This is a genomic window from Streptomyces sp. GL_140 (genome assembly GCF_057834465.1).
This window is the reverse complement of sequence record NZ_CM174404.1, coordinates 4,502,434-4,733,119: the sequence shown is the minus strand read 5'-3', so window position 1 is coordinate 4,733,119 and position 230,686 is coordinate 4,502,434. Positions and strand designations below refer to the sequence as shown.

Genomic DNA, 230,686 nt, shown 5'->3' with positions numbered 1-230,686 from the left:
CGCCCACGCCGAGGACCACGAGCCGCTCCGCTTCGGCCCGGCCGCCGCCCACCGCCAGGTCCGCTCCAACGGCACCACGAAGTTCGACCTGACCTGGTCCGTCTTCGACGACGGCGAGCTGCGCGGCGAAGTCGAGTACAGCACCGACCTGTTCGATGCCGGGACGGTCCGCCGGATGGCCGGCGACTGGCAGGACCTGCTGGCGGCCGCCCTCGACGACTGCGACCGCACGGTCCTGCACCTGAGCACCCCCGACGCCGCCGGCACCGCGAACGCGCCCGTGGCCGTCCCCGCGGGCCGCTGCCTGCACGAACTGTTCGAGGACGCGGCCGACGCGCACCCCGACCGTACGGCCGTCAGCGACGCCACCCGCTCGCTGACCTACACCGAACTCGACCGGGCGGCCAACCGGCTCGCCCACGCCCTCACCGCGTCCGGCGTCCGGCCCGGCGACCGGGTCGGGCTGCTCACCGACCGCACCGCCGACATCCTCGTCTCGGTCCTCGCGATCCTGAAGACCGGCGCGGCCTACGTGCCGGTGGACCTCACCGCCCCGGCGGGCCGCGCGGCCATGGTCTTCGGGGACACCGGGGTGGTGCTGGTCGTCACCGACCGCCCCGACCGGGTCCCCGAGGGCCCCTGGACCACGTACGACCTTGCCGCGCGCCGCCAGGAGACCGCCGCCCGGCCCGAGCACCGGCCCGCCGTCGCGGTCCGCCCCGGGGACGTGGCCTACACGATCTTCACCTCGGGCTCCACCGGGCGCCCCAAGGGCGTCGCGGTCGCCCACGAGCACGTGAGCCGCCTGATGGAGGCGGGTGCCGAGCACTTCGCCTTCGGCCCCGAGGAGGTGTGGACCCTCTTCCACAGCTACGCCTTCGACTGGACCGTCTGGGAGATGTGGGGCCCCCTGCACCACGGCGGCCGCCTGGTCGTGGTCCCGTACGTCATCAGCCGCTCGCCCGCCGAGTTCGCCGAACTGCTGGAGGAGGAGGGCGTCTCCTTCCTCTGCCTGACGCCTTCCGCACTGCGGCAGCTGGAGCCCGCCCTGCGGCAGCGGCCGCGCGCCCTGCCCGCACTGAAGTGGATCATGCTGGGCGGTGAGGCGCTCGACCCCGACGTGGTCCAGCGCTGGTTCGCCCTCGACCCGCTGCCCCCGGCCCGGCTGTGCAACCTGTACGGCATCACCGAGACCACCGTCCACGTCACCACCCACGACGTGGCCGGCGCGGGAGCGGGCTTCGAGCGCAGCCTCATCGGCGACCCCATGCCCCACCTGAGCACGATGGTGCTCGACGACTGGCTGCGGCCCTGCCCGGTGGGCGTCCCCGGCGAGCTGTACGTCGGCGGCGGCAGCCTCGCCCACGGCTACTGGGGCCGCCCCGACCTCACGGCCGGACGCTTCGTGGCCGACCCCTTCGCCGGGACCCCGGGCGCCCGCATGTACCGGACCGGCGACGTGGCCCGGCGGCTGCCCGACGGCGGCCTGGAGTACGTGGGGCGCGCCGACTTCCAGGTGAAGCTGCGCGGCTTCCGCATCGAACTGGGCGAGATCGAGAACGCGCTCAGCGCCCACCCCGACGTGGACGCCTGCGTGGTGACCGTCCACGACGAGCGCCTCGCGGCCTACGTGACCGGCGGATCGCCCGACGGCGTACGGGAGTTCCTGTCCCGCTCGCTGCCCGACTACATGATCCCGGCCAGCGTCACTGTCCTCCCCGCGCTGCCGCTGACCGTCAACGGCAAGGTGGACCGCGGCGCGCTCCCGGCCCCCGGTGCCCGCCTGGCGGCGGAGGGCGAGCACGTGGCGCCCCGCACCCCGGTCGAGAAGCTCTTCGCCGAGGTCTGGTCGCATGTGCTCGACGTGTCCGACATCGGCGTCCACGACGAGTTCTTCCACCTCGGCGGCGACTCGATCCGGGCCGTCCAGATGGCGGGCGGGCTGCACGAGCGCGGCTGGGAGGTCTCGCTCAGGGACGTCTTCAACGCCCCGACCATCGCCGCCCTCGTCCCGCTGGCCCGCCCGGTCGCCGGCCGCGACAGCGACGACCTGCCGTTCGCGCTGCTGGACGAGACGGTCCGGGCCGAGCTGCCCGAGGGCCTCGCCGACGCCTACCCGATGGTCTCCATGCAGCTCAGCATGATCTTCCACATGGAGATCGCCGGGTCCACCGACAGCTACCACAACGTCAACAGCTACCGGATCGCCTCCGACCTCGACGAGACCGCCTTCCGCCGCGCCGTCGCCGAGGTCATGGACCGCCACCCCGTGCTGCGCACCGGTCTCGACATCTCCGGCTACGCGGAACCGCTCCAGCTCGTCTACGGCGAACTGCCGCCGCCGGTCGCCTTCGAGGACCTTCGCGGCGCCGGCGAAGCCGCCCAGGACGCGGCGGTGCGCACCGTCTTCGACGAGCACCGCAGCACCCCGTTCGACCTGATGGAGCCGCCGCTGTTCCGGATCACGGTGCAGCGCCTGGACGACGACGTCTTCCAGCTCACCATCTCCGAGCACCACGCCATCCTCGACGGCTGGAGCTTCACCTCCTTCCTCGCCGAACTGCTGGAACGGCACGCCGCACTCGCGGCCGACCCGGCCGACGCACCCGCGCCGCCGCCGGGCACCACCTTCCGCGACTTCGTGGCGGTCGAGCGCGAAGCCGTCCAGGACGAGGCCTCGCTGGCGTACTGGCGGGCGAAGCTCGACGGGGTCAGCGGCGCCCTGTGGACGGGCGCGGGCGAAGCCCACGACCTGCCGCGCACCGTCGAGCGGGTACTGACCGAAGCACCGGAGCAGCTGCGCAAGGTCGCCGACGCGGCCGGGGTCCCCGTCAAGTCCGTGGCGCTCGCCGCCCACATGCGGGCCCTCCAGCAGATCACCGGCCTCGCCCGGGTCACGACCGGCCTCGCGATGAACGGCCGGCTTGAGCGCCTCGGCGGCACCGAGACGTACGGGCTGTTCCTCAACACCGTTCCGCTGGTCTGCGAGCCGTCCGCGGACGATCTGCTCGGCCTCGTGCGCACCGTGCACCAGGAAGAGCTGGACATGATGCCGCACCGCAGGGTGCCGTTCGCCCGGCTGGCCCGGCTGATGTCCGACACCCGGCTGGACACCCAGTTCGGCTACCTGCGCTTCCACGCCCTCGGGCAGCTGGGCTCCGCGCAGATCGTGGACGGCCGGATCGGCTGCGAGCCCACCCTGCGCCACGAGCCCAACAGTTTCGCCTTCGGCGCCTCGCTGATCCAGGACCCGGTCTCCGACCGCGTGCTGCTGGCCGTCGACCACCAGCGGTCCGTGGTCCCCGACGAGCTCGCCGACCGGTTCATCGACGCCTACGCGGCCGCCCTCGACGAGATGGCCGCGGCCACCGACGCGCAGCGCCCCGCCGGCACGCAGCACTCGAACGACACGCAGCACTCCACCGACACGCAGCGCTCCGTCGAAACGCAGCGCTCCATCGAACCGACAGAGCAGGGGTCCCCCCGATGACGCACACCGACGCAATCACCCGCTTCCTGCAGGCCGCCCGGACCACCCCCGACCGGACCGCGGTACGGGCCGTCGACGGCGAGCTGACCTTCGCCGCGCTGGAGCGCCGCACGGCCGAGCTGGCCGGGGCGCTGCGCGAGCGCGGCGTCGGGCGCGGCGACCGGGTCGGGGTGCACCTGCCCCGCACCTCGGAGCTCGTCGTGGCGCTGCTCGCGGTGTGGCGGGCCGGGGCGGCGTACGTGCCGCTCGACCCGTCCTACCCGCAGGACCGGCTGGCCTACATGGCCGCGGACTCCGGCATCTCGCTGCTGATCAGCACGGACTCCGCCGGCGTGGCGCTGCCGCAGGGCGTGGGGACGATCCGCACGGACGCCACCGGCGCTCAGGCCGGGGCCGACGCCGCGGACTTCACCGCCCTGGACCCCGCCTACGTCATCTACACCTCCGGCTCGACCGGCCGCCCCAAGGGCGTCGAAGTCAGCCGCGGCAACGTCGCCTCGCTGCTCGCGGCCCTGGAGGAGAACGGCATGTACCGCCCGGAGGCGGGCGTCGTGGGCTGGAACGCGAGCGTCTCCTTCGACGCCTCCGTCCAGCAGTGGGCGCGCATCTGCCGCGGCGACACCCTCGTGGTGCTCGGCGACGCCCAGCGCTCCGACCCGGTCGCGCTGGCGGCGCTGCTCGAGGAGAACGGCGTCACCGACCTGGACCTGACCCCGTCGCACTGGGAGCTGCTGCGCGAGCCGCTCGCCGGCGCGCGGGCCGCGGGCCGCGCACCCCGGCTGTTCATGGGCGGCGAGCCGGTCCCGGCGCGCACCTGGCACGAGATCGCCTCCGGCTCCGTCGACGCCCTGAACCTCTACGGCCCCACCGAGTGCACCGTCGACTCCACGGCCGCCCGGATCACGGGCGAGGGACCGCACATCGGCACCTCGCTGCCCGGGGTCCGCGTGCAGGTGCTCGACGGCGAGCTGCGTCCGGTGGCCGACGGCGTCACCGGCGAGCTGTACGTCTCGGGACCGGGCGTCGCCCACGGCTACGTGAACCGCCCCGGCCTGACCGCCGAGCGCTTCGTCGCCGACCCGGCGGGCCCCGCCGGACAGCGGATGTACCGGACCGGCGACCTGGCCCGGCGCGGCGCCGGCGGGGTCCTGGAGTACGCGGGCCGCGTGGACCGGCAGATCAAGCTGCGCGGCTACCGCATCGAGCCCGGCGAGATCGAGGGCGCCCTGACCGGGCACCCGGAGGTCGTCGAGGGCGTCGTCACGGTGCACGAGGCGGCCCCCGGCGACCAGCGGCTCATCGCCTACGTCACCACCGGCACGGCCTCCCCGACGGCCGGGGGCATCCTGGACCACCTGCGGTCGGTGCTGCCCGCCCACATGATCCCGGCCGGCGTCACCATCCTGGACGCCCTGCCGCTCACCCCCAACGGCAAGGTCGACCACGCCGCCCTGCCGCTGCCGAAGGCCGCCCCGGCCCCGGCCGCGTCCGACGGGACGGCCGGTCTGGAGGAGCAGGTCGCCGAGGTCTGGCGCACCGTCCTGGGCCTGGACTCCGTCCTCCCCGAGGACGACTTCCTCGCGCTGGGCGGCCACTCGCTCGCCGCGCTGCGCGTCGTGCACATCCTGCGCCGCAAGCTGGGCGCCGAGCTCCAGCTCCGCCACCTGCTGGACTCGCGCGACCTCGCCGACTTCACCGAGTCGGTCAGGACGGCGGCCCGCGCGGGCGTCGCCAAGCGCCCGTCCCTGGTCGGCGCCGGCGGCGGTGTCCGATGATCACCCAGGAGCCGCAGAAGCGGCAGCGACCGCGGACCGAGGGCGACTGGCTGTTCGTCCCGGCCCCGCAGCCGCACCGCCCGTACCGGCTGTTCTGCTTCCCGCACGCGGGCGGCGACGCGCCCGCCTACACCCGCCTCGCGCACTCCCTGGCGCCGTTCGCCGAGGTCTGGGCGCTGCGCATGCCGGCCCGCGGCGGCCGCAGGCGGGATCCGATGCCCGCCAGTTTCGACCTGCTCGTCGCCACCGTGGCCGAGGAGCTGCGCCCGCACCTGGGCGGCGACTTCGGCTTCTACGGGCAGAGCTTCGGCGCCCTCCTCGCCTACGAGGTGGCGCGGGCCCTGCCGAAGGAACTGCGGCCCGGCCTGGTCGTGGCGGCCTCCGCACAGCCGCCGTCGGCCTGGACCGGAGAGCTGCCCCAGGGGCTCGGCGCCGCCGACCTGCTGCACCTGACCGGCATGGGCGAACTGGTCGACGCCGATCCGGAGTTGCGGGACATGGCCCTGGCGGCCGTCCAGAGCGACCTCGACGTCAAGCGGACCTACCGCCACCGCCCCTCCCCCCTGCTCGACTCCGATCTGTACGCGGTCGCAGGCGACGGCGACCCCATGCTCGACGCCGAGCGGATCGCCGGCTGGGCGGAGCACACCTCGGGCGGCTTCGGCCTCTCGGTCGTCCCCGGCGGGCACCTGCTGGCCGCCGTGGACCGGCGGGGCCCCGTAGAGCTCCTGACGTCGGTCATCGGGAGCCGGTCCGCGGCCCCCGCCGCCGACCCGGTCCCCGCGGCCGACAGCCCCGTGGAAAACCCCTCTCACCAGCCCGTCCGGGAGCACCAGTGACCATCACCACGACCACCAGGACCGATCTGACGGACCCGTCCCTGTGGGCCCGGCCCGATATCGCGGACATCGTCGACGGGCTGCGCGCCGAGGGCGCCGTACACCGCATGGAGACCGCCGACGACGGCCCCGTGTGGTCGGTGCTCTCCTACGAGCTGGCCTCCGAAGTGCTCAAGGACACCGCGACGTACAGCTCCGAGGGCGGCTCCCTGCTGGGCGCCGGGGTGGGTGTCACCCCGGCCGGCGCGGGCCGCATGATGGCACTGTCCGACCCGCCCCGCCACCGCGAACTGCGCACCCCGGCCGTGCCGTTCTTCTCACCCAGCGGGGCGCGCAACGCCTCGCGGAGCATCACCGAACTGGCCGGGGAGATCTTCGACAAGGCCATGGAACTGGGCGAGGTCGACCTCTCGGACGTCGTCTCCGCGCTGCCGCTGGCGGTGATGTGCGATCTGCTCGACGTGCCCGCCAAGGACCGGGACATGGTGGTGCGGGTCTGCGACCAGGCGTTCCTGGGACGCACCGCCGAAGAGCGCCGGGCGGGCCACCAGCAGCTCATCCCGTTCCTCCTGCACCAGGTGATGATGCGGCGGGCCAAGCCCGGCGACGACCTGATCAGCAAGATGGCCACGTACCGGGTGGGTGGCCGGCTGCTGCCCGTCGAGGACGTCGTCCTCAACCTGGACAACATCGTCGTGGGCGGTGTCCAGACCGTGCGCCACACGGCAGCCATGGGGCTGCTGACGCTGGCGCGCAACCCCGAACTGTGGCGCCAACTGCAGTCCGGTGAGGCCGAGATGGGCCCGGCCCTGGACGAACTGCTGCGCTGGACCTCGGTCGGCCTGCACACGCTGCGCACCGCCGGCCGGGACGTGGAGCTCGGCGGCCACCAGGTGCGCGAGGGCGACCGGGTCGTCGTGTGGACCTGGGCCGCCAACCGCGACCCCGCGGCCTTCGACCGGCCGCACGAGATCATCCTGAACCGCTCGCCCAACCGGCACCTGGCGCTGGGCCTGGGCGCCCACTACTGCATCGGCGCACCGCTGGCCAAGGCCGAGCTGAGCGCCCTGTTCTCGGCGGCCCTGGAGCGGGCCGCGGAGATCGTCCCGACCGGCCCTCCGGTGTACAACCGCTCGATCATCAATTTCGGGCTCGACCATTTCCCGGTGCGTCTGCTTCCCCGCTGAGTCTCCGGTCTTCTGCCTGTTCTTCTGCCGGATGACGGCACCCCGGCGTTTATAGATTCGCATCAACAAGGAGGCATCACCATGACGAACCCATTCGAAGACGACAACAGCAAGTACCTCGTGCTCGTGAACGACGAGAACCAGCACTCGCTCTGGCCGGCCTGGATCGACGTGCCCGAGGGCTGGTTCACCACGCACCGCGAGGACACCCGCCAGGGCTGCCTCGCCTACATCGAGAAGAACTGGACGGACATCCGTCCCGCCAGCCTCGTCGCGACGCTCGAGCGGCAGTGATCGGGCCATGCTGAACTGGGAGATCAACCCGGGCCGACCGGCGCTGACGCGGGTATCGGGCCTCACCGACATGGACCAGGCCTGTGCCTGGCTGGAGCAGGCCGCCCCCGCACTGCGGGCGGGCCTGCACGAGCACGGCGTGGTGTTCCTGCGCGGGCTGCCCGTCACCGACAGCGAGGACGTCGCGAAGATCCGCGACATCCTCGTCCCGACGCGGACCCCGTACCGGGAGAAGGCCACCCCGCGCAGCGACTTCGGCAACGGCGTCTCCTCGTCAACCGACCTGCCGGCCGCGCAGTCGATCCACATGCACAACGAGAACAGCTACACGCTGACCTTCCCCGGCCTGCTGCTGTTCGCCTGCCTGATCGCCCCGCCGGTGGGCGGCGCCACCCCGGTCGCCGACGTCCGCGAGGTGCTCCGCACCCTCCCGCCGCGGCTCGTCGAGCGCATGAAGTCCCACGGCTGGACTCTCACCCGCAATTACTCGGAATACGTTTCGCTGGACTGGCGCACCGCCTTCTCCACGGATGACCCGGAGAAGGTCGCCGAATACTGCGCCGAGAACCACATTTCCATGGAATGGCGCGAAGACGGCTCCCTGCGCACCAGCCAGCTCCGCCCGGGCACGATCACCCACCCGGTCACCGGCGCCGAGGTCTGGTTCAACCACATGGCGTTCTGGAACGAGTGGTCCCTGGAGCCGGACATCCGCGAGGCGATGACCGAGCTGTTCGGCTCGGACGGCCTGCCGTTCAACACCGGCCTGGGCGACGGCGAGCCGCTCACCCGGGAGGACGTCGAGCAGATCAACGCGGCCTACGCGGCGGCCACCGTGCGCGAGAAGTGGGAGGTGGGCGACGTGATGCTCGTCGACAACATCCTCGCCGCCCACGGCCGCGACCCCTTCAGCGGCGACCGCAAGATCGCCGTCGTGATGGGCGAGCCCGTCGAACTCCTGGACTGCAAGCCGAGCGTGCTCCCCGCAGCCACCTCCGTGTAAGTGAAGGAAGAATCGTGATTCCGGTTTCGTTCGCGCAGCAGCGCCTCTGGCTCATCGACCAGATCGAGGGCCCGAGCCCGCTCTACAACCTGCCGTTCGCAGTACGTCTGCGCGGCGAACTGGACATCCCCGCACTGCGGGAAGCGGTCACCGACGTCGTGGACCGGCACGAGGCGCTGCGCACGGTGTTCCCGGTCCTCGCCGGGGTCCCCGTCCAGCAGGTCGTGCCGTCCCACGAGGCGCGCCCGAGCTTCGAGACGGTCCGCTGCACGCCGGGCGACTACCCGACGCTGCGCGACGCGGCCGCCGCCACCACCTTCGACCTGCGGACCGAACTTCCCATCCGCGTCACGGTCTTCGACCTCGGCGCCGGGGAGTCCGTCCTGCTGGTGGTGCTCCACCACATCGCGGGCGACGGCTGGTCGCAGGGCCCCTTCCTGCGCGACCTGGCAGCCGCCTACACCGCGCGGTGCGCGGGCACGGCTCCCGGCTGGGCGCCGCTGCCGGTGCAGTACGCGGACTACGCCGCCTGGCAGCGGGAGCTGCTCGGCAGCGACTCCGACCCCGACAGCCTGCTGTCGCGGCAACTCGACTACTGGCGGACCAACCTCGCCGGGCTCCCCGAGGAGCTGACGCTGCCGACGGACCGCCCGAGGCCGCCGGTGCTCGGACCCTCCGCCGACGCGCACGGCTTCCGCTTCGGCCCGGAACTGCACGCCGCGCTGCTGGAGGTGGCGCGCACCCACCGGGTGACCCTCTTCATGGTGCTCCAGGCGGGCCTCGCGGCCCTGCTCACCCGGATGGGAGCCGGCACCGACATACCGATCGGCTCGGTGGTCGCGGGCCGCTCCGACGACGCGCTCGACGACCTCGTCGGCTTCTTCGTCAACACCCTGGTGCTGCGCACCGACACCTCGGGCGATCCGACGTTCGCCTCGCTGCTGGCCCAGGTCCGCGAGACGCACCTGGAGGCCCACGCCCACGAGGACGTGCCCTTCGAGCGGCTGGTCGAGGAGCTCAACCCGGTCCGCTCGCTGGCCCGCCACCCCCTCTTCCAGGTGCTGCTGGTCCTGCAGAACAACGACCCCGCCCGGCTCGACCTGGCCGGGGTGGAGGCCTCGCCCGAACCGATCGGGATGCGGGTCGCCAAGTTCGACCTGAACATCGGCATGGAGGAGGAGTTCGGCCCGGACGCCGCCCCCGCCGGGATCGCCTGCTCCATCGAGTACACCGCCGACCTGTACGACCCGGCCACCATCGAGGCCCTGGGCGTACGGCTGGACCGGCTGCTCGCCGGCGCCGCCGCGGACCCGTACGCGCCCCTCGGGCAGGTGGACGTCCTGGGCGCCGAGGAACGCTCGCGGATCCTCACCGACTGGAACGCCCCGCGCGCAGCCGCCCCGCTCCCGTCGCCCGAGGCCCCGGCCTCGCTGCCGGAGCTCTTCGCGCGCCAGGTCGCCCGTACCCCCTCGGCGATCGCCGTCGCGGGGGACACCGAGCTCGACTACGCGGAGCTGGACGCGCGGGCGAACCGGCTCGCGCACCACCTCGTCGCGCTGGGCGTCGGCCCGGAGACCCCGGTGGCGATGCTGATGGAACGTTCCGCCGATGTGGTGGTGGCCACCCTGGCCGTCGCCAAGGCCGGCGGCGCCTACGTACCGATGCACACCAGCTTCCCGCCGGACCGCATGGCCCTGGTGATCGAGGACACCCGCGCCGCCGTCCTGCTGACGGACCGCGACGAGCTGGACTTCGACCCCCGGGCCCACGTGGTGCGCCTGACGGACGGCCGCGTGGCCGGGCCGCAGGACGCCCCGTCCGCCGCCCCGTCCGCCGACGCGTCCGCGCCCGCCGTCACCGTCCACCCGGACCAGCTCGCCTACATCATGTACACCTCCGGCTCGACGGGACTGCCCAAGGGCGTGGCCGTCCGCCACCGCGACGTGGCCGACCTGGCCGCCGACCACCGCTGGGCCGACGGCTCCCACGACCGGATCCTGCTGCACTCCCCGCACGCCTTCGACGCCGCGACCTACGAACTGTGGGTGCCGCTCCTGTCGGGCGGCACGGTCGTGGTCGCCCCGCCCGGCGCGCTCGACGCCCGGGGGCTGCGCACGGCCGTGGACCGGCACGGGGTGAGCGCACTCTTCCTCACCAAGGCCCTGTTCGACCTCGTCGCCGAGGAGGACCCGGAGGCCTTCGCGGGGCTGCGCACCGTCTCCACCGGAGGCGAGGCCGCCTCCCCCACCCTGATGCGGCGCGTCCGCGAGGCCTGCCCCGGCCTGCTGCTCGCCCACGTCTACGGCCCGACCGAGGCGACCACCTTCGCCACCTTCCAGGAACTGGCCGCACCGGACCTCTCGGGCGCCCGCGTGCCGATCGGCGGCCCGCTGGACCACATGCGGCTCTACGTGCTCGACGGACGCCTCCAGCCCGTCCCGGCCGGTGTCCCCGGAGAGCTCTACGTGGCCGGCGCGGGCCTCGCGCGCGGCTACTGGAACCGCTCCGCCCTGACCGCCGAGCGCTTCGTGGCCTGCCCGTTCACCGCCGGGGAGCGGATGTACCGCACCGGCGACCTGGTGAGCTGGCGCGCCGACGGCGTGCTGGAGTTCCAGGGCCGCGTCGACCACCAGGTCAAACTGCGCGGCTTCCGCATCGAACTCGGCGAGATCGAGGCCCTGCTCGGACGCCACGAGGGCGTCGGCCAGGTCATGGTGATGGCCCGCGAGGACCGCCCGGGGGACATGCGCCTGGTCGCCTACTGCACGCCGTCGGGCGAGACGGCGGAACTGGCCGTGGAACTGCGCCGGTTCGCCGCCGCCTCGCTGCCCGTCTACATGGTCCCCTCCGCGGTGGTGGTGCTGGACGCCCTGCCCCTGAATGCCAACGGCAAGGTGGACCGCAAGGCCCTGCCCGTCCCCCACGCGGCCTCCGCCGACCGGGGCCGGACCGCGCGCGACCCGCGCGAGGAGATCCTGTGCGGGCTCTTCGCCGAGGTGCTCGGCGTCGCCTCCGTCTCCATCGACGACGACTTCTTCGCGCTCGGCGGCCACTCCCTGCTCGCGACCCGGCTGGCCAGCCGGGCCCGCTCCGTCCTCGGCGCCGAGATGGGCATCGCGGACCTGTTCCAGGCCCCCACCGTCGCCGAGCTCGGCGAGCGGATCCAGGGCGGCCGCACCCGCCCCGCCCTGCGGCCCCTCGACCGCCCCGACGCCCTCCCCCTGTCCTTCGCACAGCGCCGCCTGTGGTTCGTCGGACAGGTCGAAGGGCCCAGCTCGGCCTTCAACGTCTCGCTCGCCCTGCGGCTGAGCGGCCCCCTGGACACGGCGGCCCTGGAGGCCGCGCTCGGTGACGTGGTGGCCCGGCACGAAGCCCTGCGCACCGTCTTCCACGAGACCGGCGGAGTCCCGCACCAGGTGGTGCTGGACGGGCCCTCCCGCCCCCTGCTCACCCGGTCCGGCGGCACGGTTGCCGAGGCCGCCGCCCACGTCTTCGACACCGCCACGGACCTGCCGTTCCACGCCTACCTGCGGGTCTGCGGACCCGATGAGCACGTACTGGTCCTGGTGCTGCACCACATCGCCGGCGACGGCTGGTCCCTGGACCCCCTCTTCCGCGACCTCGCGGAGGCCTACGAGGCCCGCCGCACCGGCCGCGCACCCGACTGGGCGGAGCTCCCCGTGCAGTACGCGGACTACACCCTGTGGCAGCGGGACCTGCTGGGCTCCGACGAGGATCCCGGCAGCCTGCTCTCCCGCCAGCTGGCCTTCTGGAAGGGCGCCCTGGCCGGGCTGCCCGACGAGCTCGCGCTGCCCGCCGACCGGCCCCGCCCGCCCGTGGCCTCGTACCGGGGCGCCGTGGTGCCCCTCGCCCTCGACGCCGCGCTGCACGCACGGCTCACCGGGCTGGCCAAGGAGAACGGCGTCACCCTGTTCATGGTGCTGCAGGCCGCGCTGGCGACCCTGCTGAACCGATTCGGCGCCGGCGAGGACATACCGATCGGCGCGCCCGTCGCCGGACGCATGGACGAGGCCCTGGACGACCTCGTCGGCTTCTTCGCCAACACCATGGTCCTGCGCGTCGACCTCTCGGGCCGGCCGACCTTCAACGAACTGCTGGCCCGGGTCCGGGAGGCGAACCTGGCGGCCTACGCCCACCAGGACGTCCCCTTCGAGCGGCTCGTGGAGGAGCTCAATCCGGTCCGCTCGCTGGCCAGGCACCCGCTCTTCCAGGTGATGCTCGCCTTCAACAACACCGCCGAGGCGACCCTGGAGTTCCCGGGCGTCACCTCGCGGTACGAGTCCACCGGATCCGCCGGCGCCAAGTTCGACCTCACCGCGAACCTCACCGAGCACCACGGCGCCGACGGCGCCCCGGCCGGCATCGGCGGCGCCCTCGAATACGCCACCGACCTGTTCGACGCCTCCACCGCCGAGACACTGGCCGCCGCCTGGGAGCGGCTGCTGCGCGCGGTGGCCGAGGACCCGGCGCTGCCGATCGGCTCGGCGGACGTCCTGGCCCCGGCCGAGCGCCACCGCATCCTGACCGAGTGGAACGACACGGCCACCGACGTGCCGTCCGGCACCGTGCCCGCGCAGTTCGAGGCGCAGGTCGCCCGGACCCCCGAGGGGACGGCCCTCGTCTTCGAGGACGTCGAGCTGACCTACGCGGAGCTCAACGCCCGCGCCAACCGCCTCGCGCACCTGCTGATCGAGCGCGGGGCCGGCCCCGAGCGGACCGTCGCCCTGGTGCTGGGCCGCTCCGTGGAGATGGTCGTCTCCATGCTCGCCGTCCTCAAGACGGGCGGCGCCTACCTGCCCGTGGACCCCGGCTACCCGACCGCGCGCATCACCCACATGCTCCAGGACTGCGGCCCGGCCCTGCTGCTGGCCACCACGAACAGCGCACACGCGATCCCCGAGGGCACCGCGGCCCCGACCCTGCTCCTGGACACCGTCGAGGAACTCGCCACCGCGCACCCGGCCGCCGTAGACCCGCGGGACGCCAACCCGAGGGACGCCGACCCGACGGACGCCGACCGGACCGCCCCGCTGCTGCCCGCACACCGCGCGTACGTCATCTACACCTCGGGCTCGACCGGCCGCCCCAAGGGAGTGATGGTCTCTCACGTGGGCGTGAGCAGCCTCGTCGACTCCCTGGCGGTACGGGTCGGCATGGGGCCGGGCGACCGGATGCTGCAGTTCGCCTCGCCCAGCTTCGACGCCGCCCTCGCCGAGACGGTGATGGCCCTGCTGACCGGCGCGACCCTCGTGCTCGCACCCGCCGAGCGGCTGGCCGCCGGCGAACAGCTGGCCGGGCTCATCGCGCAGCACCGGGTCACCCACGCGATCATCGCGCCCGCCGCGCTCGCCGTGATGTCACCGGACCAACTGCCCTCGATCCGGGTGCTGATGGTCGCCGGCGAGGCCACCCCGGGCGAGCTGGTGGCGAGGTGGTCGGTGGGCCGCACCCTGATCAACGCCTACGGTCCGACGGAGACGACCGTGTGCGCCACGATGAGCGGCCCGCTCTCCGGCTCGGACGCCCCGCCCATCGGCGGACCGATCTCCAATGCCAGGACGTACGTGCTCGACGACCGCCTCCAGCCGGTACCGGCCGGGGTCCCTGGTGAGCTGTACGTGTCCGGCATCGGCCTGGCCCGCGGCTACCTGAACCGGCCGGGGCTGACCTCCGAACGCTTCGTGGCCTGCCCGTTCGCCGCCGGGGAGCGGATGTACCGCACGGGCGACCTGGTGCGCTGGCGTTCCGACGGCGGCCTGGACTTCCTGGGCCGCGTGGACGACCAGGTGAAGCTGCGCGGTTTCCGCATCGAGCTGGGCGAGGTCGAGGCGGCCCTGGGGCGCCACGAGGACGTCGGCCAGGTCGTGGTGGTGGCCCGCGAGGACCGGACCGGCGACCGCCGGCTGGTGGCCTACTGCACTTCGGTCACCGGGGATCCCGCCCTGGCCGCCGAGCTGCGCGGGTTCGCCGCCGCGGAACTGCCCGGCTACATGGTGCCGTCCGCGGTGGTGGTCCTCGACGCGATGCCGCTGAGCGTGAACGGCAAGGTGGACCGCAAGGCGCTCCCCGCGCCGGACTACACGGCCGTGTCCTCCCGGCGCGGCGCCAGGACGCCGGTGGAGGAGCTCCTGTGCGGCCTGTTCGCCGAGGTCCTCGGACTCGACGCGGTCGGGATCGACGACAGCTTCTTCGAACTCGGCGGGCATTCGCTGCTCGCCACCCGACTGCTCAGCCTCGTGCGTTCGGAGCTCGGCGCCGATGTCGGCATCCGTGACCTGTTCGAGTTCCCGACCGTGGCGGAACTCGCCCGTCGGCTCGAGCTGGATCCCGGGGCCGACGACCGTTCCGGCGACCCGCTCGACGTGCTCCTGCCGCTGCGCCCGCAGGGCTCGCGGCAGCCGCTGTTCTGCGTGCACCCGGCCGCCGGGATCAGCTGGGTCTACTCCGGCCTGCTGCGGCACGTCGGCGCCGACCGCCCGGTCCACGGCCTCCAGGCCAGGGGGCTGAAGGGGGCGCCGCCCGCGAGCGTCGAGGAGATGGCCGCCGACTACCTGCGCCAGATCCGGTCGGTCCAGCCGTCCGGCCCCTACCACCTGCTCGGCTGGTCCTTCGGCGGAGTCGTCGCCCACGCGATGGCGGTCCGCTTGCAGGCCGAGGGCGAGGAAGTGGCCCTGCTGGCCCTGCTGGACGGCTATCCCGCCGTCTCGGAGGAGATCCGCACGCCCGTCGCGGACGAGCCCTCGGACACCTGGGCCGCCCTGCTGGCCTCGCTGGGGCACGACCCGGCCGCCACCCCGGGCTTCGCCGGGCTGGAAGCCGTACTCGGCGAGGCGGCGCACACCCTGCCCGGCGTCTTCGCGCACCACCACCGGCTGCTGAACGAGCACGTCCCCGGGCGCTACCGGGGAGACGCCGTGTTCTTCGGCGCCACCCTCGGCAAACCGGAGAACTGGCCCTACGAGGAGGCCTGGTCGGCGTACGTCACCGGCCGGGTCGAAAGCCACCGGCTGGACTGCGAGCACGGTGCGATGACCCAGCCGGGCCCGATCGCCCTGATCGGATCCGTGCTGGCCGAGAACCTGGCCGAGAACCCGACCGGGAACCCGGCCGGGAACCCGGCCGAGACCGCTGGAGCGCTGCGATGACCGGGACCTCCGTCAAACCGTCCGTCCCGGGCAAGACCCGCGGCCGATGGGGCCTTTGGGCCGAGCCCAACTTCCGCAAGCTGTGGATCGGAGAGGTCACCAGCGGCCTGGGCACCGCGGTCGGCAACGTCTCGCTCGCCCTGGTGGCGGTGGTCGTCCTGAAGGCGAGCCCGGTCATGATGGGCGTCCTGACGGCGTCGGCGTGGCTCCCGTGGCTGTTCATCGGACTGCCGGCCGGGGCCTGGGTCGACCGCTGGTCCCGCCGGAAGGTGATGCTGGCCTGCGACCTCGTGCTGATGACGGTCTACGCCAGCGTGCCGCTGGCCGCCTGGCTGGGGATCCTCACCCTCGGGCAGCTGCTGGTGGTGGCCCTGCTGTCGGGCACGGCGAAGGTCTTCTTCAGCACCGCCTATTCGGCGATGGTGCCCTCGCTCGTCGACAAGGCGGACCTGCTGGAGGCGAACGTCAAGTTCCGCAGCGGCGAGTCCGCCGCCGACGTCGCGGGGCCCGGAGTGGCGGGCGTGATCTCCCAGGTCTTCGGATCCGTCGCCGGCCTGCTCGTGGACGCATGCTCGTACCTGGTCTCCGCGCTCTTCCTCAGGTCGATCAAGGTGACCGAGACGCCCCGCCCGCCGACCGCCGAACGGCGCGGCATCAGGCGGGAGATCGCCGAGGGGGTCCGCTTCGTCGTCAGCGATCCGTACCTCCGCAGGTTCGGCTGCTTCGGCGCCCTCGGCAATCTCGCGCTGAACGGGATCCAGGCCGTCCAGACGGTGTTCCTCGTCCGCAGCGTGGGGCTCGACGCGGGAGGGATCGGGGCCGTGTTCGCGGTGGTCAGCGTCGGCGGGCTCGCCGGCGCGGCCCTCGCCCGCCGGATCGCGCTGCGCTTCGGCACCGCGCGCGGCCTGTTGTTCTGCGAGATGGTCGTGGCCCCCTTCATCTTCCTGCTGCCGCTCGCCGGCGATCAGCTGCCGCTGCCGCTGTCCGTGCTCGCCTGGGCGGTCGCGGTCGCCGGTGTCGTCGCCGGGAACGTCATCATGGGCAGCTTCTACCAGTCCTACTGCCCGCCGGAGCTGCTCGGCCGGATCAGGGCGAGCGCGTCGACCATCAACTACAGCGCCATCCCGGTGGGCGCCCTGCTGGGCGGATACCTGGGAGAGGCGATCGGCAGCAGGGCCACGATCTGGGCCATGGCCGGCGTCCTCGTGTCCGCGGGTCTCCTCCTGCTGCTGAGCCCGATCCGCGCACTGAGGGACCTCCCGGAGCGCGCGGCGGACGGCCGACCCTCCCGGGTCTGACCCTTCCCCTCCGTCCCCCGGCCCTGCCGCGGCCTCCGGGCCGACCACACCTTTCACCCCTCGTTCTCACCGAAGGAGCACCATGAGCCAGTCGACGCAGGTCCGGACCCCCAGTCCGCGCCGCTACCTGATGTGCCGCCCGACCTACTTCGACGTGACGTACTCGATCAACCCGTGGATGGATCCGGCGAAGCCGGTGGACTCCGGCCTGGCCGTCGCCCAGTGGGAGCGACTGCGGGCGCTGTACGAGGAGTTGGGCTACCAGATCGACCTGATCGACCCGCTGCCCGGCCTCCCCGACATGGTGTACGCGGCGAACGGCGCGACCGTGGTGGACGGCAAGGTGCTCGGAGCCCGGTTCCGCAACGAGGAGCGGGCCGCCGAGGGCCCCGCGTACCTGGAGTGGTTCCGCGAGCGCGGCTACCAGGTGACGCACAGCCCGGTCCACGTGAACGAGGGCGAGGGCGACTTCCTCACCACCACGAGCTGGCTGCTGGCCGGCAAGGGGTTCCGCAGCGTCCCCGACGGGCACGCCGAGGCGCAGGAGCTGTTCGGGCGGCCCGTGGTCGGCCTGGAGCTGGTGGACCCGCGCTTCTACCACCTCGACACCGCGCTGACCGTGCTCGACGGCGACGAGATCATGTACTACCCGGAGGCCTTCTCGCCGGGCAGCCGGGCCGTCCTGCGACGCCTGTTCCCCGACGCGATCCTGGTGTCCGAGGCCGACGCCGAGGTGTTCGGCCTCAACGCGGTCAGCGACGGCTTCCACGTGGTCCTGCCGGAGGCGGCCACCGGTGTCATGGAGCAGCTGCGCGAGCGCGGCTTCCAGCCGATCGGGATGGACCTGTCCGAGCTCCTCAAGGGCGGCGGCAGCGTGAAGTGCTGCACGCTCGAAATCCGCGACCGCGCCGCCTGAGCCGCGCCCCAGCCGACCCCTGGCCCGAGCCCCCGGCCCGGGCCGCGCCCGATCCACCGTTGATTCCGATCCGTGCCCTGCACCCGTGTACCGACCGCGAGGCCTGATGTCCGTAATGCTTCTGCGAGACCATGCCCCAGGACATGGACCGCGCACCGCGCCCACCCCGTTCACGCAGCTCACACCACTCACACCGCTCGTCCCGCGCACCCTGGGCACCGCACCGCTCCCGGCCGTGCTCACCCCGCCGGGCACGGGCCCGGAACTGTGGCAGCTGCAGCTCGCCGAGCACCGCGCGTCGATCGCCGACGGGTACGCGATGCTCGACGCCGCCGAACGCACCCGCTACGCCACGTACCGCAAGCCCGACGACCGGGATCTCTACGCCACTGCCCACATCGGCCTGCGGCGGCTGCTCGGCGGCTACCTGGGGAGGGATCCGGCCGCCGTCGTCTTCGGCAGGGAACCCTGCCCGTTGTGCGTCGGACCGCACGGCCGCCCCTACGTGCCCGGCGCCGACCTGCACTTCTCGCTCGCGCACAGCGGCGAGCTCGTGCTGTTCGCCTTCGCCGCGACACCGGTCGGGGTCGATGTCGAGCGCCTGGTCGACCTGGCCGTCACCGACGAGATCAGCCCCGTCCTGCACCCCCGGGAGCGGGTGGAGCTGTCCGGGACGGCGGCAGCCGACCGGCCGGCGGCCTTCGCACGCTGCTGGTGCCGCAAGGAGGCCTACCTCAAGGGGACCGGCACGGGACTGGGCGTCCCGGCCGCCGAGAACTACGTCGGAGCCGGACCCTGGCCGGGTCACGTGCCCGGCTGGACGCTGTCGGACGTCGCCGTCCCGCCCGGATACGCGGCGGCCGTCGCCATCGCCACGACTCCCCGCTCCCACGAAGCGGCGTAGGGCCGTGGAGCCGTAGAGCCGTAGAGCCGTAGAGCCGTAGAGCCGAGGGATATCCGGCGTGGATCCCGCGGGTATCCCCCTCGCCTTTGATGTGACCCAGGAGGTCCTTCCGCCCGCCGAGATTTGGAGCCACCGCATGCTGACGCGGCCGAGTGACGACACATGCCCGACCGCCACACCCGCCCCCGCGCACACCGAGGCCGCGGCCCGCGCCGCCTTCCTCGCGCGCGAGGGCGGCGCGGCCGTCGACGCCGCCGAACTGCTCCGCCGGATCGACGTGGCGGCGGACCATCGCACCCGGCTCCCCGCCGCGTTCGGCCTACGGGCCGCCGGGGTCCCGGAATCGGCCCGGCTGGCGGCGGTGCTCACCGGTCTCGCCCGCTACGGCATGCTCTCGATCGACCGGCGCCGCCTCGCACGGCCCGCCGGCGAGCCCGTCGCCTGGGGACTGGACCTGGTCACCGGGGCGCTGCGCCGGGTCCCGGCCGGGGAGGTCTTCCCCGCACCGGATCGCGAGCCGCCCTCACGGCCCCCGGTCGGTACGGCGGCCGGTCTCACCTGGTTGGACGCGCTGGAGTCCGGGCTCGCCCAGCAGGTCGAGGCGCTGCTCGCGCTGCGGCTGGCGGACCCCGCGACGCGCGTGCCCCGGCTCGACCTGCGGGCCTGCGAGACGGACGAGCGGGGCACCCGGCTGCTGGGGATCCTGCGCGAGGCGGGCGAGACGGTCGCCCACGACCTGTCCGGACTGCTGTCCGTCCCCGCCTGTGCGGTCCGTACCGGCCCCGCCACGGTCCTCGCGACGGGCGCCACGCCCGCCGCGGCCCTGCGCACCGCGGCCGAGCGCGCGCTGGCCGCCCGGCTCTCGGACACCGAGGCGCCGTCCGGTCGCGCGCCCGCGCGGCTTCCGGCCATCGCGGAGATCACGGCGGATCGGGAGGCACCGGCGGCGGCCGGGGATTTCGGCGGGGGCACGGAGGCCGGCAGGGGCATGGGTGGCGGCGCCATCCGCTGGGCGCGCCCAGCGGATGCACTGCGGGCTCTGGGCCGGACGCCGGTCGCCGTCCTCCTCGACCACGATCCGTGGGCCGTGCGCATCCTCCCGTATGTGGTGCGGGTGGTATTGATTGATGAATAGCCTAAAAAGGCCATAAAGAGCACAAACATTCCCGACTTCCCTGTCAAGACATGAGTCAGTCACGTTGCAGATCTCCCTGTGTCCGGAATTCGTCACGCTCTCTTCATAATTTCTCCCCATGTGACAATCGACTTCCGGTCGTCACGACGCCGGAACGGTCAGACCGGACCGTTCCACAGGCGCCACCGCCGGTGCGGCGAGAGAAAGCAGGGGCCATGGGGGCGGAGATCCGGTTCAGCGTGCTCGGAGCCGTGCGCGCACATCGGGGCGAGACCGTTCTCGCCACCCGGTCTCCGCAGCAGCAGGCGCTGCTCACCGCCCTGCTGCTGCGCTCCGGACGGGCGGCGTCCGCCCACGACCTCATCGCCGCGATCTGGGGCGATGAGGCCCCGGACTCCGCCCTGGCGAGCCTGCGCACCTACGCGTGGCGGCTGCGGCAGACCCTGGAGGAGGACCGCGCCGCCCCCAAGATCCTGGTGTCGCTGCGGGACGGCTACCAACTGCACATCCCGCCGCTCGCCCTGGACGTGCACCGCGCGGAGAAGCTCGCGGCCGACGCCGCGCAGGCCCGCGCGGCCGGCGAGGACGACGAGTGCGGGCGGCTGCTGACCGAGGCCGTCGACCTCTGGCAGGGCGAGCCCCTGGCCGGGGTCCCCGGACCGTTCGCCGAACAGCAGCGCTCCAGGCTCACCGAAATGCGTCTGGGGCTGATCGAGGAGCGCTTCGAGCACGACCTCGGACAGGGCCGGCACACCTTCGTCATCCCGGACCTCACCGCATACACGCAGGAACACCCGCTGCAGGAGCGGCCGTACGGGTTCCTGATGCGCGCCCTGTACGCGTCGGGGCGGCAAGCCGACGCACTGGCGGTGTTCACCCGCGCCCGCCACGTCCTGGCCGAGGAGCTCGGCGTCGATCCGGGCCCCGAGCTGACCGCCCTGCACGAACGGGTGCTGGGCGGCGACCCGCTGCTGTCCGTCCCCGCCAAGGGGCGCGCCACCGCCCCCGCGCGGGCCGAAGCCCGGGAACCGGAGGACACCGCCGCCACCCCGGCGCCCACCGCCCCGCCGGCCCCTCTCAGGCCCGCCCAGCTGCCCGCCGACACACCCGATTTCACGGGCCGCTCGGACGCGGTACAACGGCTGTGCCAGGTGCTCACCAACCCCGAACGCACCTCTCTCCCGGTTGCCTCGGTCACCGGCATGGGCGGCATCGGCAAGACCACGCTGGCGCTCCGGGTCGCCCACCGGGCCAAGCAGGACTTCGCCGACGGCCAGCTCTACGCCGATCTACGAGGCAACGGACTGGATCCGGCCGACCCCGGGACGGTACTGGGCAGCCTCCTCACCGCCCTCGGCGTCCCCGGGCACGGCCTCCCCAACGCGACGGAGGACCGCGCCCGGCTCTTCCGCTCCCTGCTCGACGGCCGCCGCATCCTGCTCCTGCTCGACAACGCCAGGGACCCCGCGCAGGTCAGGCCGCTGCTGCCGGGCTCCGCCGAGTGCGCGGTGATCATCACCAGCCGGGCCAGGCTGGTCGGCCTCTCCACCTCCGCCCAGGCCGACCTGGACGTCTTCGCCACCGGTGAGGCGATAGCCCTGCTCACGGCGATCGTCGGCGAGCACCGCGTCGCGGAGGAACCGGAGGCCGCGGTCGAGCTGGTCACCGCCTGCGGGCACCTTCCGCTCGCCGTGCGCATCGTGGCCGCGCGGCTCTCCGCCCGTCCGCGGTGGAAGGTCGAGACCATGACCGGCAGGCTGGCCGATGAGCGCCGCCGCATCGGCGAACTGCGCGCCGGGGACCTGGCCGTGGCCGCCGCCTTCGAACTCGGCTACCACCAGCTGACCGAGGAGCAGGCGCGCGCCTTCCGGCTGCTCGCCCCGATGACCCAGCCGGGCATCGGGCTGGCCGCCGCGGCGGCGGCGCTCGACCTCGACGAGGACGACGCCGAGGACCTGCTCGAATCACTGGTCGACGCCGCCATGCTGGAGGCGCCCGTACCCGGCCGCTACCGCTACCACAACCTGGTCAGGGCCTTCGCCCTGCAGCTCGGCGAGGACGCCGGTGCGGGCACCCTGGCGCTGGCCCGGTTCCTGGACTTCCTGCTGGCCGGCGGCTGCTCGGCGTTCCAGCAGATGGTGCCGGGCGACCCGGTGGGCGTCTTCCTCGCCGCGAGCCCCGTCCCCGGTCCGCTGCTGACGGACCTGGCCGACGCCCGGGCCTGGGTGACCACGGAGTTCGACTGCGTCGCCAACGCGGTGATGCTGGCCGCCCGCGCCCCGGTTGGCAGCGACCCGCGGATCCTGCGCGCGGCCACCGACCTGGTCATCGCGCTCAGCCCGTTCGGCAAGGATATCCCCTACGGCCAACTCGCCGCGGCTGCGCGCACGGTGGCCGAAGCGGCGGCGCTGCGGGGCGACGACCACGCCGCGGGCCGGGCCCGGTTCGTGTGCGGCAACGCCGCACTGCAGAACACCCGACTGGAGGAGGCCGAGGAGCAGTCCCGCCTCGCGGCCGAAGCCTGCCAGCGGGCCGGAGACACGGTCATCCTCCGCCAAACCCTCAACGACCGGGGCCTGATCGCACAGTTCCAGCACCGCTACGAGGACGCGGTGCGCTACTACGACCAGGCGATCGGCCTGGCCAGGGAGCTGGGCCAGCGCTCGGGCGAACTGGCGACCATGCTGAACGCGGCGCAAGCGCGCCTGCGCAGCGGTCGCGCGGAAGAGGCCCTGCTGGTCTGCGAAGAAGCACTCGTGGCACTGCAAGCGGTGTCCGACCACCACGGCATCGCGTACGCCCTGTGCGTACAGGGCCTGGCCCTGCACGAGTTGGGCCGTCATGCGGACGCCGTCTCCAGCTACACGCGCTGCCTGGACGTGTGCGCGGTGGCGAGCATCAGGGGCCAGGAGGCGCAGGCCCGGTTCCGTCTCTCGGACACGCTGCGGGCCATGGGCCGGGCCGACGAGGCACTGATCCAGGCGGGGCGGGCGCTGTTCCTGTGCGAGGAGCTGGGCGCCGAACGCGATCAGGGCCATTCCTTGCTGGCCATGGGCCGCACCCTCCGCGACCTCGGCGACCAGGAGGCGGCCCTGCCGCGGGCCCGTCAGGCGTACGCGGTCTTCACGCGGCTGGGCCTCCCCGATGCCGCGCAGGCGAAGGAACTGATGGCAGCCCTGGAGGGCTGACCGAAGGCTCAGCCCTTGCTGTTCCACTCGGTGGGGCTCTGGCCACCACCGGGGTTCACCGTCGTACCGGGGACGACCGGCGCCGTCGTCCCACCGGTCGCCCCATCCGCCCGGACCTCCACGTCCGCCGAACCCACGGCGAGCACACCGGCCAGCGCGGCGGCGCATCCGGCGGCGGCAACGGCGGCGGCGGTGCGGACGATCAGGGACTGGAAGGAGAGCTTCACTTGAGTCACCGTTCACTCGAGGGGCTGATGAGTGAAACTCTCCCAATCGTCGATCTACGCCGGATAGACGCCGAATACCGCAACCCCTATATCCCCCCTGTATATCCGCGCCGCCCACGCAAGCCCGGGGCCTCCCGCTGAGAGCAGGGAACGGCCGGCGTGCGCGCTTCGGGCCGACCCGGCGACTGACGGCGGCCGACCGCTCCCCTCCGATTCCCCTCACTGAGCAGCACGGTGCCGCTACGATCGACCTCCCTGGGGGGTCAGGTTCTCGCGCGTCCAATGTCGTGGCGCTCGGTCCCCCGTCGCGCAAGAGGAGCCGGGTCGCCGAGATGCCGTACACCGCCGAAATCAGCCGCACCAATCCCGGCTGCTTCATCTTCCTCGTGGACCAGTCCGCCTCGATGAGCGATCCCATCGGTAGCGGCGAGATGGTCCAACAACGCGCCAAGGTAGTATCGGACGCCATCAACCGGCTGCTGACCGAGCTGTCGGTCAAGTGCGCAAAGGAAGAGGGCGTCCGCGACTACTTCCACGTCGCGGTGATCGGCTACGGCCACACCCAAGTCGGCTCCGCCTTCACCGGCTCGCTCGCCGGGCGTGACCTCGTACCGCTGAGCGAGATCGCGAACAACCCCGCCCGCCTGGAGAGCCGTACGAAGAAGGTGCCGGACGGCGCCGGTGGCCTCGTCGAGACGACCGTGCAGTTCCCCGTCTGGATGGACCCGGTCACCAGCGGCGGCACCCCCATGACGCGTGCCCTCGGCTACGCCGACTCCCTGGTCGCCCGCTGGGTCGACGAGCACCCGGGTGGATTCCCGCCCATCGTCCTCAACCTGACCGACGGCGAGTCCACTGACGGCGATCCCACGAGTGCGGCCATCGGGCTCGCCTCGCACGCCACCGCCGACGGGTCGGTGCTCCTCTTCAACCTGCACGTCTCCGGGGCCGGTGGGACTCCCATCACGTTCCCCGACAGCGAGGGTGAACTCCCCGACACCTACTCCCGGCTGCTCTTCCACATGTCGAGCGTGCTGCCCAGCCACATGCGCTCCTACGCCGCTTCGCAGGGGCATCGGGTCAGCGAAGCCACCCGCGGCTTCGTCTACAACGCCGACATCACCTCGATCGTCGAGTTCCTCGACATCGGTACGCGCGCCACGGAACTGCGCTGAGCAGCATGGGCACACAGACCGCGCCCCTCGACGTCCAACGCTTCCTCGTACCCAAGACGGGCAGCTCGCCGGAGGAGTGTGAGGACGCCATCGCCGTCTCTCTGTCGCCCGACGCGAGTTCACTCTTCGCCGCGGTGTCGGACGGGGCTTCGGAGAGTCTGCTCGCCGGGGCGTGGGCCAGGCAGCTGGTACACGGCGCCGTAGCGTCGATGGCAGCTGCCGACGGCCGGCGCGGCGATGGGGAGGACAGCAGGTCCGAGTCCTTCGTCGAGGATCTCCTGGCTCGCACCGTCGGCCAGTGGGACGGATACATCGCGGAGTACCAGGCAGAGCGAGTGGCCCGCGGCCGGCCCATCACCTGGTACGAGCAACCGGGCCTGGACAAAGGGGCCTTCGCCACGCTGGCGGCCGTCCACATCCGGGCAGCATCGGCGGATCCGGAAGACCCCGAGGTTGCGCGGCACCGGACCTGGCACGCCTTCGCTCTCGGCGACAGTTGTCTCCTCCACCTCCGCGAGGGCCGGCTGATCACCTCGTTCCCCATCGCGGACGGCGGCGGCTTCGGCATCACCCCCCAACTACTGGGCAGCCGCAACCGGGATGCCGCGCTGATCACCGACCGTGCGTCGACCGCGACCGGTGAACTGCGCGCGGACGACGAGCTGCTGCTGGCGACCGACGCGCTGGCCGCATGGCTGCTCTCCCGCTCCGAAATCGATTCGGGCGGAACCGGCAAGCAGCTCGGGAAGCTTGCCGACCTGGGGGACGAGACCTTCGCGGAGTGGGTCCAGAGCGAGCGCGACAGGTCCCGCATGCGCAACGACGACGTGGCCCTCATTCGCATGCGGGTGAAGACGGAGGGGTAATGGCTGTCTCCCGGACGGGCGGACCTGCCGCCGGACGGAAATTCCCGACCGGCGCGAACTACGTGGAAGCACTCCAGAACCCCACTCTGTGTTTCGAGGACCCGGACCTCAGGCACGGAACGGTCCAGCAGAGCCCCGTACTCGGACCGAAGGCGATCTCGGGAAACTTCGCCAGCGTCTTCTCCGTCACCGCCCCGGGCGGACAGCGGTACGCGCTGAAGTGCTTCACTCGCGACAGCAGCACGCTGGAGGCCCGCTATCAGGCCATCAGCAGGCAGCTCGCCAACCTCAGGCCTGCCAAACTGTCCCAGCCGTGGCCGGTCGGCATCGAGTACCTGCCCAGGGGCGTCCTCGTCGCCGGTGAGTGGTACCCGGTCCTGAAGATGGCCTGGGTGGAGGGCACCAGCCTGATCACGTGGATCGACCGGAACGTCCGGGACGCACCCGCCGTGTTCAAGGCCTCCGAGCGGTTCGCGGCACTGGTCGCCGACCTGGAGAAGCTCGGCGTCGCCCACGGCGACCTCCAGCACGGCAATCTCCTGGTCGCCGCCGACGGCACCCTCCGCCTCGTCGACTACGACGGGATGTACGTGCCCGCGCTCAAGGGGCAAGGCGCCACGGAGAACGGTCACCGCAACTACCAGTCCCCGACCCGCACGAGCGCGGATTTCGGTCCCGCGATGGACCGCTTCTCGGCATGGGTCATCCACCTCAGCCTCGTCGCGACCGCCACCGATCCCACCATCTGGGACCAACTGCACGACGATCAGGGTGAGTTCCTGATCCTGAAAGAGGATGACTTCAAGGAACCACGGTCCTCACTGGCCTGGAGCCTGCTGCTGACCCATGCGGACCCCGGCCTTCGAGCACTGGCCGCGCAGACGCACGGACACCTCACCGCGGCCGCCCGCACCCTTCCCCCGCTGTCCACGGCCGGGGCGATCCCGACCCCGACCCCGACCTCGACCCCGACCTCGACCCCGATCCCGGCCCCGCGCCCGGCCCCCGCGGCGACCCAGCAGGGCGGGGCCCCCTCCTGGCTGGCGGGGCACATTCCGCAGCAGCCGCAGAGCACGCCTGCGGCAAGCAGCGGGGGTACGGGCAAGGCCGCCGGTACGGTCTTCGCACGCCGGCGCCCCGCGGACATCCTCTCCGGTGTCTTCGCCCTGACCGGATCTGCCGCACCTGCCGCGCTGACCGCCATCAGCGTGCTGCCGACCGGCTACATGGCCGCCGCCCAGCTGGGGGCTCTGCTCCTGTCCGGCGGCGCCCTCCACGCCACTCGGCGCTCCCACCCCGAGGCCCAGGCCTCGAAGGCCCGGATGCGGGTGCTCCAACAGCAGGTGGGCGCATTGGCGGACTCCGTGGCCGCGGCCCAGAAGATCCACCAGGAGATCGAAGCCCTGAATGCGGCCGGCGCGAGCCGGGACACCCAGATCAGCGGGCAGATCAAGAGCCTCCAGGCCGAGCTGCGTGATGAGGGGTCGCGGATCACCGTCGCGCTCAACAAGGAGACCGGCAGCCTCAGGACCAAGCTGAGCGGACTGGCTGCCAGGGAGCAGAAGCAACTGGACGCCGCGTTGGCGTCGACGGTCAAGACGCATGTCCAGGACAGACTCCGCCGGACCCCCATCCAGGACGTCAAGAAGCTCTCCAACATGGGCAGCGGGACGGTCACGGCCCTGATCGCCGCCGGTATCCGCACCGCCGCCGACTTCACCGGGGTCCGGTACGTACAGGGCAGCAGGTACGGAAACCGGGACGCGTATCTCATCCGTTCCAACGGCCAGCAGGTCAAGGTCACCGGGATCGGCGAGGTCCGGGCCACCACGCTCGAAAGCTGGAGGTCCTCGCTGGAGCAGCGGGCCCGGACGTCCGCTCCCACCAGTGTGGGCGCCCAGGAACGGGCCGCGATCCGCCAGCAGTTCGCCGCGCAGAAGAAGAAATACGAGGCGGAGGTCACGCAGGCCGATGGCGCAGCCCGACGCAAGCGCGACCAACTCCAGCAACGCATCACCACACGCCTACAACAGGCCAACAAGGAGAAGCAGCAGCACCAGGCGACCACCCAGCACCAGCGCGCGGTACTGCTCCAACGCCACGCCCAACTCGCCGGCGCCACCACCACGCACGACCTGCTGGCCACCCAGCTCGCCACAGCCGGCGCGGAGCACCGACGCACCTTCGGCCTGCGTCGCTACCTCCGCTTTGTCGTGACGGGCCACTGACCCACCCCACCTGCCACAGAGCGGCCGCGCACTGCCAAGGCGAACAAGGCGGAGAAGCGAAGGTCAGGGGCACCTCCGCTGACGCAAGGGGTCCCGGGCTCCAGCCCCCGCACGCGCCGACACACCTGGGAAATAGCAAAACCCCCAGGTCACGGCGAGTGAGTCCTGGGGGTTCTACAGAGCCGCCTTCGGGATTCGAACCCGAGACCTACGCATTACGAGTGCGTTGCTCTGGCCAGCTGAGCTAAGGCGGCACCGCTGGGAAGACAAGAATTTCCTTGGGAGGAGGCTCTCATCAGCAGCGGCGCCAAGTCTACAGGGTTAAACGGGGTGCCCCGAACCGGCCTCCGGGGGGTGGGTCAGCACTTCTTGCCGGCCGTCGGAGGGGTGCCCTCCAGGAGGTAGCGGTTGATCGTCGAGTCGATGCAGTCGCTGCCGCGGCCGTAGGCGGTGTGGCCGTCCCCGTCGTACGTGAGCAGGACGCCCGAATCGAGCTGGTCCGCCAGGGCCTGGGCCCACTTGTACGGGGTCGCCGGGTCGCGGGTGGTGCCGACCACCACGATCGGCGGGGCGCCCTTGGCGTTCAGGTCGCGGGCCGTGCCGGTGGCCTTGACCGGCCAGTACGTGCAGTTCAGCGAGGCCCAGGCGAGGCCCGCGCCGAAGACCGGGGAGGCCTTCTCGAAGGAGGGCAGGGCCTTGTCGACCGCCTCGGGGCCGTCGAAGGCCGGGGGCTGGTCCAGGCAGTTCACCGCGGCGTTCGCGGACATGAGGTTGGCGTACTTGCCGTCCGGCTCGCGCTCGTAGTAGCTGTCGGCGAGCGCGAGGAGGCCGTTGCCGTCGCCGTTGATCGCGGCCGTCAGGGCCTCGCGCAGCTGCGGCCAGGCGTTCTCGTCGTAGAGGGCCGCGATGACCCCGGTCGTCGCCAAGGCCTCGCCGAGGGCGGGACGGGCCCGGTCGGTGGTGGGGACCGGCTGGGCGTCGACCTTGCGGAAGAAATCCTTCAGGCGTTGCGCCACCGCGTCCGGGCTGCCCTGGCCGAGCGGGCAGTCGGAATGCTTCGCGCAGTCCGCCGCGAAGGCGCGGAAAGCGGTCTCGAAGCCCTCGGTCTGGTCCCGGTTCAGTTCGAGCGCGGGGCGGGACGGGTCCATCGCCCCGTCCAGGACCAGTCGGCCGGCGCGGCTCGGGTAGAGGTCCGCGTACGTCGCCCCGAGGAAGGTTCCGTACGAGGCGCCGACGTAGTTCAGCTTCTCGTCGCCCAGCGCCGCGCGCAGTACGTCCATGTCGCGGGCGACGTCCACGGTCGAGACGTGCGGCAGGACCCGCTGCGAGTGGGCCTGGCAGGCGGCCGCGAACTCCTTGAAGGCGGCCACGAGCTGGGCGCGCTCCGCCGCGTTGTCCGGGGTCTGGTCCACCTGCGTGTACTTGTCCATGGCCGGGCCGGTCAGGCACTCCACGGGGCTGCTGCGGTCCACGCCGCGCGGGTCGAAGGAGACCATGTCGTAGGCGGCGCGGACCTGCGCCGGGTAGCTGATGCCGGCGTAGGCCTGGAGGTATCCGATGCCGGAGCCGCCCGGACCGCCGGGGTTGACCAGCAGCGAGCCGAGCCGCTTGCCGGGGCCGGTGGCCTTGTGTCGGGCCACCGCGATGTCGACGTCGCCGGCCTCGGGGTGGTCGTAGTCCAGCGGGGCCTTCATGGTGGTGCAGTCGAAGCCGGGGACACCGCAGTCGCGCCAGCTCAGCTTCTGGTCGTAGTACGAGCGCAGCGCGGCCGGGGTCGCGGCCGAGGGGGCCGAGGGCGCGGCGGAATCACCGCGGGAGGACGCGGCGGCCTTCGGTCCCCCCGAACCGCCCGAGGTGCATCCGGAGAGCAACAGCCCCGCGGCGGCGATCACGGTCCCGGTGGTGCGCAGCAGGCGACTGGTGTCCATCCCAGGAGCCTACGGCCTGCGGACCTAGCGGGTGCCGCGAGCCGCGCGCCGGGCGGCGGACCGCCGCCCGGGGGCGGCCTGGCGTCCCGCACTGACCTGCGACGTCCCGGAGACGCCCCGCGGACCGCTCGAACGGGTGAATCCGCCGGCAGGGGTTGGCGCCGTGCGGAGTGGGTTGTCCCGGCCGGCTGGTCCGGCAGGGCGGGCCGGGTCAGCCCGCGCGCAGGGACATGGTCATGGCCTCCACCGCGAGCAGCGGGGCCACATTGCGGTCCAGCGCCCGTCGGCACGCGATGATCGCCTCGATGCGCCGCAAGGTGCGCTCGGGGCCCGACTCCCGGGCGATGCGGTCGAGGTCATGCCGTATCTCTTCGTTCGCGATGGCCAGCGAGGAGCCGAGCTGCAGGGCCAGCACGTCACGGTAGAAGCCGGTGAGGTCGGTCAGGGCCAGGTCGAGGCTGTCGCGCTGGGTGCGGGTGCGGCGGCGCTTCTGGCGGTCCTCGAGCTCCTTCATCACGCCTGCCGTGCCGCGCGGCATCCGCCCGCTCGTACCGGCTCCGGCGCCGAGCGCGGACTTCAGCTCCTCGGTCTCCTTGGTGTCCACCTCTTCCGCGACCTGCTTGGCGTCCTCGGCGGCGGCGTCCACCAGCTCCTGGGCGGCCTTGAGGCAGCCGCCCACGTCATCGACGCGCATCGGCAGTTTCAGCACGGTGGCCCGCCGGGAGCGGGCAGCCTCGTCGGTGGCGAGACGACGGGCCCGGCCGATGTGGCCCTGGGTCGCGCGCGCCGCGGCCTGCGCCACGCTCGGCTCGATGCCGTCGCGCCGCACCAGCACCTCGGCTACGGCGGACACCGGCGGGGTGCGCAGCGTCAGGTGGCGGCAGCGGGAGCGGATGGTGGGCAGCACGTCCTCCAGCGAAGGCGCGCACAGCAGCCACACGGTCCGCGGCGCGGGCTCTTCGACGGCCTTGAGCAGGACGTTGCCCGCACCCTCCGTGAGCCGGTCGGCGTCCTCCAGGACGATGACCTGCCAGCGCCCGACGGCCGGGGAGAGCTGTGCCCGGCGGACCAGGGCCCGCGTGTCCTTCACGCCGATGGACAGCTGATCGGTGCGGACGATCTCCACATCGGCGTGCGTACCGATCACGGTGGTGTGGCAGCCGTCGCAGAACCCGCAGCCCGGCTCGCCGCTCAGGGCCCGGTCCGGGCTGGTGCACTGGAGCGCTGCCGCGAAGGCGCGGGCGGCGGTGGACCGCCCGGAGCCGGGCGGTCCGGTGAACAGCCAGGCGTGCGTCATCTTCGAGGAGGCCGGCGGCTCCGTCCCCGCCTCGATGGCGGTGACCAGGCCGTCGGCGTCGCGGGCGGCGGCGGCCAGCTGCGTCTGGACCCGCTCCTGTCCCACCAGGTCGTCCCATACGGGCATCCCGCCCACCGCCTTTCCCTCGACTACCGTCCGCGCCTACTGCTCACCCAGTGTGGCGCCCCCCGCTGACAATCCCTACCGACGGTCCCCCGCCGACACCCGTCAGCGGCGGCGCGGACCGCGGCCTTCCTCGTCCTCGTCGTCGCGGCGCGGGCCCAGCAGCTCGTCCGCCAGCGTCGGCAGATCGTCCAGCGGGGTCTCCTCCGCCCAGTCCGAGCGCGCCCGGCGGGGCCGCCCGTCCTCACCGAGCTGGGGCAGCTCACGGGTCGCGTCGTTGCCCGCGTCCCGGAAGATCCCCGGCGGCACCCGGTCGGCCGGGTTCTCTACGGGTCGCTGGGCCGTGGGCCTGGACGCGGAGTGCGCGGCCCGGGTCGGCCGCGCGGCCGCCGGACCGGCGCCCGTACCCACGCCCGTGCCAGTACCCGTACCGGTACTCGTCATACCCGCCGGGCGGACGGCTGGCAGTACGGCCGTCTCGTCGGCCGGGCCCGTCGCGCGGACCGGCGGCAGCACCGAGGTCTCCGCGGCCGGGTCGATCTTCGGAACCGGGACCGTCTGGGTGACGTCGTCCGGCTGCACGACCCGCTTGACCACCGGGGTCTCGACCGTCAGGGCCTCGTCCGGGTGCGGTTCCTTGCGCATGCCCACCTTGGTCGCGGGCGCGACGGGCGCCGCCGGCGCCACGGCTGCGGCTGCGGCTGCGGCTGCCGCAGCGGCCTTGGCCGCCATCTGGGCCGCCGAGGCCTCGGCCAGCCGCCGGGCCTCCTCGGCCTTCAGCAGGGCCTCCTCGGCACGCCGCTGCTTCTCCAGCCGGCGCTCCTCCGCCTCGGCACGCAGCCGCGACTCCTCTTCCTCCTGCTTGCGCAGTCGTTCCTGCTCGGCAGCGCGGGCCTTCTCCTCGGCCTCCAGTCGCAGCCGCTCGGCCTCGGCCCGCTCCCGGGCCTCCCCCTCGGCGCGCAGTCGGGCCTCGCGCTCCAGGCGCGCGGCCTCGGCTTCCGCCGCGACCCGGGCCTCCTCGGCCTCGCGGGCCTTGCGGGCCTCCTCCTCGGCCAGCAGCCGGGCCTCTTCCGCCTTGCGCGCCGCCTCTTCCTCGGCCTTGCGCCTGGCGTCCTCGTCGGCACGCCGACGTGCCTCCGCCTGCGCGGCCACCTCGGCCTCCGAGAGCGGGAGCATCCGGTCCAGGCGGTGGCGCACGACGGTGCTGACGGACTCCGGGTCCTGGCCCGCGTCCACCACCAGGTACCGCCCGGGGTCGGCCGCGGCCAGCGTCAGGAATCCGGCGCGCACCCGCTGGTGGAACTCCGCCGGCTCCGACTCCAGCCGGTCCGGCGCCTCCGTGAACCGCTCCCGGGCCGCCTCCGGCGACACGTCGAGCAGCACGGTCAGATTCGGTACGAGGCCGTCCGTGGCCCAGCGCGAGATACGGGCGATCTCGGTCGGGGACAGATCGCGGCCGGCGCCCTGGTAGGCCACCGAGGAGTCGACGTAGCGGTCGGTGATGACGACCGCGCCGCGCTCCAGTGCGGGCCGTACGACGGTGTCCACGTGCTCGGCGCGGTCGGCCGCGTACAGCAGGGCCTCGGCGCGGTTCGACAGTCCGGCGGAGGACACGTCCAGCAGGATCGAGCGCAGCCGCTTGCCGACGGGGGTGGCCCCGGGCTCGCGCGTGACGACGACCTCGTGCCCCTTGTCCCGTATCCAGTCGGCCAGCGCCTGCACCTGGGTGGACTTGCCGGCTCCGTCGCCGCCCTCCAGGGCGATGAAGAACCCGGCGTCGGACGCGGCCTGCACCGGCTCCCCGCCGCGCAGCGCCTCGCGCAGGTCGCGGCGCAGCGGTACGCCGCTGCGGTCGTCGGCCTTGGCCAGGACGACCACGGCGACGGGCAGCAGCAGGGCGCCGACCAGCATCAGCGTGAAGGCGGCGCCGCCGTGCGCGAACACGACCTCGCCGCTGGCCAGCCGGTGCGGACCGATGCCTGCGGCCAGTAGCGGGGCGGCGACGGCCCCGGCGGCCACGGCCACCCGGACGACGGCCTGGAGGTGCTCGGTGACCCGGGCCTGGCGGAACTCCTCGGTCTCCTGGTCCAGCAGGGTGTGCCCGGTGTTGGCGGCGACGCCCGCGGCGCTGCCGGCGAGCAGCGACAGGAACAGCACGGTCGCGGTGTCCGGGACGAGCCCGGTCAGCAGCAGCGCGAGCCCGGTCACCGCGATGGCCAGCGCCAGCAGCCGGCGCCGGGACAGCGCGGGCAGCACCTTCCCGGCCTGGGTGGCGCGGATGCCGAGGCCGGTGCCGCCGAGCAGGGCCAGTACGACCAGCGAGAACGCGGCCGCTCCGCCACCCAGGTCGGCAGCGTGCAGGACGGCCACGGCAGCGGCCGAGGCGATCGCTCCGGCGACGGCAGCGCAGGCGAGGACGAGCAGCGGGATGGCTCCCGTACGCCCCTTCTCGGGCCGGTCCCCCGCCTTGGGGGCGCGCAGGCCCTCCAGCGGGGACCGCGGACGCGGGGTCTTCGCGTCGGGCAGCACCAGCGGAAGCAGCAGCGACACGGAGGCGGCGAAGAGGCCGGAGGCCACGTACGAACCCAGCGCGGCCTGGTTCTCGGCGAACCAGCCGATGCCGAGGCCGAGGGCCTTGCCGATCAGGGTCGCGGCGAGCAGCAGGGCCGCGGCGACGGGCATGGCGGCGAAGGAGGTCCGAAGGTTCAGCCGGCGCAGGGTGTCGAGATGGTCCGGCAGCGGCCGGACGGTCGCGCCCTCGGGCGGCGGAGCCGGCAGCAGCGCGGGCGCGGCGCTGTCCTTGGCCAGTGCCCACAGCCGCTCGGCGGCTCCCGAGACGAAGACGGTGGCGAGCAGCGCGATCAGCGCGTGCTCCGGAATCCAGTCGAGCCACAGCGGGGCGACGACGAAGAGGCCGAGCCGCAGGCCGTCGGCGCCGATCATCGTCCAGCGGCGGTCCAGCTTGCCGCCGGGGGCGGTGAGCTTGGCCAGCGGGCCGAGGAGGGCGGCGCCGAACAGGACGGTGGCCAGCATCCGGACGCCGAAGACGGCGGCGACGGCCAGGGCCCAGCCGGTGTATCCACCGCCGAAGGCATCCTGCTCGACCGCCGCCTGGAAGGCGAGCAGCACCAGGACCAGCAGGGCCAGGGCATCACCGATGCCGCTGACCAGCTGGGCGCTCCACAGACGGCGCAGCCGGGGAGTGCGCAGCAGCGCGCGCACCGCGCGCTCGCGGGAGTCCGCGGCGAGGGCTTCGTCGTAGGTGGGAGCGGGGGTGTCAGGGGTGGTCTGGGCGGTGGCGGTGGTGGCGGTCACGACCGTTGGCTGCTCGGCTCGCGTCATCCGCCCAGCCTATCCGCTGCGCTTGGCCGGTGCGGTGGCCTGTGGACAAGGTCCGGTGTGACCCCAGACCCACCTTCCGGGGCGCGGCCCGGGCCCGTTCCCCGTGGCGCGGGGCTTGTCCCCGCCCCGCCCTTCGCTCGTTCCCTGGGCTCCGCCCCAGACCCCGCGCCTCAAACTCCCCCAGCTACCGCTGGGGGTGCCCCCGGGCGGGGCTGAAAGCAAAGAGCAGGGCCCGTGCGCATCGCACGGGCCCTGCCTTCGACTACTCGTCCGCCGGAACGGCGGCCGTCTTCTTCGCCACCGTCTTCTTCGCGACGGCCTTCTTCGCCGTCGTCGTCTTCTTGGCCGCCGCGGTCTTCGTCGCCGCCGCCTTCTTGGCCGGGGCCTTCTTCGCGGGCGCCTTCTTGGCCACGGCCTTCTTCGCCGTCTTCTTGGCCGGGCCCTTCGCGCGCTTCTCCGCGAGCAGCTCGTAGCCCCGCTCCGGCGTGATCGTCTCGACGTCGTCGTCCCGCCGCAGCGTCGCGTTCGTCTCGCCGTCCGTCACGTACGGGCCGAAGCGGCCGTCCTTGACGACCACCGGCTTCTCGCTGACCGGGTCGGTACCCAGCTCCTTCAGCGGCGGCTTGGCCGCGGCCCGCCCGCGCTGCTTCGGCTGCGCGTAGATGGCGAGGGCCTCGTCCAGCGTGATCGCGAACAGCTGGTCCTCGGTCTCCAGCGAACGCGAGTCCGTGCCCTTCTTCAGGTACGGGCCGTAGCGGCCGTTCTGGGCCGTGATCTCCACGCCCTCGGCGTCCACGCCCACGACCCGCGGAAGGGACATGAGGCGAAGGGCGTCTTCGAGGGTGACCGTGTCCAGGCTCATCGACGCGAACAGCGAGGCCGTCCGCGGCTTGACCGCGTTCTTGCCGGTCTTCGGCGTGCCCTCGGGCAGGATCTCCGTCACGTACGGCCCGTAGCGACCGTCCTTCGCGACGATTTCGTTCCCGCTCACCGGGTCCTTGCCCAGCTCGAACTCGCCGCTCGGCTTCGCGAAGAGCTCCTCCGCGTACTCCACGGTCAGCTCGTCCGGCGCCAGCTCCTCCGGGACGTCCGCCCGCTGGTGGCCCTCGGCGTCCTTCTCGCCACGCTCCACGTACGGCCCGTAGCGGCCGACCCGCAGCACGATGCCCTCGCCGACGGGGAAGGAGGAGATCTCCCGGGCGTCGATCGCGCCCAGGTCGGTCACCAGTTCCTTCAGGCCGCCGAGGTGGTCGCCCTCGGCCGGTACGACCTCGCTGGCGTCCTCCGAGCCGAAGTAGAACCGCTTCAGCCACGGCACGGACTGGGCCTCGCCCTGCGCGATGCGGTCGAGGTCGTCCTCCATCCTGGCCGTGAAGTCGTAGTCGACGAGACGCCCGAAGTGCGTCTCAAGCAGGTTGACCACGGCGAAGGAGAGGAAGGACGGCACCAGGGCCGTGCCCTTCTTGAAGACGTATCCGCGGTCCAGGATCGTGCCGATGATCGACGCGTACGTCGACGGGCGGCCGATCTCGCGCTCTTCGAGCTCCTTGACCAGCGAGGCCTCGGTGTAGCGGGCCGGCGGCTTGGTCGAGTGGCCGTCGGCCGTGATCTCCTCGGCGAGAAGCGCGTCGCCCTCCGCGACCTGCGGCAGGCGCTTCTCGCGGTCGTCGAGCTCGGCGTTCGGGTCGTCCGCGCCTTCGACGTAGGCCTTCATGAAGCCGTGGAAGGTGATCGTCTTGCCGGACGCCGAGAATTCCGCGTCGCGGCCGTCCGAGGAGCGGCCGCCGATCTTCACGGTCACCGAGTTGCCGACCGCGTCCTTCATCTGGGAGGCGACGGTGCGCTTCCAGATGAGCTCGTACAGCCGGAACTGGTCGCCGGTCAGGCCCGTCTCGGCGGGAGTGCGGAAACGATCACCCGAAGGACGGATCGCCTCGTGCGCCTCCTGGGCGTTCTTGACCTTGCCCGCGTAGACGCGCGGCTTCTCCGGCAGGTAGTCGGCCCCGTAGAGCTGCGTGACCTGCGCACGCGCCGCCGACACCGCGGTGTCGGAGAGCGTGGTGGAGTCCGTACGCATGTAGGTGATGAAGCCGTTCTCGTACAGCTTCTGCGCCACCTGCATCGTCGCCTTCGCACCGAAGCCGAGCTTGCGCGAGGCCTCCTGCTGGAGCGTCGTCGTACGGAAGGGGGCGTACGGGGAGCGGCGGTACGGCTTGGACTCGACCGAGCGGACCGAGAACGAGGTCTCGGCCAGCGCGGCGGCCAGCGCACGCGCGTTCGCCTCGTCGAGGTGCAGCACCTCGCCCTTGAGCTGTCCGGTCGAGCCGAAGTCGCGGCCCTGCGCGATGCGCTTGCCGTCGACCGTGTTCAGGCGGGCGACCAGGGTCGAGGGGTCGGAGGCGTCACCGGCGCGGCCGGTGGAGAAGGTGCCGGTCAGGTCCCAGTACTCGGCCGAGCGGAAGGCGATGCGCTCGCGCTCCTTCTCGACCACCATGCGGGTGGCCACCGACTGGACGCGGCCCGCCGACAGCTTCGGCATGACCTTCTTCCACAGGACCGGCGAGACCTCGTAGCCGTAGAGGCGGTCGAGGATGCGGCGGGTCTCCTGGGCGTCGACCATGCGCTGGTTGAGCTCGCGCGGGTTGGCGACGGCGTCGCGGATCGCGTCCTTGGTGATCTCGTGGAAGACCATCCGGTGGACGGGGACCTTGGGCTTGAGGACTTCCTGCAGGTGCCACGCGATGGCTTCGCCCTCGCGGTCCTCATCGGTGGCGAGGAAGAGTTCGTCCGACTCGGCCAGCAGCTCCTTGAGCTTCCTGACCTGGGCCTTCTTGTCGGCGTTGACGACGTAGATCGGCGCGAAGTCGTGTTCGACGTCCACACCGAGGCGACGGACCTCGCCGGTGTACTTGTCGGGAACCTCGGCCGCGCCGCTGGGGAGGTCGCGGATGTGCCCGACGCTCGCCTCGACGACGTATCCCGGGCCGAGGTAGCCCTTGATCGTCTTCGCCTTGGCAGGGGACTCGACGATGACGAGTCGGCGGCCGCCCTTTGCGGTCTCGCTAGTCGGGGACAACTTGGCTCTTCTCTCCGGTCGGCACTCGGTCGCAGTACGGCGACGCTGCGGAGTGTGACGGTACAACCCGCCCCCGTGTCAAACGGCAGAAGCCCGCAACGGCCACTCGAACGGTAACCCGACAAGTGCCATTTCTGCCGCCCGGATGCCACCGCGGACCCCCGGCGATCACCGCGCGGAGTGGCCAAAGGGCCGTCTGGCCCCGCCCCCGCACCCCTCCTCACGTCGGCATTTACGGCCTGACGCGCACCTCGGAGGGAACCTGGGCGAAACCCGGCGCGCCGCTCGCGAGCGTGCCCGCGGTGCGTCCGGGCCCGCGGCCGCGAGGCCGGCCGGCACGGGCGTGACCGTGCACTGGGTACGGGGTACTGGGCACACGGCACACGGGCGAATGTCACCCCGCCCGGCGGCGCCCGGAGTCACAGCCGCCCGAGGCACCAGATCCCGAGAGCCAGCGACACCCCGCCGGCGAGCAGCGCCAGCGGTACCGCGACGACGGGGCGCACGTCCTCGGCCACCGGCGCGCCGTGCAGGGCGCGCGCCCCCGTCCAGACCAGCAGAGCGGCCCCGAACAGCAGGAACACGGTCGCCGCGAAGATCGCAGGTCCGTCTTCCATGCCGTTCCCCTCACACCCCTGGGCCGCTCCCGGGATCCCCCCGGATCCCGCTGACCCGGAGCCTGCCAGCCGAGGGGATACACCGGGCGAACCCCGGGTTACATCCTGGTTCCGGCTGGGTCGGGGCGTACGAAGCTCCGCCCTACGCCCCCCGCTCCCCGCCCGGCTCCGTCACCGGCTCCAGGAACCCCTGCTCCACCAGCATCCGGATCGCCTCCGGCGTGCGGTCCCGCAGGACCACCGGATCCTCCTCCACCAGTTGCGCGATGGCGTCCAAAATCCGACCCGCGCTCAGTGATCCGTCACACACCCCGGCGAAGCCGGCGCCGACCGTGTCGACCTTGGTGGCGCGCCGCATCCCGCGGTTCTGCCGGAGCACCACGTGCTCGGGGTCCTCCGCCCCGGGCGCCCCGACCTGCTCCTGGACGACCTCCTCGGTCAGCTGGAAATAGCCGGTCAGCAGGGCCGCGTCGTCGTGGTCGCGGAGGTAGTCCTGCCGGGCGAAGTGCGCCACGACGGTGTCCCCGAGCGGCTGTTCCACCGAGTGCGGCCACTCCTCGACGACGATCGACGGCTCGGCCGCGTCGCTGCGCCGCAGCGTGATCCAGCCGAAGCCGACCGACTTGGTCTTGCGGGCCTCGAACTCGTCCAGCCAGTCCTCGTAGCGCCGCGCGTACTCGGCGGGATCGGTGCGGTGGTCGCCCGCGTCGCGCAGCCACAACTCGGCGTACTGCGTGACGTCCTGCACGTCGCGCTGCACGATCCAGGCATCGCAGCCGCGCGGCACCCAGGCCCGTACCCGGTCGTGCCAGTCCTCGCCGTCCACGTGCTGCCAGTTGCCGAGGAACTGCGCGTACCCGCCCGGGTTGAGCCGGGCGCCGGCCTCCTGGACCAGGGTCCGGCACAGGTCGTCGCCGCCCATCCCGCCGTCCCGGTACGTCAGCCGGGCTCCGGGGGAGATCACGAACGGCGGATTCGACACGATCAGGTCGTACGTGGCCGCCCCGACCGGCTCGAACAGCGAACCGGTGAGCAGCTCGGCCTCCGGGGCTCCCGAGAGCGCCAGCGTCAAACGGGTGAATTCCAGGGCCCGGGGGTTGACGTCGGTGGCCGTCACCCGGGTGGCGTGCTGGGCCGCGTGCAGTGCCTGGATCCCGGATCCGGTACCGACGTCCAGGGCCGAGCCCACCGGGATGCGGACGGTGATCCCGGCGAGCGTCGTGGAGGCGCCGCCGACTCCGAGGACCACGCCCTCCTCGCGACTGCCGATCCCGCCGGCCCCGCCGACGGCGCAGCCGAGGTCCGAGACGATGAACCAGTCCTCGCCGTCGGGCCCCCCGTACGGGCGCACGTCCACGGTGGCGTGCACCTCATCGCCCTCGCGGCGCAGCCAGCCGTCGGCCAGCGCCGCGTCGACGGGCAGCGCGGCCGAGGCGTGCACGTACGGCACCGGCTGCTGGAGCAGGAACAGCCGCACGAGGCTGGCGAGCGGCCCGTCGCCGCCGCTGCGCGTGGCGCGCAGTGCGGGGACCGTCTCGCTGCGGGCGAGCGCGGCGTAGGCGGGGGCGCCGAGCAGTTCGAGCAGCCCGTCGGCGGTGAAACTGGCGTCGAGCAACGCGGCGCGGAGCCCGGCGGCGAGGTCGGACGAGGGGAGGCGGGCGGGCAGACCGGAGGGAAGGCTGGTGGTACTCACCCGCCCATTGTGGCCGCTGCCACCGGCATTCCCCGCGCCACACGGCCTACGGAGCCCTGCGCGCCCCGGAACGCGCCAGGGCGGCCGGTGCCCCGGGGGGTTCCGGCCGCCCTGTCGTGCGTACCGCGTGTGAAGCCCGTACCGCCGGCCGCGGATCGGCCCGCGCCCACGACCTCGGCTTCGACTACGACCTCGACTGCGACCTCGACTACGACCTGGCCTACGACTTGGACGGTGACGGGGTCGTCACCTGGCAGCCCTTCTGGCTGTTCATCGCCTTGTCCAGGCCGCCCGCCTTGAGCTGGTCGAGCGCTTCCTTGCCGCCCTTGGTCGCTTCCTCCAGGCCGCCCGCGACGTCCTTGAGGCCCTCGGCGAACTTGCCCTGGTCCTTGGGGTCGAGGGCTTCCATCTTCGTCTTCAGGGCCGTGTAGCCCTGCGACGTCGCCTCGAAGCCCTTGACCGCGGCGCTCTGGGTCTTCTCGCCGTCCTTGACCGGCGGAACACCCGCCCCCTGCAGGGCCGTACCCATCGACTTGTACGACTCGGACATGCTCCCGAAGGCCGCCGAATCGGTCGACTGGACCTCCTCGGGCTTGCTGCTCTCGGTGGCCACCCGCTTGATGTCGGCGTTGGCCTGCTCGATCTTCTTGAGCTCGGGCTGCCAACTGTCACAGACCTTCTTGGCCCAGGCGTCGGTCTTCTTGTCGCCGTCGTCCCCGCCGCAGCCGGACAGGACGAGCATCAGCACCGCACTGCCCGCCATGGCGGCCGCAAGCTTCTTGTTCACCGGATTGGTCCCTTCGAAGACTCTCGGCCCGGAAGATACACGCCCGCCATCCGGGAAACGCAAAGGCGGACGGACGGCGCGTCAGTCCGCGCCGCCTGTCCGCCATTCGGGCGTACGATCGAGTCCGACCGTGTCCTTCCCGGGTCCGCCGCGAGTACGCGAGTACCCGTCAGGCGTTCAGCGCCTCAGGAGGAGATCACCGCCGCCGGGTCGGCCTGCTGACCCACCCGCTCGGCCGGAGCGCTCTCGCCCGCGTCGCCGACCGCGATGCCGCGGCGCTTGGAGACGTACACCGCACCGACGATGACGCCGATGGCGAGGACCGCGACGATCGCCCGCACGGTCGCGCTGGCGTCCGTGCCGTAGCTGAACTGCACGATCGCCGGGGCGATCAGAAGCGCCACCAGGTTCATGACCTTGAGCAGCGGGTTGATGGCCGGACCAGCGGTGTCCTTGAACGGGTCGCCGACCGTGTCGCCGATGACGACGGCCGCGTGGGCCTCGCTGCCCTTGCCGCCGTGGTGCCCGTCCTCGACGAGCTTCTTCGCGTTGTCCCACGCGCCACCGGAGTTGGCGAGGAAGACCGCCATCAGGGTGCCGCAGCCGATGGCTCCGGCGAGGAACGAGCCGAGCGCGCCGACGCCGAGCGAGAACCCGACCGCGATCGGGGTCAGGACGGCGAGCAGGCCGGGCGTGGCGAGTTCGCGCAGGGCGTCCTTGGTGCAGATGTCCACGACGCGCCCGTACTCGGGCTTCTCGGTGTAGTCCATGATCCCGGGGTGCTCCCGGAACTGGCGGCGCACCTCGTAGACCACCGCGCCGGCCGAGCGGGCGACGGCGTTGATGGCGAGGCCCGAGAACAGGAACACGACCGCGGCGCCCAGGATCAGGCCGACGAGGTTGTTGGGCTGCGCGATGTCCAGGCTGAGGTTCATCGACTTGGTGTCGGCACCGACGGACTTGACCGCGTTGGCGATGGCGTCGTTGTACGAGCCGAAGAGCGCGGCCGCGGCGAGCACGGCGGTGGCGATGGCAATGCCCTTGGTGATGGCCTTGGTGGTGTTGCCCACCGCGTCCAGATCGGTCAGCACCTGCGCGCCGGCGCCCTCGACGTCGCCGGACATCTCCGCGATGCCCTGGGCGTTGTCGGAGACGGGCCCGAAGGTGTCCATGGCGACGATGACACCGACGGTGGTGAGCAGGCCGGTGCCCGCCAGCGCTACGGCGAACAGCGCCAGCATGATCGAGGTACCACCGAGCAGGAACGCCCCGTAGACGCCGAGGCCGATGAGCAGCGCCGTGTAGACGGCGGACTCCAGGCCGACGGAGATGCCGGCGAGGACGACGGTGGCCGCGCCGGTCAGGGAGGACTTGCCGATGTCCCGGACGGGACGGCGGTTGGTCTCGGTGAAGTACCCCGTCAGCTGCTGGATCAGGGCCGCGAGCACGATGCCGATGGCGACGGCGACCAGGGCCAGGATCCGCGGGTCACCGGAGTGGCCCGCGATCGCGGGGTCGTCGACGCCCGCGAGCTCCTTGTAGGTGGCCGGCAGGTACGCGTAGACGGCGATCCCGACGAGCACCAGCGAGATGACGGCGGAGATGAAGAAGCCGCGGTTGATGGCGGTCATGCCGCTGCGGTCGGTGCGCCGCGGGGAGACCGCAAAGATGCCGATCATCGCCGTGACGACCCCGATGGCGGGGACGATCAGCGGGAAGGCCAGGCCGAGGTCGCCGAAGGCGGCCTTGCCGAGGATCAGGGCCGCCACGAGGGTGACGGCGTAGGACTCGAAGAGGTCGGCGGCCATTCCCGCACAGTCTCCGACGTTGTCGCCCACGTTGTCGGCGATGGTCGCGGCATTGCGCGGGTCGTCCTCCGGAATGCCCTGCTCGACCTTGCCGACCAGGTCGGCGCCGACGTCGGCGGCCTTGGTGAAGATGCCGCCGCCCACACGCATGAACATGGCGATCAGGGCGGCTCCGAGACCGAAGCCCTCCAGGACCTTGGGGGCGTCGGCGGCGTAGACGAGCACGACGCAGGAGGCGCCGAGCAGGCCGAGGCCGACCGTGAACATGCCCACCACGCCGCCGGTGCGGAACGCGATCCGCATGGCCTTGTGGGAGACCTCGGTGAGGTCCTTGGCGGGTTCGCCCTCGGCGGGGGTGGCCTCGCGGGCGGCCGCGGCGACGCGGACGTTGGCGCGGACCGCGAGGCGCATGCCGATGTAACCGGTCGCGGCGGAGAAGAGGGCGCCGACGAGGAAGAAGGCGGAACGTCCCGCCCGCTGCGTCCAGTCGTCGGCGGGGAGCAGGAAGAGCAGGAAGAACACGACGACGGCGAAGATGCCGAGGGTGCGCAGCTGGCGTCCGAGGTAGGCGTTGGCGCCTTCCTGGACGGCGGCCGCGATCTCCTTCATGGAGTCGGTTCCCTCGTCGGCGGAGAGGACCTGGCGGACCAGGATCTGCGCGACGACGAGCGCGGCGATGGCCACGCCCGCAATGACGATCACGATGAGCCGGTTGTCATCGGTGAGTACTGCGGATGCCAGGTCAGTGGTGCGACCGGGCGCAATGGGGGTGAAGAGCCCCGTCATTCGTCCTCCTTGACGTGATGAGCTCAAGATGTGGACGGATTGTAGGGAGCGCGACCCGATCAAAACAGTACGCGGGAAACGGAATTGGCCTGCACATGCCCCTCACCAATAGATCCGGTCACTCCATTACCCTCGAAAGTAGTAATGGGGCAAAGGCATTGACGCCTCGTCATCGATCTAGGAATTCTCGGGGAGCGGCGCCGCAATTGATCTACGGCGACAGAAAAGGCCCTGCTCGGCAGGGCCTTGAATAAGATCAGAAGATACGTCGGCACGCGCGGCCGATCATTCCCGGAAGCCGCCGATCCGGGGTCTCCCCCGCTTTCCCGGCACCCACCCGGCCTCCCGCCGGCAGACGACCCCCCGCCGAAACTCACCGCACCGCGCGGCGCCGCACCGCGCGGTCGGCCGGAGGCTCCGCCGCCCCGGGGCACGGCAAAGCCCGGACCGCGACGCACGAGGGCGCGACGGACCGGGCCAGGGGCACTGGGACCGGATCGACCGGAGGAGCCCTGCGGGCCTCTCGGGCCCCTCAGGTCCCCTCAAAGGTCCCCTCAGGGTCCTTCGGGCCCGGAAAGGACTGCCTAAGCCGTCTCGGAGGCCCCCGAAACGGGCCACCTCATCCGGATGGTCCCGCCGGTCTCCCCGTTGATGACCTCGACGTCGTCGACCAGGCCGCTGATCACGGCGAGGCCCATCTCGTCCTCGCCCTCGACGTCAGGGTCCAGGACGGCGTCGAGCCCGGGCATGCCGGTGGACGAACCGCCGGCCGGTCCGGGTACCTCGTCGCCGACCTCGATGGAGAACACCTTCTCCTCCTCGGTCAGCACCACCCGAACGGGCGCGGTCAGCCCGTTGCTGCGGTGCAGTCCGACGGCGCGCGAGCAGGCCTCGCCCACGGCGAGGCGGACCTCGTCGAGGACGGCTTCCTCCACACCGGCCCGGCGCGCCACGGCGGCCGCGACCAGGCGGGCCGTCCGGACGTGTTCGGGCTGGGCGCTGAAGCGCAGTTCAACGGTGGCCATGCGCGTCCCCCTCGGACTACGGGCGTGCCTATCAGGGGCCCGGACCGCCTGTGGCCCGGTGCCCCCCGCTCCTCATCGGCCGTTCGCCGCCGAGAGCCGTCGGTCGGTCAGTCGGTGGCGTTGACCGCTTCCTCCACCGAGGTGTGGATCGGGAACACCTTGGTCAGACCGGTGATTCGGAAGATCTTCAGGATGCGCTCCTGGTTGCACACCAGACGCAGCGAGCCCTCGTGCGCGCGGACGCGCTTGAGGCCTCCCACGAGCACACCAAGCCCGGTGGAGTCGAGGAAGTCCACTCGCTCCATGTCGACAACCAGGTGGTAGCTGCCGTCGTTCACCAACTCGACCAACTGCTCGCGCAGCTTGGGCGCGGTATACACATCAATCTCGCCACCGACCTCCACGACCGTACGGTCGCCGACAGTGCGAGTCGACAGGGACAGGTCCACGGATCCTCCAGCACCTTGCTATCGAGCGGCGCCCCCCATCAGGGGCCTCGCCACCCGAAGGTATGCGAGGGATTGGCTGCCGCGATGGCATTCAATCACTTACCGGCAGGCGCGCACGACGCCTTCGGACCATTGTCCCGCACGCCGGTGACACACTCGGTTCCAATGGCCAACACTCACCGTCCCGGTCGGCCCACGGCACCCGAGGACGCCCGACCCACCCCCGGCACGGTCCTGGACCTGCTGTCACGGGGGTCTTCCCGGTCTGCGCGCATCACCCATACGGAGCACTTGCCCCCTCGGGAGGGCCGTCATGCGGTCTGGCCCGATCGCATCCGGACCGATGTTGTGGCCGCCATCCAGGCCGCCGGGATCGAACATCCGTGGGAACACCAGGCCGCGGCCGCCGAGCACGCCCTCGACGGCGAGTCCGTGGTCGTCGCCACGGGCACCGCGTCGGGCAAATCCCTGGCCTACCTGGCGCCCGTGCTCTCGGCCCTCGCGGACGGGGCCGAGGCCCCCAACGGCCGCGGCGCGACCGCGCTGTACCTGGCCCCCACCAAGGCCCTGGCCGCCGACCAGCGGCGCGCCGTGCGAGAACTGGCCGGTCCGCTCGGCAACGCGATCCGCCCCGCCGTGTACGACGGCGACACTCCGGTGGAGGAACGCGAATGGGTGCGCCAGTACGCCAACTACGTCCTCACCAACCCCGACATGCTGCACCGCGGGATCCTCCCGGCCCACCCGCGCTGGGCCTCCTTCCTGCGGGCCCTGCGCTACGTCGTGATCGACGAGTGCCACACCTACCGGGGCGTCTTCGGCTCCCACGTGGCCCAGGTCCTGCGCCGTCTGCGGCGGCTGTGCGCCCGCTACGGCTCCGATCCCGTCTTCCTGCTGGCCTCGGCCACCGCGAGCGATCCGGCGGCCTCAGCGTCCCGGCTGACGGGCCTGCCGGTGGTCGAGGTCTCCGACGACGCCTCCCCGCGCGGCGAGGTCGTCTTCGCCCTGTGGGAGCCGCCCCTGACCGACCTCAAGGGCGAGAAGGGCGCACCCGTACGCCGTACGGCCACCGCCGAAACCGCCGACCTCCTCACGGACCTCGTCGTCCAGGGCGTCCGGACGGTCGCCTTCGTGCGCTCCCGGCGCGGCGCGGAGCTGATCTCCGTCATCACCCAGGAGCGGCTCGCGTCCGTGGACCGCTCGCTGCCCGGGCGGGTCGCGGCCTACCGCGGCGGCTACCTGCCCGAGGAGCGCCGGGCCCTGGAGCGGGCCCTGCACTCCGGCGAGCTGCTGGGCCTGGCCGCCACGACCGCCCTGGAGCTGGGCGTGGACGTCTCCGGCCTCGACGCCGTCCTGATCACCGGCTACCCCGGCACCCGCGCCTCCCTGTGGCAGCAGGCCGGCCGGGCCGGGCGTTCGGGCCACGGCGCGCTGGCGGTGCTGATCGCCCGCGACGACCCGCTGGACACCTACCTGGTCCACCACCCCGAGGCCCTCTTCCAGCAGCCGGTGGAGGCCACCGTCCTGGACCCCGACAACCCGTACGTCCTGGCACCCCACCTGTGCGCGGCGGCGGCCGAGCTGCCCCTGACTGAGCCGGACCTGGACCTCTTCGGCCCGGCGGCCCGGGAGCTCCTCCCGCAGCTCGAGGCGGCCAAACTGCTGCGCCGCCGGGCCACGGCCTGGCACTGGACCCGCCGGGAACGGGCCTCGGACCTCACCGACATCCGGGGCGGCGGCGGCCGCCCGGTGCAGATCGTGGAGGCCTCCACCGGCCGGCTGCTGGGCACGGTCGACGAGGAGGCCTCGCACACGGCCGTCCACGACGGCGCCGTCCTCCTCCACCAGGGCCGCACGTACCTCGTGAAGCACCTGGACCTGGAGGACTCGGTGGCCCTGGTGGAGGAGGCGAACCCGCCGTTCTCCACGACGGCCCGCGACACCACGGCCATCTCCGTCCTGGAAACCGAGACGGAGATCCCCTGGGGCCGGGCCCGGCTCTGCTTCGGCTCCGTCGAGGTCACCAACCAGGTCGTCTCCTACCTGCGCCGCAAGCTGATCAGCGGCGAGGTGCTCGGCGAGGCCAAACTGGACCTGCCGCCCCGCACCCTGCGCACCCGGGCCGTGTGGTGGACGGTGACCGAGGACCAGCTGGACGAGGCCCGGATCAACCCGGAGATCCTCGGAGGCGCCCTGCACGCCGCCGAGCACGCCTCCATCGGCCTGCTCCCGCTCTTCGCCACCTGCGACCGCTGGGACATCGGCGGGGTCTCCGTCCCGCTGCATCCCGACACCCTCCTCCCGACGGTCTTCGTCTACGACGGCCACCCGGGCGGAGCCGGTTTCGCGGAGCGCGCCTTCCACACGGCCCGCGCCTGGCTGACGGCGACCCGCGACGCGATCGCCGCCTGCGAGTGCGAGGCCGGCTGCCCGTCCTGCATCCAGTCCCCCAAGTGCGGCAACGGCAACGACCCCCTCCACAAACGCGGCGCCATCCGCCTCCTGACCCACCTCCTCAAGGACGCCCCGACTCCGTGACCCGGGCCCCGGGCAATCCCGGGGCCCGGACGGGGCTCATGCCCGGCAGGACAGCCGTAGAGGCCCGGGCACCGGGGTGTCGGTGGTGGGTCGTAGGGTCCCGCCGCGTGTGGTGATCCCGTCTGCCGGAGGAATGACCGATGAACGACCTGCCCGTCCCGTCCGACCTGCCCCTCCCGTCCGCCCTGCCCGCCCTGCCCGCCCGCCTTGTCGCCACGCTGGCCGCACCCCTGGACCCGGACGGGGCCGGACGTCCCGCCGTGCGGCGGCTGGCGGACACCACACTGCTCGTGCAGAGCTCCGACACCGAGCTCGTCACCGTCACCGGCGAAGGCGAGGAGGTCCGCTTCCCCGCCCCCTGGCCGCGCCGCTTCGGCACCGACGCGGTGGCGCCCGCCCGGGACCTGGCCGTCTTCGCCGGAGTCCACGCCCTCCGGGCCGTCGACCCGGACGGCGCCACCCGGTGGGAGATCCGCCACGGCTGCTGGACCGGCGCCTGCGACGTCGTGCACTCCTCCTACGAGGAGTACGCGCAGAGCCGGGACCACCTGTACCCCGACAGCGGCTCGGCGGTCTTCTCCGCCGACGGGACCCTGGTCTGGGCCCACATCCGCGGCCCGGTGGCCGGAAGCCCGGAGTTCCCGGACTCTCCCGATGAATGGCTGGTGATCGACGCCGCCGACGGCCGGATCCTCGGCCGCGCCGACGCCCAGACCGCTGCGGCCGGCTCCGAGCACGTCCCGCACCCGGATCCCGCGCAGATGGGCCTGTCGGTCGGCGAAGGCCAGGACGGCGTACCGCTGCGGTGGGGCCGGTGGGACGGCGAACAGCTTTCCGTGGAGTGCCTGGGCGACGAGGACCGGGTCCTGACGGCGGTGAGCCCTTCGGGCCGCCGGCTGCTGACCGTGGCCCACTACCAGGAGGACCTGTCCCTGCTCCGGACGGACGACGGTTCGGTCCTGGCCACGGTGGTGGCCGAGTCCGCCCTGCCGCGCCACCCCGCGAGGGCCGAAGAGCCGGAGGGGCACGAGGACTCCGAACAGTCCGACGAGTCCGAGGGGTCCGAGGTGCACTGGGACTACGTGGGCGGATTCCTGGACGAGGACACCGTGATAGCCGGTACCGCCGAAAACGACGAGGAGTACGGCGAGGTCCGCCACTGGCTGCTCGACGGGCGCACCCTGACCGTGACCGGCCGGATCGCCTACCCCTTCCCGCCCTCCGGCGCCCCGAACGCCCTGGGTGACGGAACCTGGACCACTGCCTCCTCCGGAACCACCAACTCCGTGCACCTGTGGACCCTGGCCTGAGCCACCCCCTCACCCCGGCTCCGCAGCCGGCGGCGGGCCCGCGCGGGAGTTCAGCTCCGGGGCGAACGGGCCCGTAGGAGCGCGGGCCCGGACCTCCGCGACCTCGCCCGACACCACGCACCCGGTGACCCTCGCCCCCTGCGCCGTCGCCACCCGTATCGCCGTGGCGCAGGCGGCCTCCGGGCCGTGGGCCCAGGTCGCGGCGGCGGCGAGGGCTGCCAGGTCCGCGGCCGCGGCGGCCCGGTGGCGGGCCACGACGGCCTGCCCGAGCAGGAGCACTCCGCCGAAGACCGCCACCAGCACGGTCGCCACCACCACGCCCCACACCGTCGCCGACCCCCGATCCCGATCCCGAGGCCAATGCCGAGTCCGAGCCCGCCCCCACGCCCACGCCCGCACCCGCGCCCCGGTCATGACGGCGGGCCCACGGAGTCTTCGGCCAGGGCGGCGGCCCGGGCGGTGAGGCGGAACGGGAGGGCGGCCGGGCCCGGTGCGGGGGCCGAGACCTGGATCCGCCAGAGGTCGCCCGTGCGTGACAGTTCCACCCGCGCCCCGGGCGGGGCGGCCGCCTCGGCCACCGCCACCGCCCCGCCCGCCGGCTCCGACCGGGCCGCCGCCCGTGCACCGGCCCGAGCTGCGTCCACACACCGGATCTGCGCGGCGGCCGCCATCAGTGCCCACACCAGCAGCGCTGCGAACAGCACCAGCGCCGGAATCACCAGAGCCGCCTCAGCCGTCACATATCCCCGGTCAGAACGGCGCATCGAGTGCCTTCCCGATGGTCGACTGGAGTGCCGTGGAGACCACTTCACTCGTCACCACCTTGTACAGGACTGCCGCGAATGCACACGCCGCGATCGTCCCCATCGCGTATTCCGAAGTCGACATTCCCGCGTCGCCCGCACGACCCCGCAGCGCCGTCCGTACGCGAAACCAGATGATCCTCATGACAAACCTCCTGTTGATTCAGCTTTTTGACGTGATCTCGGATGGTGATCTCAGCTGTTTATTTCCATCGGCCATTTCAGCTGCCGGACAGAAGGCCGGAAGCCATGCCGATCACCACGGGCGCCACTCCGATCGCGAGAAAGGCGGGGAGGAAACACAGCCCCACCGGCGCGGTGACCAGTACCGCCGCCCGCTGCGCCCTGGCTCCGGCCTGGCGCGCGCGGTCCGCACGGAGCATCGACGCAAGACGGGAGACCGATTCGGCCGCGGGCGCTCCCGTACGGGCCGAGCGCTCCAGGGATTCGGCCAGGGCGCGGGCGCCCGGTATCTCCGCCAACCTCCCCCACGCGGCTCCCGGTTCGCCGCCGAGCCGCAGCTCGGCACCGGCCGTCGCCAGCCGCTCCCCCACCGGGCCGCCCAGCGACTCCCCCACCACCTCGGCAGCGTCCACCGGTCCGGCTCCGGCCGCCAGGCACGCGGCCAACAGGTCGGCGGCGAAGGGCAGCTGACGCTCCACCTCCCTCGGGTCCACCCCGGAGGGCGGCCGGGCCCGCGCCTGCCACCACCGCAGCCCCAGGCCCGCCGCGCAGCCGGCGGCCGCGCCCGCGAACCCGCCGATCAGCACCCAGGCCGCGACCAGCGCCCCGACCGGCCCGGCCCAGGCCGCCGCGGCTCTCCGCAACCGGGGTCCGCACAGTGGTGGCCGCCGCCTCGCCCGGTCCGGCGCGAGCAGGGCCGTGAGTCTGCGCCGGGCCGCCCGCTCCCGGATCCGCGCCGCCACCGCCGATGCCGTGCACAGGGCCGCCGCCGCGAGGCACGACGCCGTCCCCAGCCTGTGGACGGCGAGTCCGTCCATCACCGCTCACCGGCCCGGACGATGCCTCGGCACCACAGCAGTCCCAGCGCCTCCAGTGCCCCGCCCGCCAGCAGGCAGCCCCACCCGACCGGCGTGTGCAGCAGCACCCGCAGCGGGTCGGCCCCCATCCCGGTGCCGATCGACAGCCCGGCCACGGGCAGCAGGGCCAGTACCGCCGTCGTCGATCTCGCTCCCGCCAACTGGGCCCGCAGCGACTCCTCCCGGTCCCGCTCGGCCCGCAACGCACCCTCCAACCGGTCCAGTCCGGCGGCCAGGCCCGCGCCGCCGTCCACCGAGACCCGCCAGCAGGCCGCCATCCCGGCCAGCCCTTCCGCTCCCGGTTCCCGCGCGGCCTGGCGCAGCGCCCCGGGGACGTCCCCGCCGAAGGCCGCCGCCGCCAGGACCCCGGCCTCCGCGGCGCCCGGACCGCCGGGGCCCGCCACCGTCCGGCGCATGGCCGCGGTCAGCGCCTGGCCGGGCTGGGCGCCGGAGCGCAGCTCGCCCACCACCGCTCCGCACAGGGACACCACCTCGGCGGCCCGCGCCGACCGGGCCCGCGCCCGCTCCCTGGCCCGCAGCCACCGGCGCACCAGCGGCAGCGCCGCCGCCCCCGCGAGCAGCGGGATCACCGATCCGCCCAGCAGAGCCAGCGCCAGCCCGGCCCCGAGGCAGAGCAACTCCCGCCTGTGCGCGGCCCGGAGCCGTACGGCGACGAACAGCCGCTCCCAGCGCACCGATCCGCCGGGCTCCACCGGGCCCGCCCCGGCCAGTACCGCCCTGGCCCGCCGCGACACCCGGTCACCCCCGGCCAGCGTCCAGGCTGCCGCCCCGGCGCACAGCACCCCGGCGAACACCGGCAGCGGCACCGCGGCCGCCTGGGCGCTCACCGGGCACCTCCGAGGAGCGGGCGCAGCCGCTCCCAGCCCCGCTCCCGCACGAAGCCCCGCGCGGCCCAGCGCAGGGCGGGCACGGTGACCACCAGCCCGGCCGGATCCCGCTCCAGTACGTGCACCTCCGCGACCCGGCGCCGGCCGGCCCGGTCCCGTACGAGGTGGACCACCAGGGTCAGCGCGGCGGCCAACTGGCTGTGCAGGGCGGCCCGGTCGAGCCCGGCAGCGGTTCCGAGGGCCTCCAGCCGGGCCGGGACATGGGCGGCGGCGTTCGCATGGACGGTGCCGCAGCCTCCTTCGTGGCCGGTGTTGAGCGCGGCCAGCAGGTCCGCGACCTCGGCGCCCCGGACCTCTCCGACGACGAGGCGGTCGGGCCTCATCCGCAGCGCCTGGCGGACCAGGTCGGCGAGGGTGACAAGGCCTGCGCCCTCCTGATTGGCCGGCCGGGTCTCCAGCCGCACCACGTGCGGATGGTCGGGCCGCAGCTCGGCCGAGTCCTCGGCGAGCACGATCCGCTCACCGGGACCGACCAGCCCCAGCAGGGCGCTGAGGAGCGTGGTCTTGCCGGTGCCGGTCCCACCGGACACGAGGAAGGACAGCCGGGCCTCCACCATGTCGCGCAGCAGCCGCTGGCCGCCCGGCGGCAGTGTCCCTGCCGCCACCAGCTCCTCCAGCGTGAAGGCGCGCGGCCGCACCACCCGCAGGGACAGGCAGGCCGATCCGACGGCCACGGGGGGCAGCACGGCGTGCAGCCGGGTGCCGTCCGGCATCCGGGCGTCCACCCAGGGCCGGGCGTCGTCGAGGCGCCGGCCCGCGACGGAGGCGAGCCGCTGGGCGAGCCTTCGCACCGCCTCGGCGTCCGCGAAGGTCACCCCGGTGAGCTCCAGCCCGCCGCCGCGGTCCACCCACACCCGGTCGGGGGCCGCCACCAGGACGTCGGTGACCTCCGGATCGGCGAGCAACGGCTCCAGCGGACCCGCCCCGACCAGCTCGGACCGCAACGCGGCGGCCACGCCCAGCACTTCCGTGTCGCCCAGCAGCCTGCCCTGGGCGCGCAGGGCCGCCGCCACCCCTGCCGGGGTCGGGTCCACCCCGCTCTCGGCGAGCCGCTGGCGCACCGCGTCGAGGAGTACGGCGCTCATGCCGTCACCCCCTGCGCGGAGCCGAGCGCCCGCTGCCAGAAGCCGTCGCAGAAGCGGGCCAGGGTGCCCCGCCCGTGCGATCCCGGCGGCTCCCCGCCGGCGACCCGTCCCGGGAGGCCCACCTCGACCCGTACCTCACCGGCCAGGGGCACCCCCAGCAGTCCGGCGACCGTGTCCGCATCCAGTCCGCCGGGCACGGGGCCCCGTACGACCACGCGGACGTCGCGGGCCACCATCCTGACCCCGGCCGCCACCCGGCCGGCCGCGGCCACCGCGCGCAGCTCGCCCGGCACCACCATCAGGACCAGGTCCAGCTGCGCGAGCACCTCGGCGACGGCTTCGTCGACCCGGCGGGGCAGGTCGACCACCACGACCCCGCCGCGGCGGCGCGCCGCGGCCACCACCGAGCGGACGGCGGCGGGCGGCACCACGACCCGTTCCCCGCGGTCCCAGCTGAGCACTCGCAGCGCGTGCAGTTCGGGCAGGGATTCCTCCAGGGCTCCGGCTCCGACCCGGCCGCGCGAGCCCGCGAAGTCGGGCCAGCGCAGTCCTTCGGCGTTTTCACCCCCGAGCAGGACGTCCATGCCGCCGCCGAGCGGGTCCCCGTCGATGAGGATGCTGCGCTCCCCGGCCCGGACGGCCCGCAGGGCCAGGGCGCAGGCGAGGGTGGATGCTCCGGCGCCGCCGCTGCCGCCGATCACCCCGACCGTGAGGGCGGGCCGCCCGGCTCCTTCCACGACGTCGGCGATGCGGTCGACGAGCCGGCTCTCGGCATCGGGGAGGGTGAGCACTTCCTCGGCGCCGATCTCCACCGCGCGCTGCCATACGTGGGGGTCGTCGGGATCCCGGCCGACGAGGAACACCCCCTCCCGCCGGGGCGCCCCGCGCACCCGCCCGGCGGCGTCGTCCCCGACGAGGACGAGCGGCGCGGACTCCCATCCGACGCCTGCCGCGCTGCGGCCACTTCCGTCGTCACCGGCTCCGCTTTGCTCGGGCACCGCGTGGTGCACATGCGGCTCGGCTCCCGCGGCGGCACACAGCCGCAGCAGGTCGTCGAGCAGCAGGGGGTCCTCGGTGATGATCAGGGGTCGCCCACCGCCGGGAACCGGCCCACCGGTACCGGGATTCAGCCTGTCCCCGCCCGCAAGCACGAGGTCCCGGACTTCACACGACTTCGATCCAGCCACGATCTCCGCCTCCTTCTCACCGCATATCCAGCGCCGCGGACTTCGCGGCCGGAATCACCGTGACGCGATCGGAGAAAAGAAGTGGATCTTGGTCGAAAACTGTGGACTCCCGGCCCATTGTGAATAACCCGCTCACCCCAACAGGTGAGTTCCGGAGCGCACCGGAACCACTACGCACAGTCACGAGTTCGAGAGGGTGAGGGCCTTCGCCACGCAGGCCCCTGAAAGAGGAAGGGGCCCGAGGGATGATCACTTGGGGTCGAAGGCAGGGACGCAAACTGCGTCCGGACATGCGACGACCCCCGCCGGGGGGGAGAGCGGGGGTCGTCCCCACGGTCCGACTCGGGGGGGGAGGAGCCAGACCGGGTTAGCACGGTCGCGAACGATCCGTGACTTCCATGGTGTACCCGAGAGGCTTCTCAGGCAAACCCACGCGCCACACTTTACGCCGAATGGTGGGCGCATATGCTCGGGTCGTGGAAAATCAGCCCTTGCCGCACTCCGCGCCTCGTACCGCAGCCTTCTTCGACCTGGACAAGACGGTCATTGCGAAGTCGAGCACTCTGACGTTCAGCAAGTCCTTCTACCAGGGCGGCCTGATCAACCGACGGGCCGTGCTGCGCACCGCCTATACCCAGTTCATCTATCTGGCCGGCGGCGCCGACCACGATCAGATGGAACGGATGCGGGAGTACCTGTCCGCCCTGTGCAAGGGGTGGAACGTTCAGCAGGTACGCGAGATCGTCGCCGAGACCCTGCACGACCTCATCGACCCGCTGATCTACGACGAGGCCGCGTCCCTCATCGAGGCCCACCACACGGCGGGCCGCGACGTGGTGATCGTGTCCACCTCCGGCGCCGAAGTGGTCGAGCCCATCGGGGAGATGCTCGGCGCCGACCGGGTCGTCGCCACCCGGATGGTCGTGGGCGAGGACGGCTGCTTCACGGGCGAGATCGAGTACTACGCCTACGGGCCCACGAAGGCCGAGGCGGTCCGCGAGCTCGCGGAGTCCGAGGGGTACGACCTCGCGCGCTGCTACGCCTACAGCGACTCGGTGACCGACATCCCCATGCTCGAGGCGGTCGGACACCCGCACGCAGTCAATCCCGACCGGGCGCTGCGGCGAGAGGCGGTCGCGCGGGAGTGGCCGGTGCTGGTGTTCAACCGGCCGGTGCGGCTGAAGCAGCGGCTGCCCGGACTGTCGATGCCCGCGCGGCCGGCGTTGGTCGCGGCGGCGGCGGTGGGGGCGGCGGCCGCGACTGCCGGGCTGGTCTGGTACGCGAGTCGGCGGCGGGCGCTTGGCTCCGCCGGTTCGGCCTGATCCCGCGCTGCCCCGCCGCCTGATCCGTCCGGCTCGACGCGTCAGGCCCCGGCCCCGGACCCCGGTCTCGGACTCCGGCCCGGCCGTGTCGGATCGCGGCCGGGGCGGGCGTTGGGGCTGCCGCTGCGCGGGGCTGGCCCCCTACCCGCCCTTCCACCGTTCCCCGGGCTCCGCCCGGACCCGGTCCTCAAACGCCGGACGGGCTGGATTTTGGGTGGGCGAATGGGCTGACCTGGGGGGATATCGGATGTCCGGTATGGGTGGGGATCCAGTGGAAAGCAAAGAAATGTGGCTAGGGGTTTCGCTTGGCTCCGAAGCGGAGTACAAAGGAGTCAACGGCCCGCGAGACCAAAGAACATCCGAGAGGATCATCTTTCAAACGCAGTAAGGCCCACGGACCGAAGCATGAACGCCGAGCACCCACGCGACGTCGACCCGTCGATTACGGGCCAGCCGCACCAGGTGACGGGCAAAGTCCCCGACCTGATGGGCAATTTTCGAGGACGCTTGGTAACTGGGCGTAAATGCCAGCGGCGACACCAGAGCAGTACGGGTGTCGCCGCAACCCATGTCCGGCCTCAGAAGCCGTCAGACTTCAGGCCGCGCCGCGCTGGAGCGCCTCGCAGACCGCCGTCGATTCGCGGGCTCCGAGTCCGATCGCGCGGCCGCAGTGCGCGATCCACGCCGACATTCCCTCCGGGGTCCCCGCGAGGTAGCCCTCGAAGGCCTCCAGGTAGGCCTCCCGGCCCTGCTCCGCGTGGCCGACCTCCGCCGGGCAGATCGCCTTCGGGTCCAGCCCGCTGTTGATCAGCACGATCCGTTCCGCGGTCCGCGCCACGAGGCCGTTGTACGAGGTGAACGGGCGCAGGGCGAGCAGTTCTCCGTGGACCACCGCCGCCGTGATCAGCGCCGGGGCGGAGCCGCCCGCGATGATCAGGCGGGAGAGCCCGTCCAGTCGGCCCGCCACCTCCTCGGCGTCCGGGGCCGGGAAGCGGTCGAGCAGGGGCTCGTCGACCGGTTCGCCCGCCAGTCGCGGGCGGCCGACCACGTCGCCCTCGGCCGTGGAGCCCGAAGCCACCAGGTGGAGCCGCGCCAGTACCCGTAGCGGGGACTGGCGCCAGATGCTCAGCAGCTGGCCCGCCTCGGCCGTCAGGCGCAGGGCGGCGCCCACCGCGCGGGCCTCCGGGTCCAGGCTGAAGTCACTGCGGCGGCGGACCTCCTCCAGCGCCCAGTCGGCCCCCGACAGCGCCGCGCTGCCGCGCGCGCCGCGCAGCGCGGCCTCCGAGGCGACCGCCCCGGAGCGGCGGCGCATGATCCGGTGACCGTAGACCCGGTCCACGGCCTTGCGTACGGAGTCCACGGACTCGGCGACACCCGGGAGCCCGCCCAGCGGGGCGAGCGGGTCGGCGGCGGAAGCAGAAGCGCTACTCATAAGTAGGGAGCCTACGCACTGCTCCCCCATAGCACCGACCCCTCCTTGGAGTGGTCTTCTTCACTCAGGGATACAACACAAAGCCACCAACCCACTACGCTTTGTGAACATGAAGATCGCTTTCGTGGGGAAGGGTGGCAGCGGCAAGACCACGCTGTCCTCCCTTTTCATCCGCCACCTCGCCGCCAATGAAGCCCCCGTCGTCGCGGTGGACGCCGACATCAACCAGCACCTGGGCGCCGCGCTCGGGCTCAGCGACGAGGAGGCGGCCGCGCTGCCCGCGCTGGGCGCGCACCTGCCCCTCATCAAGGACTACCTGCGCGGCTCCAACCCGCGCATCGCGTCCGCCGACACCATGATCAAGACCACCCCGCCCGGCACCGGCTCGCGACTGCTGCGGGTCGACGAGGACAACCCGGTCTACGAGGCCTGCGCGCGCACCCTGCTGCTCGACGGCGAGCCGGTCCGGCTGATGGCCACGGGGCCGTTCACCGAGTCGGACCTGGGGGTCGCCTGCTACCACTCCAAGGTCGGCGCGGTCGAGCTCTGCCTCAACCACCTGATGGACGGACCGGACGAGTACGTGGTCGTCGACATGACGGCCGGCTCGGACTCCTTCGCCTCCGGCATGTTCACCCGCTTCGACGTGACCTTCCTGGTCGCCGAACCGACCCGCAAGGGCATCTCCGTCTACCGCCAGTACAAGGAGTACGCGCGGGACTTCGGGATCACTCTCAAGGTGGTCGGGAACAAGGTGCAGGGCCCCGAGGACATCGAGTTCCTCCAGGACGAGGCCGGCGACGACCTGCTGGTCACCGTCGGGCACTCGGACTGGGTGCGGGCGATGGAGAAGGGCCGCCCGGCCGCCTTCGAGCTGCTGGAGGCGACCAACCGGCTGGCCCTGCAGTCGCTGCAGGACGCGGCCGACGACTCCTACGCGCAGCGCGACTGGGCGCGGTACACGGAGCAGATGGTCCACTTCCACCTGCGCAACGCGGAGAGCTGGGGCAACGCGAAGACCGGGATCGACCTGGCGGAGCAGGTCGATCCCGGTTTCGTCCTGCGGGAGCACCGGAGCGACCCCGGTACGGGGCCCGGCAGCGGGGCCGGGGCCGGCCCCGGGGCCGCCGGTCTGCTCAGTCCTCGCTCTGACCAGCTTCAGCCGGCTCCGCAGCCGGCTTGACCCCGGCGGGGGCGGCCGGCTTCGCCGGCGGCCCCGCCGTCAGGAACTTGTTCCAGCCCTCCTTCGGCGCCTCGCCGACGTCGAGGGTGCGCATCCACTCCAGGGCCTTCGGGTCCTGCGCGTCCAGCCAGTCCGCCAGCTCGCGGAACGACACGCAGCGGACCTCCTTCTGGGTGCACATGGTCTTGATGGAGTCCTCGACGGCGCGCATGTAGGTGCCACCGTTCCAGGACTCGAAGTGGTTGCCGATGATCAGCGGGGCGCGGTTGCCCTGGTAGGTCCGCTCGAAGGCCTTGAGCAGGCCGTCGCGCATCTGCTCACCCCAGTACGCGTGCTGGGACGGGTCGCCCTGCGTGGTCGTACCGGACTGGTTGACCAGGTAGTTGTAGTCCATCGAGAGCGTCTCGAAGGCGCGGCCCGGCATGGGCACCAGCTGCAGCGGGATGTCCCAGAGGCCGTCGGTCTTCTTCGGCCAGATCTGCTTGCTGATCCCGCTGGAGTCGTACCGGAAGCCCATGTCCTTCGCCGCCAGCATGAAGTTCTTCTGGCCTTCGAGGCAGGGGGTGCGGGCGCCGATCATCTCCTTGTCGTAGTCGAACGGCAGCGCCTCCATGTCCTTGAGGGCCGGCGAGTTGGTCTTCCAGTTCTTGACGAAGGACTTCGCCTGGTTGATCTCACTCTTCCACTCGTCCACGGACCAGGTGCCGACGCCGCCGTCGGGGCCGCAGAAGTGGCCGTTGAAGTGGGTGCCGATCTCGTTGCCCTCCAGCCAGGCCGCGCGGACCTGGGTGGCGGTGTCCTTGATGCCCTGGGGATCGCCGAAGCCGATGTCGGAACGGCCCGCGGAGTGCTGGGGCGCCGTGTAGAGGGAACGCTTCTCCTCCGGGAGCATGTACACGCCGCTGAGGAAGTACGTCATGCGGGCGTTGTACTTCTTGCCGACCTCACGGAAATGCGAGAAGAGCTTCTGGCTGTCCTCGCCGGCCCCGTCCCAGGAATAGACGACGAACTGCGGCGGCTTTTCGCCCGGCTTCAGCTTCTCCGGCTTCGTCACGTTCGGCTGCCGCCCGGTGTAGGCGGTCGAGCCGTCGCCGATGAGCTGATTGACGCTGCCGGGGGCCGGGGCCTCCGGAACGGCGGGGCCCTTCTTGGCCGCCTGACCTCCCGGGGACGGCTGCTTGGCGGGCTCCGAGGTGCTGCACCCGGCCACTCCCAGGACCAGCGCCGCGGCGACCACACCGCCCGCGATCTTCTTCTTGGCGGCCTTCTTCGTGGCTGTCATCCGCACACCTCTTCCCTCGCAGTTCCGTCGCAGGACTTCCGCGCCGCAACGTCCCATGCGGTCCGTTTTTAGGAAGGTGTGACAAGCCGTACTAAATGCTTAATCACTCCTGAGCGCTAATTCCTAGGCCATTTGCCCGTATTACCTACCACCGACCTTTACTCTCCATTACCGTTCATTTACCGAGTGTTGAGACTCCCGCCGCTTCACCCCTCCTCCGAGGAGACGGGACCTATGAAAGCCACCTCCCTCCCCGCCCCCACCGGGAACGACCCCACCGAGGGCGAGCCCGTCAAGAACGAGCCCACCAAGGACGACCGCGCCAAGGGCGTCCGCGTCAAAGCCCTCTCCGCCGACCTGTCCGCCTCCGTCGCCGTCTTCCTGATCGCCCTGCCGCTCTCCCTCGGCATCGCCCTCGCCACGGGCGCCCCCCTCCAGGCGGGGCTCGTGGCCGCGGCGGTCGGCGGGATCGTGGCCGGGCGGCTCGGCGGGACCCCGCTCATGGTGAGCGGACCCGCGACCGGACTCACGGTCGTCACCGCCGAGTTGATCCAGCACTACGGATGGCGCACCACCTGCGCCGTCACGGTGCTCGCCGGCTTCTGCCAGCTCGGCCTCGCCGCCCTGCGGACCGCCCGGTCCGCGCTGATGGTGAGCCCGGCCATCGTCCAGGGCCTGCTCGCGGGCATCGGCGTGACGATCGCGCTGGCCCAGCTGCACATCGTGCTCGGCGGCACCCCGCAGAGCTCGGCCCTGGCCAACGTGCGGGGACTGCCCGGCCAGTTGGCCGACCTGCACCCCGCCGCACTCGGTGTCAGCGTGCTCACGCTCGCCGTCCTGCTCGGCTGGCCCCGGCTGCCCGGCCGGGTGGGCCGGGCGCTGCGCAAGGTGCCGGCCGCACTCGCCGCCGTCGCCGTCGCCACGGCCTTCGCCGCCCTCGCCGGACTGACCCTGCCCCGGGTGGACCTGCCGTCCTGGCGCAGCCACGCGCTCCCCGAACTGCCCGAGGGGCCGGTCCTCGGCATCATCGCCGCCGTGCTGACCATCACCATGGTCGGCAGCGTGGAATCGCTGCTCTCCTCGGTGGCCACCGACAAACTGATCGCCACCGAGCGGAGCACGGACAACCGGCCCGCGCGGGCCGACCTCAACCGCGAGCTGCGGGGCCAGGGCGTGGCGAACATCGTCTCCGGCGCACTGGGCGGACTGCCCGTCGCGGGCGGTGCCGTCCGCAGCGTGGCCAACGTCAAGTCCGGGGCCGTCAGCCGCCGGTCGGTCATGCTGCACGGGCTCTGGGTGCTGCTCGCCGCCGGGCTGCTCGTCCCGGTCCTCGACCTGATCCCGCTCGCCGCACTGGCCGCCCTGGTGCTGGCGGTGGGCGTGCAGATGGTGTGCGCCACGCGTCTGCGCACGGTCACCCGGCATCGCGAAATCCTGGTCTACGTCACGACGATCGCGGCCGTGGTGCTCGGCGGGGTGCTGGAGGGCGTCGCCATCGGCATCGCCGTGGCCGTGGGCCTGGCCCTGCACCGCCTCGCCCGGACCCGGATCACCCTCGAACAGCTCGACAGCGGGGTCCACCGGGTTTGGGCGCGGGGCCAGTTGACCTTCCTGGCGGTGCCGCGGCTGAGCCGGGTGCTGAACCAGATCCCGCACGAGGGGCACGCGGTCATCGAGCTGGACGGCTCCTTCATCGACCACGCCGCCTACGAGATCCTCCAGGACTGGCAGACCTCCCACCTGGCCCACGGGGGCTCCCTGGAGGTCACCGGCCGGTCCGGGGCCAGGATCGCCGAGGCCGAGCGGGCGCAGCGTTCCGAGCAGGCGGAGCGGGCCCACCGGGGTGGGCAGCGCGGGGACCACCACTGCTGCCGCCCCTGGACGCCGTGGCAGAACCACTGCGACCACCGGGCCACGACACCCCGTACGGCCGCCGACCAGACCGCAGACCAGGCCACCGGTCGGGCCGCCGGTCAGGCCGGGGGCCGGGCCTCCCGACGGCCGGCCGGACCGGGCGCCGGTCAACTGGCCAACGGGATCGGCGCCTTCCAGCGGGACACCGCCCCGCACGTGCGGGACGAGCTGGCGCGGCTGGCCCGCGAGGGGCAGCGGCCCTCGCAGCTCTTCCTCACCTGCGCGGACTCCCGGCTGGTGACCAGCATGATCACGGCCAGCGGCCCCGGGGACCTCTTCACGGTCCGCAACGTCGGCAATCTCGTCCCGCTCCCGGGTGCGGAGTCCACGGACGACTCGGTCGCGGCGGCCATCGAGTACGCGGTGGACGTCCTGCAGGTCGACAGCATCACCGTGTGCGGGCATTCGGGCTGCGGGGCCATGCAGGCGCTGCTCAACTCCTCGCCGGGGGCGCCGATGACCCCGCTGCGGCGATGGCTGCGGCACGGGCTGCCGAGTCTGGAGCGGATGGCCAGCCGCCACCATGCCTGGGCGCGGATCTCGGGCCGGCTCCCGGCGGATGCCGTGGAGCAGCTGTGCCTGACCAATGTGGTGCAGCAGCTGGAGCACCTGCGGGCCCACGAATCGGTGGCCCGGCGACTCGCCGAGGGCACGCTGGAGCTGCACGGGATGTACTTCCACGTCGGCGAGGCCCAGGCGTACCTGCTCTCGGACGGCGAGGACTTCTTCGACTGCCGGGTCTTCGACACCGTCTACGCCCAGTCGCTGCCCGGCTGACCGGGGTGCACTGCGCTCCGCCGGGCGGATGAACCGATACCCTCCCGTATCCGTGCCACTCGATGGCCCCTTTCCGCGCCCCTGCAGCGGGAAGGGGCCACTCGTGCGTCGGCCCAGCCGAGCAATAGGTCTACACCAATTTCCGGCAACCCCTTGTCTCCTGGGCCATTGACTGATGAGCTATGCCCGGGGACACAACGGACACCCTGGGAAAGGGAGATGTCGTGAGCAATGAAAGCCTGGCCAATCTGCTCAAGGAGGAGCGGCGGTTCGCACCGCCCGCCGATCTGGCCGCCGCTGCCAATGTCACTCAGGCTGCGTACTCACAGGCCGACGCGGACCGGCTGGGCTTCTGGGCCGAGCAGGCGCGGCGGCTGAGCTGGGACACCGAGCCGACCGAAACGCTCGACTGGAGCAACCCGCCCTTCGCGAAGTGGTTCGCGGACGGCAAGCTGAACATCGCCTACAACTGCGTCGACCGCCACGTCGAAGCCGGGAACGGCGACCGCGTCGCCCTGCACTTCGAGGGCGAGCCCGGCGACAGCCGTGCGATCACCTACGCCGAGCTCAAGGACGAGGTCTCCAAGGCCGCCAACGCCCTGACCGAGCTGGGCGTACAGGCCGGCGACCGGGTCGCCGTCTACCTGCCGATGATCCCCGAGGCCGTCGTCGCGATGCTCGCGTGCGCCCGGGTCGGCGCCGCGCACTCCGTGGTCTTCGGCGGTTTCTCCGCCGACGCCGTGGCCTCGCGCATCCAGGACGCCGACGCGAAGCTGGTCATCACCGCCGACGGCGGCTACCGCCGCGGCAAGCCTTCCGCCCTGAAGCCCGCCATCGACGAGGCCGTCGCCAAGTGCCCCCAGGTCGAGCACGTCCTCGTGGTGCGGCGCACCGGCCAGGACACCGACTTCACCGAGGGCCGCGACGTCTGGTGGCACGAGATCGTCGAGCGGCAGAGCGCCGAGCACGCGCCGCAGGCCTTCGACGCCGAGCACCCGCTCTTCATCCTGTACACCTCGGGAACCACGGGTAAGCCCAAGGGCATCCTGCACACCTCCGGCGGCTACCTCACGCAGGCCTCGTACACCCACCACGCGGTGTTCGACCTGAAGCCGGAGAGCGACGTCTACTGGTGCACGGCCGACATCGGCTGGGTGACCGGGCACTCCTACATCGTCTACGGGCCGCTCGCGAACGGCGCCACCCAGGTAATGTACGAGGGCACGCCGGACAGCCCGCACCAGGGCCGGTTCTGGGAGATCGTGCAGAAGTACGGCGTCACGATCCTCTACACCGCGCCCACGGCGATCCGCACGTTCATGAAGTGGGGAGACGACATCCCCGCGAAGTTCGACCTCTCCAGCCTTCGCGTCCTGGGCTCGGTCGGCGAGCCGATCAACCCCGAGGCCTGGATCTGGTACCGCAAGCACATCGGCGGCGACCGCTGCCCGATCGTGGACACGTGGTGGCAGACGGAGACCGGCGCGATGATGATCTCGCCGCTGCCGGGCGTCACCGACACCAAGCCCGGTTCGGCGCAGCGAGCCCTGCCCGGCATCGCCGCCACCGTCGTCGACGACGAGGCGAACGAGGTCCCCAACGGCGGTGGCGGCTACCTGGTCCTCACCGAGCCGTGGCCGTCGATGCTGCGCACCATCTGGGGTGACGACCAGCGGTACATCGACACCTACTGGTCGCGCTTCGAGGGCAAGTACTTCGCGGGGGACGGCGCCAAGAAGGACGAGGACGGCGACATCTGGCTGCTCGGCCGGGTGGACGACGTGATGCTGGTGTCCGGCCACAACATCTCGACCACCGAGGTCGAGTCGGCCCTCGTCTCGCACCCCTCGGTCGCCGAGGCGGCCGTCGTGGGCGCGGCCGACGAGACCACCGGCCAGGCCATCGTCGCCTTCGTCATCCTGCGCGGCAGCGCCTCCGAGACGGACACCCTGGTCGCGGAGCTGCGCAACCACGTGGGTGCCACGCTCGGCCCGATCGCCAAGCCGAAGCGGATCCTGCCCGTGCAGGAGCTGCCGAAGACCCGTTCGGGCAAGATCATGCGGCGACTGCTGCGCGACGTGGCCGAGAACCGCGCGGTCGGTGACGTCACCACTCTGGCGGATTCCTCGGTCATGGACCTGATCCAGAGCAAGCTGCCCGCGGCCGGCAGCGAGGACTGAGGTTCCGGCACGGAACGGTGCGAAAGGGGCATCCGGCGCGGCGCGCCGGATGCCCCTTTCGCACATAAAGTGATGATCACCGGATACGCCCTTGCGTGCACCCTGTAAAGTATTAGAAACGTAAATAATTGCTCCACAGGGTGCGCCGGGAAGTCTGGTCGGCAACGTGATTCGTCATGCCGTCCAACCCACCCCGGAGGTGCCACCCGTGGCCGCGCCAAGCCCCACCGACAACCAGAGCCGCAAGTTCCTCGGCCGCCTCTCGCTGCCGGAGCGCCGCTTCGTGGCCGACGCCCTGCGTGCCGAGACGGTCGGCGGCGTACTCCTCCTCGTGGCCGCGATCGCAGCCCTCATATGGGCGAACGTCCCCGCCGTCTCGGCGAGCTACGACAGCGTCCGCTCCTTCCACATCGGCCCCTCCTCCCTCGGCCTGGACCTCTCCCTCCAGCACTGGGCGGCCGACGGCCTGCTCGCCATCTTCTTCTTCGTCGCCGGCATCGAGCTCAAGCGCGAGCTCGTCGCGGGCGACCTGCGCGACGCCAAGGCGGCCGCCCTCCCGGTGATCGCCGCCCTCTGCGGCATGGCCGTGCCCGCGCTGGTCTACGTACTGGTCAACGTGCTCGGCGACGGCTCGACCGACGGCTGGGCGGTTCCCACCGCCACCGACATCGCCTTCGCGCTCGCCGTACTCGCCGTCATCGGGACCTCGCTGCCGTCCGCGCTGCGCGCATTCCTGCTGACCCTGGCCGTGGTCGACGACCTGTTCGCCATCCTGATCATCGCGGTGTTCTTCACCAGCGAGATCAACTTCCTGGCGCTCGGCGGCGCGGTCGCCGGCCTGGTCCTCTTCTGGTTCCTGCTGCGCGTGGGCGTCCGCGGCTGGTACATCTACCTCCCGCTCGCGCTGGCCGTCTGGGGCCTGATGTACAACAGCGGGGTCCACGCCACCATCGCCGGTGTCGCCATGGGCCTGATGCTGCGCTGCCATCGCAAGGAGGGCGAGGAGCACTCCCCCGGCGAGCACATCGAGCACCTCGTACGGCCCATCTCGGCCGGCCTCGCCGTCCCCCTCTTCGCGCTGTTCTCCGCCGGCGTCTCCCTCTCCGACGAGTCCATCGGCCAGGTCTTCACCCGGCCCGAGACCCTCGGCGTGGTCCTGGGCCTCGTGGTCGGCAAGACCGTCGGCATCTTCGGCGGCACCTGGCTCGCCGCCCGCTTCACCAAGGCCGAGCTCAATGAGGACCTCGCCTGGCCGGACGTCTTCGCCGTCGCCTCGCTCGCCGGCATCGGCTTCACCGTCTCACTGCTGATCGGCGAACTCGCCTTCACCGACGACCCGGTGCTGACCGACGAGGTCAAGGCCGCCGTCCTGATCGGCTCGCTCATCGCCGCGATCCTCGCGGGCACCATGCTCAAGATGCGCAACCGCAAGTACAAGGCGCTCACCGACGACGAGGAGCGCGACGAGGACCTCGACGGCATCCCCGACATCTACGAACAGGACAAGCCGGACTACCACCTGCGGATGGCGAAGATCTACGAGGCCAAGGCCGCGGAGCACCTGCGCAGGGCCGAATCTGCCACTGCCGCCGCGGCCGAAGCGGCGGGCGCGTCCAGCGCCGACGGCGGCCGTCCGGCATGATCTGACTTGACGGAGGACAGCGACGACAAGGCAGCCGTCGCCGACGTACGACAAAGGGAGAGAGCGATGAGCGCAGTGGAGCAAGGGGCCCCAGGAGCCGAGCGCACACTCGGTCAGCTGGTCGCCTCGGCCACCGCCGAGATGTCCGCCCTGGTGCACGACGAGATCGCCCTCGCCAAGGTGGAGATCCGTCAGGACGTCAAGCGGGCCGGCATCGGCAGCGGCGCCGCGATCGTCGCGGGCGTGCTCGTGCTCTTCTCCCTGCCCGTACTGAGTTTCGCCGCGGCCTACGGGCTCCACGCGGCCGGGCTCGGACTCGCCTGGTGCTTCCTGATCGTCGGCGTCGCGTTCTGGCTGATCGCGGGCCTGCTCGGGCTGATCGCCATGGTCAAGTTCAAGAAGGTCAAGCCGCCGGAGAAGACCATCGCCTCGGTCAAGCAGACCGCGGCCCTCGTGGGCACGGTCAAGCCGCACGCCCGCTCGGTCAGTGACCAGGCTGTGGGTGTGGCACGCTCGTCCTCATGACAGCGCCCTCCGCGGACTCCGGCACCCCCGGCACACCTCCCACCACCGCCTCCGCGGTACGGCTCGCCATCCCCGGCGGGCGCGAGGTCCTCCACCGGGACGTCGCGGCCAACGGGGCCCGGTTCCACGTCGCCGAGGTCGGTGACGGGCCGCTGGTGCTGCTGCTGCACGGCTTCCCGCAGTTCTGGTGGACCTGGCGGCACCAGCTGACCGCGCTGGCCGACGCCGGCTACCGCGCGGTCGCGATGGACCTGCGCGGGGTGGGCGGCAGCGACCGCACCCCGCGCGGCTACGACCCGGCCAACCTGGCCCTCGACATCACCGGGGTCGTACGGTCCCTCGGCGAGCCGGACGCCGCCCTCGTGGGGCACGACCTGGGCGGCTACCTCGCCTGGACGGCGGCCGTGATGCGGCCCAAGCTGGTGCGCCGACTGGTGGTCTCCTCCATGCCGCACCCGCGCCGCTGGCGCTCGGCGATGCTGTCCGATTTCGGCCAGACCCGCGCCAGTTCGCACATCTGGGGATTTCAGCGGCCCTTCGTGCCCGAGCGACAGCTCGTCGCCGACGACGGGGCCATGGTCGGGGAGCTGATCCGGGACTGGTCCGGGCCCCGGCTGCCCGAGGAGGAGGACCTCCAGGTGTACCGGCGGGCGATGTGTATCCCGTCCACGGCGCACTGCTCGGTCGAGCCGTACCGCTGGATGATGCGGTCCATGGCCCGGCCGGACGGGCTCCAGTTCAACCGGCGCATGAAGCGGCCGGTGCGGGTGCCGACGCTGCACCTGCACGGCTCGCTCGATCCGGTGATGCGGACGCGGAGTGCGGCGGGGTCCGGGGAGTACGTCGAAGCCCCGTACCGCTGGAGGCTGTTCGACGGGCTGGGGCACTTCCCGCACGAGGAGGACCCGGCGGCCTTCTCGACCGAGCTGGTCAACTGGCTGAAGGATCCCGAGCCGGACCGCTGAGCCGGACCGCCCAGTCGCGAGCGCCTATATGACAAGCATTCAATTGCCTGGCGCATAGGCCAATTGGCCGCCCGCGACACGATTACCGACCTTGGGCCCCGGGCAGAGCTCGGAGTATGGGTTGGACGCACGACCACGGTGACACCGCACACGAACGCCGCTCGACGGGTACGCCGGGCACGCACAGGGGGCACGGCCAGAGCGGCCACGACCCCCGACTAGGAATTCCGCGCATCCTGCGCCGGCGGGCCCGCTGGGTCTCCGCCCGACTGAGGCACCAGCGCACGTAGACCGGCCCCGGGTGGGCCCACCTGGCTGGACCCACCCGCTCGGACCAGGTTGCTAAAGGGCGCAGCCCTGGCTGTCGACCCGCCGGTCGGCCGTCTTCCCGATCCGGACGTCGTCGCGGATCTCGTCCGCCGTCAGGGCGTAACCGGTGTTGGGGTCGTCGAGGGACTTCGCGAAGACGACCCCGTACACCTTGCCCTCGGGCGTCAGCAGCGGGCCGCCGGAGTTGCCCTGGCGGACCGTCGCGTACAGCGAGTAGACGTCCCGTCGGACGGTGCCCCGGTGGTAGATGTCCGGGCCGTTGGCGTTGATCCGGCCGCGCACGCGCGCGGAGCGGATGTCGTACGAGCCGTTCTCCGGGAAGCCCGCGACGATCGCGTCGCTGCCGCTCCCCGCGTCCTTCTCGGTGAACTCCAGCGCGGGCGCCTTCAGCCTCGGCACGTCGATGACGGCGATGTCGCGCTCCCAGTCGTAGAGCACGACCTTGCCGTCGTAGAGCTTGCCCTCGCCGCCGACCTGCACGGTCGGCTCGCCGACCCCGCCGACCACGTGCGCGTTGGTCATCACCTTGCCCGGCGCGAAGACGAAGCCGGTGCCCTCCAGCACCTTGCTGCACGCGGGCGCGGTGCCGACGACCTTCACGATCGACTGCTTGGCCTGCTCGGCCACGGGGCTGCGCGCGAGCAGCGGGTCGGGCGCCTTGACCTCGGTGATCGGCTCGTTGGAGAACGGGCTGAAGACCTGCGGGAAGCCGTTGCGGGCGAGGGTGGAGCTGAAGTCCGAGAACCAGGTGTTGGCCTGTTGGGGAAGGACCCGCGAGACGCCGAGGAGCACCTTGGAATTGCGGACTTCCTTGCCCAGCGTGGGAAGTGACGTACCGGCGAGCGCGGAGCCGATCAGCCAGGCCACCAGCAGCATCGCGACCACGTTCACCAGGGCACCGCCCGTCGCGTCGAGGGCGCGGGCCGGGGACCAGGTGATGTGGCGCCGGAGCCTGCTGCCCAGGTGCGTGGTCAGCGCCTGCCCGATCGAGGCGCAGATGATGATCACGACCACGGCGATGACGACGACCGTGGTGGACACCTGGGTGCCGTTGTCGGTGACCCGGTCCCAGATCAGGGGCAGCAGGGACACGGCGAGGAGACCACCGCCGAGGAAGCCGACCACCGACAAGATGCCGACGACGAACCCCTGGCGGTAGCCCACGATCGCGAACCATACGGCGGCGAGCAGCAACAAGATGTCCAGCACGTTCACGTGTGCCACCGTCTCATGCGCTCCAGTCGAGCGGGACTTCCCGGGTCCGGTCCCAGGGGAGTTCCCAGCCCGCGAAGTGCAGGATCCGGTCGATCACACCGGCGGTGAAGCCCCAGACCAGAGCCGATTCGACGGTGAAGGCCGGGCCCTGGAAGCCGCCGGGGTGCACGACGGTGACCCGGTGCGCCGGGTCCGTGAGATCGGCCACGGGGACCGTGAAGACGCGGGCGGTCTCGGCCGGGTCCACGGCGCCGACCGGGCTGGGGGCGCGCCACCAGCCCAGCACCGGGGTCACCACGAACTCGCTGACCGGGATGTAGAGCCGGGGCAGCACCCCGAAGAGCTGGACCCCCGCCGGGTCGAGCCCGGTCTCCTCCTCGGCCTCGCGCAGGGCGGCGCGCAGCGGGCCGGTGGTGTGCGGGTCGCCGTCCTCGGGGTCGAGGGCGCCGCCGGGGAAGGAGGGCTGGCCGGCGTGCGAGCGCAGGCTGCCGGAGCGCTCCATGAGCAGCAGCTCGGGGCCGCGCGGTCCTTCGCCGAAGAGGATCAGCACGGCCGACTGGCGGCCCCGGCCGTCCTCGGGCGGCAGGAAGCGGCTGAGCTGCGTGGGGCGGACCGTCCGCGCCGCCGTCACGACGGGGTCGAGCCAGGCGGGCAGGCCGTGGAGGGACAGGGTGGTGCTCCCGGTGGAGCCCGCGCGCGCAGTCCCGTACGGGGCCTCGTGCGCGCTCTCGTACGGGGCCTCGCGCGGGGTCCCGTGCCGGCCCTGGCCCTGCTTCGGGGGCGTGGCCGCCTCCGTCACGCTCTCGTCCCGCGTTCCGCGCGTCATAGGCACCCCTGTCCGTGTTCCCCACACGGCCAAACGCGGTGCGGGTAGCGATTCGTTCCTTGCGGGTGCGGCTCCGTTGCCGGGGCTCCGCGCCGGACCCCGCGCCTCAATCGCCGGCTGGGCCGGATTCTGCCGGGGCCGGGAGGCCCGGGTAGTCCGGCGGCGGGCTCAGGCGCTGCCCGGGCTGGCCGCCCTTCTCGTACTTCAGCAGCTTCGCCGCCTTCTCGGGGTCGGTTTCGCCCTCCCCGTAGGCCGGGCAGAGCGGGGCGATCGGGCAGGCGCCGCAGGCGGGCTTGCGGGCGTGGCAGATCCGGCGGCCGTGGAAGACGACGCGGTGCGAGAGCATCGTCCACTCGCTCTTGGGGAAGATCGCGCAGATCTCCGCCTCGACCTTCTCCGGATCCTCCTGCTCGGTCCACTTCCAGCGCCGTACGAGGCGGCCGAAGTGGGTGTCGACGGTGATTCCGGGGACCCCGAACACATTGCCGAGGACGACGTTGGCCGTCTTGCGGCCGACGCCGGGGAGCGTCACCAGGTCCTCGATCCGGTTGGGGACCTCGCCGCCGAAGTTGTCGCGCAGGGCCTGGGAGAGGCCGAGGAGGGACTTGGTCTTCGCCCGGAAGAACCCGGTCGGCCGGATGAGCTCCTCCATCGCCTCGGGGTCGGCCGCGGCCATGTCCTCGGGGGTCGGGTAGGCGGCGAACAGGGCCGGGGTCGTCTGGTTCACGCGCAGGTCGGTGGTCTGCGCGGACAGGACGGTGGCGACCAGCAGCTCGAAGGGGTTGCGGAAGTCGAGCTCCGGATGCGCGTAGGGGTAGACCTCCGCGAGCTCGCGGTTGATCCTGCGCGCCCGCCGCACCATCGCCAGGTGGCTCTCCGGCTTCGCCCCGGCCTTCCCGGCCTTCTTGACCTTGCTCTCTGCCATCCCCGAAGGCTACGCCGGACAGTGCGCCACCCGTGGCCGGACGTGACCTTGCCCCCGGAACGGGTTTCTTGGCCGAAAATTTGCCTTGGGGAGCGGGTGGCGGTGCCGGAGGGACCTTCGGCAGGGCTTGTTCGCCCACGGCTGAATTTGGGGTGTCGGTCACTCCCCCGGAGCCCTTGGCCTGTGCTCCCACCGGCCTGTTGGACACCCGACAGGGTCGGGGCCGATCACCGACGACCGTCCCGGACCTCAGGTAACACCACCCCGATCGGCCTCTCGCCGCACAGCACACCCGTACGTCCGGCATCCTTGTGATGAACGTGATTGATCGCACTGTTTGAGCCGTCCGGCAAAATAGGGGAACGGTCCCCTGGCCGGTCGACATAGGAGAGAGACTCGTGGACGACGTACTGCGGCGTGCCCCGCTCTTCGCGGCGCTCGATGACGAGCAGGCCGCGGAGCTCCGCGCCTCCATGGGCGAGGTGTCCCTCGCTCGCGGTGACGCACTGTTCCACGAAGGCGACCCCGGCGACCGGCTCTACGTCGTCACCGAGGGCAAGGTGAAGCTCCACCGCACCTCCCCCGACGGCCGCGAGAACATGCTGGCCGTCCTCGGCCCCGGTGAGCTGATCGGCGAACTGTCGCTCTTCGACCCGGGCCCGCGCACCGCCACGGCGACCGCGCTGACCGAGGTCAAGCTCCTGGGCCTGGGCCACGGAGACCTCCAGCCGTGGCTGAACGCCCGGCCCGAGGTCGCGACCGCGCTGCTGCGCGCGGTGGCCCGGCGCCTGCGCAAGACCAACGACCAGATGTCCGACCTCGTCTTCTCGGACGTCCCGGGCCGTGTCGCCCGCGCGCTCCTCGACCTGTCGCGCCGCTTCGGCGTGCAGTCGGAAGAGGGCATCCACGTCGTGCACGACCTCACGCAGGAGGAGCTGGCCCAGCTCGTCGGCGCGTCGCGCGAGACCGTGAACAAGGCCCTGGCCGACTTCGCGGGCCGCGGATGGCTCCGCCTGGAGGCGCGCGCGGTGATCCTGCTGGACGTCGAGCGACTGGCCAAGCGGTCTCGCTGACGCCGGTCTCAGCCGATTGAGGGGTCCTGCCCATTGGGCGGGGCCCCTTTGGCGTGCCCGTGCTGCGCCGTTGTGGGGGCTCTGCCCCGGCGCCCCCGCGCCGGAGCCGCCGGCGGGGCTGGATGGGGGCAGAGTGGAGCCATGGAGCACAGAGGGCTGGACGCCTACGGGTACTTCGAGCGCGAGGGCTCGCTCGGCCACGTGCGGGGCGGCTTCGTGCCGGTCGTGACCGCCGCGCGGGAGCGCATCGCCGAGGCCTACGGGCGGCGGCTGCACAGCGCCTACCTCTACGGCTCCCTGCCCCGCGGCGCCGCCCGCCCCGGGCGCTCCGACCTGGACCTGCTGCTCGCCCTGCACCACGAGCCCGCCGACGAGGACCGCGATACCGCCGAGGTGCTCGCCCAGGGGCTCGACGAGGACTTCCCCGTGATCGACGGGGTCGGCATCCTGCTGTACGGCAAGGACACCCTGCTGAGCGAGCGGGAACGTCACGACCTCGGCTGGTTCGTCGCCTGCCTGTGCACCCCGCTGCTCGGCGCCGACCTGGCCGAGCACCTGCCCCGCTACCGTCCGGACAGCCTGCTCGCCCGCGAGACCAACGGCGACCTTGCCGTCCTGCTGCCCGCGTGGCGGGCCCGGGTGCGGGCCGCGGTCACGCCCGAGGACCACCTCAGGCTGTGCAGGGGCTTCTCCCGGCACCTGGTGCGGACCGGGTTCACGCTGGTCATGCCGCGATGGGGCGGCTGGACCAGCGACCTCGTGGAGGCCGCGGAGATCTTCGGCCAGTACTACCCCGGACGCGCCGCGCAGATGCGGGCCGCGGCCTCGGCCGCGCTGGACCCGGTCGCGGACCCGGCCGTCGTGCGCGCGTACATCGAGGACCTCGGACCATGGCTCGCGGACGAGTACACGGCCCGGCACGGAACGAAGATGCCCCGCCCGACGGGTGCCGCGCGGACCTAGCCGGCCTGGGCGGCCTGCGTCGGCGGGCAGATCGTCATTCGGGCCCCCCGGGGATCAGTCCGTGATCGCGAAGGTACTCGAGCTGCGCCCGGACGGACCATTCCGCGGCCGGCCACAGCGAGCGGTCCACGTCCGCGTAGACGTGGGCGACGACCGCCTCGGGGGTGGTGAGGCCGTTCTCGACGGCCGTCTCGATCTGGGCCAGGCGGTGGGCCCGGTGGGCGAGGTAGAACTCCACGGCGCCCTGCGCGTCGTCCAGGACCGGCCCGTGGCCCGGGAGGACCGTGTGGACCCCGTCGTCGACGGTCAGGGAACGCAGCCGGCGCAGGGAGTCCAGGTAGTCGCCCAGGCGCCCGTCGGGGTGGGCCACGACGGTGGTGCCGCGTCCGAGGACCGTGTCGCCGGTCAGGACCGCCCGGTCGGCCGGCAGGTGGAAGCAGAGCGAGTCCGCGGTGTGGCCGGGGGTGGGGACCACCCGCAGCTCCAGGCCGCCGGTGCGGATCACGTCCCCGGCGGCCAGGCCCTCGTCGCCGAGGCGCAGGGCGGGGTCCAGGGCGCGGACCTTCGTACCGGTCAGCTCGGCGAAGCGCGCGGCGCCCTCCGCGTGGTCGGGGTGCCCGTGGGTGAGGAGGGTGAGCCCGACCCGCTGCCCCGCCTGCTCGGCGGCGGCGATGACCGCCCGCAGGTGTACGTCGTCCAGCGGGCCCGGGTCGATGACCACGGCCAGGTCGGAGCCGGGCTCCGAGACCAGCCAGGTGTTGGTGCCGTCGAGGGTCATCGCGGAGGCGTTGGGGGCCAGGATGTTCACCGCGCGGGCGGTGGCGGGCCCGGAGACGACCGTTCCACGGGGCTGGCCGGGCAGGGCGGCGGCGTCGGTCATGCGGAGGCTCCTGAGGCCCGGCCGCCGAGGCGGACACGCTTGGTGAACTCGTCGTGGCCCGGCCAGCTCAGCACCAGCTCGCCGTCTTCGAAGGCGGCCTGGGCCAGGACCGGTGTCAGATCCTGCGCGGCGGCCGCGGCCAGGGCCTCGGCGGCGCCCGCGTACGGCTCCAGGGAGCGCAGGGTGGAGATGGTCGGCGGCATCATCAGCAGCTCGCCCTTGTCGTACCCGGCGGCGGCGTCGGCGGGCCGGATCCACACCGTGCGGTCGGCCTCGGTGGAGGCGTTGCGGGTGCGCTGGCCCTCGGGCAGGGCCGCGACGAAGAACCAGGTGTCGTAGCGGCGCGGCTCGAACTCCGGGGTGATCCAGCGGGCCCACGCGCCCAGCAGGTCGGAACGCAGGACGAGGCCGCGGCGGTCGAGGAACTCGGCGAAGGACAGCTCGCGGGCCACCAGGGCCGCGCGGGCGGCCTCCCAGTCCTCGCCGGTGGTGTCGCCGACGACGGTGTCCGCGGACTCGCCGGCGAGCAGTACCCCGGCCTCCTCGAAGGTCTCGCGGACGGCTCCGCAGACGATGGCCTGGGCGGTGGCGGGGTCGGTGCCCATCCGCTCGGCCCATGCGGCGCGGCTCGGGCCGGCCCAGGCGATGAGGTGGTCCTCGTCGCGGGGGTCCACGCCACCGCCGGGGTAGGCGTACGCACCGCCCGCGAAGGCCATGGAGGTGCGGCGGCGGAGCATGTGAACGGCGGGCCCGGCGGGGGTGTCGCGCAGCAGCATCACGGTGGCCGCGCGCTTGGGTTCCACCGGGGTGATCGAACCGTCCGCGAGCGCGCGGATGCGGTCGGGCCACTCCGGCGGGTACCACTGGCCTCCGGCGGGGGGCTCTTGCTGACCGTTCTGACCATTCGGCATGGCGGGATGCTACGGCCATCCGGCCCGATGTTCGAGGGGGGCCGGGCGCTGGCCGCCGCAGAGAGGGAGTGGGAGCGGGGGCGGGCTGCGCCCGAGGCTCCCGGGGCTCCGCCCCGGACCCCGCGCCTCAAACTCCCCCACGCTCCGCCCGGGGGGACCCCCGGACGGAGCTGGATTTCCGCCGGCGTTTGAGCAGGGATCAGGCTCCGGCTACGAGCTCGACCTGGATCTCCACCTCGACCGGCGCGTCCAGCGGGAGGACCGCCACGCCGACCGCGCTGCGCGCGTGGACGCCGCGCTCGCCGAGGATCTCGCCCAGCAGCTCGCTCGCGCCGTTCAGGACGCCCGGCTGGCCGGTGAAGTCGGGGGCCGAGGCGACGAAGCCGACGACCTTGACGACACGCGCGATCTTGTCGAGGTCGCCGATCACGGACTTCACGGCGGCCAGCGCGTTGAGCGCGCAGGTCGCGGCCAGTTCCTTGGCCTGCTCGGCCGAGACCTCGGCGCCCACCTTGCCGGTGATCGGCATGCTGCCCTTGACCATCGGGAGCTGGCCCGCGGTGTACACGTAGGCACCCGACCGGACGGCCGGCTGGTAGGTGGCCAGCGGCGGGACGACGTCCGGCAGGGTCAGGCCGAGCTCGGCCAGCCTGGCCTCGGTGGCGCTCATGCGGACTTCTCGCGCTTCAGGTAGGCCACGAGCTGCTCGGGGTTGTTCGGGCCGGGCACGACCTGCACGAGCTCCCAGCCGTCTTCGCCCCAGGTGTCGAGGATCTGCTTGGTGGCGTGGACCAGCAGCGGGACGGTCGCGTATTCGAACTTCTTGGTCATGGAGGCGAGCGTAGTGCCTGCCGCGCGGCGCCCCGGCCCCCCGCCCCCACCGTCACGGGGGCGGAGGAATTAGGCTCGGGCCCTGTGAGCAGGCTCCAGGTGGTCAGCGGCAAGGGCGGCACCGGCAAGACCACGGTCGCCGCAGCACTCGCGCTCGCCCTCGCACGCGAGGGCAGGCGGACACTTCTGGTGGAGGTCGAGGGCAGGCAGGGCCTCGCGCAGCTCTTCGGCGCGGAGGCGCTCCCGTACGAGGAGCGGAAGATCGCCGTCGCCTCGGGCGGCGGTGAGGTGTTCGCGCTCGCCATCGACGCGGAGCGGGCGCTGCTGGACTACCTCCAGATGTTCTACAAGCTCGGCTCGGCCGGCCGCGCCCTCAAGAAGCTCGGCGCCATCGACTTCGCGACGACCATCGCGCCGGGCCTGCGGGACGTACTGCTGACCGGCAAGGCCTGCGAGGCGGTGCGGCGCAAGGACAAGGCCGGGCGGTACGTCTACGACCACGTGATCATGGACGCTCCGCCGACCGGGCGGATCACCCGCTTCCTGAACGTCAACGACGAGGTGGCGGGCCTGGCCCGGTTCGGGCCGATCCACAACCAGGCGCAAGCCGTCATGAAGGTGCTCAAGTCCCCGGAGACGGCCGTCCACCTGGTCACCCTCCTGGAGGAGATGCCCGTGCAGGAGACCGCCGACGGGATCGCCGAACTCCAGGACGCGGGGCTGCCCGTGGGGCGGGTCGTCGTCAACATGGTCCGGCCGCACCACCTCGACGAGGGCGCGCTGCGCGCCGCCTCCGGGGAGCGCCGCGCGGACGTGGCCAAGGCGCTGTCCCGGGCCGGTCTGGGCGGGGCCCGGCGCGGCGGGCTGGCCGAGCGGCTGGTGGACCCGCTGCTCGCGCAGGCCGCGGAGCACGCGAGCCGGGTGGAGCTGGAGCGCGCCCAGCGGACCGTACTGGAGGGGTTGCAGGTGGCGACGTACGAACTTCCCCTGCTCGGCACGGGGATGGACCTGGCCGGGCTCTACGGGCTCGCCGCGGAGCTGCGCAAGCAGGTGGGCGAGGAATGAGCGAAGCCATGAGCGCGAGCGTGGGCACGCCTCCGCGGCTGGACGTCGACCGGCTGCTGGACGACGCGAAGACCCGGATCATCGTGTGCTGCGGCTCCGGCGGGGTCGGCAAGACCACGACCGCCGCGGCGCTGGGCGTGCGGGCCGCGGAGCGCGGGCGCAAGGCGGTCGTCCTGACCATCGACCCGGCGCGCAGGCTGGCCCAGTCGATGGGCATCGACTCGCTCGACAACACCCCGCGCGAGGTGAAGGGCGTCGGCGGCCCCGGGGGCGGCGAACTGCACGCCATGATGCTCGACATGAAGCGGACCTTCGACGAGATCGTCGAGGGCCACTCGGATCCCGAGCGGGCGCAGGCCATCCTGGCCAACCCCTTCTACCAGTCCCTGTCGGCCGGATTCGCGGGCACGCAGGAGTACATGGCGATGGAGAAGCTGGGGCAGCTGCGGGCCCGGGACGACTGGGACCTGATCATCGTGGACACGCCGCCGAGCCGGTCCGCGCTGGACTTCCTGGACGCGCCGGGGCGCCTGGGGTCCTTCCTGGACGGGAAGTTCATCCGGGTGCTGATGGCTCCGGCGAAGGTGGGCGGCCGGGCGGGGATGAAGTTCCTCAATGTCGGCATGTCGATGATGACGGGAACCCTGAGCAAGCTGATGGGTGCCTCGCTGCTGAAGGACGTACAGACCTTCGTGGCCGCCATGGACACCATGTTCGGCGGTTTCCGCACCCGCGCGGACGCCACCTTCCGGCTCCTCCAGGCCCCGGGTACGGCCTTCCTCGTGGTCGCCGCGCCCGAACCGGACGCCCTGCGCGAGGCTGCGTACTTCGTGGAGCGGCTGGCCGCGGACAAGATGCCGCTGGCCGGGCTCGTACTGAACCGGGTGCACGGCAGTGGCGCCGACCAGCTCTCCGCGGAGCGGGCGTTGGCCGCCGCGGAGAATCTTGAAGAGGCCGGCATTGTCGATCAGGAGTCCGGGAAAGCTGGACTCCGTGACTCCTCCCCCGCCGGTACCGAAGACGGCGCTGATGTCGAAGACGGCGCCGATGCCGAAGGCACCGATGTCGAAGGCACCGCCGCCGCGGTCGCGGACGCCGGCGTGAATGCCGAGGCCGACGCCGATGTCGACGAGATCACGGCAGGGTTGCTGCGCCTGCACGCGGAGCGCATGCAGGTGATCGCGCGCGAACAGCGCACGCGTGACCGCTTCACCTCGCTGCACCCCGAAGTGGCGGTGTCCGAAGTGGCCGCCCTGCCCGGCGATGTACACGACCTCGCCGGGCTACGGGCCATCGGAGAGCGACTCGCGGCCGGGGTTCCGGCCGGAGCGTAGGCGTCCGTACGCTGCCCCCTGGTCAGGGGCGGTCCGCACGCGGGATGGCTCGGGTGATCTACCCGGCCGCCGCGTAGGCCTCGTACGGCACGTCGATCTCTCCGTCGACATCCATGGTGAGGATGCCCGTACTGCGCTCGTACTCCGTGCGGGCGGTTTCGAGCAGTCGCCGCCACGAGGTGACGGTGGGACGCCGGCGCAGCAGCGCACGTCGTTCCCGCTCGGTCATTCCGCCCCACACTCCGAACTCGACACGGTTGTCGAGCGCATCGGCCAGGCACTCGGTCCGCACCGGACATCCGGTGCACACCGCCTTGGCCCTGTTCTGTGCCGCTCCTTGAACAAACAGTTCATCCGGATCGGTAGTGCGGCAGGCTGCCTGCGCACTCCAGTCGGTAACCCAGCCCATCCCGGCGCCGTCCTCTCCCGAATCGAGGCTCCCCCACGGCGGTAGCGGCATATTCACCGCTGCCAGTTGAGGACGTTACGGAAGGCGGGCACAGTGCAACACCCCCGACGGGCCCAATCTTGAATGGCCCGAACGGACTATGGGTAAGCGGCAGATCACCCGACGGAGTGATCCTGCGACATGCCCGACCATTCCGGCGATTTGGGTGAAATCGGCGGCACAACGCGATCACAGGGGGCGGGATTCGGACATGCGTCCACCCCATTCGGGAAGGGTGAAAAACAAGCCGAGGGGTTGATGTCCCACCGCACTGCTGTGACAGTTGAGGGCAGCTTAGGCCAAGGCATTCGCGTGTGTCCGGCGAATGAGAACGTAGGCTGCCCTCCATGGGAAAGAAGCGCTCGGGCGGCGGGCTCACGGGGCCACAGCAGGCCGCCAAGTTCCTCGGTGTGTCCGTTCTCTCCGGAGTCGTACTGGCGGGCATCGCGATCCCGGGGGCAGGCGCCCTGGGGCTGGCGGCCAAGGGCACGGTCGAGGGGTTCGATGAGATCCCGGCCAATCTCAAGACGCCGCCTCTGAGCCAGCGCACCACGATTCTGGACTCCGAAGGTGGCCTGATCGCCACGGTCTATTCGCGTGACCGGCAGGTGGTCCCCCTCACGGCCATCTCCCCGTACATGCAGAAGGCGATCGTCGCGATCGAGGACTCCCGCTTCTACGAACACGGAGCCATCGACCTCAAGGGCATCCTGCGCGCGGTCAACCGCAACGCGCAGGAGGGCGGCGCGGCGCAGGGCGCCTCCACGCTGACACAGCAATACGTCAAGAACGTCTTCGTCGAAGAGGCGGGCGACGACGAGACGAAGGTCCGCGAGGCCCAGGAGAAGAGCCTCGGTCGCAAGGTCCGCGAGCTGAAGTACTCGATCCAGGTCGAGGAAGAGCTCGGGAAGAAGAAGATCCTCGAGAACTACCTCAACATCACGTACTTCGGCCAGCAGGCGTACGGAATCGAATCCGCCGCCCAGCGGTACTTCAGCAAGCCGGCCAAGGACCTGACCCTGGAGGAGTCGGCGATGCTCGCCGGCATCGTGCAGTCGCCGAGCCGGTTCGACCCGGTCAACGACTCGCAGGAGGCCATGAAGCGCCGCAACGTCGTGCTCCAGCGCATGGCCGACATGAAGGACGTCTCGCAGGCCGAGGCGGACGCGGCGAAGCTGAAGCCGGTCCAGCTGAAGGTGACCAAGCCGAAGAACGGCTGCATCACCGCGGTCAAGGGCGCGGGCTTCTTCTGCGACTACGTGCGCAACTCCTTCCTGGACGACACGGCCTTCGGCAAGACCCGCGAGGAGCGGGCGAAGGTCTGGAACCAGGGCGGCCTGACGGTCCGCACCACCCTGGACCCGCAGTCCCAGGACTCGGTCAACGAGTCCATCAAGGACCACGTCGACCAGGACGACAAGGTCGCGACGGCCGTCACCCTCGTCCAGCCCGGCACCGGACGGGTCCTCGCCATGGGGCAGTCGAAGCCGTACGGCTTCGGCAAGAACGAGACGCAGATCAACTTCTCGGTGGACAAGAAGATGGGCGGCTCGAACTTCGGCTTCCCGACCGGTTCCACCTTCAAGGCGTTCGTCGCGGCCGCCGCCATCGAGGGCGGTCTGCCGCCGACGAAGATGTACCAGTCCCCGTACGACATGGACTACCCGAGCCCGGTGAAGACCTGCGGCGACAAGCCCTGGGTCAACACCGAACACGCACGGGTGGAGAACGAGACCGAGTCCGAGGTCGGTCCGTACGGGATGAAGGACGCGATGGCCAAGTCGGTCAACACCTACTTCGTCGAGATGATCTCCGAGATCGGCCTGTGCCCCGTCACCGACATGACCAGCAAGCTCGGCGTCGTCCCGGCCAACGGCGCCAAGCTCCCCGAGGTCCCGGCCATCGCGCTCGGCAGTGAGGGCATGTCCCCGCTGACCATGGCCAACGCCTACGCCACCTTCGCCAACCGCGGCGTGTACTGCACCCCGGTCGCCATCGAGTCGATCACCGACGCGCACGGCAAGGCCCTGACTGTGCCGAAGTCCAAGTGCGGCCGCGCGATGAGCGAGAAGACCGCCGACACCATCAACACGCTGCTGCTCGGCGTGGTCGACTCGGGTACGGGCCAGCAGTCGGGTCTGACCGACCGCCAGAGCGCGGGCAAGACCGGTACCACCGACAGCCGCTACAACGCCTGGTTCGTCGGCTACACGCCGAACATGTCCGGCGCGACCTGGGTCGGCTCGGGCGGCTCCAAGCAGGTGTCGATGGAGAACATCACCATCGGCGGCCAGTACTACGACAAGGTCTTCGGTGGTGGGCTGCCCGGCCCGATCTGGAAGCAGGCGGTCTCGGGCGCGCTCTCGGGCCGCGAGGCGCCGAGCTTCACCACGGTGGCCATCGCCGAGACCCCGAGCCCGGCCGCCGGCGGCAAGCCCAACACGGGCAAGCCCAACAAGCCCGGCAAGCCGGGCCGCGACGGCAAGCCCGGTGACGGGCAGCCCGGCGGGCAGCAGACGGCCGCCGGAGGCACGGGCGCCGGAGGTACGGCGGCCGGAGCCACGGGCGGCAACGCGGGCGGGACGAACCCGTTCCCCGGGATCAGCATCCCGCCGGGCGTCATCGGCGGCCGCGAGCAGTAGGCGCAGCCGCGGGCACACGTACGAAGAGGGAGGCCCTCCACCGGATCCGGTGGAGGGCCTCCCTCTTGACGTCCAGGCCTAGGCCTGGACCCACACCTAGGAGAGGTGCTTCTTGACTGCGGCGGCGACGCGCCCGCCGTCCGCCAGACCGGCGACCTTCGGGTTCACGATCTTCATGACGGCGCCCATCGCCCGCGGGCCCTCGGCGCCGGCCGCCTTGGCCTCCTCGACGGCCTGCGCCACGATCGCGCCGAGCTCGTCGTCGCCGAGCTGCTTGGGGAGGTAGGTGTCGAGGAACTCGCCCTCCTCGGTCTCGCGCGCGGCCTGCTCGGGACGGCCACCCTGCGCGAAGGCGTCCGCGGCCTCGCGGCGCTTCTTCGCCTCCTTGGCGATCACCTTGAGGACTTCCTCGTCGGAGAGCACACGGGCTTCCTTGCCCGCGACCTCCTGGTTGGTGATGGCGGAGAGGGTCAGGCGCAGCGTGGACGAGTGCAGCTCGTTCCGGGCGCGGATGGCGGTGGTGAGGTCTTCCTGGAGCTTGGCCTTGAGCGTGGTCATGCCCCCGAGTCTGCCAGGTAGGGGCCCTCGGGCGCCCGCCGGTTTTGGCGGTGGGCGCGCCGCGGTGTCCCCAGCGGCCCTCGGCCTCCTGCGCACGGCCCTGGTCCGGGTGCCCCACTCCCCGGTCCGGGCGCCCGCCGGGTCTGCGAACATGAGGTCATGCGTGCGCGTTACGGAGTACCCCTGAAGGTCACCGCCGGGATCGCCGCGGCGGGGGCCGCCGGTGTGGCCTATGCCGCCGGCTTCGAAGCCCGGTCCTTCCGCCTGCGCCGGGTCACCGTCCCCGTGCTCCCGCAGGGGATGCGCCCGCTGCGAATCCTGCAGGTCTCGGACATCCACATGGTCGGCGGGCAGCGCAAGAAGCGCGCGTGGCTGCAGTCCCTGGCCGGTCTGCGGCCCGACCTCGTCGTGAACACGGGCGACAACCTCTCCGACACGGAGGGCGTGCCGGAGGTGCTCGACGCGCTCGGCCCGCTGATGTCCTTCCCCGGCGTGTACGTCTTCGGGTCGAACGACTACTACGGCCCCCGGCTGCGCAATCCCGGACGCTACCTGCTGGAGAAGACACAGGGCCGGCACGGGCTGAACGGCAACGCGCCGGTCGTCGGCGCCGTCCACAACCCGTGGGAGGGCATGCGGGACGCCTTCGACGCGGCCGGCTGGCTCAACCTCACCAACACCCGCGGCCGCCTCAAGATCGACGGGCTGGAGCTGGCCTTCACCGGCCTCGACGACCCGCACATCAAGCGCGACCGGTACGAGCGGGTCGCGGGCGGGCCGGAGGCGGACGCCGACTTCTCGCTGGCGGTCGTCCACGCCCCGTACCTGCGCGTCCTCGAAGCCTTCACCGCCGACCGGTACCCGCTGATCCTGGCCGGCCACACGCACGGCGGGCAGCTGTGCATCCCCTTCTACGGGGCGCTGGTGACCAACTGCGACCTGGACACGAAGCGGGTGAAGGGCCTGTCGACGCACGAGGCGCAGGGACACCGCTCCTACCTCCACGTATCGGCGGGCTGCGGCACCAACCGCTTCACCCCGGTGCGGTTCGCGTGCCCGCCCGAGGCGACACTCCTCACGCTGACCCCGAAGGCGTAACGGCGACCAGTACGTTGGTCGGATGACCACATCTGCCTCCCTACGCCTCCCGACCGCCGCCTTCCGCGCGCTGATCGCGGCCGCGGCCTTCACGGGCCTCGTCATCGAGTGCGCGTACGGCAGCGTGCCCGTCGTCCTGAGCTTCTTCACGATCTGGACGAACATCCTGGTCGCGGTCGTCTTCGCCCTCTCGGCCGTCCGCACCTACCGGGGGGTCCCGGACGTGGCCCCCCTCTGGCGGGGCGGGGTCCTCCTCTTCATCCTGGTCACCGGGCTGGTCTTCCACCTGGTCCTGGCCAACCCGTCGAGCCCCTTCAACGTGGTCGAGGACCTGGACAAGCTGACGGGGGCGCGTGCCGTCTCCAACCAGCTCCTGCACACGGTCACCCCCGTCGGCGCCGTCCTGGACTTCCTCTTCCTGACCGCCCCGCGCCGCCTGCTCCCGCGCCACGCCGCGCAGTGGCTGGCGTACCCACTGGCCTACGTGGTCTTCGCCCTGATCCGCGGCGCCCTCCTCTCCCCCGGCGCCCCGGCCCGGTACACGTACCCCTTCATCGACGTGGCCCAGTACGGCTACGCCCGGGTCGCCCTGAACTCCGCGGTCCTCGGCCTCGCCTTCTACGCCCTCGGCCTCGCCCTGGTGGCGGCGGACCGCTACCGCCCGCCGCGCGAAAACCGGATTTCGTCTCCGGCCGAGGGTCCGCTAAAGTAATCGATGTCGCCAGGGCAGCAAGCGCTGCAAGGGTGGACATCGGGGTGTAGCGCAGCTTGGCAGCGCGCTTCGTTCGGGACGAAGAGGTCGTGGGTTCAAATCCCGCCACCCCGACTTCGTAAGACCAGGTCAGGGAGACTACTCATTGAGTAGTCTCCCTGACCTGTTTCTGTGAGTGGCTAACTGAGTGACTACGGCTCGCGAGCGTCCTTGAAGATCTCGTCCATGGCCGTCGCCCCGGTCTGGATCACGGGCCGGATCTGCTTCCGATCTACGCGCGGCCCCTCAGCAGCGCGTCGAGGACGGCCACGGGCGACCCCGGAGCCATCCGCCGACGCGCGTCGAGCGCCTCCTCCCACGTGCCGCTCAGACCGGCCAGAAGTTCGCGGAGCATCTCCGCGGTGATGTGGGAGTAGCGGGCCTGGACCGAACCGTCCTCGTGGCCCATCCGCTCGTCCTTCAGCTTCGGCGGCGTCCGCAGCTCGTCCATCATCGTCTTGTGGCTGTGCCGTAGCCCGTGCGGCGTGAGCCCGCGCGCGATCGGAACCCACGAGGCCTCCGCGCGTGCCAAGAAGTCCTTGCCGGCCTGGTCGGTCGTACCGCCGACTGGCTCGGTAAAGCCGCAAACAACCGCATCGAACTCGACCGCCTGTCCGTGATCCGAGCGCTCGCCCATGCACTCGACGTCTCCATCGGGGACCTCATCGGGGAGCCGATGCTGATGGAGTGGTCGAAGGAATCGGGCCGCGGCACGGTCCCCGCGCTGCGCGAAGCGCTGATGGACTACCGGCTCCTCACCCCGCTCATCGGCGCCCAGGTCAACGGCCAGCCGCCCACGCTCGTGGCGCTCCGATCCGACGTTGGGGAGGTGTGGGACGCCTACCAGGGATCCCGCTACGGATTCGCGGCGCGGCAGATCCCGCTACTTCTCGCCGATGCGCTGCTAGGGCCTGTGTGATGTCGTGATCAGTTGGCGGCTTTGAGGAGGTCGTCGATCCAGATCATGGCGGCGCGGAGGTGGAGGCCGGCGAGGTAGCTGTCTGGGGATTTGTCGTAGCGGGTGGCGATCCCTCGCCAGGCTTTCAGCTTGTTGATCAGGCGTTCGACGGTGTTCCGTTCCTTGTAGAGGTCGGCATCGTGGACGACGGGCCGGCCGCCCCGGCAGCCCTTCTTCTTGCGGTTGGCGGCCTGGTCTCGTTTCTCCGGGATGACGGCCTTGATTCCGCGTTTGCGCAGGTAGGCGCGATTGCCACGGGACGAGTACGCCTTGTCCGCGGCGACCGCACCAGGTGTCGTGCGGGGGCGGCCGACCGGCAGGCGGACTCTGACCTTCGCGAGTACGGGGACGAACTGCGGACTGTCCCCGGCCTGCCCGGCGGTCAGGACCAGCGCGAGCGGACGGCACCTGCGGTCCGCGGCGAGATGAATCTTGCTGGTGAGGCCGCCGCGGGACCTGCCGAGCAGGGCTTCCTTCAGTCGGAGCCTGTGTCTGCGCCGGATCCGCCGGCGTCCGTCCTGTCCGTTCTGTTCCTCCGTGCCGCCCCCTTTTGCCGGGCCGTCTCCTGCTCCTGCACGGCGTCTTCCAGGGCCGACATGAGGTGCTTGCTGACGCGGAGCCCTGCGGCGTCGTGGTGGGCGCGGACCGTAGTGGAGTCCACGCTGACCAGCGACAAGTCCGTCCTGCCCACCCGGGCACCCTCGGCGATCAGGCCTTCCAGCAGGGCCGTGAACACCCCGGCGTCCCGCCACACGCGAAAGCGCCCGTAGACAGTGGCCCAGGGGCCGAACTCGGCAGGCATCTCCCGCCACTGCCCACTGGAACGGAACCGCCAGATCACACCCTCGAACTGCTCCCGCAACCGCTCCGGATACGGCCCGTACCTACCGATCGGCAGATACGGCTCGATGAACTTCCACTGGGCATGGGTGAGTTGCCTACGCGTCACAACCCCAGTCCTACCTGATTCCACCCCTCAAACAGGCCAGAACCCAGCAGTTGATCACGACATCACACAGGCCCTAGCCGTCCGGGCCTACTCGGGAACTGAGCGAGAGGAAGCGAACGGCCTGCTGGCCCTGACCTACCAGGGCGCCGCGATGGTGCTCGGGAAGTTGGGAGAGAACGAACTCGCCTGGATCGCGGCGGACCGTGGCCTTGCCGCCGCGCAGCAGAGCGGGAACAACGTGATCACGGCATCGTTGTTCCGGTCCGTCACGCACTGCCCGCTGTCCACGGGGCGCTTCGAGACGGCCGTCCAGCTCGTGAACGATGCAGCGGGGTATCTGGAGCCGGGCCTCGGCGACGCCACTCCGGCCTACCTGTCCGTGTACGGCACGCTCTTCCTCACCGGGTCCATGGCAGCGGCCAGGGCTGAGGACCGGGCCACTACCCAGACCTTCCTGCGGGAGGCCGAGTCGATGGCCACCCGGCTGGGCGCGGACGCGAACCACATGTGGACCGCCTTCGGCCCGACCAACGTCGCCATCCACCGCGTGGCGACGGCCGGCGAACTCGGCGACATGCAGGTAGCAGCGGAACTGGGCCCGACCGTGGACACGGGCGGCCTGCCGGTGGAGCGGCGGGTTCGGCACAACCTGGAGGTGGCCCGCGCGCTCAGCGCCTGGAACCGTACGGACGACGCACTCGCCGTGGTGTTGGAAGCCGAGCAGATCGCACCCGAGCAGGTCCGCCACCACTACATGAGCCGCGAACTCGTCCTGGGGTGGGTTCGTGGAACCCGTGGGCGGCCGACGCAATCGGTCGCCGATCTGGCTGACAGGCTGCACGTCGTGTGACCTGGGTAGGCTCGGCCCCCGTGAGCCAGAACGAGCACGAAGCAAAGATGGCGCACCCGAGGATGGCCTCCGGTCCGCTTTTCTTCGATGACCGCGACCGGGTCCTTCTCCTTGAGACGACGTACAAGGACTACCGGGACATCCCAGGTGGCTACGTCGAGACCAGCGGGTCACCGCTCCAGGCGTGCGCACGGGAGGTGCGGGAAGAGCTGGGCATCGCGCCGGCTATCGGCCGCCTGCTCGCCGTGGACTGAGCCCCGAGCCCTGCGGAGGGCGACAAGGTGCTCTACATCTTCGACGGCGGCATCCTGAGCGCGGAGCTTGAGGAAGCGATCACTCTGGAGACCGCCGAAATCAAGGCGTACGCCTACCACTCCATCGCCGAGGTGGACGAGCTGACGATGCCCCGTCTGGCGCGACGCATCAGGGCTGCGGCAGTAGCCCGCACTGAGGGACGGGTCAGCTACCTGGAGCACGGCCTGGAGGTCGCTCCGAACTAACAGGGCCTGACACGGCAGCTGTAGATAGCTGCTGCTGAGGCTTCTGGGCATGGTGTGGTGTCGGCGTATGTGTGCCATCGGCGGTGGCAGAGGCGGGCGCGGCGTTGGTGGCGTCGGCGCCAGGTGGACCACCACAGCAGGTGTTCGGTATCCCGCCGGGGTGACGGAAGGGTCAGGGCCCGTAACAGCCGGAGGAGTTCGTGGCTGCTGAGGCGGACGAGGTCGGCTTCGGCGGGGTCGTTCCGGCCGCTCTGGGCGGCGCGTTCGAGGGCGGCGGTGACGGCCAGGTAGGCGTAGGCGACCAGGGCCGTGACGGAACTCGCCACCCCGACCTTCGAACGTGAGGACCGTCAGCACCGCAACCGCGTGCCACGGCTAACCGTGCACGGGCTCGAACCAGCCTGCAACTCGCGCAGAGTTGCCGCACGGGCTGCGTTGCGAAGGTTCGGCCCAAGGGTCAGCCGTGGCCGCGGAAGGATCACGGGTGGGAATCAGTCCGTCTGCTCGTCCGTGTCTTCCCAGACTTCCAGCCGAGGCTCGTCGTTTGTGGTGTCCCAGGCGATCTTGGCCGTGCTCTTCTCGGGCAGGCTGTTGATCCAGTTGATGAAGCGGGTGTACGCCTCGGAGGCGGAGGCATTCTGAGCGATGGCGTTATTCTCGACCGCCTTCTTCGCTGCCTTCCAAATGGCCGCGGCGGCCGCCGAGGTGCCGCTGCGCTGCTGTTCCGTGCTGGCGGAACCGTCCACGACAGCCTGCAGGTCGATTATGGCACCGTCGGTGAGTTCCGCCCGCAGCTTCGGGCTGGCTAGGACGTCGCGGGCTTCGGAGGCGGTCAGCAGGGAATCCGCCTCAGCTGTGAGGGAATTCGCCTCACTTGTGAGGGCCACGGAGGTCTTGATCTCGGCATGCGGGTCTTCAGAGGCCGAGGCGGCCGGCGCGGCGAGGCCGAGGGCGATGGCGGTCATCACAGCGGCTGCGCTCGTGCGCACGGTGTGGCGTTTCACGAAGGGGTTTCCTTGTCGTCATCATACGGGTGGAGCAGCTGCGCTCTGTGAATGCGGCCGCTCCCAGAACCATTTGGTCAATGACTGGCAAGGTGATCTAAACCAAGATCACCACCATCGGTCAACTTGGGACCCGACCGCATGCGATGAAGCCCTGCTGAACCATCATCAGTAATGGGTTCGTGCCGCCGAGAAAACGCGGTCAACACCCAGCAGTTGGTACCCACACTCCGAGTGGCATACGTCGAGGTTTGGTTCATCATGCCCGGCGATCCCCCACAACCCGCACGAGTACCGGTCGGGCTTCAATCACACCATCCCCACGACCACCAACTTCACACTGAAATGGGCTCAGTCCGCGAGCCTGATAGCGTCGGCGATCATGAGTGGGACCTACCTACTGCCAATGCGTTCGGCCGCGCTTCTCTTCCCCTGACCCTCGGTCTTTCCTCGGGCGAGCGACTGGGCCGAATCTGGCACGGCCTAGTCACCCTGGCGGTCGCAGGGAACTTCTCGACACGCAAGAACTACAGATTGCTCAACCCAAGGATCGTGAAAATACGCCGTCCGCGCCCCCCGGCTGACGCTACTCTCGTCACTTCTACCTCAGCCTCGACCCTGTTGCCGAAATACTGCGCAAGGCGGGGGTAAGTGATTCTTCAGTGCTTGCCTGGATGACCTGCCCGTTGTCCGTCCTGATCTCAACAGCCCCTCGGAGGGCGCTTCCGCACCACCGCCCACTCCGCGTCCGGCATGTCCGACGGATACCGCGGCTCTCGCCCGGGATGATCGGCAGCATTGCCGTACACGTGCGCGAGGCAATCGCACGACACGACGGGCGAGTTGAACTCATAGGCGCAACTGCGTACACATGTGACAACAGGGCCTCCTGGTACCGCTCGGTCAGATTCGCATCCCCGAGCTACCGAGAGGCCCTGCCCTAATGCGCGTACCGCCGGAAGATCACCCCATCAAGAACCCTGTTCGACCCGCACGTTCCATGATCGGTTGAGATACGGCTACTAACCGCTGCGGCTGTCGCCTCCTGACGGTGGGTAGTGAGTCCGACGCGCTGGTCCCGCCGATGTCACGACCTTGCGCATGAGGCGGCGCCGGCTGGGTACGCAGCCGCGCTGAGCGACCCAGGGAAGGGAAGGTTGGACGATCAGGTATCCGAGAGCGCTTCAGACTTCTGGACTGATCAGCCTTCTCGCCCTTTCGGCGAACAAGACAGCTCCCCGCCGCTGAAATACCAGGTGAGAGCCGGTGCAGAGAAATCTGCACCGGCTCTTTCTGCGTCCGGTGACCACCTGAGTGACCAGGAGTTCGGGGCGGCCCTGAGGGTCCCGGGCAGGAGCACGGGTGCCTTGCCGCATTCACACCTACAGGTGGTTGCAGGTGGCGATTCTTCAACGTCGCGGTACTCATCCCTCATGCCGGAAAAGACGATGAACGACGAGCGGACATCCGACGGGGTGCCTACGTCGACCCCTCCACGAGCACGAACAAGTTCCTCACACAGGCCTCGAACATGTTGGTCGTGAGCCTCGACCCGACCAAGACCGCCGAGGACAGAACCCGGCTGTTCGACGAAGGGTACGCACCGGCCAACGTGGACCTCGTACGGGCAACGACGACGGTGCGCCTCGTGACGACGGAGGCCGGCAAACGAGATCTGGATGAGGTCGGCACCCACTACGTCCATGCGGGCAGGGTGGTGAATGACACCTACGCCGCCACCAGCCTCGAAGGCATCGACGCCCAGAAGACCAACGAAGAGTTCCTCGAGGCGGCACGACAGGAGCTGGCCGCGTTGAAGAAGTTCATGGACAGGGCAGCGAGTGAGTCGCTGTAGGAGCTTCCAGGTCATGGGCGGGGGCTGCGGACCGCGCGGACGACGTCCGCCACGGCCCGCAGGATCCCTGCCCGCTGCACAGGTGTCGTGCCTCGCAGGGCCCGGAAGACGATGACAAGGGTTGCGGCCGTCACCGTCACGACGGTCAGCAGCATGGCGCAGGCCGGGACGGTGGCGACGGACAGCAGTGCGTCGGAGATGGACATGGGGCTCCCGAGTGACCTGTGGTGCTCCGACCCGGCGTCGGACACGAACCAAGGTCCCTGTCCACGGAGGTGTCCATCGACCATCCGTTCGACGGAAGTCCAAAGCATCGGACTCCTCGCAGGTCAGCTGCCTAAGCTGAGGAAGGTGTCCACTGCTCACAGGCTGCCGGAGAGCCGCGGGTGGACACGGGGGACGACGGGGAGAACGGACGCGTGGAGAATCAGGGTGGGACCACCGCCGCAGGAAGGCTGGAGGCCCAACTCAAGGCTGATTTGGCCGAAGTGGGGCGCCTCTACGACGAACTGCCCCCTGACAGGAAGCCGTCGCTGAGGTCCATGGCGCGCGCTACGGGGGTCACGGCCACAACCGTTGGATTCTGGCTGAACGGCCGACGCGTCCCCCAGGATTCCCAGGCCTTGGCCGCACTCATTTCCTTGATCGGCGATGCTGCCCCCGACCGCCGGGCGCGCACCGGTGGACTGCTGGACGTCGCCAGGTGGGAGGCGCAGCGCCGTCGGCTGCACCAGGCACGGCTGGACGAGGCCGAACGGCTGCGCCTCGGAACGAACGCCTCCACCGCCCTCACGAACACGGACCTCGCGCATCGTCGCCGCTCCCTGACCGACAGGCCTCGGCCGGTGGAGGCCTGGACGGCAGCCGCCCTCGGGGTGCACCCCTCCATCACGGGTTCAGCGGTTCCCCGCTCACACCGGACAGCGGGCTTCACGCTCCCGGCCTATCACCTCCGGCCACATGACACACGGCTGAGAGCGGCTGTGGAAGAGGCCACGGGGGGAAGCAAGGCCGTGCTCGTGGTGGTCAGGGCGGAGTCGAGCGCCGGTAAGACACGATCCGCCTACGAGGCCCTGCGAAGCGTCGAGACGGTCAGGGACTGGGATCTGGTCTTTCCCCGGACCACGGCCAGCGCGCTGGAGGTGCTCAAAGCCAGGGCCGTGACTCCCCGGACCGTGTTGTGGCTCGACGATGCCCACCGGCTGCTCACCGGAGGCGGGGGCGAGGAGCTGGCCGCCGGTCTGCGCTCGCGCCTGGCCGAAGACGGCCCCGTGCTCCTCCTGGCGACCATCTGGACGACCTCCTTCCGCGAGCTCACCGCACACACCCGCACAAACGGACAGGCTCGGCTGCTCCTTGGCGGTGCGGACGCGGTCGTGGACGTACCCACCCTCTTCACGGAAGAGGACGTGTGCGCGCTGGATGATTCGCAGGATCCCGCGCTCCTGGTCGCGCGATCGCGGGCGCGCGACGGCAGGATCACCCAGACCCTCTCGGCAGGCCTGGAACTGGCCGACCGGTACGACAACGCCCAGGACGTTCCCGCTTGCTACGCACAGGCAGTGATCACCGCGGCGATGGATGCCACCCGCTTCGGCTGGGACGGCCCGATTCCACATCGTTTTCTGGAGGACGCGGCCCCCGGCTACCTCAGTGACGGTCAGCGTGCCGCCGCCCACGACGACTGGTTCACCGACGCCCTCGCCGCTTCCCGCGCGAAGGTCCTGGATGTCGTCTCTCCCTTGGAGCCGGTCCCCCGGCCCGGCGCGATGGGCGCCCAGCCCGACGTCTCCCGGCTGACCGACTACCTCGACGCACATGGACGCGCCGTACGCCGCCGGGCCAGCCCGCCGGCCGCGTTCTGGGCTGCGGCCGTACAGCACGCCACGGATGTCGGCGGGATCGTCGGTCTGTCCATCGCCGCGGCCGACCGGCGCCGCTTCAAGGCGGCCGAGCTCCTTGCCCGCAAGGCCGCTGCCGCGGGGTGCTCCGACGGCCTGTGGAACCTGTTCCACGCCTGGACCGGTTGGGGTCGGCCTGTCGAAGCGGGACACATTGCCCGCATCGCCTCCGAGTATTCCGCCGACTTCCCCCTCCAGCAGTGCCAGATGGAAGACGCCCTGGGCAATTACGCCGAAGCCGAGCGACTGTTCCATCGATCGGTCGAGGTGCACGGAGGCTGGGTCTACGGAAGTGGACGCCGGTTCTTCAAGGGGGACTGGATCAGAAGCGAGCGGGTCCTTCGCGCGGCAGCCGAAGCGGGGGGCGGCGACGCCGCCTCCGAGCTCGCCGTGGAGAACGAGGAGGCGGGCCGCCCGGCGGAGGCCGAACATTTCGCACGACTCGCCGCCGAGGGGGGATCCAGCGTCTACGGGGACCTGGCACGGCGGCGGCTGGCAGCCGGCGATCGCGAAGGCGCCGACCGCATCGCCCGGACGGCCGCCCTCGGGGGAGACGGGTCCGTCTACCGCAGCCTCGTCCTGGACGGATCCACCGTCGGCGACCACGCCCGTACCGAACGCCTCGCTCACCTCGCGGCTGACGCAGGGCACCCCGACGTGTATCTGTATGCCGGCGCCCTGCACGCGACGGCGGGCAACCTGGAGGAGGACGAGCGCCTCACCCGGCTGGCGGCCGACGCGGGCCACACCCCCGCCTACACCAGGCTCGCCCTGCTGCGGGACATGGCGGGCGACCCCGAGGGGGCAGAAGGATTCGTCCGGCTCGCCGACGAGGCCGGACACCCCGATGCGTACCTGCACTTGGCGCAACTGCGCATAGGGAATGGCGACGTACAGGGCGCCGAGCTCATCGCCCGTCGTGGCATCGACGCCGGATACCCGAAGGCTCATGTGATCCTGGCCGGCCTGCGGGAGATCGCGGGCGACCGGGAGGGCGCCGAACTCCACGCCCGGCTCGGCTCCGAGGCCGGAATCACCTACGGCTACCCCCACCTCGCGGTGCTCCGCGAAGGGCTCGGCGACCAGGAAGGCGCCGAGCGGTTCGCCCGCCTTGCCGCCGACACGGGGCGCCCCGACGGCTACAGGCGACTCGCCGAGCTGCGCGAGGCGGCCGGCGACCAGGAAGGCGCGGCGAGAATGGCGGCCGAGGCGCGACGCGCAGCAAGTCCGCGCACCCAGGGCGGTCCCCCGGCGAGACCCGAAGAACCGGAGGAGCCGCCGGAGTCGGAGGAGCCGGAGGAGCCGGAAGGCGGCTTTTCGAACGCCCGCTTGAGCCGGGCTCGGCTCCTGGAGGAGGCCGGCGATGCGGTGGAGGCCGAGCGCTTCTACCGCTTGGCTCTGGAAGGCGGGGTGCCCGAGGCCCACGACCCCGACGAGGCGCCGCTTGCGGACATGGACGAAGCCGCCGTGACCGGGGAGGCCTACCGCGGGCTGGTCCGGTTGCGCGAGCGGGCGGGGGATCGCAGCGGAGCCGAGCACCTCGCACGCCAGGCCGCCGACGCAGGGCACCCGGACTCGTACCCGTGGCTGGCCCGGATGCGTGAGGAGGCCGGTGACACAGCCGAGGCCTCGCGCTTGTACCGGGTCGGATTCGAATAGCGGGAACACGCGCTTCAGCACCTTCTGGCACCGCGGCCGACGCGCTGGGACGGGACGGGCGTGGCTGGATCCTGCAGAAGGGTGTCATTGCGGACGTCCTTACGGGGGGCGGATATTGGGGGCATGAACTCAGCTCTCGCCGGGCCCCACGTGGTCGTCTTCGCGATGTTCCCGGGTATCGACGCACTCGATGTGACCGGTCCCGCCGAAGTCTTCGCGATGACGAACCACGTGCTCGCGGGACGCCACCCCGGCTACGAGGTGCACTTCGCCGGGGAGGAGGTCGGGCCGGTCCGTACCTCCGCGGGGGTGCGGCTGCACGTGGAGGAGGTGTTATCCGCGCAGGGGACGATCGACACCCTGGTTGTTCCCGGGCGGATACGGGTGGGTCCGGAGGGGCCGGAGCCGCACGTCGACCCCGTGGTGGTCGAGTGGGTGGGCCGGGTGGGGGCGCGGGCCGGGCGCGTGGCCTCGGTGTGCGTGGGCGCCCATGTGACGGCGGCGGCCGGACTGCTCGACGGGCACCGTGCGACGACGCACTGGGCGACCGCCGGACGGCTGGCCGCCGATCATCCGGCCGTGGAGGTCGACCCCGATCCCATCTTCATCAGGTCGGGGCGGATGTGGACGAGCGCGGGCATCACCTCGTCCATGGACCTGGCCCTGGCGCTGGTGGCCGAGGACCACGGTGAAGAGACGGCCCTGAGGGTCGCCCGCGTCATGGTCATGTACCTCCAGCGGCCGGGCAGCCAGAGCCAGTTCAGCGTTCCCCTGTCCATTCCGGCCGGCAGCCGCGAGGACCTGCGGGAGCTGCGCCGCTGGATCGGCGAGCACCTGGACGCCGACCTGTCGGTGCCCGCGCTCGCCCTGCGGATGTCCATGAGCGAACGGCACTTCGCTCGGGTCTTCCGCGCCGAGACCGGCTCCACGCCGGGGGCCTTCGTCGAAAGCATGCGCCTGGAGGCGGCCCGGCGGCTCCTGGAGCGGACTTCGCGGCTGGCCCCCGACATCGCCCGCGCCTGCGGATTCGGCTCCGTGGAGTCCTTGCACCGCGCCTTCCGCGACCGCCTGAACACCTCTCCCGGCGAGTACCGCAGCCGGTTCCGCACCGCCGCCTGAAGATCCCGGCCTGATCGACGTCAATTCTGGTTTTCTCAGACCGACTTGGAGTACTCCGTGAAGTTCACCGCCACCCACATCGGCACCGCCACCGTCCTGCTGGAGATCGGCGGTCTGCGCCTGCTGACCGACCCGGCCTTCGACCCCGCGCCCGCCGAGTACCGCATGGGCCCCGTCGTCCTGCAGTCCACCGCGGGCCCGGCGATCGCGATCGAGGACCTCCCCGAGATCGACGCGGTGCTGCTCAGCCACGACGACCACCCCGACAACCTGGACGCCACCGGGCGCACCCTGCTCCCCGGCCGCCCGGTCCTGACCACCGAGAGCGGCGCCGGCCGGCTGGGCGGGGAGGCGGTCGGGCTCGCGCCCTGGGCCACGTACGAACTGACCGTGCGCGGGACCACCTTGCGGATCACCGCCACCCCGGGGGTGCACGGTCCGGTCGGTGACGTCATCGGCTTCGTGATCCAGGCGGACGGCGAGGAGGAGGCCCTCTACATCTCCGGCGACACCGTCTACACCGGCGAACTCGACGAGATAGCCCGCCGGTTCACCATCGGCACCGCCCTGCTCCACCTCGGCGCCGCCCGCATCGACGCGTTCGGGGGCGGCCGGCTCATCACCATGGACGCCGTCCAGGGCGCGGCCCTGACCCGCTCGCTGGGCGCCCACACCGCAGTGCCCCTCCACTACACCTCGTGGGAACACTTCACCGAGGACCGCGACCAGGTCACCGCGGCCTTCGAAGCCGCCGGCCTCGCCGACCACCTCCAGTGGCTGACCCCCGGGGCCCGGCGGACCCTGGGCTGAGCAACGCGCCGCGGGCGGGTTACCGGGGGTTGATTGGCCGGGTGCGGTGAGGGTTCCGGACAATCCTCGGGGCGCTTCCAATGAGGGCTTCGGGGCGTACTGGGACGGGGTGTGCCATGCGGGTGACCGTGGTGGGCGGTGGAGTGGTCGCGCTGATCACCGCCGTGGAGTGCGTGCTCTCCGGACACCAGGTCGCCGTCGTGGACCAGGGGCCGCTGCCCGCCGGGCGGGGGGCTTCCCCCGGGCGGCGCCATATCTCGGCGGCCCTCGATCCGTCCGACCCCTCCGCCACCTCGGCCGGACTGCGTGCGCAGGAACGGTGGGAGGAGCCCGAAGGGCTCCTCGGTACGCGGTTCCACGAGCGGGTGGGGGCCCTGACCCTGCTGCCGGAGCCGGCGGTGGGTGCGGCCGCGGAGAGCCTCGGATCAGCCGGTGGGGCGGTGCGGGCGTTCGGCTGCGACGAGCGGTGGACGGCGGGAGCGGGAGCGTCCGGCTGGTCAACGGCGACGTGCTGCGCGGTGACGCGGTGCTGGCGGATTCCGACGGGGCTGCGCAGAGCGCGGGCGGCGGGCTGCTGCCCGGGTTCGGGCCGGACTGGATCGCCGGGACGGAGTACCGGCACACCCTGTCGTACGCCCTGGCCGACGGGGTGCCGGGGCCCGTGGAACTGGGGGGATCCGGGACCGCTTCCGCGCACACGCAGCCGCACGCCTGCGCCTACGCCTACGCGGTCTGCGATTCCTCCGCCCTGTCCGCGTCGCTCGTCGCGCGTGAGCCGGCGGCTCGGCTCGTGAGCGGGTCCGTTCCCGTTCCCGTTCCCGTTCCTGGTCCCGTTCCCGTTCCCGTTCCCTTCCTTCGCTGACCCGTCCCGCATCAGGCCGTCACCAGGCGGAGCGGGCGTTCCTGTGCGCGGTCGTACCGTCGGGCGGTGAGCCTGCGCGGGGCCGCGCCCGTGCCGGTACCCGTCGCCCGGTCCGCGGTTCCCGGGCCCGCCGCCAGGGTGAAGGCTCGGACCAGGGGCTGCATCGCGTACTGGCTGGGCAGTCGGGTGTGTTCCAGCAGGCCGGTCTCGGCGAGTCCGTCGAGTTCGTCCAGCTCGTCGAACTCTTCGAGTTCCTCCAGCAGTTCCTCCAGCGAGGCGTCCTGCGCCGCCGCGAACCGGTGCAGGATCGGGCGGGACCGTTCGGGCAGGGCGTCGTAGGCCTCCTCGATCCGGTCGCTCAGGCTCTCGTCCCCGACCCGGAGGCGCTTCAGGAGACGGGCCGGCTCCGTGCCGGTGTCCCCGATCAGCTCGGCCACCGCCTCCTCCAGCAGCCATTCGGGGCGGCCGGCGATGCGGCGGCCCGCCAGGTTGAGGGCGATCGGCAGGTCTCCGCAGGCTTCCGCCAGGCGCGGGGCGGCGGCCGGGGCTGCACCGAGGCGGTCGGCGCCGATCAGCTCGGCAAGGAGTTCCACCGACTCGTCGCGGTCGAGCACCGGCAGCCGCAGGCCGCGGGTTCCGTCCAGGCCGAGCAGCCGGGAGCGGCTGGTGAGGATGATCCGGCTCTCGGAGCCGACGTCGAGGAGTTCCCGTACCTGTCCCTCGTGGCGTACGCCGTCCAGCAGGATCAGCACCCGCCGCCGGGCCAGCACCGAGCGGTACAGACCGAACCGCTGCCCGGCGTCCCGCGGAACGGCGTCCGCCGGGATGCCCAGGGCACCGAGGAATCCGGCCGCGATGTCGGAGGCGTCCCGGCCCTGCGCCTCGGCCAGGCCGAAGTCCGCGTAGAGCTGCCCGTCGGGCAGGCCGGCGGCCAGTTCGTGGGCCAGGCGCAGCGCGAAGCGGGAGGCGCCCGCGCCGAGCTGCCCGCTGATCACCAGCGGGGCCACCGGGTCCGCACCGGGCGCGGTGAGCGCCCCGGCTTCCCGGAGCTGCCGGGTCCGTCCGGCCAGCGGCCGTATTTCCCGCGGGAGTTGGGTGGGGACCGGGGTCAGGGACCGTACGGCCGCCGCGTGCAGTTCGGCTTCCTGCCGCTGTGCGGCCTTGGCGGCCGTCGGACGGGAGGAGGGGTGCTGCGACTCGCCGCCCTCGGCTTCGGCCGCCTCGCGCCAGCGGCGTTCCCAGACGGGGCGGTCGCCGCCGCAGGCCTCCGCGAAGGCCAGGGCGACCTGGAGGGTCGGCAGGCGGTATCCGGCCGCCGCGTCGGAGAGCACGGTCGAGGAGAACAGCGCGGTTCTGGCCATCTCGCGATAGCTGGGACCGCCCGCCGCGGCCCTGAGCCGACGTAGCTCGCGGGCGAAGGCGGTGGCCGGTCCGGCATCCGGATCCAGCGGCTTTTCCGGTCTGCCCATGCTGTCCTCCTAGATGCGGTGGAGAGGGAAGCTGATGTACTCCCACACTGTCTCCGCGGCCCTTCCCGATCCCCTCCCGCCCCAGTACCTCCCACAGGGGAACGCGTTATGATCCCCAAGGGTCAAGGCTTCGACCTGGGGTTTTGTGCATTTTGGGGGCGCCGTGGGCGGCGGGGAGCTAGGGATGCAATGGGCGAAAGCATCGAAAATCATCCGCGTTTCAACATCCTCGGTCCGCTGGAGGGCTGGGACGCGGAAGCGAGGCTGAGGCTCGGGGGGGCCATCCAGGAACGCATCCTGGGAACGCTGCTGCTCGAACCCGGGAAGGTACTGACGGTTTCCCGTCTCGTGGAAGCCGCTTGGGAAGAGGATCCGCCGGCCACGGCCATGCACCAGGTGCGCAAGGCCGTGGCCGATCTGCGCAGGCGCATCCCGGACGGCGCGGCCGTCATCGTCACCGACGGACCCGGGTACCGGGTGGCCATCTCCGACGGGCAGCTGGACCTGACGGTCTTCGGTACCGGAGTGCGCGAGGCCAAGGCCGCCGCCGCTGAGGGCCGGACGGCCGAAGCCGCGGAGCTGCTGCGCTCCGCCCTCGCCCTGTGGCGCGGCCCGGTCCTGGACGGCGCCGGCGGCACGGTCATCGAGGCGGCGGCAGCAGCCCTGGAGGAGCGCCGGCTGACGGCGGCCGAGCAGCTGTGCGAGCTCCGCCTCGCCCTGGGCGAGAGCGCCGAGCTCGTCGTCGACCTGCGCGGACTGGTGTCCCAGTACCCGCTGCGGGAAACCCTGCGCTGCCAGCTGATGCTCGCGCTGTACCGCTCCGGGCGGCAGGCCGAGGCCCTCGAGGAGTACGGGAAGGTGCGCGAGCTGCTCGTCGAGGAGCTCGGGATCGATCCGGGAGCCCAGCTGACCAAGGTGTACGAGGGCATCCTGCGGGAGAGCCCCGAGCTGGCCGCGCCCGCCGTGGCCGCCCCGGCCCCGGTCCCCGCGCCCCCGGCCGCCGCACCGGCCGAGCCGCCCTGCACCCTGCCGTACGACCTCTCCGACTTCACCGGCCGCGACAAGGAACTCGCCCAACTCCTCGCCTTCAGGGCCGAGACGGCCGGGCAGCGCACCCGGGTCGTGGCGATCGACGGAATGGGCGGCAGCGGGAAGACCGCACTGGCGGTACGGGCCGCACACCGGCTGGCCTCCGAATATCCGGACGGGCAGCTCCACATCGACCTGCGCGGCTTCACCTCCGGCGAGCAGCCCGTGACGGCGGGCACCGCGCTCGACAGCCTGCTGCGCTCGCTGGGCATTCCCGGCGACCGGATCCCCGACGACGCCGAGGCCCGCAGCGCCCTGTGGCGGGCGACGCTCGCCAACAAGCGCCTGCTGCTGCTCCTCGACAACACCGTCGACGCGGCCGAGATCAGGCCGCTGCTCCCCGCGTCCCCCGGCTGCCTGGTGCTGATCACCAGCCGGGCCCGGCTGGTGGACCTGGACGGCGCCGAGTGGATCTCCATCGGACTGATGCCGCCCGAGGAGAGCGGCCGGCTGATCGCGGAGACCCTAGGCGATCAGCGGGTCCGGGCCGAACCCGAGGCGGCGGCCGAACTGGCCCAGCTGTGCGGACACTTGCCGCTCGCGCTGCGGATCGCCACCGCCCGGCTGCGCAACCGGCCCCGGTGGACCCTCCAGTACCTGGTCACCCGACTCCAGGACGAGACCCGCCGGCTCGACGAGCTGAGCGCGGGCGAGCGGAGCGTGGCCGCGACCCTGCGGCTGTCGTATCAGGTGATGGACGAGGACTACCGCACGGCGTTCCGGATCCTGGCCCTGTACCCGGGCACGGCCCTCGACGTGCATTCGGCGGCGGCGCTGACCGGGACGGACACCCGGGACGCCGAGGACCTGCTGGAATTCATGCTGGACATGCACCTGCTCCAGCAGCCCGAGATCGGGCTCTACGGATTCCACGACCTGGTGCGGACGTTCGCGCACAGCCTGCGGACCCCGGACACCGAATCGGCCGACGCGACCGCCTATGTACGGCTTCTCGACTACTACGTGCTGGGCACCAACGCGGCGTGCTCGGTGCTCTTCGCGGGCCGCCGGGAACACGACCCCGGCTTCGTGCCCCACCCGGCCGAACTGCCGCCGCTGGACGACGCCCGGCTCGCGCGCACGTGGTTCGCACGGGAACACGCCGGACTCCTGGGGGCCGTCTCGACGGCGGACCGGATGCGCCTGGACCGCCACGTCGTCCATCTGACCCGCAACTTCATCTTCGCCCTCTACGAGAGCGGGCGGTTCAACGACTTCAAGTCCGTCGGACACGTGTCGGTCGGCGCCGCACGGCGGATCGGCGACCCCGTCCTGCTGGGCGTGGCGCTGTCCAACGTCGGGATCGCCTGCACCAGGCTGGGGAACTTCTGCGAGGGCGTCGAGGTCACCGAGGAGGGCCTCGAGCTCGCGGTGCGCCGCGGCGACCGGTACACCGAGGCCCACTGCGAAGGCACGCTCGGCCTCCTCAAACTGCTGCTGGGGCGCTTGCCGGAGGCCGTCATCCACCTGGAGCGGGCGGCCGTGCTCGAACGGGAAGTGGGGGCCAAGCGCCAGGAGGCGGAGAGCCTGAGCGTACTGAGCACCGTGTTCACGGAGTGGGGCCGCTACCAGGAGGCCGTGGAGACCGGACGCAGGGCGGTCGCGCTCAACCGCGAAGTCGGCAACCGGCATCACGAATCGGGGGCCCTGGTCGACGTGGCCTTCGGCTACGCGGGCCTCGGCGAGGGGGAACGCGCACTGGACGTACTGACCCAGGCGCGGGAGCTCTACGATCCCGAGGCCGGCGCGGAGGAGCTCGCGCTGCTGCTGGCGCTCTCGGCCGACGTCGCGTACCGGCTGGGCCAGGAGGAACGGTCCGCGCGGGACGCGGAGCAGGCGCTGGAACTGATCCGCTCGACCGCCGTACCGATCCGGCAGGCGAAGACGGAGAACATCCTGGGCGCCCTGCAACGCCGCAGGCTCGCCTACGACGCGGCGATGGAGCTGCATTCGAGCGCGTACCGGATCGCGTCGGCGATCAACTACCGCGCCGAGGAGGCGCACGCCCTGTACGGGATGGCCGAGGCCGCGCAGGGACTGGGTGACAAGGAAGCCGCCTTACGTCATATGGCGGCAGCCGTGGAGCTGTTCGACGCCATGGGCCTGCCGGCCCACCGCCGCAGCCGCTGAAAACGCCGCCGCCCCCGTACCGGCGTGCGGTACGGGGGGCGGCGGCGTGTTTTCGGAGCCGTGTCGGCTCAGGGGGTGCGGACCGGCTGGGGAGCCGGGCTCGGGCCGCCCGGTCCCTTGCTGTCGGCGAGGACCTGCTGAGCGGAGTTCCCGCCGGTCGCGCCGTCGTCGGATCCGACCATCCCGCCCAGGCCCAGCGTCAGCGCCATCGCGAAGATCCCACCCAGTACGGCCAGCTTGCTGCGCATTGTTCCGCCCCTTGGTTCGTTCGTTTTCGTGCCGTCGTCTTGACAGGACTGACTCTGTCCGCGGCCGTTCCCGAACGGTTCCCCCCGCGTTACCGACCCGACGGTAACGCGGGAACAACTGCGACTACCATGCGTCACATAGCCAATTGCCGTTCAATTCAAGCCAGTTGGGCGTGATCCTGAACCGCTTTTATGGCTTGAACGTTACGTGCGTGCTACTCGGCAGGAAGTGATCTGCGGACCGCGCGGGGTCAGGACCACCCGGGTGTACACGGTTCCCGCCTCGTGACCTGCGAGATCGAGCAGCGCCCGCACCACCGACCGCAGGAGCACCCGCTCCTCGTCGCTGGGCGGCGGGTCGGCGGCGATCCCGACGACCGTGTGCATCCCAGCCTCCGAGCGGGTCTCGACCTCGTAGCCGGGACCGTCGACCGGATCCGGCACGTGGTACGGGCCGGAGTGGCCGCCGGCCGCCAGGCCTTCGGCCGACGGCTCGACGGTGGACAGCTCGCGCAGCAGCCGGGCCAGCTCCTGCTCGTCGTTCAGGTCCAGGTCATGGTTCACAGAAAACTCCTCAGTCGATCAACTACGCCGAAGAGTCCTCGTCCGTCCTCCCGTTTCCGTCCCGGTGCGTTCCCGCGCCGGCCCGGGGGCGGCCCTCAGCGCTCGCGCTCCATCGCGTCCAGCACCTCGGCCACCACCGACTCCGGTACCCCGGAGACCAGTTCGGCCCCGAGGGGTCCGTCCAGCACGAAGGCCAGCCCGCTCGTCGCCTTCTTGTCGAGCCGCATCAGCGCGATCAGTTCCGCCGTTCCCGCCCCGGCGGGAAGCCGGTACGGGAGGTCGTAGGAACGGACGACTTCGAGGTGCTCGGCCACCCGTTCCGGGCCGATCCGGCCCAGCGCACCGGCCAGCCGGCCCGCGAACACCGTGCCGATGGCCACGCCTTCGCCGTGACGCAGGGCGAAGTCGGTCGCCCGCTCCAGCGCGTGACCGAGGGTGTGGCCGTAGTTGAGGATGTGGCGCAGCCCGCTGTCGCGCTCGTCCGCCGCGACGATCTCCGCCTTGCGGGCCACGCTCGCCGCGATCTGCTCCTCCAGCGGCAGCCCGCGCAGGTCACCGGCGCCGATGAAGTTGGCCCGCGCGATCTCGCCGTAGCCGTTGGTCCACTCCCGCTTCGGCAGGGTGTCCAGGTAGTCGGTGTCGCACAGCACCGCGGAGGGCTGCCAGTACTGCCCGACAAGGTTCTTGCCCTGGGGCAGGTTGACGGCCGTCTTCCCGCCGACGCTCGCGTCCACCTGCGCCAGCAGGGTCGTGGGCAGGTGGATCACCGGAAGGCCCCGGTGGTAGAGCGCGGCGGCCAGCCCCACCGAGTCGGTGGTGGTGCCTCCTCCCACTGACACGACGGCGTCCGCGCGGCTCAGGCCGAACTCCGCGAAGGCCTGGCACATCCGGTCCACGGTGGCGAGGTTCTTGTCCTCCTCGCCGTCGCGCGCCTCCAGGTACAGAGTGGGCACCCCCGTCTCGGGGAGGGTGTCGCGGGGCCGGGCCGAGACCACGGCCACCCGATGCGCCCCGATCTCGGCGATCTTCTCGGCGAGCAGGTGCCGTACGCCGGAACCGATGTGCACCGGGTACGAGCGGTCGCCGAGCTCCACGTCGATCCGTCTGTGGATCCGCGTGTCCGTGGCTGTCACGGTGATTCCCTTTCCGATGGGTCAGTGGGGTGAGTGGGGGAAGTGGCTTTTCGGTGGGTGGAGTTGATGGGTGAGCGGGGGGAGGAAGTTTGGGGCCGGCCTCGGGGTCAGACCGACTGGAGGACCGGAGTCCTGGCCCCGGCGGCGAACTCGGGCAGCGTGGCCCCCGCCGACAGCGCGGCCCGCAGCGCCCGCGCGCCCAGCGCGGCGGTCTCCGTCGGGATGCCGAGCCTGTCGTGGGTGAGCTGGGCATGGTCGTACAGCAGGAAGTTCACGGGAACGCCGCTGTCCTGCTGGCCCTCGATCACCGAGCGCACGGCGGGCAGGTACTGCTCCCAGACACCTCCGCCCACGGCCGGAAGGCCGTTGAGGAGGGTGACGGCGTACCCGTCGGCCTCGGAGGCCAGCTGGACGCGGCCGGCCGGGCTCAGCTCCTCGGTGCCGAACTGCCAGAAGTGGAACAGGAACGCGGCCCGGTCGGAGGGAGCCATCAGGGCGCACAGGTGCCACAGGTGCAGGGTCGCCAGCGTGAGGCGGTCCCGCGGGTGCAGCCCGCCTTCCTGGAGGAGGGCCAGGGCGAACTCGCTGGACTCGGTGGCGAGCCGGTCGGCCAGCCGGATGGTCTGGCTGGTGCAGTACTTCGCGGTCGGCGGGTCGTACCGGTCGGTGATGACCGGCCAGTTGTGGGCGGCGGTGTGGGTCCGCAGTCGGCGCTCCAGCTCCTTGAGGACCTCGTGGGTGGAGTGGAACCACAGCCCCAGGTTGGAACCGGCCTCCTCGTCGGGCCGACGGAACTGCCAGTTGCCTTCCGGGTCGGCCGCGCGCAGGTGGCCCGCGAGATCGGCCACCGCGGTCGAGACCACCCGCGCGGAGTGGTCCTCGTTCCGGTTCCTCAGCGGATTCGGTATGCGGACGAAGAGCCAGTCACGACTCACTTCGGATCACCTCGCGGAGGGAGAAGTCGAATATGCGTGGACCGCCGAGAGTAATGCGCCCGCCTCCCACAATCCGGGGGCCGGAGAAAAGAATTCGAGCCAACCGGAAGAATAGGGATGGCTTAGGGGGTGGTCAGGGCGTCCACTGGAAGATCACGGGTGAATGACCGGCGACTGACCGGGAAATGGCCGGCCAATGGGCCGCCCTGAGTAAATCTCGCGGAATGACGCGATACCTCGGATTGGACGTGGGCGGCACCAAGGTCGCCGTGCGCCTGGAAGGCGGGGAGGGCGACGCCGCCACTCCGTACGAGACCGCCTTCCGGTGGACCCGGGGCGCCGACGTACGGGAGGACATGGCGGCCCTCGCCGCCTGTCTGGAGCGGGTACGGGTCCACGCGGGCGCTCCCGTGACCGCCGCCGGCCTCGCCCTGCCCGTCACCCTGGACCCCTCGGGGACCGTAGTGGCCTGGCCCAACCGGCCCGGCTGGACGGGCCTGGACCTGCGCGCCGAACTGCACCGGATGCTGCCCGGCACCGTCATCCGCCACGCCGACGACGGAGACCTGGCCGCACTGGCCGAGGCCCGCGCCATCGGCTGCGAGAACCTCGTCTACCTGGGCGTCGGCACCGGCATCGGCGGCGGCGTGGTCCTGGACGGCCGGCTCTGCCCCGGCCCCGCCCGGGGCTCCTGCGAACTGGGCCACCTCGTGGTCGACCGCACCGGCCCGGTGTGCGACTGCGGCCGCCGCGGCTGCGTCCAGGCCTCGGCCTCCGGCCCGGCGATCCTGCGCCGGGCGGCCGTGCTGCGCGGCGCGCCCGTGGACTACGCCGAACTGCGGGAAGCCTGGACGGCGGAAGCCGACTGGGCCGTGGATGCCGTCGACGAGGGCTGCGCCGTCCTCGCGGTGGCCGCGGCCGGCACCGCGGAGCTCTTCCACCAGGAGGTCACCGTGATCGGCGGCGGCTTCGCGGACGGCCTGCCCGGCTTCGTGGAACGCGTGGCCCGCCACGCCCGCGACCTCGTCCGCACCGGCGGTCCGCGGCCCCGGATCACGCCCGCCCGCCTGGGCGGCCTGTCCTCCCTCGACGGAGCCGTCCTGCTGGCCCGGGACTCGGCCGCCTGACCGGACCCCCCGACCGAAGACCCCCCTGGACGGCCGCCCCCGCGGTCCAGGGGGGTCTTCCTTCCTGAGCTGCTGAATTCCTCTCACCCACCAACGCGAAGGCTGTGAAGAAGATGAACACGATGCGCGCCCTGCTCCGCGCCGGCGCCCCCCTGGTCGCCGTCAGCTTCGGCGACACCGACAACGACTACAACGCCCGGGAGGCGAAAGAGGCCGGCGTGGACATCGCCGAACTGCGCATCGACGGCTTCTCCCGCACCGACGAGGAGCACGTCTTCGCCCAGGTCCGCGCCTTCGTCTCGATACCCCTCCTGGCCACGATCCGTTCGGCGGCCGAGGGCGGCGCGTGGGAGGGCACCGAGGAGGAGCGGCTCGCGCTCTTCCGCGCGGTGGCCCCGCACGTCCACGCGGTGGACGTGGAGCTCTCCTCCCGGGAGATCCTGGCCGAGGTGATCGCCGCGGCGCACGAGCACGACACCCTGGCAGTGGTCTCGTTCCACGACTTCGACCGCACTCCGGGGACCGCCGAGCTCGAAGCGGTGGTCGCCGAGGCGAAGGCGGCCGGCGCCGACCTCGTCAAGGTGTCCACGATGGCCCGCTCCCCCGAGGACCTCAAGCGGCTCGCCGCGCTGCTGCTGACGGCGGGCGGCGACGTCCCCCTGACCGTCATCGCGATGGGCGCGGAGGGCAGCGCCTCGCGCGTCTTCTTCCCCGGGCTCGGTTCGCGGATCACCTACTCCTTCTTCGGCGAGAGCTTCGCCCCGGGACAGATCGACTTCGCCGCGACCACCCGGCTGCTGCGCGCCTTCTCCCCCGCCTACGACCGGCGCAGGGCCGCACGGGGCTGAGAGCGGCGTACACGAGCGGAAACGGGAGCGGGAACGGGAACGGGAGCGGGGCGCACCGGCCAGATCCAGGCCGGTGCGCCCCGCTCCTTCTTCGCCCTCGGTCAGGCGGCCTTGCGCAGGATGGTGTTGACGACGGAGTCGAAGTCGTCGGCCTTGACCAGGACCCGGAACTTCTCGTGCCCGTCCTCGACGGTCAGGCAGCGGCGGCCGACCAGCATGACCGAGCCGTTCTCCAGGGCGCGGGCGCGGATGACGGTGCGGTTGGAGACCAGCTCGCCCGCCCAGTTCCACTCGGGGCTGACCGGCACCGGCTGGGAGGGGTCGCGGTTCCACTCCGAGAGGCTGCGGGCGGTCTGCTTGAAGCGGTAGACGTGGTGCCAGTCCGTCTCGCGGGTCTTGCGCTGGAGGACCTGGTAGCCCTCGTCCTCGACGACGCGGTAGGCGCAGCCGTACTGCTCCTGGGCCTCGGGGCCGACCTTGACCGGGTCGATGAACGACGGGCCGGCGAAGCCGGTGTCGGCCAGCCAGACGTCGCCGTCGATGTTCACGCCGATGAAGAGGTGCTCCAGGTCCGGGCCGAATCCGCCGTCCGGGCCGCGCACGCCCGCCGCGAGGATGTCCACGTCGAAGCCCAGGTCCGTGAGGAGCTTGCGGAACAGGCCGCTGAGCTCGAAGCACGTACCGCCGGCGCCGCCGGTCACGATCTCGTCGAAGGACTTGTCCACGTCGATCTCGACGTAGTCCCAGATGTAGTCGCCGCGCTCGGCGTTCACGGAGTTGTCGAACGGGACCGTACGCAGGTGCGCGCTGTGCAGGCTTCGGAGGGTCTCCACGGTGGGCTCAAGGGACCCGGTGTGGCCGAGGTGCGCCAGGTATGCCTCGACGTTATACATGTGCGGCGTCCTTCATTCGTCGATTGATTCCGGCCGAGTGCGACGGCCCTTTGCCTTCGCCAGCAATATTCCCATTCGCCGGCACACGGAAGACACCCCGCACAACCCCCTATTAGGAAATCCCGCACGGAATCACAATGCAATTCGCCCTGCCGGGATGTCCGGCAGGGCGAATTGCGGATCAGCGGATTTCGTTCCGCCGAAGGTACGGGCGTCAGGACGCGGTGACCTTCTCCTTCTCGGCGGCGGCCGCGGCGGCGGGCTCGGCCGCTTCGGCCGGGGCGGCCTGCGTCTTGAGGAAGAAGGCCAGGAACGAACCGGCGATGGCGGCGATGCCGCCGACGAGCGCCGAGTTCTGCAGGCCGTTCAGGACCTCGCCGGCCGCGTTCGAGGCACCCTCACCGAGGTCGAGGCCCGAGTTGGCGACCGCGATCAGCGCGGCCATGCCCATGCCACCGCCCAGCTGGGCGATGGTCTGGGTCAGGCCGGAGGCGACACCCTGCTCGTGCGGGGCGGCGTTGGAACCGGCCGCCATGAAGATCGCCGGGTAGAGCATGCCGGCGAACAGGCCCCAGATCAGGACGCCGGGGAGCAGCGGCCAGAAGCTGGTGCTCTCGGACATCGTGAAGGCCAGCACGATCATGGAGGCGCCGAGGCCGGAGAGGCCGCCGAACAGGGCGTAGCGCACGCCCCACTTCTGGACGACGAACGGCAGCAGCTTGCCCGATCCGAGCATCGCGACGGCGCTCATCGGCAGGAAGGCGAGACCCGCCTGGAGCGGGGAGTAGCCGATGACGGTCTGCAGGTGCACGAAGAAGAGGTAGTTCAGCGTGTTGATGACGCCCTGGAAGACGAAGACGACCAGGATCGCGGTCACCAGGCCGCGGTAGCTCCACATGTGCGCGGGGGCCAGCGGGTCCTTGGTCTTCGACTCGACGATGAAGAACAGGACGCCGAGCGCGGCACCGACGGCGAGCGTGGTGATCGTGCTGACGGAGGTCCAGCCGGCCTCGGGGCCGCTGATGAGGCCGTAGACGAGCAGGGTCGAGGCGCCGGTGGCGATGAGCGCGCCGGGGATGTCGAACTTGCCGCCGTCACCGGAGCGGACGTCGGGGGCGACGAAGGCGAAGATGCCGACGATCGCGAGGACGCAGAGCGGGATGTTCACGTAGAACACGGAGGCCCAGCCGAGGTAGTCGGTGAGCACGCCGCCGGCGAGGGAGCCGATGATCGAGCCGGAGGCGCCGGCCGAACCCCACAGGGCGTAGGCCTTGTTGCGCTCGGCGCCTTCCTTGAAGGAGCTGTTGATCAGCGACAGGGTCGCGGGGAAGAGCAGCGCGCCGCCCAGGCCCTGGACCACGCGCATCGCGATGAGCAGACCGGGGCTGCCGGCGAGGCCGCCGACCGCGGAGGCGCCGCCGTACAGGGCGAGCGCGAGGACGAGCATCACGCGGGCGCCGAGGCGGTCGACGGCACGGCCGCCGAAGAGGATCGCGCCGCCGAGGCCGACGGCGTAGGCGCTGACGACCCACTGGAGCGACTGGGCGGTGAAGCCGAGGTCCTTGCCGATCTCAGGCAGGGCCACGTAGACGATGTTGTAATCGATGGAGAAGATCAGCATGCAGAACGCGATGAGGGCCATCGCGATCCCAGGCCGTCCAGTGGACGCCTGGGGAGAGGTGGAAGTCACTTCCATACCCATTTCTGTGTAACTGGCGGGGGTGTGTGCGTGGGGTCGGGCCGGCGTCCGTGGAACTACTGGCCGAGGCTGCCGATGCTGCGGGGGTGGCGGAAGAAGTTGTTCGGGTCGTAGGCCTTCTTCACCTTCTTCAGACGGAGGTAGTTGTCGCCGTAGTACTGCGTCGCCCAGTCCGGAAGGCTGGAGCCGGGGAAGTTGACGTAGGCGCCGTTGCTGATCGGGTTGAGGACGTTCGCGCCGGTCTGGACGAAGGCCGAGGCGGCGGCCTCGGACTCGGGGGTCGGCGCGTCGAGCTGGCCGACGTAGCCGATGACGAAGTTCGCCTGGCGGTGCACGTAGGCGGTCGCCGTGGGGGAGATGTTGTTGGCGTTGCCGCCGACCGCCATGCAGTGCACGACGCGGCGCTGGCCGGCCACGCGGTTGGCGTCCAGGGTGCTGAGCACGCTGGAGATCTGGGTGGGGGTGAAGGGCTGGTTGAACATGCGGTACGCGTCGCGCTGGAAGGCCGTGCGGTGCAGGTGCGCCTCGGGACCGGTGCCGGTGCGGTGGCACTGCTCCTGGGTGAGGTCGCCGCAGCCGTACGCGGTCTTCATGGCGTCGGCGTACGGCAGGTCGCTCGCGAAGGTGCTCGTCGGCTGCGCGCCGACCAGCGAGGTCAGCTGCGCGAGCGCGGCCTGGGCCTCGGACTCGGGGCCGTGGTAGCCACCGGTGATGATCACCATCGGGACGTTGCCGGGGGCGGCGTCGGGCAGGTTGTAGATCAGCGCGGAGCCGAGGTTGACGGAGGAGTTGAGCTGCCAGGTCTGCCAGGCCGCGAAGACCTGCTCGGCCTTGTCCCAGGACCACATGGTGGAGAAGAAGACCATGCGCGGCTGGTCGATCGGCGCGACCTCGAACTCGGTGACGACGCCGAAGTTGCCGCCGCCGCTGCCTCGCAGGGCCCAGAACAGGTCGGAGTACGAGGTCTCCGAGGCGCGGATCAGACGGCCGTCGGCCAGGACGATCTGGGCCGAGCGCAGCCGGTCGCTGCCCAGGCCGAACTTCCTCGTCTGGAAGCCGATGCCACCGCCGGATATGAACCCGCCGGGGGCCACCGTCGGGCAGGTGCCCGCGATGACCTGCTTGTTGTACGGGGCCAGGGCGTGCAGGGCGTCGATGGACTGCAGACCCGGGCCGATCTTTACGGTGGAGCTGCCGACCGTGGCGTGGTTGAGGCGGGAGGTGTCGATGACGAGGCCCTCGCCGGTGGACCAGCCGTTGAAGTTGTGGCCACCGCTGCGGACCCGTACGGAGATGCCGTTGTTGCGGGCGTAGTTCACCAGCGCCTGGACGTCCTGAGGGGTCTCGGGGTAGGCGACGGCCTGCGGGTGGACCGAGTCGAAGGCCGCGATCTGCAGCTCCTTGGCCGCGTCGTAGCCGGGGTCGACGGGGAGCACGATGTCGCCCTGGATCCGCGCCGCGAGGCCGGCCCATCCGGTACCGGAACCGGTGGCGTCGGCGAATACCGGCAGGGTGCCGGCGCCCACGGCCGTTGCCGTGAGGGCCAGTCCTGCACCGGCACGGAGGATGGTTCGCCTGCTCTGCATGTGGGCACTCCCAAGTAGCCAACGGTGACGGCGGATACCGCGCCCCCGATTAACTCAGCGACCGGTAATCGTCCGCCCATCGCGCGGTATTCGGACCGATGGGATACGGGTCGGCGGGATACGGGCCGATGGGATGCGGACTGCAATCGCGCCGGCCCGGCCCGGCCCCTTTACCCGACCGGCTGCGCCGCGCATTCCTTGACGACCGTGCGGCGAATGATGTCCAGGACCTCGGTCTGGTGCCGGGTCAGATAGAAGTGGCCGCCCTTGAAGGTGTGCAGGGAAAAGCCCGCGGAGGTGTGCGCCGACCAGGCCTGCGCCTCGTCCGCCGTCACCTGGGGGTCGTCGTCCCCGGTGAGGACCACGACCGGGGTGGACAGCGGCGGGCGCGGCTGGTGCCGGTAGGTCTCGATGGCCTCGTAGTCGCTGCGCAGCGCCGGAAGGATCATCCGGAGCAGTTCGTCGTCCATGAGCATCCCGGAATCGGTGCCGTCCAGCAGCTTGAGCTCCTCGATCACCCCCGCGTCCGAGCGCAGGTGGACGGATTCCACCCGGTGGCGGGAGGGCGCTCGGCGCGCGGAGGCGAACAGCGCGGCCGGGGCCGTGCCCGCGTCCTCCAGCCGGGCGGCGACCTCGTAGCCGAGCAGTCCGCCCATGCTGTGGCCGAACAGGGCGAGCGGGCGGTCGGCCCAGGGCAGCAGGGCCTCGGTGATCCGGTCGGCGAGCTCGGCGAGGCGGGTGATGCCCGGCTCGTGCCGGCGGTCCTGGCGGCCGGGGTACTGGACGGCCAGTACGTCCATCGCGGGCGCGAGCGCGCGGGCCACGGGGAAGTAGAAGCTCGCCGAGCCGCCCGCGTGCGGGAGGCAGACCAGCCGGACGGGCGCCTCGGGGGCGGGCTGGAAGCGGCGGAGCCAGGGGTCTTCGTACGTCATCGGGGGACCTCGATCCACTCTCGGGTCATCGGGCAGGAATTCGTTCCGGCTTTTTCGCGGCATTTTCCACGGTGCGCGGCGGGCCGCCTTCGGGGTGCCGTTCCGCAACGGCACCGCTTTTACCGGGAAAGCTACAACACTCTTTCAACGGTCTTGCCGGTGAGCCTTTTCGGGGCTTTCCGCAAGGGCTCCATAGGGGGATGCATAGGGGATGACGCTCCCGCCGTCAGCCAGTAAATTTCCGCCCAGCATTTGACTCACAGGGAGCAGAGAAAAATGAGCCAGCTTTCCCGGCAGACTCCGGACTTCCCCGTTTGGCCCCAATTCGGGGACGAGGAGCGCACCGGACTGATCCGTGCCCTCGAGCAGGGTCAGTGGTGGCGCATGGGTGGCAGCGAGGTCACCACCTTCGAGCGCGAGTTCGGCGACTACCACGGCGCCGAGTACGCCCTGGCGGTGACGAACGGCACCCACGCGCTGGAGCTCGCCCTCCAGGTGCTCGGCGTCGGCCCGGGCACCGAGGTCATCGTGCCCGCGTTCACCTTCATCTCCTCTTCGCAGGCGGCGCAGCGGCTCGGTGCCGTGGCCGTCCCCGTCGACGTGGACCCCTTCACCTACAACATCGACCCGGCCGCCGTCGCCGCCGCGATCACCCCGCGCACCGCGGCGATCATGCCGGTGCACATGGCCGGTCAGATCGCGGACATGGACGCACTCGGCAAGCTGTCCGCGGACAGCGGCATCCCGCTGATCCAGGACGCCGCGCACGGGCACGGCGCCGAGTGGGACGGCAAGAAGGTCGGCGAGTTCGGCGCCGTCGCGGCGTTCAGCTTCCAGAACGGCAAGCTGATGACCGCGGGCGAGGGCGGCCTGGTCACCTTCAACGACGCGGAGCAGTTCGAGACCGCGTTCCTGCGGCACAGCTGCGGCCGTCCGCACAGCGACCGCTACTACTTCCACAAGACCTCCGGCTCCAATTTCCGGATGAACGAGTTCTCGGCGGGCGTGCTCCGCGCCCAGCTGGCCCGCCTCGGCGGTCAGATCGACACCCGCGAGCACAACTGGCCGATCCTGTCCGGGCTGCTCTCCGAGATACCCGGCGTGGTGCCGCAGCACATCGACCCGCGCATCACCCGCAACCCGCACTACATGGCGATGTTCCGACTCCCGGGCTGGACCGCCGAGCGCCGCAACGCGCTCGTCGACCGACTGATCGCCCGCGGTCTGCCGGCCTTCGCCGCCTTCCGTGCGATCTACCGCTCGGACGGCTTCTGGGAGACCGGCGCCCCCGCGGAGACGGTCGACCAGATCGCCGCCCGCTGCCCCAACACCGAGGCGATCTACGCGGACGCCATCTGGCTGCACCACCGCACCCTGCTCGGCACCGAGGAGCAGATGCACGCGATCGCGAACATCCTCTCCGACGAACTGGCCGCCGAGTGAGCTCCCCGCTCCGGGTGGCCGTGGTGGGCCTGGGCTGGGCGGGACGGTCGATCTGGCTGTCCCGTCTGGCCGCCCACCCGGCGTTCGAGGTGACCGCGGTGGTGGACCCCTCCCCCATCGCCCAGGAGGTCGCCGCCGAGACCGGTCCGGGCGTGCTCGCCCTGTCCGGCATCGACGAGCTGACCCCCGACCTCGCGGACCTCGCGGTCGTCGCCGTCCCCAACCACCTGCACAGCAAGGTCGCCTGCAGGCTGCTGGAGCGCGGCATCCCGGTCTTCCTGGAGAAGCCGGTCTGCCTGAACTCGGCCGAGGCGGACGAACTCGCCGCCGCCGAGCGGGCCGGCGGGGCCGTCCTGCTGGCCGGCAGCGCCGCCCGCTACCGCGCCGACGTGATGGCGCTGCGCGAGGCCGCGGCCGGGCTGGGGCCGCTGCGGCACATCGACGTCTCCTGGGTCCGTGCCCGCGGAGTCCCGGACGCCGGCGGCTGGTTCACCCAGAGCCAGTTGTCCGGCGGGGGCGCCCTGGTGGACCTCGGCTGGCACCTGCTGGACACGGTCTCGCCGCTGGTCGGCACCGCCGGGTACGAGGAGATCGCCGGATCCGTGTCCGACGACTTCATCGCGGCCGCCTCGCACGGCGCCTCCTGGCGGCACGAGGACGCGGACCGGTCCACGTCCGGCGGCGACGTGGAGGACACCGCGCGCGGCTTCCTGGTCACCGATGACGGGGTCTCGGTCTCGCTGCGTGCGAGCTGGGCCTCCCACGAGGCCCTCGACAGCACGGTGATCAAGGTGGAGGGCGCTTCGGGAACGGCCTCGCTGCGGTGCACCTTCGGATTCAGCCCCAACCGGGCGGGCGGCGGCGAACTGTCCTTGACCAGGGCGGGCGACACCACGCCGATCGCGTTCGACGAAGAGCCGATCGGGGCCGAGTACGACCGTCAGCTCGATGCACTGCCGGCCCTGCTCGCCGATCCCGCGTCCCGGGGCAAGGCCGTCGAGGACACCCGCCGGACCATCGCCGTGATCGAGCGCATCTACACCTCGGCGCGCCGCGCGCGGTCCCGTCGGCAGGAACTCGCGTCCGCCCGCTGAGCGGCGCCCGTACTCCTCGCGCTCCTCTCCACCCCGCACACACCGTCTTCTGGGAGATCCCCGTGAACACTGGTACAGCCCTGCACGCCTCCGCCCGCACCCTCGCGTTCGAACATCCCAAGAGCGTGATCGTCTTCGATCTCGACGGAGTGATCGTGGACAGCTTCCCGGTCATGCGCGAGGCCTTCAACCTCGCCTACGCCGAGGTCGTCGGTGACGGAAAGGCTCCGTTCGAGGAGTACGAGCGCCACCTCGGGCGATATTTTCCCGACATCATGAAGATCATGGGCCTGCCGCTGGCGATGGAGGGCCCCTTCGTCCGGGAGAGTTATCGCCTCGCACATCTGGTCCCCCTCTTCCCCGGCGTCCGCGAGGTCCTGGAGGAGCTGCGCGCCCGCGGCTTCCGGACCGCGATAGCCACCGGCAAGGCCGGTGACCGGGCCCGGCACCTGCTCACCCAGCTCGACGTCATCCACCTCTTCGACCACGTCATCGGCTCGGACGAGGTGGCCCGCGCCAAGCCCGCCCCGGACATCGTCCTGCACGCCCTGGACCTGCTCGGGGCCCGTGCCGAGGAGGCGCTGATGCTCGGTGACGCCGTCACCGACATCGCCGCCGCCCGCGGCGCCGGCATCGCCGCCGTGGCCGCGCTGTGGGGCGAGTCCGACTCGGCCGACCTGCTGGCCACCTTCCCGGACGCGGCCCTCGACGAGCCGGCGGAGCTTCTCGCCCTGCTCCCGTCGGTGGTCACCAGCTGAACACTCCCCCGGCCGCCCCAACTCCCCTCCGGGAGCGGCCCGTTCGGCGCCCCGCACCGGTCCGGTCCTCCACATCCCCGAGGGCCGGACCGGCGCGTTCGGCGCGGTGGATGCACGGTTCCCGGTCAGTGACACGCCCTCCCCGATAGTGGCGCCGCGGCCGGTGGACGGTCATCACCATTGGGGGAGCAATGCTTGTCGAGCGGGACGAACACCTAGGCCGTCTGCACCTGATCCAGGAGGCGGCCCGGTCCGGCAAGGGCCGGATGGTGCTGCTCGAAGGCCCGTCCGCGACGGGCAAGACCGAACTGCTGCACGTCTTCGCCGACCGGGCCGAAGCCGCCGGATTCCGGCTGCTGCACGCGGTCTGCTCCCGGTCGGACCAGGACCTCCCCTTCGGCGCCGCCAAGCAGCTGCTGCGCGCCGCGGGCCTGTCCACCGACGGCCTGCCCTCCACCGTCACGGCCGCCGAATCCGCCCCGGGCGACGAAATCACGCACACCGTCGACGAGTTGTGCGTCGCACTGCTCGAACGCTGCGCCGCCGAGCCGCTGCTGCTCGCCGTGGACGACGCCCAGTACGCCGACGCCCACTCGCTGCGCGTCCTGCTGCACCTCGCCCGGCGGCTGCGCTCGGCCAGGATCGCCGTGCTGCTCGTGGAGAACACCGACATCGCCTCCCCGCACCGGCTCCTCCAGGCCGAACTGCTGCGCAACCCCCACCTGTCCCGGATCCGGGTCGCCCCGCTCACCGAGGACGGCTCCGCCGCGTTCCTCGCCGAGCGCCTGGGACCCCACCGGGGCCACCTGCACGCGGCCGCCCTGCACTCCTTCAGTGGCGGCAACCCGCTGCTGCTCGGCGCCCTCGCCGACGACCAGGACGCCGGCGACGAAGACGCCCGCGGCTACGGGCTCGCCCTGCTCAGCTGCCTGCACCGCGGCGAGCCCGCCACCCTGGCCGTGGCCCGCGCCGTGGCCGTGCTCGACACCGCGAACGGGCAGGTCACCCCCGACGGGCTGGCCGCCCTCGCGGCCACCGACCGGGAGACGCTCGAAGCGACCCGGCGGGCCATGGCCGTCGCCGGGCTGCTCACCGACGAGGGCGAACTGCGCCACCCCCGCGCCCGCGCCGCCGTACTGGAGGACATCGGGCCGCGCGAGCGTTCCGCACTGCACCAGCGGGCCGCCCGGCTGCTGTACGACGGCGGCGCGGAGCCCAACCGGGTCGCCCGCCACCTGCTGGAGGCGGGCCGGGCCGACCAGCCGTGGGCCGTCCAGGTGCTGCTCGACGCGGCCGAGCACGAGCGGCTCGCCGACCGGCCCGACGCCGCCACGGCCTGCCTGGAGCTGGCCCACCGCTCCAGCGGCGACAAGCAGGAGCGGGCCACCGCCCTGGCCCGGCTCACCCACACCGCCTTCCAGCGCGACCCCTCGGCGGCCGTCCGCCACCTGGCCTCGCTGCTCGCCGCCGAACAGGCCGGCTACCTCGGCTTCCACGAATCCACCCTGCTGCTGAGGCAGTTGCTGTGGCACGGTCGCACCGCGGAAGCCGCGACGCTGCTGGAGCGGCTGCGGACCTCCACCACCGAGCGGCCCACCGGGCCCGGCTCCGAACTGGCCGACCTGGAGCAGTGGCTGTCGTGGGCGCACCCCTCGCTGGCCCGGCCCGTCGGCACGGCGGGCGCCGCCAGTGCGGCGGCGCAGCGGGGCGCCACCGTCGTGACCCTGCGCAGCGATCCGTGGCTCGGGCGCGCCGCGGCCCTCGCCGACCAGCTGGCCCGCAACCGGCCGGGCGCCGCCGAGCGCGCCGAGCAGGTGCTGTGGGACCTGCGGCTGAGCCGGGGTGCGAGCTGGGCCGACGAGACCGCGATGCTCGCGCTGCTGACCCTGCTGCGGTATGGCAGCGCCGACAACGCCGCGGACTGGTGCGAGCGCCTCGTCATCGACGCCCAGGAGCGCTGCGCGACCACCTGGCAGGCGGTGTTCACCGGCATCCGGGCCGAGATCGCGGTCCGGCAGGGCGATCTGACGTCGGCCGTGGAGCGGGCCCGGGAGGCCCTGGCCCTGCTGCCCGTCAAATCCTGGGGCGTACTGGCGGGGCTGCCGCTCGGCAGCCTGATCGTCGCCCACACCCGGCTGGGCCAGTACGAGGAGGCCTCCCGCCAGCTGGGGCAGAGCGTGCCGGACAGCATGTACGAGAGCTGGTTCGGGCTGTCCTACCTGGAGGCCCGCGGCGTCCTGCACCTGTCCACCCACCACCATCACGCCGCGCTGGCCGACTTCCTGTCCTGCGGCGAACTCCAGCGCAGCTGGGGCGTCGACGCCGTGGGCCCGGTGCCCTGGCGGGTCGGCGCGGCCGAGGCGTGCCTGCGGCTGGGCAACATGGACCGGGCCCGCCAGCTGGTCCACGAGCAGCTCGCGCGGCCCGGCGCCGGCAACGCGCGCACCCGCGGCCTGGCGCTGCGCCTCTACGCGGCGACCAGCCAGCCGGGCCGCGGCCTCCAGCAGCTCACCGAGGCGCTGGAGCTGCTCGAATCCACCGGCGACCGGTACGAACAGGCGCGGGTGCTGGCCGACATGAGCCGGACGTACTACGCGCTCGGCGAGCACCGCAGGGCGCGCACCCTCTTCCGCCAGGGCCTGCACGTGGCCAACGCCTGCAAGGCGCAGCCCTTGGCGCAGGAGCTGCTGTCGGGCTCCGCCGAGCAGCCCGCGGCGGCGGCCGCCGCCGAGGGCGGTGGTCACAGCGGCCAGGGCGGCCAGGGCTTCGAGCTCAGCGATTCCGAGAAGCGCGTGGCCTCCCTCGCGGTGATGGGCTACACCAACCGGGAGATCGCCACGAAGCTCTACATCACGGCGAGCACCGTGGAGCAGCACCTCACCCGCGTCTACCGCAAGCTCCGGGTCAAGCGGCGCCAGGACCTGCCCGCCGACCTCTGGATGAACGCCACCCGGGCCGGCTGAGGCCCCGACCGCGCGGAGCCCCGTACCCCTGCCGGGAGTACGGGGCTCCGCGCGTTCTACACCCCGGCCGGGACCCGGGTCTCGGCCAGGGCCTCGCGGACCGCTCCGATCAGCTCGGCGGTGTTCGCCGGGCCGGCCGCGGCCCCGTAGACGTAGAAGTCGGGGCGGATCAGCGCCGAGGTGGCGCCGGCCTCGGCGAGGAACGGCAGGTAGACCTCGTCCAGGTCCACCACCGCGTCGGGGCCCGCCTGCTCGGCCGGGGTGCCGGCCGCGACGACCCGGACCACGTGCGCGCCCAGGCCGTCCAGGAAGTCCCGGTCGGCGGTGTCGAGGAGCAGCTCGGGGTCCTCCGTGGTCAGCAGGACGAAGCCCAGTCCGACGACGCTGTCGAACAGTCCCGTCCGCCCGGCCCGCTCCACCCGGGCCTGCGGCGAGAGGGCGCCCGCCGGGCGGATCGGCCGGCCCTTCTCGTTGAGCTTGACGAAGCCGCGGGCCAGCGGCTGGAGCGGGGAGCGCTGCTGGGAGGGGATGCCCGAGGCGGCCGCCCGCTCCGCCGCGGCGAGCATCACCATGTCCCGGTCGGCGGCCGCCTTCGGATCCGTCTGGCAGATGATCTTGCCGAGGTTCACGGACATCCCGATGGCGTGCTTGATGTGCGTGCGGCGCTCCTCCTGGTAGTCGTCCAGCAGCTCGGTGGTGCCGCGGCCGTCCAGCAGCGCCGCCAGCCGCCAGGCCAGCGCGCCCGCGTCGCGGAAACCGGAGGACATGCCCTGCCCGGCGAAGGGGGGCATGACGTGCGCGGCGTCTCCGGCCAGCACCAGCGGACCCTCGTGCCAGGTCTCGGCGGCGCCCGCCCGGAAGCTGTAGACGTGGTGGCGGCGCAGCGTGGCGTTCTCCGGGTTGATGTCGAACAGCTTCAGCAGCCGCCACGCGCTCTCGCGGGTGTTGAGCCCCTCCACGGTCTCGCCGGCCGTCCGCATGAACTCGTAGCGCCGGTTGCCCGGTCCGGCCGAGACGGAGGTGCGCGGCTGCGCCGGGTCGCAGATCTGCAGGTTGTTCGGGTGGAACTCGCGGCCGTCGTGGTGGACCACGTCGCAGACCAGCCAGTCGTGGGAGAAGTTGACGTCCGAGAATCCGGCGTCCATCCTGCTGCGCACGAAGCTGTTCGCGCCGTCGCAGCCGACCACCCAGCGGGCCGAGAAGGTCTTCTCGGTGCCGTCCTCGGCGACCGCGGTGACCTCGGCCCCGTCGGAGCGCGTCCGGAGCCCCACGACCTGGTGGCCCCGGTGCACGGTGATGTTCGCCAGGGTCGCGGCGCGGGCCTGGAGCTCCTCCTCCAGCGCCGGCTGGTACATGGAGGTGGACTCGGGCCAGCCGCAGAGCTTGCGCTCGGAGCCGTCGATGTCCAGGAGAATCCGCCCGTCCGCGTTCTTCCACTGGTAGGAGCCCGAGGGCTCGCCGATGCGGCCGATGAGCCCGCCGATGCCCGCGGCGGTGAGGGTGCGCGCGGCCTCACCGTCGAAGGCCACCGCACGGGGCATCGGGTAGGCCTGCGGCCACTTCTCCACGACCGTGACGTTCTTGCCTCGGTCGGCGAGCAGCAGGGCGAGCAGCTGGCCCACGGGGCCGTATCCGACGATCAGGACGTCGGCCTCGGTCGGTGCGTCGAACATCAGGGTGCCTTTCAAAGGGTGTGGTGGTCGCGGGCAGGCAGTTCAGGCGGCTCAGGCGGCTTCGGCCGCCAGGAGCTCCAGCAGGTGCTCGGCGATGAAGGTCGGCGTCGGGAAGTCGAAGAGCAGCATCGGGCTGAGCGCCAGACCGGTCACCTCGACGAGGCGGTTGCGCAGTTCGACGGCGCTGAGGGAGTTGAAGCCGACCTCGAAGAAGGGGCTGTCGCCGTCGAGTTCGTCCTCGAAGGGCTCGTCGGTGGCGAGCTCCTCGCGGGCCGCCTCGGACTCGGCGACGATCAGGTCGATGAGGATCTCGGTCTGCTCGGCTTCGGAGAGGCCGGCCAGCTTGGCCAGCAGGGCCTGCTTGGTGGCCTCGGCCGGGTCGAGGGCCTGGGCGGCTTCGGTGGTGTCGGCGGTCTCGGTCAGGGTCGTCGTCGCTGTCATGGGATTTCCGGCCTCCAGCCAGTAGTTGCGGCGCTGGAAGGCGTACGTCGGGAGTTCCACCCGGCGTCCGCCCTCGAACAGGGCCGACCAGTCGATGGTGATGCCCCGGGTGAAGAGTTCGCCGAGTGCGGTCACGGCGCTCTGCGCTTCGGAGGCGTCGCCCCGCAGCGCGGGGACGAAGGCGGTGTTGGCGGTGTCGCCGGTCAGGCAGGCCGGGCCCATCGAGGTGAGGACCCCGCCGGGGCCGAGCTCCAGGAAGGTGACGGCGCCACGCTCCTGGAGGGTCCGGATTCCGTCGGCGAAGCGGACGGCGTCGCGGACGTGGCGGACCCAGTAGTCGGGGCTCGCCAGTTCGGCGGGCTCGGCGACCTTGCCGGTGAGGTTGGAGACCACCGGGACGCGCGGGGCGCCGTAGGTCAGGCTCGCGGCGACCTTGCGGAACTCCTCCAGCATCGGGTCCATCAGGACCGAGTGGAAGGCGTGGCTGACGACCAGGCGCTTGGTGCGCCGGCCCAGGCCGGAGAAGTGCGCGGCCAGTGCCTCGGCGGCGTCCTCGCGGCCGGAGACGACCACCGAGTTCGGGCCGTTGATCGCGGCGATCCCGACGCCCTCGCCGAGGTACGGGAGCACCTCGGTCTCGGTGGCCTGGACCGCGATCATGGCGCCGCCGGACGGCAGGGCCTGCATCAGGCGGCCACGAGCCGCCACAAGACGCGCCGCATCCGGAAGATCCCACACACCCGCAACATGAGCAGCCGCCAGTTCACCGATCGAATGCCCGGCCAGGAGGTCGGCGTGGACGCCCCACGCCTCGACGAGGCGGTACAGCGCCACCTCGACCGCGAACAGCGCGGGCTGGGTGAACTCCGTACGGTTGAGGGCGGCTTCGTCGTCCCCGAAGAGCACCTCACGCAGCGGACGCGGCAGGTGCTGGTCCAGCTCGGCCGCCACCGCGTCGAAGGCCTCCGCGAAGACCGGGTAGGTCCCGTACAGCTCGCGGCCCATGCCCAGGCGCTGCGAGCCCTGACCGGTGAAGAGCACCGCGAGGCGGCCCCGGGTCCGGCTGCCGCGCACCACTCCGGGCGAGGTCGCGGCGGTCGCGCCCTCGGCAACGGCCAGCAGCCGCTGGCGCAGGGTGTCGCGGTCGTCCCCGACGAGGACGGCACGCTTCTCGAAGGCGCTGCGGGTCCGGGCGAGCGAGTGGCCGATGTCGTACGCGGAGGCCTCCCGGCCCTCCGGATCCTCGTCGAGGAAGGCGTCGAGCCGCTCCGCCTGGGCGCGCAGGGCCTGCTCGGACTTGCCGGAGAGCACCCAGGGCAGCGGGCCTCGGGCGACGGCGGCCGGGGCCTTGCCGGGCACGGTCCCCGGGGCGGCGGGGGCGGCGACGGGCGCGGCCTCCTCGACGATGACGTGGGCGTTGGTGCCGCTGATCCCGAAGGAGGAGACCGCCGCCCGGCGGGTACGGCCTTCCTCGCGCGGCCAGGACTTGGCCTCGGTCAGCAGCTCCACCGCGCCCGAGGACCATTCGACCTTGGCCGTGGGCTCCTCGACGTGCAGGGTCTTGGGGAGCACCTCGTTGCGCAGGGCCATGACCATCTTGATCACGCCGGCGACCCCGGCCGCGGCCTGGGCGTGGCCGATGTTGGACTTCAGGGAGCCCAGCTGGAGCGGGCGGTCCGCGGAGCGGCCCCGGCCGTAGGTCGCCAGGATGGCCTGGGCCTCGATCGGGTCGCCGAGCACGGTGCCCGTGCCGTGTGCCTCGACCGCGTCCACATCGGCGGTGGTCAGGCGGGCGTTGGCCAGCGCGGCCTTGATCACGCGTTCCTGGGCGGGGCCGTTGGGGGCGGTCAGGCCGTTGGAGGCACCGTCCTGGTTGACGGCCGTGCCGCGGACCACCGCGAGGACCTGGTGGCCGTTGCGGCGGGCGTCCGAGAGGCGCTCCAGGAGCAGGAAGCCCGCGCCCTCGGCCCAGTTCGTGCCGTCCGAGGTGGAGGAGAAGGCCTTGATCCGGCCGTCCGGGGCCAGTGCGCGCTGGCTGGAGAAGCCGACGAACGCGTCCGGGGTGGCCATCACGGCCACACCGCCGGCCAGCGCCATCGAGCACTCGCCGGAGCGCAGCGCCTGCACCGCCAGGTGCAGGGTGACCAGGGAGGAGGAGCAGGCGGTGTCCACCGTCACCGAGGGCCCGGTGAGGTCGTACAGGTAAGAGACCCGGCCGGAGAGCACGCTGCCGGACTTGCCCAGGCCCAGGAACCCGCTGACCCCCTCGGGCAGCTCCTGGGCTCCGTTGGCGTAGTCGTGGTACATGTGGCCCGCGAAGACGCCGGTGTCGCTGCCGCGCACCGAGTGCGGGTCGATCCCGGCCCGCTCGAAGGCCTCCCAGGCCAGCTCAAGCATCAGCCGCTGCTGCGGGTCGGTGCCGAGGGCCTCACGGTCGGAGATCCCGAAGAAGGAGGCGTCGAACTCGCCCGCGCCGTGCAGGAGTCCGGCTTCCTTGACGTACGTGGTGCCCTGGTGGTCGATGTCCGGGTGGTACACGGAGTCCAGGTCCCAGCCGCGGTCCTTGGGGAAGTCCGAGACCCCGTCGGTGCCGGTGGCCACGAGCTGCCACAGCTCCTCGGGCGAGGTGACCTCGCCCGGCAGCCGGCAGGACATGCCCACGATCGCGATGGGCTCGGAGGCCGCCCCGGTGATGCGGGCGTTCTCCTGCTTCAGACGCTCGTTCTCGGTGAGGGACGCGCGCAGGGCAGCGACAAGCTTTTCGTCGGAAACTGTCATGATCTTCTCTCCCGGTTCCAGACCGAATCAGTTGCTCGTGCTGGCAAGTGCGCGCGCCACGAGGCTTTCCACATCCATGTCGGCGATCAGCTCGCCGTCCTGCTCCGCTTCCTGCTCCTGCACCTGCTCCGGCTGCGCCGCCTCGAGAGCAGTCCCGTCGCCGTCCGCGAGCAGTTCGCTCTGGATGCGGCGGGCGAGGGCCTGCGGCGTCGGGAAGTCGAAGACGAGGGTGACCGGCAGCCGGATGCCCGTCACCAGGGCCAGTTGGTTGCGCAGTTCGACCGCGGTGAGCGAGTCGAAGCCGAGCTCCTTGAAGGCCTGGTCCGGTCCCACGCCGTTCGCGTCGGCCATTCCGAGCGCCGCTGCCGCCTGCTCGCCGACCAGGTCCAGGACGGCCTGCTCGCGCTCCCTCGGGGACAGGGCGGTCAGCCGCTGCACCAGGGAGTCGCCGGTGGGGGCGGCCGCCTGCGCGGCCCGGCGGGCGGGACGCACCAGCCCGCGCAGGACGGACGGCACCGGGGCGCCTCCCGACCGGCTGGACAGGGCGGCGAGGTCCAGTTTCACGGGGGCGAGGACGGGGTGCTCCGAGCGGAGTCCGGCGTCGAAGAGGGCCATGCCGGTCTCGGCCGTCAGGGGCCGCATGCCGCTACGGGCCATGCGCTCCAGGTCGCTCTGCGCCAGCGTGTCCTGCATGCCGCCGGCCTGCTCCCAGACGCCCCAGGCGAGCGAGGTGGCCGGCAGCCCGGCCCGGTCGCGGTGCTGGGCGAGGGCGTCCAAGTAGGCGTTGGCCGCCGCGTAGTTGCCCTGGCCGGCGCTGCCGACCGTACCCGCGATGGAGGAGTACAGGACGAAGGCGGTCAGGCCCAGGTCCCGGGTCAGCTCGTGCAGGTTCCAGGCCGCGTCCACCTTGGGCTTGAGGACCGCGTCCAGCCGCTCGGGGGTGAGCGCCGAGATCACGCCGTCGTCCAGGACGCCCGCCGTGTGGACCACCGCCGTCAGCGGGTGCTCCGCCGGGACGCTCTCCAGCAGCGCGGTCAGTGCCTCCCGGTCGGCCGCGTCGCAGGCCTCGATCCGCACCGAGGCGCCGAGCCCGGCCAGCTCCTCGCGGAGCTCGACCGCACCCTCGGCGGCCGCGCCCCGGCGGCTGGTGATGATCAGGTTCCGGATGCCGTGCTCGGCCACCAGGTGGCGGGCGGCCAGCCTGCCCAGGGTTCCCGTACCACCGGTGATCAGCGCGGTACCGGCCCGGTCCAGGGACTCGCCCCGGTCGGCCGCCGGGGGGACCTCCCGTACGAGGCGGGGCGCGGTGGCCACCCCGGCGCGGATCGCCAGCTGCGGTTCGCCCGAGGCCAGTACGGCCCATACGGCGTCCCGCGGCTCGGTGTCCTCGTCCACGTCGAGGAGGACGAACTGCTCCGGGTTCTCCGACTGCGCCGAGCGCACCAGGCCCCAGACCGCCGCCGCGGCCGGGTCGGTGACCCCGCAGACCGCGCCCTGGGTCAGGACCACGAGCCGCGAGGACTCCAGCTCGGGGGCGGCGGCCCAGGCCTGCATCAGCTCCAGCGCGCGGGCGGTCAGCTGGCGGACCCGGTCCGGACCCTCGTCGGAGGGCGCCCGGGTGAAGTCGGCCAGCACCGCCGGCGGAACCGGGGTACCCGACCGGACGGCCGCGACGAGGGACTTCAGGCCCGAGTGGTCGGTGCCGAGCAGGACCGGCTCCACGGGGGCCCCGGTCACGGTCTCCAGGGAGACCTGGACCGGCACCCAGTCGGGCCGGAACAGCGCGTCGGCGAGAGCCGCTCGGCCCGCGTCGAAGGACTCGGGCGAGAACGGCCGGGTGACGAGCGAGCCGATGGTGGCGACCGGAACCCCGGCCTGGTCGGCGAGGCGCAGGGTCAGCGCGTCCGTACCGGACCCGGCGGCGTGCACCCGCAGCGCGTTCGCGCCGGAGGCGTGCAGGGTGACCTGGTTCCAGGCGAACGGCAGCCGCAGCGCCGCGCCCTCCTCCGCGGTGGCGCCGCCGTCCGTGACGGCGAAGGCGCTGGCCTGGAGGGCGGCGTCGAGCAGGGCCGGGTGCAGACCGAAGCCCTCCGGGGTCTCCCCCTCGGGCAGGGCCACCTCGGCGTACACCTCGCCGTCCTTGGTCCACACGGACCGCAGCCCCTGGAAGAGGGGGCCGTACTCCAGCCCGGCCTCGGCCCGGTCGGCGTAGTGGCCGGTCAGATCGGCCTGCTCGGCGCCCGCGGGCGGCCAGGTGCCGAAGTCGAAGGAGCCGGCCGGCTCCTCCTTGAGCAGGAACCCGCTGACGTGCCGGGTCCACGGCGCCTCGGAGCCGGCGTCCAGGTCCGTCGAGTGGACCGACACCGGGCGACGGCCCAGCTCGTCGAGGTTGCCGACCGCGACCTGGATGCGGACGCCGCCGCCCTCGGGCAGGACCAGCGGGGCCTCGATGACCAGCTCCTCGACGGTCCCGGTGCCGACCTCGTCGCCGGCCCGGATCACCAGGTCCACGAGGGCCGAGCCGGGCACCAGCACGGTGCCCGCGACCGAGTGGTCGGCCAGCCACGGGTGGGTGCGGACCGAGAGCACCCCGGTCCCCTGCACTCCGCCGTCCGCCTGCGGCAGGAAGGCGCCGAGCAGGGAGTGATTGGCCGGGGTCAGCCCCAGGGAAGCGGCGTCGGCGCCGGATTCCAGCGGCTGGAGCCAGTAGAAGTCGCGCTGGAAGGCGTACGTGGGCAGTTCCACGCGGCGCCCGCCCGGGGCCAGGGCGAGGAGGTCCGCGGGCAGTCCGGCCACGTGCAGCCGGCCCAGCGCGGTGACCGCCGAGCGCACTTCGGAGACTCCGGTGCGCAGCTTGGGCACGAACAGGGCGTCGGCGTCTTCGGCGACGCAGTCCTGGCCCATCGCGGTGAGGACTCCGCCGGGGCCGAGTTCCAGGAAGACGTTGACGGCCTGGTCCTGGAGGGCTCCGATGCAGTCGGCGAAGCGGACCGCATCGCGGACGTGGGAGACCCAGTAGTCCGGACTGGCCAGCTCGGCGGCCTCGGCGACCTTGCCGGTGACGTTGGAGACCACCGGGATCCGCGGAGCACCGTAGGCCAGACCCGCCGCGACCTCACGGAACTCGGCGAGCATCGGATCCATCAGGACCGAGTGGAAGGCGTGGCTCACCGTCAGCTGCTTGGTCTTGCGACCCAGCTCCGACAGCTTCGCCCTGACCGCCAGGCACTCCGCCTCACGACCCGAAATCACCACCGACGCCGGCCCGTTGATCGCAGCGATCCCCACACCCTCACCGAGGTACGGAAGGACTTCCGCCTCCGTGGCCTGGATGGCGACCATCGCACCGCCCGAAGGCAGCGCCTGCATCAGCCGGCCACGAGCCGCCACCAGACGCGCCGCATCCGCCAGCGACCACACACCCGCCACATGAGCCGCAGCAAGCTCACCGATCGAATGCCCGGCCACGAAGTCCGGACGCACACCCCACGACTCCACGAGGCGGAACAACGCCACCTCGACCGCGAACAACGCCGGCTGCGTGAACTCCGTACGATGCACCGCCTCCTCGTCCTCCCCGAACAGAACCGACTTCAGCGGCCGGCCCAGGTGCTGGTCCAGCTCCCCCGCCACCGCGTCGAAAGCCTCCGCGAAGACGGGATAGGCCGCGTGCAGCTCACGGCCCATGCCCAGGCGCTGCGCACCCTGCCCGGTGAAGAGCACCGCCAGGCGGCCCCCCGTCGCCGTGCCCGAGGTGGCCCCGGGGGCCGGACGGCCCGCGGCCACGGCGCGCAGGGCCTCGATCGCGTCGGCCCGGTCGGCGGCGGCCACCACCGCGCGGTGTTCGAGCGCCGCACGGGTGGTGACCAGCGAGTGCGCCACGTCCAGCAGCGCGGGCGAGGACCCGGATTCCAGCAGGTCGGCCAGTCGCGCGGCCTGGGCCTTCAGGCCCTGCGCAGACTTCGCCGACACCGTGAAGGCCAGCTCACCGTGGAACTCCCGTACCTGCTCGGAGAGTTCGGACTCATCGGCCGGGGCCTCCTCGATGACCACGTGGGCGTTGGTGCCGCTCACGCCGAAGGAGGAGACACCCGCACGGCGCGGCCGGTCCTCGTCGCGGACCCACGGGCGGGCCTCGGTCAGCAGCTCGACGGCGCCCGCCGACCAGTCGACCTTCGGGGTGCGCTCCTCGGCGTGCAGGGTCTTCGGCAGCACCTGGTGGCGCATCGCCTCGACCATCTTGATGACGCCCGCCACACCGGCCGCCGACTGGGCGTGGCCGATGTTCGACTTCAGGGAACCGAGCCACAGCGGGCGGTCCCCGGGGCGGTCCTGCCCGTACGTGGCCAGGATCGCCTGGGCCTCGATCGGGTCGCCCAGCGCGGTGCCGGTGCCGTGCGCCTCGACGGTGTCCACGTCGGCCGTGGTCAGCCGGGCGTTGGCCAGCGCCGCCTTGATGACGCGCTGCTGGGCCGGACCGTTGGGGGCGGTGAGGCCGTTGGACGCGCCGTCCTGGTTGACGGCCGTACCGCGGATCACGCCGACCACCGGGTGGCCGTTGCGGCGGGCGTCGGACAGCCGCTCCAGCAGGAGCAGGCCGGCGCCCTCGGACCAGTTGGTGCCGTCGGCCGCGGCGGAGAAGGCCTTGGCGCGGCCGTTCTCGGCGAGACCGCGCTGCCGGGAGAACTCGATGAACCCGTCCGGGGTGGCCATGACGGCCACGCCGCCGGCCAGCGCCATCGTGCACTCGCCCTGCCGCAGGGACTGCGTGGCCAGGTGGATGGCGACCAGGGAGGACGAGCAGGCCGTCTCGATGGTCACCGCCGGGCCTTCGAGGCCCAGCGTGTACGAGACGCGGCCCGAGGTGGCGCTGCCCGAGTTGCCGATGCCGAGCATGCCCTCGACGGAGGCCGGGATCCGCTGCCCCATCGGGGCGTAGTCGTGGTGCATGACGCCGGCGAAGATGCCGACGCTGCTGCCCTGGAGTCCGGTCGGGTCGATGCCGGCCCGCTCGAAGGTCTCCCAGGAGGTCTCCAGCAGCAGCCGCTGCTGGGGGTTCATCGAGAGGGCCTCGCGGGGCGAGATCCCGAAGAATGCGGCGTCGAACTCGCCCGCGTCGTGAAGGAATCCGCCGTGCCGGGCGTACGAGGTGCCGGTGTGGTCCGGGTCCGGGTGGTACAGCTTCTCCAGGTCCCAGCCGCGGTTGTCGGGGAACTCGGTGATGGCGTCCGTACCCGAATCGACCAGCTGCCACAGCTCCTCCGGGGAGGTGACCCCGCCCGGGAGCCTGCAGCCCATGGCCACGATCGCGATCGGCTCGGACTTCTCGGCCTCCACCTCGCGGAGGCGGCCGTTGGCCTTCTTCAGATCGGTCAGTGCGCGCTTGAGGTAGTCGCGCAGTTTCGCCTCGTTGCCGACCGCGCCGGCGCCGTTCTCGTTGCTCATCTGTGTGTCCGTCCGTCTCTGTTCTGGGTGCACCGGCCGGTCAGAGACCGAGTTCGCTGTCCATGAGGGCGAAGACCTCGTCGTCCGTCGCCGCGTCCAGGTCGAAGCCGTCGATTCCGCCGAAGGCGCCGCCCGCGCTCTCCCACTGGCCGGTGAGGGCCTGGAGCCGCTGGGCGACCTGCGACTTGACGTCCTCGCACAGGGACGAGCCGTTCAGGGCCGCTTCCAGGCGGTCCAGCTCCTCCAGCACGGACAGGTTCTGCGTCGGCGCCTCCTCGGCCTTGAGCTCCTCCTGGAGGAGACGGACGAGGGCGGTCGGGGTCGGGTAGTCGAAGACGAGGGTGGCCGGCAGCCGGACCCCGGTCGCTTCGGTGAGCTTGTTGCGGAACTCGACCGCCGTGAGGGAGTCGAAGCCCGCGTCCTTGAAGGCCCGGGTCGCGTCGATGGAGGCCGGGTTGGAGACGCCCAGGACGCCTGCGACGTGACCGCGCACCAGGTCGAGCAGGAGCTGTCCGCGCTCCTGCGGGGACTTGCCCGCGAGCCGCTGGGCCAGGCTCTCGCCCTTGGCCGCGGTGGCGGCCTTGGCGGCCCGGCGGGCCGGGCGGATCAGGCCGTGCAGGATGGCCTGGAGGGAACCGCCCGCCGCCTGGGCGCGCAGCTCTCCGAGGTCGAGGCGGGCCGGCATCAGGGTCGCCTCGGACGACAGCAGGGCCGCGTCGAAGAGGGCCAGGCCCTCGTCGTTCGGGAGCCCCAGCATGCCGCCGCGCTTGCCGCGCTGGAGATCGGCGTCCCCGAGGTGCGCGGTCATTCCGGTGGCCTCGGCCCACAGGCCCCAGGCGAGGGAGACGGCGCTCAGGCCGCGCTCGCGCCGGTACTGGGCGAGACCGTCCAGGTAGGCGTTGGCAGCCGCGTAGTTGCCCTGGCCCGGCGTGCCGAACACACCGGCCGCCGAGGAGTACAGGACGAAGGCGGCGAGGCCCAGGTCCCGGGTCAGTTCGTGCAGGTTCCAGGCCGCGTCCACCTTGGGCTTGAGGACCGCGTCCAGCCGCTCGGGGGTGAGCGCCGAGATCACGCCGTCGTCCAGGACGCCCGCCGTGTGGACCACCGCCGTCAGCGGGTGCTCCGCCGGGACGCTGTCCAGCAGCGCGGCCAGTGCCTCGCGGTCGGCCGCGTCGCAGGCCTCGATCCGCACCGAGGCGCCGAGCCCGGCCAGCTCCTCGCGGAGCTCGACCGCACCCTCGGCCGCCGCACCCCGACGGCCCGCCAGCACCAGGTGCCGTACGCCGTACTCGGTGACGAGGTGCCGGGCCACGAGCTTGCCCAGGGTGCCGGTGCCGCCCGTGACCAGGACCGTCCCGGCCGGGTCGAGGGAGGCGAGGTACGTGTCCCCGACGCGCGGTTCACGGCCCAGTCGGGGCGCCGTGGCCACACCGGCGCGGATCGCCAGCTGCGGTTCCCCGGAGCCGGCCGCCGAGGCGATCAGCTCCCGGGTGCGGGGGTCCTCCGTGCCGGTGTCCAGGTCGACCAGGACGATCCGGTCGGGGTGCTCCGCCTGGGCGGAACGCACCAGCCCCCACACCGCCGTACCGGCCGGGTCGGTGACTCCGCTGACCGCGCCGCGGGTCGTGACGACCAGCTGCGTGCCGTCCAGGGCGGACTCGGCGGACCAGGCCTGGAGTGCGCCGAGCACCCGGGCCGTGACGGCGTGGGCCCGCCCGGCGCCCGCCGGCTCGGCGGCTTCGGTGGTGTCGAGCAGCAGGATCCCGGGCGCCGTGGTGGCGGCGGCCGCGGCCCGTACCCCGGCGGTGTCCGTGACCGCGGTCAGCTGCGTCCGCTCGGCGCGGGGCAGGGAGACCCGGGTCCACTCGATCCGGTAGAGCGATTCGTGGACGGGAGCGGAGGCCGCGCCCAGCCCGGCGGTGGAGACCGCCCGCATGACGAGGGCTCCGATGCTGGCGACCGGAACGCCGGTCTGGTCGGCGATGCTCAGCGACAGGCCGTCTCCGGCGGCCCGGACCGCCCGGACCCGCAGCGCGGTAGCTCCGGCGGCGTGCAGGGCCACCTGGTTCCAGGCGAACGGGAGCCTGGTGGTGCCCTCTTCGGCCTCGGCGGCGCCCAGGAAGCTGGTGGTCTGCAGGGCGGCGTCGAGCAGGGCCGGGTGGAGGCCGTAGCGCTCGGGCGCCTGGCCCTCGGGCAGGGCCACCTCGGCGTAGACCTCGTCGCCCTTGGTCCAGACGGCCTGGACCCCCTGGAAGACGGGGCCGTACGTGTAGCCCGCGGCGAGCTGGCGGTCGTAGAAGTCGCTGACGTCGGTGGCCTGGGCACCGGCCGGCGGCCAGATTCCGAAGTCGAAGCCCGCGGGCTCCTGCACCGCCGTGAGGAAGCCGCTGACGTGGCGGGTCCATGCCGCCTCGGGGCCTTCGTCGGGGGCCGCCGAGTACACGGCGACCGGACGGCGGCCGAGGTCGTCGAGTCCGGCCACGGAGACCTGGATGCGGACCCCGCCCTTGGCGGGCAGGACCAGCGGGGCCTCGATGACCAGCTCGTCGATGGTGCCCGCGCCGGCCTCGTCACCGGCCCGGACGGCCAGTTCGACCAGGGCCGCGCCGGGCACCAGCACGGTGCCGGAGACCACGTGGTCGGCGAGCCAGGGCTGGGTACGGGTCGAGAGCATCCCGGTGCCGAGCACCCCGCCCGTCTCGGGCAGGTGGAGCCAGGCGCCGATCAGTGGGTGGTCGGCGCCGACCAGGCCGAGCGAGCCCGCGTCACCCGCGGCGGCCGCGTCCTCCGGCCAGTACCGCTCGCGCTGGAAGGCGTACGTCGGCAGGTCGACCCGGTGGGCACCGGCGCCGGCGAAGACCGCCTGCCAGTCCACCGCGCGGCCCGTGGAGAACAGCACCCCGATCGCCGCGAGCAGCGTCCCGGTCTCCGGGCGGCCGCGGCGCTGGAGCGGGGCGAGCCGCAGCCCCTCGGCTCCGTCGACCCCGTCGAGGATCTCCTGGGTCAGGGCGGTGAGCACCCCGTCGGGGCCGACCTCCAGGAAGGTGGTGACGCCCTGCTGGTGCAGGGTGCGCACCCCGTCGGCGAAGCGGACGGCTTCGCGGACGTGGGAGACCCAGTAGTCCGGACTGGCCAGCTCGGCGGCCTCGGCGACCTTGCCGGTGACGTTGGAGACCACCGGGATCCGCGGAGCACCGTAGGCCAGACCCGCCGCGACCTCACGGAACTCGGCGAGCATCGGATCCATCAGGACCGAGTGGAAGGCGTGGCTCACCGTCAGCTGCTTGGTCTTGCGACCCAGCTCCGCCAGCTTCGCCCTGACCGCCAGGCACTCCGCCTCACGACCCGAAATCACCACCGACGCCGGCCCGTTGATCGCAGCGATACCGACACCCTCACCGAGGTACGGAAGGACTTCCGCCTCCGTGGCCTGGATGGCGACCATCGCACCGCCCGAAGGCAGCGCCTGCATCAGCCGGCCACGAGCCGCCACCAGACGCGCCGCATCCGCCAGCGACCACACACCCGCCACATGAGCCGCAGCAAGCTCACCGATCGAATGCCCGGCCACGAAGTCCGGACGCACACCCCACGACTCCACGAGGCGGAACAACGCCACCTCGACCGCGAACAACGCCGGCTGCGTGAACTCCGTACGGTTCACCGCCTCCTCGTCCTCCCCGAACAACACCGACTTGAGGGGGCGGACCAAGTGCTGGTCCAGTTCTGCCGCCACCGCGTCGAAGGCCTCCGCGAAGACCGGGTAGGCCTCGTGCAGCTCACGGCCCATGCCCAGGCGCTGCGCACCCTGCCCGGTGAAGAGCACCGCCAGGCGGCCCCCCGTCCCGGACTGTCCGGCCGTGTGGCCGTCAGCCAGCGCGCGCAGGGACTCGACCGCACCCTCGCGGTCGGCGGCGACCACCACCGCGCGGTGTTCCAGCGAGGCGCGTGAGGTGGCAAGGGAGTAGGCGACGTCCACCGCGGAGAGCGAGGACTGCTCCTCGATCCGCTCCGCGATCCGGCCCGCCTGTGCCCGCAGCGCGTCGGCGGACTTCGCCGACACCACGAACGGGACGGGCCGGTCGACCGGCGCGGCCACCGGCTCCGCGGCGGTCTCGTCGGCCGGGGCCTCCTCGATGATCACGTGGGCGTTGGTGCCGCTCACGCCGAAGGAGGAGACACCGGCGCGGCGGGCACGCTCACCGCGGACCCACGGGCGGGCCTCGGTGAGCAGCTCGACGGCGCCCGCCGACCAGTCCACCTTGGTGGTGGGCTCGTCCACGTGCAGGGTCTTGGGCAGGACCTCGTTCTGGAGGGCCATCACCACCTTGATGATGCTCGCGACACCCGCGGCGCCCTGGGCGTGGCCGATGTTCGACTTGAGCGAGCCCAGCCACAGCGGCTGGTCGTCGTGCCGGTCCTGCCCGTACGTGGCCAGGATCGCCTGGGCCTCGATCGGGTCGCCGAGCGCGGTGCCGGTGCCGTGGGCCTCGACCGCGTCGACGTCCTGCGGGGTGATCCCGCCGTTGGCCAGGGCCTGCTGGATGACGCGCTGCTGGGAGGGCCCGTTGGGGGCGGTCAGACCGTTGGACGCGCCGTCCTGGTTGACGGCCGTACCGCGGATCACCGCGAGGACCGGGTGGCCGTTGCGGCGGGCGTCGGAGAGCCGCTCGACGAGGAGCACGCCGACGGCCTCGGCCCAGGCGGTGCCGTCCGCCGAGGCGGAGAAGGCCTTGACCAGGCCGTCCGCGGCCAGGCCGCGCTGGCGGGAGAACTCCACGAAGGTGTCCGGGGTGGCCATCACCATCGCGCCGCCGGCCAGGGCCATCGAGCATTCGCCGGAGCGCAGGGCCTGGACGGCCATGTGCAGGGCGACCAGGGAGGAGGAGCAGGCGGTGTCGACGGAGAGGGACGGGCCCTCGAGGCCGAGCGTGTAGGAGACGCGGCCCGAGGCGACGCTGCCCGCCGTACCGGTCAGGCGCATGCCTTCCAGTTCGGCCTGCGAGGTCTGGAGCTTGACGGTGTAGTCGTGGCTGATCAGACCGGTGAAGACGGCGGTGTCGGTGCCCCGCAGCTCGGCCGGGTCGATGCCGGCCCGCTCGATGGCCTCCCACGAGGTCTCCAGCAGCAGGCGCTGCTGGGGGTCCATCGCGGTGGCCTCGCGCGGGGAGATCCCGAAGAACGCGGCGTCGAAGTCGGCGACGTCGTGCAGGAACGCGCCCCGGTCGACGTACGACTTGCCGAGCGCCTCCGGGTCCGGGTCGAAGAGGCCGTCGAGGTCCCAGCCCCGGTTCTCGGGGAAGCCGCCCATGACGTCGGCTCCGTCGACGACCAGCTGCCACAGCGCCTCGGGGGTGTGGATGCCCGCCGGGAAGCGGCAGCCCATGGAGACGATGGCGATCGGGTCGTCCTCGTCGGCTCCGGCGCCGGACACGGCCTTGGCGGTCTGGGCCCGCACGGCCGGCTGGTCGCCGACCCCCAGCTCGGTGAGCAGGTGGCGGGCCAGGGCGGCCGGGGTCGGGTAGTCGAAGACGACGGTCGCGGCGAGGCGGACGCCCGAGGCGGAGCTGAGCCTGTTGCGCAGTTCCACGGAGGTCAGCGAGTCGAAACCGGCGTCCTTGAAGGCGCGTTCGCCGTCCACGGTGTGTGCGGCGGAGTGGCCGAGCACGCTCGCGGCCTGCTCGCGGACCAGCTCCAGCAGCACCCGCTGCTGCTCCTCCTGCGAGAGTCCGACCAGGTCCTGGGCCAGCGAACCGGCCCCGGCAGCGGCCGACTTGGCCGCCTGTCGGCCCTGGCGGACCAGGCCCCGGAGCAGTACGGGTACGGGCTCGCCGGCGGAGCGGGAGCGCAGGCCGGGGATGTCGAGCCGGGCCGGGACGAGGGCGCCTTCGGCCGAGCGGAGTCCGGCGTCGAAGAGGGCCATGCCGATCTCGGCGGTGAGGCCGAGCATGCCGTCGCGCTTGTTGCGCTGGAGTGCCGCGCCGTCGAGGTTCTCGGTCATGGCGCTGCTCTCGGACCAGAAGCCCCAGGCCATCGAGACGGCGGGCAGTCCGAGGGTCCGGCGGTACCGGGCGAGGCCGTCGAGGTATCCGTTGGCCGCCGCGTAGTTGCCCTGGCCCGGGTTGCCGAAGACGTTCGACGCCGAGGAGTAGAGGACGAAGGCGGCCAGGTCGAGGCCCTGGGTGAGCTCGTGGAGGTTCCAGGCCGCGTCCACCTTCGGGCGCAGCACGGTGTCCACGCGCTCGGGGGTGAGGGCGGAGATCACGCCGTCGTCCAGGACGCCGGCCGTGTGGACCACCGCGGTCAGCGGGTGCTCGGCGGGGATGCTCGCCAGGAGCGAGGCCAGTGCCTCGCGGTCGGCGGCGTCGCAGGCCTCGATCCGGACGGAGGCGCCGAGCCCGGTCAGCTCCTCGCAGAGCTCTGCCGCGCCTTCGGCGGCCGTGCCCCGGCGGCTGGTGATGATCAGGTTCCGGATGCCGTGCTCGGTCACCAGGTGGCGGGCGGCCAGCTTGCCCAGGGTTCCCGTACCGCCGGTGATCAGCGCGGTACCGGCCCGGTCGAGCTCGCGCGGGACGCTCAGGGCGACCTTGCCGATGTGCCGGGCCTGGCTCAGGAAGCGGAAGGCCTCCGGTGCCTTGCGGACGTCCCAGACCTTGACGGGCAGGGGCTGCAGGGAGCCCTGCTCGAAGAGGTCGACCAGCTCGCGCAGGATCTCCTGGACCCGGTCCGGGCCCGCCTCGACCAGGTCGAACGCCTGGTAGGCGACGCCCGGGTAGGCGGCGGCGACCTCCTGCGGGTCACGGATGTCGGTCTTGCCCATCTCGAGGAACCGGCCGCCGCGCGGCAGGAGTTCGAGGGAGGAGTCGACGAACTCGTGGGCGAGGGAGTCGAGTACGAGGTCCACACCGCGCTGTCCGGTGGCCTGAAGGAAGCGCTCCTTGAACTCCAGGGTGCGGGAGTTGCCGATGTGCGCCTCGTCCAGGCCGCCCGCCCTGAGGGTGTCCCACTTGCCGGGGCTGGCGGTGCCGAAGACCTCGGCGCCGAAGTGGCGGGCGATCTGTACGGCCGCCATGCCCACGCCGCCGGCCGCGGCGTGGACCAGCACGGATTCGCCGGAGGTCAGGCCCGCCCGGTCCTTGAGACCGTAGTAGGCGGTGGTGAAGACGATCGGGACGGTGGCGGCCTGCTCGTACGTCCAGCCGGCCGGCATCCGCACCAGGTTGCGGTGGTCGGCGAGCGCCTGCGGCCCGAAGCCGTCGCGCAGCAGACCCATGACGCGGTCGCCCGGGGCGAGCGAGGTGACCCCGGGGCCGACTTCCAGGACGACACCGGCGCCCTCGCCGCCGAAGGAGGCGCGGCCCGGGTACATCCCGAGGGCGATGAGCACGTCGCGGAAGTTCAGACCGGCGGCGCGCACGCCGACCCGGACCTGGCCTTCGGCGAGGGGTTCCAGCACTTCGGGGCTCGGCAGCAGCGCCAGGTTCTCCAGCGTGCCGGTGGCGGTGACGTCCAGGTGCCAGGCGTCGGTGCCGGCCGGGACCGCGAGGGCCTCGGAGGCCGCGATGTGGGCGAGGCGCGGGGCGGTGGCGCGGCCCTCGCGGATCGCGAGCTGGGGTTCGCCGGTGGCGACGGCCCCGGCGAGGGCGGTACGGGACTTCGGGTCCTCGTCGAGGGCTACGAGGACGATGCGGTCGGGGTTCTCGTTCTGCGCGGAGCGCACCAGGCCCCAGACCGCGGAGGCGGCCATGTCGCGCTGCGGGTCACGGGTGACGACGACGAGCTGCTCGTCCTGCGCCGGGGCTTCGGCGGACCAGGTCTGGAGCGTGCCGAGGACCTGCGCGAGGAGGGCGCGGACCGCGGCCGGGCTCTCGTCGCGGGCGCCCTTGGTGAAGTCGGCCCAGGTGTGGGCGGACTCCTCGGCGGCGGCCTCGTCCGAGTCCGTCTCGACCGGGGACCAGGCGACGTGGAAGAGGGCGTCGTGCAGGGGCGTCCGGGCGGCTCCGAGCTGGTCGGCGGCGACCGGGCGCAGCACCATCGACCCGATGGTGGCCACGGGGGCACCGGTGCGGTCGGCGAGTTCCAGGGCGACCCCGTCGCTGCCTTCGGCGACGGCCCGCACCCGCAGGGCGGTGGCTCCGGAGGCGTGCAGGGCGACCTGGTTCCAGGCGAAGGGCAGTCGCGTCTGCTCGGCGTCGGCCTCCTGGCCGGGGCAGAAGGTGCTGGACTGGAGGGCGGCGTCGAGCAGGGCCGGGTGGAGACCGAAGCGGTCGGCGTCGGCGCCCTGCGGGAGCTGGATCTCGGCGAAGATCTCGGAGCCTCGGCGCCAGACCTTCTGGATGCCCTGGAAGACCGGGCCGTAGTGCAGTCCGGCTGCCGCGCGGTCCTCGTAGAACGTGTCGGTGTCGATCTTCTCGACCCCGGCGGGCGGCCAGGCCATGAAGTCGAAGGCGGCCCGGGTGGACCGGCTCCGCTCGGCCAGGAAGCCGCTGACGTGCCGGGTCCAGGCGGCCTCGGGGCCGTCCTCCGGGGAGGAGGAGTAGAGGCTGACGGCGCGCAGGCCGTCCTCGGCCCCGGCGACGACGACCTGGACGCGGACGCCGCCCTTCTCGGGCAGGACCAGTGGGGCCTCGATGATCATTTCGTCGACGACGCCGCTGCCGACCTCGTCGCCGGCCCGGATCACCAGGTCGACGAGGGCCGCGCCGGGCACCAGGATCGTGCCGGCGACCGAGTGGTCGGCGAGCCACGGGTGGGTGCGGACCGAGAGCAGACCGGTGGCCAGGACTCCGCCGGAGCCCGGGAGGTGGGTGACGGCTCCGAGCAGCGGGTGCTCGGCGCCGGCCAGGCCCGCGCCGGTGACGTCGCCGCCGGCCGAGGTGCCTTCGAGCCAGAACCGCTCGCGCTGGAAGGCGTAGGTCGGCAGGCCGATCCGGCGGGCGCCGGTACCGTCGAAGACCGCCTCCCAGTCGACCGCGCGGCCGGTGGAGTACAGCACCCCGAGGGCCGTGAGCAGGGTCTCGGTCTCCGGGCGGCCGCGGCGCGAGAGGGCCGCGAGCCGCAGCCCCTCCGCGCCCTCGGCGCCGTCGAGGATCTCCTGGGCGAGGGCCGTCAGGATCCCGTCGGGACCGGCCTCCAGGAAGGCGGTGACGCCCATCCGGTGCAGGGTGCGCACCCCGTCGGCGAAGCGGACGGCTTCGCGGACGTGGCGGACCCAGTAGTCGGGGTCGGCCAGTTCGTCGGCGCCGGCGACCTTGCCGGTGACGTTGGAGACCACCGGGATGCGCGGGGCGTCGTAGGTCAGGCTCTCGGCGATCTGCCGGAACTCCTCCAGCATCGGGTCCATCAGGACCGAGTGGAAGGCGTGGCTGACCGTCAGGCGCTTGGTCTTGCGGCCCAGTTCGACCAGCATGTCCTGGACTGCGAGGCAGGCGTCCTCGCGGCCCGAGATGACGACGGAGTTCGGGCCGTTGACGGCCGCGATCCCGACGCCCTCGCCGAGGTACGGGAGGACTTCGGCCTCGGTGGCCTGGACGGCGACCATGGCACCGCCCGAGGGCAGGGCCTGCATCAGACGGCCACGAGCCGCCACAAGACGCGCCGCATCCGCAAGATCCCACACACCCGCAACATGGGCAGCCGCCAGTTCACCGATCGAATGCCCGGCGACGAAGTCCGGTCGGACGCCCCACGATTCGACGAGGCGGTACAGGGACACCTCGACCGCGAACAGCGCGGGCTGGGTGAACTCGGTGCGGTTGAGGGCGTCTTCGTCGCCGTCTTCGAACAGCACCTCCTTGAGCGTGCGCGGGAGGTACTGGTCCAGCTCGGCCGCGACCGCGTCGAAGGCCCGCGCGAAGACCGGGTACGTGGCGTAGGCCTCGCGGCCCATGTCCAGGCGCTGGGCGCCCTGGCCGGTGAAGAGGACCGCCAGGCGGCCGCCCGTCACGGACTGTCCGGCCGTCTGGCCCGCGGCGACGGAGCGCAGCGACTCGATGGCGGAGTCGCGGTCGGCGGCGACCACCACCGCACGGTGTTCCAGCGAGGCGCGCGAGGTGGCGAGGGAGTAGGCGACGTCCACCGCGCAGAGCGAGGCGTCCGCCTCGACCCGGTCCGCGATCCGGCCGGCCTGTGCCCGCAGCGCGTCGGCGGACTTCGCCGACACCACGAACGGGACGGGCCGGTCGACCGGCGCCTCCGGCTCCGCGGCGGTCTCGTCGGCCGGGGCCTCCTCGATGATCACGTGGGCGTTGGTGCCGCTGACGCCGAAGGAGGAGACGGCCGAACGGCGCGGCCGCTCGTCGCTGCGGGCCCACGGGCGGGCCTCGGTGAGCAGCTCGACGGCGCCCGCCGACCAGTCCACCTTGGTGGTGGGCTCGTCCACGTGCAGGGTCTTGGGCAGGACGCCGTGGCGCATCGCCTCGACCATCTTGATGACGCCGGCCACACCGGCCGCGGCCTGGGCGTGGCCGATGTTCGACTTGAGGGAACCGAGCCACAGGGGCTCGCGCTCGCCGCGGTTCTGACCGTAGGTCGCCAGGATGGCCTGGGCCTCGATCGGGTCGCCGAGCGAGGTGCCGGTGCCGTGCGCCTCCACGGTGTCCACGTCGGCCGTGGTCAGACGGGCGTTGGCCAGGGCCTGGCGGATGACCCGCTCCTGGGCGGGGCCGCTGGGGGCGGTCAGACCGTTGGACGCGCCGTCCTGGTTGACGGCGGAGCCGCGGACCACCGCGAGGACCGGGTGGCCGTTGCGGCGGGCGTCGGAGAGCCGCTCCAGGAGGACCACGGAGACGCCCTCGGCCCAGGCAGTGCCGTCGGCGGAGCCGGAGAAGGCCTTGGCCCGGCCGTCCTCCGCGAGACCGCGCTGGCGGGAGAACTCCACGAAGACCCCGGGGGTCGCCATCAGGGCGGCGCCGCCCGCGAGGGCCATGGAGCACTCGCCGCCGCGCAGCGACTGCGCGGCGAGGTGCAGGGCCACCAGGGAGGAGGAGCAGGCCGTGTCGACGGTGACGGCCGGGCCCTCCAGGCCCAGGGTGTACGAGACGCGGCCCGAGGCGACGGAGCCCGCGACGCCGATGCCGAGGTAGCCCTCGGTGCCTTCGGGGGCCTGCTGGACGTTGGAGCCGTAGTCGTGGTGCATGACGCCGCTGAAGACGCCGATGCGGGAACCGCCCAGCGAGGTGGGGTCGATGCCGGCCCGCTCGATTGTCTCCCAGGAGGTCTCCAGCAGCAGGCGCTGCTGGGGGTCCATCGCAGTGGCCTCGCGCGGGGAGATCCCGAAGAACGCGGCGTCGAACTCGGCGACGTCCGGGAGGAATCCGCCGTGCCGGGTGTACGAGGTGCCGGTGTGGTCCGGGTCCGGGTGGTAGAGGCCCTCCAGGTCCCAGCCGCGGTTGTCGGGGAACTCGGTGATGGCGTCCGTACCGGAGGCGACGAGCTGCCACAGCTCCTCCGGGGAGGAGACCCCGCCCGGGAGCTTGCAGCCCATGGCCACGATCGCGATCGGCTCGTCCGAGACGACCGGCTCCGGGTAGTCCACGGCGGGCTCGCCGGCCGGGGCGCCGAACATGCGCTTGCGCAGGTAGACGGCGACGGCCGTCGGGGACGGGTAGTCGAAGGCGAGGGTGACGGGCAGGCGCAGGCCCGACTCCTCGGTGAGGCGGTTGCGCAGCTCGACCGCGGTGGCCGAGGTGAAGCCGAGGGACTTGAAGCTGAGTCCGGTGTCGAGGGTGGTCAGGCCGGTGATGGTGCGGATCTGCTCCACGACCACCTCCAGCAGCTGCCGGTCCTGCTCGGCCTCCGGGAGGTCCTCGAAACGGGCCTGGAAGGCCTCGGCCAGGTCCTCGTCGGGGGTGGCGGCCTTGCCGGCCGGGCGCTCGAAGAGCTCGGTCAGCAGCGGCGGGACCTCGCCCGCCGGGAGGGCGGAGACGTCCGGGCGGACGGCGACCAGGTGGGCCTGCGCCACGGTGTGCGCGGCGTCGAACATGGCCAGGGTCTCCTGGGTGGAGAGCACGCCGGCGCCCGTGGGCCACGTACGGCTGCCGGAGGCGGCCGCGGCCGCGCCGTGCCAGGGGCCCAGGGAGAGCGAGAGGGCGGGCAGTCCGGCCGCGTGCCGGTGGTCGCCCAGGGCGTCCAGGAACGCGGCGGCGCCGGCCGCGGCCCCGCTGCCGGGGGTGCCGAGCACGCCGTCGGCGGTGGGGATGACGAGGAAGGAGCCGAGCGCGATGTCCTTGGTGAGGCAGTGCAGGTTGAGCGCGCCCTGCACGGCGAGGCTGCGGCCCCGCAGGTCGGTCAGGGTCTCGCGGCCCGCGGTGTGCACGATCGCGGTGAGCGGCTGGGCGATCCTGCCGAGCAGCTTGGCCACGGCCTTGCGGTCGGCGACGTCGCAGGCTTCGAGCCGGATGTCGGCCCCGCCCCGGGCCAGTTCGGCACGGAGGGCGGCCGCGGCGGCGTCGGCCCTGCCGCCCTCGCTGACCAGCACCACGCGCCGGGCCCCGTAGACGCCCACGAGGTGGCGGGCGACGGCCTCGGCGGCCACGCCGTCGGCGCCGGTCAGCAGCACGGTGCCGGAGGTGTCGGGGGCGGCGGCCGGGCCTGAGGTGGCGGTGGCGCGCACCAGGCGGGGGCGCAGGAGCACCCCGTCGCGGACGGCGGACTGCGCCTCCTGTGAGGCGAAGGCCAGGGCCACGGCGCGGGCCGCGGCCTCGTCCGGCCACTCCTCGGGGCCCAGGTCGACCAGGGCGAAGCGGTCGGGGTGCGCGGCCTGGTAGGAGCGCAGCAGACCCCAGACGGCGGCGTGTTCCATGCCGGTCAGTTCGTCGTCGGGGCCGGTGGCGACGGCGTCGCGGGTGGCGATCATCAGCGGCACCATGGCGGTGCGCTCCTCCGCCAGCCACGCGTCGAGCGTGAGGGCGACGCGGGCCACGAGGGCTTCGACGGCCTCGCCGCGGCGGGCGGCGGTGGGCCGGTCGGCCTCGCCCAGCATCAGCAGGGCCACGTCCGGGAAGGAGACTCCGGCGGCGAGGTCCTCGACGAGGGCGTCGAGGGCGTCCAGGTCGCCGAGTCCGTCCACGTCGGCCAGGCCGGCGAGGCCGCCCAGCGGCAGGTAGGTCTGCACCTCGTTGCCGAGTGCCTCCAGGCCCGAGGCGAACTCGGTGCCGGCGATGTCGCCCGCGACGGCCCAGTGGCCGGCGACGAGCTGCGGCGCGGGCACGGACGGCAGGGGCAGCCAGTCGACGCGGAAGAGCGACTCGTAGCGGCCGCCGCCCGCGGCGAGCAGCCGGGCCGGACGCTCCAGCAGGACGTGGCGCATGGTCTTGCCCGAGGCGGTGCGCGGGATCCGGTCGATCTCGTACAGCTCCTCGGGGATCTTGAAGTAGGAGAGGTTCTCGCGGCAGGCCTCGAACAGCCGCTCGTGGTCGACGCCTTCGGGGCCCGGCACTATGAAGGCGACCGGGACCTCGCCGAGCACCTCGTGGGCCTTGCCCGCGACGGCGACGTCGGTGACGCCGGGCACGCCGCGCAGCACTTCCTCGACCTCGCCGGGGTGGATGTTCTCGCCGCCGCGGATGACGAGTTCCTTGATGCGGCCGGTGACGGTGAAGTAGCCCTCCTCGTCACGGCGGGCCAGGTCGCCGGTGCGGAACCAGCCGTCGCGCAGGGCGGCGGCGGTGGTCTCGGGCTGGTTGTGGTAGCCGACCATCACGCTGGAGCCCTTGACCCAGACCTCGCCCTCCTCGCCGGTGGCCACGTCGGCCCCGGTCTCGGGGCTGACCAGGCGGACGCCGAGGCCGGGGACGGGAAGGCCGCAGGAGCCCTCGACCCGGGTGCCGGTGGGCCAGTTGATGGTGATGGAGCCGCAGGTCTCGGTGGAGCCGTAGGCATCGAGCAGCGGGGCGCTGAAGACCTCTTCGAACGAACGGCGCAGCGCGGCCGTGGTGATGGCCCCGCCGACCAGGCACATGCGCAGCTCGGGGGCGGTGAAGCCCTGTTCGCGGGCGGCCTGGACGAGGTAGTGGTACATGGTCGGGACGCCGGCCAGGAAGGTGGCCGACTCCTCGCGGACCGCGTCGAGGATCTCGTCGGCGGAGAAGCCGTCCACGATGCGCGCGGTGGCGCCGACGGCCGTGACGGCGAGGACGGCGACGATGTGCGAGAGGCTGTGGAAGAGCGGCAGCGGCCACACGACCCGGTCCTCGGAGGAGAGGCCGGGGATGGGCGCGTAGCAAGCTGCCACCGACCAGAGGCAGTTGCGCTGCGTGGACAGGACGCCCTTCGGCTTGCCCGTGGTACCCGAGGTGTAGAGCATCCAGGCGACGTCGTCGAGGCCGAGGTCGTCGCGGGCCTGTTCGGCCGGCTCGGTGGTGGCGAGGGTTTCGAAGGAGACGGTGCCGGCCGGGGCTTCGGCGGGGACGCCCTCGGGGCCGGTGACGATCACGCGGAGGTGGGGGCGGTCCTGGACCAGCCGGGCGACGAGCTCGATGCGCGAGGGCTCGGTGATGATGACGCGGGCGCCGCTGTCGTCGAGCAGGTAGGACAGCTCGGACTCGGTGACGCGGGGGTTGAGGGGGACTCCAACACCGGCGGCGCGGGTGATGGCGAGGTAGCTCTCGACCACCTCGACGCTGTTGCCGTGCAGGATGGCCGCCCGGTCCCCGGGCTGGAGCCTGAGACCGGCGAGATGCCCTGCGAGCCTGCGTGTGCGTGCCTCCAGTTCGGCGTGGCTCACGCTCCGCCGGGCGTCACTGTAGGCGACCTTCGTCCCGAAACGATCGGCATTCGCCCCCAGCAGCTCTGGCAGCGGCCGGATCAATTCGGTTCGCAGCATGGCTCTATACCTCTCGTCGAAAGACAACTCGATGCAGACATCTCGATACGGGAGGCATCAGCGTCACACGCAATCGATTCGAGGTTCCCACTATCGATCCCCTACGACCCCCCTATGTTGACGAACAAAGGCGACTCGGGGTAGGGGTAGCAGGTTCAATGCAGCGGTAATTACTCGACCTCTCGCACCGTTAGGAAATAGCGATGACCAATTCAGCCGGGGCGCCTCTTCGAATTACCGGAAAGACCAGGCTGTTCGCCGTGCTCGGGGATCCCGTGACCCAGGTGCGCGCCCCGGAAATGCTGAACCCGGTCTTCGCCGCCCTCGGTGTGGACGCCGTACTCGTCCCCGTGGAGGCCCCGGTGGGCAGCCTGGGCGAGGTCGTACGCGGGCTGCAGCGCTCGGGGAACGTGGACGGACTGTTCATCACCGTCCCGCACAAGGACGCCGTCCGCCGGTTCGCCGACGTGTGCAGCCCGGCCGTGGACCTGGCGGGCAGCGCGAACGTGATGCGCCGCGGCCTTGACGGCCGTTGGTACGCGGAGAACTTCGACGGGGCGGGCTTCGTCTCCGGGCTGGTCGGCTCCGGGCACCCGCCGATGGGACGACGGGCCGTCCTGGTCGGCGCGGGCGGTGCGGGCAGTGCCATCGCGGCGGCCCTGATGACGGCGGGCGTGGCCCGGCTGGACGTCTGCGATCTCGACGCGGGCCGGGTCAAGGGAGTCGTGGAACGGCTGCGGCGGCACTGGCCGGACCGGATCGCCGGCGGCCCCACCGCCGACCTCGGCGCGGCCGACCTCGTCGTCAACGCGACCCCGCTGGGGCTGCGGCCCGGCGACCCGCTGCCCTTCGACCCCCGGGAGCTGGCTCCGGGGACCCTGGTCGCCGACATCATCATGACCCCGCGCGAGACCGCGCTCCTGCGGGCCGCGGCGCAGCTGGGCCTGCCGGTGCACCACGGGCACCACATGCTGGAGCACCAGCTCCACCTGTACCGCGAGTTCTTCGGGCTGGGCCGGGCCCTGGCGCCGACCGCGACCGCGGCGGGGGCGGGTACAGGGGCCGGGGCTGTGGCCAGGGCAGGGGCAGGGGCCGGGGCCGGGGCCGGGGCCGGGGCACCGGCGGGTGATGGGCACCGGATTGCCGGGTGATTGCCGGCGCCTTCATACCGTGCCCGTATGAATCCGACCGTCGACGCACGGGTGGAGGCGCCGTCCTCGGCCCTCCGGCTTCCCGAACCCATTGATGCCCTAGTCGCCGAGGCCGTGGCCCGCCCGGCCTCGCAGCAGCCCGAGTGGCCCGACGCACAGGCGGCCGCGGCGGCCAGGGACACCCTGACCACCCTGCCGCCGCTCGTCGTACCCGGTGAGGTCGACCGGCTCCAGGGGCTGCTCAGCGAGGTCGCGCGCGGCAAGGCCTTCCTGCTCCAGGCCGGAGACTGTGCGGAGACGTTCGCGGGCAACACCGAGTCCCACGTGACCGCGAACATCCGCACGCTGCTGCAGATGGCCGTCGTCCTCACCTACGCGGCCAGCATGCCGGTGGTCAAGGTCGGCCGGATCGCCGGCCAGTACGCCAAGCCGCGCTCCAACAGCACGGACGCCCTGGGCCTGCCCGTCTACCGCGGCGACATCATCAACTCGCTGGAGCCCAACCCCGGCGCCCGCGTCCCCGACCCGAACCGCATGCTGCGCGCCTACGCCAACTCCGCGGCCTCCCTGAACCTGGTCCGCGCCATGGCCGGCTCCGGCCTCGCCGACCTCGGCCTGGTGCACGACTGGAACCGCGACTTCGTCCGCAGCTCGCCGGCCGGGGAGCGCTACGAGGCCCTGGCCGGGGAGATCGACCGCGGCCTCAGCTTCATCTCCGCCTCCGGCGCCGACCACGGCGCGCTGCACACCACCGAGATCTACGCCAGCCACGAGGCGCTGCTCCTGGAGTACGAGCACGGCCTGCTGCGCCACGCGGCCTCGCCGCACGGCGAATCCCGGCTGTACGGGCTCTCCTCGCACTTCCTGTGGATCGGCGAGCGCACCCGCCAGCTGGACGGCGCGCACGTCGCGCTGGCCTCCATGCTCGCGAACCCGATCGGCCTCAAGCTCGGTCCGGGCACCACCCCCGAGCAGGCCGTCGAGTACGTGGAGCGGCTCGACCCCGACAACGTGCCCGGCCGCCTCACCCTCATCACCCGGATGGGCAACGGCAAGGTCCGCGACGTCCTTCCGTCGATCGTGGAGAAGGTCGAGGCCTCCGGCCACCAGGTGGTGTGGCAGTGCGACCCGATGCACGGCAACACCCACGAGGCCGCCAGCGGCTACAAGACCCGTCACTTCGACCGGATCCTCGACGAGGTCAAGGGCTTCTTCGAGGTGCACAAGGCCCTGGGCAGCCACCCGGGCGGCCTGCACATCGAACTGACCGGCGACGACGTCACCGAATGCCTGGGCGGCGCCCAGGAGATCTCCGAGGAATCCCTCGCAGAGCGCTACGAGACCAGCTGCGACCCGCGACTGAATCCCCAGCAGTCCGTGGAGCTGGCCTTCCTCGTGGCCGAGATGCTCCAAGCCTGATCCCTGGACCCCCGCCAGGGGGCAGGAGCAACGCCGGCCACGCGAAGGGGGTGCCTGGACTCCGGGCACCCCCTTCGCCGCATCCGTTCCATCCGCTCGACAGAGGGGAGAACACCAGGAACGCACACGCAACCGATACGGGAAACGACGAAGGGCCGGACACCACTCCTCAGGTGGTGTCCGGCCCTTCGTGCGTACGCGTCCCCCGCGGGCCCCGGTCAATCGGCCGGAACGGTGATCGCGGTGAGCAGCAGCCCGCCGGTCGCGCTCCAGTTGCCTTCGAGGCTGTCGTACCACTTGCCGCCGAAGACCAGCCCCGGCACCAGCAGCCGGGCCCGCAGGGTCCCGTTGAACGGGTCGATGGTGATCGCCGCGTCCGTGAACTCCAGCCTGACCCCGGTGGCCGGGAACGTCGCCTTGTAGACCGATTCCTTCGCGCTGAAGAGCAGCCGGTCCCAGGCGATCTGCGGGCGGGCCCGCAGGAGCCTGCGTACGTGCGCCTGCTCGCCCGGCAGCGCGATGGTCTCCAGGAGACCGGCCGCCAAGGGCTGCGCGGGCTCGGCGTCGATGCCGATCGCCGTGATGTGCCGGCGCAGGCCGAGCACCCCCGCGCGGTAGCCCACGCAGTGGGTCATGCTGCCCACCACGCCCTCCGGCCACTGCGGGGCACCCCGCGCACCCGGAAGCAGCGGCACGGGCTCGATGCCCAGCTCCGCCATGGCGCGCCGCGCGCACATCCGTACCGTCGTGAACTCGCGCCGGCGCACCGGAAGCGCGTTCGCGATCCGGGCTGCCTCCTCGGCGAACAGGAACCCGCCGGGCGGGTCCCCGAACTCCTCCGCGTAGGCCACGGTGTCGGGAAGCAGGGCCGCGATCACGGCGCACCTCCCGGGGCCGGGAGGATCTGCACCGGCCACGTCCGTCCCGACCCGTACAGGCGCCGTTCCCTGGGGTAGCCCAGCGAGGCCTCGACGAAGGGCACGCCGTCGTGCCAGGTGGTCCGCGGGATGTGCAGGTGTCCGTACACCACCGCGCTCGCCCGGTACTTCAGGTGCCAGTCGGCCGTCCGCTCGGTGCCGCACCACTGCGCGAACTCCGGATGCCGTAGCACCGCGGTCTCCTCCCGCCGCAGCGGGAAGTGGTTGACCAGCACCACGGGCACGTCGGGGTCCAGCCCGGCCAGCCGTTCCTCCGTGTAGGCCAGCCGCGCCCGGCACCAGTCGTCCCGGCTCGGATGGGGGTCGGGGTGCAGCAGGTACTCGTCGCTGCACACCACCCCTGCCTCGTGGGCGCGCGCCAAGGACTCCTCCTTGGTGGCCGTGCCCGGGGCGCGGAAGGTGTAGTCGTAGAGCAGGAACAGGGGAGCGACGACGGCCGGACCCGAACCGCCCGCACCCGGCCACACCGGATACGGGTCCTCCGGCGTCAGCACGCCGACGGACCTGCAGAAGTCGACGAGATGGCGGTAGCGCCCCTCGCCCCGCAGGGTGTTCGGATCCTTGGGATGCGTCCACAACTCGTGATTGCCCGGAGCCCAGATGACCTGCTCGAAGCGGGTGGCCAGCAGGGCCAGGCCCCACTCCACGTCGGCGACGAGCTCGCCGACGTCGCCGGCGACGATCAGCCAGTCCGCGTCGGACGTGGGCCGCACGTCCTCCACGATGGCCCGATTGTCGCTGTATGCCACATGCAGATCACTGACCGCCAGGAGCCTGGCACTCATTCGGCGAAGCGGACGGGCGAGAACCAGGCCCGCACCGAGGCCGGTACCGGCGCCTCGCCGAGTCTCCGCTGCGGCGGCCGGGCATAAGCCCGGAGGTTTCCCGTGAATATGTCGAGAGCCGCGTCGCGCGCCGCGCCGAGATCACTGGTGGGCGCGGCTGCCGCATCTCCCGACGGCACGCGATCAGCGTACGGAGCCACTGTGTCGGATGGTCGAGCGTGCATGAATACCGCCTTACTGGCAGGCCGCGAACTAGAACTATGGAAAAGGTAGAAGCAGCGGCCATCGGCAGGATCCCCTAGCGCACCCCTCAATTTCCCGGCGGAATGGAATCGGAAACGTATTCCCGGGCCATTCGGGTGGCCCGTTGAATTCGACTGGTCGGACGGGTCGTGTCAGACGAGCTGCGGCTGACGGCCCAGCAGGCGCGGCTCCTGGTTCAGGATCGAGCGCTCCAGGGCCTGGAGTTCCTGGGACGGGTCCAGTCCGTGCACCTCGACCAGTTCCCGGCGGGTCCGCCGGTAGACGGCGAGCGCCTCGGACTGCCGGCCGCAGCGGTAGAGCGCGAGCATCAGGTGGCGGCAGAGCCGTTCCCGGGTGGGCACCGCGGCCGCGACCCGGTCCAGTTCGCAGGCCAGCTCGAAGTGGCGCCCCAGCTCCAGCTCGGCCGTCGCCCAGTCCTCGTAGACCGCCATCCGCTCGCGGTCCAGCTGCGCGAAGGCCGGCCAGCGGATGCCCGCCTCGGCGAGGTCGACGAGCACCGAGTCCCGCCACAGGCCCAGGGCTTCGGAGAGGGTGGCCGACGCGGCCTCCGCAAGCCCCGCCGTCAGCTCGGCCCGGCCCCGGGTCGCGAGCATCCGGAACCGTACGGAGTCCACGGCCTGCGGGTCGATGTGCAGCATGTAGCCCGGGTTGGCGGTGTCGAGGCGCGGACGCCCGTCGGGGCCCTCGTGCTCGGCGAGCATCCTGCGGATCCCTGAGATGGCGTTCTGCACCATCTTCCGCGAGGTCACCGGCGCCTCGTCACCCCACAGGGCACCGACGATGCGGCTCGTGGCGACCACTTTGTTCGGGTGGAGCAGCAGATAGCCGAGGGTGCTCCGCTGGACGACTCCGCCCAACGCCACAGTTCCCTCGGTACCCACCACTTCGAGTGGTCCCAGAATGTTGAATCGCATGATGCCCCCTCTTTCGTGGCGGTACGTGTACTAGGCGACGCTGGAGAGAATCGGGCTGCCCCCGCAGCTTGTGACCCCGCCGGGTGGAGCCCCGTCCTCGGCCACAACACGATGGAAGCCGACCCCCGCGTTGTCCGGAAGCCCGGACGGCACCGGCCAATCAACACGGCCGCCGCGCCCCCGGAACACGCCCGAGCGGGGCCCGACCGCGTACGGTCGGGCCCCGCTCGGGGAATGCTCGGTTCGGTGAGCGTTCGGTTCCGCGGAGCGTGCGGCTCCTGCTCAGGCCAGGATCTTCTGCTTGGCCTTGTCGAACTCCTCCGCCGTGATGTCGCCCTTCTCCTTCAGGGCGGACAGCTTGGCCAGCTCTTCGGCCGGACTGTGGCGCGGGGCGCCGCCCGCCGCCTTCTGGACGTAGTCCTGGAAGGCCTTCTCGTTCTCCTGGGCCTGTTTCACGTCCCGCCGGCCCATACCGCGGCCGCGGACGACGAGGTACACGAAGACGCCGATGTACGGCAGCAGCAGGACCAGGATCAGCCAGCCCGCCTTGGCCCATCCGTGCAGCTCGTGGTCACGGAAGATGTCCGTGATCACCTTGAACAGCAGGAAGAACCACATGACCCACAGGAAGAGCCAGAGCATCGTCCAGAACAGGTTGAGCAGCGGATAGTCGTCCACGCGGCACTCCTATCACATGAGGGACAGATCAATTCATACCGCCCGAATTCATGATCCGCACGTGGAGTAGCCGCCCCGCCGTCCCCGCGCGACCATGGAGGCATGCAGGAGCGCTCCCTCGACGGAGTAGGGGCGCCGGGCCGGGTGGCCGCAGCCGGAGAGGGCATCGGCCAGGACGAGCTGGCGCTCGCCGCGCGCAACCACGGACTGCCGCTGGAGGCCATGCGGTACGAGGTCACGCCCGCCGGGCTGCACTACGTACTGGTCCACTACGACATCCCCGACACCCTCACCGAGGTCGAGTCCGACACCTGGCGGCTCACCGTCCACGGACACCTGCGCATCCCCCTGCGACTGGGCCTGCGAGAGCTGCGCGCACTCCCCTCCGTGACCCGCCGGGTCACCATGGAGTGCGCCGGCAACGGCCGCGCCCGGCTCTCCCCGCGCCCCGTCAGCCAGCCCTGGCTGGTGGAGGCGGTGGGAACGGCCGACTGGACCGGCGTGCCGCTGCGCACCGTCCTGGCGGAGGCGGGCGTCATGGCCGATGCCGTGGAAGCGGTCTTCACCGGAGCGGACCACGGGGTCGAACGGGGCGTCGAGCAGGACTACCGGCGCAGCCTGCCGCTGCCCGTGGACGCCGACGTCCTGCTCGCCCACACGATGAACGGCGGGCCGCTGCCCCCGCAGCACGGGTATCCGCTGCGGCTGGTCGTACCCGGCTGGTACGGGATGGCGCACGTGAAGTGGCTGCGGGACGTCGAGCTCGTCGACACCCCCTTCCGCGGGTTCCAGCAGGCCGTGGCCTACCGCTACAAGCAGAGCCCCGAGGACACCGGCGACCCGGTCACCCGGATCGCGCCGCGCGCCCTGCTGATCCCGCCCGGCTTCCCCGACTTCATGTCCCGCACCCGTGTCGTGCACCCGGGCCCCGTCCGGCTCCGCGGCCGCGCCTGGTCGGGCTACGGGGCGGTCGTGCGCGTGGAGTTCAGCGCCGACGGGGGCCTGGGCTGGGCCGACGCCGAGCTGCGGCCGCGGGGAGCGCACCCGTACGCCTGGCAGGGCTGGCACGCCGACTGGACGGCCGCCCCCGGCAGCCACACCCTCCTGGTCCGCGCCACCGACGACTCGGGCCGCACCCAGCCCCTCGAACAGCCCTGGAACCGGGGCGGCTTCGGCAACAACCTGGTCCAGTCGGTGCCCGTCGTCTGCCTGCCTCTTGCCACACCGCCCCTCCTCCCCCGAAACTGACGATCCGTCAGGTATTTCGTCAGGGATGTGCGAGGAGAGGAACCGAGGATGCGGACCATCTGGCTCGGCGGACCCGAATGGGTCGCCGTTCTGCGGATCGGGCTCGGGCTGTGGTGGCTGGAGAGCTGGCGGCACAAGGACAAGAAGGACTGGTTCGGCGGAGGCGGCATCCGCTGGGCCGCCGGGGTGGCCGAGAAGCACCGCTGGGGTTTCGTCACCCGCGGATTCGACCTCGTCGTGAAGCCCTATCCGCGTTTCATGGCCTACCTGGTCGCCTACGCGGAACTGGCCCTCGGGCTCGGCCTCATCGCCGGATTCCTGACCCCGATAGCCCTGGTCGCCGGACTGCTCCTCAACCTGATCTACCTGGTCCTGATGATCCACGACTGGGGCGAGCAGGGGCAGAACCTCATGATGGCCCTGATCTCCGTGGCCGCGTTCTTCGCCATGGGCTGGCAGGTCTGGTCCCTGGACAACGCGCTGGGCCTGTTCTGATCCGACCCGCCGCGATCCACCGGTGGGCGGTGCCGACGCCGACGGGCACCACCCACCGGGCACGGCCCGGCCGACCCTGCCCGACCCGGACGGGTCGGCCGTCAGCCCTGCCGGTCGAGCGGGTTCGCCGCGATGCGCTCCTTCGCGCCGCTCGCCACATAGGCCGCCGCCGCGCACTTGGGCTTGCGCTCCGCCTGGTCCGCGACCAGCGCGAAGAAGGCGTCCCCGAACCCCAGGCGCGGATACTGCGCGAGCAGCCGGCCGGTGAAGTCCGGGTCGAAGTCGGCGAGGCCCAGGCCGGAGACGTCCGCGCTGGTGCCGACCTGGAGCAGGTGGCTCTCCACGTCCTCCTCCGCGCTCACGTCGTCCCGCATGTGCAGCACGATGACCTCCTCCGCCCGCGCCCGCCGCGGAGCCGGCCAGCCCAGCCCCGCCGTCAGGACCCGGGCCACGTGACCGCCCGCCTCCTCGAAGGGGAGGGTGTGGCTGTCGAAGGGCGCGGTCAGGCCGAGATCGTGCACCAGAGAGCTGACGTAGAGGAGTTCCCGGTCGTACGAGAGCCCGCGGCGGTCCGCGTACTCGGCCGCGAAGGCGTACGAGCGCACGGAGTGGTTCAGCAGCGCCGCATCCGCGTACTCGGCGGCTATCTCCAGGGCCGCACGGCCAGACGGAGTGTCAAGTGTCCATGTCGCAAGGGTCATGCGGCGTCAGTGTAGGCGCGGCACGAAGTCCACCTCCGTCGGGCCCGCCTCCCCCGGCCAGGCCAGCATCCGGGGCGCGGCCGCCGGGGTTTCGGCCAGTACGGTGCCGCGCGAGACGACGTACCGGGGCCGGACCTGGCGGCGGACCGCCTCCGTCGGCGACTCGGCCGGCAGGAGCACGAAGGAGGCCGGGGCGCCCTCCGTGATGCCGTACTCGGAAGCCTCCAGACCCAGTACGCGCGCCGCGCGCTCCGTCACCATCTCGAAGGCCACCGGGATCTCCTCGGCCCCCGTGAGCTGGGCTGCGTAGATCCCGACGAGGGCGGTCTGGAGCGGGTTTCCGGTGCCGAGCGGGTTCCAGGGGTCCATCACGTCGTCGTGGCCGAAGGCCACGTTCACGCCCGCCGCCAGCATCTCCTTGACCTGGGTGAGGCCGCGCCGCTTGGGGTAGGCGTCGAAGCGGCCCTGGAGGCCCAGGTTGGCGAAGGGGTTGGAGACGAGGTTGATCCCGGAACGCGACAGCAGCCGCTGGAGCTTGTAGCTGTACGCGCCGCCGTAGGAGCCCATCGCCGTCGTGTGCGAGGCCGTCACGCGCTCGCGCAGCCCCGAGCGCAGCGCGAGCGCGGCCAGCACCTCCACGAAACGCGACTGCTCGTCGTCGATCTCGTCGCAGTGCGCGTCGATCCGCAGTCCGTGCTCCTCGGCGAGCGCGAACGCGATCGACAGCGAGGCCACCCCGTCCTCCCGGGTGTCCTCGAAGTGCGGGATCGCACCGACCACGTCGGCCCCGCGCCGGACCGCCTCGCGCAGCAGGTCCTCGCCGCCGGGGAAGGAGACGATGCCCTCCTGCGGGAAGGCGACGATCTGCACGGTCATGACGTCCCGGACCCGGTCGCGCACCTCCAGCAGCGCGTCGAGCGCGGTCAGCGCCGGATCGGTGACGTCGCAGTGGGTGCGCACGTGCAGGACGCCCTGCGCCGCCTGCCAGCGCAGCACCTCGGTGGCCCGCGCGATCACGTCCTCGCGGGTCAGGGTCCGCTTGCGCTCGCTCCAGCAGGCGATGCCCTCCCAGAGGGTCCCGGAGGCGTTCGGGCGCGGATCCCCGGCCGTCAGCGCGGTGTCCAGGTGGATGTGCGGCTCGACGAAGGGGGCGCCGAGCAGGCCGCCGTGGGCCTCGATCAGCACCCCCGTCGCCGGTGGTTCCTTCTGATCGTCGTACGGGAGCACGCGCGCGATCCGCCCGCTCTCCGCGACCTCGACGTCGTACAGGCCTTCGCCGTGCATCAGCCGGGCACCCCGGACGATCATCCGCATGCCTTCAGCCTACGCAGACCCCGCCAGTCGGACCGGTCCAACGGGTCCGACCGGTCCGACGACCGGTTCAACCCCGCTTCGACTGGGCCTTCTGCTGCATGCCCCGCGTCTTCGCGGCGACCGACTGCACGTCTCTGACGGCAGCCTTGGCGCGCGCCTCGGCCGCCGTGTTCTTCGCCATCGCACGCTCGGAATCCTGGTGGACGTGCTGACCGGTACGCGCCTTCTTCGCCATGACCGCTACTCCTCGTGCGGGAGACAAATGCCGAACGGACAAAATTCCGTACGCAGACCACCTTGCTCCCGTTCGGTCGAGTCAGCATCTTGGGCCATCGGGTTACATGGGGGCATGACTGACGCCACCGCCGACGCAACGGCCGCCATGCCCGACTGGGAGAAGCGTTTCCGGGCCCCCCGAGTGGGGCTGCCCGAATGGGCCGAGGACGCGCCCGACCGCTCGCTCTTCGTCTCCAACGCGACCGGGACCTTCGAGCTCTACGCCTGGGACCGCGCCACCGGCACCCAGCGGCAGGCCACCGACCGGCCCAACGGCACCACCGACGGGGCGCTCTCCCCCGACGGCGAGTGGATCTGGTGGTTCTCCGACACCGACGGCGACGAGTTCGGCACCTGGGTGCGCCAGCCCTTCGCGGGCGGCCCCGACGAGCCGGCCACCCCCGGGCTGGAGCCCTCCTACCCCTCCGGGCTGGCCATCGGGCGCGACGGGACAACCGTGGTCGGACGCTCCACCGACGAGGACGGGACCACCATCCACGTCGTGCGGCCCGACGGGACGGAGCCCACCGTCGTCTACCGCCACCGCGAGTCCGCCGCGGTCGGCGACCTGTCCCACGACGGCACCCTGCTCGCCGTCGAGCACACCGAGTACGGCGACGCCATGCACTCCGCGCTGCGCGTGCTCACCCTGGACGGCGCCACCGTCGCCGAGCTGGACGACTCCAAGGGCGGCACCGAGGAGCTGGGCCTGTCGGTGCTCGGCTTCGCGCCCGTCGCGGGCGACACCCGGCTGCTCGTCGGGCACCAGCGCCGCGGCCGGTGGGAGCCGATGGTCTGGGACGTGGCGACCGGCACCGAGGAGGAGCTGGCCGTCGAGCTGCCGGGCGACGTCGGCGCCGAGTGGTACCCCGACGGGTCCGCGCTGCTGATCGACCACGGCTTCGAGGCGCGCAGCGAGCTGTTCCGCTACGACCTGGCCACGCGGGAACTGCTGCGGCTGGACACGCCGCCCGGGACGGTGTCGGGGGCCACGGCGCGGCCCGACGGGTCGGTGGAGTACCAGTGGTCCTCGGCCGCCGAGCCTTCGGCCGTGCGGTCGACGGCCGGCGGGGTCGTCCTGGATCCTCCCGGCTTCCGGCCGCCCGGCTCCGTACCCGTCGAGGACGTGTGGGTGGAGGGTCCCGGCGGGCGGATCCACGCCCTCGCGCAGCGGCCGCAGGGCCACGGGGACGGCCCCTTCCCGACCGTCTTCGAGATCCACGGCGGGCCCACCTGGCACGACAGCGACGCCTTCGCCGCGACCCCGGCGGCCTGGCTCGACCACGGCTTCGCGGTGGTCCGGGTCAACTACCGCGGCTCGACCGGCTACGGCCGCGAGTGGACCGACGCCCTCAAGCACCGGGTCGGCCTGATCGAGCTGGAGGACATCGAGGCCGTACGGGAATGGGCGGTCGCCTCGGGCCTCGCGGACCCGGCCCGCCTCGTGCTGTCCGGCGGCTCCTGGGGCGGCTACCTGACGCTGCTGGGCCTCGGCAGGCATCCGGGCGCCTGGGCGGTGGGCCTGGCCGCCGTACCGGTCGCCGACTACGTGACGGCCTACCACGACGAGATGGAGGCGCTGAAGTCCCTGGACCGCACCCTCTTCGGCGGCACCCCGGAAGAGGTCCCGGAGCGCTTCGAGGTCTCCTCGCCCCTGACGTACGTGGACGCGGTGAAGGCGCCCGTCCACATCGCGGCGGGCCTCAACGACCCCCGCTGCCCGATCCAGCAGATCGAGAACTACGTGGACCGGCTGGCGGCGCGCGGGGCGGAGCACGAGGTGTACCGGTACGACGCCGGACACGGCTCGCTCGTCGTCGAGGAGCGGATCAAGCAGGTCCGGATGGAGATCGACTTCGTGCTGAAGCACCTGCCGAGGTAGCTCCGGCACCGGCCCCGGCCCCGGTGAACCGGTGCGCCCCCCGTACGGTGGTGGGGTGCACCGGTTTCTCCTGACCCCGCGCTGGTGGGGGATCAATCTCTTCGTCGTCCTCGGCGTGCCCTTCTGCCTGTTCATGGGCACCTGGCAGCTCGGCCGGTTCGAGGACCGCGTCGCCACGCACGAGGAGGCGACCAGCGCACGCCCCGCCGACCGGGCGGCCGCTCCGCTGGACTCGCTGCTCCCGGTGGACAAGAACACCTCCGGACGGCTCGCCTCCGTCTCCGGCGAGTACGCCGACCAGCTGCTCGTCCCCGAGCGGCGGCTCGACGGGAAGTCCGGCTTCTACGTCCTGACCCTGCTCAGGACCGACACCGGCAAGGCCGTCCCCGTGGTGCGGGGCTGGCTGCCGGGCACCGCGGACGCGGGCCGGGCTCCGGCCGCGCCGACCGGGCGGGTAGAGGTGACGGGCGCGCTGCAGGCCTCGGAGAGCTCCAGCAGCAAGGGCGTCTACTCCTCGGGCGGGCTCCCGGCCGGGCAGCTCGGCGTGATCGGGGCGGCCTCGCTCGTCAACATCGTGCCCTACGGCCTCTACGACGCCTGGCTGACCGTGCAGACCCCGGCCGACGGGATGATCCCGGTGCCGGCGCAGGCTCCGGTCAACACCGGGCTCGACCTCAAGGCCTTCCAGAACCTCGGCTACACCGGCGAGTGGTTCGTCTTTGCCGCCTTCGTGCTGTTCATGTGGTTCCGGCTCTACCGGCGCGAGGTGGAGACCCTGCGCGACGCGGAGGCGGGGCTGCTGGAGGAGGAGCCGCAGCCCGGCCCGGCCGTCACGGCGCAGGCCAAGGCTTCGTCTACGGCTTCGCCGGCTCCGCCAGCGGAATGACGCCCGTCCGGTAGACCGTCCCGCCGCACGCGTCGGGGATCGTCGTCTGCGTGGTCGGTGCCCCCGGCAGCGCCGTACTGGGCGTGTGCGAGACCGCCACGCCCACCGGATCCGTCGGCGCCGGGTGGGGCTCCGGGTCCTTCGCCACCGCCTCGCCCGAGCCGGAGCCCGCCACCGCGTCCGGGGAGCCGCCCTGCGGGGGCTTGACTCCGGCCGAACCGTCGTTCGGCGCGGCGCTCGACCCCTGACAGCCCTGCGCCGAGGGCACCCACGCGAAGCGGACCTCGTACGCCGCGTTCGGCGCGAGCAGCATCAGCGGGGCCTCGGCCGAAGGGTCGGGCAGCAGCCCGGTCGCCGGATCGCCCGTGGAGTGGCCGACGACGGCCACTCCGGAGCCCGGCCGGCCGGGGCCCGCCGCCTGGGCGGTCACGGTGTCCGGGCCCAGGACCGTGCAGCCCCGCGCCGAGACGTTGGTGATCTTGAAACTGCCGTAGACCTTGCCGTCCGCCTCCGGGGGCCTGGCGCTGCCCGACACCCCGAGCTGTCCTCCGACGCAGCCGGGCACGCCCGGGGCCGCCGGCGGGGGCAGCACGCCGCCGCCCGCGACGGTCGAGCCGTCGGGCAGGGTGACCGTGCCGCCGGACGGGCCGGTCGTGGGCTGGCCGAAGCTGGGCAGTCCCGAGCCGGTCGGAGCGGGCACGGCGCCGGTGGCCCCGCCCGCGCCATGGCCCGTACCCGGGGACGGGGCGGTCTTCGGACCGGTGGTGGCACCGTTCTGGTGCGGGTCGGAGGGCCCGTCCGGCTGGCCCGCGCCCTGCTGGCCGTGGCCCGCCATGGCCGAGTGGTCGGTGGACTGGCTCCCGACCCCGCTCATGTGCAGGGCCGCCGGGACCGCGGTCCCCACCAGCAGCGTGGCCGCCGCGGCGGCCACGAGGGCCTGCCGCTTGCGGGCCCGGCGCACGGGTACGGCGTAGCGCAGCCGCTCCAGCGCGTCGCCGGAGGGCCGGATCCCGCCGACGGCCCCGCGCATCAGCTCACGGAGCGCCTGTTCCTCGCGGCTCGCCATCGTGTCCTCGTGCTCGTTCATGACTGCGCAGCCTCCATCGCCACCCGCAGCGCGGCAATGCCCCGCGATCCGTATGCCTTGACCGAACCGAGCGATATGCCGAGGGTCTCGGCGACCTGGACTTCCGTCATGTCCGCGAAGTAGCGCAGCACCAGCACCTCTCGCTGGCGGCGTTGGAGCCCGCGCATCGATTTGATGAGATCGTCCCGTTCCAGCAGGTCGTAGGCGCCTTCTTCGGCGCTGGCCATGTCCGGCATCGGCTTCGAGAGCAGCTTGAGGCCGAGGATGCGCCGACGCAGGGCCGAGCGCGAGAGGTTGACGACGGTCTGGCGCAGGTAGGCGAGGGTCTTCTCCCGGTCGCGGACCCGGCTGCGGGCCGAGTGGACCCGGATGAAGGCCTCCTGGACCACGTCCTCGCAGGACGCGGTGTCGTCGAGGAGCAGCGCGGCGAGGCCGAGGAGCGAGCGGTAGTGGGCCTGGTAGGTCGCGGTGAGGTGGTCGACGGTGGTCCCCGCCACCGCCTCGACGGCATCGGCGGTCTGCGCCGCATCGGCTGCCGGTGTCGGCCCGGTGCTCCCGGTGGCCTTCCCGCTATCGCGGGGCCCGGGCACGCGGCCACCCCGGGTCGGAATTGCGGAGGCTTCGGTCGGTACGGGAACGATCACTGTGAAGCCGCCGGGCGTACGGGACCGCGGGCGCGGCGGGATCGTCCCGGTTCGCACCGGTATGACCGGAAAGTCCAGCAATGCTTCTGCCACGCCAGTTGGACACGCGTCCCCCCATCAGGGTTGTACGCGCGGGGCAGACTCATCGCCGTCGTTCCCATTGCCCTCATGCGTAGCACTTCTCCCCCGCGGCCCCGTCGGTTCGGGACGGGCCTCCGGGTCATCACCTCGATCAAGGGATCTCCGATGATCCTACAAAGTGAAAGGGCCGAACTCACCCGCGACCAGCTCCGCGGTCTGTGTGGCGTTCAGCGCGGAGCCCTGGCACAGGTTGTCCGCGCTGACGAAGAACTCCAGCGCACGCGGGTCGTCGAGCGAGGCCCGCAGCCGCCCCACCCAGGCCGGATCCGTGCCCGCGGCGTCCGACGGGGTCGGGAACTCACCCGCCGCCGGGTCGTCCACGAGGACCACCCCGGGCGCCCCTTCCAGGATCTCCCTGGCGTGCCCGGCATCAACCTCGGCCTCGAAGCGGGCCCGCACGGACATCGAATGCCCGGCCAGCACGGGTACCAGTACGCAGGTCACGGCGACCGGCAGCTCCGCCAGGTCCAGGATCCGGCGCACCTGCGCCCGTACGGCCAGCTCGTGCGAGGACCAGCCGTCCTCGCGCAGCTCGCCGGACCAGGGCACGACGTTGAGCGCGAGCGGAGCCGCGAAGGGGCCGGTGTCCTCGCCCACGGCACGGCGTACGTCCCCGGGCTGCTCCCCCAGGGTGGAACCGGCGACCAGCGACAGCTGGCGGCGCAGCGTCTCGGAGCCGGCCCGTCCCTCGGCGCTCGCGGCCTGGTACGTGGAGACGGCCAGTTCGGCCAGCGCGTACTCGGCGTGCAGCGCGCCCAGCGCGGCGATCATCGCGGCGGTCACGGAGTCGGGACCGCAGACGATCCCGCGCGGCCGGATCCGCGCCGCGTGCCCGTTCACCTCGGGCACCACCAGCGGTACCTCGGAGTCCTCCCGGAACGCCGCGGACTGGTCCACGACGACGACACCGCGCGCGGTGACCACGGGAGCCCACCGGGCCGAGACCTCGGCCGGGGTGAGGAAGATCGCGACGTCGCCCGCGCCGAGGCCGTCGAAGGCGTCCTCGGTGAGGGCGAGCACCTCGGCCTCCTCGGTGCGCACGGCCAGCCGTCGGCCGGCCGAGCGCGAGGAGGCGATCAGGCGTATGTCGCCCCAGACGTCCGCCCGCTGGGAGAGCATCCGGAGCACTATGGAGCCGACCGCTCCGGTCGCCCCGACCACGGCGAGTGCCGGAGCCGGGGTCGACCGGGTCGAGGTCATCGTCCGGTGCCTCCGTAGACGACGGCTTCGTCGCTGTCGGAGTCGAGGCCGAAGGCCGTGTGCACGGCGCGGACGGCCTCGTTGACGTCGTCCTGGCGGGTCACGACCGAGATGCGGATCTCGGAGGTGGAGATCAGCTCGATGTTGACGCCCGCGTCGGACAGCGCCTGGAAGAACGAGGCGGTGACGCCCGGGTTCGTCTTCATGCCCGCGCCGACCAGGGAGATCTTGCCGATCTGGTCGTCGTAGCGCAGGGAGTCGAAGCCGATGGTCCCCTTCGCCTTCTCCAGGGCGTCGATGGCCTTGTGGCCCTCGGTCTTGGGGAGGGTGAAGGAGATGTCCGTCAGGCCCGTGGAGGCGGCGGACACGTTCTGCACGATCATGTCGATGTTGATCTCGGCGTCCGCGATGGCACGGAAGATCGCCGCGGCCTCACCCGGCTTGTCCGGAACGCCGACGACCGTGATCTTGGCTTCGGAGACGTCGTGAGCGACTCCGGAGATGATGGCGTGCTCCACCTGCTCTGCCCCTTGCGGATTCTCGTTGCTGACCCAGGTGCCCGGCAGTCCCGAGAAGGACGAGCGGACGTGGATCGGGATGTTGTAGCGGCGTGCGTACTCGACGCAGCGGTGCAGCAGCACCTTGGAACCGGAAGCCGCGAGCTCCAGCATGTCCTCGGAGGCGATCCAGTCGATCTTCTTCGCCTTCTTCACGACGCGGGGGTCCGCGGTGAAGACTCCGTCGACATCGGTGTAGATCTCGCAGACCTCGGCGTCCAGCGCCGCGGCGAGCGCGACGGCGGTCGTGTCCGAGCCGCCGCGGCCCAGGGTGGTGATGTCCTTGCTGTCCGCCGACACGCCCTGGAAGCCGGCGACGATGGCGATGTTGCCCTCGTCCAGCGCAGTGCGGATACGGCCCGGCGTGACATCGATGATGCGCGCTTTGTTGTGGACCGAGTCGGTGATGACGCCCGCCTGGCTACCGGTGAACGACTGGGCCTCGTGGCCCAGGTTTTTGATCGCCATGGCCAGCAGTGCCATGGAGATCCGCTCTCCGGCGGTCAGCAGCATGTCGAATTCGCGCCCGGCAGGCATGGGTGAAACCTGCTCGGCGAGATCGATCAACTCGTCCGTCGTGTCGCCCATCGCGGAAACCACGACGACCACCTGGTGGCCGTTCTTCTTGGCATCCACAATTCGCTTGGCGACGCGCTTGATGCCCTCGGCATCGGCTACGGAGGAGCCTCCGTACTTCTGCACGACAAGGCCCACGTGCGCTCCTCGCTCAGTCCGTCTCATTGCTGGTGCAGTCTAACGAGCGCCCGGGATCCGACCGCCTCGTACCACATCATGAGACGAAAAGATCAAGCAATAAGTTCCCTCGCGGGCCGCCCGGCTACTTGCCGCCCAGACCCAGCGGACCGGCGATCTCCTCGGCCATCACCCGGCCCGCCTGCTCCGCGAGGTCCTCCTCGGCCAGGTCCTCGTCCGTGTCCAGCCCGTCCAGGGCCTCCAACGGCTGGTCCAGCCGCACGTGCGCGACGAGCGACTGCAGGGCCCGCAGGGTGGCGGAGGCCGTCGAGCCCCAGTTGGAGAAGTACGAGAACTGCCACCACCACAGGGCCTCCGTGGTGCGGCCCGCCCGGTAGTGCGCCAGCCCGTGCCGCAGGTCGGCCACCACGTCGGCCAGGTCGTCGGAGATCCGGTGCGCGACCGGGGCCTTGCGCGGCTCGTAGGGGTCGAAGACCTCCGAGTACACGTCTACGGGCTCCAGCATGTAGGCGAACCGCTCGCGCAGCTCGTCCACGTCCGGCTCCGGGCCGAGGTCCGGCTCGTAGCGCTCGTCGGGCAGGACGTCCTGGTACGCGCCCAGCCGGCCGCCCGCCAGCAGCAGCTGGGACACCTCCAGGAGGAGGAAGGGCACCGCGCTGTCCGGGTCCTCGCCCTTGGCCACCTCGGTGACCGCGACGATGAAGGACTCGATCTGGTCCGAGATCTGGACGGCGAAGTCGTCCGGATCCTGGCCCAGGGCGTGCAGCGTTGCGTCAGACATCGAGAAGTCGCCTTCCTTCAAAGGCCCGCCCGAGCGTGACCTCGTCCGCGTACTCCAGATCTCCCCCGACGGGGAGCCCGCTGGCCAGGCGGGTGACCTTGAGGCCCATGGGCTTGATCATGCGCGCGAGGTACGTGGCGGTCGCCTCGCCCTCCAGGTTCGGGTCGGTCGCCAGGATCAGCTCGGTGACCGCACCGTCCGCCAGCCGCGCCAGCAGCTCCCGGATCCGCAGGTCGTCCGGGCCGACGCCCTCGATCGGGCTGATCGCGCCGCCGAGGACGTGGTACCGGCCCCGGAACTCGCGGGTCCGCTCGATCGCGACGACGTCCTTCGACTCTTCGACCACACAGATGACCGACAGGTCGCGGCGCGGGTCGCGGCAGATGTTGCACCGCTCCTCCTGCGCCACGTTCCCGCACACCGCACAGAACCGGACCTTGTCCTTGACCTCCAGCAGCGCGTGCGCGAGGCGGCGGACATCGGTGGGCTCGGACTGCAGGATGTGGAAGGCGATCCGCTGCGCGCTCTTGGGCCCGACGCCGGGCAGCCTGCCCAGCTCGTCGATCAGGTCCTGGACCACGCCTTCGTACAACGGACTGCCTTCTTTCGGTATGAGGTTCTCGGGGTGCTTCGGAGCTTGGAACCCGGGTGCCGCGGACCGGGTGGCCGCGGAGTCCGGCTAGAGGCTAGAAGGGAAGACCGGGGATGCCGCCGCCGCCCAGCCCCTGGGCCAGCGGGCCCAGCTTCTGCTGCTGGAGCGCCTGCGCATTCTCGTTGGCCGCCTGGACCGCCGCGACCACCAGGTCCGCGAGCGTCTCCGTGTCCTCGGGGTCCACGGCCTTCGGGTCGATCACCAGCGCGCGCAGTTCACCGGAACCGGTCACGGTCGCCTTGACCAGCCCACCGCCCGCCTGGCCCTCGACCTCGGCCATCGCCAGCTCTTCCTGGGCCACGGCGAGATCCTGCTGCATCTTCTGGGCCTGCTGGAGCAGCTGCTGCATGTTGGGCTGACCACCACCGGGAATCACGGGTCACTCGCTTTCGTAGCGTCGTCGCGTGGGTGCCACGCGTGCGTTCCAAGCACCGGCGGCTTGGCCAATCCGAGCCTACGTGCTCCCCGGGCGCCGCGCCCTACGCCGTGAGGACCAACTCTTTCGAGTGAGAGACGAGGCGTGCGCGCACCTGATGGAGCCCTCCTTGTGGGCGGAAAACCTGGGATTCGTCGCCCACCGCGCACCATTCGAAGGTAGGAAGAGCATGCGCACCATTGCGCACACGCGCACCACCACACGTCAGCGCAGGCAGAGGGAGTGCCCGGGTGAGTCAGCCGGAGATGCAGCCCGAGGGGCCACCCCGGGATCCCGCAGAGGACGGCGACCTTACCGGCCGGCCGTTTCCTCTCGGGGACTGGGGCGAGCCCGCCGAGCGGCTCGACGAGCTCTACCGGCGGGTCGAGGCCGACGCGCTGCGCACCGCCGAGTGGTATCTGTCCGACCGTGCGTGGAAGCGCCGGGGGGCCCGGATCCTGCGGGCCGGAGCCGCCGTGGGCGCCATCACGGGCGCCGCGATGCCGCTGCTGGAGCTGACCGGCTCGGCCCCCGGCGCGGCTGCCTACGGCTACCTCTCGCTGCTCCTGACGGCGGCCTGCCTGGCCTGCGACCGGTTCTTCGGCCTGACCTCGGGCTGGATGCGGGACGTGGCCACGGCCCAGGCCGTGCAGCGCCGGCTCCAGACCCTGCAGTTCGACTGGGCCTCGGAGAACGTGCGGGAGGTCCTGGGCCCGACGGAGGGCACCGCGAGCGAGGCCGCCGAGCGGTGCCTCACCGTGCTGCGGCGCTTCTCCGAGGACATCATGGAGCTGGTCCGCTCGGAGACGGCGGACTGGATGGTGGAATTCCGCACCGGTCCGGCCCCCCTGATGATGCAGTCCCTGGGCGCTTCCCCGTCCCGCCCGGACAACGGCCTCCCCCCGCCCCGCTTCCCCCTCCCCCCGGGCACCCGCCCCAACATGCCCCGCCAGAGACCCCCGGAGCAGCCCCGGTAAACCGGGCCAAATCCAGCCCCGCCGACCCCCTCCAGCCTCGCCGGCGGTTGAGGCGCGGGGTCCGGGGCGGAGCCCCGGGGTCCGTACGGGTCCGGGCGCAGCCCGGGGAACGGTGGAAGGGCGGGTAGGGGACAAGCCCCGCAGGGCCCGCCCACACCCGCCCATCCCGGCCGCACGAGGCCCCGTAGGCCCCGGCCCCAGAGCCCCAGAGCCCCAGAGCCCCAGAGCCCAGCTGACGGCAGGACACCGTCAGCTGAAGATGATCATCGACCCCTGCCCAAGGCTCCGCGTCGCCGCCGCATGCAGCCCCAGCCACACGTGCCGCTCCCGCGCGAACGGACTGTCGTCGTAGGGAATCGGCCCCGCCGGCTCCTCCAGCGAGGTCGGCCGCCCCGGTGGCGCCGGCGCCACCGGCGGATTGGTCGGGTTTATCCCGATCGCGGGAGCAACCACCGCCAGTTCCCGCAGCAGCCCCTGCGCGGACCCCAGCGGCCCGCCGCCGGACAGCAGCTCCTCGTTGGCCAGCGGAACCGCGAAGTCCACGGGAACGTACGCACCCGCGTGGTCGTAGTGCCACACCAGGTGCGACTGCTGCGCCGTCGACTCGAACATCTCCAGCAGCTGCTCGTAGTCCCCGCCCAGCTCGTCCACCGGAGTCACCGGCAGCCCGCAGATCTGGAGCAGGTACGCCCGGCGCAGGAAGTGCAGGGCGTCATAGTCGAACCCGGCCACCGGGGCGACGTCCCCCGACAGTCCGGGCATGTACGCGAACACCGGCACGGACGGCAGTCCGGCCTCTCCCAGCGCCTTGTCGTACGAGGCGATCTCTTCCGCGAAGGGGTTGTCGGGGCTGTGGCACAGCACGTCGACAAGGGGGACCAGCCACAGGTCACAGGCCACTCGGCCTCCGATCAGTCGTTGTCGCCGATCGGGCCAGCGTAGTGCGCCGGACACGCTCCGCGAAGGGGTGAGCGGAACCTGGGGACGACGGCCGAGGTCAGACCCCTCCCGGCCCGACCCTCCAGACCCATGCGTCCAGCACCTTCTCCGGCTGCCGCTCCAGCAGCCCGGTGATCAGGTCCCGCAGCTCGGTGTCCCGGTCCTGGACCGGCAGTACGATCGCGCCCGCCTTCCAGAACTCCAGGTCCTGCCGGGCCTGCTGCCGCCAGGACGGGGTGATCTCGGGCGGCTGCCCGCCGTAGCGGACGTCGCGCAGGAGGTTGGAGAGGTGGCGCGGGGTGGCCCCGTAGATGCCGATGCGGTCGGGGCCCCACGGGCCGTTGAAGTAGCCGCCGGCCAGCCGGAATCCGAAGTCCGCCTCGACCTGCCAGTGCAGCGCGTCCGCCTGGCCCGGGTCCGGAAGCGGTACCGGAACCAGTGCCTCGCCGTCCTTGACGTAGTTCTTCCACTCCCCGGAGGTGATGAAGGCGGGGACCGGCGCGCGGTCCCGTACGGTCAGCGGCAGCGGCAGGATCGGGATCAGCGCGGCCGCGGCGCCCAGCAGGCCGAGCGTGCGCAGTTCGCGCGTCCGCATCCGGACGATCCGGTCGAGCGCGAGGGCCAGCAGGATGCCGAGGACGGGGGCGCAGATCATCGCCACCCGCCCCTCGATCACCGACTCGAAGAGCGGCAGCTTGATCATCAGCCGCCAGGGGCCCGGCAGCACGACCTCGGTGCGGGGCACGGGCACCCACGGGCCGAGCGAGAGCAGCAGCGTCACGAACCCGGTGATCGCGAGGGCGCGGACGGCCCTGCTCCGCCACAGCCAGACGCAGACGGCCACGCCCAGGGCCAGCAGCGGCCAGCCGTAGAAGGCGTTCTGCTCGGTGGTGTTCAGGGAGAGCCGGCCCGCCTGTTCCGCGTCCCCGAAGAGGGAACGGGCGGCGTACGAGACCAGGGCGCGCGGGCTGTTGCCCGCGTTGTCCCCGTGCAGGACCGAGTGGTAGCTCTGCGGTCCGAAGAACTGCCAGTACAGCGGGACGATCACCAGCGGCAGGCAGACGGCGAGGGCCACAGCCAGACCGGTCCCCAGCGGGCGGGCGGCCGCGAGGGCACGGCGGCGGTCGACGAGGAGGTAGGCGAGCGAGAAGACCAGCATGCCGAGCGCGGCGATCAGCAGCGGCTCCTCGCCGATGAAGATCTGGTACGTCGCGAACAGCCCGAGCAGGACCCCGTCGCGGGTCGCGCCGCGGCCTTCGCGGGGGCCCTCGCAGAGCCGCAGGGCCCGGTCGATGATCAGCGGGATCATGAACAGGACGACGAAGTTCGGATGGCCGTTGGCGTGCGAGACCATCGGCGGCGCGAAGGCGGCGAGCGCCCCGCCCGCGGCGGCGGCCCAGCGGCTGCGCACGAAGCGGCGGCGGATCAGCCAGTACCAGGCCCAGGCACTGGCAGCCATGCCGAGCGTCAGGACCAGGGCGAAGGTGACGGTCTCGCCGAAGAGGAGGGTGACCGGGATGAGCGGCACGTTCAGGCCGAGCATCGTGGCGTTGGCCATCAGGTTCACGCCGTCGGGCATGCCCTGGGAGTAGGTGAAGAGGGGGTTGCGCAGGTGGGTGATGTTGTCGGTGGTGACACCGACGAACCACTCCCACTGGTTCTGGTCCTGGAGCGCGTCGGCGAGGTAGCTGCCGTCGAGGTCGGCCCACAGGCCGTGGAAGAGGTAGAGGGAGAGGGCCAGGAACGCGGCGGCGACCGCGAGGCCGCCGGAGTTCAGGCGCAGCAGCTCGCCCAGCGCGAGGCAGCGGCTGCCGCGGCGGCTGCCGGTGGCGGCGCCCGCCTTCCCGGCCCCGGACACCGCACGGCGGGTCACCGGCACCTCGGCCACCCCCCAGCCCTGGCCGCGGATCCAGCGCAGGACCTCCGCGTCGATGGCCGGCCCGTCGAGGGTGGAGGCGCCGAAGGCGGCGCGGGCACGGTCCCCGTCGAAGAGGGCGAAGCCGCAGGTGTCGGAGCGGAAGCCCGGTATGCCGGGGATTCCGATGGCGCGCACGAGCCGGTTCCCGGACCGGCCGAGGACCACGGCGGGCTCGGTGCGGGCGGGCGTGGCGGCGTCCTGTTCGAGGGCCCGCTCCAGGCGGGCCAGCTCGTCGAGCGGAGTCGTGAGGCCGGCATCGGTGAGCAGAACCCGACGGCCGGCGGAGGCGAGCACCCCGGCGCGCAGCGCGGCGCCCTTGCCGCGGGGGTCGCGCAGTCGGACGAGGCGGACACGGGGGTCGGAGGCGGCGGCCGCGGCGGACTCGGCGGTGGTCTCTCCGACCGTCTCGCCGGTGGCCTCGTCGACGACGAGGATGAGCTCCCAGTCGCCGGCGCCCGTACCCGGGCGCGCGTCGAGGTGTTCGCGCACGGCGGCCGCCGTCGCGCCCAGCCCGTGCCGTTCGCCCAGGGCGGGTACGACGACGGAGAGGCCGACGGCTCCCAGCCAGGGCGTCCCGGTCGGGGCGCCCGCACCCGTGCCGGTGCCCGTCCCTGTCCCCGTCTCCATCCCCGTCCCCGCCCCCATGCCAGTGCTCACGCCGTTCTCTCCGCTCACGTGCCTGCCGTAGTGGTCTTCAGGCCTGCGGCCCAGTCCAGACCGTGCTGGTTGTACGCGTGCACGAGGCGTCGTACCTCCTCGACATCCGCGCGGGTCACCGCATCGATCAGTTCGTTGTGGCCCGACCACAGCTCGGTGCGCAGGTGCGGTTCGGCCTTGAGGTGGGGCACGGCGAAGACCCAGCACTGCACGCGGATCCGGTGCAGGAAATCGGAGATGTACGTGTTGCCGACCAGCCCGCTCAGCTCCCTCCAGAAGCGCAGGTCGTAACCGATCAGCACTTCGAGTGAGCCGGTCAGAGCCGTCCGCCGTGCCTCTTCCGCCCGACGGCGCACCGACACCAGCCGCTCGCCCATACCGGGAGCGGTGCCGTGTTCGACGAGTCGGCGGAAGATCCCTTCCACGATCAGCGTACGAGCCTCGACCATGCCCCGGAAGTCGTCCACGGAAAAGACCCGGACTCGGAAGCCGCGGTGCTGCACGGAGTCGAGGAGGCCTTGCGCGGAGAGATCGACCAGGGCCTCGCGGACGGGGGTCGCGGAGACCTCGTACTGCTCGGCGATCTGCTTCACGGTGAATTCGGTCCCGGCAGGCAGGCGACCCGCGAGCACCTCGTCGCGCAGCGCGTCCGCGATCTGCTGGCGCAGTGTGTTGCGAGTGACAGCGCCGCTGCCTGGCATAGGGGTCCGTCTCCATCTGTGGGCTTGGGACACCTTAGGCCAGTCAGCCAGGCCGAAACCTTTCGGTTTGTGGCCGCTATGTGGATTTAGCGCCCGATATACGGACGACGCACCACTATTTTCTTGATCCTTAAACATTGATCGACCCTGTACGGGGCCTCGGCCGAGGCCCCGTACAGGGTCGTTCCCGCTGGTCGGCGGTGGTGGATCGGCAGATCCGGCCGGTCCGGGCCGCCGGCCGTCCGGACCGGCCGGCGGCCCGGCCTACGGACCGGACCGCGGACGGGTTTCGCTCCGTCAGGCGGAAACGTGCCGGTCGGCGACCTTCAGGGCGTCGTCCAGCAGGGCCAGGCCCTCCTTGGCGTCCGCTTCCGTGATGTTGCACGGAGGAACCACGTGGGTGCGGTTCATGTTGACGAACGGCCACAGCCCCGACGCCTTGCAGGCGGCGGCGAATTCGGCCATCGGCGCGTTGTCGGCGCCGGCGGCGTTGTAGGGGACGAGCGGCTCGCGCGTCTCCTTGTTCCGTACGAGCTCCAGCGCCCAGAAGGTGCCCAGACCGCGGACCTGACCGACCGAGGGGTGACGCTCCGCCAGCTCGGCGAGGGCCGGGCCGATCACGTTCTCGCCGAGGTGGGCGGAGTGCTCGACGATGCCCTCCTCCTCCATGGCCGTCATCGTCGCGACGGCCGCGGCGCAGGCCAGGGGGTGGCCGGAGTACGTCAGCCCGCCCGGGTAGGGACGTGTGGCGAAGGTCTCGGCGATCTCGGCGGAGATCGCGACGCCACCGAGCGGGACGTAGCCGCTGTTGACGCCCTTGGCGAAGGTGATCAGGTCGGGGGTGACGTCCCAGTGCTCGGCCGCGAACCACTTGCCGGTCCGCCCGAAGCCCGACATGACCTCGTCGAGGATGAAGACGATGCCGTAGCGGTCGCAGAGCTCGCGCACGCCGGCCAGGTAGCCGGGCGGCGGGGTCATGATCCCGGCGGTGCCGGGGACGGACTCCAGGATGATCGCGGCGATGGTCGCCGGTCCCTCGAAGGCGATGGTGTCGGCGAGGTGCGTGAGGGCGCGGGCGCACTCCTCGGCCTCGGTGGTCGCGTGGAACGCCGAGCGGTAGAGGTACGGACCCCAGAAGTGCACGACCCCGGCGGCGGCCGTGTCGGAGGGCCAGCGGCGCGGGTCGCCGGTCAGGTTGATCGCGGCGGCGGTGGCGCCGTGGTACGAGCGGTAGGTGGACATGACCTTCTGCCGACCCGTGTGCAGACGGGCCATGCGGACGGCGTTCTCGACGGCCTCGGCGCCGCCGTTGGTGAAGAAGATCTTGTCCAGGTCGCCCGGGGTCCGCTGCGCGATGAGGCGTGCGGCCTCGGAGCGGACGTCCACGGCGAATCCCGGAGCCAGGGTGCAGAGCGTGGCCGCCTGCTCCTGGATCGCGGCGACGACCTTGGGGTGCTGGTGGCCGATGTTGGTGTTGACCAGCTGGGAGGCGAAGTCGAGGTAGCGCTTGCCGTCGTAGTCCCAGAAGTAGGACCCCTCGGCCTTGGCCACGGCGAGCGGGTCGATCAGGGCCTGAGCGGACCAGGAGTGGAAGACGTGAGCGCGGTCGGCGGCCTTGACGGCGGCACCCGAGGTGACGTGAGGGGTCATGCGGTCACGCTAGAAGTGCGCAGGTGGGGAGGGATATCGGCGGACTGTATGGGGGTGGGGGGCGGGTCTCGGCAGTCTGTCTGCACTGGGGACGATTGACAGCATGCTGCTGAAATGCCAGCATGCTGTCATACAGGTTCTTCAAGCTTCTCCGGCGACAGCACTGGAAGCGAGGCAAGCACCATGAACGACACCGACACCCAGGGCGGGACCGACACCGACACCGACGGCGGGACCGGACCGGAACCCCGCGGACGGGAACCCCACGGACCGGAGGCCGGCGCCAGGGCCCCGATCCACGTGGCGGTCTACGACACCTACGCCGACTGGGAGACGGGCCACACCACCGCGCACCTCACCCAGCGCGGCTACGAGGTCCGCACGGTCGCCATCACCGCCGGACAGCCGGTCACCACCATGGGCGGCCTCCGCATCCAGCCCGACCTGGCCCTGTCGGAGCTGCGCCCCGAGGACTCGTCCCTCCTCACCCTGACCGGCGCCGGCCTGTGGGACGCGGGCGACGAGCTGGCCCCCTTCGCAGCGAAGGCCGGGGAGTTCCTGGCGGCCGGGATTCCCGTCGCGGCGATCTGCGGAGCCACGGCGGGCCTGGCCCGCACGGGTCTCCTGGACGGCCGTACGCACACCAGCGCGGCCCCGTTCTACCTCGACGGCCAGCCGGGCTACGGGGGCTCCGCCCACTACACCGAGGCCGACGCGGTCACCGACGGCGACCTGATCACGGCGGGCCCGACGGAACCGGTGGCGTTCGCCCGCGAAGTCTTCGCCCGGCTCGGGGCGTACGAGCCCGAAGCCGTGGACGCCTGGTACCGCCTCTTCCACGACTCGGACGCCACGGCGTACCCGATCCTGATGGCCGCCACGGAGCCACCCCATGCCTGACCCCACCCCGACCGACCCCACCGCGGGTCCCCCGGCGACGCCGCGGCTCCCGCCCCGGACCGGGACCCCGACCCCCGGCACCGCGTCGGGGCCGGGGCCGACCTCAGCCCCTGCTCCTACTCCGGCCGCGACCCCGGCTCCGGACTCCCGCACCGGGGCCGGTCAGGATCCGGACCCGCTGCAGCCCGCGGGGCCGACCGCCGGACAGAACCCCGGCTCCGGTCCGGGACCGGGACCGGGACCGGAACCCGCAACACCCACCGGGCCCACCGGGCCCACCGGGCCCACCGGGCCCACCGGGCCCACCGGGCCGGCGGCCTCGCCTCCGGCGGGAGAGCCGGCGGCGGGGGCCGGGGGCTTGCCCCCGGTTTCGGGAAGGGGCGGGGTGGGGGAAACCTCCACCCGTACCCGGCAGGACCTCCTCAGCCGCACCGCCCTCGGCGTGTTCCGCCTCAACGGCCAGTTCCTCTCCGTGTCCGAAGAGCTCGCCCGCCCGGCGGGGCTGACCGCAGCCTGGTGGCAGGTGCTCGGCGCCGTGCTCCGCGAGCCCCTCCCCGTCGCCGGGATCGCCCGAGCCATGGGCATCACCCGGCAGAGCGTCCAGCGCATCGCCGATCTACTGGCGGCCAAGGGCCTCGCCGAGTACGTCCCGAACCCGGCCCACCGCCGCGCGAAGCTGCTGCGCCCGACCGAGGCCGGCCGCGCGGCCGTCTCCCGCATCAACCCGGGTCACGCCACCCTCGCCACCCGCCTCGCGCAGGCCCTGGGCGAAGACGGCTTCGCCGAAACGGTCCGCGTCCTGGAACGCCTGTCGGCCGCCCTGGACACCTTGCCGCCCCCACCGGACTCCCCGGCGGCCTAGACCGCCTCTTTCGATTCTCGTCGGTCAAGTCCGCGTCGTCCGATGCCGTGCCTCGCGCTGCCGGGGCTCACGCGTACTGGACGTACTCGGGTGCCCCGGTAGCACGGCGAGGTGCGGTGCCGGGCGGCTCGGGCCCCGACAGGATCCGGAAGAGACGGCCGAGCCCACTACGGCAGCGTTCGCCCCTCAAGGAACGGCATCCGGCGCATGCACTCACCGTGCCGGACGCCACTACGGGGCGAACGTTGGCGGACGCACCACCTGGCCGGCCCAGCCCAGGTCCACCAAGACCGAACCTGACCACATCGGACCGGACGACGGGTCAGGCCCGCCCAGCCCAGACCGGTCCGCCCCAGACCGGACAAGGCCGGGCAACAGGCCAGGCCAACGCAGGCCAAGTCGCCCCGGCCAGCAGGCCCCAGGGCTGGACGAGGCCGCCAAGCCCACTGGACGGCGGGGAGAAGCGAGCCGGAAGAGCTACAGATCGGAGTGGCGTCCGATCAGGACAGCTGAAACCGAGTCGGACGATGAATCAGGTCCGGTCAGCGCGGACCAAGTAGGCAGGCCCAAGCCAGCACAGGCCAGGCCGCCGGGGGCCAAGTGACCCTGGACGGGACGGAAAAGCGGGCCGGACCGGCCACAGGCTGGCGTGGCATCGGATCAGAACAGCCGGAACCGAGTCGGTCGGACGCCAGCTCCGGGCAGGACGCGCCACCCGCTCCCCCACCAAATCAGCCCACGGCTCCGGCACCGCCACACCAGCCCCGCCCCCGCTCCGACACCACAGGCGCCAAACACCAAGCCCACAGGCCCTGTCCCCGGCAACCCCACCCACCCGCACTATCCTCATCCCCCGGCGAGTCCCAGGGGGAGGACCAACCCGTCATGGAACAACTGCACCCACGGGACCCGCACCACATCGGCCCGTACCGACTGCTCGCCCGCCTGGGCGCCGGCGCCACGGGCCGGGTCTACCTCGCCCGCGCCGAACACCACGGAAGCCCCGGAACCGGCACAGGCACCGGAACCGGCACCGGCACCGGCACCGGCACCGGCACCCGCCCCCACACCGCCGCCGTGAAACTGATCCGCCCGGCCCTCGCCGCCCACCCCGACTTCCGCGCCCGGTTCCGCCGCGAGGTCGCCGCCGCCCGCCTCGTCGGCGCAGCCTGGACCGCGCCCGTCCTGGACGCCGATCCCGACGCGGAAATCCCCTGGCTGGCCACCGCCTACATCGCCGGGCCCAGCCTCCGCCAAGCTGTCGACCGCGACTTCGGGCGGCTGCCGGCCGGCACGGTACGGGTCCTGGCCGAGGGGCTCTCGTACGCCCTCCAGGACATCCACCGCACCGGCCTCGTCCACCAGAACCTGAAGCCCTCCGACGTCCTGCTCACCATCGACGGCCCCCGCCTCATCGGCCTCGACACGGCCGGCACCCGCCCCGACCCCCACGCCTCCGGGCCCTACGCCTTCCTCTCCCCCGAGCAGATACACGGCACACCCGTGACCCCGGCCTGCGACGTCTTCGCTCTGGGCGCGGTCCTCGCCTACGCCGCCACCGGCCGGCCGCCCTTCGGGGACGCCGAGCAGCTCGGCGGTACCGCGGCGCTGCGGCTGCGCATATCCGAGGCGGAAGCGGACCTGGACGACGTCGCACCCGAACTGCGTGACCTCGTACGGGATTGCCTGCGCAAGGAGCCGACCGCGCGCCCGACGCCCGACGAGCTCCTCGCCCGGGTCGCCGAGGGCGGGGCGGCCGCCCCGGATCCATGGCTGCCGGAACAGGTCCTCGCGCGGCTCGGGCAGCACACCGTGGCCCTGCTCGAGCGCGAGGAAGCCGGCCCGGACCGCCGCCCCGAGCCCGCGGCGCCCGCGCGCCCGGCTCCCCCTCCGCACATGGGCGACCCGGAACCCGACCCACGGCCTCGATCCGACTCCCGCCCGGACTCCCGTCCAGGCTCCCGCCCCGGTTCCCGCTCCCGCTCCGTCGCCATGTCCGCCTCCACCGCCTTCCTCGTCGCCGTCGCCGCGGTCGTCGTCGCCGCCGCGGGCGGCTCGGTCTTCGCCATCATGAGCGGCGACGAACGCCCCCTCTACGCCCCCGGCTCCCCGCCCTCCAGCCCGACCGGGCCCGCCCGTTCCCTCTCCCCCTCCCCCTCCCCTTCGCCGACCGCGCCGAACACCCCCGCCGCGCTCCCCCCGGCCTACGCCGGCACCTGGCACGCCACCTCCGGCGCCGAGGCCTGGCACCTCACCCTCGCTCCCGGCACGGTCGGCTCCCCGGTCATGTCCCTGGTCCTCCGGTCGGCCGCCGGTCTCACCTGCTCCTGGACGGCGTCCTTGCACTCCGCCACCGCCGACGCGGTCGAGTTGGACCCCTCCGCCGTCACTCCCGACACCCCGTCGACCTGCCCGCCCGACGGCCGCAGCAGGCTGCGCCTGCTGCCCGGCGGGGAACTGGTGCGGGAGCTCACGGACACCACCGACACACCGCTGACCTACCACCGTCCCTAATTATTTCGATGTCAATAAGCCTGCAAGCAAAGCTTGTTGCATCTGAGGATCCCGCCGCACACTGCGGCACATGGAGCCGTTGAAGGTAGTGGCACAACTGTGGGAGCGGATCGAGGCACGGGACTGGGACGGAGTGGCCGCACTGATCGCCGAGGACGCGGTGATCGAATGGCCCGTCAGCGGCGAACGCATCGTCGGACGCGACAACTTCATCGCCGTCATCAGCGATGACGACTACACGGACGAGAGCCCCGTGGAAGTCCTACGGACCCTCGTGGACGGCGACCTCGTCGTCACCGAGGTGGAGATACCTCAGGACCACGTCGTCTACCGTGCCGTCTCCCTGTGGACCATCCGGGACGGAAAGATCACGCGCGCCCGGGAGTACTGGACCAGCCCCGGGCAGGACCCGGCCCCCCGCTGGCGCGCAGGCTACGTCGAACCGCTCGGCGAGCCCCTCACAGCGGACTGAACCCACGCCCCCAAGGGCGGCCACCACTGAACAGCCCCGACACGCCATCCGCTCCAACCCGCCCCCACCAACAGCCATTTCCCCCACCTGCCATGACGTTCGCGAACTGCACCCCGGGCCGTGGGCAGCCGCCGTCGCCTCCTACGTGTGGGGACAGGGCCGGACCGGCTACGGCCCGTACCGCCTCAAGGAGATCCTGGCCGAGCCGCTCGTCGCCGACGTGCTCGCCAAGGCGGGCGGCACTCTCCGGGAACAGGGCGCAGTGGCGGCGTACCGCGTGCTGAACGGAGCGGTGAAGGGGCTGGGGCCGGCCTTCTTCACCAAGCTCCTCTACTTCCTCGACCACTTCCCACCCCCGCGACCGACTCTCCCGCCGCCCCGCGTGCGCTGATCCTGGACCAGAGGGTCGCGCGCGTGGTGCGCGACCACGCCACCCGGGTCGGACTGGGCATCGGACTCACGTCCGCGGCGGGTGTGGCGGCCTGGATCTGGTCGGACGGCGGCTGGACGGCGCACCGTTACGAGGTGTACCTGCGCTGGATCACGGCCGCCTCCGGACAGCTCGCCTCCGCCGGGAGGGTGGCCCGGGTCGAGTCCGGACCTGCTGGAACTGGCCTTGTTCGACGGCGTCTGGGATCCAGCCGGACCGGCTGTCCTCTGACCCTGACCCTGAACCCGGCTCTGAGTCCGTCTCGTTCGCCCTCGCCCCGTACCTGTCCCCGTACCCGTAGCCCCTGTCATACCTGAGAGCTACTTGCGAAAGCCGCTCTCCAGCGGGACGCCGACCACGGACCCCGATTCCTAACTTCGTGACCAGAGAAGAACGCCGCACCACCCCCTCTGGCACGAGCGAAGGAACGGACCATGACCCGCCGACCCACCGCACGTCCCGACGGCCCGAACACCGCCGCCGCCGGCCGCCGCAGCGGCCGTCTGCGCCGCACGCTGCTGGCCGGACTGGTGGCCACGGCCGTCGTGTTGCCCGTATCCGCCGCCGCCTCCGCCGATGTCCCCGCCCCGGCCCCGGCGGCCTTAGCCGAAGCCGCCTCCCTTCCGGAGCGGTACGCCGCCAACCTCGCGAACCTCTCCGAGGCCGCCCGGATGGCCGGTGACGACGGCCGCACCGGCCGGGCCGCGAAGCTCCGGGCGATGGAGGCGGGCGGGGGTGCCCGGTTCTTCTCCTTCGACGGTCGCGGCAAGGGCCGCGCGACAGAGGTGTTCGGCGATCTGGAGACCGCGGACCGGATCACGGTCCTGGTCCCCGGGTCGGACACGACGCTGGACACCTACCAGAGGTTCCGTGCCGGGGCTGTCGTCCTTCAGCAGCGCCTCCAGGCCGAGCACAGCCGCTCCGCCGTGGTCGCCTGGCTCGGGTACGACACCCCCGGCACGGTCAGCCCGACGGTCCTGACCACCGGCCGGGCCGATGACGGCGCCGCCGAACTCGGGCCCTTCCTCTCCCACTTGGAACGGCTGACCGTCCCGGACGCCCGTCTCTCGCTCCTCTGCCACTCCTACGGATCCGTCGTCTGCGCCCGTACCGGGACCGGCCCCAAGGTCACCGACATGGCCCTGTTCGGCAGTCCGGGCACCGGCGCCGACTCCGTTGCCCGTCTGCCCACCGGTGCCCGGGTCTGGGCGGGCCGGGGCGCCGGCGACTGGATCGCGCGCGTCCCGCACGTGCGGCTCGGCGGGATCGGCTTCGGCACCGACCCGGTGGACCCGGCCTTCGGAGCACTGCCCTTCGCGGCCGGATCCGGTGGGCACAGCGACTACCTCAAGCCCGGCACCGCGTCCCTGAACAGCCTGGCTGCGATCGTGCTCGGCACCTCCCCGGCCACCGCCACCACCTCCACCAGCGCCTCCACCACCGCCGCCACCGCCCCCACCATCACCCCGGAGGTCTCCCGTGCGTTCGCCTGAGCTCCACGCCCGCTGGTCCGCCCTCGCGGACCGCATCGACGCCGGTACCCCCGCCCACCGGGACAGGGCCGTCGACGCCCTGCGGGCCTTCGCCATCCTCGGAGTGGTACTGGGCCACTGGCTGGTCACCGCGCTCATGTCCGCCGACGGCGGCCTGAGAACGACCAGCCCGCTGGCCCACATGAGCGCACTGGCCCCGGTCTCCTGGGTGTTCCAGACCCTGGCCGTCTTCTTCCTGGTCGGCGGGTACGTCGCAGCCCAGGGGTACGAGTCGGCGCGCGGGCGCGGAGTCACGTACGGCCAGTGGGTCGGGCAGCGGCTGGGACGGCTGTTCCGGCCGGTCGCCGCCGTCCTCGTGCTGTGGACCGTCGCGGCCGGCGGAATGCTGCTCGGCGGGGTCGGGACGGACACCGTCCACACCTTGCTCAAGCTCGTCCTGTCCCCCCTGTGGTTCCTCCTCGTCTTCGCCGCGCTCACCGCCGCGACCCCGCTCGTGGCCCGGCTGAGCCCCTTGTGGCCGCTGGCCGTGGTGGCCCTCGTCGACGGCTGGCGGTTCGGGCTCGGCGGGCCGGAGTGGATCGGCTGGGTCAATGTGGCCGCCGGCTGGCTGGTCCCCTACACCCTGGGGGCCGCCTGGTCCCGGGGCGCGTTCGCCCGGCGGCCGGAGTCCGTTGGCGGCGGCTCGCCGCGGGCGGCCGCCCTGCTGCTGGGCGGCGGGATCGCCGCCACCGCCGCGCTGATCCTCTGGGGCGGATACCCGGCGTCCATGGTCGGTGTCCCCGGGGCCGCGATATCGAACCTGAACCCGCCGACGCTGGCCGCCGTCGCCTTCGGCCTGGCCCAGTGCGGGCTGGCGCTGCTGGTGCGGGAGCCGCTGGCCCGCGCGATGAGTCGGCCGCGGGCCTGGGCGAAGGTGGCCCTGGTGAATCTGTCGGCCATGACGGTCTTCCTGTGGCACCAGACCGCGATGATGGCCGTCACCGCCCTGGGGCTGCTGGTCTCCACGGACCTGCCCGGCCTGCACACCGTGCCCGCTTCTCCGCAGTGGATAGCCGCCCGGCTGCTGTGGCTGCCGGTGTTCGCGGCCGCGCTCACGGTCTGCTGGGCCGCCTTCCGGACCTACGAGCAGGGCGGCCACCGCCCCAAGGGCCGCGCCCCGCGCGGATCTTCCGCAGCCGGGACCGTCGTCGCGGGGAGCGGCAGCCCGGTGGCCACTGCCAAGGAGACCGTTCATGCCTAGGCCGACAAGATCCGAAAGAGGCGGCCTAGGGTGGACCGCGTGAACGAGCGAAGCGAGCCCCCGGCACCGGCCGTGAGGAATTCCGCGGCCGACGCCACCGGCGGCGCCCCCTTGGCTCCGGCCGCCGGCCGCCCCGGCAGGACCTCGGCCGTGGTGCGCGATGTTGCCCGGGACCTGTTCGACTTCAGGTCCGACCCGCTCCCGAAGATGTCGCGGCCGCGCTGGCTGGCCTGGTTGCCGCATGTCGCACTCGTCTACCTGGCGGTGTTCTTCCGCTTCATCACCGTGGAACAGCTCAACGACCACTACGAGGTCACCACCGGCACGGCGGAGTGGGTGCTGCCGATCCTGACGGGCGCGGCCATCGTGGTCGCCCTGCGCCGACCGATGGCCGGATTCTGGCTCGGGCTGGTCACCGCGGCGCTGATCGCGTGGACGATCCACGACCACGTCGGGCAGGGCCAGCTCTGGCCCTGGCTGCCCGCCGGGATTTTCGCCTTCGCCCCGGTGCTGCTGCTCGTCGCCCTGCGCGTGCCGCCCCGGGTCACCATCGGGGCGGTCACGGTCACCATCGCCTACACCGGGCTGGCCGAGACGGTCTTCAAGCCCGACCACAGCGCCACCAGCGCCCCCGGCGCCGTCCTGCTCTTCGCCTTCACCGGCCTCCTCGGCTACGCGCTGCGCGCCGGCCGCCAGGCGCGCACGAAACTCGTCGAGCAGGAGACCCTCACCGAGGCCGAGCGGGCCCAGCGCACCCTGCTCGAAGAGCGCAGCCGGATCGCCCGGGAGCTGCACGACGTCGTCGCGCACCACATGTCGGTGATCTCCATCCAGGCCCAGGTGGCCCCCTACCTCGTGGAGAACCCGTCCGAGGAGCTGAAGGAGAATCTGGCGGGCATCCGCGCGAACGCCCTTGAGGCCCTGACGGAGTTGCGCCGGGTGCTGGGCGTGCTGCGCTCCGAGCATCCGGACGATCCCGCCAACCCGCATCATCCGCAGCCCACCCTCGCCGAGTTGGACGGCCTCGTGGACAACGTGCGGGCGGCGGGGCTGGACGTCACCACCGAGATCGCGGGCATCCGGCGCCCGCTGACCCCGGGAGTCGAGCTCACCGCGTACCGCATCGTGCAGGAGGCGCTGAGCAACTGCCTTCGCCACGCGCCCGGATCCCGCGTGGAGGTCGGCATCGCCTACGGGCCCCGCGAGCTGCACCTGTGCGTGGCCAACTCCGCGCCCACCCGGCCGGCCCCGCCGTCACCCGGTGCGGGACACGGGCTGCTGGGAATGCGGGAGCGAGCGGGCATGCTGGGAGGAGAGCTGGCCGCCGGCCCCCGCCCCGGCGGTGGGTACGAGGTGAGCGCCGTCCTCCCGATGGACCCCGCGACCCCGAACACCACCGGTCCCTCCCCCGAGACGAAGAAGGAAGCATGACTGCCCCGATCACGTCTGCCCCGATCAAGGTGATGATCGTCGACGACCAGATGATGGTCCGCCAGGGCTTCACCGTGCTCCTCAACGCCCAGCCGGACATCGAGGTCGTCGGTCAGGCCGTCGACGGCGCCGAGGCCGTGGCGAAGGTCGCCGACCTGGCGCCGGACGTGGTCCTGATGGACATCCGCATGCCCGGCATGGGCGGCATCGAGGCCACGAGCCTGATCACCGGCGCCCCCGGGGCCGCGGTGAAGGTGCTGGTGCTGACCACCTTCGACCTCGACGAGTACGTCTACGAGGCGCTGCGCGCCGGAGCCTCCGGGTTCCTCCTCAAGGACGCCTCGGCGGACCAACTGGCGGAGGCGGTCCGGGTGATCGCGGCCGGTGACGCGCTGCTCGCGCCGAACATCACCAGGCGCCTGATCACCGAGTTCTCCCGGCTGGGAGCCCCGCGGGGGCCTTCGAAGGCGCGGATCGAGGAGCTGACGGAGCGGGAGACGGAGGTCCTGTCGCTGGTCGCCCAGGGCATGTCGAACGCGGAGATCGCCGGTCACCTGGTCCTGGCCGAGCAGACGGTGAAGACGCATGTGGGCCGGATCCTGGTGAAACTGGGCCTGCGGGACCGCACGCAGGCCGCGGTGTTCGCTTACGAAACGGGTCTGATCCGTCCGACGGGGTACTGAGGTACCCCGGGTAGTACCTGAGAGGGACCCCGGGATATCCCCTTCAGCGGCGACGCGGACGAGGACACCGCGGACCTACCGTGGGGAGCATGACCGAGACGACCCGCGGGGCGACACCCCTGACACCCGAGTTCCGGCTGGCTTCGGGCCTGTTCCAGAGCCTGCGCCAGGATCTGATCACCGATGCCTTCGCATACCGCCCGCTGGCCCCGATGCGCACGGACGGGCCACTGGTCCGCAGGCTCCCGCAGCGGATACGGGCGGAGGCGGCCCACCTGCCGCACGCGGTCGTATGCCTGGTGGCATTCGTCATCGTCTGCTGCGCCACCGTGACCACCCAGCTGACCCAGGCCGGCGCCCTGTTCCTCGGGCTGTTGGCGGCCACCCCGGTGCTGATGACCCTGGTCCGGCCGGTAGGGGCGTTCTGGGTCTCCGTGGCGGTCAATCTGGTCTTCCCGGTCGCAACCCCGTGGGGCTCCCCCTTGCCCTGGGCGCCCGGCACGTTCCTCGCCTACCTCGCGACGCTGACCATCGTGGCGATGCGGAGCCGGCCCCGGATCGCGGGCTGGATGGGGCTGGTGACCCTGGCCATCGGGGGCGCTCTGGCCCTGTGGGGGCGCGGCCACTACATCAGTCTCGGCCCGCTGATCTTCTTCTCGGCGATCGTCCTGCTGGCGGTCAGCATCCGCAACGTCCGCAAGCAGGCCGAGCAGGAGGTCAGCGCGCAGATCGAGGTCACGGCCTTCGAACGGGACCGGCGGACGCTGCTGGAGGAGCGGACGACGATCGCGCGCGAGCTGCACGACGTGGTCGCCCACCACATGTCGGTGGTCGCCATCCAGGCGGAGGCCGCGCCCTACCGGGTGAAGAACCCGCCGCCGGAGCTGGAGGCCGCCTTCGTCACCATCCGGGAGAACGCGGTGGCGGCGCTGACGGAGCTTCGCCGGGTGCTGGGTGTGGTCCGCTCCGCGGACTACGAGGCTCCGGACGCCCCGCAGCCGACGCTGGCCTCGCTCGACGGGCTGCTCGCCAATGTGCGGGAGGCCGGGCTGAGCGTGGACAAGACGGTGACGGGTTCCGTGCGGGACCTGCCGCCCGGTGTGGAGCTGTCGGCCTACCGGATCATCCAGGAGGCCCTGAGCAACACCCTGCGGCACGCGCCGGGCGCGGTGACCGGGGTCGAGGTCTCGTACGTACTGGGCGGGCTGGGCATACGCATCGTCAACGAGGCGGCGACCGGGGACGCGCGGCCCTCGCCGGGGGCCGGGCAGGGGATCACCGGGATGCGCGAGCGGGTGGCCATGCTGGAGGGCGAGATGACGGCCGGTGAGACGGCCGCGGGAGGGTACGAGGTGGCGGTCTACATACCGGTGCCCACCAGCCGCCCGGAGCCGGCGAAGGATCCGGCATGACGATCAGGGTGTTGATCGTCGACGACCAGATGATGGTCCGGGAGGGGTTCTCCGTCCTGCTGAACGCGATGGAGGGCATCGAGGTCGCGGGCGAGGCTGTGAACGGGCGCGAGGCCATCGCGCAGGTCGCGGCGCTGAAGCCGGACGTGGTCCTGATGGACATCCGGATGCCGGAGATGAACGGACTGGAGGCGACCCGGGCGATCGTGGCCGCCGACGCGGACGCGAAGGTGCTGGTCCTGACGACCTTCGACCTCGACGAGTACGTGTACCAGGCCCTGCAGGCCGGGGCCTCCGGGTTCCTCCTCAAGGACGCCTCCGCCCGGCAACTGGCCGACGGGGTAAGGGTGGTGGCCGCCGGGGAGGCGCTGCTCGCCCCCTCGGTGACCAGGCGGCTGATCACCGAGTTCGCGAAGCTCTCGGACACCCGGGTGTTCACCAGCGGCGTGGGAACGGGAGAGTTGACGGAGCGGGAGACGGAGGTGCTGGTGCTGATCGCGCAGGGACTGTCCAACGCGGAGATTGCCGACCGACTGATCATCGCCGAGTCCACGATCAAGACCCACGTGAGCCGGATCCTGGTGAAGCTGGGCCTGCGGGACCGCACGCAGGCCGCGGTGTTCGCCTACGAGACCCGGCTGGTCACCCCGTCCTAGGTCGCGAATCCCGAAAAGTTGTCCACAGCTGTGGACAACTTTTCGAGAATGGGATCCGACCGCCAGGTCGGCGCCCCGCAGAGCGGCCGGGCCGGCCGCCGGGTCTGCCGCCGAGCCGTCCGCAGGGCCGCCGAGCCGCAGCACCGGCGAGACGACGCAGAGGCCCGCCACCGGCCCGAGCATCCGGCCCATCGTCTCCAGAAAGGCACCGGCCAGAGCCACTTGGCAGCCCGCGCCGCCAACACCCGTCGCGCCGCTCATCCGTTCGGTTGGCGACCTCGACCTTCCGGACGGCCTAGCCGGCGTTCACTCCGTCGTCGGGGCCCGCTCCGAGAACGTGCGTGATCGCCGACGCCGCGTCAGGGGCCGTGTGGGTGGGACGGAAGGCGGGCTCGGGCCAGGCCTCGGAGGTCGGGGAGATCCAGACGCTGCGGATGCCCAGGCCGTGGGCTCCGCCGATGTCCGCCGCCGCGGAGTCTCCGACCATCCAGGCTTCGGCGGGCCGGGCGTCCGCGAGCCCGGAAGGCTCGGGTGCGGCGTCCGCGCCACCGTCCACGCCACCGCCCGCCGCCGCTACGGCCACCGCCGCGTGGAAGATCTGCGGCGCGGGCTTCTTGTGCCCGGCCGCCTCCGAGATCACCCACCCGTGCACCAGCGCGTCGAGCCCGGTGCGGCGGATCTTCGCCTCCTGCTGCTCCGTTTCCCCATTCGTCACGATCACGCAGCGCCAGCCCGCCGCCGCGGCCCGCACCAGGGCTTCGCGCGTCTCCGGGGCCAGGACGGCCCGGTCCGCGCCGCCTCCGTCCAGGAGGGCCCGTACGGCCTCCGCGGGCGCCCGGGATCCGTACCGCTCGGCCAGCCACCGGGTGAGCGGCGCGCGCGGCGTGTAACCGCTCGCGTCCGCCTCCATCAGCGCGTCCAGGTCCGCGGCCGGCAGGCCGTGCGCGGCCAGGAACGCCGCGCAGGCCCCCCGGAAGGCCGCGTCGCGGTCGATCAGCGTGTTGTCCAGGTCGATCATCAACAGGGGCGCGGAGGGCACGAAGGGCACTGCGGGCGACGGAGACGGCTGCATGGCAGCCAGTAGATCATCCGCTTAGCGTGACCCGGGGGGCCACCGGAACGGAAGGGACCCAGACCCATGTCCGACACCCCCGCCATCGTCCTCGTCCACGGCTTCTGGGGCGGCGCCGCCCACTGGGCCAAGGTCATCGGCGAGCTCCACCGCCGCGGCCACACCGACCTGCACGCCGTCGAGAACCCGCTGACCTCCCTCGCCGACGACGCCGAGCGCACCCGCAAGATGGTCCGGCAGATCGACGGGCCCGTCCTGCTCGTCGGTCACTCGTACGGCGGCGCCGTCATCACCGAGGCCGGCGACCTGCCCAATGTCACCGGTCTGGTCTACATCGCGGCGTTCGCCCCCGATGCCGGCGAGAGCCCCGGCGGGCTGACCCAGGAGATGCCGCCGGCCGCCGTCGAGAACATCGCACCCGACTCCGACGGCTACCTGTGGGTCAAGCAGGACAAGTTCCACGAGAGCTTCGCCCAGGACCTCACCCCCGAAGAAGCCCTGGTCATGGCCGTGACGCAGAAGGCGCCCCTCGGCTCCACCTTCGGCGACAACGTGACCGCGCCCGCCTGGCGCACCAAGCCGAGCTGGTACCAGGTCTCCACCGAGGACCGCATGATCCACCCCGACAACGAGCGCCGCATGGCCGCCCGGATGAACCCCCGCAAGACCATCGAGCTCGGGGCCAGTCACGCCTCCCTGGCATCCCTCCCCGGCCCGGTCTGCGACCTCATCGAGGCAGCCGCCCGGGGCTGAGCCGCCGGGCCGCTCCCCGGCGCCACAGGCGGCGCGCGCGGCCGATTTCCCGAGCGCGCGGCGCCCACACGACGGCCCCCGGTCCCGGATCCCCGAACAGCCACACCAGCCGTTCCAGGGGCGGATCGGGGGCGTCGGACTCCCCCGGCGAGGGCGGGAGCGCCGACTGCGGCACGGCCGGGTCGGTACGCGGCCACGCGCGCGGCGGCAGCACCCGCCGCCCCAGCGGCCCCAGGGTCAGCACGTACCGCCCCCCATAGCCGCGGCCGCGGTCACCGAGCGCGAGCAGCGGCGGCAGCCCGCCCCCGCGCACCACCTCCGCGTCGTACGGGGTCCAGCCGGGCGGGCCGCCGGCCGGGCCGAGCTCCGGATCCCGGAGGAGGCGCCGCACGCGCCGGACGACGTACAGCTCCCGGAGCGCGACGAGCACCGGCAGGTTCAGCAGGGCCAGCAGCACCACCCGCAGGGGCGCTGGGTCGGTGATCAGCGCCCCGATCAGCGCGGGCCAGCACAGCAGCGGCAGCACGCAGATCAGCACGGCGTCCTGACGCCAGTCGTCGAGCGCGTCCCGGATCCCCGCCTCATCGGGCGGCCCGCCCCCGGGTGCGTCCGGAACACCGGACCCGAACCCCTCAGCCCCTCCGGAACCCGCCACCCGTCCATCCCCCTCACCGCACGAAGTGCCGCTGAACACGGCCCGCGCCTCAGCTCCGCAGCGGCAGTGTCAGCCCCCACGCCGCCGGGTGCAAGGTCCACGTACGGCGCCGGACCGGGCCCGTGACAGCGGCGTCGGCGCGGTAGCGGAAGTCCGGCCCGGACACGGTCACCGTGGACGCCCTCGCCCGCACCACGCGGTCCTCCGCGCCGTCGGCGGTCCCGGCCGCACCCGCTGCGCCACCCGTCCCGCCACCCGCTCCGCCGTCCCCGGCCATCCGGACCATGACGTCCGCCAGCCCGTCGCCCTCCCGGGCCGTCACCGAGACGTCCTCCACCAGCCGGTCCACGTCCGCCAGGAGCACCCCGTCGGCCTCGACCCGCAGCCGGTGCCCGCCGTACCGACCCGACCCGCCCGACCCACCGGACCCGCCGGACCCGCCGGACCCGCCGGAGGCCGGCACAGGCGGGCGGACGAGCGTACGGACCAGCGAGCGGTACGTGCTCCAGACCGACGGGCCGGCCGGCCGCGGCACGGCCCGTACCGGCGGGATGCCGATCCCGCCCAGCACGACCCCGTCGCTGTCGTCGACCAGCAGGTCGCGCATGCCCACGGTCCCGTCCAGGACCGCCCGCGCGGCGGAGACCGCCGACAGCGGCACGCCGAGCTGCCTCGCCAGTCCCAGGGACCCCGGCTGACCCACGGGAATCAGCGAAATCGCCCCCTGGGAGAGCGCCCGCTCCCGGAACAGCAGCCCGACCGCCCGGACGAGCGCCCGGTCGTCGCCCACGATCACCGGCTGGCGATGACCCCGGCGGGCAAGAGCCCGCGCAAACTCCTCCTGCGAGTCCGGGAGGCAGATTTTCGCCACAGCTCCCGCTGACAGAACATCTTTCGCGATCCGCACGGACTCGCCGTCAAGACGGCGGGCGACCGGGTCGACGAGCACGAGCAGGCCGCCTACCGGCGCGCCCGCATGGCTCATGGTGGGCTCTGGAGCCGACACCTCGGTCCTTCCTCGGGTAGCATCTTTGTGCAAGAGGCCCTTGCGCTATTGCGCCAGGGCCTTCGTCTATTCCGGGGTACCGGTCCGACGGCTCAGCCTGCGGTGTACATCGTCGTACGCCCCCTGACCTTGGACATGCCCCATCCGGAAGAGGTGTACGCCTGTGCCCGCTCTTGTGCTGCTCGGAGCTCAGTGGGGTGACGAGGGCAAGGGAAAGGCCACCGACCTGCTCGGTGGATCCGTTGACTATGTAGTGCGTTACCAGGGTGGCAACAACGCCGGCCACACGGTCGTCGTAGGCGACCAGAAGTACGCACTGCACCTTCTCCCTTCCGGCATCCTCTCCCCCGGATGCACCCCGGTCATCGGCAACGGTGTCGTCATCGACCCGGCCGTCCTGCTCTCCGAGCTGCGCGGCCTCAACGAGCGCGGCATCGACACTTCCAAGCTGCTGGTCAGCGGTAACGCGCACGTGATCACGCCGTACAACGTCACCCTCGACAAGGTCGGCGAGCGCTTCCTCGGCAAGCGCAAGATCGGTACGACCGGCCGCGGCATCGGCCCGACCTACGCGGACAAGATCAACCGCGTCGGCATCCGGATCCAGGACCTCTACGACGAGTCGATCCTCACCCAGAAGGTCGAAGCGGCGCTGGAGGGCAAGAACCAGCTCCTCACGAAGCTGTACAACCGCCGCGCGATCGAGTCCGCACAGATCGTCGAGGAGCTGCTCGGCTACGCGGAGCAGATCAAGCCGTACGTCGCCGACACCACCCTCATCATCAACAACGCGCTCGACGAGGACAAGGTCGTGCTCTTCGAGGGCGGCCAGGGCACCCTGCTCGACGTCGACCACGGCACGTACCCCTTCGTCACCTCGTCCAACCCGACCGCGGGCGGCGCCTGCACCGGTGCGGGCGTCGGTCCGACGAAGATCAGCCGCGTCATCGGCATCCTGAAGGCGTACACGACCCGCGTCGGCGCCGGCCCGTTCCCGACCGAGCTCTTCGACGCGGACGGCGAGGCCCTGCGCCGCATCGGCGGCGAGCGCGGCGTGACCACCGGCCGTGACCGTCGCTGCGGCTGGTTCGACGCGCCGATCGCCCGCTACGCGACCCGCGTGAACGGTCTGACGGACTTCTTCCTCACCAAGCTGGACGTGCTGACCGGCTGGGAAGAGATCCCGGTCTGCGTCGCGTACGAGATCGACGGCAAGCGCGTCGAGGAGCTCCCGTACTCGCAGACGGACTTCCACCACGCGAAGCCGATCTACGAAACCCTCCCCGGCTGGTCCGAGGACATCACCAAGGCCAAGACCTTCGCGGACCTCCCGAAGAACGCCCAGGCGTACGTCAAGGCCCTCGAGGAGATGTCGGGCGCCCCGATCTCCGCGATCGGCGTCGGCCCCGGCCGCACCGAGACGATCGAGATCAACTCGTTCCTCTAGGCAGTCCGACAGACAGTCCGACAGACAGTCCTGTCGGCAGTCCGCCCGAAGGGGCGGTGCGCGAGCAGCGCACCGCCCCTTCGGCGTAACCGCGACCGGGCGGGACGGGGCGGATCGGGTCGGGTCGGATCGGGCGAGGGCGCGGAAGAGGAATTTCCCGCCCCCTGTCACATCCGCGCGCTCCCGTTGAGCATCGCTCCGAGACGCCGAACCGCCCGCCTCAGCCCTGCCGGATGAAGCGGGTGAGGGCGGCGACGTACTCCTGGGGATGGGTGAGGTGCGGGATGTGGCCCGCGCCTTCGAGCGTCTGACGACGGGCCCGGGGAAGGGCCTGCGCCAGGTGGTCGAGGACGGTCCCCAGCCACGGCGGGCTCTCGGTGCCGCCGCTCAGCAGAACCGGCACCTCGCAGCGGGAGAGCCCCTCCAGGTCCAGCGTGGCCCAGTCGGGGTCGGACTGTTCGTCCAGGAAGGTCGGGGCGTTGTGCACGAAGGTCTCGCGGATCTTCTGCGGTACCGGCTCCCACATGCCGGGCCCCATGGCGACCTCCTCCACGAACAGTCGCGCGCCCTGCTCGTTCTCGCCCTTCCGCAGGAGGTCGAGCACGGCCTCGATCGAGGCCCTCGCCGCCCCGACCTCCGCCATCGCGGCCGGGTCGCCGGTCACGATCGCGGCGAGCGGCGGTTCGTGGACCGTGATGGTGCGGAAGAGTTCCGGCCTGCGGGCCGCCAGGCCCAGCGCGGTGGACCCGCCGAAGGAGTTGCCTGCGACGTGCGCGGGGGCCGGGCCCAGCTGCTCGATCAGGGCAGCCAGATCGTCCTCGTCCTGCCTGCGGGTGCCGGGTCGCGGGCCCGCCTCGCTCTGCCCGTGTCCACGGCGGTCGTAGCTCAGCACCCGGAAGGAGGCGCGGATGTCCGCCTCGATGGCGAGCTTCCAGGAGGTGTGGTCGTTCCACGAGCCGTGGACGAGAACGAGCGGTTCACCCTCCCCGACGACCTCGTAGTAGAGATTCGGGCCGGCTGCACGAAAAAACGGCATGCCCTCTCCCTATCAACGTCCACGACGCCATAACCAGCGCCACCCCGAGCCTTCAGGCCTACGGGTCAACGATTGGGCCGGGCAGGCACGGCCGCCCGATTCCACACGTTCGGGCGATGACAAAGCATCAGAGTTTCCCAAAGATCATGGCACCGCGGCCACGAGGCAGGTATAAGCCCGCACCCGGTTGGTTACCGGCACGGGGTCTGGGTTGGCCGGGACACAGAGGGTCTCAGCAACACGGAGACTCACAACGCAAGAGGGACCAGGTTGAAGAGAACAACTGGCCGGGCGAAGCTGTTCAGGGCACTCGGCACTCTCGGCGTCGTCATGGCGCTGTCGTCCGCCGCAATCCCCCCTGTCGCAACGGCGAACGCGAATCCCGCCGGGCCGCCGACGACCACGCATCACGTCCAGCCGTCGTACAACAAGAAGGGGCACATCAAGAAGTGCCCGTCGGGAACGACGACGTTCATCAACACGCTGCATCGGAAACCGGGCAACAAGAGCGAGAGTTACTCGAAGGGATCCACCTCCTTCAAGGCGACGGTCGACGCGAAGGCCAAGTACCTGAGCTTCACGACCAACTCGCCCAGCTTCACCGTCTACATCGAGGGCGCTTCGGACTACGAGCAGGAGGGCTTCGACGTCTACGACTACACGGGTAAGCCCGGTCATCCGAACTTCCCTTCGGACAGCGGCCTGCACGCGCCGCCGACTTGGAAGGGGAAGGCGGCGAAGATCAGCCACTATCTGGTCTGCGGGCAGCCGGCCCCGGTAGTCCCTCCGGGATCGTGCCAGGCGTCGGGGTCGCTCGCCGCATACGTGCACGGGACCGATGTCACCGCGTACATCCCCAAGGGGGCATGGAGCAGCACTGCCACCGGCATTGACGTGGTGAACGTCGAGGGCACCAGCATCACCAACACGCAGATCCCCACGGGCACCGACGTCATCAACTCCATCGCGACGAACTCGGTGACCGGACAGTCCGTGGCCACGGCGAACAACAACCACGTCTACATCCTGAAGGGCACCGGCCTCGACCCCAGCGTCTCGCCCAACCCCCTGACCGACTCGGGTACGGGCACGATCAGCTTCTCCGGAGGGTCCGCGACGACCTCCGGCGTCTCGATGGACGCCGTGCACAACAAGGCCCTGCTCGGGCTGAGCATCGCAGGCCAGGCAGGGTTCCAGTTCCTCAACCTCGCGACCAACACGTTCGAGCCCCCGTTCGCCACGCAGGACCCGGGTGGGCAGATCTCCGAGGATCCCCTCATCGATCCCATCCGCAACATCGTCCTGTCGCCCGCGGAGGACAACAACTACGAGATCGTGAACGTGGCGAACAGCACCTCGCCGCAGTTCTTCGAGCACCCGGTGACAGTGACCGGGGAACTCGATTCCGCCGCGGAGGACTGCTCCACCGGGATCATCCTGTCGCCGGCTGAGTTCAGTGACCCCTCGCAGGTGGAGATCGCGGACATCAGCACTGCCGTCTTCACCCCCGGCACGCCCGGATCCTGGACGGCGCCCGAGCAGGTCCAGACGCTGACCGGCTCAAGCCTGAGTGCGGGAGCGTCCGCGGCATCAGTGGCACAGGGAACCCACACGGGTGTCATCACCGGAGAGTTCGGCGGGGACGGCCTGACGGCCATCGCACTGCCGACGACATCCGGTGCCGGGGCCACCCCGGCCATCAGCAACTGGGTGACCTGCGCGACGGGCGGGGGCTTCTCCATGGGGCTGGACCCGCACACCCTGATCGCGTACCAGTCGCCGAACGGTGGACACGCCATCGCCCTCATGGTCAATGGCGGAGCGACCCAGATGGTCGCGGTGGACCTGACCAAGATGCTCGACGGCACGACGGTCCCGGCAACGGGCAACGTCTGTAACGGCGGCACCCTTCCCGCGACGGCCGAGACCTTCATCGCTCTGCCGTAGCCGACGAGACCGTGGGGGTGTCCAACCCCCACGGTCTCCCCCATGGGTCCCCGCCGCGGGAATCTCAATGCGCAAGGCGGGAGTGCGATTCGACGCTGTACGCGTGGACGGCGACGACGGCCGCAACCTCGTCGATCTCCTGATCGCGCTCACAGCCGGTGACCCCGGGCCGCCGGGCTCTACCAGGCCAGCTGGGAGATCTCCTCGGACACCACCGCACACGCGTCCGCCGCCGGGTCGATGAGCGGGAAGTGGCCGACCCCGTCCAGCAGGGTCAGGCCGACCATCTCCCCCGCGTGCGCGGCCGCGGCCACGTACGCCTCGGACACCGCCTCCGGGACCACGATGTCGCTCCGCCCCTGGACCACCGCCGTCGCGATGCCCGTCGGGAGCAGGACCGCCGGGTCGGCGTACGGGCGCCGCTCGTCGAAACCGTCGCCCCCGCCCAGCAGTTGCGCCGAGGCGCCCCCGCACACGCCCAGTTCCTCCGCCACCACGAAGTCCGCGATCGGGGCCAGCGCCACCACCCCCCGCAGCAGCGGCGGCGATGTCAGCCTCCATCGGGCCGGGGAGTCGTACGGGAGCACGTGCCGGGCCGCGGCCCACAGTGCGAGGTGGCCTCCGGCCGAGTGGCCGGTCAGCACCATGCGGCGCGGGTCCGCTTCCGGCAGGCAGCCGGCGGCCAGGTCGGGCAGGGCGTCCATCGCGGCGGCCACGTCGTCGAAGGTCTCGGGCCACCGGCCGGCCACGGGGCCCTCGGCATCCTGGTGCGGCATCGAACTCCCGCGCCGGTACTCGACGTTGGCAACGGCGAAACCCTGGCGGGCCAGGAAGTCCACGAAGGGGGTGATGTGCTGCCGGTCGTAGGGTGCGCGCCAGGCTCCGCCGTGCAGGACGACCACCAGCGGGACGGAACGGGGATCGAAGGCCCCCTCACCGCGCGGGGCGTAGAAGTCGACGACCTGGTCGGGGTGTTCCCCGTAGGCCGCCGTCGCGTCGGGGGCGACGGGCGGATGGGAGAAGGCCGAGGCGGCCTCGGCGGCGTCCCGTTCGACTGCGGGGTCCGTCATCGGCTCAACCTCCGGTAACGCATGGGACAAGGGGGACTGGTGTTCCGGCAGAGCGGGACCGTATCAGGCCGGAACGGGCCCCTCCGTGGCGGGCCGTGGAGATACGGCTGCGGGCGGGGCCGTAGCCCCGCCCGCATGGTGATGTGACGTTTCGCTACCGGTTCACCCGAAAATGTGACCCAGTGTGCGGGCGGCGCGCTCCGCGTCGGCGAAACCGACGTACAGCGGGGTGAACCCGAAGCGCAGGACGTCGGGGGCCCGGAAGTCCCCGATCACGCCCCGGGAGATGAGCTCGCGCATGATCTCCGCCGCGTTCTCCGTGCGCAGCGAAACCTGGCTGGCGCGCTGCCCGTGCCCGGCCGGGGTGACCGGCTCGACCCTGCCCGCCGGGACGTACGCGGCCACGCAGTCGAGGAAGAAGTCCGTCAGCGCGAGGGACTTCGCGCGGACGGCCTCGACGGAGACCCCGTCCCAGGCGTCGAGGGCGGCGTCCAGGGCGAGCATGGACAGGATGTCCGGGGTGCCGACACGACCCCTGCGGACGCCCTCCGCGGCCTCGTAGGAGGGGGTCATCGCGAACGGGTCCGCGTGGCCGTTCCAGCCCGGCAGCGGGGAGTCGAAGGCGGCCTGGTGGCGGGCGGCGATGTACAGGTACGCGGGGGCGCCGGGGCCGCCGTTGAGGAACTTGTACGAGCAGCCGACCGCGAGGTCCACGCCGTGCGCGTCGAGGCCCACGGGCAGGGCCCCGGCCGTGTGGCACAGGTCCCAGACGATCAGCGCGCCCACGGCGTGCGCCGCCGCGGTGAGGGCGGGCAGGTCGTGGAGGCGGCCGGTGCGGTAGTCGGCGTGGTTGAGCAGGACCACGGCGGTGTCCGAGGACATCGCCTCCGCGGCCCCGGACGGGTCCACCGGGACGACGCGCAGGCCCGTCATCCGGGCCGCCGATTCGGCGATGTAGCCGTCGGTGGGGAAGGTGGCGGCGTCCACGAGCATCTCGCCGCGGCCGGGCCCGGCCAGGCGGGCCGCGCCCACCAGGGCCTTGAAGAGGTTGACGCTCGTGGAGTCGCCGACGACGACCTGACCGGCGGCCGCGCCGATCAGGGGGGCTATGCGGTCGCCGATGCGCTCGGGGGCGTTCCACCAGTTGGCTTCGCCCTCGGTCCAGGAGCGGATGAGGCGGTTGCCCCACTGCTCGGTGGCCACCTCGGCGAGGCGCTCGGCGACCCCGGCCGGGAGTGCGCCGAGGCTGTTGCCGTCCAGGTAGACGACGCCCTCGGGGAGGGTGAAGCGTTCGCGGAGCTTGCCGAGCTCGTCGGCGGCGTCGAGCTCGGCGGCCCGCAGCGCCAGGTCGGGCGCGGTCGGCTCGGAGGTGGCCGGCTCGGGCGCGGTCGGCTCGGAGGCGGTCGGCTCAGACATGGCTGCGCGCCGTCCACAGCTCCGGGAAGACGTTCTTCGTCGCCCGCTTCTCCAGCCAGGTCACGCCCGCCGAGCCGCCGGTGCCCGTCTTGGCGCCCATCGCGCGCCGGGTGGCCACCAGGTGGTCGTTGCGCCAGCGCCAGACCAGCTCCGCGACGTCCGTGAGGACCTCGCCGAGGCGGTGCAGGTCCGGGTGGGTGTCGGGGTCCGCGTAGAGGGAGGTCCAGACGGACTCGACCTCCGGCGAAGCCTCGTAGCGCTGGGTCAGGTCGCGGTCCAGGACGGCCGGCGGGACCGGGAGGCCGCGGCGGGCCAGGAGGCGCAGGACCTCGTCGTAGAGGCTGGGCTCGTGCAGGGCCTTCTCCAGCTCCCCGTGGACGCGCGGCGCGCCGCGGTGCGGGACCAGCATGGAGGCGGACTTCTCGCCGAGCAGGAACTCCATCCGGCGGTACATCGCCGACTGGAAGCCGGAGCCCTCGCCGAGGGCGGCTCGGTACGCGTTGAACTGGCCCGGGGTCAGCTGGGCGAGGGGGCGCCAGGAGGAATTGAGGGCCTCCAGCTCGCGGAGTGAACGTTTCAGCGCGTCCATCGCGACGGGGATCCGGTCCTCGCGGAGCGCCTGCGCGGCCGTCTCCCACTCGTGGACGATGACCGTGAACCACAGCTCCATGACCTGGGTCGTGACCAGGAAGACCATCTCGCCCGGGTCTTCCGAGCGCAGGTGCTGGAGGTGGGTGAGGACGTCCGCCTGGACGTAGTCCTCGTAGGGGGTCGTGCCGGCGAAGTCGAGGTTCGGGGTGTCCGAACCGCCGTCTCCGGAGGCATCAAGGGCGTGCGACATCGCTGTCTCCTCGATACGTGCTTCCGGGTAGCGGTCCGCTCCTTCCGGTGAGGTGAGTGGAGCTCCGGTCCCCTGTCCGCATCATAGGACCGACTTCCGGCCAGGCTTCAATAGTCAGTGGGGTACGTCACATTCCGCGACCGGGCGGGACCCTTGGGGGGACCCGCCCGGTCACGCAGGAACACCCCGCGGAACTACACAGGGCTACGGAGCTACGAGGCTACCGAGCTGCTGAGCTGCTGAGCTGCTGAGCTACGGGACCTCAGGCGCCGAGTACGTCCGCCGCGGTCTCCGAGGAGTCGCGCAGGAAGGTCGAGCAGCGCTCGTACTCCTCCTTCTCGTCGATCGCACCGGCCGCGCGGGCCAGGGCGTTCAGGGCGCGCAGGAAGCCGCGGTTCGGCTCGTGCTCCCACGGCACCGGGCCGTGGCCCTTCCAGCCGGCACGGCGCAGCGCGTCGAGGCCACGGTGGTAGCCGGTACGGGCGTACGCGTACGACTCGACCGTGTTGCCGGCGGCGAAGGCCTCGTCGGCCAGGATCGCCCACGCGAGGGAGGAGGTCGGGTGCGCGGCGGCCACCTCGACGGCGGGAGTGCCGGCGGCGATGGCCTCGCGGCCCGGCTCGTCGGGGAGGTGGGTGGGGGCGGGGCCCCCGAGCAGGTTCTGGTGAATGGACATGCCCACAGTCTGGGGGATGCCGGGACGGCGAAAGGGCCCGACCCCGCCGTCCGGAGACGGTGGAGTCGGGCCCTTCGTGCCTGTGACTACTTGAGCTTGGTGCCCGTGGAACGCAGGTTCGCGCACGCCTCGGTGACACGCGCGGCCATGCCGGCCTCGGCGGCCTTGCCCCACGTGCGGGGGTCGTACTTCGACTTGGTGCCGACCTCGCCGTCGACCTTCAGGACCGCGTCGTAGTTGCGGAACATGTGGTCCACGACCGGACGGGTGAAGGCGTACTGGGTGTCGGTGTCGAGGTTCATCTTCACGACGCCGTTCTCCAGCGCGGTGGCGATCTCCTCGGCCGTGGAGCCCGAGCCGCCGTGGAAGACGAAGTCGAACGGCGAGGACTTGCCGTACTTCTCGCCGACGCCGGCCTGGAGGTCCTTGAGGAGCTCGGGGCGCAGGACGACGTTGCCCGGCTTGTAGACGCCGTGGACGTTGCCGAAGGAGGCGGCCAGCAGGTAGCGGCCCTTCTCGCCCAGGCCGAGGGCCTCGGCGGTGCGCAGCGCGTCGTCGACGGTCGTGTACAGCTCGTCGTTGATCTCGTGGCTGACGCCGTCCTCCTCGCCACCGGTCGGGGTGATCTCGACCTCGAGGATGATCTTCGCGGCGGCGGCCTTCGCGAGCAGCTCCTGGCCGATGGCCAGGTTGTCGGCGAGGGTCTCGGCGGAGCCGTCCCACATGTGCGACTGGAACAGCGGGTTCAGGCCGCGGGCCACGCGCTCGGCGGAGATCTCGAGCAGCGGGCGGACGTAGCCGTCCAGCTTGTCCTTGGGGCAGTGGTCCGTGTGCAGCGCGACGGTGATGTCGTACTTCGCGGCGACGATGTGCGCGAACTCGGCCAGGGCGGCCGCGCCGGTGACCATGTCCTTGTTGTACTGGCCACCCAGGAACTCCGCACCACCGGTGGAGATCTGGATGATGCCGTCGCTCTCGGCCTCCGCGAAGCCGCGCAGGGCAGCGTGCAGGGTCTGGGTCGAGGTCACGTTGATCGCCGGGTAGGCAAACTTGCCTGCCTTCGCCCGGTCGAGCATCTCGTTGTAGACCTCGGGGGTTGCGATGGGCATCTGTCCGCTCCTTGGATGTGCGGGAGGTGTGCTTATTGCGGGCCCTGACCTGGGGGCGACGTTGCCGTCGGGCCCATCTTTCCAGACTCCGCGAGACGCTCCACCCGGACCGGGTGGGGTGTTTCACGTGAAACACCCCACCCGGCCGGGCGACAGATAGAAAACTGCAGGTCAGAGCCTGCTGAGGGGTTCCTGGGGACCTTGGTCCCCAGTTGTCTCGCCCCTCGGACGGCCCGTCGGGCGACCCGTCGGACTAGGACAGTCCGAGGTCGCCCAGCTGGTAGCCGGTGAGGTACGGCAGACCGGCCGCGGCGATCGCGTCGGCCGCGCCGCGGTCGACGATCGTCGCGACGGCGACGACCTCGCCGCCGGCCTCGCGGACCGCCTCGACGGCGGTCAGCGGGGAACCGCCGGTGGTCGAGGTGTCCTCGACGACCAGGCAGCGCTTGCCCTTCACGTCGGTGCCCTCGATGCGGCGCTGCATGCCGTGCGCCTTCTGCGCCTTGCGGACGACGAAGGCGTCCAGCACCGCGCCGCGCGCGGCGGAGGCGTGCAGCATCGAGGTGGCGACCGGGTCGGCGCCCAGGGTCAGACCGCCGACGCAGTCGAACTCCAGGTCGGCGGTGAGGTCGAGCATGACCTGGCCGACCAGCGGAGCCGCCGTGCCGTCCAGGGTGACCCGGCGGAGGTCGATGTAGTAGTCGGCCTCGCGACCGGAGGAGAGGATCACCTTGCCGTGCACGACGGCCTTGTCCTTGATCTGCTGCAGAAGCTCATCGCGTACGTCACTCATGGGCATGAGCTTAATTGGGCGCCGGGGCCCGGCTACCCGAGGCGCCGCCACGTCCAGGTCGTGGAGATCTCCAGCGGGTCCACCGGGGTGACCAGCCGCGGCAGGCTGTTCAGTCCGTTCGGCGGGCCGGACTGCGGTTCCACGCAGACGGCCTCGGGCTCCTCGTCGTAGACGACCACCCATTCGGAGCGGCTGGTGACCTTCAGCTCCAGGGCGCCGGGCCACGTGAGGGTGACGTCGACCCCGTCCGGCATGCCGAAGCAGTCGTCCCACGGGCCGGGCTTGGGGTCGATGCGGTTTCCGGTGGGGAGGTGGTCGTCGCCGCGCTCCTCCTGCCAGCCGGCTTCGAAGCCGATGCGTACGTCGGCCCCGCCGTTGCCGAGGTTGCGGTGGAACCAGGGGTGCCAGCCGGCCTGCGCCGGGAAGGAGTCCTCGTAGGTCTCCACGCCCATGGTCAGGGTCAGCCCGTTCTCCCCGAGCTCGAAGATCTGGGTGACGACGCCCGCGTAGGGCCACGGGTCGGTGAGGGCGTACGTGAACACGGCCTCGGTGGCGGTGAGGCCGGCCGGGCGCCAGGCGGCGTCGCGGCCGAAGCCGTGGATGGCGTGCGGCGGGTGGTTGAGCGGCAGTTGGTGGAGGGTCGCGCCGTCCTGGAACCGGCCGTTCCTGGTGCGCCCGCACCAGGGCACCATCGGGAAGGACCCGTAGCGGTCGCCCTGACGCAGCAGCTCCGTCCCGTCGATGCGCAGACTGCTGATCCGGCAGCCGTTCTCCTGGTCGATGGTCACCTCGGCGCCGCCGGCGCGCAGTTGCGTACTCATGTCCCCGACCTTAGGGGGTGTCTGACAATTCCCCGTGGAAGAAGGAGCGGCGGGGAATTGTCAGCCCCCTAAGGCCTCGGATCTCGGCTGTGCCGCCGAGCCGGGCCCTTCATCGCTTGCGGCGGAGCGCCCGGCCCAGCAGGACCGCCGAGGCCACGGCCACGGCCGCGGCCGGGGCGATCCAGCGGAGGTTGGCGTTCGCCGCGGCCGAGGTGGGCGCGGGGACGGGGGCGTAGCGGCCGCGCGGGGGCGCGTGGTCCACCTCTTCCGCGCTGCGGCCGATCATCGTGCGGCGGGCATGGGCCGCCTCGGCGGGCGGACGCGGCGGACCGCCGAGGCCCCCCGAGTTGGCGGTGCCTTCGAAGGTGCCCTCCAGGAAGGGATCCAGCGACGGGGGCGGGACCTCGGTGTCGAACACGGACGCGGTGACCTCGGTGATCTCGGGGAGGTCGGGATCCTCGGGCTCCTCCTCGGACTCGGCCACCACATCGGTGACCGCCAGCGCGGCGAGGTGGCCCGCGGCCCGGTCCAGCAGGCGGTGCCCGGCGGTGGCTGCGGCCTCCGGGTCGAAGGCGGCGGCCCGGCCGTCCGCGGTGGACTCGGCGGTGCACTCCAGCCGGGTACCGCCGTCCGCTTCGGTGAGCCGGAGCTCCAGGGACAGCTTCACGCTCCCGCTGCCCCGCACCTCCGTGCCCTGGGCTTCGAGGGTGAAGTGGCCGGGGTCCCGCTCGGTGACGGACAGGACTCCCCGGTAGGTCACGGTGTGCCCGCCGACCCGCACCTTCAGCCGGCCGGACAGCGGTCCGGCATCGGTGTCGGCGTCCTGTTGGAGCCCCGGCACGCAGCGCGCCACCCGGGCGGGATCGCGCAGCACGGCGCGGACGTCGACGGCGGGGACCGGAACGAACACCTGATGCTCCATGCGGTCGAGCCTACCGACGAGTCCGCTCCCCGTCAGGAAGTGCTGCGGTCCGGGGAAGCCGTGTTCGGGCGGTCCGCCGCCCGCCCACCCGTCGCCCGCCCACCCGCCGGCTGCACCCACTCCTCTGTACCTACTGGTATGTACAGTGGGATCATGAACGCGTCCGAGGACCTCATCGAAAGCACCCGCGAGCTGCTGTGGGAGCGCGGTTACGTCGGCACCAGCCCCAAGGCCATCCAGCAGCGGGCCGGGGTCGGCCAGGGCAGCATGTACCACCACTTCGCCGGGAAGTCCGGTCTGGCGCTGGCCGCGATCGAGCGCACGGCCGCGGAGCTGCGCGCCAGGGCCGGGGCGCAGTTCGACGCCCCCGGCACGGCGGGCGAGCGCATCACCGCCTATCTGCGGCGCGAGCGCGACGTGCTGCGCGGCTGCCCGATCGGCCGGCTCACCCAGGACCCGGACGTCATGGCAGATCCCGTCCTGCGCGTCCCGGTCGAGGAGACCTTCGCGTGGCTGCGGTCCCGGCTGGCCGGGGTACTGGCCGAAGGCCGCCGCAGCGGCGAGTTCGGGCCCGCGCTGGACCCGGACGCCACGGCCGCGACGGTCGTCGCCGTGCTCCAGGGCGGGTACGTCCTGGCCCGCGCGGCCGACGACGCCGAGGTGTTCGCCCAGTCGGTCGACGGCCTCCTCGGGCTGCTCGGCCTGTTCCGGACACCCACCCGATAGGAGCGGACCCCGTGTACGCGAGCCAGTACGAGATCACCCTCCCCGCCGACTACGACATGGGCGTCATCCGCAGACGCGTCGCCGACTTCGGCCACGGGCTCGACGGCCGCGCCGGGCTGGGCCTGAAGGCCTACCTCGTCCGCGAGCGCGGCGCAGGGGGCTCCCCCGTCAACCAGTACGCGCCCTTCTACCTGTGGAACGACCCCGGCGCGATGGGCCACTTCCTCCTCGGCGGCGGCGGATTCCAGGGCATCGTCCGGGACTTCGGCCGCCCGGCCGTCCACCACTGGACCGGGCTCGCCGTCTTCGCCGGGCCCGCCCGCGCCACGGCGCCCCGGGCCGCCTCGCGCCGCCTGACCGCCGTCCCGGCCGGCGCCGATCTCACCGCGCTGGTCGAGCGGGAGACCGCGGAGCTGGAACGGCTCGCACGGCGTCCGGGCGTGCACACCGCGGCGCTCGCGGCCGACCCGCGCAGCTGGCAGCTGCTCCGCTTCGTCCTGTGGGAGGAGGCCACGCCCGGGAACGCCGGAGACGAGGACGCCACCGAGCGGTACGAGGTGCTGCACCTGTCGGCGCCGGAGCTCGGAGCGCTCCCCGCCGGCCGCGCCTGGTAGGGGCCCGGAGAGCTCGCCTCCCCTACGAGTAGCGCGGGTGCGGGAGCGTGGACGGCGGGAGCCCGGAGACCCGGCCGCGTTCCGCGTCGCGGGCGGCGTCGCCCAGGGACTGCGTGGACAGCGAGCGCAGGGCGGGCGTGTCACGGTCCACGCGCAGCGCGGGAACCCCTTCGCGGGCGGCGAGGACGAAGCCCCAGTCCTGCGGATGCGCCTCGGGGGTGGCGCCGAGCGCCCGGTCGGGGCCCGCGGCGAATCCGGAGAGGCGGCCGCCCGCGCTGTAGGGGGCGGTGCTCAGGCCGGCCGCGCGCAGGGTGGCCTCGACGGTCCAGTACGTACGGGGCCTCGTGACGAGCGGTCCCGCGTGCACGGCGAGCCGCCCGCCGGGGCGCAGTGCCCGCGCGGCCAGCCCGTAGAACTCCTGCGAGTACAGCTTCGTGCTGGGGGTGATCCCGGGGTCGGGCAGATCGGAGACGATGACGTCGAAGCGGTCGCGGGCGGCGGGTCCGCGCAGCCAGCGGAAGGCGTCCTGGGTGACGACTCCGAGCCGCGGATCCTCGTACACCCGGCCATTGAGCGCGGAGAGCATCGGGTCGGTGCGGGCGAGCCGTACGACTCCGGGGTCGAGCTCGACGACGGTGACGGAGGCGACGTCGCGGTAGCGCAGGACTTCGCGGGCGGCGAGCCCGTCACCGCCGCCGAGGACCAGGACCCGGGAGTGCGGGCCGGTCATCGCGGGGTGCACGAGGGCCTCGTGGTAGCGGTACTCGTCGTATCCGCTGACCCGCAGGCGGCCGTCGAGGAAGAGGTCGAGCGAGCGCGGGGAGCCGGTCGGGGGGCCGGTCAGGACGAGCTCCTGGACCCCGGTCTGGACGGCGACGCGGACCTCGCCGCCGTAGACGGCGCGCCGGGCCACGCGTTCGAAGTCGTCGGCCAGCACGGTGGCGCTGGCGAGGACGGCGAGGACCCCGATGTTGGCGGCGATCAGCAGCCAGCGGGCGCGGCGGCTCAGGTCGCGGCGGAACAGCCACAGGACAAGCCCCGCGCCGACGGTGGCGTTGACGGTGCCCGTGACCATGGCTCCGGTGAGCTGGCCCAGGACGGGCAGGAGCACGAACGGGAAGGCGAGGCCGCCGACGAGGGCGCCGACGTAGTCGGCGGCGAACAGGTCGGCGACTGCGCCGCCCGCGTCCTGTCTGCGGATGCGCTGGATGAGCACCATCAGGAGCGGGATCTCGGCGCCGATGAGCACGCCGATGGCGAAGGAGAAGGCGACGAGCGCGGGCTGCGACTCCCCCAGCCAGGCGAAGCTGGCGTAGAGCGCTATGGCGGAGAGCCCGCCGAGGAGGGCGAGCGCCGACTCGATGGCGGCGAACCCGAAGGCGGGGCGGTTGCGCAGGGCCTTGGCGAGGAGGGATCCGACGCCCATGGCGAAGACCATGACGGACAGCACGACCGACGCCTGGGTGACGGAATCGCCGATGAGGTACGAGCCCAGGGCGAGCAGCTCCAGCTCGTACACGAGCCCGCAGGCGGCGCAGACGAACACGGTGGCCAGGACGAGGAGCCGTCCGGTCCGGGGCCGTACGGGAAGGGGGGCCGGGACGCGGGCCACACCGCGCGGCTCCGGAGCCGGGAGGCGGCGCCACCGGGTGCCAGGCACCCCGCGCGGGGCGGAACGGTCGATCATGAAGCGAACCGTACGTCACCATCTACTCGCATCCGGTCACCCACATGGGTGTAAGTGGCGCACCGGTTGGGGCAGTTGGCGTAACCGCTCGACAACTGCGCACTACCGGTAACCCGTACGCGTGAACGTCGAACGCGGTCCCGGACCTGTCCCGGACCGACGCCGCCCGACGGGCCCCGCCCCAACGGGCGCCCGCCGGGCGAACGCCCGTCAGATGAGGGCCGGTGCCGCCGCGGCGGCGCCGACCGCGGGCGCCTCCGTCGCGCCCATCCGCACGCCGACGCGCGTGCGCGTCGCCACCAGCTGCCCTTCCTGCGGGTACGCGTGCCAGGTGCGCCATCGGACCTGGCCCTCGTGGCGCTGCGCGAGCATGGCGGTGAAGGCGTGCGGGCTGCCGGGGAAGGTTCCGGCGAGCCCGTTCGGGTGATCCGCGACCAGCGCGAGCAGTTCCTGCGCCCGGCCCGCGAAGGAGCCGCGCGACAGGGTCTCGACCCGCGCCGCGAACTCGTACTCCCAGTCGCCGACCCGCTTGGCCACGCCCAGCGGCAGCGGAGTACTGCTCCCGGGCATGCAGGCGACGGTCTCCGAACAGAGCACGTCACCCTCTTCCAGGAGCACCTGATGAGAGGCCCCGAGCAGGCGCAACTCGACTTTTGCGCCCATCAGTTCGAGGTTCAGTACGGCCAGGGCGGGCAGCCGCTCCCGACCCAGGGCCCAGGCGAGGTCGGCGGCACGCGTGTCGGTATAGGTGGTCTGGAGGGTCGTGAGCATGAGTCGGCTCCGCAAACGCGCGAGGGAGATGGGCCGGGGCCCGCCAGCGGTAGTCAACGGGTGGGGGGACACCGGCACGGGTCCACAGGAAGTCCCGGGAGGTCCGGGGACTGGTCTACTCAACCGAGGGAATCATGAAAGGCACGGCACTCACAGCGTTTTTACCCAACTTGACGGGGTTTACATCCCCTCGGGGGCCCCTCAGTTCACGTGTTCAACAACATCCCGCCCGTACGCCGTAATACGCGACGGCGACGCCCCGAACAAGAAGACGTCTGACGGAAGTTGTCCCCGGTGAGCGCTTCGCGTACACGCATCCATGCTCCCCCGTGTCAGCTGGATCCGCATCCTCCGCCGCCGCAGGACGAGGAGGAGCCGCCGCAGGACGACGAGGAACCGCAGGAGGAGGACGAGGAACCGCACGAGGATCCACCGCCGTCCGAGCCGCCCGCCCACCAGCTGCTGCCGCTGCCGCTGGAGCCGCCCGAGCTGCCGGACGCGTACCCGGAGCGGGCCGCGCGGACCACCAGCACTCCGATGAGCACCACGGCCGCCGACACGGCCAGACCGATCATGATCAGAACGAACGTCATGCCCGTCCACCCCCTTCGCTTTCCACCCCGGTTCCCCGGGTCCGGGATCCCCTGTCGTCCCGCGTGCAGGGGGGATGCCCTCGGGGTACGCGGCCCAAAGCTCACTTGAGCAAGTCCAGAGCTTGCCGAAGGATGACGCCCATGAGCGCTCCCGAACGCAGCAACAGCCCCACCGACACCGCCGACCGCCCGTTCCTCAACCGCAGGCTGGCGGCCTTCGGCACGACGATCTTCGCGGAGATGTCCGCACTGGCCACCACCACCGGATCGATCAACCTGGGCCAGGGCTTCCCCGACACCGACGGCCCCGCCGAGATCGCCGAGGCCGCGGTGCGCGCCATCCGCGACGGCAAGGGCAACCAGTACCCGCCGGGCCCCGGCGTCCCGGAGCTGCGCCACGCGATCTCCGCCCACCAGCAGCGCTTCTACGGCCTGTCCTACGACCCGGACACCGAGGTCCTCGTCACGGCCGGCGCCACCGAGGCCATCGCGGCCGCGCTCCTGGCCCTCCTGGAACCGGGCGACGAGGTCATCGCCCTGGAACCGTTCTACGACTCCTACGCCGCCTGCATCGCGATGGCCGGGGCGGTGCGCGTCCCGCTCACCCTGCGCGCCCCCGATTTCCGCCTCGACGTCGACGCGCTGCGCGCCGCCGTCACCCCGCGGACCCGCCTGCTGCTGCTGAACACCCCCCACAACCCGACGGGCACGGTGCTCACGCCCGCCGAGCTCGCCGCGGTCGCAGAGCTGGCCGTCTCCCGGGACCTGCTGGTCATCACGGACGAGGTGTACGAGCACCTGGTCTTCGAGGGCGCTCACACCCCGCTGGCGGGCCTGCCGGGCATGCGGGACCGTACGGTCACGATCTCCTCCAGCGGCAAGACCTTCTCCTTCACCGGCTGGAAGGTCGGCTGGGTGACCGGGACCCCGGAACTGGTCACGGCGGTGCGCTCCGCCAAGCAGTTCCTGACCTACGTGTCCTCGGGGCCCTTCCAGTACGCGATCGCCGAGGCGCTGGCCCTGCCGGACGCGTACTACGAGTCCTTCCGCGCGGACCTGGCCGCGAAGCGGGACCTGCTCGCCGACGGGCTGGCCGCGGCCGGCTTCGAGGTGTTCCGGCCGCAGGGCACGTACTTCATCACCACCGACATCACCCCGCTCGGGGAGCGCGACGGCCTCGCGTTCTGCCGTGCGCTGCCCGAGCGGTGCGGGGTGGTGGCCATCCCGAACCAGGTGTTCTACGACGACAAGTCGGCCGGAGCGACGCAGGTGCGGTGGGCCTTCTGCAAGAAGACCGAGGTGCTGTCCGAGGCCGTGGCCCGGCTGCGCCGTCTCTGAGGGCCCCGGGGCCCTCAGAGCCCCCGGGGGGCTACGCCGGCAGGTCGAAGTCGAACCAGATGCGGTGGGTGCCGTCCTCGTCCACGCGCAGGCCGCCCGTGCCCGTGATGCCCTTCAGGGCCGCCGTGCCGCTGGCCGGGACGATCGCGAAGTGCTCGGCGCTCCGGTCGGGGCCGCCGTCCGTGGTGGCCCCGTGGACGAAGTTGAAGGCACCCTCACGGCCCGCGAGGGTGCCTTCGAAGGACTCCATGGCCACGTAGCTGCCGACGCCCGCCTCCTGGTCGAACGCGGCGGTGAAGAGGGTGGCCGAGCGGCCCGAGAGGGACTCGCCCTCGTAGTGTTTCTCCATCGTCGCCACGCCGACCGGGAGCCCGGTCTCGACCGGGGGCTCCGGGGTGAGCGGTGCCGGAGTGAAACTGACGACCTTGAAAGTGCCGGAAGCTCTCATCATCGGATGAGCGTAATCGCGCAACGCGCAGTACGAGGGAAGTCGGGGACACATGTCCATGGCCACGGCTACGGCCACCGCATCGCGCGGCGTACCCACCCGGACCCCCACCGCCTTCATCGCGCTCGGGGTCTTCGCCGCGCTGCGCGGGGCCGGGGTGCTGGTGGTCGCCGCGGTGGCCTGGTGGACCGGTCGCAGCCCCGTGAAGGTGCTCGGGGAATCCTGGGACTCGGTCTGGTACCTGCGGATCGCCGAGCACGGCTACGGGCGCACCCAGATGTATCCCGGCATCGGCTCGCTCCAGAGCGACTCCGCCTTCTTCCCGCTCTACCCCGTCCTCATCCGCTGCGCCTCCCTCGTGCTGCCGGGCTCACTGACCACCGCCGCGCTCTTCGTCGCCTGGATCGCGGCCGGGGCGGCGGCCGTCGGGGTGTACCGCGTCGGGGAGCACCTCCTCGGGCCCCGCGGCGGGCTGCTGCTCGTCGCGCTGTGGGCCGTGCTCCCGCACTCCCTCATGCTGACCCTGGCCTACACGGAGCCCCTGCTGGCCGCCTGCGCGGCCTGGGCCCTGTACGCGCTGCTGCGGGGCCGGTGGGGGTGGGCCGCGGGGCTGGCCGTGCTCGCCGGGCTGACCCGGCCCACCGGGGTCGCGGTCGCCGCCGCCGTGGTGGTGAGCGCCGCCTGCGAGATCCTCGTACGCCGTAACCGCGCCCCGGCGGTGTGGGCCGCCGCGCTGGCCGCGCCCGCGGGCTGGGTCTCGTACGTCCTGCTCGTCGGCGCCCGCCGGGACGATCCCCTCGGCGGCTACTTCGCCGTCCAGAGCGGCTGGGGCTCGCGCTTCGACTTCGGTGCGGCCGCGCTGCGCTCCGCCTGGAACGCCGTGGCCGGCGGGACCGGCGGACACACGGAGCTCGCCACCCGGGTGACGGTGGTCCTGCTGGTGGCGGCGCTGCTGCTCGCGGGCCGGCTGGTGGCGGACCGGACGGTCCCGCTGCCGCTGCTCGTGTACACCGGCGTCCTGCTGGTGATGACCTGCGGCGGGGCCGGCTTCTTCGAGTCGAAGCCCCGCTTCCTGCTGCCCGCGTTCCCGCTGCTGCTGCCGCTCGCGGCCCTCATGGCGAAAGCCCGGCCCCGCACCGCGGTCGTGGTGACCGGGGTGCTGGCCGGGCTCTCGTACGCATACGGGCCGTACCTGCTGCTCGCATCCGGGGTGGCGCCCTGAGGGGACGGCCGGGACCTAGTTGGTCTCGCCGTCGCCCTCGTCGTCGTCACCCTTGTCGGCGGAGTCGACCTCGGCTTCCAGGCCGAGCTGCTCGACGAGCCACTTGTCGAACTCGATCGACGCGCGGACCCAGCTGACCGTGGAGGACACGAAGTGCTCCAGGTTCACGCCGGTGCCGATCAGCATCTGGGCCTCACCGATCAGACGGACGGAGCCGTCGTCGTGGGTGTGGCTGTAGACCTTCGGCCACAGGGTGCGGCGGTTCCAGTCGTCGATCGACTCGAGGAGCTGCGGCTTCTCGTCGATCTTGTGCGGGCGGTCGTAGAAGGTCCGCACGGAGAAGACCTGCTGCTCGTCCTCGCCGCGGAACATGAAGTACGTGCGGAATTCCTCCCACGGCGCCGCGAGGTCACCCTCGTCGTCGAGGACGTACTTGAGCTCCATCTGCTCCAGAAGCTGCTTGACCAGATCCTGGTCGGGGACGACGGGGCCCGCCGGTCCTGTGGCCTGCGGATCGGGCTGCTGCCCTCCGAAGTTCGGAATCGAGGCCGGGTCGATACTCACCGTGTACTTCCCTTCGTGCGGATGCCGCCATCCTCCCTCATCCCTCCCGCCCCGTGTCCACCTCCGCACGTACGATCCGCTCCGGGCGGACAGGAGTAGGGCCGCCGTAAGGGGGATGGATGGATGGCCATTCAAGGGACTTTGCGTGTACTCGGGGTGTCGACGCTCGCCGCACCGCTGGTGATCGGCATCGGCGGAGCGATCTGGCTGTGGGTGGCCCTGAGCGGCTGGGCCGAGGCGGGGAAGGACTCCCCGGGCCCCGAGAACAGCGGCGGGGTCGCCTGCGCCCCGGCCCTGGCGTTCGCCCGCGGGAACCTGCCGGCGGGGGCCCACGAAGAGCGGTGCACGCGGGTCGACGGGCTCTCCACCGTGACCGGGTCGTTCCGCATGAACCGGGACGGCCTGGACGCGTGGCTGGACGCGGCCTTCCCCGGGGCGCGGGAGTACGCACGGAGCGAACGTCCGAAGATCTGCCCGAAACCGGGGCCCGGCTTCGACCCGGAGGGCGGGGACCGGTGCCTCGGCGTCGACCACCCCGACGCCGTACCCGGCCGGGCCCGCCGGGTGGAGATCAGCGTCGAGCAGCAGCCGGGGTACGACGTCCGGATCCGGTTCGTCGCCCACGAGGCGTGAGAGCCCCCGGACCGTGGCGGCGGCGCCGCGCGCGGTCCGGGGGCTCCCCCGCAGGGCCTTACAGGGCCTTGCCGACCAGGAGGTCGTCGCCCGCGATCGAGACGCGGACGGTGTCGCCGTCCTTGACCTCGCCCGAGAGGATCTCGCGGGCCAGGCGGTCGCCGATGGCCGTCTGGATCAGGCGGCGCAGCGGGCGGGCTCCGTACGCCGGGTCGTTGCCCTTGTCCGCCAGCCAGGCCAGGGCCTCGGGCGTGACGTCCAGGGTCAGGCGGCGCTCGGCCAGCCGCTTCGCGAGGCGGCCGATCTGGAGCTCGGCGATGTGGGCCAGCTCGGCCTCGCTCAGGGCCGAGAAGACCACCAGGTCGTCCAGGCGGTTGAGGAACTCCGGCTTGAAGGAGGCCCGCACCACGTCCAGGACCCGGGCCTTCTTGTCCTCCGGCGAAGTGGACGGATCCACCAAGAACTGGCTGCCCAGGTTCGAGGTCAGGATCAGGATGGTGTTGCGGAAGTCCACGGTGCGGCCCTGGCCGTCCGTGAGGCGCCCGTCGTCGAGGACCTGGAGCAGGATGTCGAAGACCTCGGGATGGGCCTTCTCCACCTCGTCCAGGAGGACCACGGAGTACGGGCGGCGGCGGACGGCCTCGGTGAGCTGGCCGCCCTCCTCGTAGCCCACGTACCCGGGCGGGGCGCCGACCAGGCGGGCCACGCTGTGCTTCTCGGAGTACTCCGACATGTCGATGCGGACCATCGCCCGCTCGTCGTCGAAGAGGAAGTCGGCCAGCGCCTTGGCCAGCTCCGTCTTGCCCACGCCCGTGGGGCCCAGGAAGAGGAACGAGCCGGTCGGGCGGTCCGGGTCGGCGATGCCGGCCCGGGTGCGGCGCACGGCGTCCGAGACGGCCCGTACGGCCTCGCTCTGGCCGATCAGGCGGCGGCCCAGCTCCTCCTCCATGCGCAGCAGCTTCTCGGTCTCGCCCTGGAGCAGCCGGCCGGCCGGGATGCCCGTCCAGGCGCCGACCACGTCGGCGATGTCGTCCGGGCCGACCTCGTCCTTGACCATGGCGTCTTTGGAATGTCCGGTCTTCGCGGCGGCCCCCGCCGAAGCGGCCTCCTCCTCGGTGGCCTCCGCGAGCTCGCGCTCCAGGGCCGGGATCTCCCCGTAGAGCAGCTGGGAGGCCCGGTCGAAGTCTCCGTCGCGCTGGGCGCGCTCGGCCTGGCCGCGCAGGTCGTCCAGGCGCTCCTTGAGCTCGCCGACCCGGTTGAGGGACTGCTTCTCCTTCTCCCAGCGGGCGGTCAGGCCCCGCAGGTCCTCCTCCTTGTCCGCGAGGTCCTTGCGGATCTTGTCGAGGCGCTCGCGGGAGGCGGGGTCCGACTCGTTGTTCAGGGCCAGCTCCTCCATCCGCAGGCGGTCGACCGAGCGCTGGAGCTCGTCGATCTCCAGCGGGGAGGAGTCGATCTCCATGCGGAGCCGGGACATGGACTCGTCGACGAGGTCGATGGCCTTGTCGGGCAGGAAGCGGGAGGTGATGTACCGGTCGGAGAGGGTGGCCGCGGCCACCAGCGCGCTGTCGTTGATGACCACCTTGTGGTGGGCCTCGTAGCGGCCCTTGAGCCCGCGCAGGATCGCGATGGTGTCCTCGACGCTCGGCTCGGCGACCAGCACCTGCTGGAAGCGCCGCTCCAGCGCCGGGTCCTTCTCGATGCGCTCGCGGTACTCGTCGAGGGTGGTCGCGCCGACCATGCGCAGTTCGCCGCGGGCCAGCATGGGCTTGAGCATGTTGCCCGCGTCCATGGCGGAGTCCCCGCCGGCGCCCGCGCCGACGACCGTGTGCAGCTCGTCGATGAAGGTGATGATCTGGCCGTCGCTGGACTTGATCTCCGCGAGGACGGTCTTGAGCCGCTCCTCGAACTCGCCGCGGTACTTGGCGCCGGCGACCATCGCGCCGAGGTCGAGGGAGACGAGCCGCTTGTTCTTCAGGGACTCCGGGACGTCGCCCTTGACGATGCGCTGGGCCAGGCCCTCGACGACGGCGGTCTTGCCGACGCCGGGCTCGCCGATGAGCACCGGGTTGTTCTTGGTGCGCCGCGAGAGAACCTGGACGACGCGCCGGATCTCCTGGTCGCGGCCGATGACGGGGTCGAGCTTGCCCTCGCGGGCCGCCGCCGTGAAATCGGTGCCGAACTTCTCCAGGGCCTTGTACTGGCCCTCGGGGTCGGGGGAGGTCACCCGCCGCCCTCCTCTTGAGGTCTCGAATGCGGACAGCAGCTTCTTCGCGGTCGCGCCCTGGGCGGCGAGGAGCTCGCCTGCCGCGCCGCCCTTGGCCGCGACGGCGATGAGCAGGTGCTCGGTGGAGAGGTACTCGTCGCCGAGCTTCCCGGCCTGCGCGTCCGCCTCGGCGAGTACGGCGAGCAGCTCGCGCGTGGGCTGCGGGGGCGCGACCGTGGATCCGGTGACACTGGGCAGGGCGGCCAGCAGCCGGTCCGCTCCGGCGCGCACGGCGACCTGGTCGGCGTCGGTCGCGGCCAGCAGGTCGGTGACGTTCTCGTTGTCCTCGCCGGCGAGCAGCGCCAGCAGCAGGTGGGCGGGCGTGAGGTCCGCGTGTCCGTCCTTGACGGCCCTGCTGGTGGCCGCGTTCAGCGCGTCCCGGCTCCTGTTGGTCAGCTCGGCATCCACTTGCGACTGCTCCTCTCCGTACGGTTAACAAGAACAACCTGCACAAAGTTGAGTCTATTCCACTCAAGGTGGCCCGCGCACCTTCGCCATACCCTTCGCCGTACCCTTCGCACCATGTCTCACGAGGTACTCGACCCGACGCCGGAATACCTCGCCTTCTGGCGGGAGCGGCACATCTGCACGCTGACCACCCCGCGCCCCGACGGCAGCCCGCACGTGGTGCCGGTGGGCGTGACGTACGACCCGGAGGCCGGGCTGGCACGGGTGATCAGCAACAAGAACAGCAAGAAGATCCGCAACGTCCTGGCGGCGCAGGGGCGCGCGGACGCGCCGGACGGCCCCCGGGTGGCGGTCTGCCAGATGGAGGGACGCCGCTGGGCGACCCTGGAGGGCCGCGCGGTGATCCGTACGGACGAGGCCTCCGTCGCGGAGGCGGTACGCCGCTACGCGGAGCGCTACGGCCGGACGCCCTCGCCGAACCCGGACCGGGTTGTCATGGAGATCACCCTGGACCGGGCCATGGGGCGGGCGTAGGGGCGCGGGGAGGGCGCGGACCGGAGGCACGGCGGGCGCGGGACGGGCGCCGGCCGGTTCGGCCTTTGTCCGGTTCAACTACTGGACACGAACATCACAACGGCGCCATCGTGGTCAGGTCCACGATGGCGCCGCTGTGTGGGGGTAGCGCCTGAGCGATCTGTGACGACGGGGGAATCGCGTCAGGCACTGCGGGGGGTGGCGGTGGTTTCGGGCTCGAAGAGCTGGTGATCACGTTGATCCAGATTGACGAAGACCATGCCGTACCGGACCTCGCAACGCACGGGCTGCGGCGCGCCTCGCGGGCGGCGCAGGCACCGGTAGGCGCGGACGTCCTCGTCCTCCTCGCGCACCACGACGATGGGCTGGCCGAAGAGGGTGACCTTCAACGAATCGCCGGCGTACGGAATTGCGCTGGTCAGGTCGATGAACTGCCAGCCCGATCGGTACGCCGAAGCCATTTCGCGACGGAAGCCGCGGTCGTCGGGGGTCATCAGTCCCAGCCAAGGTCGGTCTTGGTCACGGCCGGGTGGGTGTCCCAGCCGAGATCGGTGGGGCGAGGCGCGTCCCAGCCGAGGTCCTGCTTGCCTATCGCCGCGACGGGCGCGTCACTGCGTCCCGCGTCCCCGCCCAAGGCGTTGACTGCCCCAAAGATCGCAACGGCGGAGAACCCAATGGCAAGTACCGAGCGAAGCATTCTTTTGTACATGGTCGGCTTCGTCCTCACTTGATGGAAATCTTCTCCCCCGCGTGTCAGACGATGGCTCATTCGGGCACGTCACTGCCACAGGGACGATGCATCATGTTCTTGCATGTTCAGGACCCTGGGGGGTGGAGATTTGCCCGGAAACACCACAAAGCCGACACATCCCCACCCCGTCACGTCCATGTGCGACGAGGGGACGCGGCTTTACACGGCGGCGCTGAGCACTGGCCGGGTGGCTCGCATCGAGGTGGAAAACGCCCCCTGCCTGCTCGAATTCGCTCTCCTGAGACCCGACCCTGATGACGCGAACCAGTTGCGCGCGGTTCCCCCGTCCGTCGCACTCGCTCAGCGGCTCCACCCGCTCGAACGGGAGATTCAGGACCGGCGCCGCGACACCATAGACCTCACCGACGCATTCGAGCCGTTTCTCACCATCAGCGCCCAGAGCCCGGCGAACACCCACGCCATCACCGTGCTGGAGGGCTTCGACCAGATCCACGCCGCCCTCGACCTGGCCACCGCCGAGTGCCACACCGAGGTGCTGACCGTGCAGCCGGGCGGGGCCCGGTCCACCTCCGTGCTCACCGAGGCGCTGGAGCGCGCGGCGCCCCTGGTCAACCGCGGGGTCCGGATACGCACGCTCTACCAGCACACGGTGCGGCACAGCCAGGGCACGCTCGCCTACGTGGACCGGATCTCCGCGGGAAGGGTCGAGATCCGCACGCTCGAAGAGCTGATAGAGCGTCTCATGATCTTCGATCGCACGGTGGCCTTCATCCCCACGAGCGACGACCGCAAGACGGCCCTGGAACTGCGCCACCCGGGGCTGGTCGACTACCTCATCAAGGTCTTCGAGCAGCTCTGGCACCGCGCGGTGCCGCTGACGGAGGAAGTGACGTACCGGCACACCCCCGGCGGCATCTCCGGCGTCCAGCGCTCCATCGCCCAGCTCCTCATCGAGGGGCACGTGGACGAGGCCATCGCGCGGCGGCTGGGAATGAACGTACGGACCTGCCGGGCCCACATCGCCAAACTGGCGGCCTCCCTGGGCAGCGGCAGCCGTGCCCAGCTGGGCTTCCTGATCGCCCAGTCGGGCATCCTGCAGGACCCCGGAGCCCTGAAGGTCCCGGAGTCCCCCGGAGCCCCGGGAGACCGCTGAGGGGCGGCCCAGCGCCTCGGGACGACCGAATGCAGAAGGCCCCGATCCGATGGATCGGGGCCTTCTGCATTCCTGCGGACGGACCGTGTCAGCCCAGCGGCCGCTTCGGCGCGGGGCGCCAGACGACCAGGGCGTTGCCCGGGACCGGCGGCTGGTACGGGACCAGGTCGCGGCGGTACGAGGCGTGGACCTGGGCCTCGCGCTGCTGGAGGACGGCGGCGGCGCCGTCGACCGCATTGGAGAGCTCGGCCACGCGCTGCTGGAGCGCGGCGACCTGGTTCTCCAGTTCGATGATCCGTTTGATGCCGGCCAGGTTGATGCCCTCGTCCTGGGACAGCGCCTGCACCGTGCGGAGCAGTTCGATGTCACGGGCCGAGTAGCGCCGGCCGCGCCCGGCCGTACGGTCCGGGGAGACCAGGCCGAGGCGGTCGTACTGGCGCAGGGTCTGCGGATGCAGGCCCGAGAGCTGGGCGGCCACCGAGATCACGTAGACCGGGGTCTCGTCGGTGAGCTGGTAGTGGCTCTTACGGCGGCCGTCCATGTCATGCTCCCTTCGCGGACTCGAACAGCGCGGAGCGCGGGTCCTCGGACTCCGTCGCGTCGCGGTACAGCTCCAAGGCCTCGCGGGCCTTGTCGTTCAGCTCGGTCGGGACCGCGACCTCCACCGTGACGAGCAGGTCGCCGCGGGTGCCGTCCTTGCGGACCGCTCCCTTGCCGCGGGCCCGCATCGTGCGGCCGTTGGGAGTGCCCGGCGGCAGCTTCAGCGTCACCGAGGGGCCGTTCAAGGTCGGAACCTTGATGTCGGCGCCCAGGGCCGCCTCCGCGAAGGACACCGGAACGGTCACCGTGAGGTTGTCGTCCTTGCGGCCGAAGACCGGGTGGCCGTCGACGTGGACGACCACGTACAGGTCGCCGGACGGGCCTCCGCGCTCGCCCGGAGCGCCCTTGCCGCGAAGCCGGATCCGCTGGGAGTCGGAGACCCCCGCCGGGATCCGGACCTGCATGGTCCGGGAGCTGCGGGCCCGGCCGCTGCCCTTGCAGACGTCACAGGGGGTCTCGGCGATCAGGCCGCGGCCCTTGCAGTCCGCACAGGGGTCGGTCAGGGAGAAACCGCCGCCGCTGCCCCGGGAGACCTGGCCGGTGCCGACGCAGGTCGGGCACACGCGGGGCGTGCCGTTCTTGTCGCCGGTGCCCGAACAGGCCTTGCAGGGTGCCTGCGAGGACATCCGGAGCGGGACCGTGGCCCCGTCCACCGCCTCCGTGAAGGAGAGGGTGACCTCCGATTCGATGTCCTGGCCGCGGCGCGGCTGGGTACGGGTCCCGGCGCCGGGGCCGGCGCCGCCGCGGTTGAACAGGCCGCCGAAGACGTCGCCCAGACCGCCGCCGAAGCCGCCGCCCGCGCCGCCGCCCGGCTGCTGCCCTCCGAAGAGGTCACCGAGGTCGAAGTTGAACGAGCCGCCGCCCCCGCCCGGACCGGGGCGGAAGCCCCCGTTGCCGAACAGGGCGCGGGCCTCGTCGTACTCCTTGCGCTTCTTCGCGTCCCCGAGGATGTCGTTCGCCTCGGAGATCTCCTTGAAGCGCTCCTCGGCCGAGGCGTCGCCCTTGTTGGCGTCCGGGTGGAACTCGCGGGCGAGCTTCCGGTACGCCTTCTTGATCTCGGCCTCGGTGGCGTCCTTCGGGACACCGAGGACCTTGTAGTAGTCCTTCTCGACGAAGTCCTTCGTGCTCATCCCCGGTGTCCCTCCTCTCGTACCTCTACTACTGGTTCAACTTCAGCCCTTTTCGGGGGCATCCGCGTCCTTGTCGGACGACGCGTCGGCCTCCGCCGCCTCGGACTTCGGCGCCGCGCCCGGCTGGGGCTCGGCCACCGCGACCCGCGCGGGACGGATCGTACGCTCGCCGATCCGGTACCCCGGCTGCAGGATCGCCACGCAGGTGTCCTCGGTGACGTCCGGCGCGTACGAGTGCATCAGGGCCTCGTGGATCGTCGGGTCGAAGGGCTCGCCCTCCTTGCCGAACTGCTGCAGGCCCATCTTGGCCGCGGCGGTCTCCAGCGATTCGGCCACCGACTTGAAGCCGCCGACCAGCTCGCCATGTTCCCGCGCCCGGCCGATGTCGTCCAGGGTCGGGAGGAGTTCCGTCAGGAGGGCCGCGACCGCGATCTCCTTGACGGCGATCCGGTCCCGCTCCACCCGGCGGCGGTAGTTCTGGTACTCCGCCTGGAGCCGCTGGAGGTCACCGGTGCGCTCACCGAGCGCCGTACGGGCCTGGTCCAGCTGAGCCAGGAGGGCCACATCCGCTGCCGCTGCTGCTGCGTCCCCGGCCGGGGCCGCAGGCTCCTCCTTGGAGGAGCCTGCGGTCTTCGGCTCTGCGGCCGCCGCGTCGTCCGCGCCGGTGGGGACTTCGGGCTTCTCGTCGAAGCCCGGGGTCTCCTCCGACATCAGGCAGCGCCGCCCTTCGGCTTCTCGTCGTCGACGATCTCGGCGTCGACGACGTCGTCGTCGGCCTTGGCCTCGTGAGCACCCTCGGCGCCCGCCGCACCCTGGGCCGCCTGGGCGTCGGCGTAGATCGCCTGGCCGAGCTTCTGGCTGACGGCGCCGAGCTTCTCGGTCGCGGTGCGGATCTCGGCGGTGTCCTCGCCCTTGAGCTTTTCCTTCAGCTCGTCGATGGACGCCTGGACCTCGTCCTTGACCTCGGCCGGGACCTTGTCCTCGTTGTCCTTGACGAACTTCTCCGTCTGGTAGACGAGCTGCTCGCCCTGGTTGCGGGACTCGGCCGCCTCCTTGCGACGGGAGTCCTCGTCCGCGTACTGCTCCGCCTCCTGGCGCATGCGGTCGACCTCGTCCTTGGCGAGCGAGGAGCCGCCGGTGACGGTCATCTTCTGCTCCTTGCCCGTACCGAGGTCCTTCGCCGTGACGTGCATGATGCCGTTGGCGTCGATGTCGAAGGAGACCTCGATCTGCGGGATGCCACGGGGGGCCGGCGGCAGACCGGTCAGCTCGAACATGCCGAGCTTCTTGTTGTACGCCGCGATCTCGCGCTCGCCCTGGTAGACCTGGATCTGCACGGACGGCTGGTTGTCCTCGGCCGTCGTGAAGATCTCGGACCGCTTGGTCGGGATCGTGGTGTTGCGCTCGATGAGCTTGGTCATGATGCCGCCCTTGGTTTCGATACCGAGGGACAGCGGGGTCACGTCGAGGAGCAGGACGTCCTTGACCTCACCCTTGAGAACGCCCGCCTGGAGGGTCGCGCCGAGGGCGACGACCTCGTCCGGGTTGACGCCCTTGTTGGCGTCCTGACCGCCGGTGAGCTCCTTGACGAGCTCGGCGACGGCCGGCATGCGGGTGGAGCCGCCGACCAGGACCACGTGGTCGATCTCGGACAGGTTGATACCCGCGTCCTTGATGACGTTGTGGAACGGGCTCTTGCAGCGCTCGAGCAGGTCCGAGGTCAGCTGCTGGAACTGGGCGCGGGTGAGCTTCTCGTCCAGGTGCAGCGGGCCCTCGGCGGAAGCCGTGATGTAGGGCAGGTTGATCGAGGTCTCCGTGGAGGAGGACAGCTCGATCTTCGCCTTCTCGGCGGCCTCGCGCAGACGCTGGAGCGCCATCTTGTCCTTGGACAGATCGACGCCGTGGCCGTTCTGGAACTGCTTCACGAGGTACTCGACGACGCGCTGGTCCCAGTCGTCGCCACCGAGGTGGTTGTCACCGTTGGTGGCCTTGACCTCGACGACGCCGTCACCGATCTCGAGGAGCGACACGTCGAAGGTGCCGCCACCGAGGTCGAAGACGAGAATGGTCTGGTCGTCCTTGTCGAGGCCGTAGGCCAGGGCGGCGGCGGTCGGCTCGTTGACAATACGCAGGACGTTGAGGCCCGCGATCTCGCCGGCTTCCTTCGTCGCCTGACGCTCGGAGTCGTTGAAGTAGGCCGGGACGGTGATGACCGCGTCCGTGACCTTCTCGCCCAGGTACGCCTCGGCGTCGCGCTTCAGCTTCTGCAGGATGAAGGCGCTCATCTGCTGCGGGTTGAAGTCCTTGCCATCCAGGTTGATCTTCCAGTCAGTGCCCATGTGGCGCTTGACGGAACGGATGGTCCGGTCCACGTTCGTGACCGCCTGGCGCTTGGCGACCTCGCCGACGAGGACCTCGCCGTTCTTGGCGAAGGCGACGACGGACGGCGTGGTCCTGGCGCCCTCGGCGTTGGTGATGACGGTGGGCTCGCCGCCTTCCAGAACGCTGACGACGGAGTTAGTGGTGCCCAGGTCGATGCCGACCGCACGTGCCATTTTGATTCCTCCAGCTGACTTGAGTGGAACAGACTCAAGGATGCACCACGCATGCGCATGCGTCAATAGAGCTGAGTCGAAGGGACTCAACCTTTAGGCCGCACTTACGCTCAAGCCAGCCTCGAGGCGGCGGCGGCGCGGCACCCGAACGGGGCACCGCCGCCGCGCGGCACCCCCACACCGCCGGAGGCGTCCGGCACGGTGCTGGCATGTCTCTGCTGCTACGCCTCCCCGCCGTACCGGGGCTCCTGCCGGCCAGGCCACCGGCCAAGCGGGTCCTCGACCTCCTCGGGGCCGCACTCCTGATCGGGGTGCTCCTCGTACCGCTCCTGCTGGTCGCCGGGCTGCTGTACGCGACCCAGGGCGCGGGCGTCCTCGTTCGGGAGCCCGTGGCCGGGCTCGGCGGGCGGGTGTACGGGGCCTGGCGGTTCCGGGTCGGCAAGGGCCGGGCCGGGGCGGCGCTGGAACGGTGTGCGCTGGACGGGATGCCACAGCTGCTGAACGTCGCGCGGGGAGAGATGTCGCTGGTCGGGCCGCGTCCGGAACCCCGTACCGACCGGCCCGACCGGCTCCTCGTAAGGCCCGGGATGACGGGGCTGTGGCAGGCGGGCGCGCGTTCGGACCTGCCGTGGGAGGAAATGGACCTGCTGGACCGGCACTATGTGGAGAACCACTGGCTGGGGATGGATCTGGCGATCCTCGCGCGGACCCCGCGGGCGGCCTGGCGGCACAGGCGACCCTGAGCGACGCAGATCACCGCACGCTCGGCTACATTGCGGCGTCGGGACTGGGTAACCTCAAGCCTTGACTGGATAAGTTACCGCTTAGTAAGTGCCGCCCGAGGAGCCCTTCCATGCAACTCGCCGCGATCATCGTGTCGCTGGTCCTGACCGTGGTCGGCGTCGCGCTGCTCGCCCGAGCCGTGGCGCAGATCTACCGCTTCGTGAAGCTCGGACAGCCCGTACCGGCAGGCAGCCGTACGGACGACCCGAAGGCACGAACGATCACCCTGGTCCGGGAGTTCCTCGGCCACAGCCGGATGAACCGCTGGGGCCTCGTCGGCTTCGCGCACTGGTTCGTCGCGATCGGCTTCCTGACCCTGCCGCCGACGCTGGTACAGGCGTACGGGCAGCTCTTCCAGGCCGACTGGACGCTCCCGATCATCGGCGAGTTCCTGCCGTTCGAGCTCTACATCGAGTTCATCGGCCTCATGACGGTCCTCGGCATCGTCGTCCTGATGGGGATCCGCCTCGCGTCGCTGCCCTCGCGGGCCGGCCGCAAGTCGCGCTTCGCGGGATCGAAGGCCTGGCAGGCGTACTTCGTCGAGTACATCATCCTGACCATCGGCCTCGCGATCCTGTGCCTGCGCGGCCTCGAAGGCGCGATCCACCACGTGGACTCGTACGAGCCCGCGTACTTCGTCTCGTACCCGCTGGTGCTGGCGTTCAAGGGCATGTCGCTCGGCGCGCTGCAGAACGCCATCTACTTCACCGCGATGATCAAGATCGGCACCTCGCTGATCTGGATGATCGTCGTCTCGCTGAACACCAACATGGGTGTCGCCTGGCACCGCTTCCTCGGCTTCCCGAACATCTGGTTCAAGCGCAACGCCGACGGCTCCACGGCCCTCGGCGCCCTGCAGCCCATGACCAGCGGCGGGAAGGTCATCGACTTCGAGGACCCGGGCGAGGACGACGTCTTCGGCGTCTCCCAGGTCGAGCAGTTCTCGTGGAAGGGCATCCTCGACTTCTCCACGTGCACGGAGTGCGGCCGCTGCCAGTCGCAGTGCCCCGCGTGGAACACCGGCAAGCCCCTCTCCCCCAAGCTCCTGATCATGTCGCTGCGCGACCACGCGCACGCCAAGGCCCCGTACCTGCTCGCGGGCGGCGGCAAGGACATGGAGGGCAACGAGAAGGCGACGCCGGAACAGCTCGCCAACGTGCCCGCGTCGGCCCTCGCCGAGGCCGAGCGGCCGCTGATCGGCACCGCCGAGGAGAACGGGGTCATCGACCCCGACGTCCTGTGGTCCTGCACGAGCTGCGGCGCCTGCGTCGAGCAGTGCCCGGTCGACATCGAGCACATCGACCACATCGTCGACATGCGCCGCTACCAGGTGATGATCGAGTCCGCGTTCCCGTCCGAGGCGGGCACGATGCTCAAGAACCTGGAGAAGAAGGGCAACCCCTGGGGCCTGGCGAAGAAGCAGCGCGTCGAGTGGACCAAGGAGGTGGACTTCGAGGTCCCGATCATCGGCAAGGACGCGGAGGACCTCTCCGAGTTCGACTACCTCTACTGGGTCGGCTGCGCCGGCGCGCTGGAGGACCGGGCCAAGAAGACCACGAAGGCCTTCGCGGAGCTGCTGAACATCGCGGGCGTCAAGTTCGCGATCATGGGCGGCGACGAGAAGTGCACGGGTGACTCCCCGCGCCGCCTCGGCAACGAGCCGCTGTTCCAGCAGCTGGCTTCCGAGAACGTCGCGATGCTGAACATGGCGTTCGGCGAGGACGACGAGGACCCGGAGACGAAGAAGCCGAAGTCGGCGAAGCGGATCGTCTCCACCTGCCCGCACTGCTTCAACACCATCGCGAACGAGTACCCGCAGCTCGGCGGCGAGTACGAGGTCATCCACCACACGCAGCTGCTCCAGCACCTGATCGACGAGGGCCGCCTCACGCCGGTGACCCCGGTCGACGGGCTGATCACGTACCACGACCCGTGCTACCTGGGCCGGCACAACAAGGTCTACACGCCGCCGCGCGAGATCATGTCCGCCGTGCCGGGCCTGCGTCAGCAGGAGATGCACCGCCACAAGGAGCGGGGCTTCTGCTGCGGCGCCGGTGGCGCGCGGATGTGGATGGAGGAGCGGATCGGCAAGCGCATCAACAACGAGCGCGTCGACGAGGCCCTGTCGCTCAACCCCGACATCGTCTCGACGGCCTGCCCGTTCTGCCTGGTGATGCTGACCGACTCGGTGAACGGCAAGAAGAACGAGGGCCAGGCGCAGGAACACGTCACTGTGGTGGACGTGGCGCAGCTGCTGCTGGAGTCGGTGAAGCTGCCGGAGGACGAGGCCGCCGCTGCGGCCGAGGCGGAGGCGGAGGCCGCCGCTGCGGCTGCTGTGGCCGAGGCGGAAGCTGCCGCGAAGGCAGCGGCCGAGGCCGAGGCGGCTGCCAAGGCGAAGGCGGCGGAGGCTGCTGCTGCCAAGGCGAAGGCGGAAGCCGCTGCGAAGGTCGAGGCCGAGGCGGAAGCCGCCGCGAAGGCCGAGGCCGAGGCGGCTGCCGAGCCCGAGGCGGCTGCCGAGCCCGAGGCTGAGGCCGAGCCCGAGGCTGCGGCTGAGGCGGCTCCGGTCGAGGCGGCCGCCGAGGTCGAGGCGGAGGCTCCGGCGAAGGCCGAAGAGGCCGAGGCCAAGGCCGACGCCGAGGAGGCCGAAGCGGGCCCCGAGGCCAAGTAGCCCGGGAGCGCACGCAGAGGAACAGCGGAACGGCCCGCCCCCATCCGGGGGCGGGCCGTTCCCGCGTCCGGGATCGGGCGGCGGCGGTCCGGGTCAGGACCGGTCGCTCCGGCTGCGGCGCAGCATCGCGAAGCCGAGGCCCGCCGCGCCCACCGCGGCCATGCCCCCGCCGGCGGCCAGCAGCAGCGGGGTGTCGGCGTCCGCCGAAGCCGGCGTCACGCCCTCCGCACCGGCCTTCACGCCGCCCTTGGGGACGACCCGCTGCTGCTCCGCGGCCGTCTTCACCGAGTCGGTCTTCTTCGCGGGGGCGGGGGCGACCGGCTTCGTACCGCGGTCGCCGTCCTTGGCGACCTCGTACTTCTCGACCGGCTTCGGCTTCTGCGCGTCCTCGACCCAGGAGGTCACGGTGCGTTCGGCTGGAGGACGACGTGCAGGCCGTTGTTCTGGCCGTAGGCCGCCGCGCCGCCCTCGCTGACCAGGGTGTCCAGCTTGGCGCCGCCCGCGAAGATGTCGGCCTCGAACCGGTCGGCGCCGACCTTGTAGACCTTGGCGACGGAGCCGTCGGCCAGCTTCACACCGGTGACGAACACCCGGCCCGCCGGCGGGTCCTGCTGGTCCTGCTGGCCCGCTCCGGGCACGACCTGCGGCTCCGGGACGGCCGGGGAGTCCGCGAAGGCGGACCCGACCGGGAGCGCCAGGACGGCGGCCGCGCCGGCGACTACGGCGGCGGTACGGAGGGTGGTGCGGCGGCGGGGGCTGCGCATGGGGAAGGCTCTTCTCGTGCTCGTTGGTCCGGGGTTCGCGGCGGCGACACCAACGAAGCCATGGGTCCGGTATGTCCGTATTCCATCGGCCGTGTAACGGAGTCCCGCAGACGGCCGCGCAGCCACGTAACCCACCCCGGGAAGACCCGCCGGAGCCCCTGCGGGCCATCCCTGAGGCGTCCCCCGATCGCCCCCTAGGGGATGTCACAGGTCAGCCGCAAAGGGGGCTGTTTCCGGCAGCCCGGCCACCGGGCCCCGCCGGAGCGGGTACTTTCGATCACGTGGCTGGATTCAGGATCGGACGCGGCCGGGACAACAACCGCACCCCGCAACAACCCCCGCGGCAGCAGCCGTACGGTCAGCAGCAGGCCGCGCCCCACCAGGCGCAGCAGCCTCCCGCACCGTACGGCCAGCAGCCCTACGCTCCCCAGCAGTGGCCCCAGCAGGCCGCCGCCGGGGGCCACGGCGAGCCCGAGTACTACGACCCGCACGGCGGCCCCGGCGCGCCCGCGGGCCAGGGCCCGGGACCGGGCTCGTACCCGGGTGACGCTCCGGGGTACACCCAGGCCTTCGCGATCGGCGAGGACCCGTACCCGTACAACCAGGGCGCGACCTACCAGGCCGGCGCGGCCCAGGCCGCCGCTCCCACGGGTCCGCGGCTGCCGTGGAAGGAACTGCTCCGCGGCATCGTGACGCGGCCGGGGGCGACGTTCCTGCAGATGCGCGACTACCCCGTCTGGGGCCCCGCGCTGACCGTGACCTTCCTCTACGGCCTGCTCGCGGTCTTCGGCCTCGACGACGCCCGCAAGGACGTCATCAACGCCACGCTCACGAAGGCGATCCCGATCGTCCTGTCGGCGGGCGTGGCCTTCGTGATCTGCGGCCTGATCCTCGGCGCCGTCACCCACACCCTGGCCCGCCAGCTGGGCGGCGACGGGGCCTGGCAGCCCACCGTGGGCCTGTCGATGCTGGTCATGACCCTCACGGACGCCCCGCGCCTGCTGTTCGCGATGTTCCTGGGCGGGGACAACATGTTCGTGCAGGTGCTGGGCTGGGCCACCTGGGTGGCGGCCGGCGCGCTCTTCACCGCGCTGGTCAGCAAATCGCACGACCTGCCGTGGCCGAAGGCCCTGGGCGCGTCGGCGATCCAGCTGATCGCCCTGCTGTCGATCATCAAGCTGGGCACCCTCTAACCAGCACGGACACCGGAAACACGCACGAAGGGGCCCGCCGCGCGAACCGCACGGCGGGCCCCTCCTCACTACCTACTACGCACTACCTACTACGCACCGCTCAGGCGTCGAGAACCTGACCCTCGCGCTGCACGACGGGCGGCTGGACCGACCACGGGAACTCGATCCACTCGTCGGTCTTCTTCCACACGTACTCGCACTTCACGAGCGAGTGCGACTTCTCGTAGATCACGGCGGACCGGACCTCGGCCACGGCGCCGAGGCAGAAGTCGTGGACCAGCTTCAGGGTCTTGCCCGTGTCGGCGACGTCGTCGGCGATCAGGACCTTCTTGTTGGAGAAGTCGATCGCGTCCGGCACGGGTGCCAGCATGACCGGCATCTCCAGAGTGGTGCCGACCCCGGTGTAGAACTCGACGTTCACCAGGTGGATGTTCTTGCAGTCCAGGGCGTACGCCAGTCCTCCGGCGACGAAGACGCCGCCCCGGGCGATGCTCAGGATGATGTCGGGCTCGTAGCCGTCGTCGGCGATGGTCTGCGCCAGCTCGCGCACGGCGCGCCCGAACCCCTCGTAGTCAAGGTTCTCGCGTACTCCGTTGCTCATGCCTCGTGCCTCACCTGGGTTCGGTGGAAGTTCTGGAAGGAGCGCGAGGCGGTCGGTCCGCGCTGCCCCTGGTACCTGGACTCGTACCGCTCGCTCCCGTACGGGAACTCGGCGGGCGAGCTGAGCCGGAACAGACACAGCTGCCCGATCTTCATACCCGGCCAGAGCTTGATCGGCAGCGTGGCGAGGTTCGACAGCTCGAGGGTCACGTGCCCGGAGAAGCCCGGGTCGATGAACCCGGCGGTCGAATGCGTCACCAGCCCCAGCCGGCCGAGACTGGACTTCCCCTCCAGTCTGGAGGCGATGTCCTCGGGCAGCGAGATGACCTCGTACGTCGAGGCGAGCACGAACTCACCCGGGTGGAGGATGAACGCCTCGTCCCCCTCCGGCTCGACCATCCGGGTCAGATCCGGCTGCTCGGTGGCGGGGTCGATGTGGGCGTAGCGGTGGTTCTCGAACACCCGGAAGAACCGGTCGAGACGTACATCGATGCTGGAGGGCTGCACCATCGACTCTTCGAATGGGTCGATGCGAACCCGTCCGCTGTCGATCTCGGCCCGGATGTCTTTGTCAGAGAGAAGCACGTCCCGAGGATACGCAGAGCGCGCGGGCCGCCCCAATCGAGGCGGATCCCCGCGCGCCGGTCGACCACCTGCGGCTCCCGCGATCCCTACCGCTTGGGGGCACCGCCCACGGGCACCGCGTGCCTCAGCCGCGCGCAGCGCGGACACCGCAACAGCCGGCCCGGCCCGATCCGGCCGGCACCGAGGTGCTGCAGCGGGAACGAAGCGGTGCTGAATACGTGCCCTTCGGCACAACGGACGACGGTGTGCTCCATCGAGTCCCTTTCCCCAACCAGCCGTACTGCGACGAATCGCCACATTAGGGGATGAACAAGACCCACTCCAGCCGCCGCTCCGCACTCACAAGGTACGCCCCAACTCCCGCCCCCACGACCCTCCGTGCACCACACACGCACGAACGGCCCCGGGGTTAATTCACCAGGGGTAGATCATGGGGTAGGGTGAGGAACGATACGGATCCAGGCAACTGGACCGATATGCGGATGTAGTTTAATGGTAGAACATGAGCTTCCCAAGCTTATAGCGCGGGTTCGATTCCCGTCATCCGCTCTTGCAAGAAGGCCCAGGTCAGCGACCTGGGCCTTCTTCGTTGTCTAGACCTGCTCAGGGACCCCGCACCACTTGCGCACCACTCGATACCCGAGCGTCCCAGGGCGGCTTCATCGAGGAGTGCAGGCCCAAGTCGAAGATCGATCCGCACTTCGTCGACCCGCGCAGCGCCGGTGGCCTGTACCCGTTCAAGGGCAAGTGCGCCTGCCTGATCGGTGCGGACGGCGGCATCGCGCCCAAAGGGCAGCAGAGTATTTCTAGTTGGCGGCCGCAGAACCTCTTCCGGTGAATCGCCGGGCGTGTGGTGCAGCAGGCGCACCTCCCTGCTGCACCACGCAGGGACGTCCTACGGAGCACCACCTGCGCCCGCATCGCGGGCCTCCGAATACGAAGCGCCGATCCCGCACTCCCGTCCAAGCCGTTCGGGCCCGGCCCTACGCGACCTGCCCGCTTTGACGGCGCGACGGATTCGCATATGCGTGCGAGACACCTCCGCCTTCCTGACATTGCGTCACCCATGCAGACTCATTTTTCCGATATACGGCCTATTGCTCTGAAATATGCGTGAGTACTACCGGGTAACGGCGTATCACTACCTCTGGCAGGGAGTCGCTCGGCGGCCCCCGCTCAGGGTGAGCCTTCGCGAGGGATCGCAGGTGGGGGCCCTCCGCCCTGGCCAGTGATCGTCACGGGCGGCCGTGGTTCTCCTTCGGGAGGGCTGAGACGCCAAGCAACAGAAAGGTCCTGCTATGGCATTGGACGTCATTCGATCGGGTCCACCCGACAGAACGCCTCAACGCAGTCTGCTCAAACGGGGAGCCATCTTCCTGCTCCCCACCGCACTCTTTGCGGCGGCCACCCTGGTACCGAACTTCGCTCACGCCGCGGAAGCTCCCGTGGGACTGGGGACCGCCACCAATTACGCGGTTCTGGCCGGTTCGACGGTCACCAACACGAACACCCCCACCATCATCAACGGCGACCTGGGACTCTATCCGGGCACATCGGTGACCGGCTTTCCGCCCGGCATCGTCAACGGAGTGCAGCGCATTGCCCCCGACGCCGCCGCCCTTCAAGCGAAGAACGACCTCGTCACCGCCTACAACGACGCGGCGGGCCGGGGGCCAGGGACCGTGCTCGCTTCGGCCGAGATCGGCGGACTCACGCTGGCGCCCGGCGTCTACACGGCCCCGTCGACAGTGGGAATCACCGGAACGGTCACTCTCGACGGCAAGAACGACCCCGCCTCCGTCTTCATCTTCCGGATCCCCTCGACCCTGATCACGGCTCCGGCGAGTGTCGTGGCCTTCATCAACGGAGCAAATGCCTGCAACGTGTTCTGGCAGGTGGGCAGCTCCGCCACCATCGACACGACCTCCCAGTTCAAGGGCAACATCCTGGCCCTGGAGTCCATCTCGGTGAACACCGGCGCCGTGATCGAAGGCCGCGCCCTGGCGCGCAACGGCGCGGTCACGCTGGACAACAACACCATTACGAGGGCGGCTTGCGCCGTTGGCCCGCCTGGGCCCCCCGGCCCCACGGGTTCGCCCGGCCCCACCGGTTCGCCCGGACCGACCGGCGCACCTGGCCCCACTGGCAGCCCTGGCCCGACCGGCAGCCCTGGCCCGACCGGCAGCCCTGGCCCCACTGGCAGCCCTGGCCCGACCGGCAGCCCTGGCCCGACCGGCAGCCCTGGCCCCACTGGCAGCCCTGGCCCGACCGGCAGCCCTGGCCCGACCGGCAGCCCTGGCCCGACCGGCAGCCCTGGCCCGACGGGCGCTCCCGGCCCCGACGGCTCGCCCGGCGCACCCGGCCCCACCGGCAGCCCCGGACCCGTCGGCGCACCCGGCCCCACCGGCAGCCCCGGACCCGTCGGCGCACCCGGCCCCACCGGCAGCCCCGGACCCGTCGGCGCACCCGGCCCCACCGGCAGCCCCGGACCCGTCGGCGCACCCGGCCCTGCAGGACCCGCCGGACCCGCCGGACCCGCCGGACCCGCAGGACCCGCCGGACCCGCAGGACCCGCTGGACCCGCAGGGCCCAAGGGGCCGCGCGGCGACAAGGGCGGAAAGGGTGACCACGGCGACCATGGCCACGGGCACCACGACCACGATCACGACGATGGCGGACCCGGCCACGATCACGACGACGAGGACGGCGGCGACCACGGCCACGGACACGACGGGCCCGACGACGGCCGACCCGGCCACGGACACGATGACCACGGCAAGCCTCCATGGGCCAACTTCCTGCCGGGCAAGCTCGACGGCGTTCTGAGCCCCGTGGGTCCCGGCCACACGGCCAAGAGCGTCAACTTCGCCCCTGTGAGCGCCGCCACCCGCCAGCAGCCGGAGGGAGCATCGCCCGTACTCGCCGCGAACCACGCGAGCAGCGGGCCCGGCATCGTGGCCGTCTCCGCAGCCGCGCTCGCATTCCTCGGAGGCTCGGTCCTCTTCACCATGAAAAGAGTCCGACGTACGGCTACCCGTCAGGACTAGCCCGTCGCGGACGTGACCGTCTCACGCCCCTAGCCATCGGAGGCTGGGGCTGAAGCTCGGTCAAGCGCACAGGATGCCCTGTCAGCCGTTCGGCGGCTGAGCCCCTGGACTCGTCGTCCAGGGGCTCGGTGACGCTCGGGGGCCCCAGATCCGGCGGCTCGGAACAGCCCGCGCAGGGAGAGGAGTCGGCGGTGAAGAATCATCCGGTGGCCGGATTCACTGACGGACTGGCCGTCAGGACCTCGAGGGACAGGGTGCCTGCACGCGCTGAACTCCCTGCCCTGGACGGCGGGGGTCAGGCCGGAATTCCGTACGGCCGTACGTCTTGGCGACTTCGTCGATGAAATCCCGCGTACGGTCCGGGCCCAGCGCCTGGGCCTGCAAGTACGCATACATATCGCTGTAGATCCGCACGTCGGATCGTTTCTCCAGATAGAGGTCGCTGGTGAACCTTTCCAAGTACACCACGCTCCCATCGGCGGCGTCGGCAAATTCGAGCAGCGCGAACTGTCCGGAGACACCCGGGTGCGCACCCACATCGTGAGGGAGGACCTGCAGGATGATGTGCGGCTGGGCGCTCAGGTGGATCAGATGGTCCAGCTGTTCGCGCATGGTCTCGCAGCTGCCCACGACGCGCCGCAGCGCCGATTCGTCCAGAACGGCCCATAAGCGCAGCGGATTGTGCGGGGAACCCAGCCGACTCTGGCGCCGCAGGCGCACCTGGAGGCGCGTGGCGGCCTGTTCGGCAGTGGGACGAGGGATCGTTCCTGCGATGACGGCCTGGGCGTAGGCAGGAGTCTGCAGCAGGCCGGGGATCACCATGGGCTCGTAGAAACGGATCGTGGCCGCTTCGGCCTCCAAACCGATGTAGGCGCCGTAGGGGAGGTCGCCGTAGGAGTTCCACCAGCCCTGCTGACCCGATTCCGTGGCCAGCTGCATCAGCCGGTCAACGCGCCGCTGGTCCTGGACTCCGTACAGCCCACAGAGATCGCGCACGTCGCGCGGCTTGATGAGGCGGCGGCCGTTCTCCAGCAGGCTGATCTTGGGCTGGGAGATCAGCAGGCGTTCCGCCACCTGCTGCGTCGTCATTCCGCTGATCTCCCGAAGCCGGCGGAGCTCCGACCCCAGTCGGCGTCTACTGACGGTGGGATTCACAGTGACGCCCACGGGACGCATACCTCCGCTCCAAAGAACCTTGCATTGGCGAACAGGCTCCCATGGGCGAGGCCGCCCGATCCGCCTTGAATCCGTTTCGCGCACGGCGATTCGCGCCGGGCGAAGAACGACCTAAACTTCGCATTACCCTAACCCAGGCGGCCATATTTTCCGATTTAGATGAACAGGAATGCGAATACCGCCTCAAGGCGACCGCGATAATCGAAAATCGCCCCGAATTTGCCACACTCCGATGCAGGTTTCTGCGTAATATGCCTGTCGACAGGGCCTGACACTCGACGCGGCACTCTCACGTGCGGCGGCCCGGAAGGGCGGCCCCGGCGTGTGAATGTGCCGGGGCCGTTGTGTCACCGTCCCCGCGGAACGAGGCGCGATGCGTTCGGCCGACGTACGCGAGTGACGCGACCGCGACGCCGTCGACGCGCTCTCCGCGTCAGCCAGATCCATCACGCTGACCGAGTCTCCGGCCAGTACCGATGCCCTGTGCAGCGGCCAGCCGGTCAACGTGACCTTCAAGCTGAACACCAGCGGCAGCCTGCAGGCGCCGCGCCAGGACTGGGCGGCGAACTCACCAAACAAGGCTAGCGCGGCGATCAGCGCGCAGCGCTCTGGGTAGCGCGTGCCACTACGTGCCAGTCAGGTCGGTGAACAGCGGTCAACAGGGGTCTGTCCGGAGCCCCCAGCAGCATCCCGGGGAGGAATGTTTTCGCAGGTCAGCAGCCCATCAGGGCTCCAAGCGCCGGTTCATGTGACCCGCGCCACATGGGCGCCCGGATTCGCCTGTTCGCAACCCTGAAGCAAGCCCTCGACCACACCGCCTGCGCGGCCAAGTTGGCGACGGCGCGACGCTCCCCCTACGCCTCCGAATGCCACCGAAGGCACTCCCCGTCGAAGCGCAGACAGGCTCGCCCCGATTCGGCAGATGATCACGAGTGGTGACAAGTAGGTGACGCGTTGTCAGTGGTGGGTGCTTTCATGGATCCGGTGCGCAGGGAGCCGCATCGCGACTGGTGGGGGGATACAGCTGTGCCCTGGATCAATGACTACTTCCGCGCAGACGGCACTCGGGTCAAAGGCCACGTCCGGCTCCCTGCCGGGGCACGGCGGGAGACCGCGCTGCTCGGCCTGATCGTCGCCGGAGTGATCGTCTTCGGGAACGGGACAACATCTGCGGGGGCCGGAGCAGGCTCGGGTCAGGAGTTACCCAGGCCGCAGTCGACGGTGGTCTACCCGATCAAGTGGCCGACGTGGGAAAACCACCCCGCACCCCAACCCATACCGACGGTCTCCTATCCGATCGTCTTCCCCAGCACGGGGAACGGCAGGTGAGCCCCCGCCCACCCGCGAAGAGGCGCAGGCGCACCAGCACGGCGCGGCGCCGGAAGGCCACCGGCTCGGAGGAGCTGTGGCTCATCGGCCTGGCCGGCCTCGTGGCCCTCAGCCTCATCGTGGCCGTGATGTCGTGGCTCGCCGCCCATCCCTGGGTCCTGGTGCTCGGCCTCCTCGCAGCCGGTGCCGCGGGCGCGCTGTGGCTGCGCCGACGCCCAGAAGGTCGGCGGACGGGGCGACAACGGCGCGGACGTCAAAGCCACCGACCCCTACGGGCGCCGCTGGGTGATCCAGTGCAAGCACCGCAAGGCCGGCTGGCAGGGATCCGCGGTCGGCACCCCAGACCTCCAGGTCCTCAACGGCACCGGCCGCCAGATACACGGCGGCGACGTCCTCGTCATGCTCACCAACGGCCGCTTCTCCGGACCCGCCCACGACTTCGCCAAGTCCCAGCACCTCCACCTCGTCGACCGCCACCTCCTCGCCCAGTGGGCCAGCGGCTCGCGCACCCTGTGGGAACTCCTCCGCGCCGTCCCACCACCCCGCAAACCCACCTCGCTCCCCTGACCGAAGGGAGAGGGAGCGGGCGACTGCGTCGACAAACCGCGGTATGGATACGGATACGCATGTGAGGCCAGACAGCCCATGCCTGGCCTCACCGCGGGGGAACCTCCCGGACGAACTGCGAGACAACGCCCTCTCACATGTGGCAGCGACTGCTGTATCGCCACCGTGCACTCACTCCAGGCCAGTGGCTTCGAGGTGGGCGAAGGAGGCCGCGATAAGCCTGGGCCGTGTCACTTCGGGGACAGCGGCATCGGGCAGATCCTCCTCCAGCCCCCACGCAGTGTTGAACGTCATCGCCACGCCCTCCGGGACGATGTGCTCACGCAGCCAGCCGACGAAATTCGCGGCGGATTGGGCGGTGGCGTCCGACGTAGTGCGGGCAGGAAGCAACATGCCACGTCATCGTCACCCGGCGGCGGCCGTCTGCGGCGACGGTCCGGGCCTGCCCGGCAGCCGGCCAGGCAGCGCAGTGCGGGCACACCACGGTCTCGAACTTCAGCTCAGCCATCACTCGTGCCATCCTGCCCGCCCACTGCGCTCGGGGGAGGAGCAGGACGCTCCGACGGGCCGCCTACGTCGTAGCTGGCGAATACGCCAACTTTGGAAACACTGCACTGGGCGTGAATCAATACCTGTCCCCGCGGGCAGAGGGTTTAGCGGGCGACGCGAGGAGAGTTTTTGCCGCAGTGCAGGGGTTATAAATATTCGCCCCATGGAATCCACTGCGGCATGCTACTGTCCATCTCGGTTGCAGTTTTGGTACCCAAAAACTTAGAGCACCTCCAGCCGGCCTCCGCGCCGCATGGTGGTGCTTCATATTTCCGGTCAATTCCGGGCGGGGCATCATCGCGGCGACACGGTCTCCGCACAGTGCGGACTCCGATGTACTGCCCCCAAGGAGATATGACATGGCTGCTGGCACCGTGAAGTGGTTCAACGCGGCAAAGGGTTTCGGCTTCATCGAGCAGGAGGGCGGCGGAGACGACGTCTTCGCCCACTTCTCGAACATTGCCGCCCAGGGCTTCCGCGAGCTGACCGAAGGCCAGAAGGTCACCTTCGACATCGCGACGGGCCAGAAGGGCCCGACGGCGGAGAACATCGTTCCCGCCTGACGCTGACGCGCGTGGTGCAGCTGGGGCCCGCATCCCTCGGGGTGCGGGCCCCAGCTGCACACATCTCCCCCACAGTGCTTCCACCCGCGGGTCCAAGCACGGGATGCCGCCTCCTCGGAGCCGCACCCAGCTCATTTCTCAAATTTTCGCGTCCGTATGACGCCACCTCACGGCAAGCGCCCGTAGCCGCACAGATTTCTCGCGGACGGGATCCGCTTCCGCATTCCATTCGGCCCGTTCTCGCAATTCTCTGCGCCGCTATTCCGCTGCGGGAATTCCTTGATACGTGCCGCATCAAGGAAGGTTTCGCATGAATCCCACACGTAAGAACGAGCGCTCGGCCAGTACCCGCAGCCGCACCGGCGGCCCCGCCTTCGGCGCCGGCGCTGGTTCGGGTCGCGGCAGCCGTTTCGGCTCTTCATCCCCGAGCCGCTCCGGAACCCCAAGCCGTTCCGGCGGTCCGAGCCGCTCGGGCGGATACGGCCGACGGCCCGCCGCGATCCAGGGAGAATTCGCCCTGCCGAAGACGCTCACCCCGGCACTGCCCGCCGTCGAGTCCTTCGCCGACCTCGACATGCCGGCCCAGCTGCTGACCACCCTAAGCCGCGAGGGCATGGCCACGCCGTTCCCGATCCAGGCCGCGACCCTGCCCAACACCCTCGCGGGCCGTGACGTCCTGGGGCGCGGTCGCACCGGCTCCGGCAAGACCCTGGCCTTCGGCCTCGCGCTGCTGGCCCGTACGGCCGGCCAGAGCGCCGAGCCGGGGCAGCCGCTCGCGCTGGTCCTCGTACCGACGCGTGAACTAGCCCAGCAGGTCACGGCCGCGCTCACCCCCTACGCCCGTGCCGTCAAGCTGCGCCTGGCCACCGTGGTCGGCGGCATGCCGATCCACCGCCAGGCCGCTGCGCTGCGTGCCGGGGCCGAAGTGGTCGTCGCCACCCCCGGCCGGCTGAAGGACCTCATCGACCGCGGTGACTGCCGCCTGAACCAGGTCGCCATCACCGTCCTCGACGAGGCCGACCAGATGGCCGACATGGGGTTCATGCCCCAGGTGACCGCCCTGCTCGACCAGGTGCGCCCGGAGGGCCAGCGGATGCTGTTCTCCGCCACCCTCGACCGCAACGTCGACCTGCTGGTCCGCCGCTACCTGACCGACCCCGTCGTGCACTCCGTCGACCCCTCGCAGGGCGCGGTCACGACGATGGAGCACCACGTCCTGCACGTCCACGGGACCGACAAGCAGCGGACGACCACGGAGATCGCCGCCCGCGACGGCCGCGTGATCATGTTCCTCGACACCAAGCACGCCGTGGACCGCCTCACCCAGGACCTCCTCAACAGCGGAGTCCGCGCCGCGGCCCTGCACGGCGGCAAGTCGCAGCCCCAGCGCACCCGGACCCTGGCCCAGTTCAAGACCGGCCACGTCACCGTCCTGGTCGCCACGAACGTCGCCGCCCGCGGCATCCACGTCGACAACCTCGACCTCGTCGTGAACGTCGACCCGCCGACCGACCCCAAGGACTACCTGCACCGCGGCGGCCGCACCGCCCGCGCCGGCGAGTCCGGCAGCGTCGTCACCCTGGTCACCCCCAACCAGCGCCGCGAAATGGCACGACTCATGCAGGCCGCGGGCATCACCCCGCAGACCACCCAGGTCCGCTCGGGCGACGAGGCCCTGAACCGCATCACCGGCTCCCAGGCACCCTCCGGCATCCCGGTCACCATCACCGCACCGATGTCCGAGCGGCCCAAGCGCAGCACGGCCTCCCGCGGTCGCCGCGGGCCCGCTTCGGCCGCCCGGCGCGCGAGCGCGCGGCAGTCCGCCTTCGATGCGGCGGCCTGAGAACAACTTGATCAGGAAGCTGACCCATCACTGCAGGAGGCAGATTTTGACGCTGGTCCAGATGCAGCCCCGCCCGGCGCATGCCAATGCTCATGCCGACCTCGTCCACCGGACGGTGAACGAGGCCATGGAAGCGGGTGGTCCGCAGGTCTGCGACGACATGACCGTCGAGGTGGCCCTGGCCGTCATGGCCGGCTCCCGCGCGGAGCATCTGCTCGTCTGCGACGAGGACGGCCTGTGTATCGGGCTGGTCACCCAGGCCCAGCTCACCGCCGTCCGCGTGAGCGCGGCGTACACGGACCGGCTCCGCGTACGCGATGTCCTCGGCGACCGTGGGGCGTTCACCTCGCCCATGACCGCGATGGCCGAGGCCGAGCACGCGATGCGCTACCGCAGGCTCACCGCCCTGCCCGTCGTAGACGAACAAGGCAGCGCCCTGGGCATCCTCGCCCTCGCCCGCTGAACCGTCCCAGCTCGGCACGACCGTCCCCTCCTTCTCCCTGTGAGGCATCATGCGCTGTGTCATCGCCCGCTTCCCGTTCGACCTGACCAAGAGCGGCGTCCTGGAGTCCATGAAGGGCATCAAGCCCGAGCAGGTCATCGGCGAGTCCGTGATCATCGGCCGACGCACATACCCCGTCAAGCAGGTCGGCCAGGTCATCACCCGCCAGGACCGCCGCGACTTCAGCGTCGGCGAAGTCCTCCGCGCCATGACCCAGCTCGGCTTCACCTGCCGCGGCAGCCTTCCCCGAACAGCCGTGGCCACGCGCATGCTCAGCCCGCTCCAGCGGGCCTCCGCGATGCTCGGCTCCCCCGTGACCGCCTGACCGGTGGGCCCGGCACATGCCGCCACCCGAACAGCGAAGAGGGCCCGACCGGCGCACGCCGGTCGGGCCCTCTTCGCGTACCGAGTCCTGACCGCCAGAATCCGTGCGGAGAAACCCGGAGAAGCCCTGGACCGGCTACCCGCCCGCGGGCTCGCGCCTATCCGCAGGTCCGAAGGGGCAGGAGGGCGCGTACGGTCTTCCCGCCTTCGGGCGTGGGCGTGACGATGGTGGCGTGGGCGAGGTCGTTGACCATGTGCCAGCCGAACCCGCCGGTGCCGTCGACGTGGTCGGGGGTACGCATGCGTGGCGGATGGGGACTGGAGTCCTCGACTGCGACCTCGATGATGTCGGGGTGCACGGCCAGCCGGAGCGTGTAGGCGCCGCCGCCGTGACGCAGGGCGTTGGTGACGAGCTCGGAGACGACCAGGATCACGGTGTCGGCACATTCCGGCCCGACGGCCGGCTGGCCGAGGGTTTCGAGGAATGTCCGGGCGGCCTGGCGCGCCTCGGCGACGGCGGACAGAGAAGCAAGGGCTGTGCACTGGGCGCTCATCGCGGTCATCGCGCGCTCCGGGTCTGTTGTCGGTGTCCGGCCTTGCCTGCCCGGTCGTTGTGCCCTGACCCACGACTGTTCAACCTGACGGGATCCGATTACCTCAGCGACACGCACTCAAAAATCTACCTTGGCTGAAGTAGACATTGGGTGGTTACGTGGTTATGGTTTCTCTCGTAGCCCAGAGAGACAGCAGGGCCTGGCAGAGACGAACTGCCGGGCAGCAGTACCTGTAGGTGCAGTAACCAGCAGTGAAGTCAGTGAGCAGCACCTCGGTGAAGGCGTCGGCTGCGGGCGCACGCACCGGGAAGTTCGGCAGTGGGGTTCCAAGCCAGAGCAGACGCACGACGGGCGACGGGGCTGGCTGCCGAGGGGTGGCGCTTGGCCAGGCCACGCGCAGTTCGCAGTACCAGCAGTGAGAGAAGTACCCGCAGTACGCAGTCCCCCGCCTGGTAAGTGGTTGACACCGAGGGATGAACGGAGGAGTTGAAGCGCCATCAGGATCGCCCGGACGTAAGTCTGAGTCCGGGTACCGCAGGACATCGATAGTGAGGTGGTCTCCGGTCAAGCAACCGCGATCCCCGTACCCCCGGCAGCATCTCGGCCGGGTCGGCGGAAACAGAAGGCCGGCGCAGTAACAGGACCGGCAGATGGTGTAGCAGTTCCTTCGGGGCCCTGGCGTCGTACGCGCCAGGGCCCCTCACTGCGCTCCGCCTCCTTCCTCCACCTGTTGCGCAGTGAGGTGCGATGACAGCAGACGACTCGTTCGGTCGTCTCGACGAAGACGGCTACCCCGCCCACACGATGGGCCGGGCTGCAGAGGTGCTCGGTACCACCCAGGCCTTGCTCCGCACCATTGGAGAGGCACACCCGATCACCCCGCTGCGTTCCGAGGGCGGTCACCGCCGCTACTCCCGCTCCCAGTTGCGCATCGCCGCCCGCG

The 230,686-nt window shown here is 71.7% G+C and carries 176 protein-coding genes, 3 tRNA genes and 9 pseudogenes (1 of these 188 cut by a window edge); 90 read left to right on the top strand and 98 right to left on the bottom strand.

Annotation, left to right across the window (positions count from 1 at the left end; genetic code table 11):
- The 12 genes and pseudogenes from AC3IYJ_RS21990 to AC3IYJ_RS21935 all read left to right on the top strand — a co-directional run.
- Positions 1–3,490, top strand: the 3' portion of a protein-coding gene (locus tag AC3IYJ_RS21990) for an amino acid adenylation domain-containing protein (protein ID WP_489396493.1). Its footprint begins 1,052 nt before the window's first position; only the last 3,490 of its 4,542 coding nucleotides appear in the window; its start codon lies off the left edge, out of view; its stop codon occupies positions 3,488–3,490.
- Positions 3,487–5,265 carry a non-ribosomal peptide synthetase gene (locus AC3IYJ_RS21985; RefSeq protein WP_489396492.1) on the top strand — a complete coding sequence of 593 codons (1,779 nt, stop codon included), beginning with the start codon at positions 3,487–3,489 and terminating at the stop codon, positions 5,263–5,265. Before AC3IYJ_RS21990 ends, AC3IYJ_RS21985 begins: the two co-directional genes overlap by 4 nt.
- A complete protein-coding gene (locus AC3IYJ_RS21980; RefSeq protein ID WP_489396491.1) occupies positions 5,262–6,104 on the top strand; it encodes a thioesterase II family protein in 843 nt (280 codons plus the stop codon). The genes AC3IYJ_RS21985 and AC3IYJ_RS21980 overlap by 4 nt, the downstream gene beginning before the upstream one ends.
- Positions 6,101–7,291, top strand: coding sequence for a cytochrome P450 (locus AC3IYJ_RS21975; protein WP_489396490.1), 1,191 nt, complete (start codon positions 6,101–6,103; stop codon positions 7,289–7,291). The genes AC3IYJ_RS21980 and AC3IYJ_RS21975 overlap by 4 nt, the downstream gene beginning before the upstream one ends.
- Before the next feature lie 81 nt (positions 7,292–7,372).
- On the top strand, positions 7,373–7,585 hold the full coding sequence (locus AC3IYJ_RS21970; protein ID WP_489396489.1) for an MbtH family protein: 213 nt from the start codon (positions 7,373–7,375) through the stop codon (positions 7,583–7,585).
- Between the two features lie 7 nt (positions 7,586–7,592).
- Positions 7,593–8,588, top strand: a complete 996-nt coding sequence (locus tag AC3IYJ_RS21965; RefSeq protein ID WP_489396488.1) for a TauD/TfdA family dioxygenase — start codon at positions 7,593–7,595, stop codon at positions 8,586–8,588.
- 14 nt (positions 8,589–8,602) lie between these two features.
- Positions 8,603–15,754, top strand: a pseudogene (locus AC3IYJ_RS21960) (amino acid adenylation domain-containing protein); the annotation flags it as partial.
- Positions 15,751–17,052, top strand: a complete 1,302-nt coding sequence (locus tag AC3IYJ_RS21955; RefSeq protein WP_489396487.1) for an MFS transporter — start codon at positions 15,751–15,753, stop codon at positions 17,050–17,052. The pseudogene AC3IYJ_RS21960 and the gene AC3IYJ_RS21955, both read left to right, overlap by 4 nt.
- 82 nt (positions 17,053–17,134) lie before the next feature.
- Complete coding sequence (gene ddaH / locus AC3IYJ_RS21950) at positions 17,135–17,968, top strand: dimethylargininase (RefSeq protein WP_489396486.1); 834 nt, start codon at positions 17,135–17,137, stop codon at positions 17,966–17,968.
- Positions 17,969–18,083: 115 nt separating this feature from the next.
- The gene (locus AC3IYJ_RS21945) at positions 18,084–18,872 is read left to right on the top strand and encodes a 4'-phosphopantetheinyl transferase family protein (protein ID WP_489396485.1); all 789 of its coding nucleotides are present in this window, start codon (positions 18,084–18,086) and stop codon (positions 18,870–18,872) included.
- A 136-nt stretch (positions 18,873–19,008) separates the two neighbouring features.
- Positions 19,009–20,007, top strand: a complete 999-nt coding sequence (locus AC3IYJ_RS21940; RefSeq protein ID WP_489396484.1) for a hypothetical protein — start codon at positions 19,009–19,011, stop codon at positions 20,005–20,007.
- Between the two features lie 215 nt (positions 20,008–20,222).
- A complete protein-coding gene (locus AC3IYJ_RS21935) occupies positions 20,223–23,195 on the top strand; it encodes an AfsR/SARP family transcriptional regulator (RefSeq protein WP_489396483.1) in 2,973 nt (990 codons plus the stop codon).
- A gap of 8 nt (positions 23,196–23,203) precedes the next feature.
- Here AC3IYJ_RS21935 and AC3IYJ_RS21930 read toward each other — a convergent pair whose 3' ends face one another.
- On the bottom strand, positions 23,204–23,422 hold the full coding sequence (locus tag AC3IYJ_RS21930) for a hypothetical protein (protein ID WP_489396482.1): 219 nt from the start codon (positions 23,420–23,422) through the stop codon (positions 23,204–23,206).
- Positions 23,423–23,754: 332 nt separating this feature from the next.
- Here AC3IYJ_RS21930 and AC3IYJ_RS21925 point away from each other — a divergent pair, with 332 nt between their 5' ends.
- From AC3IYJ_RS21925 to AC3IYJ_RS21915, 3 genes are read left to right on the top strand one after another with little or no spacing between them, the layout of a single operon-like run.
- A complete protein-coding gene (locus tag AC3IYJ_RS21925) occupies positions 23,755–24,597 on the top strand; it encodes a vWA domain-containing protein (protein ID WP_489396481.1) in 843 nt (280 codons plus the stop codon).
- 5 nt (positions 24,598–24,602) lie between these two features.
- Positions 24,603–25,463 carry a hypothetical protein gene (locus tag AC3IYJ_RS21920; protein ID WP_489396480.1) on the top strand — a complete coding sequence of 287 codons (861 nt, stop codon included), beginning with the start codon at positions 24,603–24,605 and terminating at the stop codon, positions 25,461–25,463.
- Positions 25,463–27,691: a hypothetical protein gene (locus AC3IYJ_RS21915; protein ID WP_489396479.1), complete on the top strand. Its 2,229-nt coding sequence runs from the start codon at positions 25,463–25,465 to the stop codon at positions 27,689–27,691. Before AC3IYJ_RS21920 ends, AC3IYJ_RS21915 begins: the two co-directional genes overlap by 1 nt.
- Before the next feature lie 180 nt (positions 27,692–27,871).
- Here the strand turns inward: AC3IYJ_RS21915 and AC3IYJ_RS21910 are convergent.
- The 11 genes from AC3IYJ_RS21910 to bldG form a co-directional block, all read right to left on the bottom strand.
- A tRNA-Thr gene (locus AC3IYJ_RS21910) sits at positions 27,872–27,945 on the bottom strand.
- A gap of 105 nt (positions 27,946–28,050) precedes the next feature.
- On the bottom strand, positions 28,051–29,619 hold the full coding sequence (locus tag AC3IYJ_RS21905; protein ID WP_489396478.1) for an alpha/beta hydrolase: 1,569 nt from the start codon (positions 29,617–29,619) through the stop codon (positions 28,051–28,053).
- A 211-nt stretch (positions 29,620–29,830) separates the two neighbouring features.
- On the bottom strand, positions 29,831–31,042 hold the full coding sequence (locus tag AC3IYJ_RS21900) for a DNA polymerase III subunit delta' (protein WP_489396477.1): 1,212 nt from the start codon (positions 31,040–31,042) through the stop codon (positions 29,831–29,833).
- Positions 31,043–31,144: 102 nt separating this feature from the next.
- Positions 31,145–34,381 carry a dTMP kinase gene (tmk, locus tag AC3IYJ_RS21895; RefSeq protein WP_489396476.1) on the bottom strand — a complete coding sequence of 1,079 codons (3,237 nt, stop codon included), beginning with the start codon at positions 34,379–34,381 and terminating at the stop codon, positions 31,145–31,147.
- Between the two features lie 262 nt (positions 34,382–34,643).
- Positions 34,644–37,457: a type I DNA topoisomerase gene (gene topA / locus AC3IYJ_RS21890; RefSeq protein ID WP_489396475.1), complete on the bottom strand. Its 2,814-nt coding sequence runs from the start codon at positions 37,455–37,457 to the stop codon at positions 34,644–34,646.
- A 419-nt stretch (positions 37,458–37,876) separates the two neighbouring features.
- Positions 37,877–38,074, bottom strand: coding sequence for a hypothetical protein (locus tag AC3IYJ_RS21885; RefSeq protein ID WP_489396474.1), 198 nt, complete (start codon positions 38,072–38,074; stop codon positions 37,877–37,879).
- 142 nt (positions 38,075–38,216) lie between these two features.
- Positions 38,217–39,767: a DUF7059 domain-containing protein gene (locus AC3IYJ_RS21880; RefSeq protein WP_489396473.1), complete on the bottom strand. Its 1,551-nt coding sequence runs from the start codon at positions 39,765–39,767 to the stop codon at positions 38,217–38,219.
- A gap of 220 nt (positions 39,768–39,987) precedes the next feature.
- Entirely contained in the window at positions 39,988–40,554 is a 567-nt protein-coding gene (locus AC3IYJ_RS21875) for a small secreted protein (protein ID WP_489396472.1), read from the bottom strand.
- Positions 40,555–40,739: 185 nt separating this feature from the next.
- Entirely contained in the window at positions 40,740–43,148 is a 2,409-nt protein-coding gene (locus tag AC3IYJ_RS21870) for a sodium-translocating pyrophosphatase (protein ID WP_489396471.1), read from the bottom strand.
- A gap of 584 nt (positions 43,149–43,732) precedes the next feature.
- Positions 43,733–44,173, bottom strand: a complete 441-nt coding sequence (locus AC3IYJ_RS21865) for an ATP-binding protein (RefSeq protein ID WP_489396470.1) — start codon at positions 44,171–44,173, stop codon at positions 43,733–43,735.
- Positions 44,174–44,280: 107 nt separating this feature from the next.
- Positions 44,281–44,622 carry an anti-sigma factor antagonist BldG gene (bldG, locus tag AC3IYJ_RS21860; protein ID WP_066931187.1) on the bottom strand — a complete coding sequence of 114 codons (342 nt, stop codon included), beginning with the start codon at positions 44,620–44,622 and terminating at the stop codon, positions 44,281–44,283.
- Positions 44,623–44,706: 84 nt separating this feature from the next.
- Between bldG and AC3IYJ_RS21855 the strand changes: the two genes are divergently transcribed.
- Together AC3IYJ_RS21855 and AC3IYJ_RS21850 are read left to right on the top strand one after the other, a co-directional pair.
- Positions 44,707–47,160 (top strand): DEAD/DEAH box helicase, encoded by a 2,454-nt coding sequence (locus AC3IYJ_RS21855; RefSeq protein WP_489396469.1) that lies wholly within the window; start codon positions 44,707–44,709, stop codon positions 47,158–47,160.
- A 140-nt stretch (positions 47,161–47,300) separates the two neighbouring features.
- A complete protein-coding gene (locus tag AC3IYJ_RS21850) occupies positions 47,301–48,470 on the top strand; it encodes a hypothetical protein (protein WP_489396468.1) in 1,170 nt (389 codons plus the stop codon).
- Positions 48,471–48,479: 9 nt separating this feature from the next.
- On the opposite strand, the gene AC3IYJ_RS21845 is transcribed toward AC3IYJ_RS21850, so the two are convergent.
- The 7 genes from AC3IYJ_RS21845 to ssd all read right to left on the bottom strand — a co-directional run bounded on the left by AC3IYJ_RS21845 (position 48,480) and on the right by ssd (position 53,436).
- The gene (locus AC3IYJ_RS21845; RefSeq protein ID WP_489396467.1) at positions 48,480–48,788 is read right to left on the bottom strand and encodes an Rv3654c family TadE-like protein; all 309 of its coding nucleotides are present in this window, start codon (positions 48,786–48,788) and stop codon (positions 48,480–48,482) included.
- Between the two features lie 92 nt (positions 48,789–48,880).
- Positions 48,881–49,234 carry a TadE family type IV pilus minor pilin gene (locus AC3IYJ_RS21840; protein WP_489396466.1) on the bottom strand — a complete coding sequence of 118 codons (354 nt, stop codon included), beginning with the start codon at positions 49,232–49,234 and terminating at the stop codon, positions 48,881–48,883.
- Entirely contained in the window at positions 49,221–49,418 is a 198-nt protein-coding gene (locus tag AC3IYJ_RS21835; protein ID WP_489396465.1) for a DUF4244 domain-containing protein, read from the bottom strand. The genes AC3IYJ_RS21840 and AC3IYJ_RS21835 overlap by 14 nt, the downstream gene beginning before the upstream one ends.
- A gap of 76 nt (positions 49,419–49,494) precedes the next feature.
- Positions 49,495–50,274 (bottom strand): type II secretion system F family protein, encoded by a 780-nt coding sequence (locus AC3IYJ_RS21830; RefSeq protein ID WP_489396464.1) that lies wholly within the window; start codon positions 50,272–50,274, stop codon positions 49,495–49,497.
- Positions 50,274–51,161, bottom strand: a complete 888-nt coding sequence (locus AC3IYJ_RS21825) for a type II secretion system F family protein (protein WP_489396463.1) — start codon at positions 51,159–51,161, stop codon at positions 50,274–50,276. Before AC3IYJ_RS21825 ends, AC3IYJ_RS21830 begins: the two co-directional genes overlap by 1 nt.
- Entirely contained in the window at positions 51,158–52,306 is a 1,149-nt protein-coding gene (locus AC3IYJ_RS21820; RefSeq protein WP_330297797.1) for a TadA family conjugal transfer-associated ATPase, read from the bottom strand. Before AC3IYJ_RS21820 ends, AC3IYJ_RS21825 begins: the two co-directional genes overlap by 4 nt.
- Positions 52,303–53,436, bottom strand: a complete 1,134-nt coding sequence (gene ssd / locus AC3IYJ_RS21815; protein WP_489402881.1) for a septum site-determining protein Ssd — start codon at positions 53,434–53,436, stop codon at positions 52,303–52,305. The genes AC3IYJ_RS21820 and ssd overlap by 4 nt, the downstream gene beginning before the upstream one ends.
- A gap of 509 nt (positions 53,437–53,945) precedes the next feature.
- On the opposite strand from ssd, the gene AC3IYJ_RS21810 reads away from it, so the two are divergent.
- Entirely contained in the window at positions 53,946–54,815 is an 870-nt protein-coding gene (locus AC3IYJ_RS21810; protein ID WP_489396462.1) for an HAD family hydrolase, read from the top strand.
- 595 nt (positions 54,816–55,410) lie between these two features.
- Here AC3IYJ_RS21810 and AC3IYJ_RS21805 read toward each other — a convergent pair.
- Complete coding sequence (locus tag AC3IYJ_RS21805) at positions 55,411–56,247, bottom strand: Fic family protein (RefSeq protein WP_489396461.1); 837 nt, start codon at positions 56,245–56,247, stop codon at positions 55,411–55,413.
- 109 nt (positions 56,248–56,356) lie between these two features.
- Between AC3IYJ_RS21805 and AC3IYJ_RS21800 the strand changes: the two genes are divergently transcribed.
- Positions 56,357–57,430, top strand: a complete 1,074-nt coding sequence (locus AC3IYJ_RS21800) for an ATP-binding protein (protein WP_489396460.1) — start codon at positions 56,357–56,359, stop codon at positions 57,428–57,430.
- Here AC3IYJ_RS21800 and AC3IYJ_RS21795 read toward each other — a convergent pair.
- Positions 57,384–58,712: a polysaccharide deacetylase family protein gene (locus tag AC3IYJ_RS21795; protein ID WP_489396459.1), complete on the bottom strand. Its 1,329-nt coding sequence runs from the start codon at positions 58,710–58,712 to the stop codon at positions 57,384–57,386. The two genes, AC3IYJ_RS21800 and AC3IYJ_RS21795, sit on opposite strands and share 47 nt — an antisense overlap.
- A gap of 234 nt (positions 58,713–58,946) precedes the next feature.
- On the opposite strand from AC3IYJ_RS21795, the gene AC3IYJ_RS21790 reads away from it, so the two are divergent.
- The 5 genes from AC3IYJ_RS21790 (at position 58,947) to AC3IYJ_RS21770 (ending at position 66,715) form a co-directional block, all read left to right on the top strand.
- Positions 58,947–61,403, top strand: a complete 2,457-nt coding sequence (locus tag AC3IYJ_RS21790) for a SulP family inorganic anion transporter (RefSeq protein WP_489396458.1) — start codon at positions 58,947–58,949, stop codon at positions 61,401–61,403.
- A gap of 182 nt (positions 61,404–61,585) precedes the next feature.
- Positions 61,586–63,583: an acetate--CoA ligase gene (acs, locus tag AC3IYJ_RS21785; protein ID WP_489396457.1), complete on the top strand. Its 1,998-nt coding sequence runs from the start codon at positions 61,586–61,588 to the stop codon at positions 63,581–63,583.
- A 208-nt stretch (positions 63,584–63,791) separates the two neighbouring features.
- Complete coding sequence (nhaA, locus tag AC3IYJ_RS21780; protein WP_489396456.1) at positions 63,792–65,225, top strand: Na+/H+ antiporter NhaA; 1,434 nt, start codon at positions 63,792–63,794, stop codon at positions 65,223–65,225.
- Between the two features lie 66 nt (positions 65,226–65,291).
- Positions 65,292–65,750, top strand: a complete 459-nt coding sequence (locus AC3IYJ_RS21775) for a phage holin family protein (RefSeq protein WP_489396455.1) — start codon at positions 65,292–65,294, stop codon at positions 65,748–65,750.
- Positions 65,747–66,715 carry an alpha/beta fold hydrolase gene (locus AC3IYJ_RS21770; protein WP_489396454.1) on the top strand — a complete coding sequence of 323 codons (969 nt, stop codon included), beginning with the start codon at positions 65,747–65,749 and terminating at the stop codon, positions 66,713–66,715. Before AC3IYJ_RS21775 ends, AC3IYJ_RS21770 begins: the two co-directional genes overlap by 4 nt.
- A gap of 342 nt (positions 66,716–67,057) precedes the next feature.
- On the opposite strand, the gene AC3IYJ_RS21765 is transcribed toward AC3IYJ_RS21770, so the two are convergent.
- The 3 genes from AC3IYJ_RS21765 to nth all read right to left on the bottom strand — a co-directional run bounded on the left by AC3IYJ_RS21765 (position 67,058) and on the right by nth (position 70,011).
- Positions 67,058–68,260, bottom strand: coding sequence for a MarP family serine protease (locus tag AC3IYJ_RS21765; protein WP_489396453.1), 1,203 nt, complete (start codon positions 68,258–68,260; stop codon positions 67,058–67,060).
- Positions 68,261–68,273: 13 nt separating this feature from the next.
- Entirely contained in the window at positions 68,274–69,086 is an 813-nt protein-coding gene (locus AC3IYJ_RS21760) for an NUDIX hydrolase (RefSeq protein WP_489396452.1), read from the bottom strand.
- Positions 69,087–69,192: 106 nt separating this feature from the next.
- Positions 69,193–70,011 carry an endonuclease III gene (gene nth / locus AC3IYJ_RS21755; protein WP_489396451.1) on the bottom strand — a complete coding sequence of 273 codons (819 nt, stop codon included), beginning with the start codon at positions 70,009–70,011 and terminating at the stop codon, positions 69,193–69,195.
- Between the two features lie 398 nt (positions 70,012–70,409).
- Between nth and AC3IYJ_RS21750 the strand changes: the two genes are divergently transcribed.
- On the top strand, positions 70,410–71,084 hold the full coding sequence (locus AC3IYJ_RS21750) for a Crp/Fnr family transcriptional regulator (RefSeq protein WP_330297784.1): 675 nt from the start codon (positions 70,410–70,412) through the stop codon (positions 71,082–71,084).
- 141 nt (positions 71,085–71,225) lie between these two features.
- On the top strand, positions 71,226–72,047 hold the full coding sequence (locus AC3IYJ_RS21745) for a nucleotidyltransferase (protein ID WP_489396450.1): 822 nt from the start codon (positions 71,226–71,228) through the stop codon (positions 72,045–72,047).
- Positions 72,048–72,081: 34 nt separating this feature from the next.
- Here AC3IYJ_RS21745 and AC3IYJ_RS21740 read toward each other — a convergent pair whose 3' ends face one another.
- From AC3IYJ_RS21740 to sp36, 4 genes are all read right to left on the bottom strand, one after another.
- Complete coding sequence (locus AC3IYJ_RS21740) at positions 72,082–72,927, bottom strand: MBL fold metallo-hydrolase (protein ID WP_489396449.1); 846 nt, start codon at positions 72,925–72,927, stop codon at positions 72,082–72,084.
- Positions 72,924–73,838 carry an NUDIX hydrolase gene (locus tag AC3IYJ_RS21735; RefSeq protein WP_489396448.1) on the bottom strand — a complete coding sequence of 305 codons (915 nt, stop codon included), beginning with the start codon at positions 73,836–73,838 and terminating at the stop codon, positions 72,924–72,926. The genes AC3IYJ_RS21740 and AC3IYJ_RS21735 overlap by 4 nt, the downstream gene beginning before the upstream one ends.
- Positions 73,839–74,037: 199 nt before the next feature.
- Positions 74,038–74,508, bottom strand: coding sequence for a RidA family protein (locus tag AC3IYJ_RS21730; RefSeq protein ID WP_489396447.1), 471 nt, complete (start codon positions 74,506–74,508; stop codon positions 74,038–74,040).
- Complete coding sequence (gene sp36 / locus AC3IYJ_RS21725; protein WP_107089134.1) at positions 74,505–74,669, bottom strand: Sp36 family protein; 165 nt, start codon at positions 74,667–74,669, stop codon at positions 74,505–74,507. The genes AC3IYJ_RS21730 and sp36 overlap by 4 nt, the downstream gene beginning before the upstream one ends.
- Positions 74,670–74,753: 84 nt before the next feature.
- Between sp36 and bagA the strand changes: the two genes are divergently transcribed.
- Both bagA and bagB read left to right on the top strand, forming a co-directional pair.
- Positions 74,754–75,734 (top strand): ATPase BagA, encoded by a 981-nt coding sequence (gene bagA / locus AC3IYJ_RS21720; RefSeq protein WP_489396446.1) that lies wholly within the window; start codon positions 74,754–74,756, stop codon positions 75,732–75,734.
- A gap of 8 nt (positions 75,735–75,742) precedes the next feature.
- Positions 75,743–77,068 carry an ATPase BagB gene (gene bagB, locus AC3IYJ_RS21715; RefSeq protein ID WP_489396445.1) on the top strand — a complete coding sequence of 442 codons (1,326 nt, stop codon included), beginning with the start codon at positions 75,743–75,745 and terminating at the stop codon, positions 77,066–77,068.
- Between the two features lie 58 nt (positions 77,069–77,126).
- Here bagB and AC3IYJ_RS21710 read toward each other — a convergent pair whose 3' ends face one another.
- Entirely contained in the window at positions 77,127–77,477 is a 351-nt protein-coding gene (locus AC3IYJ_RS21710) for a WhiB family transcriptional regulator (protein ID WP_330297777.1), read from the bottom strand.
- 386 nt (positions 77,478–77,863) lie between these two features.
- Here AC3IYJ_RS21710 and AC3IYJ_RS21705 point away from each other — a divergent pair, with 386 nt between their 5' ends.
- A complete protein-coding gene (locus AC3IYJ_RS21705) occupies positions 77,864–80,158 on the top strand; it encodes a transglycosylase domain-containing protein (RefSeq protein ID WP_489396444.1) in 2,295 nt (764 codons plus the stop codon).
- A 96-nt stretch (positions 80,159–80,254) separates the two neighbouring features.
- Here AC3IYJ_RS21705 and AC3IYJ_RS21700 read toward each other — a convergent pair whose 3' ends face one another.
- Entirely contained in the window at positions 80,255–80,716 is a 462-nt protein-coding gene (locus tag AC3IYJ_RS21700; protein WP_489396443.1) for a GatB/YqeY domain-containing protein, read from the bottom strand.
- A gap of 159 nt (positions 80,717–80,875) precedes the next feature.
- Here AC3IYJ_RS21700 and AC3IYJ_RS21695 point away from each other — a divergent pair, with 159 nt between their 5' ends.
- From AC3IYJ_RS21695 to AC3IYJ_RS21685, 3 genes are all read left to right on the top strand, one after another.
- On the top strand, positions 80,876–81,814 hold the full coding sequence (locus AC3IYJ_RS21695; RefSeq protein WP_489396442.1) for a metallophosphoesterase: 939 nt from the start codon (positions 80,876–80,878) through the stop codon (positions 81,812–81,814).
- Positions 81,815–81,836: 22 nt separating this feature from the next.
- Positions 81,837–82,526 carry a Pr6Pr family membrane protein gene (locus AC3IYJ_RS21690; protein ID WP_489396441.1) on the top strand — a complete coding sequence of 230 codons (690 nt, stop codon included), beginning with the start codon at positions 81,837–81,839 and terminating at the stop codon, positions 82,524–82,526.
- Between the two features lie 40 nt (positions 82,527–82,566).
- Positions 82,567–82,640: transfer RNA gene (locus AC3IYJ_RS21685), tRNA-Pro, on the top strand.
- Positions 82,641–82,797: 157 nt separating this feature from the next.
- Here AC3IYJ_RS21685 and AC3IYJ_RS21680 read toward each other — a convergent pair.
- Positions 82,798–83,094, bottom strand: a pseudogene (locus AC3IYJ_RS21680) (LacI family transcriptional regulator); the annotation flags it as partial.
- 87 nt (positions 83,095–83,181) lie between these two features.
- Here AC3IYJ_RS21680 and AC3IYJ_RS21675 point away from each other — a divergent pair.
- Entirely contained in the window at positions 83,182–83,484 is a 303-nt protein-coding gene (locus tag AC3IYJ_RS21675; RefSeq protein ID WP_489396440.1) for a hypothetical protein, read from the top strand.
- An 8-nt stretch (positions 83,485–83,492) separates the two neighbouring features.
- Here AC3IYJ_RS21675 and AC3IYJ_RS21670 read toward each other — a convergent pair.
- A pseudogene (locus AC3IYJ_RS21670) lies at positions 83,493–84,472 on the bottom strand (IS5 family transposase).
- Between the two features lie 166 nt (positions 84,473–84,638).
- On the opposite strand from AC3IYJ_RS21670, the gene AC3IYJ_RS21665 reads away from it, so the two are divergent.
- Together AC3IYJ_RS21665 and AC3IYJ_RS21660 are read left to right on the top strand one after the other, a co-directional pair.
- Complete coding sequence (locus AC3IYJ_RS21665) at positions 84,639–85,322, top strand: hypothetical protein (protein ID WP_489396439.1); 684 nt, start codon at positions 84,639–84,641, stop codon at positions 85,320–85,322.
- Positions 85,323–85,342: 20 nt separating this feature from the next.
- A pseudogene (locus tag AC3IYJ_RS21660) lies at positions 85,343–85,822 on the top strand (NUDIX domain-containing protein).
- Here AC3IYJ_RS21660 and AC3IYJ_RS21655 read toward each other — a convergent pair.
- Both AC3IYJ_RS21655 and AC3IYJ_RS21650 read right to left on the bottom strand, forming a co-directional pair.
- Positions 85,819–86,148 carry a hypothetical protein gene (locus tag AC3IYJ_RS21655; RefSeq protein WP_489396438.1) on the bottom strand — a complete coding sequence of 110 codons (330 nt, stop codon included), beginning with the start codon at positions 86,146–86,148 and terminating at the stop codon, positions 85,819–85,821. The pseudogene AC3IYJ_RS21660 and the gene AC3IYJ_RS21655 sit on opposite strands and share 4 nt — an antisense overlap.
- Positions 86,149–86,313: 165 nt before the next feature.
- Positions 86,314–86,826 (bottom strand): hypothetical protein, encoded by a 513-nt coding sequence (locus tag AC3IYJ_RS21650; RefSeq protein WP_489396437.1) that lies wholly within the window; start codon positions 86,824–86,826, stop codon positions 86,314–86,316.
- A gap of 1,540 nt (positions 86,827–88,366) precedes the next feature.
- Between AC3IYJ_RS21650 and AC3IYJ_RS21645 the strand changes: the two genes are divergently transcribed.
- Positions 88,367–88,681 (top strand): hypothetical protein, encoded by a 315-nt coding sequence (locus tag AC3IYJ_RS21645; protein WP_489396436.1) that lies wholly within the window; start codon positions 88,367–88,369, stop codon positions 88,679–88,681.
- A gap of 11 nt (positions 88,682–88,692) precedes the next feature.
- Here AC3IYJ_RS21645 and AC3IYJ_RS21640 read toward each other — a convergent pair whose 3' ends face one another.
- Entirely contained in the window at positions 88,693–88,887 is a 195-nt protein-coding gene (locus AC3IYJ_RS21640; RefSeq protein WP_489396435.1) for a hypothetical protein, read from the bottom strand.
- A 417-nt stretch (positions 88,888–89,304) separates the two neighbouring features.
- Here AC3IYJ_RS21640 and AC3IYJ_RS21635 point away from each other — a divergent pair, with 417 nt between their 5' ends.
- From AC3IYJ_RS21635 to AC3IYJ_RS21615, 5 genes and pseudogenes are all read left to right on the top strand, one after another.
- Positions 89,305–92,241 carry a hypothetical protein gene (locus AC3IYJ_RS21635; RefSeq protein WP_489396434.1) on the top strand — a complete coding sequence of 979 codons (2,937 nt, stop codon included), beginning with the start codon at positions 89,305–89,307 and terminating at the stop codon, positions 92,239–92,241.
- Positions 92,242–92,364: 123 nt separating this feature from the next.
- Positions 92,365–93,360 carry a GlxA family transcriptional regulator gene (locus AC3IYJ_RS21630; protein ID WP_489396433.1) on the top strand — a complete coding sequence of 332 codons (996 nt, stop codon included), beginning with the start codon at positions 92,365–92,367 and terminating at the stop codon, positions 93,358–93,360.
- A 57-nt stretch (positions 93,361–93,417) separates the two neighbouring features.
- Entirely contained in the window at positions 93,418–94,170 is a 753-nt protein-coding gene (locus AC3IYJ_RS21625; RefSeq protein ID WP_489396432.1) for an MBL fold metallo-hydrolase, read from the top strand.
- 80 nt (positions 94,171–94,250) lie between these two features.
- Positions 94,251–94,586, top strand: a pseudogene (locus AC3IYJ_RS21620) (FAD-dependent oxidoreductase); the annotation flags it as partial.
- Positions 94,587–94,636: 50 nt separating this feature from the next.
- Positions 94,637–95,032 (top strand): hypothetical protein, encoded by a 396-nt coding sequence (locus tag AC3IYJ_RS21615; protein ID WP_489403068.1) that lies wholly within the window; start codon positions 94,637–94,639, stop codon positions 95,030–95,032.
- A gap of 11 nt (positions 95,033–95,043) precedes the next feature.
- On the opposite strand, the gene AC3IYJ_RS21610 is transcribed toward AC3IYJ_RS21615, so the two are convergent.
- Positions 95,044–96,501: an NB-ARC domain-containing protein gene (locus AC3IYJ_RS21610; RefSeq protein ID WP_489396431.1), complete on the bottom strand. Its 1,458-nt coding sequence runs from the start codon at positions 96,499–96,501 to the stop codon at positions 95,044–95,046.
- Positions 96,502–96,690: 189 nt separating this feature from the next.
- On the opposite strand from AC3IYJ_RS21610, the gene AC3IYJ_RS21605 reads away from it, so the two are divergent.
- Complete coding sequence (locus tag AC3IYJ_RS21605) at positions 96,691–99,720, top strand: AfsR/SARP family transcriptional regulator (protein ID WP_489396430.1); 3,030 nt, start codon at positions 96,691–96,693, stop codon at positions 99,718–99,720.
- Positions 99,721–99,788: 68 nt separating this feature from the next.
- On the opposite strand, the gene AC3IYJ_RS21600 is transcribed toward AC3IYJ_RS21605, so the two are convergent.
- The 4 genes from AC3IYJ_RS21600 to AC3IYJ_RS21585 all read right to left on the bottom strand — a co-directional run bounded on the left by AC3IYJ_RS21600 (position 99,789) and on the right by AC3IYJ_RS21585 (position 102,600).
- Positions 99,789–99,968, bottom strand: a complete 180-nt coding sequence (locus tag AC3IYJ_RS21600) for a hypothetical protein (protein ID WP_489396429.1) — start codon at positions 99,966–99,968, stop codon at positions 99,789–99,791.
- A gap of 204 nt (positions 99,969–100,172) precedes the next feature.
- Positions 100,173–100,532, bottom strand: coding sequence for a hypothetical protein (locus tag AC3IYJ_RS21595; protein ID WP_489396428.1), 360 nt, complete (start codon positions 100,530–100,532; stop codon positions 100,173–100,175).
- 95 nt (positions 100,533–100,627) lie between these two features.
- Positions 100,628–101,665, bottom strand: a complete 1,038-nt coding sequence (locus AC3IYJ_RS21590; RefSeq protein ID WP_489396427.1) for a 3-dehydroquinate synthase family protein — start codon at positions 101,663–101,665, stop codon at positions 100,628–100,630.
- Between the two features lie 107 nt (positions 101,666–101,772).
- Complete coding sequence (locus tag AC3IYJ_RS21585; protein WP_489396426.1) at positions 101,773–102,600, bottom strand: lantibiotic dehydratase C-terminal domain-containing protein; 828 nt, start codon at positions 102,598–102,600, stop codon at positions 101,773–101,775.
- A gap of 224 nt (positions 102,601–102,824) precedes the next feature.
- On the opposite strand from AC3IYJ_RS21585, the gene AC3IYJ_RS21580 reads away from it, so the two are divergent.
- A complete protein-coding gene (locus AC3IYJ_RS21580; RefSeq protein WP_489396425.1) occupies positions 102,825–103,727 on the top strand; it encodes an ROK family protein in 903 nt (300 codons plus the stop codon).
- 113 nt (positions 103,728–103,840) lie between these two features.
- Entirely contained in the window at positions 103,841–104,575 is a 735-nt protein-coding gene (gene aroD, locus AC3IYJ_RS21575) for a type I 3-dehydroquinate dehydratase (RefSeq protein ID WP_489396424.1), read from the top strand.
- Positions 104,576–104,676: 101 nt separating this feature from the next.
- Here aroD and AC3IYJ_RS21570 read toward each other — a convergent pair whose 3' ends face one another.
- From AC3IYJ_RS21570 to AC3IYJ_RS21555, 4 genes are all read right to left on the bottom strand, one after another.
- The gene (locus tag AC3IYJ_RS21570; RefSeq protein WP_489396423.1) at positions 104,677–105,468 is read right to left on the bottom strand and encodes an arylamine N-acetyltransferase family protein; all 792 of its coding nucleotides are present in this window, start codon (positions 105,466–105,468) and stop codon (positions 104,677–104,679) included.
- 214 nt (positions 105,469–105,682) lie between these two features.
- Positions 105,683–107,110: an MFS transporter gene (locus AC3IYJ_RS21565; protein WP_489396422.1), complete on the bottom strand. Its 1,428-nt coding sequence runs from the start codon at positions 107,108–107,110 to the stop codon at positions 105,683–105,685.
- A gap of 113 nt (positions 107,111–107,223) precedes the next feature.
- The gene (locus AC3IYJ_RS21560; RefSeq protein ID WP_489396421.1) at positions 107,224–108,753 is read right to left on the bottom strand and encodes an FAD-binding oxidoreductase; all 1,530 of its coding nucleotides are present in this window, start codon (positions 108,751–108,753) and stop codon (positions 107,224–107,226) included.
- A gap of 170 nt (positions 108,754–108,923) precedes the next feature.
- Positions 108,924–109,685 (bottom strand): thioesterase II family protein, encoded by a 762-nt coding sequence (locus AC3IYJ_RS21555; protein WP_489396420.1) that lies wholly within the window; start codon positions 109,683–109,685, stop codon positions 108,924–108,926.
- A gap of 276 nt (positions 109,686–109,961) precedes the next feature.
- Here AC3IYJ_RS21555 and AC3IYJ_RS21550 point away from each other — a divergent pair, with 276 nt between their 5' ends.
- The 4 genes from AC3IYJ_RS21550 to AC3IYJ_RS21535 all read left to right on the top strand — a co-directional run bounded on the left by AC3IYJ_RS21550 (position 109,962) and on the right by AC3IYJ_RS21535 (position 115,943).
- Entirely contained in the window at positions 109,962–111,128 is a 1,167-nt protein-coding gene (locus AC3IYJ_RS21550) for a DegT/DnrJ/EryC1/StrS family aminotransferase (RefSeq protein WP_489396419.1), read from the top strand.
- Positions 111,125–112,222 (top strand): Gfo/Idh/MocA family protein, encoded by a 1,098-nt coding sequence (locus AC3IYJ_RS21545; RefSeq protein ID WP_489396418.1) that lies wholly within the window; start codon positions 111,125–111,127, stop codon positions 112,220–112,222. The genes AC3IYJ_RS21550 and AC3IYJ_RS21545 overlap by 4 nt, the downstream gene beginning before the upstream one ends.
- A gap of 80 nt (positions 112,223–112,302) precedes the next feature.
- Entirely contained in the window at positions 112,303–112,980 is a 678-nt protein-coding gene (locus AC3IYJ_RS21540; protein WP_489402880.1) for an HAD-IA family hydrolase, read from the top strand.
- Positions 112,981–113,171: 191 nt separating this feature from the next.
- Complete coding sequence (locus AC3IYJ_RS21535) at positions 113,172–115,943, top strand: helix-turn-helix transcriptional regulator (protein WP_489396417.1); 2,772 nt, start codon at positions 113,172–113,174, stop codon at positions 115,941–115,943.
- Positions 115,944–115,999: 56 nt separating this feature from the next.
- Here the strand turns inward: AC3IYJ_RS21535 and mhpA are convergent, their stop codons facing one another.
- The 4 genes and pseudogenes from mhpA to AC3IYJ_RS21515 all read right to left on the bottom strand — a co-directional run bounded on the left by mhpA (position 116,000) and on the right by AC3IYJ_RS21515 (position 141,104).
- Positions 116,000–117,616 (bottom strand): bifunctional 3-(3-hydroxy-phenyl)propionate/3-hydroxycinnamic acid hydroxylase MhpA, encoded by a 1,617-nt coding sequence (gene mhpA, locus AC3IYJ_RS21530; protein ID WP_489396416.1) that lies wholly within the window; start codon positions 117,614–117,616, stop codon positions 116,000–116,002.
- Between the two features lie 51 nt (positions 117,617–117,667).
- Positions 117,668–117,841, bottom strand: a pseudogene (locus AC3IYJ_RS21525) (acyl carrier protein); the annotation flags it as partial.
- Between the two features lie 219 nt (positions 117,842–118,060).
- Positions 118,061–126,313, bottom strand: a pseudogene (locus tag AC3IYJ_RS21520) (SDR family NAD(P)-dependent oxidoreductase); the annotation flags it as partial.
- A gap of 7 nt (positions 126,314–126,320) precedes the next feature.
- The gene (locus AC3IYJ_RS21515; RefSeq protein ID WP_489396415.1) at positions 126,321–141,104 is read right to left on the bottom strand and encodes an SDR family NAD(P)-dependent oxidoreductase; all 14,784 of its coding nucleotides are present in this window, start codon (positions 141,102–141,104) and stop codon (positions 126,321–126,323) included.
- Between the two features lie 203 nt (positions 141,105–141,307).
- Between AC3IYJ_RS21515 and AC3IYJ_RS21510 the strand changes: the two genes are divergently transcribed.
- Together AC3IYJ_RS21510 and AC3IYJ_RS21505 are read left to right on the top strand one after the other, a co-directional pair.
- Positions 141,308–142,255 (top strand): shikimate dehydrogenase family protein, encoded by a 948-nt coding sequence (locus tag AC3IYJ_RS21510; RefSeq protein WP_489396414.1) that lies wholly within the window; start codon positions 141,308–141,310, stop codon positions 142,253–142,255.
- A 27-nt stretch (positions 142,256–142,282) separates the two neighbouring features.
- Positions 142,283–143,674, top strand: coding sequence for a class II 3-deoxy-7-phosphoheptulonate synthase (locus AC3IYJ_RS21505; protein ID WP_489396413.1), 1,392 nt, complete (start codon positions 142,283–142,285; stop codon positions 143,672–143,674).
- Positions 143,675–143,892: 218 nt separating this feature from the next.
- Here the strand turns inward: AC3IYJ_RS21505 and AC3IYJ_RS21500 are convergent, their stop codons facing one another.
- The 5 genes from AC3IYJ_RS21500 to AC3IYJ_RS21480 form a co-directional block, all read right to left on the bottom strand.
- Positions 143,893–144,552 carry a 4'-phosphopantetheinyl transferase family protein gene (locus AC3IYJ_RS21500; protein WP_330297730.1) on the bottom strand — a complete coding sequence of 220 codons (660 nt, stop codon included), beginning with the start codon at positions 144,550–144,552 and terminating at the stop codon, positions 143,893–143,895.
- Positions 144,549–145,397: a metallophosphoesterase family protein gene (locus AC3IYJ_RS21495; protein WP_489396412.1), complete on the bottom strand. Its 849-nt coding sequence runs from the start codon at positions 145,395–145,397 to the stop codon at positions 144,549–144,551. The genes AC3IYJ_RS21500 and AC3IYJ_RS21495 overlap by 4 nt, the downstream gene beginning before the upstream one ends.
- Positions 145,394–145,576 carry a hypothetical protein gene (locus AC3IYJ_RS21490; RefSeq protein WP_489396411.1) on the bottom strand — a complete coding sequence of 61 codons (183 nt, stop codon included), beginning with the start codon at positions 145,574–145,576 and terminating at the stop codon, positions 145,394–145,396. Before AC3IYJ_RS21490 ends, AC3IYJ_RS21495 begins: the two co-directional genes overlap by 4 nt.
- Positions 145,577–145,792: 216 nt before the next feature.
- A complete protein-coding gene (locus tag AC3IYJ_RS21485; protein ID WP_489396410.1) occupies positions 145,793–146,575 on the bottom strand; it encodes an AfsR/SARP family transcriptional regulator in 783 nt (260 codons plus the stop codon).
- Between the two features lie 282 nt (positions 146,576–146,857).
- Positions 146,858–147,253, bottom strand: coding sequence for an SHOCT domain-containing protein (locus AC3IYJ_RS21480; protein ID WP_489396409.1), 396 nt, complete (start codon positions 147,251–147,253; stop codon positions 146,858–146,860).
- A gap of 102 nt (positions 147,254–147,355) precedes the next feature.
- Between AC3IYJ_RS21480 and AC3IYJ_RS21475 the strand changes: the two genes are divergently transcribed.
- Together AC3IYJ_RS21475 and AC3IYJ_RS21470 are read left to right on the top strand one after the other, a co-directional pair.
- The gene (locus AC3IYJ_RS21475) at positions 147,356–148,501 is read left to right on the top strand and encodes a sulfite oxidase (protein WP_489396408.1); all 1,146 of its coding nucleotides are present in this window, start codon (positions 147,356–147,358) and stop codon (positions 148,499–148,501) included.
- A 48-nt stretch (positions 148,502–148,549) separates the two neighbouring features.
- On the top strand, positions 148,550–148,996 hold the full coding sequence (locus AC3IYJ_RS21470) for a DoxX family protein (protein WP_384656943.1): 447 nt from the start codon (positions 148,550–148,552) through the stop codon (positions 148,994–148,996).
- A 101-nt stretch (positions 148,997–149,097) separates the two neighbouring features.
- Here AC3IYJ_RS21470 and AC3IYJ_RS21465 read toward each other — a convergent pair whose 3' ends face one another.
- The 3 genes from AC3IYJ_RS21465 to AC3IYJ_RS21455 form a co-directional block, all read right to left on the bottom strand.
- On the bottom strand, positions 149,098–149,697 hold the full coding sequence (locus AC3IYJ_RS21465; protein ID WP_489396407.1) for an HD domain-containing protein: 600 nt from the start codon (positions 149,695–149,697) through the stop codon (positions 149,098–149,100).
- Between the two features lie 6 nt (positions 149,698–149,703).
- On the bottom strand, positions 149,704–151,011 hold the full coding sequence (codA, locus tag AC3IYJ_RS21460) for a cytosine deaminase (protein WP_489396406.1): 1,308 nt from the start codon (positions 151,009–151,011) through the stop codon (positions 149,704–149,706).
- Between the two features lie 67 nt (positions 151,012–151,078).
- Positions 151,079–151,246, bottom strand: a complete 168-nt coding sequence (locus tag AC3IYJ_RS21455; RefSeq protein ID WP_489396405.1) for a hypothetical protein — start codon at positions 151,244–151,246, stop codon at positions 151,079–151,081.
- A 114-nt stretch (positions 151,247–151,360) separates the two neighbouring features.
- Here AC3IYJ_RS21455 and AC3IYJ_RS21450 point away from each other — a divergent pair, with 114 nt between their 5' ends.
- On the top strand, positions 151,361–153,169 hold the full coding sequence (locus AC3IYJ_RS21450) for a S9 family peptidase (protein WP_489396404.1): 1,809 nt from the start codon (positions 151,361–151,363) through the stop codon (positions 153,167–153,169).
- 55 nt (positions 153,170–153,224) lie between these two features.
- Complete coding sequence (locus tag AC3IYJ_RS21445; RefSeq protein ID WP_489396403.1) at positions 153,225–154,055, top strand: SURF1 family protein; 831 nt, start codon at positions 153,225–153,227, stop codon at positions 154,053–154,055.
- Here AC3IYJ_RS21445 and AC3IYJ_RS21440 read toward each other — a convergent pair.
- From AC3IYJ_RS21440 to AC3IYJ_RS21410, 7 genes are all read right to left on the bottom strand, one after another.
- The gene (locus AC3IYJ_RS21440) at positions 154,024–155,142 is read right to left on the bottom strand and encodes a hypothetical protein (RefSeq protein ID WP_489396402.1); all 1,119 of its coding nucleotides are present in this window, start codon (positions 155,140–155,142) and stop codon (positions 154,024–154,026) included. The two genes, AC3IYJ_RS21445 and AC3IYJ_RS21440, sit on opposite strands and share 32 nt — an antisense overlap.
- The gene (locus AC3IYJ_RS21435; protein WP_489402879.1) at positions 155,139–155,828 is read right to left on the bottom strand and encodes a SigE family RNA polymerase sigma factor; all 690 of its coding nucleotides are present in this window, start codon (positions 155,826–155,828) and stop codon (positions 155,139–155,141) included. The genes AC3IYJ_RS21440 and AC3IYJ_RS21435 overlap by 4 nt, the downstream gene beginning before the upstream one ends.
- A gap of 210 nt (positions 155,829–156,038) precedes the next feature.
- On the bottom strand, positions 156,039–157,127 hold the full coding sequence (locus AC3IYJ_RS21430; protein WP_489396401.1) for an aspartate-semialdehyde dehydrogenase: 1,089 nt from the start codon (positions 157,125–157,127) through the stop codon (positions 156,039–156,041).
- Positions 157,124–158,398 (bottom strand): aspartate kinase, encoded by a 1,275-nt coding sequence (locus tag AC3IYJ_RS21425; protein ID WP_489396400.1) that lies wholly within the window; start codon positions 158,396–158,398, stop codon positions 157,124–157,126. Before AC3IYJ_RS21425 ends, AC3IYJ_RS21430 begins: the two co-directional genes overlap by 4 nt.
- A 124-nt stretch (positions 158,399–158,522) precedes the next feature.
- Entirely contained in the window at positions 158,523–159,179 is a 657-nt protein-coding gene (locus tag AC3IYJ_RS21420) for a DUF5063 domain-containing protein (RefSeq protein WP_489396399.1), read from the bottom strand.
- Positions 159,172–159,771 carry a recombination mediator RecR gene (recR, locus tag AC3IYJ_RS21415; RefSeq protein WP_489396398.1) on the bottom strand — a complete coding sequence of 200 codons (600 nt, stop codon included), beginning with the start codon at positions 159,769–159,771 and terminating at the stop codon, positions 159,172–159,174. Before recR ends, AC3IYJ_RS21420 begins: the two co-directional genes overlap by 8 nt.
- Before the next feature lie 94 nt (positions 159,772–159,865).
- On the bottom strand, positions 159,866–160,207 hold the full coding sequence (locus AC3IYJ_RS21410) for a YbaB/EbfC family nucleoid-associated protein (protein ID WP_489396397.1): 342 nt from the start codon (positions 160,205–160,207) through the stop codon (positions 159,866–159,868).
- Positions 160,208–160,497: 290 nt separating this feature from the next.
- Here AC3IYJ_RS21410 and AC3IYJ_RS21405 point away from each other — a divergent pair, with 290 nt between their 5' ends.
- Entirely contained in the window at positions 160,498–161,223 is a 726-nt protein-coding gene (locus AC3IYJ_RS21405) for an SLATT domain-containing protein (protein ID WP_489396396.1), read from the top strand.
- 249 nt (positions 161,224–161,472) lie between these two features.
- On the opposite strand, the gene AC3IYJ_RS21400 is transcribed toward AC3IYJ_RS21405, so the two are convergent.
- The 4 genes from AC3IYJ_RS21400 to AC3IYJ_RS21385 form a co-directional block, all read right to left on the bottom strand.
- Entirely contained in the window at positions 161,473–162,123 is a 651-nt protein-coding gene (locus AC3IYJ_RS21400) for a hypothetical protein (protein ID WP_489396395.1), read from the bottom strand.
- 97 nt (positions 162,124–162,220) lie between these two features.
- Positions 162,221–164,737: a glycosyltransferase gene (locus tag AC3IYJ_RS21395; protein WP_489396394.1), complete on the bottom strand. Its 2,517-nt coding sequence runs from the start codon at positions 164,735–164,737 to the stop codon at positions 162,221–162,223.
- 14 nt (positions 164,738–164,751) lie between these two features.
- Positions 164,752–165,438 (bottom strand): GntR family transcriptional regulator, encoded by a 687-nt coding sequence (locus AC3IYJ_RS21390; RefSeq protein ID WP_489396393.1) that lies wholly within the window; start codon positions 165,436–165,438, stop codon positions 164,752–164,754.
- 297 nt (positions 165,439–165,735) lie between these two features.
- Positions 165,736–167,088 carry an aspartate aminotransferase family protein gene (locus tag AC3IYJ_RS21385; RefSeq protein ID WP_489396392.1) on the bottom strand — a complete coding sequence of 451 codons (1,353 nt, stop codon included), beginning with the start codon at positions 167,086–167,088 and terminating at the stop codon, positions 165,736–165,738.
- 183 nt (positions 167,089–167,271) lie between these two features.
- Here AC3IYJ_RS21385 and AC3IYJ_RS21380 point away from each other — a divergent pair, with 183 nt between their 5' ends.
- The 12 genes from AC3IYJ_RS21380 (at position 167,272) to AC3IYJ_RS21325 (ending at position 179,181) form a co-directional block, all read left to right on the top strand.
- A complete protein-coding gene (locus AC3IYJ_RS21380) occupies positions 167,272–167,988 on the top strand; it encodes a DJ-1/PfpI family protein (protein ID WP_489396391.1) in 717 nt (238 codons plus the stop codon).
- Between the two features lie 385 nt (positions 167,989–168,373).
- On the top strand, positions 168,374–168,850 hold the full coding sequence (locus AC3IYJ_RS21375) for a MarR family winged helix-turn-helix transcriptional regulator (RefSeq protein ID WP_489396390.1): 477 nt from the start codon (positions 168,374–168,376) through the stop codon (positions 168,848–168,850).
- A gap of 885 nt (positions 168,851–169,735) precedes the next feature.
- Complete coding sequence (locus AC3IYJ_RS21370; RefSeq protein ID WP_489396389.1) at positions 169,736–171,364, top strand: serine/threonine-protein kinase; 1,629 nt, start codon at positions 169,736–169,738, stop codon at positions 171,362–171,364.
- A gap of 70 nt (positions 171,365–171,434) precedes the next feature.
- On the top strand, positions 171,435–171,836 hold the full coding sequence (locus AC3IYJ_RS21365; protein ID WP_489396388.1) for a nuclear transport factor 2 family protein: 402 nt from the start codon (positions 171,435–171,437) through the stop codon (positions 171,834–171,836).
- A gap of 46 nt (positions 171,837–171,882) precedes the next feature.
- Positions 171,883–172,227, top strand: coding sequence for an 8-oxoguanine DNA glycosylase OGG fold protein (locus AC3IYJ_RS21360; protein ID WP_489402878.1), 345 nt, complete (start codon positions 171,883–171,885; stop codon positions 172,225–172,227).
- Between the two features lie 23 nt (positions 172,228–172,250).
- A complete protein-coding gene (locus tag AC3IYJ_RS21355) occupies positions 172,251–172,583 on the top strand; it encodes a hypothetical protein (RefSeq protein ID WP_489396387.1) in 333 nt (110 codons plus the stop codon).
- A gap of 117 nt (positions 172,584–172,700) precedes the next feature.
- Entirely contained in the window at positions 172,701–173,759 is a 1,059-nt protein-coding gene (locus tag AC3IYJ_RS21350) for an alpha/beta hydrolase (RefSeq protein WP_489396386.1), read from the top strand.
- Positions 173,746–174,999 (top strand): acyltransferase family protein, encoded by a 1,254-nt coding sequence (locus tag AC3IYJ_RS21345; RefSeq protein WP_489396385.1) that lies wholly within the window; start codon positions 173,746–173,748, stop codon positions 174,997–174,999. Before AC3IYJ_RS21350 ends, AC3IYJ_RS21345 begins: the two co-directional genes overlap by 14 nt.
- A gap of 39 nt (positions 175,000–175,038) precedes the next feature.
- Positions 175,039–176,430 carry a sensor histidine kinase gene (locus AC3IYJ_RS21340; protein WP_489396384.1) on the top strand — a complete coding sequence of 464 codons (1,392 nt, stop codon included), beginning with the start codon at positions 175,039–175,041 and terminating at the stop codon, positions 176,428–176,430.
- Positions 176,427–177,113, top strand: a complete 687-nt coding sequence (locus AC3IYJ_RS21335) for a response regulator (protein WP_489396383.1) — start codon at positions 176,427–176,429, stop codon at positions 177,111–177,113. The genes AC3IYJ_RS21340 and AC3IYJ_RS21335 overlap by 4 nt, the downstream gene beginning before the upstream one ends.
- An 89-nt stretch (positions 177,114–177,202) precedes the next feature.
- Complete coding sequence (locus AC3IYJ_RS21330; RefSeq protein ID WP_489396382.1) at positions 177,203–178,525, top strand: sensor histidine kinase; 1,323 nt, start codon at positions 177,203–177,205, stop codon at positions 178,523–178,525.
- A complete protein-coding gene (locus AC3IYJ_RS21325; RefSeq protein WP_489396381.1) occupies positions 178,522–179,181 on the top strand; it encodes a response regulator in 660 nt (219 codons plus the stop codon). Before AC3IYJ_RS21330 ends, AC3IYJ_RS21325 begins: the two co-directional genes overlap by 4 nt.
- 295 nt (positions 179,182–179,476) lie before the next feature.
- On the opposite strand, the gene AC3IYJ_RS21320 is transcribed toward AC3IYJ_RS21325, so the two are convergent.
- On the bottom strand, positions 179,477–180,253 hold the full coding sequence (locus AC3IYJ_RS21320) for an HAD family hydrolase (RefSeq protein WP_489396380.1): 777 nt from the start codon (positions 180,251–180,253) through the stop codon (positions 179,477–179,479).
- 66 nt (positions 180,254–180,319) lie between these two features.
- Here AC3IYJ_RS21320 and AC3IYJ_RS21315 point away from each other — a divergent pair, with 66 nt between their 5' ends.
- Positions 180,320–181,006: an alpha/beta hydrolase gene (locus AC3IYJ_RS21315; RefSeq protein ID WP_489396379.1), complete on the top strand. Its 687-nt coding sequence runs from the start codon at positions 180,320–180,322 to the stop codon at positions 181,004–181,006.
- Here AC3IYJ_RS21315 and AC3IYJ_RS21310 read toward each other — a convergent pair.
- Positions 180,981–181,661 carry a hypothetical protein gene (locus AC3IYJ_RS21310; RefSeq protein WP_489396378.1) on the bottom strand — a complete coding sequence of 227 codons (681 nt, stop codon included), beginning with the start codon at positions 181,659–181,661 and terminating at the stop codon, positions 180,981–180,983. The genes AC3IYJ_RS21315 and AC3IYJ_RS21310 overlap by 26 nt on opposite strands.
- A gap of 49 nt (positions 181,662–181,710) precedes the next feature.
- Positions 181,711–182,646, bottom strand: coding sequence for a diacylglycerol kinase (locus AC3IYJ_RS21305; protein ID WP_489402877.1), 936 nt, complete (start codon positions 182,644–182,646; stop codon positions 181,711–181,713).
- A gap of 184 nt (positions 182,647–182,830) precedes the next feature.
- On the opposite strand from AC3IYJ_RS21305, the gene AC3IYJ_RS21300 reads away from it, so the two are divergent.
- The gene (locus tag AC3IYJ_RS21300; protein ID WP_384652750.1) at positions 182,831–184,114 is read left to right on the top strand and encodes an adenylosuccinate synthase; all 1,284 of its coding nucleotides are present in this window, start codon (positions 182,831–182,833) and stop codon (positions 184,112–184,114) included.
- A gap of 220 nt (positions 184,115–184,334) precedes the next feature.
- Here AC3IYJ_RS21300 and AC3IYJ_RS21295 read toward each other — a convergent pair whose 3' ends face one another.
- The gene (locus AC3IYJ_RS21295; protein WP_489396377.1) at positions 184,335–185,150 is read right to left on the bottom strand and encodes an alpha/beta fold hydrolase; all 816 of its coding nucleotides are present in this window, start codon (positions 185,148–185,150) and stop codon (positions 184,335–184,337) included.
- Positions 185,151–185,420: 270 nt separating this feature from the next.
- Between AC3IYJ_RS21295 and AC3IYJ_RS21290 the strand changes: the two genes are divergently transcribed.
- Positions 185,421–187,097, top strand: a complete 1,677-nt coding sequence (locus tag AC3IYJ_RS21290; protein WP_489396376.1) for a hypothetical protein — start codon at positions 185,421–185,423, stop codon at positions 187,095–187,097.
- A gap of 179 nt (positions 187,098–187,276) precedes the next feature.
- Here AC3IYJ_RS21290 and AC3IYJ_RS21285 read toward each other — a convergent pair whose 3' ends face one another.
- From AC3IYJ_RS21285 to AC3IYJ_RS21250, 8 genes are all read right to left on the bottom strand, one after another.
- On the bottom strand, positions 187,277–188,167 hold the full coding sequence (locus AC3IYJ_RS21285; RefSeq protein ID WP_489396375.1) for an alpha/beta hydrolase: 891 nt from the start codon (positions 188,165–188,167) through the stop codon (positions 187,277–187,279).
- A gap of 162 nt (positions 188,168–188,329) precedes the next feature.
- Positions 188,330–189,583, bottom strand: a complete 1,254-nt coding sequence (gene kynU, locus AC3IYJ_RS21280; protein ID WP_489396374.1) for a kynureninase — start codon at positions 189,581–189,583, stop codon at positions 188,330–188,332.
- Positions 189,576–190,424 carry a tryptophan 2,3-dioxygenase family protein gene (locus tag AC3IYJ_RS21275; protein WP_489396373.1) on the bottom strand — a complete coding sequence of 283 codons (849 nt, stop codon included), beginning with the start codon at positions 190,422–190,424 and terminating at the stop codon, positions 189,576–189,578. Before AC3IYJ_RS21275 ends, kynU begins: the two co-directional genes overlap by 8 nt.
- A 262-nt stretch (positions 190,425–190,686) precedes the next feature.
- Positions 190,687–191,100 (bottom strand): DUF3151 domain-containing protein, encoded by a 414-nt coding sequence (locus AC3IYJ_RS21270; protein ID WP_489396372.1) that lies wholly within the window; start codon positions 191,098–191,100, stop codon positions 190,687–190,689.
- Between the two features lie 86 nt (positions 191,101–191,186).
- Entirely contained in the window at positions 191,187–192,209 is a 1,023-nt protein-coding gene (gene fbaA / locus AC3IYJ_RS21265; protein ID WP_243330679.1) for a class II fructose-bisphosphate aldolase, read from the bottom strand.
- A gap of 253 nt (positions 192,210–192,462) precedes the next feature.
- On the bottom strand, positions 192,463–193,002 hold the full coding sequence (gene pyrE / locus AC3IYJ_RS21260) for an orotate phosphoribosyltransferase (protein ID WP_489396371.1): 540 nt from the start codon (positions 193,000–193,002) through the stop codon (positions 192,463–192,465).
- A gap of 32 nt (positions 193,003–193,034) precedes the next feature.
- Entirely contained in the window at positions 193,035–193,823 is a 789-nt protein-coding gene (locus AC3IYJ_RS21255) for an aldose epimerase family protein (RefSeq protein ID WP_489396370.1), read from the bottom strand.
- 109 nt (positions 193,824–193,932) lie between these two features.
- The gene (locus AC3IYJ_RS21250; protein WP_489396369.1) at positions 193,933–194,745 is read right to left on the bottom strand and encodes an SRPBCC family protein; all 813 of its coding nucleotides are present in this window, start codon (positions 194,743–194,745) and stop codon (positions 193,933–193,935) included.
- A 153-nt stretch (positions 194,746–194,898) separates the two neighbouring features.
- Between AC3IYJ_RS21250 and AC3IYJ_RS21245 the strand changes: the two genes are divergently transcribed.
- Entirely contained in the window at positions 194,899–195,471 is a 573-nt protein-coding gene (locus AC3IYJ_RS21245) for a TetR/AcrR family transcriptional regulator (RefSeq protein WP_489396368.1), read from the top strand.
- Between the two features lie 11 nt (positions 195,472–195,482).
- The gene (locus AC3IYJ_RS21240) at positions 195,483–196,085 is read left to right on the top strand and encodes a DUF4865 family protein (protein ID WP_489396367.1); all 603 of its coding nucleotides are present in this window, start codon (positions 195,483–195,485) and stop codon (positions 196,083–196,085) included.
- A gap of 22 nt (positions 196,086–196,107) precedes the next feature.
- Here the strand turns inward: AC3IYJ_RS21240 and AC3IYJ_RS21235 are convergent, their stop codons facing one another.
- The 3 genes from AC3IYJ_RS21235 to AC3IYJ_RS21225 all read right to left on the bottom strand — a co-directional run bounded on the left by AC3IYJ_RS21235 (position 196,108) and on the right by AC3IYJ_RS21225 (position 199,136).
- A complete protein-coding gene (locus AC3IYJ_RS21235; protein ID WP_489396366.1) occupies positions 196,108–197,772 on the bottom strand; it encodes a polyamine aminopropyltransferase in 1,665 nt (554 codons plus the stop codon).
- A gap of 210 nt (positions 197,773–197,982) precedes the next feature.
- Complete coding sequence (locus tag AC3IYJ_RS21230; RefSeq protein ID WP_489396365.1) at positions 197,983–198,543, bottom strand: DUF2617 family protein; 561 nt, start codon at positions 198,541–198,543, stop codon at positions 197,983–197,985.
- A 332-nt stretch (positions 198,544–198,875) separates the two neighbouring features.
- Positions 198,876–199,136, bottom strand: coding sequence for a hypothetical protein (locus AC3IYJ_RS21225; RefSeq protein WP_489396364.1), 261 nt, complete (start codon positions 199,134–199,136; stop codon positions 198,876–198,878).
- Between the two features lie 132 nt (positions 199,137–199,268).
- On the opposite strand from AC3IYJ_RS21225, the gene AC3IYJ_RS21220 reads away from it, so the two are divergent.
- Positions 199,269–200,474: a pyridoxal phosphate-dependent aminotransferase gene (locus AC3IYJ_RS21220; protein WP_489396363.1), complete on the top strand. Its 1,206-nt coding sequence runs from the start codon at positions 199,269–199,271 to the stop codon at positions 200,472–200,474.
- Positions 200,475–200,505: 31 nt separating this feature from the next.
- Here AC3IYJ_RS21220 and AC3IYJ_RS21215 read toward each other — a convergent pair whose 3' ends face one another.
- Positions 200,506–200,922 (bottom strand): DUF3224 domain-containing protein, encoded by a 417-nt coding sequence (locus AC3IYJ_RS21215; protein WP_489402876.1) that lies wholly within the window; start codon positions 200,920–200,922, stop codon positions 200,506–200,508.
- A gap of 52 nt (positions 200,923–200,974) precedes the next feature.
- Here AC3IYJ_RS21215 and AC3IYJ_RS21210 point away from each other — a divergent pair, with 52 nt between their 5' ends.
- On the top strand, positions 200,975–202,144 hold the full coding sequence (locus tag AC3IYJ_RS21210) for a hypothetical protein (RefSeq protein WP_489396362.1): 1,170 nt from the start codon (positions 200,975–200,977) through the stop codon (positions 202,142–202,144).
- A 15-nt stretch (positions 202,145–202,159) separates the two neighbouring features.
- Here the strand turns inward: AC3IYJ_RS21210 and AC3IYJ_RS21205 are convergent, their stop codons facing one another.
- Positions 202,160–202,708 carry a type III secretion system chaperone family protein gene (locus AC3IYJ_RS21205; protein WP_489396361.1) on the bottom strand — a complete coding sequence of 183 codons (549 nt, stop codon included), beginning with the start codon at positions 202,706–202,708 and terminating at the stop codon, positions 202,160–202,162.
- A gap of 123 nt (positions 202,709–202,831) precedes the next feature.
- On the opposite strand from AC3IYJ_RS21205, the gene AC3IYJ_RS21200 reads away from it, so the two are divergent.
- Positions 202,832–203,341 carry a hypothetical protein gene (locus AC3IYJ_RS21200; protein WP_489396360.1) on the top strand — a complete coding sequence of 170 codons (510 nt, stop codon included), beginning with the start codon at positions 202,832–202,834 and terminating at the stop codon, positions 203,339–203,341.
- 58 nt (positions 203,342–203,399) lie between these two features.
- On the opposite strand, the gene clpB is transcribed toward AC3IYJ_RS21200, so the two are convergent.
- Positions 203,400–206,012 (bottom strand): ATP-dependent chaperone ClpB, encoded by a 2,613-nt coding sequence (clpB, locus tag AC3IYJ_RS21195; RefSeq protein ID WP_489396359.1) that lies wholly within the window; start codon positions 206,010–206,012, stop codon positions 203,400–203,402.
- Positions 206,013–206,126: 114 nt separating this feature from the next.
- Here clpB and AC3IYJ_RS21190 point away from each other — a divergent pair, with 114 nt between their 5' ends.
- Positions 206,127–206,546, top strand: coding sequence for a pyridoxamine 5'-phosphate oxidase family protein (locus AC3IYJ_RS21190; RefSeq protein WP_489396358.1), 420 nt, complete (start codon positions 206,127–206,129; stop codon positions 206,544–206,546).
- Positions 206,547–206,728: 182 nt separating this feature from the next.
- Here the strand turns inward: AC3IYJ_RS21190 and AC3IYJ_RS21185 are convergent, their stop codons facing one another.
- Positions 206,729–207,040: a (2Fe-2S)-binding protein gene (locus tag AC3IYJ_RS21185; RefSeq protein WP_330297668.1), complete on the bottom strand. Its 312-nt coding sequence runs from the start codon at positions 207,038–207,040 to the stop codon at positions 206,729–206,731.
- A complete protein-coding gene (locus AC3IYJ_RS21180; RefSeq protein ID WP_489396357.1) occupies positions 207,040–207,180 on the bottom strand; it encodes a hypothetical protein in 141 nt (46 codons plus the stop codon). The genes AC3IYJ_RS21185 and AC3IYJ_RS21180 overlap by 1 nt, the downstream gene beginning before the upstream one ends.
- 178 nt (positions 207,181–207,358) lie before the next feature.
- On the opposite strand from AC3IYJ_RS21180, the gene AC3IYJ_RS21175 reads away from it, so the two are divergent.
- Positions 207,359–208,411: a helix-turn-helix transcriptional regulator gene (locus AC3IYJ_RS21175; protein WP_489396356.1), complete on the top strand. Its 1,053-nt coding sequence runs from the start codon at positions 207,359–207,361 to the stop codon at positions 208,409–208,411.
- A gap of 88 nt (positions 208,412–208,499) precedes the next feature.
- Here the strand turns inward: AC3IYJ_RS21175 and AC3IYJ_RS21170 are convergent, their stop codons facing one another.
- The 4 genes from AC3IYJ_RS21170 to dnaK are packed head-to-tail and all read right to left on the bottom strand — an operon-like array spanning position 208,500 to position 212,696.
- Positions 208,500–208,952 (bottom strand): heat shock protein transcriptional repressor HspR, encoded by a 453-nt coding sequence (locus AC3IYJ_RS21170; protein WP_489396355.1) that lies wholly within the window; start codon positions 208,950–208,952, stop codon positions 208,500–208,502.
- A gap of 1 nt (position 208,953) precedes the next feature.
- Complete coding sequence (gene dnaJ, locus AC3IYJ_RS21165; RefSeq protein ID WP_489396354.1) at positions 208,954–210,141, bottom strand: molecular chaperone DnaJ; 1,188 nt, start codon at positions 210,139–210,141, stop codon at positions 208,954–208,956.
- A gap of 42 nt (positions 210,142–210,183) precedes the next feature.
- Positions 210,184–210,852 carry a nucleotide exchange factor GrpE gene (grpE, locus tag AC3IYJ_RS21160; RefSeq protein ID WP_489396353.1) on the bottom strand — a complete coding sequence of 223 codons (669 nt, stop codon included), beginning with the start codon at positions 210,850–210,852 and terminating at the stop codon, positions 210,184–210,186.
- A complete protein-coding gene (dnaK, locus tag AC3IYJ_RS21155) occupies positions 210,852–212,696 on the bottom strand; it encodes a molecular chaperone DnaK (protein ID WP_489396352.1) in 1,845 nt (614 codons plus the stop codon). Before dnaK ends, grpE begins: the two co-directional genes overlap by 1 nt.
- A 209-nt stretch (positions 212,697–212,905) precedes the next feature.
- On the opposite strand from dnaK, the gene AC3IYJ_RS21150 reads away from it, so the two are divergent.
- A complete protein-coding gene (locus AC3IYJ_RS21150) occupies positions 212,906–213,439 on the top strand; it encodes a sugar transferase (RefSeq protein WP_489396351.1) in 534 nt (177 codons plus the stop codon).
- Between the two features lie 110 nt (positions 213,440–213,549).
- Positions 213,550–216,147 carry a (Fe-S)-binding protein gene (locus AC3IYJ_RS21145; protein WP_489396350.1) on the top strand — a complete coding sequence of 866 codons (2,598 nt, stop codon included), beginning with the start codon at positions 213,550–213,552 and terminating at the stop codon, positions 216,145–216,147.
- 93 nt (positions 216,148–216,240) lie between these two features.
- On the opposite strand, the gene AC3IYJ_RS21140 is transcribed toward AC3IYJ_RS21145, so the two are convergent.
- Positions 216,241–216,552, bottom strand: coding sequence for a hypothetical protein (locus AC3IYJ_RS21140; protein WP_489396349.1), 312 nt, complete (start codon positions 216,550–216,552; stop codon positions 216,241–216,243).
- Entirely contained in the window at positions 216,549–216,911 is a 363-nt protein-coding gene (locus AC3IYJ_RS21135; RefSeq protein WP_489396348.1) for a hypothetical protein, read from the bottom strand. The genes AC3IYJ_RS21140 and AC3IYJ_RS21135 overlap by 4 nt, the downstream gene beginning before the upstream one ends.
- Positions 216,912–217,192: 281 nt before the next feature.
- On the opposite strand from AC3IYJ_RS21135, the gene AC3IYJ_RS21130 reads away from it, so the two are divergent.
- The gene (locus AC3IYJ_RS21130; RefSeq protein WP_489396347.1) at positions 217,193–218,104 is read left to right on the top strand and encodes a Yip1 family protein; all 912 of its coding nucleotides are present in this window, start codon (positions 217,193–217,195) and stop codon (positions 218,102–218,104) included.
- A 100-nt stretch (positions 218,105–218,204) separates the two neighbouring features.
- Here AC3IYJ_RS21130 and AC3IYJ_RS21125 read toward each other — a convergent pair whose 3' ends face one another.
- Together AC3IYJ_RS21125 and dcd are read right to left on the bottom strand one after the other, a co-directional pair.
- Positions 218,205–218,705, bottom strand: a complete 501-nt coding sequence (locus AC3IYJ_RS21125; protein ID WP_330297658.1) for a phosphoribosyltransferase — start codon at positions 218,703–218,705, stop codon at positions 218,205–218,207.
- Positions 218,702–219,289, bottom strand: coding sequence for a dCTP deaminase (gene dcd, locus AC3IYJ_RS21120; RefSeq protein ID WP_371617063.1), 588 nt, complete (start codon positions 219,287–219,289; stop codon positions 218,702–218,704). Before dcd ends, AC3IYJ_RS21125 begins: the two co-directional genes overlap by 4 nt.
- A gap of 478 nt (positions 219,290–219,767) precedes the next feature.
- Between dcd and AC3IYJ_RS21115 the strand changes: the two genes are divergently transcribed.
- The 3 genes from AC3IYJ_RS21115 to AC3IYJ_RS21105 all read left to right on the top strand — a co-directional run bounded on the left by AC3IYJ_RS21115 (position 219,768) and on the right by AC3IYJ_RS21105 (position 222,336).
- Positions 219,768–219,838: transfer RNA gene (locus AC3IYJ_RS21115), tRNA-Gly, on the top strand.
- A 40-nt stretch (positions 219,839–219,878) separates the two neighbouring features.
- Positions 219,879–220,127 carry a hypothetical protein gene (locus tag AC3IYJ_RS21110; RefSeq protein WP_489396346.1) on the top strand — a complete coding sequence of 83 codons (249 nt, stop codon included), beginning with the start codon at positions 219,879–219,881 and terminating at the stop codon, positions 220,125–220,127.
- 607 nt (positions 220,128–220,734) lie between these two features.
- Positions 220,735–222,336, top strand: a complete 1,602-nt coding sequence (locus AC3IYJ_RS21105; protein WP_489396345.1) for an ice-binding family protein — start codon at positions 220,735–220,737, stop codon at positions 222,334–222,336.
- A 234-nt stretch (positions 222,337–222,570) separates the two neighbouring features.
- Here the strand turns inward: AC3IYJ_RS21105 and AC3IYJ_RS21100 are convergent, their stop codons facing one another.
- Entirely contained in the window at positions 222,571–223,503 is a 933-nt protein-coding gene (locus AC3IYJ_RS21100) for a helix-turn-helix domain-containing protein (RefSeq protein WP_489396344.1), read from the bottom strand.
- 1,035 nt (positions 223,504–224,538) lie between these two features.
- Between AC3IYJ_RS21100 and AC3IYJ_RS21095 the strand changes: the two genes are divergently transcribed.
- Both AC3IYJ_RS21095 and AC3IYJ_RS21090 read left to right on the top strand, forming a co-directional pair.
- Positions 224,539–224,841 carry a hypothetical protein gene (locus AC3IYJ_RS21095; protein ID WP_489396343.1) on the top strand — a complete coding sequence of 101 codons (303 nt, stop codon included), beginning with the start codon at positions 224,539–224,541 and terminating at the stop codon, positions 224,839–224,841.
- Positions 224,838–225,408, top strand: a pseudogene (locus tag AC3IYJ_RS21090) (restriction endonuclease). The gene AC3IYJ_RS21095 and the pseudogene AC3IYJ_RS21090 overlap by 4 nt, the downstream one beginning before the upstream one ends.
- 171 nt (positions 225,409–225,579) lie before the next feature.
- On the opposite strand, the gene AC3IYJ_RS21085 reads toward AC3IYJ_RS21090, so the two are convergent.
- Positions 225,580–225,801, bottom strand: a complete 222-nt coding sequence (locus AC3IYJ_RS21085) for a hypothetical protein (protein ID WP_489396342.1) — start codon at positions 225,799–225,801, stop codon at positions 225,580–225,582.
- 515 nt (positions 225,802–226,316) lie between these two features.
- Between AC3IYJ_RS21085 and AC3IYJ_RS21080 the strand changes: the two genes are divergently transcribed.
- The 4 genes from AC3IYJ_RS21080 to AC3IYJ_RS21065 all read left to right on the top strand — a co-directional run bounded on the left by AC3IYJ_RS21080 (position 226,317) and on the right by AC3IYJ_RS21065 (position 229,190).
- A complete protein-coding gene (locus AC3IYJ_RS21080) occupies positions 226,317–226,520 on the top strand; it encodes a cold-shock protein (RefSeq protein ID WP_489396341.1) in 204 nt (67 codons plus the stop codon).
- Positions 226,521–226,830: 310 nt separating this feature from the next.
- On the top strand, positions 226,831–228,363 hold the full coding sequence (locus AC3IYJ_RS21075; RefSeq protein ID WP_489396340.1) for a DEAD/DEAH box helicase: 1,533 nt from the start codon (positions 226,831–226,833) through the stop codon (positions 228,361–228,363).
- 46 nt (positions 228,364–228,409) lie between these two features.
- Positions 228,410–228,826: a CBS domain-containing protein gene (locus AC3IYJ_RS21070; RefSeq protein ID WP_489396339.1), complete on the top strand. Its 417-nt coding sequence runs from the start codon at positions 228,410–228,412 to the stop codon at positions 228,824–228,826.
- Between the two features lie 49 nt (positions 228,827–228,875).
- On the top strand, positions 228,876–229,190 hold the full coding sequence (locus AC3IYJ_RS21065) for an SCO5918 family protein (RefSeq protein ID WP_489396338.1): 315 nt from the start codon (positions 228,876–228,878) through the stop codon (positions 229,188–229,190).
- Positions 229,191–229,347: 157 nt separating this feature from the next.
- Here AC3IYJ_RS21065 and AC3IYJ_RS21060 read toward each other — a convergent pair whose 3' ends face one another.
- Positions 229,348–229,752 (bottom strand): ATP-binding protein, encoded by a 405-nt coding sequence (locus AC3IYJ_RS21060; RefSeq protein ID WP_489396337.1) that lies wholly within the window; start codon positions 229,750–229,752, stop codon positions 229,348–229,350.
- Between the two features lie 738 nt (positions 229,753–230,490).
- Here AC3IYJ_RS21060 and AC3IYJ_RS21055 point away from each other — a divergent pair.
- Positions 230,491–230,685 (top strand): annotated as a pseudogene (locus AC3IYJ_RS21055) (MerR family transcriptional regulator); the annotation flags it as partial.
- Between the last annotated feature and the right edge of the window lies 1 nt (position 230,686).

Excerpts from the sequence above, each read along its gene's own strand:
- AC3IYJ_RS21985 (WP_489396492.1), top strand. The coding sequence starts at position 3,487 with ATGACGCACACCGACGCAATCACCCGCTTCCTGCAGGCCGCCCGGACC.
- AC3IYJ_RS21980 (WP_489396491.1), top strand. The coding sequence starts at position 5,262 with ATGATCACCCAGGAGCCGCAGAAGCGGCAGCGACCGCGGACCGAGGGC.
- AC3IYJ_RS21970 (WP_489396489.1), top strand. The coding sequence starts at position 7,373 with ATGACGAACCCATTCGAAGACGACAACAGCAAGTACCTCGTGCTCGTG.
- AC3IYJ_RS21965 (WP_489396488.1), top strand. The coding sequence starts at position 7,593 with ATGCTGAACTGGGAGATCAACCCGGGCCGACCGGCGCTGACGCGGGTA.
- AC3IYJ_RS21955 (WP_489396487.1), top strand. The coding sequence starts at position 15,751 with ATGACCGGGACCTCCGTCAAACCGTCCGTCCCGGGCAAGACCCGCGGC.
- ddaH (WP_489396486.1), top strand. The coding sequence starts at position 17,135 with ATGAGCCAGTCGACGCAGGTCCGGACCCCCAGTCCGCGCCGCTACCTG.
- AC3IYJ_RS21945 (WP_489396485.1), top strand. The coding sequence starts at position 18,084 with ATGCTTCTGCGAGACCATGCCCCAGGACATGGACCGCGCACCGCGCCC.
- AC3IYJ_RS21940 (WP_489396484.1), top strand. The coding sequence starts at position 19,009 with ATGCTGACGCGGCCGAGTGACGACACATGCCCGACCGCCACACCCGCC.
- AC3IYJ_RS21935 (WP_489396483.1), top strand. The coding sequence starts at position 20,223 with ATGGGGGCGGAGATCCGGTTCAGCGTGCTCGGAGCCGTGCGCGCACAT.
- AC3IYJ_RS21925 (WP_489396481.1), top strand. The coding sequence starts at position 23,755 with ATGCCGTACACCGCCGAAATCAGCCGCACCAATCCCGGCTGCTTCATC.
- AC3IYJ_RS21920 (WP_489396480.1), top strand. The coding sequence starts at position 24,603 with ATGGGCACACAGACCGCGCCCCTCGACGTCCAACGCTTCCTCGTACCC.
- AC3IYJ_RS21915 (WP_489396479.1), top strand. The coding sequence starts at position 25,463 with ATGGCTGTCTCCCGGACGGGCGGACCTGCCGCCGGACGGAAATTCCCG.
- AC3IYJ_RS21905 (WP_489396478.1), bottom strand. The coding sequence starts at position 29,619 with ATGGACACCAGTCGCCTGCTGCGCACCACCGGGACCGTGATCGCCGCC.
- AC3IYJ_RS21900 (WP_489396477.1), bottom strand. The coding sequence starts at position 31,042 with ATGCCCGTATGGGACGACCTGGTGGGACAGGAGCGGGTCCAGACGCAG.
- tmk (WP_489396476.1), bottom strand. The coding sequence starts at position 34,381 with ATGACGCGAGCCGAGCAGCCAACGGTCGTGACCGCCACCACCGCCACC.
- AC3IYJ_RS21885 (WP_489396474.1), bottom strand. The coding sequence starts at position 38,074 with ATGGAAGACGGACCTGCGATCTTCGCGGCGACCGTGTTCCTGCTGTTC.
- AC3IYJ_RS21870 (WP_489396471.1), bottom strand. The coding sequence starts at position 43,148 with ATGACGGGGCTCTTCACCCCCATTGCGCCCGGTCGCACCACTGACCTG.
- AC3IYJ_RS21865 (WP_489396470.1), bottom strand. The coding sequence starts at position 44,173 with ATGGCCACCGTTGAACTGCGCTTCAGCGCCCAGCCCGAACACGTCCGG.
- AC3IYJ_RS21855 (WP_489396469.1), top strand. The coding sequence starts at position 44,707 with ATGGCATTCAATCACTTACCGGCAGGCGCGCACGACGCCTTCGGACCA.
- AC3IYJ_RS21850 (WP_489396468.1), top strand. The coding sequence starts at position 47,301 with ATGAACGACCTGCCCGTCCCGTCCGACCTGCCCCTCCCGTCCGCCCTG.
- AC3IYJ_RS21840 (WP_489396466.1), bottom strand. The coding sequence starts at position 49,234 with ATGCGCCGTTCTGACCGGGGATATGTGACGGCTGAGGCGGCTCTGGTG.
- AC3IYJ_RS21835 (WP_489396465.1), bottom strand. The coding sequence starts at position 49,418 with ATGAGGATCATCTGGTTTCGCGTACGGACGGCGCTGCGGGGTCGTGCG.
- AC3IYJ_RS21830 (WP_489396464.1), bottom strand. The coding sequence starts at position 50,274 with ATGGACGGACTCGCCGTCCACAGGCTGGGGACGGCGTCGTGCCTCGCG.
- AC3IYJ_RS21820 (WP_330297797.1), bottom strand. The coding sequence starts at position 52,306 with ATGAGCGCCGTACTCCTCGACGCGGTGCGCCAGCGGCTCGCCGAGAGC.
- AC3IYJ_RS21810 (WP_489396462.1), top strand. The coding sequence starts at position 53,946 with ATGGTGGGCGCATATGCTCGGGTCGTGGAAAATCAGCCCTTGCCGCAC.
- AC3IYJ_RS21805 (WP_489396461.1), bottom strand. The coding sequence starts at position 56,247 with ATGAGTAGCGCTTCTGCTTCCGCCGCCGACCCGCTCGCCCCGCTGGGC.
- AC3IYJ_RS21800 (WP_489396460.1), top strand. The coding sequence starts at position 56,357 with ATGAAGATCGCTTTCGTGGGGAAGGGTGGCAGCGGCAAGACCACGCTG.
- AC3IYJ_RS21795 (WP_489396459.1), bottom strand. The coding sequence starts at position 58,712 with ATGACAGCCACGAAGAAGGCCGCCAAGAAGAAGATCGCGGGCGGTGTG.
- AC3IYJ_RS21790 (WP_489396458.1), top strand. The coding sequence starts at position 58,947 with ATGAAAGCCACCTCCCTCCCCGCCCCCACCGGGAACGACCCCACCGAG.
- acs (WP_489396457.1), top strand. The coding sequence starts at position 61,586 with ATGCCCGGGGACACAACGGACACCCTGGGAAAGGGAGATGTCGTGAGC.
- AC3IYJ_RS21775 (WP_489396455.1), top strand. The coding sequence starts at position 65,292 with ATGAGCGCAGTGGAGCAAGGGGCCCCAGGAGCCGAGCGCACACTCGGT.
- AC3IYJ_RS21770 (WP_489396454.1), top strand. The coding sequence starts at position 65,747 with ATGACAGCGCCCTCCGCGGACTCCGGCACCCCCGGCACACCTCCCACC.
- AC3IYJ_RS21760 (WP_489396452.1), bottom strand. The coding sequence starts at position 69,086 with ATGACGCGCGGAACGCGGGACGAGAGCGTGACGGAGGCGGCCACGCCC.
- nth (WP_489396451.1), bottom strand. The coding sequence starts at position 70,011 with ATGGCAGAGAGCAAGGTCAAGAAGGCCGGGAAGGCCGGGGCGAAGCCG.
- AC3IYJ_RS21745 (WP_489396450.1), top strand. The coding sequence starts at position 71,226 with ATGGAGCACAGAGGGCTGGACGCCTACGGGTACTTCGAGCGCGAGGGC.
- AC3IYJ_RS21740 (WP_489396449.1), bottom strand. The coding sequence starts at position 72,927 with ATGACCGACGCCGCCGCCCTGCCCGGCCAGCCCCGTGGAACGGTCGTC.
- AC3IYJ_RS21735 (WP_489396448.1), bottom strand. The coding sequence starts at position 73,838 with ATGCCGAATGGTCAGAACGGTCAGCAAGAGCCCCCCGCCGGAGGCCAG.
- AC3IYJ_RS21730 (WP_489396447.1), bottom strand. The coding sequence starts at position 74,508 with ATGAGCGCCACCGAGGCCAGGCTGGCCGAGCTCGGCCTGACCCTGCCG.
- sp36 (WP_107089134.1), bottom strand. The coding sequence starts at position 74,669 with ATGACCAAGAAGTTCGAATACGCGACCGTCCCGCTGCTGGTCCACGCC.
- bagB (WP_489396445.1), top strand. The coding sequence starts at position 75,743 with ATGAGCGCGAGCGTGGGCACGCCTCCGCGGCTGGACGTCGACCGGCTG.
- AC3IYJ_RS21710 (WP_330297777.1), bottom strand. The coding sequence starts at position 77,477 with ATGGGCTGGGTTACCGACTGGAGTGCGCAGGCAGCCTGCCGCACTACC.
- AC3IYJ_RS21705 (WP_489396444.1), top strand. The coding sequence starts at position 77,864 with ATGGGAAAGAAGCGCTCGGGCGGCGGGCTCACGGGGCCACAGCAGGCC.
- AC3IYJ_RS21700 (WP_489396443.1), bottom strand. The coding sequence starts at position 80,716 with ATGACCACGCTCAAGGCCAAGCTCCAGGAAGACCTCACCACCGCCATC.
- AC3IYJ_RS21695 (WP_489396442.1), top strand. The coding sequence starts at position 80,876 with ATGCGTGCGCGTTACGGAGTACCCCTGAAGGTCACCGCCGGGATCGCC.
- AC3IYJ_RS21690 (WP_489396441.1), top strand. The coding sequence starts at position 81,837 with ATGACCACATCTGCCTCCCTACGCCTCCCGACCGCCGCCTTCCGCGCG.
- AC3IYJ_RS21640 (WP_489396435.1), bottom strand. The coding sequence starts at position 88,887 with ATGTCCATCTCCGACGCACTGCTGTCCGTCGCCACCGTCCCGGCCTGC.
- AC3IYJ_RS21630 (WP_489396433.1), top strand. The coding sequence starts at position 92,365 with ATGAACTCAGCTCTCGCCGGGCCCCACGTGGTCGTCTTCGCGATGTTC.
- AC3IYJ_RS21610 (WP_489396431.1), bottom strand. The coding sequence starts at position 96,501 with ATGGGCAGACCGGAAAAGCCGCTGGATCCGGATGCCGGACCGGCCACC.
- AC3IYJ_RS21605 (WP_489396430.1), top strand. The coding sequence starts at position 96,691 with ATGGGCGAAAGCATCGAAAATCATCCGCGTTTCAACATCCTCGGTCCG.
- AC3IYJ_RS21600 (WP_489396429.1), bottom strand. The coding sequence starts at position 99,968 with ATGCGCAGCAAGCTGGCCGTACTGGGTGGGATCTTCGCGATGGCGCTG.
- AC3IYJ_RS21580 (WP_489396425.1), top strand. The coding sequence starts at position 102,825 with ATGACGCGATACCTCGGATTGGACGTGGGCGGCACCAAGGTCGCCGTG.
- aroD (WP_489396424.1), top strand. The coding sequence starts at position 103,841 with ATGAACACGATGCGCGCCCTGCTCCGCGCCGGCGCCCCCCTGGTCGCC.
- AC3IYJ_RS21570 (WP_489396423.1), bottom strand. The coding sequence starts at position 105,468 with ATGTATAACGTCGAGGCATACCTGGCGCACCTCGGCCACACCGGGTCC.
- AC3IYJ_RS21565 (WP_489396422.1), bottom strand. The coding sequence starts at position 107,110 with ATGGCCCTCATCGCGTTCTGCATGCTGATCTTCTCCATCGATTACAAC.
- AC3IYJ_RS21560 (WP_489396421.1), bottom strand. The coding sequence starts at position 108,753 with ATGCAGAGCAGGCGAACCATCCTCCGTGCCGGTGCAGGACTGGCCCTC.
- AC3IYJ_RS21555 (WP_489396420.1), bottom strand. The coding sequence starts at position 109,685 with ATGACGTACGAAGACCCCTGGCTCCGCCGCTTCCAGCCCGCCCCCGAG.
- AC3IYJ_RS21550 (WP_489396419.1), top strand. The coding sequence starts at position 109,962 with ATGAGCCAGCTTTCCCGGCAGACTCCGGACTTCCCCGTTTGGCCCCAA.
- AC3IYJ_RS21535 (WP_489396417.1), top strand. The coding sequence starts at position 113,172 with ATGCTTGTCGAGCGGGACGAACACCTAGGCCGTCTGCACCTGATCCAG.
- mhpA (WP_489396416.1), bottom strand. The coding sequence starts at position 117,616 with ATGTTCGACGCACCGACCGAGGCCGACGTCCTGATCGTCGGATACGGC.
- AC3IYJ_RS21515 (WP_489396415.1), bottom strand. The coding sequence starts at position 141,104 with ATGCTGCGAACCGAATTGATCCGGCCGCTGCCAGAGCTGCTGGGGGCG.
- AC3IYJ_RS21510 (WP_489396414.1), top strand. The coding sequence starts at position 141,308 with ATGACCAATTCAGCCGGGGCGCCTCTTCGAATTACCGGAAAGACCAGG.
- AC3IYJ_RS21505 (WP_489396413.1), top strand. The coding sequence starts at position 142,283 with ATGAATCCGACCGTCGACGCACGGGTGGAGGCGCCGTCCTCGGCCCTC.
- AC3IYJ_RS21495 (WP_489396412.1), bottom strand. The coding sequence starts at position 145,397 with ATGAGTGCCAGGCTCCTGGCGGTCAGTGATCTGCATGTGGCATACAGC.
- AC3IYJ_RS21485 (WP_489396410.1), bottom strand. The coding sequence starts at position 146,575 with ATGCGATTCAACATTCTGGGACCACTCGAAGTGGTGGGTACCGAGGGA.
- AC3IYJ_RS21475 (WP_489396408.1), top strand. The coding sequence starts at position 147,356 with ATGCAGGAGCGCTCCCTCGACGGAGTAGGGGCGCCGGGCCGGGTGGCC.
- AC3IYJ_RS21470 (WP_384656943.1), top strand. The coding sequence starts at position 148,550 with ATGCGGACCATCTGGCTCGGCGGACCCGAATGGGTCGCCGTTCTGCGG.
- AC3IYJ_RS21465 (WP_489396407.1), bottom strand. The coding sequence starts at position 149,697 with ATGACCCTTGCGACATGGACACTTGACACTCCGTCTGGCCGTGCGGCC.
- codA (WP_489396406.1), bottom strand. The coding sequence starts at position 151,011 with ATGCGGATGATCGTCCGGGGTGCCCGGCTGATGCACGGCGAAGGCCTG.
- AC3IYJ_RS21455 (WP_489396405.1), bottom strand. The coding sequence starts at position 151,246 with ATGGCGAAGAAGGCGCGTACCGGTCAGCACGTCCACCAGGATTCCGAG.
- AC3IYJ_RS21450 (WP_489396404.1), top strand. The coding sequence starts at position 151,361 with ATGACTGACGCCACCGCCGACGCAACGGCCGCCATGCCCGACTGGGAG.
- AC3IYJ_RS21440 (WP_489396402.1), bottom strand. The coding sequence starts at position 155,142 with ATGAACGAGCACGAGGACACGATGGCGAGCCGCGAGGAACAGGCGCTC.
- AC3IYJ_RS21430 (WP_489396401.1), bottom strand. The coding sequence starts at position 157,127 with ATGACCTCGACCCGGTCGACCCCGGCTCCGGCACTCGCCGTGGTCGGG.
- AC3IYJ_RS21420 (WP_489396399.1), bottom strand. The coding sequence starts at position 159,179 with ATGTCTGACGCAACGCTGCACGCCCTGGGCCAGGATCCGGACGACTTC.
- AC3IYJ_RS21390 (WP_489396393.1), bottom strand. The coding sequence starts at position 165,438 with ATGCCAGGCAGCGGCGCTGTCACTCGCAACACACTGCGCCAGCAGATC.
- AC3IYJ_RS21385 (WP_489396392.1), bottom strand. The coding sequence starts at position 167,088 with ATGACCCCTCACGTCACCTCGGGTGCCGCCGTCAAGGCCGCCGACCGC.
- AC3IYJ_RS21380 (WP_489396391.1), top strand. The coding sequence starts at position 167,272 with ATGAACGACACCGACACCCAGGGCGGGACCGACACCGACACCGACGGC.
- AC3IYJ_RS21370 (WP_489396389.1), top strand. The coding sequence starts at position 169,736 with ATGGAACAACTGCACCCACGGGACCCGCACCACATCGGCCCGTACCGA.
- AC3IYJ_RS21365 (WP_489396388.1), top strand. The coding sequence starts at position 171,435 with ATGGAGCCGTTGAAGGTAGTGGCACAACTGTGGGAGCGGATCGAGGCA.
- AC3IYJ_RS21350 (WP_489396386.1), top strand. The coding sequence starts at position 172,701 with ATGACCCGCCGACCCACCGCACGTCCCGACGGCCCGAACACCGCCGCC.
- AC3IYJ_RS21335 (WP_489396383.1), top strand. The coding sequence starts at position 176,427 with ATGACTGCCCCGATCACGTCTGCCCCGATCAAGGTGATGATCGTCGAC.
- AC3IYJ_RS21330 (WP_489396382.1), top strand. The coding sequence starts at position 177,203 with ATGACCGAGACGACCCGCGGGGCGACACCCCTGACACCCGAGTTCCGG.
- AC3IYJ_RS21325 (WP_489396381.1), top strand. The coding sequence starts at position 178,522 with ATGACGATCAGGGTGTTGATCGTCGACGACCAGATGATGGTCCGGGAG.
- AC3IYJ_RS21320 (WP_489396380.1), bottom strand. The coding sequence starts at position 180,253 with ATGCAGCCGTCTCCGTCGCCCGCAGTGCCCTTCGTGCCCTCCGCGCCC.
- AC3IYJ_RS21315 (WP_489396379.1), top strand. The coding sequence starts at position 180,320 with ATGTCCGACACCCCCGCCATCGTCCTCGTCCACGGCTTCTGGGGCGGC.
- AC3IYJ_RS21305 (WP_489402877.1), bottom strand. The coding sequence starts at position 182,646 with ATGAGCCATGCGGGCGCGCCGGTAGGCGGCCTGCTCGTGCTCGTCGAC.
- AC3IYJ_RS21295 (WP_489396377.1), bottom strand. The coding sequence starts at position 185,150 with ATGCCGTTTTTTCGTGCAGCCGGCCCGAATCTCTACTACGAGGTCGTC.
- AC3IYJ_RS21285 (WP_489396375.1), bottom strand. The coding sequence starts at position 188,167 with ATGACGGACCCCGCAGTCGAACGGGACGCCGCCGAGGCCGCCTCGGCC.
- kynU (WP_489396374.1), bottom strand. The coding sequence starts at position 189,583 with ATGTCTGAGCCGACCGCCTCCGAGCCGACCGCGCCCGAGCCGGCCACC.
- AC3IYJ_RS21275 (WP_489396373.1), bottom strand. The coding sequence starts at position 190,424 with ATGTCGCACGCCCTTGATGCCTCCGGAGACGGCGGTTCGGACACCCCG.
- AC3IYJ_RS21270 (WP_489396372.1), bottom strand. The coding sequence starts at position 191,100 with ATGTCCATTCACCAGAACCTGCTCGGGGGCCCCGCCCCCACCCACCTC.
- fbaA (WP_243330679.1), bottom strand. The coding sequence starts at position 192,209 with ATGCCCATCGCAACCCCCGAGGTCTACAACGAGATGCTCGACCGGGCG.
- pyrE (WP_489396371.1), bottom strand. The coding sequence starts at position 193,002 with ATGAGTGACGTACGCGATGAGCTTCTGCAGCAGATCAAGGACAAGGCC.
- AC3IYJ_RS21255 (WP_489396370.1), bottom strand. The coding sequence starts at position 193,823 with ATGAGTACGCAACTGCGCGCCGGCGGCGCCGAGGTGACCATCGACCAG.
- AC3IYJ_RS21250 (WP_489396369.1), bottom strand. The coding sequence starts at position 194,745 with ATGGAGCATCAGGTGTTCGTTCCGGTCCCCGCCGTCGACGTCCGCGCC.
- AC3IYJ_RS21245 (WP_489396368.1), top strand. The coding sequence starts at position 194,899 with ATGAACGCGTCCGAGGACCTCATCGAAAGCACCCGCGAGCTGCTGTGG.
- AC3IYJ_RS21235 (WP_489396366.1), bottom strand. The coding sequence starts at position 197,772 with ATGATCGACCGTTCCGCCCCGCGCGGGGTGCCTGGCACCCGGTGGCGC.
- AC3IYJ_RS21230 (WP_489396365.1), bottom strand. The coding sequence starts at position 198,543 with ATGCTCACGACCCTCCAGACCACCTATACCGACACGCGTGCCGCCGAC.
- AC3IYJ_RS21225 (WP_489396364.1), bottom strand. The coding sequence starts at position 199,136 with ATGACGTTCGTTCTGATCATGATCGGTCTGGCCGTGTCGGCGGCCGTG.
- AC3IYJ_RS21220 (WP_489396363.1), top strand. The coding sequence starts at position 199,269 with ATGACGCCCATGAGCGCTCCCGAACGCAGCAACAGCCCCACCGACACC.
- AC3IYJ_RS21215 (WP_489402876.1), bottom strand. The coding sequence starts at position 200,922 with ATGAGAGCTTCCGGCACTTTCAAGGTCGTCAGTTTCACTCCGGCACCG.
- AC3IYJ_RS21210 (WP_489396362.1), top strand. The coding sequence starts at position 200,975 with ATGTCCATGGCCACGGCTACGGCCACCGCATCGCGCGGCGTACCCACC.
- AC3IYJ_RS21200 (WP_489396360.1), top strand. The coding sequence starts at position 202,832 with ATGGCCATTCAAGGGACTTTGCGTGTACTCGGGGTGTCGACGCTCGCC.
- AC3IYJ_RS21190 (WP_489396358.1), top strand. The coding sequence starts at position 206,127 with ATGTCTCACGAGGTACTCGACCCGACGCCGGAATACCTCGCCTTCTGG.
- AC3IYJ_RS21185 (WP_330297668.1), bottom strand. The coding sequence starts at position 207,040 with ATGACCCCCGACGACCGCGGCTTCCGTCGCGAAATGGCTTCGGCGTAC.
- AC3IYJ_RS21175 (WP_489396356.1), top strand. The coding sequence starts at position 207,359 with ATGTTCAGGACCCTGGGGGGTGGAGATTTGCCCGGAAACACCACAAAG.
- AC3IYJ_RS21170 (WP_489396355.1), bottom strand. The coding sequence starts at position 208,952 with ATGGACGGCCGCCGTAAGAGCCACTACCAGCTCACCGACGAGACCCCG.
- dnaJ (WP_489396354.1), bottom strand. The coding sequence starts at position 210,141 with ATGAGCACGAAGGACTTCGTCGAGAAGGACTACTACAAGGTCCTCGGT.
- grpE (WP_489396353.1), bottom strand. The coding sequence starts at position 210,852 with ATGTCGGAGGAGACCCCGGGCTTCGACGAGAAGCCCGAAGTCCCCACC.
- dnaK (WP_489396352.1), bottom strand. The coding sequence starts at position 212,696 with ATGGCACGTGCGGTCGGCATCGACCTGGGCACCACTAACTCCGTCGTC.
- AC3IYJ_RS21150 (WP_489396351.1), top strand. The coding sequence starts at position 212,906 with ATGTCTCTGCTGCTACGCCTCCCCGCCGTACCGGGGCTCCTGCCGGCC.
- AC3IYJ_RS21145 (WP_489396350.1), top strand. The coding sequence starts at position 213,550 with ATGCAACTCGCCGCGATCATCGTGTCGCTGGTCCTGACCGTGGTCGGC.
- AC3IYJ_RS21135 (WP_489396348.1), bottom strand. The coding sequence starts at position 216,911 with ATGCGCAGCCCCCGCCGCCGCACCACCCTCCGTACCGCCGCCGTAGTC.
- AC3IYJ_RS21125 (WP_330297658.1), bottom strand. The coding sequence starts at position 218,705 with ATGAGCAACGGAGTACGCGAGAACCTTGACTACGAGGGGTTCGGGCGC.
- AC3IYJ_RS21085 (WP_489396342.1), bottom strand. The coding sequence starts at position 225,801 with ATGTTGCTTCCTGCCCGCACTACGTCGGACGCCACCGCCCAATCCGCC.
- AC3IYJ_RS21080 (WP_489396341.1), top strand. The coding sequence starts at position 226,317 with ATGGCTGCTGGCACCGTGAAGTGGTTCAACGCGGCAAAGGGTTTCGGC.
- AC3IYJ_RS21075 (WP_489396340.1), top strand. The coding sequence starts at position 226,831 with ATGAATCCCACACGTAAGAACGAGCGCTCGGCCAGTACCCGCAGCCGC.
- AC3IYJ_RS21065 (WP_489396338.1), top strand. The coding sequence starts at position 228,876 with ATGCGCTGTGTCATCGCCCGCTTCCCGTTCGACCTGACCAAGAGCGGC.
- AC3IYJ_RS21060 (WP_489396337.1), bottom strand. The coding sequence starts at position 229,752 with ATGACCGCGATGAGCGCCCAGTGCACAGCCCTTGCTTCTCTGTCCGCC.